The sequence below is a fragment of the Pseudarthrobacter sp. S3 genome (genome assembly GCF_050156905.1).
Classification (GTDB): Bacteria; Actinomycetota; Actinomycetes; order Actinomycetales; family Micrococcaceae; genus Arthrobacter.
In genome coordinates, this window is the sequence record NZ_CP189583.1 from 56,420 (window position 1) to 283,200 (window position 226,781).

Genomic DNA, 226,781 nt, shown 5'->3' on the forward strand with positions numbered 1-226,781 from the left:
CGCCCGGATCCACGCGGTGGCCTGCTGGGACTTTCCGCAGATTTACGCCGGCTACGTTCCGCCGGACTTTGATGCCTTCGAAGCGGCCGCTGCCAAGACCCTGGCCGAGGCGCTTGGCAAAGCATTCGGACCGGACCTTCCTGTGAACGTCAGCCAGGAGCTGATCCGCGGCCCGGCGCCGGCCAAACTGGTCGAAGCAGGAGCCGGCGCCGCGATTCTTGTGGTCGGCCGCCGCGGGCACGGCGGTTTCCGGGGCATGCACCTGGGGTCTGTGAGCTCAGCGTGCGTTTCACATGCTGACTGCCCGGTCCTTGTGGTGCACACGGATGGCAGCCACGGCACTCACCATCTCTGGAAGGGTCTCAAAGCCAAGAGCCAGGACACGGCCAAGCCGTAGCTCCCGAACCTGCAATCGCGTAACGCAACGCACCCGCAACCCCCCGCGGGTGCGCGATCACCTATGCTCAGCAGAGCACCTCACGGCGCGATTCAACTGTGCAGTTCAACGACGAACCACCCGGGAGACATGGCATGACCAATTGGCGCATCAGGGACTTCCATTCAGCAGACCTGGACGGGATCCTTCACCTCTGGGAGTCGCTCAAAGACTCAGATGTGGAACCCGTCTACGCCCTCTCCGAGGTGCTGGCATCCTGCGAGAAGGACCACGCGGTGGTCGCCGTGCAGGGTGAACAGGTGGTGGGCGCCGCTGTCGGACGCGCCGCGCATGACCAGGGCTGGATCGTCTTCCTGGCCACGCTGCCGGAATGCCGCGGGCGCGGGATCGGCACCTCGCTGCTCGCCGCCGTCGAAAACCGGATGGCCCCGCACGGCCTCAACAAGCTCTCCGCGCTGATGCCGGAAGCGGAAACCCGTGTGGAGGCCTTCCTCAGCCGCGGCTTCGCGCTCAAGAAGAACCTGCGCTATTTCGAGCGGACCATCCCCGTCCAGCGGCAGGAGCTGGGGGCGCTGGGCCAGCTGGGCGGCCGGATCCTGGCCCGGGACCTGTGGGAAAACGTGGCCGGCATGCGGAAGGAAAAGGAGCTCCTGGAGCGCCGGCTCGTCCTGCCCCTCGCGGAGGCCGACCTCGCCGATGAATACGGTGTGGTGCCGCCGCGCGCCGTGGTGCTGTTCGGCCCTCCCGGGACCGGTAAAACCACGTTTGCGAAGGCCATCGCGTCCCGGCTCGAATGGCCGTTCGTGGAGGTTTTCCCGTCCCGGCTGGCCTCCGATCCCAAGGGCCTCGCCGGGGCACTGCGCGAAACGTTCCTCGAGATCGCGGAGCTGGAGCACTGCGTGGTGTTCATCGACGAGGTGGAAGAGATCGCGTCCCAGCGTTCGGGCGAGCCGCCGTCGCCCCTGCAGGGCGTCACGAACGAGCTCCTGAAGATTATCCCGGCGTTCCGCGAACAGCCCGGCCGCCTGCTGGTGTGCGCCACCAATTTCATCCGCGCGCTGGACACCGCCTTCCTGCGCCACGGCCGGTTCGACTACGTCATCCCCATCGGCCTGCCCGACCGCCAGGCCCGCGAAGCCATGTGGCAGCGCTTCATCCCGGCCACCGTTGTGGACGATGTGGACGTGGAGCTGCTGGTGGAACGGACCGAGGGCTTCTCCCCCGCGGATATTGAGTACGCCGCCCGTAGCGCCTCCCAGCGCGCACTGGAAAAGGCAGTGTACGACGACGGCGGCGCGGCCTCCGGGGGCAGTGTTTCAGTCCGCGAGGCGGTCCGGAAGGGGCCCTGCACGGAGGACTACCTCGACGCGATCGGCGATACCCGGACCACCGTGAGCCAGGAAGTCCACGAACTGTTCCTTGAGGACATCGACTCGCTGGGTCGGGTCTAAGCTAGGCAACGCGGGGTCAGGTACGGCCCATGTTGGGCCTTGGCATGGGCGCAAAGTGACCCCGCGTTGCTAGGGAGCGTCGTCGTACGTCAGGTTCTCGTAATCCGTGTCGTCTTCGTCATCGAGCCTGTCGTCCAACTCCTTCAGCAGCCAGGGATTAACCCGGGCAAGGATCTTCCGGACTTCCTCGACGTCGACGGCGGCATACAGCACCGGACGGGCGTCCCGGTACTTAGTGACGGGCGGCTTGTCCGGCCACTTCGCGGCGAGGGCCCTGACGCGTTCGGGCAGGGAATTGTGGGCGTTGTCCGCGATCTTCACCAGGGCCGCGTCGTGGTCCTCGGCAATGAAATGCATCCCGGCCTGATAGTCATCGGGATTATCATGCAGCCGGTTGGTGACCCGCTCGATGATGTCCGCTGCCCGCTCGGAAACGCCCATGTCCAGCAGCGCTTGCCGTGTGATGGGGGTGTCCTCGGCAATGTCATGAAGGTAACCGGCAATCCGGATATCGTCGTCGAAGTCAGCCAGCGCATCACCTACCGCAATCACATGGTCACGGTAAGGGCGCTTGAGCTTGTCCTTCTGCCGGTTGTGGGCCACCTCGGCCAGGACCTTCGCGGTCTCGACAGTGAATCCCGGTTGAGGGAGTTTGGCTTCAGTGAATTCGGGTTCCGACATGGCTTAAGCCTACGCGCCGGGCTGCAGGTGTCTGTTCGCAGGCCTAGAGGGGCCGCTCCACACCCACGGTTCCCGCGGCAGCCCTGACGGCCTGAACGTTGCGAGGGCTTGCTCCAGCGTCCCGGAAGCAAGTCCCAGGGACTGCAGGATGAGGTTCCGCACGTCGGCGGCGGAAACGCCCGCGCGGGAGAGGTCGCCCAGTGTCACGGCGCCATCGCGCTTGGCCAGCCGGGCGCCGTCGGAATTCACCACCATCGGCACGTGCGCATATTCCGGAATAGGAATATTCAGCAGCAGTGCTAGATACGCCTGCCTGGGCGTGGACGGCAGCAGGTCATCGCCCCGCACCACCTGGTCGATACCCTGCGCGGCGTCGTCCACCACGACAGCCAGGTTGTAGGCGGTAACACCGTCGTTGCGGCGGAGGACAAAATCATCCACCACGCCGGTGAACTCCCCATGCAGCAGATCCTGCACGGGGTACTCCGTTGTTCCGGCGCGAAGCCGGATGGCGGCCGGCCGCGTGGAGCGTTTGAACTCCAGCTCAGCAGGATCGAGGTCACGGCAGGTGCCCGGATAGGCGCCCTGCGGCGCGTGCGGCGCTGACGGCGCCTCCTGGATTTCACGGCGCGTGCAGAAGCATTCATAGGTGAGCCCTGCAGCAGTCAGCCGCCCGATCGCCTCGGCGTAGATGGCAGCCCGGTCCGCCTGGCGCACGACGGCGCCGTCCCACGTCACGCCCACGGCCTCCAGGTCGCGGAGCTGCACTGCCTCCGCGCCCGCCCGCGCCCGGTCAAGGTCCTCGACGCGAAGCAGGAAGTCGCGGCCAGTGGACCGGGCAAACAACCAGGCGAGCATCGCGGTGCGGAGGTTCCCTACATGGAGTTCACCGGACGGGCTGGGGGCAAAGCGGCCGGCTGGGGTCATGTGTCAACCCTAGTCCGGACAGCACAAGAGCCCCTCAGCTACCGATGACTTCGCAGGATCCGACGTCGGTGGCTCAGGGGCTCTTGCCGTGTGTGCAGAATGACCGTGGTGTGAACAAGTGTCAATCAGCGGCGTCCTCCTTGCGGGAGGCGGTGTCCAGTTGCCGGGTGGTGTGCCGGTGTTCCTGTAGCCTGCGGGGTTCGGCGGTAGCCTTAGCCCTTGTTGCCACAATTTGAGCAGCCGACATACAGTTGGCGCAAGAGGCATGCATTTTGTTGGTCAGTCTGACTAATAGCAGCCACAAACCCCGACAGGAACTGATCAGTTTGCAGCAATTGGACGCCACGGACAAACGCATCCTCCATGGCCTGGACGAGGACCCCCGCGTCCCCATCATGGCGCTGGCCCAGCGGCTGGGCCTGGCGCGCGGAACCGTCCAGTCGCGCCTGGAGCGGATGACGGCGTCGGGCGCCCTTCGTCCCAACAGCAGCCGCGTGCTCCCCTCCGCCTTGGGCCGGGGTGTGGCGGCGGCCGTCAGCGCCGAACTGGACCAGAGCCACCTCAACGAAGCGATCGCTGCGCTCCGCAAAATCCCCGAAGTCCTGGAATGCCATGCGCCTGCCGGCGATACCGACCTGCTGATCCGCGTAGTGGCCACCAGCCCGGACGACCTCTACCGTGTGTCCGAGGAGATCCGGCTCTGCCCCGGAATCGTCCGCACCTCCACCAGCATGTTCCTGCGCGAAGTCATCCCGTACCGGACCACCGGGCTGCTGCAGGACTGAATTCCGTCATTCCGGGCCCGCACTCAACCCCGCACGGGGAGCTCTCCCCATCGCCCGCGAGGACGCATCGCAGCTAGGCTGGCACGGGAATCCATCCAGGGAGAGACAGGGCGGGGAACTTTTATGGCGGCGGCATAGGCAGGATGGCGTGGGGCGGCAGGCGCGATGAGCGCGAGCTACACCGGCGGCCCTGCATTGGACTTCAGGTTCTTCATCACCAGCGTGGAGGTCAGTCGCTCAACCCCGGGCAGTGACGTGAGCTCGGCGTCGTAGAAGCGCTGGTAGCCGGGCAGGTCCTCGGCGATGACCTTCAGTAGGTAGTCCGGGGAGCCGAAGAGCCGCTGCGCCTCCACGATGTTCGGATTGTCCGCCACTCGGTTCTCAAAGATCTCCATGGTGGAACGGTCCACCTGGCGCAAAGTGACAAACACAATGGCCTCGAAACCCAGCCCGACGGCAGCTGGGTCGATGTCCGCTTTGTAGCCGCGGATCACCCCCGACGTCTCGAGGTCCCGTAGCCTCCGGTGGCACGGCGCCACCGTGAGCCCGACCTTCGCGGCCAGTGCCGTGGCAGTTATCCGGCCATCCTCCTTGAGGTGGCGCAAGATATTTCTATCGATATGGTCAATCACGCAAATATCTTACCAATTCCGGCTCGATTCGGGCGAAAAGGGTAAGCACTTATGGCCGGAAACTTCATAAGGTTTGTCCTGTACCTAATCGGACAGGAGCCCGCCATGAATGCCCAGTTGTTTTTCGCCTTCGTACTGGTGGCGATCGCCCTCGCCTGTACCCCCGGCGTGGACTGGGCGTACTCCATCACGGCCGGTCTGCGGCAGCGCAGCTTTGTCCCTGCCGTGGCCGGACTTTGCGGCGGCTACGTCCTGCATACGCTGCTGATGGTGGCAGGTCTCGCGGCCCTGCTGTCCGGCCTGCCGGGCGTTCTGGGCTGGCTTACGGTGGCCGGCGCGTGCTACCTGCTGTGGCTGGGCATCAGCACCCTTCGCTCCTGGCGAGGCGCCTCCTTCAGTGCAGCAGACGCCGCCGGGAAGCCCGCCAACCAACTGCGCACTTTCCTTCAGGGCATGGGCACCAGCGGCATCAACCCCAAGGGGCTGCTGTTCTATGTGGCGTTGGTGCCGCAGTTCGTCAGCCCGGAGGCCTCTCTCCCGGTCCCTGTCCAGTCCGGCCTGCTGGGCCTGACCTTTGTCCTGCTGGCCGGAACCGTCTACACCTTTGTGGCGCTGTTGGCCCGCAAACTCCTGCAGTCCCGGCCCGGCGCCGCGCGGACAGTCACTCTTGCCAGCGGTATCATCATGGTTGCCCTGGGGGTCGTGCTCCTCTCAGAGCAGCTGGTTCCCCTGGTTGCCGGGCTCACCGCTCAGGCGTAACGCCTATTTCCCGTCCAGGTTGTCCCATTCCTGCTCCCACAACCGGCGCTCGTCAACGTCCTTGCGGATGACTTCGAACGTCTCCAGCGCTGCTGGCCGGCCGCGGAGCCAGTCCCGCGGATTGAGTGACTTGCGGCCGTTGTCCAGCACCAGCAGGGCGCGGTCGGTGAGGGCGTCGTTGCGGAGCACCGCGTCCGTTTTCCGGCGACGAAGGACCTCCTTCAGGGCGTCGTGCGCTTCCGCGTTGGCGCCGAGCCGCCGCAACGCGCGCCCGCGGAGCAACAGGAGGGCCGCCGAAAGGTCGTCGGAGTTCAGCAGGCCCTCGGTCCAGATCACCACTTCCTTGTCGCGTCCCAGCGCGAACGCCAGCGCGCAGCGCGCCAGCGCTGTAGGCAACGACGGCGGTAGCCCGGCCACCGTCTGCAGCGCGGCTTCCAGCTGCCCGGTCTCCCGCAGGGAGTGCGACAGGGCCAGGAAGACCGATTCCTGGCTGAACAGCACGGGGACCTCGATGCGCTCGGCAACCTCCACCCGGGTGACCACCCGCGTGAGGTACGTGGCCGCGTACTGGTTGGCGTCGTCGTCGTTCCTGATCGACAGGCCCCGCTGGAGGAGTTCGGACCCGCGCAGGTAGCCGCCGTGCTGGTACGCCAGGAGGCCAGCCATCACGGAACATAGTCCGGCCCAGCCCGGATACGCACGGCCCACGGCGATGAGCCGCTCTGGTTCCTTACTGCTGAAGATGGCATCGTGCACGGCCTTGGCCGCTTTTCCGGGCATCAGCTTGAGCCTGGGGACCTCGCCGTCCACGGCGATCAGCGCGGCGTCCCGGCCGCCCAGCACACCGTGGATCAGCCCGCCCACGCTGCCGGCGAGCTCCCGGACGGGGGTCTGCATGTGGGCACTCCCGAACGGCGTCAGGTCACGGGCGTCCCGGTAGATCGGTCCTCTGGAATCCCCCGCGGTCATCTCTCCATGCTACGTGGCAGACCTATGTGCACGAGCTATGTGGCAGCGGCGGCCCAGAGCCCGATCACCCAGGTGCTGGCCGCAAGGCACGCCAGCCCGAACTCCACCAGCATGCCCAGCCCGGTCGCTTTGAGGGCGGCCCAGCTGGTGGACGTTGCCGTGCCGAGGTGCCGGGTGCGGAGGAACTCACTGAGCAGCAGGCCGGCGGCGAAGCCCACGAAGAGCCCCACCACCGGGATGATGAACATGCCGGCCACACCCGCGGCCAGGCCGACTACCACGCTGCGGCTTGGGATGCTGTGCTGCCGGAGCTTCCGTCCGGTCAGTACGGTGCCGGCTGCCATGCCGGCCAGCACAAACACCATTCCCACCGCGAAGACCACCCAGCCCGTGGTCCCGGCGCCGCCCCAGATGGCCCACACCAGCAGGCTGACCCCGATCAGGAAGCTGCCGGGCAGGACGGGGATGATGGTGCCCGCCACCCCGACCAGGATCGCCAGGCCGCACAGGATGCTCACCGCGGTTTCGGAGTTCATGAGCCCCAGTTTAGGGCGGCGGGGCGGTCGGCTTCGCCGCTTAACGCCCGACGGCGGCGCGTCCCCTTGCGCGGGGCGGCACCGCCGTCGGGCGTTGCGCAACGTGTGACTGCGGTGGTTACTCGGCTTCCACGGCAGCGGCGACGGCCGCAGTCACTGCCGGGGCAACGCGCGGATCCAGCGGGCTGGGCACGATGTAGTCCACCGAGAGGTCAGCCTCCGCGAGCTCGGCAATGGCGCGGGCCGCGGCAAGCTTCATGGCGGGCGTGATCCGGCGGGCACCGGCGTCCAGCGCACCGCGGAAGATTCCGGGGAAGGCCAGGACGTTGTTGATCTGGTTGGGGAAGTCGCTGCGGCCGGTGGCCACCACTGCAGCGTACTTGACGGCCACCTCGGGCAGGACTTCGGGGTCCGGGTTGGAGAGGGCGAACACGATGGAAGCGGCGTTCATCAGCCTAAGGTGCGCCTCGTCCAGCTTTGAGGAGGAAACCCCGATGAACACGTCAGCACCGAGCAGCGCTTCTCCGGGGCCGCCCGTGACACTGCGGGGGTTGCTGCGCTCTGCCATCTGGGACTTCTTGCTCTGCGGGTCGGCGGCGATGTCGGCCCGCTCCCGGTTGATGACGCCCTTGGAGTCGAGCAGGACAACATCCGTAATGCCGGCGGCGAGCAGGATTTCGGCGACGGCGATGCCGGCGGCTCCGGCGCCGGAAACCACTACGCGGAGGTCTGCGAGTTCGCGGCCTGTGACCTTGGCGGCGTTTGTCAGGGCGGCGAGGGCCACTACGGCGGTGCCGTGCTGGTCATCGTGCATGACCGGGCAGTCCAGGGCTTCGATGAGCTTTTCTTCGAGTTCGAAGCATCGCGGCGCCGAGATATCCTCGAGGTTGACCGCGCCGTAGCTGGGGCGCAGACGGACCAGGGTTTCCACGATCTCGTCAACGTCCGTGGTGTTCAGGACCAGGGGAATGGAGTCGAGCTCACCGAAGGTCTTGAACAAGGCGGACTTGCCTTCCATCACGGGCAGTGAGGCGGCCGCGCCGATGTTGCCCAGGCCCAGCACCGCGGTGCCGTCGCTGACCACAACCACCAGGCGCTGCGCCCAAGTGAGGGTCTTGGCGAGTTCCGGGTTGTTGTGGATGGCTCGGCTGACCTCGGCCACACCGGGGGTGTAGGCGATGGACAGGTCGCGCTTGTTGGACAGCGGGACCGTGCTGGTCACCGAGAGTTTGCCGCCCTGGTGGGCCTCGAAGATCTCGGCCTCAGTCAGGGCAGTTGCAGCTGAATAGTCTGTAGGTGCGATTACGTCAATGGACACGTCGTTGTCTCCTGGTGCTAGCCGTGGGCGCACGGCGCGTAAGGGCTCAAGCGCAGGGAGGCTCAAGGTGGTCATGTTCGGCGCTTCGTGGACCCAATGGTGGCGGGCCCGGTGTGAAGCCCTTGCAGATGCGGGTTGCCAGCCACTCCGGTCCTGCAATACTAAACAGCGCTCATGCCCCGGAAAGCGCATTCGGCGGTCCCAAGGCGTGCCAAATCGTTTAATCAGCCGCTTTTGTGACCCATGTCACCCTATAAAGACGTATTTATTCGCTCTCTGGTCTAGACCAGTTACGCGGAGCGGTGGGCGGCGCGGGCCCCGGCAGCCACCGGAGCAAGCAGCGTGCAGGCCTTTTTGAGGTCCTCTTCGGCCTCAAAAAGCGAAAGCCGGCGGTTGCGGACGGACTGGACCAGACCAGTGACGGTCAGCAGTAGCACCCGGGCCGCTACGGCGTCGTCGGAGGCGATGGCCACCGCCGTTTCGCTCAGCGCATCGATTTCATGCAGGAGTGCCGTGGTGTCCTTGTCCTTGAGGTAGATGCAGCGGCTCAGGCACTGCTCGACTGCCGGCTGCATCACCCGCATATGGAAGATTTCCATGACCACACCGGCGAGGGCCTTGCCACCGAAGCTGGCCGCTGATGTGCGGGCCCGGCCCTGAAGCTCGTCCAGCTGCTGGCGGTAGAGGGACAGCATCAGGTGGTTGGCGGTGGGGAAATACCGGTAGACGGTTCCCAGCGGCACGCCGGACTTTTCCGAAATTTCCGCGAGGTCCACGGACTCCAGCCCCTTGCGGGCACACCCTGCGGCAGATTCCAGGACGCGCGTATAGCGCAGCCGCTGGCGCGGCGTGGAGGGCCGGGCGGCCATGGACGGATGGGCTGAAAGTGTCTCGGGCATCAGGATTCCGGGGTTGTGTTCGTATGGTGCAGCGGCCGGAAGAGTCCTCATCCCCCGGGCATGCAGTCCGCCTCAACTATACGGCACGGGCAATTGCCGAAATCAGTCGACCCCCTTGATTTTGACCACGAATACGGCTCCCAGCAGGCCGATAATGGCCGCCGTGATGAACAGCGTGCGGTACCCGCCGAGGTACGTCACGGCGAGGAATGCGAGGCCGGTCGCGAACACCTGCGGCAGCGAGGCGGCCACGTTAATGACCCCCATATCCTTGCCGCGGTCCGCGGCCTGCGGCAGCACCTGCGTCAGCAGCGCAAAGTCAACGGCTTGGTACGCGCCGAACCCCACGCCCAGGATGGCGGCGCCAACCAGGGCGCCGGTCCACACCGGGAAAAACGCCATAGTGAGGCCAGCCATGGCGATCATGACGGAGGAGGCGATCACGAAGGGCTTGCGCTTCCCCACCCGGTCGCTCCACGGACCCGCGATCACCGCGGTAACCATCACCAACAACGCATAAATGCCGGTCAGGATCAGGACTCCCAGCGCCGGGTTCTCAAGCTTGAGGACGTCCCCGAGGAAAAAGATCAGGTACACGATGGTCAGCTGGTTGCAGACGTTGACCAGGAAGCGGGTGAGCCAGGCCCACGCGAAGTCCGGGTGGCGGGCCGGGCTGATCCAGAAGCCGCGCAGGAAGCTGCCCCACGAGAACGGCGGCCGGAGCTCCTTGGGCAGCGGCGGGTCATTCCGGTGGAACAGGTACGGCACCACGGAGAACAGCAGGGCGGCAGCGCACATGGTGTAGCCCACCATGAAATTTCCCGAAACCACCGCCCCGAAGACCGCGCCGAGGAGGATGCCCGCCGTTTGGCCCAGGGCCGCCAGTCCCCCCACTCCGCCGCGCTGCAGCACCGGCACCCGGTCCGGGATGGCGGCGGTGATGGCCGCATAGGCCGCATTGGCGCCCAGCTGGACCAGGCACCAGAACAGGACCATCAGGGCAACAGCCGAGGCACCGGACATCGCCAGCAAGGCGGCGGTGGCCAGGATGGCACCGGCCAGGACCCAGGGGGAACGACGGCCGAAACCCGAGACTGTCCGGTCGGACAGCGCCCCGAAGAGCGGATTGGCCACCAGGGATACGGCGGCACCGCACCCAAGTACGAGGGAGGCGATGGCTTCCTTGTTGGTTTCGTCGATGCCAATGGCCTGCTGGGCGATAAAGATATTGATCGGCCCGAAGAACGCGGCGTTGATGCCAACATTGACCAGCACCAGCCCTGTCACCCAGCGCGCGGTGACCCTCTGCGTCGGCTCGGCGAGCGCCGCCGTCGAGCTTTCCGGGCCCGCTCCGGGAACCGACGCAGCGCTGGGATCCGGTGCTGCGGGTGTGTCGGACAGGCTCATGCTGGTTCCCCCCTGGAACGGTTGGTGATTCTGAAAATCAGACTATCGTGGGCTGCATCGCCCCGCTTGTCATACGGAGCGCGTCTTTTATCGCGCAGGACAGCGCGGAGCGCACCACAACACCAAACACCTGGAGATCCAATGACCGCATCTGCTGCAGGAAACACCACCAGCCCCGTCAACACCGCCGATATGTACGACGAGCGCGGCGAGGAACTGGCCTCCGTAGCACTCCAGTTCCAGTCCCTCGGCGGCCGTTCACACTTCAGCGGCCTGGTGCGGACCATCCGCTGCTTCCAGGACAACGCACTGGTCAAGTCCACGCTGGCCACCCCCGGCAATGGCGCGGTGCTGGTGGTGGACGGCGGCGGTTCGCTGGGCACGGCCCTGATGGGGGACATGATCGCCGAGAGCGCCGTGGCGAACGGCTGGGCCGGCGTCGTGATCAATGGCGCCATCCGCGACCGCGAGGCGATCGCCCAACTGGATCTTGGCGTCAAGGCGCTGGGCAGCAACCCGCGCAAGAGCGCCAAGACCGGCGCCGGAGAGGTTGACGTGGATGTAGTGCTCGACGGCGTGACCTTCCGTCCCGGCGTCAGCGTCTGGTGCGATCCGGACGGCATCCTCGTGGAGCGCTGATTGGGTCCCCCGGCTGCGGGGGTGGGACGGGCTTGAAAAGAAATATCTGGCAGCGGGAATGAAGCGGGGACTTATATAGTTACTGAAAGCAACTATCAAGCGTGATCCCTTTCTTTCCTGGAGAAGCCATGTCCAAAACAACCGCTGTGCGTGCCGCCGGCGAAACCCTGACACAGCGTCAGATCGTCACCGTGATGGTGGGGCTGATGCTGGGCATGTTCCTGGCATCGCTGGACCAGACCATTGTGTCCACTTCCATCTACACCATCGCCAACGACCTCGACGGGCTGTCCCTGCAGGCGTGGGCCACCACCGCCTACCTCATCACCTCTACCGTCAGCACGCCGCTGTACGGCAAGCTGAGCGATATTTTCGGCCGCCGTCCGCTGTACCTGATCGCCATCGTCATTTTCCTGGCCGGCTCGCTCTATGCCGGTTCAGTGCATTCCATGACGGAACTGGCCATCGCCCGCGGCGTCCAGGGCCTGGGCGCCGGCGGCCTGCTGGCCCTCGCGTTGACCATCATCGGGGACATCGTGTCCCTCAAGGAGCGGGCCAAGTACCAGGGCTACTTTATGTCGGTGTTCGGCATCTCATCCGTGCTCGGCCCGGTGGTGGGCGGCGCGTTCGCAGGGTCCGCCAACATCCTCGGCTTTGACGGCTGGCGCTGGGTGTTCTTCATCAACCTGCCCATCGGCCTGGCAGCTCTGACCGTGGTGTTTATGTTCCTGCACCTGCCGGCCAAGCATGTGAAGCAGAAGATCGACTACTTCGGCGCAGCAGCCATCACGCTCGCCATCGTCCCGCTGCTGCTGGTGGCGGAACAGGGCCGCAGCTGGGGCTTTACGTCGCTGAACTCCTTCCTCTGCTACGGCCTCGGCGCTGTGGGCATCATCTGGTTCCTGCTGGCTGAAAAGCGCGCCGGGGACTACGCCCTGATCCCTCTCCGGCTCTTCAGGAACGCTACCTTCGGCCTGTCCTCGCTGCTGAACTTCATCATCGGCATCGGCATGTTCGGCGCCATCGCCATGCTGCCCATGTACCTGCAGCTGGTCAAGGGCCTCACACCCACCGAAGCCGGCCTGATGATGATCACCTTCACACTGGGCATCCTGACCGGTTCCATCACGGCAGGCCGTACCATTTCGGCGTCGGGCACGTACCGGATCTTCCCGATCGTGGGTACGGGGATCCTCACCGCCGCCGCCCTGACCATGGGCCTGTCCCTGGGCGTGGACACGGGCTTGTGGGTTCCCGGCGTGATCGCCGTGTTCTTCGGCATGGGACTGGGTTTCTGCATGCAGCCGCTCACCCTGGCCATGCAGGTCTCCGTGCCTCCGAAGGACATGGGCGTGGGCACGTCCTCCGCCGCGTTCTTCCGCTCCATGGGCGGTGCTGTGGGAACGGCCGTGTTCATCTCCATGCTGTTCAGCCTGGCCGCAAGCCGGATCGCCGACACCATGAAGTCAGCCGTGTCCAGCTCCGACTACCAGGCCGTGCTGCGCGACCCGGCCGTCGCGGCGGACCCGGCCAACGCCAAGCTCTACGAGTTCTTCCAGAACGGGGCATCGAACGAATCACTCAATGACACCAGTTGGCTGCACTCGGCCAACAGCGTGCTCACGCGGCCCATTACGGAAGGCTTCGCGTACGCGATCGACACCGTGATGATCACCGCGGCCGTCCTCACCGGGATCGCGTTCCTCATCAGCTTCGCGCTGCCGAACAAGAAGCTGACGGACCCGAAGGTGGCCAAGGAGTCCGTCCCGGCGCATTGACTGCCCTGTTCCGGGACTGAAGACGACGACGGCGGGGCGGCCCGCCGCCAAGGAGCAGACAACCGCCAAGATCCCGCAGCAGGTGATCTTGGCTGGCCCTCGCAGGCTCGGTAGGCGGCGTCCTGTTCGGCTTCGCCTTCGGCGTCTGGAACCTGATTTTCTGGCGCCTGGTGGGTGGCCTGGGCATCGCTGCAGCAGCTGGCCATCACCACCGGTATTTTCGCCGCGCTCCTGTCCGACGCACTCTTCGCCACCACCGCCGGCGGCGCTGTCCGGCCAGAAGGGCTCGCTCACCATCTCGGTGGCAACCTCCATCACCAACATCCTGGTCACGCTGGTGGCCATCGCCCTGGTGGAACGGATCGGCCGCCGGCCCATCCTCCTGGCAGGCTCCATCGGCATGGCTGTCTGCCGGCAACAACTCTGCGGACAGGAATCATTGTGGGCGCCGTCGGCGCCGTCTCGATCATCCTTGCACCTCAAATCATGCAAACACTGCTGTTCGGGCCGGCCTACTCACAGGCGCTGGGCATGGTCCTGCAAATAGTCTTCCAGCTGGTCACCCTGTTTTTCCTGCCGTTTTCCGCTGCCTTGATAGCCGCCTCACTGGTCATGCCCCATCTGGACGGTGCGCTTGCCCTGGCGACGAAGGCGGACTCCTGATGCGCGCGGGTCACCAAAACAGGTAATGCACGACGCTGGCACTCAGGTGAGTGCCGGCGTCGTGATTGCGAGAGGGTTTCCGAAAAACCCGCAGGAAGTGAGAGAGGGTTTAGGCGGGTGCCTTGGCCTCTTCCGCCTGGCGTTCTTCCACCAGCGTGGACACGGCTGCGAACAGGGGGTGCTCCGGGGCCAGCCCGGTGATCCTGGCCGTGGCGTCTTGCGCCGATGAGGACCCAAGGATCTGCGCGATCTCGGTAGCCTCGGCGTCAGCGGGGTCGCTGAAGCGCAGTGCCGCGGCGATGGCACCCAGGAGCGCCTCGGGCACGATCCCGCGTTCGGCCAGTTCAGCCGCGGGGCCGATGAACCGTTCGTGCCGGCTGAGCTTGCGCATGGGGGCGCGGCCCACCCGGTTCACGGTGTCGGGCAGGTGCGGGTTGGAGAACCGGGCCAGGATCTTCTGGACATAGGCTTCCTGCTCGTCGTTGTTGAAGCCGTGCTTGGCCACGAGGAGCTGCTTGGTCTCTTCCAGGACCGCGCGGACGTCCTCTGCCACGTCCTGGTCGGCCATGGCGTCGGAGAGTTTCTCGAGGCCTGCTTCGAACCCGAAGTACGCGGCGGAGGCGTGGCCGGTGTTCACGGTGAAGAGCTTCCGCTCGATGTAGGGCGAGAGCTCGTCCACAAACGTTGCGCCCGGAATCACCGGCGCAGCATCGCCGAATGCGGTCCTGTCGATGACCCACTCGTAGAACGTCTCCACGGTGACGTCCAGGCCCTGCCCCGGCTCCTGGTTGGGCACAATCCGGTCCACGGCGGTGTTCGCAAACACCGCAAGGGAATCCAGGGGGCCGGCGGCGTCGTCCCAGAGCGCGCCGACTTCGGCCCGCAGGATGTCCGTGGCGTTGATGGCGTTCTCGCAGGCCATGACCTGCAGCGGCGCCAGCCCGGCAGCCCGCGCCGCGATGCCCTTGGTAATGGCGGGCGCCACGAACTTCAGGATGTGTGGCCCCACGGCGGTGGTGACGATGTCCGCCGTCGCGATTTCCCGTACCAGCTCCGCTTCCTGCGTGCCGGAGTTCAGCGCGCGGAAGTTGTCCACCGTCCGGAGGGTGGGGTTCTCCCCCACCTCGTGGACGTTGTAGCTGTCTGCGGCCGCCAGCTGGTCGATAAGCGCGTCCGCGACATCCGCGAACACCACCTCATAACCGGCTTGGTGCAGCAGCAGCCCCACAAAGCCGCGGCCGATGTTCCCGGCTCCGAAATGTACTGCCTTCACTATGCGTTCACCTTTCCGAACAGCTCCAGGACTTCCTCAGCGGACGTGGCTGCTTCCAGCTGGGCCACCTGGGCATTGTTGGTGAAGACCTTCGCGATGGAGGAAAGGATGTGGAGGTGTTCGTTGTTGATGCCCGCCACGCCAACCACGAACTTGACCTGCTTGCCGTCCCAGTCGATGCCGTCCGGGTAGCGGATGACTGACACCGCGGACTTCAGGATGTGGTCCTTGGCGGCGTTGGTGCCGTGCGGGATGGCCAGGAAGCTGCCCATGTAGGTGGAGACGGATTCCTCGCGTTCGTGCATGGCCGCGAGGTAGCCCTCGTCCACGGCACCTCGGGCCAGGAGGAGCTGCCCGGCTTCGTCGATGGCGGCGTCGCGGGAAGTGGCGGTGCCGTTGAGGATGACGCTGTCGGCCACGAGGATGTCCGACGGCGCCGCAGTCTCCGCAGCCGCGACTGGTGCCGTACCGCTGCCAACGGCCGGTACCGCGTCCACTGGGGCACTGGCGACGTGGGCCCCGTGGCCGGCAGCAGCACCGGCGTCGGGCGTTGCGCCTTCGGTGTTGTGCTCCTTGACCAGCTCCACAATCTCGTCATACCGCGGGCTGTTCATGAAGTTATCCACGGAGAAGTGCGCAGCACTGGAGGTGACGGGCTTCGCGCGCTCGGTCAGGTCCTGGTGGGTGATCACAACGTCGTAGGTGTCGCTGAGGTTGGCGATAGCGGCGTTGGTGACCTTGACGTCCGGGAACCCGGCCGCCTTGATCTTGTTCCGCAGCACGGATGCTCCCATGGCACTGGAGCCCATGCCGGCGTCGCAGGCGAAGACGATGTTCTTGATGGGGCCGGCGAGGACGGCCGTGCCCACCCCTGAACCAGCGCCGCCGCCGCCGGTCAGCATGGATGAGACGGAGCTCTTTTTGCCCTTCATGGCTTCCATCTTGGATGTGGCGTCGCCCAGGTCCACCTCGTCGCTGTGCTTTGTGGTTTTCAGGATCACCGAGGCCACCAGGAAGGAAACCGTGGTGGCGAGCAACACCGCGAGGATCACCCCTACGTAGCTGTCACGGGACGTCTGAGCGAGCACGGCGATGATCGAGCCAGGCGCCGCCGGAGCAACGAGTCCCGAGCCGGTGACGGCCAGGGTGGCGATGCCCGTCATGCCGCCGGCGATCGCGGCCAGGATCAGCAGCGGGCGCATCAGGACGTACGGGAAGTAGATTTCGTGGATACCGCCGAGGAAGTGGATGATCGCTGCGCCGGAGGCCGAACCCTTTGCAAGGCCCTTCCCGAAGAACATGTAGGCCAGCAGGATGCCCATGCCGGGGCCGGGGTTGGCCTCAAGCAGGAACAGGATGGACTTGCCCTGCTCCAGCGACTGCTGGATGCCCAGCGGGGTCAGCACGCCGTGGTTGATGGCGTTGTTCAGGAACAGCACCTTGGCGGGCTCGATGAAAATGCTGGTAAGCGGCAGCAGGCCGTTGTTGACCAGGAACTGGACCACGTTGCCGGCACCGGTGCTGAAGGCCTGAACCAGCGGGGAGATGCCGTAGAAGCCCAGCATCGCCAGCAGTGCGCCCCAGATACCGGCCGAGAAGTTGTTCACCAGCATCTCGAAGCCTGGGCGGATCTTCCCTTCCCAAAGCAAGTCGATCTTCTTCATGGTCCAGCCGCCCAGGGGGCCCATGATCATGGCACCGATGAACATCGGGATGCCGGCGCCGACGATCACGCCCATGGTGCCGATCGCGCCCACCACACCGCCGCGGACGTCGTAGACCATCCGGCCGCCGGTGTAGGCGATCAGGAGCGGCAGCAGGTACTTGATCATGGGACCAACCAGGCCCAGATTCGCCACACCCTCGGCGTTGGTGCCGAAGCCGCCCAAGGCCGGGACCGGGATCCAGCCCTTCTCAATAAAGAGGGCTGTGATGAGCCCCCACGCGATGAACGCGCCAATGTTGGGCATAATCATGCCGGACAGGAACGTCCCGAACTTCTGGACGCCGACCCGCACGCTGGTGCGGGGCTTTACAACTGTCTCTGTGGCCATGTGCTTTCCTAACCGTCATTCCTGCGGCTGTGCAGGCTGGATTCGATACTTACGACGACGTGCTGGTAGAGATCCGGTGGAGCCATTCGAGGAAAAGTTTGAGTTCCGAGCTGGAGAGCTGGTCGGAGTGCGATGCCTGAAGCGCGGCATTCAGGGCAATCGCTGCCACCACCACGGAGGACCTTGCGGAGTCTTCCGTGGCCGCCCCTTCGGCTTGTGCCGGGGACACCGCAAAGATCATGGCGTCCCGGGTCATGGTGGACAGTTCGAGGTTTCGTTCGGCGGCGGGCTCCGCAATCAGCATGAGCGTCACCCCCACGTTGGCGGCCAGAATGGACCTGGCCGCTTCCCGTGGCTGGACATTCAGCTGGCCCGCTGCCGCAGCCTTGTTCAGCAACTCCTCCATCAGCGCCTCGGCATCGGCGACGATGGCGGGGCGGCTTTCGGGGCGGAGATTGCCGAACATCACCAGGTACAGTTCCGGCTGCTTAAGTCCGAACTGGACGTGGTTGTCCCACATCCTCCGGATATCCTCCAATGGATTTCCGGACGGGGCGAAATCTCTTTCGCCCGCGACATACTCCTCAAAGCCTGCGGTGACAACGGCGTCGAAAAGGCCTTCCTTGTCACCGAAGTGGTGGTACAGGGTGGGCGCCGTTACCCCTGCCAGCTGCGTGATCTGGCGGGTGGACACGGATGCTCCGGCGGATTTTGCAAGCAACTCGGCGGCTGCATGCAATAGCCGCATTTTGGGGGGAAGCTGGCCATCCAAACTCATAGCCGCTACCCTATCACCTATAGCATTGCTATATGAACTGAATCACATATAGTTTTTTCAGGCACGTTTCCGCCCTCGCACATAGTGGTCGCGGCGGCCCCGGCATGGCGCCGGGAGAACCTAGGCGGGCCTGGCTACCGGCAGAGAATGAGGACCTTCAGTGCAGAACTTCCCAGGAGTTGGCGTCAGCCCCGGCCGCATCATCGGGACCATCCGGCAGATGCCCAAACCGATCAGCGAACCCCCCGCAGGCGAGCAGCTGGCCGGCGGTACCTCCGCCGAGGAAGCCACGGCCGCGCTCAAGGCAGCCTCGCAGGCCGTCCACGACGAACTGAAGGCCCGGGCCGCCCACGCATCCGGAGACGGCAAAGCAGTCCTGGAAGCCACGGCACTGATGGCCAAGGACACCATGCTGATAAAGGGTGCGGCCAAGCTCGTTGCCCGCGGCCTCTCGAGCGAGCGCGCCATCTGGGAATCCGGTTCCTCCGTTGCTGAAATGCTTCACAACCTGGGCGGTTACATGGCCGAACGCGCCACCGACGTCCTGGATGTCCGCGCCCGGATCGTAGCCGAGCTGCGCGGCGTGCCCGCGCCCGGCATCCCTACCTCCAGCACGCCATTCATCCTCGTCGCCGAAGACCTGGCACCGGCGGACACCGCCACCCTGGACCCGAACAAAGTGCTGGCACTCGTTACAGCGGGCGGCGGCCCCCAGTCCCACACCGCCATCATCGCCCGCTCCCTTGGCCTGCCTGCCGTGGTGGCAGCCGTAGGCGTGGACGAACTCCCGGACGGCACAGACGTCTATGTGGACGGCGCGGCCGGCACCATCACGGCTGAGCCCGACGAATCACTGCGTGCCGCAGCGGAAGCATGGGCGGCCACGGCTTCCCTGCTGGCGGAGTTCAGCGGCACGGGCACGACGGCGGACGGCCACCTGGTGCCGCTGCTCGCCAACGTTGGCGGCGGCAAGGACGCCGAGGCGGCCGCCAAGCTGGGCGCCCAGGGTGTAGGCCTTTTCCGCACCGAATTCTGCTTCCTCGAACGGGACTCCGAGCCCAGCGTTGAGGAACAGGCCGCTGCCTACAAAAGCGTTTTTGATGCGTTCCCAGGAAAGAAAGTGGTTCTGCGAACGCTCGACGCCGGCGCCGACAAGCCGCTTCCATTCCTGACCGACTCCACGGAGCCCAACCCGGCCCTGGGCGTCCGCGGCTACCGCACGGACTTCACCACACCAGGTGTGCTGGACCGCCAGCTGGAAGCGATCGCCTTGGCCGAGAAGCAGTCCGAAGCGGACGTGTGGGTCATGGCCCCAATGATCTCGACGGCGGAAGAGGCAGCCCGCTTCGCCTCAATGTGCGCCGACGCCGGCATCAAGACGCCCGGCGTGATGGTGGAAGTGCCTTCCGCCGCGCTCACCGCCGAGGCCATCCTGCGCGAGGTGGGCTTCGCAAGCCTGGGCACCAACGACCTCACCCAGTACGCCATGGCGGCCGACCGCCAGCTGGGCCCCCTGGCCAACCTCAACACGCCCTGGCAGCCGGCCGTGCTGCGTTTGGTGGGATTGACAGTGGAAGGCTCCCGCGCGGAAGGCCACAACAAGCCCGTGGGCGTATGCGGTGAGGCGGCCGCTGACCCGGCCCTCGCCGTCGTACTTACGGGGCTGGGCGTCAACACGCTGTCCATGACCGCGCGGTCCCTGGCCGCTGTGGCCGCGGTACTGAAGACCGTCACGCTGGCAGAGGCGCAGCAGCTGGCCAAACTGGCCCTCTCCGCGCCCAGCGCCACCGAAGCCAAGGCCTGGGTACGGGAAAAGCTGCCCGTCCTCGAAGAGCTCGGCCTCTAAGCGCCTGCAGCTCCAGACAGCCAGCCCGCCAACCACCAAGAAGCACTCGCCAGGAGGAACAATGCCAGAACGCATCGCCACCATCGCCAGCCGCTCCGGCCTGCACGCGCGCCCCGCTGCGCTGTTTGCGGAAGCCGCCGGAAACGTTGGAGTGGAAGTCACCATCGCCATGCAGGGCGACCCTGAGGACGACGCACTGGACGCTTCGAGCATCCTGTCGCTGATGACTCTGGGCGCCGCCAAGGGCGACGTTGTGGTGCTCCGGGCTGAAGGTGACGGCGCGGACGCGGCACTGGATTCGCTGGTCAAGCTCCTGGAAACGGACCTCGACGCCGAATAGGGGCCCACCCGGTGATCGCGGCGGCGACCGGCCCCGTGGCAGTGTGCTGGAAAACGTGGCCATGGCCGGGGATCTCCGTCGCGCTGCCCTGGTGGGCCTGGGCGGCCAGCCTCTCGCACCAGTCCCGCCCGGCCACCGGGTCTTGGCTGCCGCGAAGCACCAGCAGCGGCTGGCTGACTCCGCGGATCCTGGCCTCAAGGGGGTACCGCATCATTACGGGCAACTCGGTGAAGTACCAGCGCGGGCCGGCCCGGAAGTAGTCCGCCAAAACGATGGCATTCGCGGACGGGCTCTCGCTGAACATGGCGTCGCGGGTCAACGCCAGCGCCTGCCGCGCAACTGACTTTCGGCGGGGGTCCACCACGGGGCCCATCAGAACTACGCCGGCCACGAGTTCCGGCTCTTGGAGTGCGAGTTCGACGGCATGCTGGGTTCCCATGGAATGCCCGATCACGACGCATGACGTCACCCCCGCTTCAGCAAGCGCTGCCCGCACGAAAGCAGCATACTCACCCACCGGCACCTGGCGCCGGGGCTTGGGCGCGTCGCCAAACCCTGGGAGATCGAAGGAGTAGACATCAGCTGCGAGCGCCAGCTCCCGGTGCAGCCGCGCGAAGTAGCGGTGGGAAACGCCGATCCCGTGGAGCAGGACATACGTCGGTCGCGCCACATCGCCTACTGGCGCCACGGAGCGGTACAGCCTGCCCGCCAGTCCGCCGGATTCAATGTCCTTACCATCACTGAGCCTCACCCCGCGAGCTTACAGCCGCCGCCCGGAAGCGCGCGTATTAGGCTTCTGGCATGGCACTGATAGCTCCGAGAATGACTGCTGCGCTTCCACCCGAGGACGCAGGGAAACTTCAACGGGCCCTGACGGGCGGCAATGACATCACGGTCTTTGTGGACGGAACCGTCCACCGGCTGACGCCCCAGGCGAGGGACGCCGTCGTGGACATCCTCAGCCGGTTCAGCCGCGGCGAAGCGGTGACCGTGAGCAGTGTGGAGGAAATGCTCACCACATCCCAAGCCGCCGAACTCGCCGGGATTTCCCACACGTACCTGCGCAACATGACCGATCGCGGCGAGATTCCTGTGGAATACCGCGGCACACACCGCCGGATCAGGCTCGCGGCCATCATGGCCTGGCTGGACCGGCAGAAGAAACTGGATCAGCAGGAGAAGCCAGCGCAGGCCTAGCTCAGGGCTGGATCCGGGGTGGGCTGGATCCGCGCGTTAGATCCGCGGGCGCGACGCCCAGCGCCGCATTTTCAGTGCCGCATGGAGTTCCAGCCGGGACATCCCCCTCAGCGGGTCCACGCCCAGGAGCTGCCGGATACGGCCCAGCCGGTTGTATATGCTGCTGCGGTGCAGGTGGAGTTTGGTGGCCACGTCCTGGACGGAACCGTCGTTGTCATAGATGAGCTCCAGAACGGGGAGCAGCTCATCGTTGCGGTCGTGGTCCTCCAGCATCCGCACATAAACAGACCCGGAGTCAGCCCAGGCGCCGGCTCCCCCACCCGCCGATGCCAGCAGCTGGTACACCCCGGTGGCACGGCAGTCCACCAGTTCGCCGAGCTGGGGGTCCACGGCTGCCGCCTGCGCCGCCAGCCGGGACTGCCCGTACGCCTCGGCAAGCTCCCGCGGCTTGGCAAAACCCTCGCTGATGCCAAGGATGATGCGGTGCACCGGCCGGCCCGAACGCTTGGCCAACTCCAGCTGGTAGTGGACCAGTACCTGGGCATGGTTGGCCCGGCCCACCGACTCACGGAACAACACCACCGAGTGGGTTTCCGTGCCGGCGCTGAACAGCGCCACGTCCACTCCAACCGTCGCCTGCAGCGCCGCCGACCGGTGGATCAGCATGGAGGCGATGGGGTCCGGACCGCCGGCCCAGCCATCGGCGTCGAGCACTGTGACCATCTGCCACGGCCCCTTGCCCTGGACTTCCTTCCACCCCGCCACGGCAGCCACCGCGTTGGCATCGCCTGAACAGGCTGCCAGGAACTCGCGTTCGCGGCCCCTCCTGAACTCGGATTCGGCCGTGTTGGACTCCAGCAGCAGGCCGGAGAGCCGCTCCACCTGCGGTGCCACGTCCGGCAACTGGGTGAGGATCGCCGTCGGATTTTCCTCTGCCGAGTCCTGCTGCACCCACAGGTAGCCGACACGGAATCCGCGCACCATCAAGGGAACACACACCCGGCCCAGCATCCCGAGCTCCTGGTTGGCGGGAATCACCACCGGGCGGACCGCCGTGGCGATGCCGTGGGAAAGCTGCCAGGCGCTGACATCGGCCGGGACGCGCTTGCTCAACAGGAAGTTCACCCGGACCCGGTCCGCATGCGACTGGTTGGAGCTGTAAGCGAGCAGCAGTCCGTCAAGGTCCTCCAGGGACAGTCCCCGCCCTAGCTTCTGCGCCACCTGCTCAACGAGTTGTTCCACGTCCTGCTGCATGGGGTAACACTACTGCTCCAGTCAGCATCCCGGCGAACGAACAGCAGGCGACACCTGACGTTCTCACGCTGTACATATGTCGAGCAGCGAAACTAAAAAAACCCGAACTGACGCGGAGCCTGGACGCCGCCGGCCTTGCTTTCCTGTCAGTTGGGTCACAACCGGATTTATTCTGGAATCACAACTTCCCCCGCAATTTCGGGCCTAACCGGTCTGAGAATATGGAGCCACAAATGATCATCGGTGTCCCCAAAGAGATCAAGAACAACGAATTCCGCGTCGCCATCACCGCTGCCGGCGTTCACGAGTTCCGCACCCACGGCCACACGGTCCTGGTGGAGCGCGGCGCCGGCCTGGGCTCAGGGATCACGGACGAGGAATACGCGATCGCCGGCGCCGAAATCGTGGCCGAGGCAGATGACGTCTGGGGCCGGGCCGACATGGTCATGAAGGTCAAGGAACCCATCAAAGCCGAGTACCACCGCTTCCGTAAGGGCATGATCCTCTTCACGTACCTCCACCTGGCCGCCGAGCCGGAACTCACGCAGGAACTCATTAACTCCGGCGTCACCGCGATCGCCTACGAGACCGTGCAGGAAGGCCGCACGCTGCCGTTGCTGGCCCCCATGTCCGAGGTTGCCGGCCGCCTTTCCGTGCAGGTAGGCGCCACGTCCCTGATGGCACCCGCCGGCGGCAAAGGCGTCCTGCTGGGCGGCGTACCGGGTGTCCGCCCGGCGAAGGTGGTTGTGCTTGGCGCCGGCGTGGCAGGCACCAACGCCGCCGCGATGGCCCTGGGCCTAGGCGCCGACGTCACCATCCTGGACATCAACATCAACCGCCTCCGCGAACTCGATGCCCAGTACCAGGGCCGGCTCAAGACCGTGGCCTCCAACAAGTACGAGATCGAAAAGTCAGTGGTGGACGCGGACCTGGTGATCGGCTCCGTCCTGATCCCCGGCGCCAAGGCCCCCAAGCTCGTCACCAACGAACTCGTGGCCCGCATGAAGCCCGGCTCCGTGCTGGTGGACATCGCCGTGGACCAGGGCGGCTGCTTCGAGGACACCCACCCCACCACGCACCAGGAACCGACGTACAAGGTCCACAACACGATCTTCTACTGCGTCGCCAATATGCCCGGCGCAGTTCCCAACACGTCCACCTACGCGCTGACCAACGTCACCCTGCGCTACGCAGTGGCCCTGGCCAACCTGGGCGTCCGCGCCGCCTTCGACCGCGACCCGGCCCTCGCCGGCGGCCTCAACATCGCCGGCGGCCACGTGGCACACCACTCCGTCTCCGAGGCACACAACCTGCCCCTCGTGGCGGACTGGCACGAACTGGTCTCTGCATAGTCACGAATCAAAATAGGCGAGAACGACGGCGGGTCCCCGGCTTCCGAGCGAAACCGGGGACCCGTCGTCGTACGTTAGTCGTTGCTCAAGGGCTGCGCGTCAGCCGTCGATCGCGCGCAGTGCGTTCACCTGGCCATGACCGTTGAACCCGTTGTAGCCCACACCGCCCTGGCAGGTCTGCGGTGCATCATTATCCGTGGCCGGGAACGGGGCGTACACACTCATGTCCGCCGGGCAGGCCATCTTATCGGCGGTGTTGTTGATCCGCGAAGCCACGGAGCCAGGGTTGCTGACTCCCGTGCTCACCACCAGCGCCGCGACACCGGCAACGTGGGGTCCGGCCATCGAGGTCCCCTGCAGGTAGCAATACTTGGCGCCCGAGTCCACCACCGGACGGGTGCAAGGCGCTGCGGATGGCCAGGCGGACAGCACGCGTCCGTTGGGGGCGGCCGCCGTCTGCTGCAGGATCGAGTCACCACCGGGTGCAATCACACTAACGGCGCCGACACCGTAACTGGAGTAGAACGACTTGATCAGCTTGTTGCCGTTGGCGCTCACGCCGATCACACCGGGAACTTCCACCGGAACCACGGCGCAGGCGTTGGTGATGTCCCGCGTGACCGGCGTGGTGTCATCCGGGCTGGTGACATCCTGGGTGGGATGGGCCAGATCGTCTGACTGGTTGCCGGCCGATGCCACTACTGTGGTGCCGTTTTGCTGGGCGAACTTGATGGCCCGGCGCTCGGCTTCCCAAATAGCCCGCTGCCCCGGGTCATTTTTGCAGTTGAAGAGCCAGGGATCGGCAAAATAACTGTTGTTGGTGACCTGGATACCGTTCGATCCCGCCCACATGAAGGCGCAGACCACTGCCTCGGGGAAGAAGAATCCGTCATCGTTGCCGGCCTTGATTCCAGCGATCTTGACGTTGGGGGCAACGCCCACCATTCCTATGCCGTTTTTAGCTGCCGCGATGGTGCCCGCAGTATGTGTCCCGTGACCGTTATTATCCATCCACGCCGCCGGGTCCTGGTCCGGGACGCCGCCAACGCAGGAAACGCTCCTGGAGAAGTCAACGTTCGGGGCCAGATCCGGGTGCGTGTAGTCCAGGCCGGTATCGATGTCACCCACCACAACGGAGGAACTTCCACCATTGATGGCGCGGGCTTCCGGAGCCTGGATCTGGTCCATGTCCCACTGAAGCGCGGCCAGGTTGTCATTGCCGGGCGCGGGAGTGCCGGGCTCAATGGCCGCCACAGCCGCACCGGAGTTGTCGTCTTCGACAGCCACGGCGAAGCCCGCTGTCGAAGACGCCCCCTGAACAGAAGAGTCTGAGGCTCGCAGGGCCGCATCAAAGCCGCCGCGGCCTGACTCCACGATAGCCACACCGATCTGCGGATACGCCTGAACCACCATGCCCCCGGCGGCCTGCACTGCCTTGAGGGATGCACCGGAAACCCCATTGGACTTGTACAGGACGATGTACGTCTGGGTCCCGGTCTGCGTGGAGGCCTGTGTGCCGGTCTGCGTCGACAGCACGCCCGCCGAAACCGCCGCAGGAGCCGCGGCGGCCGACAGGCCAATGGCAAGCGCTATCGCTCCGATAGGCGCCACAAGCTTGGTGAATCTTTGCATGGTGTTGCTCCATTTCTGCCAGCCTGGGCAAACCCGCGATAGCAAGCGGCCCCTGGCAAGGGTCGGTAGTCACGATCCTGACGGCTGTTTGCCCAGGATCCTTTTGGGCACACCAGCCCAACAATGAGGTGTGGCCCGCAACAACAGACTTTAGTGACTCACTTCACAGCATTTCAATAGCCGCAGGTTTCACGAGCCGGCGCAATCAACTGCCCGGGCCGATTCGATGATCTCCAGCACCTGCACTGCGTCGGCCGGGTCCACGGGGAGGGGCAGGCCTGAGGAGGCGCCGCCGTCGAGGATCTTATCCGCCAGCAGCCGGTAGAACTCCGGGTAGGCGCCACGTTCCGTGGGCAGCGGATCGAGGTGGCCGTCGCGGCCCAGGGATCCTGCCCATTCCGGCGCCTCAACGCCGAATTCCGCGTCCAACGGGCTGCCGCCGGCACCAATGTACGCCTCCTGCGGGTCCAGGCCGTGCTTGGTGAAGCCGCCGGTTGAGCCGAGGACCCGGAACCGCGGGCCTGACTGGGCGCACAGCACGTTCATGGTGAGGTGGCTGAGGACGCCAGACACATGCCGGAGGACCACGAACGCGTCGTCGTCGGCCTTCCCGTCGGGACGCCGGACCCCAAGTTCTGCGTGGATGACGATGGCTGGCCCGAACAGCTGCAGGGCCTGGTCGATGAGATGCGTGCCGAGGTCGAAGAGCACACCGCCGCCATCGGCCGCCGTGGCGCTGGCTTTCCAGGCCTTGGAAATCACCGGCGCCCAGCGCTCGAAGCTGGACTCGAAGCGGGACACGTCGCCCAAGGCGTCGCCGGCGAGAAGGTTCCGGAGGGTCAGGAAATCGCCGTCCCAGCGCCGGTTGTGGAAAACGGTGAGCACGCGGCGCAGCCCTTCCGCCAGTGCCACCAGCTCTCGCCCCTCGTCACTGCCGACAGCGAAAGGCTTATCGACGACGACGTCGAGGCCAGCTTCCAGGGCGGCCTTCGCCAACGGAAAGTGAGTTGCCGGCGGGGTCCCCAGCACCACCAGATCAAGGTCCCCGGCGAGCGCAAGGACAGCATCGCCGTCGGGCACTGTTTTGGTGCCCGGGTACCGACTGGTCGCGGCAGCCTGCCTCGCGGCGTCGGACGTGGCGATTACGTCAAGCGAGTAGCGGGGATCTGCCGCGATGAGCGGCGCGTGGAATACGCTGCCGGACAGGCCATAGCCGACGACGGCGGTGCGGATACGGCGTTCGGGTTCAGTCCAGGTCATAGAGCAAAGTTACCGCCGCAGATATCGCAATACGACGAAGGCCGGCAGTTCCCGCGTGCGGGTTGTGCCGGCCTCCGCCGTATCGCGCGGGTTCAGTCAGGAAATGCTACTTCTTGATCCAGCCCAGGTTGGTCCAGTCCGGAACCTGGGAGAGGCTCTGGAACAGGGACGGGCCGTAGTTGGCCAGGCCGGTGCGGACGAAGGAGATCTGCGGGCCGTTCATCACAACTCCCATGGAGAAGTACTTGGACATGTGCACCTTCTCAACGTCCATGGCTGCCTTGTTCCGCTCGGCGTTGTCCTCGATGGATGCAAGATCGGCAATTTTCTTGTCCAGCTCGGCGTCGCCCAGGCCGTTTTCGTTGGTCTTGGAGTCGTAGTACTGCTTGACGGCGTCCGTGGCATCCGGGCCGACGGTGTAGCCGGAGACGCTCATGTCGAAGTCGCGGCCGCCGATGACCTTACCGAAGTCGGCCGAGGCGCGCTGGTCAATGCCAACATCCATGCCGCCGGCCTGGAGCTGCTTCTGCAGGGTCTGGGTGAAGGCAAGGGTGGTGGGGTCGTCACCGAAGTTGCTGATCTTGAAGGCGGCGGGCTTGCCGTCCTTCTCCATGATTCCGGCGGCGTTGGGCGAGTAGCCGGCGTCAGTCAGGACCTTCTTGGCAACGTCTGCGCCGGTTTCCTTCACCGGGTAGTTGTCCTGGTAGTAGTCCGAGAACGGCAGGACCATCATGGAACCGGAGCTGGGCTCTTCCCAGTTCAGGCCATTGAAGCGGACCTTGCGGAGCGCCTCGCGGTCAACTGCCGCGAAGATGGCTTCACGGACTGCCACATCAGTGACCTTCTGGGCGTTGATGTTCATGCCACCTGCGAAGAGACGCTGGCCGCGGCGGACCTCGGAGTCCTTGGTACCCTCCAGTTGCTTGTAGAGGGAGATGGTGTTGGCTGACATGGCGTCGATCTCGCCGTTCTTGAAAGCGGCGATCTGCGCGCTGGTCTCCAGCTGGCGGAAGACGACGTTTGCCAGGACCGGCTTGGTACCCCACCACTTGTCGTTGGGAACCAGCGTTACCGTCTTGGCTGCGGTGTCGTACTGGTCCAGCTTGAACGGTCCGGCCATCCACTCGGGGTGCATTTCGCCGTTGAAGCCCTCGTTGAAGAGTTCAGGCGTGTTCACAGCAGGGTGGATCAGGCCGAAGAAGAGGGCATCCAGCGGGTAGACCGGTTGGGTGGTCGTGACAATGACTTCCTTGTCGCTGCTGCCGGCCTCAACGGACTCAACGAATTCGTAGGCTCCGGAGCTCACGATGTCGTACCCGGCATCCGGGCTCTTCAGGATGTTCCAGGTGTTCTTGAAGGCCTTGACGTCGATCGGCGTGCCGTCGTTGTAGGTGGCCTTCGGGTTGACCTTGATGGTGACGGTCTGCTTGCCGTCCACCACCTTGCTCTCCACTGACTCGCAGAAGTCCTTGTTCGGTGTGGCCTTGCCGACGAAGTCGACCTTCCAGCAGCCGCCGATGCCGCCGCTGTTCACGGCCACCGGGTTCATGGGGATCTGCAGGGCGGAGTTGTCCGCGCTGTTGCCGTTGTTGGAGAACCCGTTGAAGTCGGGCCCGATGTTGCCGAGCGGCAAGGTGACCTTGCCGCCGGGCTCAAGATCAGCGGCCGGCTTCTCGTTGATGCTGATGAGCCTGGCGAGGTCGCTGCCTATCCCCTGCCCCTGAGCGGTTTCCGGTCCGGTGGGTGTTCCTCCACCGCCGCAGGCCGTCAGCGTCAGGGCTGCGGCAATGGCCGTTGCGCCGCCGATCTTGGTCAGATTCCTCATGGGTTTCCCTTCATAGGTGCGGGTGATGTTTGTGATGGGTCGAAAAAATCTAGGGTGCATGGGGTTCCGCTGTTTCGTGGACCGCCAGCATGTGCTCGTCCAGTTCGCCGTCCGGGAAGAAGCAAGCGAACTGCTGGTCCGGCGCGGGCACCGGACCAGCCTCCACAACCTGCACCGCCCCCGTAGGCTGCACCGGTTCCAGGGGCGGCTCCAGCGTCAGGCACTGCTCCTGCTTCGCAGCGGGAAGCGCCGCGAATACGGGGCAGCGCGTGGCGAAGTTGCAGCCCTTCGGCGCATCCAACGGGGACGGCAGGTCCCCCTGGAGGATGATCCGCTCCCGGGTGCGCTCGAACTGCGGGTCCGGGACAGGGATCGCGGACAGCAGTGCGCGGGTATACGGGTGGCGGGGGTTATCGAAGACCCGGTCAACCTCACCGATTTCCACGATCTTGCCCAGGTACATCACCGCCACCCGGTTGGAGATATGGCGGACCACGGAGAGGTCGTGGGCCACCATCAGGTAGCTGAGTCCCAGCTCGGCGCGGAGCTTATCCAGGAGGTTGATCACGCCGGCCTGGACCGAGACGTCCAGCGCGGACACCGGCTCGTCCAGGACCACCAGTTTGGGGTTCACGGCCAGGGCCCGGGCGATGCCGACGCGCTGCCGCTGGCCGCCGGAGAACTGGTTGGGGAACCGGTTGACGTGATCCGGCTGCAGGCCCACCAGTTTCATGAGTTCCATGATGCGTTTTTTGATGTCCGGCTTGCTGAGTCCGGCGTTCTGCAGCGGCTCGGCCAGGACCTCGTAGACGGTGAAGCGGGGGTCGAGGGCGCCGGTGGGATCCTGGAAAACCATCTGCATTTCCCTCCGCATGGCGCTTTTGGTCCTGGCATCGGCGGCCTGCTTGTTGCTGATGCCGCCGATGATCACCTCGCCGTCCTGGTCCTTGTGGAACTCCATAATTTCCAGCAGGGTGGTGGTTTTGCCGGATCCGGACTCCCCCACGATCGAGAAGCACTCACCTTCGCGGATGTCGAAGCTCAGGCCGTCCACGGCCTTCACCGTACCGATGCGCCGCTTGAGCAGCGCGCCTTTGGTCAGCGGAAAGTGCTTGCGGACATCCTTGAGTTCCAGCACGGTTGAGCGTTCTCCGCGGGGGATGAGGTCAAAGCGGGAGACCGGGACGGGCGGGGCGGAAAAGATCTCATGGACATCCACGTCCGCGCCGAGGGAACCGGATTTGATGCACGCCGCCTGGTGGTAGCCACTTCCCGGAACCGGGTCCAAGGAGGGCTCGCCGTCCAGGCAGGCATCGGTCACCAGCGGGCACCGCGGCGCGAAGGAGCAGCCGGCGGGGGTGTGGAGGAGGTTTGGCGGGATGCCGTCGATGGGGACCAGCGAGGTTTTCTCCGCGACGTCCACTCGGGGCACTGCCCCGAGCAGACCCATCGTGTAGGGCATCCGGGGATCGTAGTAGATGTCATCCACGCTGCCGGTTTCCACCGGCTTACCGGCGTACATCACCATGATGTCGTCGGCGATGCCCGCCACCACGCCCAGATCGTGCGTGATCATCACGACGGCGGCGCCAGTTTCCTCCTGCGCCGTCTGCAGCACCTCAAGCACCTGGGCCTGAATGGTGACGTCCAGGGCCGTCGTCGGCTCATCCGCGATCAGTACGCGCGGGTTGTTGGCGATGGCGATGGCGATCATCACGCGCTGGCGCATGCCGCCGGAGAACTCGTGCGGAAAGGCCCTGAGCCTGTTCCTGGGGCTGGGAATGCCCACCATCGCCAGGAGTTCGACGGCGCGGGTTTCCTTCGCCGCGTTGCTCATGCCCGGGTTGTGGATGGTGAGGGCCTCAGTGATCTGGGTTCCCACCGTGTACACCGGGGTGAGGGAGGACAGCGGGTCCTGGAACACCATGGCGATGTCGTTGCCGCGGTAGGCACACATGGCTTTGTCGCTGAGGCCCAGCAGTTCCTTGCCATTGAGCCTGACCGAGCCGGAGATCTGGGCAGTGGCGGGCAGCAGGCCCATGATGGCCAGCGACGTCACCGACTTGCCGGACCCGGACTCCCCCACGATTCCCAGGGTTTTGCCGGGCATCAGGTCGAAGTTGACGCCCCGAACGGCATGCACAGCCCCGTTTTCGGAGTTGAAGCTGACGTTCAGGTCCCGGACGGACAGGACAGCGTCCGACGGCGAGTGGAGGCCGGCGACGTGGAGCCTCTCGGCGGCGGTGGGGGCCGGGTCAGCCGGCTCAAGGAAGGTGCTCATTTGCTCTTCGTCTCTGCGCTGTTTTTCTTGGCCCGGCCAACCGAGCTGGAGCTCGGATCAAAAGCGTCACGCAGGCCATCGTTCATCATGGCCAGGGACCCCGTGAGCAGGAACATCACGGTGAGCGGGACCCAGAACATCCAGGGGAAGGTCTGGACCTGGGACGTGGCGCCGCCAATCAGCACGCCGAGGCTCACATCCGGCACCTTGATGCCGATGCCAATGAACGAGAAAGCCACTTCGGCCAGGATGGCCCCGGTGACGCCGCGGGTGATGTCCAGGACCAGCAGCGATCCGATGTTGGGGACCAGGTGCCGCCACACGATGCGCCGCGGCGGGACGCCCATGTACTGGGCCGCCTTGACGAAATCCCGCTGCATCAGCGACATGGACATCGAGCGGATAAGCCGCGCGGTCCCCATCCAGCTGAACACCAGGAGCACGATGATCAGCAGGAGCCAGCTGGGGAGGTTCTTCTTCAGGCCGTCCCCTCCGCCGCTGGTGGCCACCGCCACCACCAGCAGGGCTGGCATCATGATGAGCGCTTCCAGGACGAAGAGCATCACCTTGTCCACTTTTCCTCCGAAGTAGGCCATGGTGCAGCCGTAGACCGCGGCGACCAGGACGGATACGAGGCCCACAACCAGGCCGATCAGGATGGAGATCCGGGTGCCTTCGACGGTCATGGCGTAGAGGTCGATGCCGGCCTGCGACGTGCCCAGGAAGTGGTCACCGGACGGCGGCATGCCGATATTGAAGGGGTCGAGAGTTTCCTTGTCCCAAGGCGTAAAGAACCCGCCGACGAAGGAGAAGAGGGTCAGGCCAAGGAAGATCGCCAGCCCTGCGACGGCTGTCTTGTTCCGCATAAATCGCCGGAAAATGATGGTGGACTTGGCAATCACTACATCGGCGCTTTCGAGGTGCGCTTCCTGCGCGACCGCTGCCGGATCAATGGCGTTGAGGTTGGTCATGGCTACTGCACCCTCACTCTCGGGTCCACAAGCGTGGTGGCGAAGTCGGCGAGGATGGCGCCGAGGGCGAAGATGACCGAGCCGTAGGCGAGGGTGGCCGTGGCCGCGTTAACGTCCTGCAGCGAGATGGCGTCAATGCTCCAGGAGCCCACTCCGGGCCAGGCGAAGATCTTCTCCGCGAAGAAGCCGCCGGCGAAGATAGCAGGGATGGTGAACGCGATGCTTTGGGCGACCGGGATGAAGGAAACCCTGAGAGCGTGCCGGGTGATGGCCTGGTTGCGCGTCAGCCCCTTGGCGCGCGCCGTCCGGACGAAGTCCGCATTGACGTTGTCCAGCAGGTATTGGCGCTGCGCGATCTGGTACGAACCCCAGCCGACCAGGGTGATGGCGATCGTTGGAACCGCATAATGACCCACCATGTCCACAAACTGGGCCCACCCGGGCTGCATGCCCGGCGTGGAGATGCCGGTCACGAAGAAGATGCGCTCCCCGACGGTTTCGTTGATGTTGATGGCACCGAGCTGCACCAGGAAGTAGGCAATGGGGGCGGGCACGATGTACGCGAGGTAGCTGTAGGAGGTGATCACCCGGTCCTGGAACTTGTACTGCCGGGCCGCCGAGTACACCCCGAGGGCGACGCCGATGACAAGGGTCAGGACGATGGATGCCAGGAAGAGCCGGGTGGAGATCCAGACGCGGTCCCCGAATTCAGCGTTGATGAATGCGCCGTTGGGGCTGCGTCCCCAGTCCCAGCGGGTCACGATCCCGGTGAGCCACTCCACGTAGCGCTCCCACGGGCTGAGGTCCGGGTCCAGGCCTTTCAGGCGCATGGAATTGGCTACTTGCTCGGGTGTGGGACGGGGAATCCGTTCCTGTTCGAGGAGCGCCGGCTTAAGCGAACTTACCGCCAGGAAATAGCCGGCAGACGTGGTCAGGAAAATCATGAAGACGTAGGTGATGCCGCGCTTGGCGAGGTACCTGATCATTTGGCAGCTACTTCAGGATCTTTGCCACCTGGACTATGGACGAACACTCCAAGGGGTCACCTTGGGCTGGCAACGGAGTTCCTGCCTTCACTGCATCCACGTTCCATATCCTTCCGATTTCCCCGGCCCGCAACGGGTCTCGCCGCCACCGGGTTTCCACCAGCGTGTAGCCGGTCTCCCGCGACCAGCTCAGGTTAAGTCCGGGTGGACTATGTTGCGGGTCACATTCCAGAGGAAACTACCACAGAGTAGCGTCTGGAATGCGGGCACCTGCGCGGAATCCGTGCCCGCCGTATCAGATTGTTATGAATAATTCAGTGGAATTGATGTGACTGGACGATTCGCCAGATTTAGGCGTAACCTACCGCCCGCGGACCACGCGAGTGACAAGGTCCCGCCAGGAATCGGTCAACCGCTCGGGCGCCAGACCTTGGGCGCGGACCGCGTGCAGGAGCCGGTCCGGATCCAGCGTGGCGGCTAGGGACATGGCCATCAGCAACGGGTCCGCATCCATGCCTGATTCCCGCAGGAGGTGCTCGATATGGCGCTGCCACAGTTTGACTGCCGGGACCTCGTAGCGGCCGTGGTGCGAAGACTCAGCAGCCCTCGCCAGGTCCCCGTGCTCCATCACATACGCGATCCGCTCCGCACCGAAGGCGATCAGCCGCTCCAGCCCCGGAGCGCCCGGCCCCAGTGGCGGAGGGCCGAACATAAATCGGGCTTGGAAGGCGGCCTCGGAATCGCTCAGCAACGTCATCATCAGCCCGGCGCGACTGCCGAACCGGCGGAAGACGGTGCCCTTGCCCACGCCGGCCCGCTCGGCCAGCCTGTCCATGGTCAGGGCATCCGGGCCGCACTCGGCAATCAGCTCCCGCGCCGCGCACAAAAGCCGCTCACGGTTCCGCGCAGCGTCACTGCGCTCAGCGGGCGGCCCGGAGAGCGAACCGGGTAGCAGTGGGATAAAGCTCACAGTCCATATCCTAGTCCCGGGAATAATAATCGGACTACGGTCCGTTTAGACAATGAAGGCATCAAGCCTCCACCCTTCCACCGGCCAGCGGTCCCGTCCGCAGCCTGACCCCAGGAGTCCATATGTCGAAGAGCACCGTTCTTACCCTTGTTGGCAGCCTCCGCGCCGAGTCCACCAACCAGAAGCTCGCCGAAGCCATCCAGCTGAACGCCCCCGAGCAGGTTGACGTAGTCATCCACGAAAGCCTGGGCAACATCCCGTTCTACAACGAGGACATCGACGTCGAAGGCCAGGTTCCCGCCGCTGCCGCCGCCCTCCGCGCGGCCGCCAACGAAGCGGACACCCTTCTCCTGGTGACCCCGGAACACAACGGCACGGTGCCCGCATCGCTGAAGAACGCCATCGACTGGCTGTCCCGCCCTTTCGGCGCCGGCGCCCTCTCCGGCAAGCCCACCGCCGTCGTCGGTACCGCATTCGGCCAGTTCGGTGGCGTGTGGGCCCAGGACGAAGCCCGCAAGGCTGTGGGCATTGCCGGCGCCCAGGTGCTTGAGGACGTCAAGCTCGCAGTCCCCGGCTCCATGGTCCGCTTCGCCGAGCTGCACCCGAAGGACGACGCCGAGGTAGTGGAGCAGATCAAGGGCGTCTTTGACGCACTCGCCGCCGCCCAGCCGGCAGCGTAAGGCAGCCGCACGCAGCGGCCATAAACAGCCAAATGCCCTGGCCACCGAAAGGTGTCCGGGGCATTTGTTATCTCGCCGTGAGCAGGAACGGGACCAGCCACCGAGCACGTGACCAAGTCTTGTTCCAACCGGTACCGCGCCGGCATTTCCAGGGCGGAGGGACCGCCGTAACGTTAAATGCACGGAAAGCATTGGGGACGGGAACGCGGTGCAGAGATGGCAGGCAGGCAGAGCGCCGGAAAGCTGATGGCGACGGCGGCAGCACTCACTCTTACGCTGTGGCTGGGAGGCTGCGCCCCCGCTTCGAACCCGCGTACCGGCAGCAGCTTCCCGGCCGGTGCAACTACGCTTGAACGCCCTGACCGCGCCCAGCAGCCCCTGGTTCCAGTTCCGCAGCCGCAGGCGCCCCCGCCAGCCACCGGTGCGCCCGCCGAGGCCACCGGCCCGTCCTCCGGCTCGCCCCCCGGGCCTTCAAGCCAAGCGTCAGACGGGGTTACGGCAACACCGGAGCGGAGCCTGGGCACCGGTCCAGCGTCCGGACCGGCTTCGCCCGGGACTGCCTCGACCGGCGGCGGTGCTGCACCCGGCGCACCTAAGGCGGCAAGCCCATCGCCGGCTCCGGAGCCCTCGGCGCCGCCCCCGGCCGTGCCAGCCCCTGGCCTGTCCGCCGGATTCCAGGCGGTGACCGCCTACTACGTACTGCTGGACGACGGCGGGGCCGGAGGTGTGCGCTTTGGCTGCAACGACAGCCTGGCAGGCGTCCGCCGTACCGTGGCCGGATCCGCGGAACCTTTGGCCAACGCCATGCGCGCCCTGCTGGACGGAGCGGCAGAACCGACGCCAGGGCTGTACAACTCCCTGTCCGGCTCAACCCTGACGTTCCTGTCCGGCACTTTCGACGGTACGTCTGTGACGGTCTACCTGTCCGGCTCGATCCGTCCAGCGGGGGTGTGCGACATCCCGCGCATCGAGGCCCAGCTCACACAGACTGCCGTAGCGTCGGTGGGCGCAATCCGCGCCGACGTTTACGTCAACGGCGTGGGGCTCGCCGAAGCATTGCGCCTCAACTAGGCCAATGGATCAACAGATGTTGCCTGATCAGCAACTTTCGGTTGTATGCTGAGGATGTGAGCCACGAAACACTTGATGCCGGCGCAGTGCAGCTACCGGCCGAAGCCATTGATGCCATCGAGCGCGCGGCCACGTCCGCCCACCGCGCCGCCCATCCCCACGAGGCGCTGTTTTCGGAACGCGCAGCCAACATTAAGCAATCGGCGGTCCGGGACGTTTTTGACATCTCGATGCGCCCCGGGCTGGTGTCCCTTGCCGGGGGCAGCCCCTACCTGCAATCCCTTCCGCTGGAGCGGCTGGCCGCCACGGCTGCAAGCATCATCGCCGACGAGGGGCTCACCGCCCTGCAATACGGCGGCGGGCAGGGTACCGAAGAACTTCGCACCCAGGTCTGCGAGGTGATGGCGGCCGAAGGAATCCTGGATGCGCTCCCGCAGAACGTCGTGATCACCGCAGGCTCCCAGTCGGCCCAGGATGTGGCCGTCAAGGTCTTCTGCAACCCGGGGGACGTGGTGCTGGTGGAGAATCCCACCTATGTGGGCGCCCTCAACACGTTTGAGGCCTACCAGGTGGAGGTGGCCACGGTGGAGATGGACGACGACGGCCTGGTGCCTGAGCTGCTGGAGGCCAGAATCGCCGCGCTCCAGACGGCAGGGAAGAACATCAAGTTCCTCTACACGATCCCCAACTTCAACAATCCCTCGGGGATTACCCTGGCGGAGAAACGCCGTCAGCGGGTTGTTGATATATGCCGGAACGCGAATATTCTGGTGCTGGAAGACAACCCCTATGGGCTCCTCCGGTACGACGGGAAACCACTGGAACCGCTCCGCGCGGCCAACCCCGCCGATGTCATCTACATGGGATCGTTCTCCAAGATCTTTGCCCCCGGCCTGCGCATCGGCTGGGCGTTAGTCCCGGAGCACCTTCAGCGGCGCTACTACCTTGCATCCGAATCCGTGACGCTGTGCCCGCCGACGCTGAACCAGATGCTGGTGTCCGCCTACCTCAGGGACTATGACTGGAAGGGCCAGATCGAGACCTACCGGGAACTGTACGCCGAACGATGCACTGCCATGCTCGCGGCCCTGGACGAACACATGCCCGCTGGCACCAGCTGGACCAGCCCGGAAGGCGGCTTCTTCGTCTGGGTCACACTGCCGGAAGGCGTGGACACCTATCCCCTGCTGCAGAAGGCGATCGACGCCGGTGTCGTCTTTATCCCCGGGGCTGCCTTCACCCCGTCTGATGCGCCGTCCAACAAGCTGCGGCTGGCGTTCAGCGCGGTTCCGCCCGGCGCCATCAAGGAAGGCGTCCGCCGTTTGGCACCGGTACTGCGGGAAGCCCTTGCAGCGCTGTAACGTTGGCCGGACTGAGTGTGGCCAAGAGTGAATCTGAACAAGGAGTACAAAGCATGAGCGGAATTATTGTTGTTGGCGTCGACGGCAGCGGCACCGCCAAGAAGGCCGCCGAATCGGCCCGGGACCTCGCCGCCGCCGTGGGTGCCTCGCTTCACGTCGTCTCAGCCTTCGACAGCGACCGTACCGAGATCTTCGGCTCTGGCAGCGACCAGTGGATCGTTTCCGACGCCGACGGTGCCGAGCATGTTGCCAAGACAGTGGCCGAGGCCCTGGCCGGTTCCATCAAGGTGACCTACTCGGCCGCCCGCGGCAAGCCCGCCGAAGCGCTCATCAAGGAATCCGAGCGCCTGGGCGCCACGATGATCGTTGTGGGCAACCGGCGGATGCGCGGCATCGGCCGGGTCCTGGGAAGCGTGGCCAACAGCGTGGCCCACAATGCCACGTGCGACGTCTACATTGCCAACACCTACGACGCCGACTAACTGACAACGGGACACGATGCACCGGCCGCACCGCGCGACGGTGCATGGTGTCCGTTCTCACCCCTTAAACGCCGGTTTCAGCACCCGGCCGGCGATAAAATGGAAGGGCCCTCAACGGAGCGGACAACCACTCTCCACTCCAGCCAAAGGGGCCCCCTTGCTAACTCTTCAGCGCCGCCAACTTGTAGGCCACGACATCCTCCTGGCCCGCCACGGCAACCACATCTGCTCCATGCGTGTGGACCGCGGCAACGGCCGCGTCATTGCCCTGCTGGATGACGGCTCCCTGGACAGTGCACCCAACCTCATCTCGCCGGGACTGCGCCTGCCGCAGACCCTCGAGAGCGTGCTGCGCAGCGACCGGAAATTCTTCGCGGCCATCGCAGGCGTTGCCCTGGTTCTTGGCGGCCTGATGTTTGCCACATCCGCTGCCTTGGCTGGCGCCATGGCGGGGAATCCCGAGATGGTCGAGATGATGACGGCCTACTCCGCCTACGGTTACTGACACCAGGCTCTGCTAGAGGAGCCAGCCGCGCAAAAGCCACCAAAGGCCCGCCATCACCAAGCCACCAAAAAGCGAACCGGCCACAACCTGCGCCAGGGTATGTGCACGGAGCACCACCCGCGACCAACCGACGGCGGGAACCAGCAGGAGCAACGGCAGCCAGGCCGGACCTAGCATCAGGACACAAATAACTGCCGCTGACGATACCGCCGCAGCATGCCCGCTGATCTTCCAGACGGGGCTCACCGCGGCCAGCACAATGATGCCGGCGATGATGGCCAGCACCATGACCATTACGCTTCGCGGGGCATTGGCGGCCTGCAGCACCACCAGCCCGGCGGCAACAAATCCAAGCGCCATCAGCAGCACGGGCGCGCGCTGTTTGCGGTTGCTGACGTGATGGTCCGTGACCTTGCCCAGCCGCACGAGCCCCAGGAGCACCAGGAGCGGCAGCACACACACAAACAGCGCGGCCAAGGCTCCATAGCCAATGGTGCCAGGGAATCCGGCCTCGACCACGGGGCTGATGAGGAGTTGTAGCGTCACCACCACCGGTGGTTGGAACACCTCAGTCAGCCACCTGGCTGCCCGGTTCCTGGACCGAACGGCAACCTGGTTCACGGTATCGATGCTCGTGGTCCCGGCAGCCCTAGTCCAGCAGGAGCGCCGGCTCCTCAAGGATCGCGGCGACGTCGGCCATAAAGCGGGCGGACAAGTCACCGTCCACTACGCGGTGGTCAAAGGAGCCGCCCAGCGTGGTGATCCAGCGCGGAATGACTTCGCCGTCCAGGACCCAGGGCTTCTGCTTGATGGTTCCGAACGCCACAATTGCCACTTCACCCGGGTTGATGATCGGGGTTCCCGTATCGATCCCCAGCGCACCGATGTTGGTGACAGTAAGCGTTCCGCCCTGCATTTCGGCGGGCTGGGTCTTGCCCGCCCGGGCCGTGGTGGCCAGGTTGTTCAGAGCCAGTGCCAGTTCCTTGAGTGACAGGTCCTGGGCGTCCTTAATGTTGGGAACCATCAGCCCGCGCGGGGTGGCTGCGGCGATGCCAAGGTTCATGTAGTGCTTGACCTGGATCTCGGCGGCGTCGGTCCCGTCCACGTTGTCTACCCAGGTGGCGTTGACGCTGGGGTTCCGCGCGGCAGCCCAGATGACGGCCTTGGCCAGGATCAGCAGCGGGGAAACCTTGATTCCCTCAAAGTCGCGCGAAGCCTTCAGGCGCTTGACGAACTCCATGGTGCGGCTGGCGTCAACATCAACAAAGATGCTCACGTGGGGTGCAGCGAAAGCCGACTCCACCATTGCCTTGGCCGTCGCCTTGCGGACGCCCTTGACCGGAATTCGTTCAATCCGCTGGTCCTGCGGCTTGCCGGCCTTGCCCCAGAAGCCCTCCGCTTGATCCAGCTCTGCATCGCGCTGGGACTGGTAGCTGACCAGGTCCTCGCGCGTGACTTCGCCGCGGGAGCCGGTGGCCACCACATCGGCCAGATCGATCCCCAGATCCCGGGCGATCTTGCGGACGGGAGGCTTGGCCAGGACGCGGTTCACGAGGCCTGTAATGGTTCCACTGAGCGTGGGACGGTTGTCGATCAACCCGGTGTTTGTGCTTGGCGAAATCCGGGCGGGAGGGCCGGTCCGGGTCTCGACAGGCTCGGCCGTCGGGTTTTCGCCGGCACGCTCGCCCACGGGGACCGGGGCTGACCCGGTCTGGGCGGCAGGTGCCGACTTCCGGGGACGGCGCTTGACGGCGTCGGCCTTGGGGCCCGATCCCACCAGCGGACCGCCGGCCAGGGCACTGCCCGCCGTGCCGCCGTCGTCCGTGGAAAGCTTGCCGTACAAGGGCTGGACCGGAGTGGCGGGGGCCGGGACGTCAGCTGGCGTCGGGTCGCCGGAAACGGCGTCCGAGACGCTGATGATGGCGGTTCCGACGTCGATGGTCACTCCCTCGGGGACCAGCAGCTCGGTGACGGTGCCGGCGAAGGGGGATGGCAGCTCAACGAGCGACTTGGCGGTCTCGATCTCGCATAGGACGTCGTTGATGGCGACGGTGTCCCCCGGCTTGACCTTCCAGGAGACGATTTCCGCCTCAGTGAGGCCTTCGCCCACGTCGGGCAGGTTGAACTTGTTCAGAGTCATGGTGTCCTCTTTCGAGCCAAGCGTGAGCGGGAAGCGTGATCGGGGGAAGGTGCCTGCGCCTAGTAGGCCAGGGAGCGGTCCAGCGCCTCGAGGATGCGGTCGATGTCGGGGAGGTAGTCTTCCTCGACCTTCGCCACCGGGTACGGCATATGGAAGCCGCCCACCCGGATCACGGGAGCCTCCAGTGAGAGGAATGCCCGTTCGCTGATCCGGGCTGCGATCTCGCCGCCGATGCCGCCGAACGTGGGCGCCTCATGCGCCACAACAAGCCTCCCGGTCTTCTTCGCGGACGCCGTGACCGTGTCGAAGTCGATCGGCGAAATGGAGCGCAGGTCGATGACCTCGATGCTGTGACCGTCCTCGGCAGCGGCGTCGGCGGCGGCAAGGGCCACCGGCACGAGCGGTCCGTAGGCCACCACTGTGGCGTCCGTGCCCTCGCGGAGCACATGGGCTTTAAACGGATCGGCAGATGCGCCGGGAGAATCAGTGTTGACCTCGCCCTTGAGCCAGTAGCGCCGCTTCGGTTCGAAGACGATCACGGGGTCCTGGCATTCCACTGCCTGCCGGATCATCCAGTAGGCGTCGTGGGCGTTGGACGGTGTGATGATGCGCAGGCCTGCGGTGTGGGCGAACAGCGCCTCCGGTGACTCCGAATGGTGCTCAATGGAGCCGATACCGCCGCCGTATGGGATCCGGACAACGACGGGAACGGTGAGGCTGCCGTTGCTGCGGGCGTGCATCTTGGCCAGCTGGGTGGTGATCTGGTTGAAGCCGGGGAACACAAACCCGTCGAACTGGATCTCGCAGACGGGCAGGTAGCCGCGCAAGGCGAGGCCGATGGCCGTGCCGATGATGCCGGACTCCGCGAGCGGCGTGTCCACCACGCGGTCCGCGCCGAACTCCGCGAGAAGGCCATCGGTGACGCGGTAGACGCCGCCCAGGGCCCCGATGTCCTCGCCCATAAGCAGGGCACGCGGGTTGTTGTCCAGGGTGGCGCGCAGGCCCTCATTAATGGCCTTGGCTATGGTCATGGTGGTCATCAGCGGGCCACTCCTGTCGCTGCGTCATCCGGGTCCGGGCTGCTGGGTTCAGCGCTGGGCTCCGGCGTCTCGGCGAAGCCTGCGCTGTACTCTTCAAACCAGGCCAATTCCTCGGCCACCAGCGGGTGGGCCTCGACATAGGTATTGGCGAAGGCCGTCCGGATGTCCGGGGTCTCGAGGTCGTACGTGGTCTTGCGGACGTAGGCGGCGAGTTCGTCGCCGTCGGCCTTGACCTGCTCAAAGAAGGCGTCATCTGCCAGCCCCTGGGCCCGGAGATACTTTTCCAGGCGGTCCAGCGGATCTTTGGCCCGCCACAGGGTTTCCTCGGCGGATTCCCGGTACTTTGTGGGGTCATCAGCAGTGGTATGCGCACCGACGCGGTAGGTAAAGGCCTCGATCAGCACCGGGCCCTTGCCCTCGCGGGCATGTTCGAGCGCCCACTCGGTCACTGCGTGGACGGCGATCGCATCGTTGCCGTCAACCCGGATGCCCGGGAAACCGTAACCTTTGGCGCGGTTGGACAGCGGTATGCGGGTCTGCACCGAGCTGGGAACGGAGATGGCCCAGTGGTTGTTCTGGCAGAAGAACACCACCGGAGCGTTGTAGGAGGCGGCGAACACCATGGATTCGTGGACGTCGCCCTCGGAACTGGCACCGTCACCGAAGTAGACCATCACCGCTGCCTTGGGCTCGACCGGCCGGTCCGCAGCCGCATCCGCGGCGACTGCAGCTGCCGCGAGCTTCTGGTCCCGCTGGATCCCCATGGCGTAGCCGACGGCGTGCGGCGTCTGCGCGGCCAGGACCAGGGTGTAGAGATGGAAGTTGGTGTCCTTCGGGTTCCAGCCGCCGTTTGAGACGCCGCGGAACTGGCGCAAGAGCTCGGCGAGGTCCACATTGCGGGTCAGTGCCACGCCGTGCTCACGGTAGGTGGGGAAGATGTAGTCCTGCGGCTGGCTGGCCCGGCCGGAGCCGATCTGCGCAGCCTCCTGGCCGGTCAGCGGGACCCACAGGGCCAGCTGGCCTTGGCGCTGGAGCGCGGTTGCCTCCACATCAAAGCGGCGGATCTTGGCCATGTCAGCGTAGAAGCCACGCAGCTTTTCACCGTCCAGCCGATCTGCATAGGCCGAAAAGACCGGGTCTGTCCCCAAGGTCCCGTCAGGCGCCAGCAGCTGCACCATAGGCTCGGCCGGGCTGCCCAGTTGGGCCTCGGCTTCAGCCTCGAGCTGGTCGTCTGCCGCTGTCTGATCGAACTCGGTGGAGGGCAGATGTGTGGCGCCCATACCGTCTCCTTGCTTGCCGCATGCGGATGCATTGCAATGTCGCTGGGATATATGCCGCTGGAGGAACGCATTCCCTTGTCGGCATATATATTGGCTTACTGGTCCTTACTTTATCTTCAGTAGGTGCCGCTCCTGATGCATGTTAAGCGCTAGGAACGTCGCGGCGCATTTGTATAGTGTGCACAGAGCTCAAGGAACCGACTGTTGGCCTCTGCCTCGCCGATGCTGACCCGCACGCCTTCACTGCCGAAGGCTCGCACCGAAAGCGCCTGTGTGCCCGCCAGTTCAGCAAATTCCGAACTGTTCTCGCCCAGGTTCAACCAGATGAAGTTGCCCTCCGCCTCGGGCACAAACCAGCCGAGCTCCCGCAGCCCGCTGGTTACGCGGGTCCGTTCGTCCACGATGCTTTGTACCCTTTCTACAACCAGCGGGTAATTCTGCAACGAGACGATGGCTGCTTTTTCAGCGATCTGTGACACTGAAAAGGGTGTGGCCGCGACGCGCAGGTACTGGGTCAGTCCGGGGTTCGAGATGCTGTACCCCACGCGCAGGCCCGCCAATCCGTGTGCCTTGGAGAACGTCCGGAGCACCACAACATTCGGGTATTTTCGGTACATTGCGATGCCGTCCACGGCATCATTGGCGCGGACGAACTCCTGGTAGGCCTCATCGATAACCACCACAACGTCGGACGGGACCGCCTGGATGAACCGCTCCGTCTCGGCAGTGGTCAGGACAGGCCCCGTAGGGTTGTTTGGGGTGCAAAGCAGGATGACCCTGGTGCGGACGGTCACGGCTGCAGCCATGGCGTCAAGGTTGTGGCGTCCGTCCGCCGTCAGCGGGATGCGGACGCTTTCCGCGCCCACCAGGCCCACGCTGATGGGATACGCCTCGAAGGACCGCCAGGCATAAATCACTTCGTCCGCTTTGCCGTCGTCGTTCTGGCCGGCGAATGTGGACAGCAACTGGTTCAGGGCACCGAGGCTTCCGGCTCCCGTGACAATGTCCTCGGCCGGTACCGCCAGGAACTCGGCGAGCGCAGCACGAAGTTTGCTGCTGAGGGGGTCGGGGTAGCGGTTGAAGTCCGTCTGGTTGGAAATCGCCTCCAGCACCTCCGGAAGAGGGGGCAGGGGGTTTTCGTTGGAGGAGAGCTTGTAGCTGGCCAGCCCGTCCACGGCGATGGGAGGCCTTCCTGCGGCGTAGCGGGGAAGCCGGCCAACCACGGGGCGCGGCCGGATTTCGCCAGGCAACATCTCTGATGAAGTCATGCAAACTAGCCTACTTCGCCTGACCGGCAGGGGTTGGGCGGGCGCACACGTGGGGCTCAGAGGCAGTGTGACAGCATGGGCGTATGCTCTCCTTTATTGTTCGAGTCCTCATCAACGGGCTGGCCCTCTGGATTGCCAGCTGGATACTGCCGGGCCTGGATATCTCTACATCGGCGACCACCGCGGCGGTAGCCAACACGGGCGTAACGCAGGGCACGGAGACCGTCGGCATCATCCTCGCGTACCTGTTCATCGGTTTGATCTTCGGTGTGGTGAACGCGTTTGTCCGCCCCCTGGTCAGCCTCCTGTCCTTGCCCATCACCATCCTCACGCTGGGCCTTTTCACCATCGTCATCAACGCCGCCATGCTGTATCTGACGTCCTGGCTCAGCAGTTACACGCCGGTGCATTTCACCATCGACTCGTTCTTCTGGACGGCAGTCCTCGCAGCCATCATCATCACGCTTATATCGCTGGTCGCGAACCGGGTTCCGGGCGGCCGCCGGCGCTAGCCCGGCGGATCACCGCGCCCGGCCGATCTCAGAGGGCCGTGGTGGGGGGTCGGGCGTGGGCTTCGTTACAGGTTCTTGTGGCTTCGAACGGGTCAGCGCGAAGCGGGTGGCAGTTGCCGTGCCGCCTGCCCCCAGGACGCCGCTCAGGACCGCGGTTGACGCCATAAGTGAAGGATCCTCGCTCACTGCAACCTGACGGGCGCCTGCCTGGTAGTTGCTGAGCCGATGGCCCGGACCGATGCCGAATTCACCACCTTCGGGCGTGGTGACGGGACTGTTGAGGGTCACCGTCACCCGGTTTCTGGCGTCCGGGTTCGGTGTGCCGTCAGCTCCGGGCACCCAATCCTGCCTATGCTCCAGATGGAGTGCAGTGACGCCGGCCTCCGGAACAATGCCCCCTACGGGAGACCCTGCAGTGAGCACATACTCCATGTCGTACTGGTTGAGGAACCCTTCGTCGGCCGCAAGGTTCATGGCATGGATTCCACCTTGGCTGTAGCCCACCGCCACGATAGGCGCCCCTCTTTCCGCGCCTGCATCCTGCAGGGCCCGCAACACCGCTGCGTTGATTTCTGCGGAGCTATGGCCCAGCCCTTCAACGATGCCGGCTTCATCGAACGGATTCACGCCGCCAATTTCACCTCCGGCCTGGGTTCCGGGAATGACCACCACATAGGCCTTTTGTCCCCCTTTATCCACTTCGACGACTTCGATGTAGCCTTCACCGCGTTCATCGATGATCTGCGCCCGTGCCAACAACGCAGCCGGAGAGCCGTCGAATTCAATGGGCAGCGTCTCCTTCTTTTCCAGCGTGACCGATCGCGGCTGAAGGATTCGGTTTGAACGCCCGGACACACCGGCGAGCAAAGGAACGGCGGCCGCAATATGCCTTCCCGCCGCGAGGTCTGCCGCGAGCGCTACCCAAAAGCGCTCCGGGGAGACTGCCAGCAAGGCGGCCATGGCCAAAGGGCCTGCGACGAGCTCCGTGACTTCCCTGTTGGGAACGAAGCCCAACCCGAGATCCCCCGCCTGCCGACCGAGAGTTTCCGTGCTGGTCAGGCCGCCGCCCATGCCGCGCCCGAAACCCGCCCAGGCTTCAGCCGTTTCGTAGTCCCGCTTGCTGGCGCGCACCTGGTTACTGATTCTCTGCAGCTCCGCGCGCACGGCCTGGACGCTCCACTGTGCCTCGCCGACGCCAATCAGGGCCGCCGTCCCGGTGGTTCGCGCTTCATCCTGGTACGGACACAGGTCTTCCCAGATGCGGCGCACCTCCACTTCCACGGCAGCCAGCTCCCCTGCAGCAGCGTCAAGCTTCTCCGCGCCGCCTATGAGCTCCTCCAGCTGAAAACTGATGCCGCCAACGCCGCCCCTGATTTCCATTCCGCCGTCCACGGCAGGTCCTGTCAACTGGATTGGTCCGCCGCTCCCGGACGGGGTTACCTCGGCCATCAGTACCGCCCCGCCGGGTTGCCGGCGGAAGCTCCCACCGCCTGCGCGTGGCGTCGCACCGAAGACAACGCGTCCTCGAGCCGCACGCGTGCCTTTCCGAGCGCCGTCTCCTGTAGGGCTACCGAATTCCGGTATGCCTGCCCCGCAGGCGACTGCCAGTCCAGGAGCTGGATCTCGCGAAAGCCGCCAAGGACCTTTTCCACCCTCCCCAAGCAAAGATCAACCCGGGCCGCCAACTGCTGAACCTCATAACCGCGGGACATGCATGCCGCCATGTCGGCTGCCGTCACGTCACTGCCCATGCCCGATCCCCCCTTCCGGCGACCCGTACGAATATCTGATCCGTCAACGCCAAGTCCCGAACCCCGACGCTACGCAAGGCCGCCCGCACGGCGGAAGCATCGCCGTCGGCTATGTGGACAAGTCGCGCCGTTGTGAACATCAGACGGTCGGCTTAAGCGGCACTGAAGAGTTCATGAAAGAATCAGCACATGCCTGAAACTGCCGCCACAGCTGATACCCGCACGCCCTCTGGACGCCTGGCCCTCGCCGCGTCACCGGACCAGATCGCCCTGGGCCCGCTGGACGGCCGTTACCAGTCCGCCGTCGCGCCCCTCGTTGACTACCTGTCCGAGGCAGCCCTGAACCGTGACCGTGTGGGCGTGGAAGTCGAGTGGCTCATCCACCTGACCAGCAATAACGTCCTTCCCGGCGCAGTCCAGCCCACCGCGGAACAGCAGAATAAGCTCCGCGCGATCGTGACCGAATTCAGCTCCGCCTCGGTGTCCGAACTCGCCGAAATCGAAGCGGTCACGGTCCATGATGTGAAGGCTGTTGAGTACTACATCGCCCGCCGTCTGCCCGCCATCGGCATCGAGAGCCTGACCGCCATGGTCCACTTCGGCTGCACGTCCGAGGACATCAACAACCTTGCTTACGCCCTGGGCGTCAAGGGTGCTGTTGAGGACGTGTGGCTGCCCGCCGCACGCGCCCTCGTGGCCCAGATCAGCAAGATGGCCGAGGACAACCGCGCCGTCCCCATGCTGTCCCGCACGCACGGCCAGCCCGCCACGCCCACCACGCTGGGCAAGGAACTGGCCGTCATCGCGCACCGCCTGAGCCGCCAGCTGGACCGGATCGCCAAGACCGAATACCTGGGCAAGATCAACGGCGCCACCGGAACCTACGCCGCCCACGTCGCGTCCGTTCCGGGCGCCGACTGGCAGCACGTCGCCAAGTCCTTCGTCGAGGGCCTGGGCCTGACCTGGAACCCCCTGACCACCCAGATCGAAAGTCACGACTGGCAGGCCGAGCTTTACGCTGACGTCGCCCGGTTCAACCGGATCCTGCACAACGTCTGCACGGACATGTGGAGCTACATCTCCATCGGCTACTTCGCGCAGATCCCCGTGGCCGGCGCCACCGGCTCCTCCACCATGCCGCACAAGGTCAACCCGATCCGGTTCGAGAACGCCGAGGCCAACCTGGAAATCTCCTCCGGCCTCCTGGACGTGCTGGGCTCCACGCTGGTGACCTCCCGCTGGCAGCGCGACCTCACCGACTCCTCCAGCCAGCGCAACATCGGTGTGGCATTCGGCCACTCCCTCCTGGCGATCTCCAACGTGGCCAAGGGCCTGGACCGCCTCGACGTTGCCGAAGACGTCCTCGCCGGCGACCTGGACACCAACTGGGAAGTCCTGGGCGAGGCCATCCAGATGGTCATGCGCGCCGAGGCGATCGCCGGCGTCGAAGGCATGGAAAACCCCTACGAGCGGCTCAAGGACCTCACGCGCGGCCAGCGTGTGGATGCCGCCCGCATGCAGGAATTCGTGCAGAGCCTGGGACTCTCCCCCGAGGCCGAGGCACGGCTTCTCGCCCTCACACCGGGCAAATACACCGGCATCGCGGACCAGTTGGTGGACCACCTCAAGTAAGCAGCCCGGTGGTCGAGTGTTCAGTAACCACCAGTCATAAACGTACGACGGCGGCGCCGGGTCCTTTGAGGGCCCGGCGCTTTCCTGCCACCCGAGGGCACCAGCAACCGGGCAGGAACGTACGACGTCGGCACGGCAGTCAGACGCCGGATCTCGCCGCCGGATGCGAAACTGGAGTAATGAAGCTGCTCCTCATCCGCCACGGACAGACCCCCGGAAACGTTCTCGGCCAACTGGACACCGCCCACCCCGGGCCGGGGCTAACAGAACTGGGCGAACGCCAGGCAGAGGCCATGGCACGGTCCCTGGCCAACGAGCAGATAGGCGCCCTGTACGCGTCCACGCTCCTGCGCACCCAGATTACGGCCGCCCCGCTGTCACGGCTCCACGGGCTTGAGGTTGAAATCCTGGATGGCCTGCACGAAATCGAGGCAGGGGCACTGGAGAAACTGACCGACCATGAATCGCACATGCGGTACATGGGCACGGTGTTTGCGTGGGCAGCCGGTGACCTGGACCGCAGGATGCCTGCCGGCCCGAACGGCCACGACTTTTTCGAACGGTTCGACGCCGCCATCAACCGGATTTCCGACCGCGCGGCCAGCAACGGGGGCCCCGCCGTCGCGGCCGTAGTGAGCCATGGCGCGGCCATCCGCACGTGGACAGGGCTCCGAGCCGCGGGCGCCGACCATGAGTTCGCCGCCCGGCATGTCCTGTCCAACACCGGCATCGTGGCCCTGGAAGGGGACGCCGGCGCCGGCTGGAAGCTGATCCACTGGGATGGGAGCCCGGTGGGCGGCCTCGCCCTTACAGATCCGACCGCCGAGGACCCCACCGGTACCCAGAGGTAGCGGCCAAGTTCTCCATCCCCTTACGCGCAGGAAACACGGCGTTAATGGTGGGCCCGTAGGCTTGTTCTGCATCACCCTTCGGCGAAACGAGGCAGTCATGCAGACCAATCCGCGGCTCAACATCCGTTCGGTCACCTGGTCCAACCCCGTGGGCGCCGATCTGCGCAGGGCCCAGCAGGCGGAACTGGACGCCCGCTTCGGTACCCCGGACCACGAACCGGGGACCCCGCCGTCGGGCGCCGACTGTGCAGTGTTCCTCGTGGCGTACGACAAAGGCTCGGGACAGCCCGTGGGCTGCGGCGGACTCAGGCTCCTGGACAGCGCCTCGGCCGAAATCAAGCGGCTTTACGTACTCCCGTATACGCGGGGATCAGGCGTGGCCAGCTCCATTCTGGCGGCGCTCGAAGCAGAGGCGCACCAGCAGGGCATCACGCGCATCAAGGCCGAAGCAGGCTCGGCGCAGCCGGACGGCCGGAACTTTTACGAGAACTCCGGCTTCGAATCCGTCCCCAACTTTGGCGCTTACGTGGGCGTGGAGCATTCGTACTGCTACGCCAAGTCGATTGACTCGCACAGCGCCGCCCACACTGCGATGGCCTGAGCCAAATCCGGGCGGCGGCCCGTTACACAACAACCGACACGACGTAACGTGCGCCGCGGCACGCTAACCTCGCCATATGGAATCCACGGACATCACCTTCCGCACGCGCAAATGGATCCGGCCGGAGGACCTGAACGCCAACGGAACCCTTTTTGGCGGAAGCCTGCTGAAATGGATCGATGAGGAAGCCGCGATCTACGCCATCCTCCAGCTTGGCAACGGCCGCGCCGTTACGAAGTACATCTCGGAGATCAACTTCGTGAGCTCCGCCGTGCAGGGCGACCTGGTGGAGATGGGCCTGACGGCAACGCGCTTCGGCCGGACATCCTTGACCATGCGCGCCGAAGTGCGCAACATGATCACGCGCCAGAGCATCCTCACCATCGAAGAGATCGTCTTCGTGAACCTCAGCCCGGCCGGCAAGCCCGAGCCACACGGCTACACCGAAATCACCTATGAGCGGGACCGGATTCCCACTCATCACCTGACCGAAACGCTCATCCAGGACTAACGACGGCGGGACGCGCCTTACGCTGGCCGGCCCCGCGTCACGGCACCACCATGGGCCCCTGGGTCGTACGGCATAGGATCGATAGCCGGACCCTTGAAAGGACTCTCTTGGCCAAGCTCTACTTCCGCTACGGCGCCATGAACTCCGGAAAGTCCACCGGACTCCTGCAGGCCGCCTTCAACTACGAGGAGCGCGGACAGCGCGTCCTGCTGGCCAAGCCCGGCGTGGACACCAAAGGCGATACGGACATTGTGTCCCGGCTGGGCATGACACGGTCCGTGGACTTCCTGTTGGCCGCCACCACCCCCGTGCGCGAACTCTTCGCCGCCCATGCGGCCGGCGATGACCCGGATGCTCTGCTGGAGCACATGGACCAGAAGCCGGTGGCCTGCTTTCTGGTGGACGAGGCACAGTTTCTGACGCCGGACCAGGTGGATGACCTGTTCCGCATCGCCGTCCTGGACAACGTCCCGGTACTGGCCTACGGCATCAGGACCGACTTCCTGACCCATGCCTTCCCGGGATCACGCCGGCTTCTGGAGGTGGCCCACACGCTGGAAGAGCTCAAGACCATTTGCCGGTGCGGGCGCAAGGCCATCTTCAACACCCGGCGGGTTGGCAACAAGGTGGTGTTCGACGGCGATCAGGTGGCCATCGACGGCCAGGACGTCTGGTACGAATCCCTGTGCGGGTCCTGCTACCTCGAGGAATCCAGCGGCCAGCTGGGCTCCTGAGGCCTGGCGCCGCGCCCGGCAACCCTCCCGGCTCCGGATTCCATCCGCCTCAGATCTCACCCGGCGAACCCGGTACCTGCGGCACCCGCGGCACCCGATGCCGGAGGACAGGTGCCAGCACCACGGCGATCCCGACGGCGGCACCGATCACCGTCTCGTCGAGCCCGAAGCCAGGAGATGGCCACTGAACAGCCGCCGGTCACTACCAGGGTGAGAAGCTGAATAAACACTCCCACAGCACAGCGGAGGGCCGGCCGGTGGTCCTTGTTTGCGGGAGCGATGCTGAAAATCTCAGCGAGGATCTTCACGTGCTGATGGCGCCTTCCTGCAGTCCAACCGGTACATCACTGGCGGCCGCGCGGACGTCCACATTGATCCTACGGCAGCCTGTTCCCACGATCGGAACTGCAGGGCAACGCCGCCGAAACACCACCCTGTGATCCTTGAGGCATGAAGCCCACCACAAGGAAGCCTGCCCCTAGGAAGCCTCCCGCGGCTGATTTGAGCTGTGAAGTCTGCGGCCTGATGCCGGAACCGACCAAGACCCGCCTGACCTTGGCCAACGTGGCCGTTATGCTCCCGATCGAACTGCTGGTCCATGCCCTCGTAGTGGAAACTCACCTGCCGTATTTTGCCAAGGTCCTGGTCCTCACGTTCACCGCCACCGTGCTGGTGATCTGGGTGGCGGAGCCCTCAGCCGCCCGGATCCTCCGCGGCTGGCTGCACGCGCCGGCCCTCCGGCACCACAGGAAGCTGGGCAGCGCACCGGCGTTGTGGCGGGCGCGAACGGTGCTCCAGGACCATCCAGGTTCGCTGCAGAAAATCACCCGGGCGCTGGCCCGACTGGACACCAACATCCTCAGCATCCACGTCCACCCGGTTGCCGGCGGCGTGCTGGACGAGTTTGTGCTCTCGGCGCCGGGGAACCTCAGTGAACGGCACCTGCTGGAGGCACTGCACGACGGCGGCGGCTCGCGGTCGCGGGTCTGGCCCACCACCGCATTGGCCATGGCGGACGGCCAGACTAAGGCGCTGAGCCTGGCGGCCCGGATCGCCGATGCCCCTGACGAGCTGCCGCTGGCCGTCGCCGAGCTGCTTCGTGCCCGCATCCTTACGCCTGCGGAGGCGGTCCTGGAAAAGGACGACGCCGGCGCCCGCCTGAAGATCCCCACGGCCTGGCACGGACCCATCACGTTCGCCCGTCCCGGCGAACCGTTCACACCCGCCGAGTCAGCCCGCGCGCACCGGCTCGCCGAGCTCGCCGAAATTTTGGCCCACCGACCTGCCGCCAGCTGCCAGCACTAGCGGGAGTTTCCGGGCTGCGGGTTGTTGAGGGAGTGTTTGTGCTGGTCAGCGGGGATTTCCCGGGTCCCTGAGTGTATGACCTAAGTCCGTGGGGCGTAGGCGTTCAGGCCGAAGAGCGTGCTGAGTTTGGCGGCCGTGGCGTCGTGGTCGGTGAGGATGCGGCGGGCCTTGGGCCGGCCGCCGGTGGAGGGGTAGAGCAGGACTGTTTCCTGGATGGATCCCAGTGATGCCAGCAGTTCCCGGACGCTGAGGTGGATGCCGGCCTGTTCGGCGTCGCGGCGCATCAGGTTGGCTATTGCCAGGGCCAGGACGCAGTAAGAAGGCGTGCACGCGGATCTTTTGCTCGGACCAGTGGAACATGGGCGAGAACGAGACGGTTTTGGTGTCTTTAAGCTAACGGAATCCGGCCTCCACCTCGGATTGGGAGCGGTAGCCGGCAACTACCTCGGCGATGGGCCAGTCGTCGTGGTCGGTGACCAGGATGCGTTTGCCGAAGAATTCTGTCTCCAGCTCCTGCCGCGCTTGTTCGTCGATTTTGAAGCCAGGCGGAACTCGGCGGGAGTCTGCCCGGTCAGGTTGGTGGTGATGACCCGGTCGACCCAGCGGGGCCGGGTGATCTTGGTGATGGCAGACTGAACCTCGTCTTTGCTGCGGCGGGTTTTGCCCCGGGCCAGGGTGGCGGCGAGTTCGCCGAGCTGCCGCGGCACGAAAACTGGAAACAAGCCAGGCTTCAGTGTCCGAGCTCATCGGCCGGCTGGAGCACGAGCTTGAACACAGGCTCTTTACCCGGGGGCGGGCGGCGTCTTTTACCCACCACGGCCGCCGTCGAACTGCAGGTGCATGCGCTGCAGTCCGTCACCTCGTTCGACACCGGCGTGGAGGCGCTGAAATCCATGTCATCACTCGAAGGAGGCGTCTGCACGTTCGGTGTCCTGCGGTACGGCGCCCACTACGACCTGGCCGACCTGGTGCAGCGCTTCCACCGTCGCTACCCCAAGGTAAAGGTGCGCCTCGTCGGGCTGAATTCCTTGGCCGTGGCGGAATCAGTACTGTCGGGAGAAATTGAAGCAGGGCTGATCGTCCTGCCCGTGGCAGAGGCTGGCCTTCAGGTCCGGCCCCTGTTCCGTGACGAAGTTTTTTACGTATCGGCCACCCGGAGTCCAACGCGTGGTCCGGTGACCATCGAGGAACTGACGGAATCAAAGCTGGTCCTGTATGACGCCTTCGCTGGCTGGCAAGACCCGACGAGGCGGCAAGTCCTGGAGCGAGCACGGCTCAAAGGGCTGAAAATCGATCCGGCAATCGAGGTGGAACATGTCGATACCGCCCTGGGCCTCGTCGCCACCGGAGCGGCGGATACCTTTGTCCCGCAGGCAATAGTCAACGGCCCGGGCTTTCCGAAAAACGTCCACGCGGTCCCTTTTGCCGAACCTTTGTATGACACGATCGCCCTGATCCAGCGGGAGGGTGCGTACCTGTCCCCGGCGACACGGAAGATGGCCCAGATGGCCGCGCGGACTCTGCTGGCCAGGGTGACTCCTGGACAAGACGTAAGGGGGGCGTAACCGTCCGCTAGCCCAAGGCTAGCCCCAACCGGCGGGAGCGAAAGGCACGGGTACGGCTGAGAGGCGAGTGTCACCGGCACAACTGCGTTCCGTCGCCTCACATGTCCGACAGAGCCGACCCCGGATTCTCGATCGCGTCGGCCACGTAGCGCAGGAATCCGCCCGCGGTCCCGCCGTCTCAGACGCGGTGGTCGAAGGTGAGCGTCAGTTTAGTTACTTTGCGGACGGCGAGTTCCCCGTGGACCACGCAGGGCTTGTCGATGATCCGCCCTAAGCCTGGGCTAGCGTTCTCGCGGGGGCCTGTACTCCTGGAGGCGTCCTAGCTTGTGAGCCCGGGAGAGGCCCGCGTGATCAGGAACAGATCCACCATAAGGACGGCAACACCACAGACCCTGACCTGCTGCGGTTCCTCTCACCCCTCGGCTGGGAACACACCAACCTCACCGGCGGCTACACCTGGCCGCGCGCCAACCACATCAAACCCGGCAAATACAGGCCACTACGACGATCGGTAAAACCTTAGTCGGATATTTCACTTTTTCACAAGCCACCCCTATATGGGCGGACGATGACGGCCCCCGGGGCCCCGGGTATACGGTGGCCGCACCGGGCCATTCGACCCCGAATTCAGTGAGCAGTCCGGTGCTTCACGGCAGGTAGACATTGTTCATTGAAGCCGTGCTGTCGCCCCAGCTGAAAGTCCCGTGCAGAAAAGTGCCGGCGGTCCAGCACCGGATATTTCCAGCTCTGCCTTGCGCCCGGTGGCGCGGTCGAACTCGTCCCGTGTGTGGGTCAGCTGGTTCAGCGGGAAACGGGCCGCCTCCGGAAAGTGCTGGGTCAGTTCCGAGGCGAGCGTGGACGCAAAGTGCCGTAACTGCGCCAGCCCTGGAGGGTGACGATCAGCAAGGCGTTTCCGGTGCCCCAGCGGGACCAGTCGGCCATCCAGAACGAGGCGAAGCAACTGGCGGGTTCGCCGGGAACCTGCACGCCGTGGCGGTACACCGGACGCAGCGCCAGGCCAGGATTGGCGCCGGCGAACGCCATGCTGCGTCGCCATGTTCCGGCGGGAAGTGAGCAAAAGCGCGGCGACGCCCGGTCCTCTGCCTCAGGCAGGTCCAAGAGTTAGCGGGCAGCCACTTGCGGCAGCCTGGCTGCCCCGGATTACCCCATCTCCGTGGCGGGCTTCCCTGGACGGGGCAGATCCAAGTGCCCGGATCCGTTCACGTTCAAACCAGCCCAGGTGTCCTTACGGCCGATTGCGCCGCCGGAATCTACCCACTTTTGGCTCAGAACGCACCATAAACCCGGGCGGGTTGAGGCGACTCGCCGCACGGACGCCTCAAAGCCGGGGAAATTACGACGCCGGGCCCGCGCCTGCGCCGACCGCTTCGGTTTCCGCCCCAGCTACCTCAGAGGCGTCGGCCGCAGCTGCCGAAACGGCCGCTGTGCCACCCTTCCGGTAGCGCCACACCCCGATGCCCACCACTATGGCAGCCAGTGCAACCGAAAGCAGCAGCGATTCGCGGGTTGCTTCCAGGATCAGCATGCCGATGATCAGGGCAGCGATGCTGGCAATGGCAATCCACGTCAGATAGGGGAAGAGCCACATTTTCAGGGCCAGGTCCTTGGCCGCCGCACCCATCCGGCGGCGCAGGATCAGCTGCGAGGCGGCGATCACCAGCCAGACGAACAACGCGATGGCGCCGGAGGTGTTCACCAGGAAGAGGAAAACAGTGTCCGGTGCCACGTAGTTAAGCCCCACAGTGACAAAGCCGACCACGGTGGAGGCCAGCACGGCAGCAGCCGGAACGCCGCGCTTGGAGATCTTCATCCATGACTTGGGCGCATCGCCTCGCCGGGACAGGGAGAACAGCATACGGCTCGCCGTATACAGGCCTGAGTTGAGGCAGGAAAGCACGGACGTCAGCACCACAATGTCCATGATGGTGCCGGCCCCGGGGATACCGAACAGCTCGATAACGGCAACATACGGGCTCTTGGCCACGTTGGCGGAGTTCCACGGCAGCAGGGTAACCACAATGGCGATGGAACCGATGTAGAAGACCAGAATGCGCCACACAGTGGACTTCACTGCCTTCTTGACGGCGTCCACCGGGTTCTCGGATTCTCCGGCGGCAATGGTGGCGATTTCTGCTCCGAAGAAGGAGAACACCACCACCAGGATGCCCGCCAGCACGGCCCCAGGCCCGTTGGGTAGGAAGCCGCCGTTTCCTGTCAGATTGCTGAGTCCCGGCGCCGGAACACCGGGAACCAGGCCGAGGATGGCGGCGATGCCGAAGAGCAGGAACAGCGCGATGGCGGTCACCTTGATGGAGGCAAACCAGAACTCGAATTCGCCGAACGACTTCACCGAACCCAGGTTGGTGAGTGTCAGCAGCACCATAAGCAACAGGGCCCAGACCCACTGATCAATGCCGGGCACCCAGCGGTGCATGATGGCTGCACCGGCCGTCGCTTCGATTCCCAGCACAATGATCCAGAACCAGGCGTACAGCCAGCCGATGCTGAATCCGGCCCAGCGGCCCAGTGCCTTGTCCGCATAGGTAGAGAACGAGCCGGTTTCCGGGTTGGCAGCGGCCATTTCCCCCAGCATCCGCATCACCAGTATGACCACCAGACCGGCGGCCATGTAGGCGATCAGGATGCCCGGGCCCGCCTGCTGGATGGCCGCGCCGGACCCCACAAACAGCCCCGCCCCGATCACGCCGGCAATGGCGATCATGGACAGGTGCCGTGGTTTCAGTGATTTTGAGAGCTGCTGGTCAGCGTGCATTGATGCGCCGTCCTTTGGTTGGTTTCCGGGTCCGGATCGGTTCAGCAATTCTGTGTCTCGGACCACATTCTTGTTTCACCCTAGACCGCACGCCAGCGCTGACCTCCTATGCAGTTACACAGATTACGTCAGGCGAAACCGGACATCCTCACAGCCGGGAACACCAGAAAGCAAGGAAAGTTTTCCGCCGGGCAATTATGAAACGAGGCGGAAATCTCAGTCCCGGATCGGAGCCTACGCCGCAGTCCGGAAAAACAGCCCGGCCACCTTCGCCAGCCGGTGCGGATCCCCGAGGCCGCAGAGGTCGCAGGCCGAGTGCATGGACAGCAGCGGCGCACCAACATCAACGGTCCTGATCCCCAGACGCGTGGCGGTGATCGGGCCGATGGTGGAGCCGCACGGCATTACATATGGGGCTCGGAATTTCCCGGAGCATCAGGAGCGCGACTCCGTGCCGGGCCAGCCTCTGGAGGACCTGCTCACGGAACGCAGTTGCTGATCGGCCGTCACCGAAGGCCAGCGGCCTGGTGCGTGCCGGCATGCCCGAGGCGCCTTCCATTGCCTCGGCGATGTCTTCGGCCTTGCCCAGATACCGCTGCGAGACGATCTTGGGTTTGCCATCGACCCGGGCGACTTCACGCAGGTAATAGTACGTTTGCCCGTTGATCGTCTTCCCATGCACGCTTGCCATACTTTAGGTCCAACACGGTTCGATCACGCCCGTCCACGACCGACACGCCTAAACGCGCGGGTCAGCGACGGAAATTATGAGTTTGGCCCGATCTTTTCGACTCCGGGAATCCGTTAGCCACGAAACTCCCGCTAGCGCCCAGGCACAAGGGCCCCGGCACTTGGCCGCCGTCGGACCTGACCCGGCATGGGGAAGGTCGAACCACACTTCTCCATGCCGCAGCGCAGCCAGTCACAATCCGTTTTTAAGGCCCACACCGGCGCAATTGAAGAAAAGCCTTGACAGTGGCGCGGGTCACTTCTATCTTTAATTTTGGGATCCCAAAACGGGATCCCAAAAGATTCAAGACATTTTCCGGCGCTTCCCACCGCGCAATCCGGAGCCACATTCTTCTATCACCCGCACACCCGCGGGCCATACTTTCCAAATTCCGGATCTCTCCGTTCCCCATCCGTAACTTCCCCGTGAAGGAGAAGCTGTGTCTATTCCGAACACCGAAACAGTAACCGCTGACGGCACCTTGAACCCCGCGACCAGCGGCGAACAGCAAAAGGACGGGATGCAACGTCGCACCAGCGTCCGCTGGAAAATGTTCCTGCTCCTGCTGGTCCTCGTCTCCGTGAACTACATCGACCGGGGATCCATCTCGGTCGCCCTGCCCATCATCCAGAAGGAATTCAACATGCCCCCGGAGCTCGTGGGCCTCCTGCTCTCGGCCTTCTTCTGGACCTACGCCCTGATGCAGATCCCGGTCGGCTGGCTGATCGACAAGTTCGGCCCCCGCAAAGTGATGACCGCGTCCTGCGTCGGCTGGGGCGCCGCGACGGCTGCCTCCGGCCTGGCCGGCGGGTTCCTCAGCATGTTCATCGCCCGGCTGGGCATCGGGGTCACCGAGGCCGGCGTCATGCCGGCCGGCGGTAAGCTGAACGCCATCTGGATGCACAAATCCGAACGCGGCCGCGGCGCCACCATACTTGACGCCGGAGCTCCCTTGGGCGCGGGGCTGGGCGGCATCCTCATCGCGGGCCTGATCGCATCGACGGGCAGCTGGCGGAGTTCCTTCATCATCGCGGGCGCCGCGACCGTGCTCATGGGCCTCGCCGTCTGGTGGTACGTTCGCGACAACCCGCGCCAGCACCGCGGAGTCAACGCCGCCGAGGCGGAATACCTTGAGGCCTCCCACGCGGCCGAGGACGCCGAAGCCGCACTCGACGGCAGCCAGGGGAAGCGTGCCCTGCTCCCCTACCTGAAGTTCCGTTCCTTTTGGGCCATGTGCTTCGGATGGCTGGGCTTCAACGGCGTGTTCTACGGCCTGCTCACCTGGGGCCCGCTCTACCTCGCCCAGGCCAAGGGCTTTGACCTCAAGACCATCGGCTGGTCCACCTTCGTGATCTTCGGGGCCGGATTCGTCGGGGAAATCCTGGGCGGCACCATCGCCGACAAATGGCGCAACTCCGGAGCTTCGGCCAACCTCGTTATGCGGACCCTTCTCGGTATCTCCAGCATCGTAGTAATCGGCGGCCTCATCGGAGTTACCATCGTTGCCGATTCGACAACCGCTGTAGTCCTCCTGTCCGTGGTCATGTTCTTCCTCCGCTGGGTGGGCCTGTTTTGGAGCATCCCCTCCATCTTGGGCGGCCGGACGAACGCCGGTGTCCTGGGCGGCGCCATGAACTTCAGCGGTAACATCGCCGGTTTCGTCACTCCGATAGCCGTGGGCCTGATCGTCGGGGCGACCGGCTCCTACACGTGGGCTCTGCTGTACTTCGTGGGATCCGCAATCATTATGGGCGCCTCTGTCCTGACGTTGAACTACAACAAGCGGCTTCCCGTCTAGGCCACCTGTATAGGACAACCGTCCAGGCCGGCCCGCCCTAAGCTAGGCCACAGCACCATCTTCCGGCCGCCGGGAGCGTAACGTCACCAAAGAATCCGAATGGAGCACCATGCTTACCGCCGCAGAGACCCAGGACAAGGAACGCCCCCTCCGCGAGACTGTCCGGGACACCCTCCGCACCAGGATCTTTGAAGGGCATTACGCTCCCGGCACACGGCTGGTGGAGCGTGACCTCGCAGCCGAGTTCAATGTCTCCCGGCTGCCGGTCCGCGAGGCGCTCCGGATGCTGCGCCAGGAGGGCCTCCTCAGCGACCGGGGAGCCCGCGGAGCCGAGGTCAGCTCACTCAGCCCCAAGGACGTGGAGGATCTCTTCGACGTCCGGCAGTCACTGGAGGTGCTGGCCTGCCGGCTTGCCGCCGTCCGCGCAACACCGGAGGACCTGGGCTACCTTGACGGCCTGCTGGAGGAGGCCGAACGCTGCCTCGCCAAGGGCGCCGTCATGGAAGCCCACCGGGCCAACAGCGAATTCCACGACGCCATCACCCGGATCGCGGACAACGGCTTCCTCAAATCCGCACTGGAACCGCTGCAGGGCCGCATGCACTGGCTGTTCCGGCACGTCAGCGACCTGCCCGAACTGATCCAGGAACACCGGGAATTGTCCGGCGCCATTGCCAGCGGCGATCCGGACCGTGCCGCGGCCCAGTCTGCGTCGCACATCGGCAAGTACCGCGAGCAGTTCCCCGACGACTTCCAGAAAACAGAACCCGCTCTTCACCGGAAGAAAAAATGAAACTCCTTATCATCAACCCCAATATCAGCCACGACGTTACGGCCCTGATTGAATCCGAAGCCCTCCGCTCGGCCGCACCGGACACCGAACTCGTGGTCCGCACGGCAGGGCACGGCGTCGAATACATCGAAACCCGCTTTGAGTCCCTGATCGCCGCCGGCGCCGTGGCAGAGGTCATCGCCGAATACACCGCAGACGCTGCCAGCAGCACCATCTCTGACGGCGCCTCACGCGGGGACCGCATCGACGGTGTTGTCGTGGCGGCCTTCGGCGATCCGGGCCTGCCTGCCCTGAAGGAGCTCACTGACGTGCCCGTCATCGGCATTACGGAAGCCGCCCTGTGCGCCGCTGCACTGCAGGGCCACCGTTTCTCCATCATCGCCATCTCGGACCGGATCAAACCCTGGTACTTGGACTGCGTGGAACGCTTCGGCCTCGGCGGCCGGTTGGCCTCCATCCGCTCCATCAACGAAAGCCTCAACGGCATCGGGTCCGTGCAGCACGACTTCAAGGAAACGCTGCTGGCACTCAGCCGGCAGGCCGTGACCGAGGACGGCGCCGACGTCGTGATCCTCGCAGGGGCGCCCCTTGCCGGGCTGGCCCGCGAACTTCGGGGCCAGATCCCGGTTCCGGTGGTGGACGGCATCTCAGCCGGCATCCGCATCGCGGAGGCCGTCGTCGGGCTTCAGTCCGGACCGCACCGGGCCGGGGCCTTCGCGCCGCCGCCGGTCAAGGCCCGCAACGGCCTCTCCGAAAACCTCGACGCCGCCATGGCCGCCGCCCAGTCCGCACACGCCGCTTCACAGCTTTAGGAGGACCCCGATGTCCCGCCAGCCCGACCTTGTCATCGCCAACGCCACAGTAGTTAACAGCTTCGGCCGCCAGAACGCCCACGTCGTGATCCAGGACGGCCTGATCACCCAACTCGTGGAAGCCTCGGAAGCCATACCCGCCGCCGAACGCACCATCGACGCCGCCGGCCGGCTGGTGATTCCCGGCGGCGTGGACGGCCACTGCCATGTGGCCCAGGTGACCGGACGCTTCCGCACCCTCGACGACTACCGCACCACTTCGACCGCGGCACTGTGGGGCGGCACCACCACGATCATCGACTTTGGCATCCCCCGGGACGCCCAGGAAACCCCACTGGCCGCCGTCCTGCACAAGAAGGAACTCGCCGTTGAGTCCCGCTGCGACGTTGCCCTACACGGTGCGGTGGTGAGCTGGGACGAAACCGTGCCGTGGCAGCTGGAGCAGCTCGCCGCCGAGGGCGTCCGGTCCGTCAAGATGTACACCACCAACCGCGGCAGCACCATGGCGGACGGGGACACCATCCTGAAGGTCATGCGCGAGATGGTCCGGCTCGACGGCCTCACCTACATCCACGCCGAACACGACCCCATCATCAGCGACTGCACGCAGCAGCACGCCGACGACGGCAGGATCGGTATCGAACACCTGCACCGCACTCGGCCGGAACTCGCCGAGGAAATCTCGGTCAAGGAAACCCTGGCCATGGCCGAGTACACCCAGGCCCCCGTGTACTTCGTACACCAGTCCACGCCGGGCGCCGTGGATCTGGTCACCGAGGCACGTGCCCGCGGACAGGAAGCCTATTCCGAGACGTGCCCGCACTACCTCACCCTCGATGACACGGTGTACGGGTCAGCGTTCCCGGAGTGGTACGCCTGCTGCCCGCCAATGCGCAGCCCCGAAACCGTGGCCGCACTCAAGGAACGGCTGGCCGGCGGCGCCATCCACACCGTCGCCTCGGACCACTCCTGCTACGACCTTTCCCAGAAGCGCGAGCGCACGGACGACGTCCGCGCCATGCCGCACGGTCTGCCCGGTGTGGAAACCCGGATGCCCGTCACCTTCACGGCCATGGCTTCCGCCGGCAGCTCGGTGGAAGAATTCGTAGAAGTCTTCGCCGCGGGTCCGGCCCGCATCAACGCGGTCCCCGGCAAGGGGACCATCGCCGAAGGCTTCGACGCCGACCTGGTGATCTTCGACCCCGCCAAGGAACGGACGGTCGACGGCGGCGCGCTGCACATGGGCACTGATTTCTCGCCGTTCGACGGCCGGACGCTCACCGGCTGGCCCGCCGTCGTGGTGTCCGCCGGGCGGGTGGTGCTCGACGGTGCCGGCTTCCACGATCCCGGCGCCGTGGGGCGTTTCGTGGCCCGCAACGGCTTCCGCGAACATCTCGCGTCCGCCGCGGATTCCGCCCGCGCCACCACCCCCGCAACCCTCTCCGCAGCAAAGTAGGAGCAGCCATGCCTTCCGCAGCACGCAAGACCCGCATCGGCATGATCGTGCCGTCCTCCAACACCTGCCTGGAGCCGCAGAGCTACCGCATCCTGGGCGACCGGGACGACGTCACCATCCATTTCACCCGGATCCCCGTCACCCGGATCGCCCTGGATGACTCCTCGGACAAGCAGTTCGACCCCGCGGTTATGCGCACCGCCGCCGAGCTGCTGGCAACGGCCGATGTGGATGTCATCGCCTGGAACGGCACGGCCGGCTCCTGGCTCGGCGCGGACCACGATCGGGAGCTGGCCGGCGAAATCACGGACGCGACGGGCATCCCGGCCACCACGTCCACGCTGGCCTATCTGGAGGCTTTCGAGTCCTTCGGCACAGAGCGGATAGGGCTTTTCACGCCGTACACGGAGGACGTCAACCGCGCGGTTATGGACTCCTACCAGCGGGACGGGATCAAGACCATCGGCCACCGCGCCCTGGGGCTGAGCGACAACGAGTCGTTCGCCCGGGTCACGGACGACGAGATGCGGCCGGGGTCGCTGGAGCTGGCCGCAGCCCGTCCGGACGCCCTGGTCTACCTCTGCACCAACCTGTACGGCGCCAACATCGCGGCGGAAGTGGAGGCAGAAACCGGAGTTCCGGTGCTGGACTCCGTGGCCGTGACGCTGTGGCACTGCCTCAAACTTGCCGGGTCCCCCTTGCTCGCACCGAGGTGGGGCAGGCTGCTGGCCGGCTAACGGCCAGGCAGCAGGTCAGTGGCTTGCTGTTCCAGCAGCCTGGTTGGGCTACATCCGGATGGTCAGCGCGCCGGGCTCAAGGGTCATCAGGACGTGCTTGCCGTCGCCTTCGTGGTCGCCGTCGAGCTGGTAGTCATCGTTGTGTTCGAGGGTGATCTCCACGGATTTGCCCTGGTAGTACTCCACGGACGTGTCCTTTCCGCGGCCCTTGCCGATCATGCCGGCGATCACGGAGAACCACCCGAGCTTCCCCCTCGGGGCCAGCACCGCGACGTCCAGCAGCCCGTCGTCCATCTTTGCGTCCGGGAAGATCTCGAGTCCGCCCTGGACCTTGCCGCAGTTGCCCACCATTACGCTGCGGACGCCGCGGTGCACCACGTCCTTGCCGTCGATCACGATGGTCGCCTTCACCGGCTTGCCCGGCAGGTTCCGGATGCCGGCGTCAACGTACGCCAGCCAGCCCACCTTGTCCTTGAGGTCCTCGTTGGTATCCGCCATGATGGTCGCGTCGTAGCCCACGCCGGCCATCACCAGGAAGACCTGCTCCTTGTCCGGGTCATTGCGGACGGCCCGGACCACGTCTATCTTCCGTTCGGTGCCCACCAGCGCCCCCGCCATGGCACCGTCAAAGTCCGTGACGTCCATGCCGAGGTTGCGGGCCAGCAGGTTTCCCGTGCCAAACGGAAGCAACCCCATGGGCACGTCGCCGCCGGACAGGACCTCGGCCACACACCGCACGGTACCGTCGCCGCCGGCGGCAATAACGACGTCGGCCCCTTGCGAGAGTGCCTCCTTCGCCTGGCCGACGCCGGGGTCCTCCTTGGTGGTCTCCAGCCAGATGGGCTCACCCCAGCCGTTCTCCGAGCAGTGCTTCGCCGCCAGGGCACGCACGTCGATGTCCACCGGCTTGGCAGGGTTGATGATGATGGCCGGGCGCTTGAGGGAAGTGGAGCTGTTGGCTGTCATGGTGTCCTTCGCTGACATGGGAATGTGGGCCTGGGGACAGCGTACTTCGTTACAGCGCTTTCACCGCGCCCAGCACCTTGGCGAGTGAATCCTTGGCGTCGCCAAAGAGCAGCGAGGTCTGCGGCTCGTACAGGAGCTCGTTCTCGATTCCGGCGAAACCGGGCCGCATGGAGCGTTTCAGGAAGATCACCTGGCGGGCGTCGGCCACTTCCAGGATGGGCATGCCGTAGATCGGCGAGCCGGAGGACGTCTTCGCTGCCGGGTTCACTACGTCATTGGCGCCCACCACCAAAGCGACGTCGGCCATGCGGAATTCGGAGTTGATCTCGCCCATCTCCTTGAGTGATTCGTACGGCACGTTGGCCTCGGCCAGGAGCACGTTCATATGCCCGGGCATGCGGCCGGCCACGGGATGGATGGCGAAGTCCACCTCGATGCCGCGGGCCTCGAGTGCCAGGGCCAGCTCGGCCGCGGTGTGCTGGCCCTGGGCCACGGCCAGGCCGTAGCCGGGGACGATGATCACCCGCTGCGCGTAGCCCAGAAGCACCGCGACGTCCTCCGCGCTGGAGGACCTGACGGGACGTTCGCTCACGGCGGTGGATCCCGCCGTCGAACCTCCCTTGAACGCACCGAACAGGATGCCGGCCACGCTGCGGCCCATCGCGGCCGCCATGGCCCGGGTGAGGATGGTACCGGATGCGCCCACCAGCGTGCCGGCCACCACCAGCAGCACGTTGCCCAACACCACGCCCGACGCCGCCACGGCCAGGCCGGTGAACGCGTTCAGGAGCGAGATGACAATGGGCACGTCCGCACCGCCCACCGGCAGCACCAGCAGCGCGCCGGCAGCCAGGCCCAGCACCATCAGCAGCACCGCAAGCGCCGGGGAACCGGTCAGGACGACGGCGCCGGCGGTGCCCACCGCTGCGAGCAGCACCGCGGCCATCACCACGGGGAGGCCCGGAAAAACGACGGGGCGGGTGGTCATCAGCTCCTGGAGTTTGGCGAAAGTGACCCCGGAGCCTGCAAAGGAAACGGCGCCCACCAGGAGGGTGAACACGATTGCGACGCGGACCCAGGGGTCGGCCGTATGGCTGAGTTCCAGCAGCGCCACCAGGGCTGCGGCGCCGCCGCCCACCCCGTTGAACAGCGCGACGAGCTGGGGCATCTGGGTCATCTGCACGCGCCGGGCCACCGGCGCGGCCACTGCGGTCCCCACCGCGATGGCACCGATGATCCAGGGGATGTTGTCCAGCCGGGCGGAAAGGAAGACCGTAACGACGGCGAGCAACGCACCGAACGCACCGATGAGGTTGCCGCGGCGGGCGGTCCGGGGCGAGCTGAGCCCGCGAAGCGCCAAGATAAAGAACACCGCGGCGGCGAGGTAGAGAAGCGAGGTCCAGACCGGATCGAGGAGAGTCACTTCGGGTCCTCCTTACCGGTGGATTCCTGGAGCGGGGCGCCCTGGACCGGGGCGCCATGGACCGGGGCTCCATGGCTGGCGACGTCCTTCCGGGCACGGAACATATGCAGCATCCGGTCTGTCACCACAAAGCCGCCCACCAGGTTGGCGGTGGCCAGCACCACGGCGAGGAGCGCCACGGCCAGGATCCACGGGTCCGCGGCCTGCCCGGCCACAATGATGGCGCCCACCAGGATGATGCCGTGGATGGCGTTGGCGCCGGACATCAGCGGGGTGTGCAGGGTACTCGACACCTTGGAAACCACCTCGAAGCCCACAAACACCGCCAGCACGGTGACCGTCAGCAGGCTCATGCCGTCCATCAGATTCCCCCCTCTGTCTGGACCCTGTCGTTCTGCACCCGGGGCGCATGGTCGGGCAGGGCAGGCACAAGTGCCGCCAGAGCCTCGGCCGTGGGCAGGTGCCGCACCGCGCCGTCGTGCGTCAGGCACGCTCCGGCTACCACCTCGTCCGCGAAATCGGGGGCAACGGTGCCTTCCCGGATCATCAGTGCGAGCAGGTTGGCCACATTCTTGGCGTACAGCCGCGATGCGTCCTGCGCCATCGCGGACGGCGCATCCTTCAGCCCCACCAGCGTGACGTGGCCCTGACCGTCAGCGGTGGGCACCAGGATGTCCTCGCCGGGAACGGCACCCTCCACGTTGCCGCCGGACTCGGCGGCGAGGTCGACGACGACGGAGCCGGGGCGCATGCCCTGCACCATTTGGTGGCTAACGAGGAGCGGTGCGCGCCTGCCCGGGACGGCCGCCGTCGTAATCAGGACATCCGCCATGGCGACGTGCGGGGCGAGGAGTTCACGCTGCAGGGCGCCGCGGTCGGCGCTGAGTTCGCGGGCGTAGCCGCCCGATGCCTCCGCCGTTTCCAGATCAAGTTTGATGAACGTACCGCCCATCGACGCGACCTCGTCGGCGGAGGCGGGCCGGATGTCGTTGGCAGAGACCCTGGCCCCCAGCCGCTTCGCGGTGCCGATGGCCTGCAGCCCGGCAACCCCGGCGCCGAGCACCAGCACCCGGGCCGGCGGGACGGTGCCGGCAGCGGTCATGTACAGCGGGAAGAAGCGCGGGAGCCGGATGGCGGCTTCCAGCACGCAGCGGTAGCCAGCCACCAGGGCCTGGGAGCTGAGCGCATCCATGGACTGGGCCCTGGAGATGCGCGGGACAAGTTCCAGGGCGAAGGCGGTCACGCCGGCCTCCACGAGCGCCTGCACGGTGGCGAGCTCGGACGACGGCGACGCCAGGCCAACGGTGACAGTGCCCCTTTTCAGGGCTGCCGCCGTCGGGGGTTCCAGCGGGCGGACGTGGACCAGGACATCGAGGTCACCGGGATCCAGGTCCTGGACGATTCGGGCACCGGAATCGGCGTAATCGTGGTCAGAATGGCCGGCGGCGGCCCCGGCTCCTGCTTCGATCAGGACCTCCAGGCCCAGCCCTGCCAGCTGCTTGACCGTTTCCGGCGTGGCGGCCACACGCTGCTCACCCTCATGCCGTTCCCGCGGTATGCCCAGTTTCAAACCGCCAACTCCCTTACGGACGTAGTTGGCTCGAGTCTATGGCGCCTTGCACGAACTGGCAGCTAATTCGCTCAGATTCGCATTTTGGGGGCATTTTGATGCCTGTTCGGGCAGACCCGCAAGAGCTAGCCGGCCGCCGGTTTACCGGAGAGGCAATCGGGTCAGGATCGTACGACGGCGGGCGACGGCTTGGGTGGCCTTCCGGGGACCGTGCGCCTACGGCCGTCCGGTGTCCAGGACCGAGGCAAGGTCGAAGCTGACCGGTTCCTCCAGCTGTCCGTAGGTGCATGATGCGGCGTCCCGGTCCGGCCGCCAGCGGTTGAACTGGGCAGTGTGGCGGAAACGCTCACCTTCCATATGGTCGTACCGGACCTCCACCACCAGTTCGGGCCGGAGCGGCACAAAGGACAGGTCCTTGCCGGCGCTCCACCGGCTGCCCTCGGCGTTCCGCGGTGTCCGATCGCCTTCCTCCTGCTTGGCCCATGCCCACGGGTGCCCGTCAAAGTCGGTGACCAGTTGCTGCAGTTCGGCAAAAAGCTCCTGCCGGCGCTTCATGGGGAAGGCGCCGATCACTCCCACGCTGGCCAGGCCGCCGTCGTCCTTGTACAGGCCCAGCAGCAGCGAGCCGATCACGTCCGGCCCGCTCTTGTGCACGCGGTAGCCGGCCACCACACAATCGGCCGTACGTTCGTGCTTGACCTTGAACATCACGCGTTTGTCCGGCTGATAGATACCGTCCAGCGGCTTGGCCACAATCCCGTCCAGGCCTGCGCCTTCGAACTGCTGGAACCATTGTTCAGCGACCGCTTTGTCCTGGGTTGCCGCCGTGAGGTGGACGGGAGCCTTGCTGCCCGCAAGCGCCTTTTCCAGCGCTGCCCGACGCTCGGCGAAGGGCCGGCCGGTGTAGTCGTCGCCGCCGAGGGCCAGCAGGTCAAAGGCCACGAACTTGGCCGGAGTCCGTTCGGCGAGGAGCTTTACCCGGCTGGCGGCGGGATGGATGCGCTGCTGCAGGGCGTCAAAATCCAGCCGGTCACCGGATGCCCCCACCAGGACAATCTCGCCGTCCAGCACACAACGGGGCGGCAGGTTCTCCTTCAGGGCCTCCACGAGCTCAGGAAAATACCTGGTCATGGGCTTTTCGTTGCGGCTGCCGATCTCCAGCTCATCGCCGTCACGGAAGATGATGGACCGGAACCCGTCCCACTTGGGCTCATAGCTGAGGGCCCCGTCGGGCATCCCGCTGACGGCCTTGGCGAGCATGGGGGGGACGGGAGGCATCACGGGAAGTTGCATAGTGCCCATTCTTGCCCGGGAGGGCCCTCGGCGGTAGGCCTGAACTGGCACGATGCCCAGCTGAAGGCCCCGGCGGGGTTTGACGCGTGGCATTCGCCGAATCCTGTGGTGCCAGCGGAAACGAATCGATCGCGGAGAACTAACCGGCTCCTAACGTTGAGGAAACCAGGGCGCAACATTGCCCAGCCACACTGGAAGTGCCGGCAAGCGCAGGCACCAGCTCCAGCCAGGAGGCACCCATGTTGAAGGAAGCCAGAGCCCATGTAGCAAGAGTCCGCGCCCTGGACCAGCTCCACCGCGGCGATGAAATCGAAGCCCGCCTCTCTGTAGGCCCCAGCTATGACGACGTGGTGGTCCGCCGAGGCAGCGTCCAAGAGACCGCCCCGGGCATCGGCGTTGTCTGGATCATGGACCACCACACCGGCATGCGGAAAGCAATCAATACGGACGAATGCAGCGTCTGGCGCATCGCTTGACCGGGCGCCGCCATTCCACACACCATCAGCACCACGACGCCGGGCCGTAGTCAGTTAGGACTGCCCGCCGTTATGGAGCCGCCTGGCTTAACCTCCGGCCACCGACTGGATGACCAGCACCTCTTGGCCGGGCGACACCTCGGTTTCCAAGCCTTGGAGCCGGCGCACTTCGTCACCGGCAACGTAAATATTCACGTAGCGGCGAAGTGCGCCGGTTTCGTCGCGCAGCCGCCTGGCCAGCACCGGGTAACCCGCGGTCACCGAATCCAGCAGGCTTCGCACCGTCACCGTCCCTTCGGCGGGCGCAGTCAGGATGGACTGCCCGCCAGCCAGCGGGTGGAGGATGCTGGGAAGAACTACGCTGATGTCAGGCACCGCGGGCCGCTGCCGTTTCCGGAACCGCCAGTCCAGCCGCAGAGACTACGGCGGCGCGGACACACAGGACGTCGGGGAGATGGCTGACAACCTCAGCAAACGTCTCCCCTTCATCCGCGCTGGCGTACACCGTGCCGCCGCGCGTTCCGAAGTAGACGCCGGCCGGCTCGGATGAATCCACGCCAGCGGCGTCACGAAGCACACTGTTGTACTCACCCTCGGGCAGGCCCGTGTCCAGGCGCTTCCAGGTGGCCCCGGCATCGTCCGTTCGGTGCACGGCAAGCTTCCCTTCGGGCGGGATCCGCTCGCCGTCGGCCTTGAGCGGCACAACCCAGGCGGTTCCTTCCCGGCGGGGGTGCGTCAGCATCACAAAACCGAAGTCGGCCGGAAGTCCCTCGGCGATGGAGTTCCAGTTTTCGCCGTTGTCATCCGTGCGGTAGACGCCGTGATGATTCTGCGCGTACAGCCGTCCGACCACCGCAGCATCGGCCGCGATCTTGTGGACGCACTGACCGAACTCAGGATTGGGGTCCGGCATGAAGTAGGCCGAAATACCCTTGTTGCGGGGCTCCCAGGACTCACCGCCGTCGAGCGAGCGGTACACACCGCCGGTGCTCATGGCGACGTGGACGTTGTCCCCTGCCGGATTGACCACGATGGAGTGGGCGGCGGCGCCGCCGTAGCCCGCACCCCAGTCGCTGCGATGAGGGTGGTCCCAGAGCCCGCGGTTGAGTTCGAAATGCTCGCCGCCGTCGGTGGATTTCCAGACCGAGATCGGTTCGGCACCTGCCCATACCACCCCTGGCCGCGACTCTGCGTCCGGGTAGATCTGCCAGATGCGCTCCACTGCCGCGCCGGTGTGTTCGGGAAACGTGATGGCGCCCTGTTCAGGTTCGGTCCAGGTGGCGCCCAGGTCATCGGAGTGGGCCACAGTGGGGCCCCAGTGCTCGGACCTGACGCCCACCATGATCCGGGTACGGCCGTCCCGTGTGTCGATCCCGATGCTGGGGATTTCGCTCATCAGAAAATGCGGGCCGGAGAAGGACCAATGTTTCCGGTCCTGGCTGGTGGCCAGCCAGAGGCCTTTTTTGGTCCCGATTGCTAAGACAAAGTTCTCTGCGGTTGCCATGCACCCATGCAACCACCCCGACCGGAGGCCCGCAACGCTTTTCATCGCTATGTCGACTGGTCCGCGGGGACTGCTCCGGGTGTTAGGGCCCGGAGTGGCCGTGCCTGCGCCGGTGCGTCAGTCGACGAATTCGGACTGCGTCTCGATGAAATCCCAGTCGGCTTCGGTGAGCACAGCCACCGGGGTATCCGGGTGCGGGCCGCCGGCTTCGGCGATGCCCTGCAGCACCGGTAACGGCAGTTCCAGCGCACGGAGGTTTTCCCGCAGCCATTCCTTGGTTTGCAGATTCAGATCCAGCCACCACATGTAGATTTCCATGCCGGTCACGCACCTTTCGTATGCTCCAACGTTAGGCGCCGCCCTGTCCACGTTCAAGGGTGGCTGCACCCAGTAGCGGGCTCCCGTTTCCGCGTACCTACAGGTAACGCCGCAGGTCAAAGGAATAAAAAGACGAGTACCCGCTACCCGCGACCACACCCGTTCGCCGCCCTAGCCTGAATTTACAAGCAAGCTGACCGTGCTGCTGGGGCACTCAGAGTCACCGCTACTCCCCCTCATCATGGTCCGTTTCACACAACCTGGGGAGAAAAAAATGAAACGTACCTTAGCAACACTGGGGGTCATGGGGCTGGGGCTGATCAGTCTGACAGCACCAGCCGTGGCTGCTCCTAATATGGTCATCGTCTGCCACGACGGCGCACAAACCGGAACGGGCTGGGGCGCACTTCAATTAAACGTGAACGGCCTGAACGGCCACGACGGGCATCCCACCGACATCATTCCGCCGAACACGTCCGTACCAGGGGGGCTGAACTGGACGAACGCCGGAAAGATAACCTACATCGCCAACTGCGCCCCGCTGCCTCCGGGTGAGGAACCGCCGGTCTATCCGCCCGTGGACCCGCCCGTCGTCGTGGTCGATCCTCCAGTTGTCGTGGTGGACCCGCCCGTCGTCGTGGTCGATCCACCCGTCGTCGTGGTCGATCCACCCGTCGTCGTGGTTGATCCTCCGGTTGTCGTGATGGACCCGCCCGTGTTGGTCCCGCCGGCCGTGGTGGAGACGCCGGTGGTGGAGTCGTCAGCCGTTGTCCAGACGCCGGTCACAACAGCTACCCCCACCGTGCAGACCCCAGCCGCAGCGGCGACCGTACAGACGCCTGCCGGCACCGGGACAGCAGCTGTCAGCCAGGGCACCAACCAGGGCTTCAACGCGCAGACCTCAGTGGGCGGAGCTGAAAGTGCTCCTACCTGGCTGATGGGCCTGGGCGTGATGCTCGGCGCCGGCGCACTGGTGGCCGTACGCCGCAGGTCCCTGGAACCAAAGGCAGACTAGGCCGCAGCTCGGGCTGGGCCGAGCTGACACGCAGGGCGCCCCGCCAACTCAAGGCGGGGCGCCCTTCCTGTAAGCACACTTTCCAACGGCGTGAGGAGCATCGTGGCAAAGCAAACCGGACGGCACGAAGTGCCGAAACGGCCCCGCGGCTTGAACCGTGGAGACATCGCCATCCTGGCCTGCGGTGTCCTGGGCTTCCTGTCCTTCACGTTCGCTGGACCGCTGCTGGACCAGCATGGGGCCGCATCACCGGGAACCGGCACTGCCGGCTACTCTTCCGGAACCTCGTCGATCCAGCTGCCGTTTCCCTTGGCTGTTTCGGGCCCGGCCGCACCGTCCGCATCCGTGCCGGCCGCAGCAGCACCCGTGGCCAGCGGGCCGGTCCTCCCACAGGCGTCGGCCCCGCAGCGGATCGTCTATCCGAAGGCTGCGATGGACACGGCCGTGCATCCGCTGGCTCCGGACAGCACCGCCGTCGAAAGCCAGACGATCGTGCCGCCCACCACCATGGACGGGTATTGGCTGACACCGTTCGGGACTCCCGGCAACGGGTCGGGCAACACCACGTACATCATCGGGCACAGCTGGGAGGGCCGGGACGCCCCTTTCAACCACCTCAGCTCCGCCGCCGCCGTCGGCGACACGTTCGACGTCGTCACCGACACCGGCACCATCCGATACCGCGTGGACAGCGTCACCACTTACGTCAAGGACAGTCTTAAAGACAGCCCCATTTGGGACATGGTGCCCAGCCGCCTGGTCCTGATCAGCTGCTACACGGAAGACCCGTGGGGGAAGAACGTGGTGGTCTCGGCGTCGCCCGCCTGAGGCGTCCGCTTCCGTCGGCCCTGTTCAACCGCTCCGCGCAGGCACAGAATGGTCCTATGAGTCCCGAACGGTTCAGTGGCCCGCCGCCGTTGCTGGTGGGCGTGCTGCCCCAACAGCATCCGGAGGTGCTGAAGGCGGCCGCATCCCTCGCGGCCAAACTGGCAGCGCCGTTGCTGTGTGCTTATGTTGACGAGGCCAGCTACCTGGTGGAATGGGATCCGACAAGATCCGCGCACCGGCTGTCGCTGCACGCGGACAAGGACGACGACGATATCCGCTCTGTTACTACGGAACTCAGGGGGGTGATTGCCAAAGCCGTGGCCGATGCCGCCGCATCGGGCGCCCCCGTGGATTGGACATTGCGGACCCTCGCCGGGGATCCGGGCCGCGCCCTGGCCCGGCTCGCCGCTGAAAGCAACTCCCCTATGATCATCGTTGGAACGTCGGAGCGGGGCCTGACCCACCGCATCTCCGAACTGCTCAACGGATCAGTGGGACTCTGGCTGACGCATCATCAAAGCCGGCCCGTGTTGGTGGTTCCCTATCGGAGGCCGGCGCATCAGGATGATGCCTAAGCCGGCAGCCCGAACAGGCTCCTCAAGCCGTCGCCCCATCCCTCCGGGGAGGATTTCGGGGGACCGAAAAAATAAAGCGAAAGTAGTTATTCGAGGTGGTAGCGGACGGCGGTACTGGCACGTAAGCTAGTTCGAGCAGAGGGGTCCGGCCGCAGCGGCTGGTGCCTCTGCCCAAATGCTGCTCCGGAGTGCGTATCCCCCAATAACGCACTCCGGAGCTTTTTTGTGCCCTTTTACGGCCACGGAGACCCGCACTCGTGTCGCACGCCTCCGACACTGATACCCCCAGGGGGTACTTGCAATATACCCCCGCCGGGTATAAGTTGGCAGTATGGAACCTTCGCAGGAAACCTTGAGCCCACCTTCCGGCACTGACCCGACGCCTCCGCATGGTTACACCGCGAACAAAGACGCCTACCTTCGCCGGCTCAAGCGGATCGAGGGCCAGGTCCGCGGCATCGCCCGGATGGTGGATGAGGACAAGTACTGCATCGACGTCCTGACCCAGGTCGCCGCGGTCACCAAGGCCCTGCACGCCGTGAGCCTTGGACTCGTGGAAGAGCACATCGGCCACTGCGTGGTGGGCGCCGCCGGGGAACCCGATCCTGCCCTTCGCGCTGAAGCCATCGACATCAAAGTCAAGGAGGCTGCAGAGGCTATCGGCCGCCTTCTTCGCTGACCACTGCCACTGACCACCCACTCAGGGCCGGCCACCGCCGGTCCCCTTTCAAGGAGCCAGCCATGAGCACCACCTCCACCACCGTCAACGTGTCCGGAATGACCTGCGGCCACTGCGTTTCGTCCGTCAGCGAGGAGCTTGAATCGCTCGCCGGGGTTGAAACGGTCGACGTCGAACTCAACGCCGGCGGCATTTCCACCGTCACTATCACCTCAAGCCAGCAGCTGTCGCCGTCCGAGATCGGCGAAGCGGTTGCCGAAGCCGGCTACCTGGTTGTAGCCAACAACGCGTAACGCTGACCGATCGGGGGATCCATCATGAGCACAGACCATCTCCATCACCACCCACAAAGCCGGGTGGTTGAACTGGACATTGAGGGCATGACCTGCGCCTCCTGCGTGAACCGCGTGGAAAAGAAACTGGGCAAGCTCGACGGCGTCGAAGCCTCCGTCAACCTCCCGCTGGAATCGGCCCACGTCACCGTCCCGGCCGGCATCACGGACCAGCAAATAGTGGACACCGTCAACGCCACCGGCTACAAAGCAAAGGTACGCCTCCCGCGCTACCCGAGCCAAAGTGCAGGCCACGAGCACCACGATCACGAAACGGAACACGACCACAGCGGCGACACGAGAGACATGCGGCAGCGTGCGTCTAAGCGAGGCACGAGCGAGCACGCCGAGCATGTGTCTCATGGCGTCGCGTCAGGCGACCACACAGACCACATGTCCCACGGCCCGGCCTCCTCGCAGCTACGGCCGCGCCTGATCGTGGCCGCGGTGCTCACCGTCCCCGTTCTCGCGATTTCGATGGTTCCGGCACTGCAGTTTCCCAACTGGGGCTGGGTAGCCGGGGTCCTGGCGCTTCCGGTGGTCAGCTGGGCGGCCTGGCCCTTCCACCGCGCTGCAGCCATCAATGCGCGCCACCTGGCGTCCACCATGGACACGCTTGTCTCGATTGGCATCGCAGCCGCCTACCTGTTCAGCGTGTGGCAACTCGCTGTGGATCCCGCTATGACTGAACATCCGGCCATGGTCGGAATGGAGTCCGCAGGCCTCTACTTCGAAGTGGCCGCCGTGGTCACCACCTTCCTGCTCCTCGGCCGGTTCCTCGAAGCCAACGCCAAGCAGAAGGCCGGCGACGCCCTCAAGGCGTTGCTGAACCTCGGCGCCAAGGACGCCACCATCCTTCACCAGGGCTCCGAGCATAAAGTCCCCGCCGATCAGCTCCGTGTGGGAGACGTGGTGGTAGTGCGCCCCGGCGAAAAGATCGCCACGGACGGAGAGGTGATCGACGGCATTTCAGCTGTTGACGCGTCCCTGCTAACCGGCGAATCCGTCCCGGTGGAGGTGGAGCCAGGCAGCAAAGTCACGGGCGCCACCATCAACACTTCCGGCCGGCTGCTCGTCCGGGCCACCCGTGTGGGCTCCGAAACCACGCTGGCACAGATGGCCCGGTTGGTCTCGCAGGCACAAACCGGCAAGGCTCCCATTGCACGCCTCGCCGACCGGATCAGCGCCGTCTTTGTCCCCATAGTCCTTTCCCTCGCGGTGCTCACCTTTGCGCTGTGGCTCGCGTTCAACGGACCGGTGATTGAACCTGCCGAGCTCAGGGCAGCTTTTACCGCAGCAGTCACCGTCCTGGTCATCGCTTGTCCGTGCGCGCTGGGGCTGGCCACTCCCGTGGGGCTGCTCACCGGAACGGGCCGGGGCGCCCAGCTGGGCATCCTGATCAAGGGCCCGCAGGTCCTGGAAGACACCCGCACGGTGGACACCATCCTGCTCGACAAGACCGGCACCGTCACTACAGGAAAACTCGCCGTGGGCAATACCCTGGCCTTTGACGGCCACCAGGGCAGGGACGTGCTGCGGCTCGCCGGCGCCGTCGAAGCGGCATCCGAGCACCCGATCGCACACGCCATCGCGGCCGCCGCCCTCGAGGCGCAAACCGGGCACGACGACGGCGCGCGACTCCCCGCCGTCGAACACTTCCGTTCTGCACCCGGCGGCGGAGTGGTGGGAACCGTGGAAGGGCGCGTGATCTTGGCGGGCCGCACGGGCTGGCTTACGGAGAACGGCGTCCGCCCTTCCGGCGCGCAGATGGAGGCGCTGGCCACCGCAGAAGCCACCGGCGCCACGGCCATCTGGGTGGCAGTGGACGGCACCCCGGCCGGAATCATCAGCCTCCGGGACACTGTGAAACCGGGATCCGCGGAAGCGGTGGCAAAGCTGAAGGAGTTCGGGTTGCGCCCCATTCTGCTGACCGGGGACAACGCCGCGGCGGCTGCACAAGTCGCTGCCGCCGTCGGGATTTCCCCTGACGATGTCTATGCCGGCGTCCTGCCTGCCGGGAAGGTCGAGGCAGTCCGGCGGCTTCAGGCGGGCGGGGCCATCGTGGCGATGGCCGGCGACGGCGTGAATGACGCCGCCGCGCTGGCGCAGGCGGACCTGGGCATCGCCATGGGATCCGGTACCGATGTGGCCATCGAGGCGGCGGACCTCACCGTCATGGGCAACGACCTGGGACAGGTGGCACAGGCCATCGAATTGTCCCGGCGGACGCTGGCCACCATCAAGACCAACCTGTTCTGGGCGTTCTTCTATAACGCCATCGGCATTCCTGTGGCCGCCCTGGGCCTGTTGAACCCGATGCTCGCCGGTGCAGCGATGGCGGCGAGTTCCGTCTTGGTGGTGGCCAACTCGCTCCGGTTGCGCAGCTTCGGCAGGTAGGTCCTCAGGATGATATGTCCTCAGACGGTGCCGAAACGCACGGCCGCACGGGCCCGCGCTTTGGCGGCCTCCTCGTCCCGGCGCTTGGCAGGCGCGTGGGTGACCAGCGAATCCAGCAGGTGTTGGGTGATGTGGGCGATCTCGTGTACCGCCGCTTCGAAGGCGTCTTCGTTGGCCTTGGATGGCTTGGTGCTGCCACTGACCTTGCGCACATACTGCAGCGCGGCGGCATTCACCTCCTCAGAGGTGGCGTGCGGTTCGTAGTTGTGGAGGGTTCGTATATTCCGGCACATATGCCCATGCTAGGCTCTGGAACGCCTCGGATCGACGCCCCAGCCCTGCATGGGCAAGCGGTGCCCATTGACAGTGTTTTGGGGCCGGGACAGCTCAGGACCCTTGGCAGCAAGCTGCAGGCCGGTGCCGGCGAGATCGAGCGGCAGCGGTCCAACCTCTCCCGCGTGCTGGACAGCATCAACTGGGAAGGCCCGGACGCCACCCACTTCCGTGGCGAATGGTCAGGCACGCACACCGCGGCGCTGAACCAGGTCATCCAGGCGCTGAAGGATGCCGGCCAGAAAGCCACCAAGAACGCCAACGAGCAGGACCAGGCTTCACGCTAACCGCAGAAGCTCTGACGAGGGGCCCGGACACAGCACAGTGTCCGGGCCTCCGCGGCATTTAACAGGTGCATCGGCACTCAGGGCACAGGTTCGACGTCGTTCGCGTGGTCCAGCAGGGCGGGCGTCCCGGTAACAGCTGCGGCCGTTCCGGAGCGCAGCTCGTCCAGCCGGACCAGGACCACGCCGCCCACAATGAGGGCGCCGCCCAGGAGTTGGATGGCGCCGGGAAGCTCACCCAGAAGCAGCCAGGCCCAGATCACGGCGAACAGCACCTCTGTCAGCGAGACGAAGGAGGCCACCTTGGAGCCAAGCGCGCGGGCAGCGACAATGCCGGACACGTACGCCAGGACCGTTGCCATGATGATCAGGCCACCCAGGGAGACCCACCAGGGCGTGATCCAGGGGCCCAGCCTGGTATCCGCGGTGCTGAAGACCATGGGAAGCAGTCCTGTGGCGGCCGCCAGCCACATACCGGCCGCCCCCACCAGCAGCCCTGCGGACGCCAGGACGATGGGCGGCAGGGAATCATTTTCCTTGGCCGTGATGAAGAAGTAGATGGCAAGGCATACGGCAGCGGCCATCCCCCACAGGACTCCGACGATGTCGATCTTGACCGTTCCGGTGAGGTCCAGCACCAGGATCAGGCCGCCGAGCGAGAGCACTGTTCCGCCGAAGGTCAACGCCCGTGGACGCTTCTTGCTCGCTCCCCACAGCCAAAGCACGATGAGGACGGGAGCCAGGTATTCAAGCAACAGCGCTACGCCCACGGAGAGGCGGGCTACGGCATTGAAGTAGAACAGCTGGCACGCGGCCACACCTATCAGGCCGAAAAGACCGATGGTGACCCAGTTGTCACGCAGCTGGTACCACCGGCCACGCAAGGCCAGAATCGCAGGAATTGCGAGAATCAGCGCAGCACCGGTCAGGCGGGCTGCCACGGCAGCGCCCGGGGACCACCCGGTTTCCAGGAGCGCTTTGGCGAAGGAGCCAGAGAGCCCGAAGACGGCAGAAGAGAACAACGCGATTCCAAGACCGGAGCCAAGGAATCCGCCCGCGGGTGCGGGGTTAGGGGCGGCAGTCACCGACGCCTCCTGTCAGGAGTAAAGTGGGGTAATGGTCCTGACATTACGCCCGCTCCCAGTAAGGAGTCAAGATGGTCTTTGCCCCTGACACCGAAATAGCCCTGCGCACCGTGGTCAACCTGATCAACACGGCCGCCAACGGACGCGAATTACTCGCCACGGTCGCGGAGCTGGATGGCTTCCTCCACTCCGAAGGGTTCAGTGGATCCCGCGACGGCGATGCGGCGGAGCTGTCGAGTGTCCACGAACTGCGCGGGCAGCTAGCCGCACTCTGGACTGCAGACGAAGACTCGGCTGTGGCGGGCGTCAACCGCCTTCTGCGCGAGGCCAACGCACTCCCCCAGCTGATGAAGCACGATGAGTGGGACTGGCATCTGCACGCCACCGCCAGGGACGCACCGCTGGCGGAGCGAATGGGCACCGAAGCTGCCATGGCTCTGGCGGACGTCATCCGGAGCAAGGAAATGGACCGCATGCTGGTGTGCGAGGCCGAGGACTGCGATGCCGTGGTCCTGGACCTCAGCCGCAACCGGTCGAAACGGTATTGCGACACCGGGAACTGTGCCAACCGAGCACACGTGGCAGCGTACCGGGCGCGGCAGGCGACGGTCCACTGAGCCAGCGGGGGGACCTGGGGCAGGACCGCGCCGCGAGGAGCCCGTGCGCGGGCAGCCAGCCTATGAGCGGTCGGTGCGCTAGGAGTGGCTGGAGCCGGGGCTCTCGGCGTCCGGAGCCTCAGAGGCGCCGCCGGCCTGGCTTGAGTCGTGTCCCCCGAATCCATGCAACGGCTTCCGCGCTGAACTCAGGTTGATGCCCGATCCCTTGCCCAGGTGCTCGGAGTTCTCTTTGTGGCTCATGGCCAGCATGGCCGCTATCACCAACGTGACGATGAACGCAATGCCGGCGCCCGTGAAGGCGAGGTCGAACCGAGAGGTCTTCGAACTGCCGCCGGAGGCGAAGATCAGCACCGCGACGAAGGCGAGGACGGCCCAGAACGCAGAGAACATCAGCGGCCCCTTCACCGAGGTCCGCAGATTGCGCGGTTTTCCTGGTTTCTGGTCTGCCAAGGTAGTTCCTCTCCTACAGCCACGCCGAAGGGCTTGCTGGTTCGAATGTGTGCGGGGTTGTTCCGGGCGCGTTTTCTACGCCGGGTAGAACCTTTCACTTCTAGTTTACGGCTTCCCGGGGGCGGCCCGGGAATCGTGCCTTAGCGTCAGCCCGGACAGGACCCAGAGCACACCGGAGATGATGGCTCCGCCGCCGGTGACGCCAAGCAGGGCATGGGCTCCGAGACTGATGAAGAAAGGCAGGATCGCCGCGGTACCAAGCCCGACGATGCCCGAGGCCAGCCAGTCACGGGCCAGCACGTGCCGGCCGCGATATCGGAGGCCGCAGTACAGCTCCACCGCTCCGGCCAGGCCAAGTCCCGCCGCGGCGACAACGCCGAAGACGCGGTCCCCGTGCAGCAGCGCCAAGGCAACGCCTGCGCCGGCCAGGGTCGCCCCGGCGGCGGAGAGGATTTTGCCAGGCATGCCGTCACGCGCGTAGCCGGTCTTCGGGATGGCCCAGAGGACCAGCAGTCCCGTGACCAGCAGATAGAGCCCGCCTGACCAGCCCATGACCTGCACCGATGGTCCGGCCCAGAAAATAGTCACGGCCCCGAAGACAAGTGCGGCCAAGGCCCGGAGCAATACCGGCTTCCACAGGTCTGCCTGCTGTGCGGTGCCGGCGGGAGCATCTGTGGGTGTCAGTGGTTGGTTCACCGGTCCAGTTTAGTGGCCGCCGGCCCTATGGCGAACCCAGCACCATCCAGCGGTCCGAGCGGGCACGCAGGCCCAGCGTCAGCGCCCGGGCGGCCATGTAGCCCAGCGCAAAAGAGGCCCAGAGCCAACCCAGGCCTGCAGCGGCGGACATGCCGGAGACAGCAACGGCCACCAGCATAGGCACGTAGACGGCGAGGTTGGCCACGCCTGCCAGTGCCAGATACTTGGCGTCGCCGGCGCCGATTAGCACGCCATCCAGGACAAAGACAAAACCCGCAATCGGCTGGCCGGCGGCAAGGATCCACAGGGCGTACGTCAGGACGGCCTGGACGCCGGCGTCTGATGTGAACAGCGCCCCGGCCCATGGCGCAGCGACCGCCAGCAGGGCACCTGTGACCACGCCGAATCCGGCACCCCAGCGGATCATTGTCTGGGTCAGCTGCCGCACCCTGACGGGATTGGACGCACCCAGTTCCTTGCCGATCAGGGCCTGGGCGGCGATAGCGAGGGCATCCAGGGCAAAAGCGAGGAAGGAGAAAATGGTCATGGCCAGCTGGTGCGCGGCAAGGTTGACGGCACCTTGCCCCGTGACCACAAAAACCGTGGCCAGGATGGCTACGCGCAGGCTCAGTGTGCGGAGCATGAGCCACGAACCGACGCGGGTCATCGCGCGGATACCGCTCCAGTCGGGCCACAGGCTGATGCCATGCCGGGCAGCATTTCGCTGGACCATCAGCAGGTAGACGGCCGCCATGGCCCATTGCGCCACACTGGTGCCTGCCGCCGAGCCCGCAACGGACCAGTCCAGCCCGTAGACCAGCCATAGGTTAAGGACAATATTCAAGGCAAAGCCTGCGGTGGCCACGAGCAGCGGTGTCCTGGTGTCCTGCAATCCGCGGAGGACACCGGTGCCCGCGAAGATGAGCAGCATGGCCACCAGGCCAGGCATCGACCAGCGGACATAGTCAACAGCAAATGAGCGCACATCACCCTCTGCCCCCATCAGGGACACCAGCGGTTCAGCGGCCCAAAAACCGGCCACCGCCAGGACTATGCCCAGCAGAAGAGCCAGCCAGACGCCGTCGCGCCCTGCCGCAAGCGCCTTGCCCAACTGGCCGTGTCCCATCGCGCGGGCCACCGCCGGGGTGGTGGAGTAAGCGAGAAATACCATCAGTCCGACGGCGGTGTGCAACACCGCGGAGGCAAGCCCCACGCCGGCCAGCTGGGCCACGCCGAGATGGCCCACAATGGCCGAATCCGCGAGCAGGAACAGCGGTTCGGCGATCAGTGCGCCGAATGCCGGCACGGCGAGCCGCAGGATTTCCCGGGCATGGCTGGCAGGACGCTGCACGGCGGCGGGGGCGGATTGACTGGGCACAGCTTCAGCCTAACGGCAGGCATCGACCACCTGGCGGCCCTGCTTCCGCGACGCCGGCTGTCATGACAAAGGACACAAGGCGGCGGCGCTTCCGGCCTGGTTGCCCATGCGCCCATAGGGGTCAGGGCTTGCAATCTTGGTGAAGGCCCCGCCGCGGTAGGCCAACATGCCGTCTTCACATCCCACCACCACGGTTTCCTCACCGGCAACCGCCTCGCCATGCACGCCGGGGTACTCCTCGCTGCGGAGCCTGAACACTGCGGCTCAGTATGATCGCAGCATGACTGACACCGCAGCCAACACCGTAACCCTCCGCTTCCTGGCCGCCCCCACGGATGTGGGCCACAGCGGTTCGGTGGATGCGGGGACCGTCCTCGAATGGGTGGACAAGGCCGCGTACGCTGCCGCCGTGGGCTGGGCCAAGTCCTACTGCGTCACCGCTTACGTGGGCAACATCCACTTCGCGGACCCGGTGAACAGCGGCGACATGGTGGAGGTGGAAGCCACCATCGTCTACACCGGACGCTCCTCCATGCACATCCGGACCGTCGTCTCATCAAGCGATCCCAAGGGCGGGCCGGCCACAATGCGCAGCCAGTGCATGGTGATCTTTGTGGCGGTCGGCGACGACGGCAAGCCGGTCCCGGTCAAGCAGTTCGAACCGGCCACGACAGCGGAGATCGAACAGCGGGACCACGCCCTGGCGCGGATCAACGTCCGTGAACGCATCGTCGAAGCCATGAACGCCCAGGAATATACCGCCGCCGGGACCGCCGAAGGCGTGACGCTGCGGTTCATGGCGGCCCCCACGGACGTGAACTGGGGCGGGAAGGTGCACGGCGGAATCGTGATGAAGTGGATCGACGAAGCCGCCTACGTCTGCGCGTCCCGCTACTGCGCCTTGGACACCGTGGCGGTCTTCTCCGGTGGCGTGCGCTTCTACCGGCCCCTGCTGATCGGCCACGTAGTGGAGGTCGAGGCCAGGCTGGTTTACACCGGGACCAAAGGCATGCACATCGCCGTACATGTGCGCTCCGGAGATCCGAAGGGCAAGGAACTGAACCTCACCACATATTGCCTTACGGTGATGGTGGCACGCGACGCGGCCGGCAACTCGGTCCCCGTCCCCAGCTGGGTGCCGGTCTCGGCAGAAGATACACGGCTGCATGCCCACGCCCGCGAACTGCTCGAAATCCGTGGTACCGCACCGGGGAACCGGCTGCCCAACCACCTGCTGGGGCAGGGCTGAGCCAGCCAGCCCTGCCAGAGGGTCCTAGAAGCCGCTGCCGCCGGCGTCGGCCGCCATGTTGGCAAAGCGCGAGTAGTGACCCTGGAATGCCACCACGATGTCCTTGGTGGGGCCGTTACGGTGCTTGGCAATCAGGATGTCCGCCTCGCCCGCACGGGGGGATTCCTTGTCATAGACGTCTTCGCGGTGCAGCAGGATAACCATGTCCGCATCCTGCTCGATGGAGCCGGATTCACGGAGGTCAGAGACCATGGGCCGCTTATCCTGGCGCTGTTCGGAGCCGCGGTTGAGCTGAGATAGGGCGATGACGGGGACCTGGAGTTCCTTGGCCAGGAGCTTGAGAGCACGCGAGAACTCGGAGACTTCCTGCTGGCGTGACTCCACTTTCTTGCCGGAGCTCATGAGCTGCAGGTAGTCCAGGATCACGAGCTTCAGGTCATGCTGCTGCTTGAGGCGGCGGCACTTGGCCCTGATCTCCATCAGCGACATGTTCGGGCTGTCATCGATGAACAGCGGGGCATCATTCATCCGGCCCATGGTGGTGGCGATCTTGGACCACTGTTCGTCCTTGATCGTGCCCTTGCGAAGATCCTGCAGACCGATGGTTGCTTCGGCGGACAACAGGCGCATGGCAATTTCGTTCCGGCCCATTTCGAGCGAAAACATAACCGTGGCCAGGTTGTTCTTGATGGCCGCCGAGCGGGCGAAGTCCAGGGCGAACGTGGACTTACCAACTGCCGGGCGTGCGGCGATGACGATCATCTGTCCGGGGTGCAGCCCGTGGGTGAGTTCGTCGAGTTCGTAGAACCCTGTGGGCACACCGGTCATGCCTTCCCCGCGGTGTCCGGACGCTTCGATCTCGTCCACCGTGGCTTCCATGACGTCCTTGAGGACCACGTAGTCCTCTGCCGTGCGCCGCTCCGCCACAGCGTAAACCTCGGCCTGCGCCTGGTTGACCAGGTCCTCCACCTCGCCGTCGGAGCCGTATCCGAGCTGGACGATCTTGGTGCCCGCGTTGACCAGCCGCCGCAGAATGGCGCGCTCTGCCACGATCTCGGCGTAGTAGCCGGCATTGGCGGCCGTGGGGACGGTCTGGATGAGCTCATGCAGGTAGGCGGGCCCGCCGATCCTGTTGATCTCCGCGCGCTTGGTCAGTTCGTCCGAGACGGTAACGGCATCTGCAGGCTCGCCGCGGCCGTAGAGGTCGATGATCGCCTCGTAGATGGTCTCGTGCGCAGGCCGGTAAAAATCCTGGCCTCGGAGGATTTCCACAACGTCCGCGATGGCATCCTTGGACAACATCATGCCGCCGAGGACGGACTGCTCGGCGGGGATGTCTTGTGGCGGTTTACGGCTGCCTTCTGATCCGCGGGTACCCTCGATCGAGTCCAGGTGCGTTACTGACAAAGCTGCCGTCCTCCATAGTGTGCCGCGTCATAATGCGGCGAGTAAGTCATTTACCTGCCGGGCGCCATCCTGCGGGAGCTCCACGGGACGGCATGCGTTCAGGTCTATCAGCGGCCACCGACAATGAATCCCGACGGCCCCATTGAAATCTGTGCAAAGCGGAGTCTGCGCAGCGCGGGGGAGAGTTATCCCCATGTTCCACAAGTTATCCACAGCATGTGCTGCAGCGGCCGGGCCGACGGCCTCCACTGCGACGGCAGCATAGCTCCGCGACGGCGTCACAGCGCCCCAAAAGCAGGTATCCCGCAACGGTAGCCGCCCCCGCCCCAGCGGCCAAGCCCACAAGCCCGGAGGCCTGTGGATAACCTGTGCACTAACAGGCATAGCTTGTGCACAGCCTGTGGGTGAACCTGTGGAAACAAAAAAATTTTCGCTGGATACAAGCGTCTGAACTGGGAAAACGTCTTTTGAGGATGTGGACGAAATTCTTTTTTCCCCAACCTTCATCCACAGCTTTCAGCGCGGCGCTGTTGAAAGTTCCGCCCTTCCGGGCGCCTCGGCCGCCGGTTCATGCCCTATTGGTGATGCTGCACACGCCTCCCGGCATATTTTGACGCCGTAGCGAATCGGCTGTATGCAACGGCAGGAATGTGCTGTGGATAACGGGCATCTGGCATAAGCTCTGACTATGGGCGACGTACTGATGGTTTTTCTGCCGGCCGGCGTGTTGGCGGCAGTAATCTGGGCATTTACGACAGCCCTCAGACCGCGTGATTCCGGGACCTCCGACGCCGAGAAGTACCAGCAGGACCTGGCGAGGCGCTCTGCGGAGCACTATGCCGAGCAGGTGCGCGTGGCAACAGCCGTGCGTGCCCGCCTCGAGGCCAACACCCGGCCCAGCCAAAACGAACAGCAGCAATCGCAGCAGGAAGACCACGCCCGGGCGGCCCGGAGCGGGCAGTCCGGCGCGGGCGCCGGCCAATATGGCTATGCGGCGCTGCCCGGCGGGATTCTGGACCCTCAGCTGGCAATGCAGTTGCAGACGATGGCGCACGACGGGCACAAGATCCAGGCCATCAAACTCCTCCGCCAGGCAACCCACACCGACCCGGCGACAGCCAAAAAGTATGTAGATCGGCTTTAGAAATGGAATCCCTCGTGATCCCCGTCATCATCCTTGCGGTCGTAGCCGCCGGAGTCGCACTGGCAGCCCGGGCGGTCAGCAGGCGGCAGGCGGCCGTCAGGCAGGCCGGGACCGCCTCCGCGCCGGATCCGGTTGAGGTGGCCCGCCTGGCCGCCGCCAAGCTCTCTGAGGACCAGCACCGCAGGTTGTATGCGCTGATTGCCCAGGGACAGGCTATGGCGGCCATCAAGCTGTACTACGAGGCCACAGGAGAAGGCCTGCGGGCCTCCCGGGACGCGGTGGGGGCGTTGGCCGCGCATCCGCAGGCCTACCGCAGCCCCGCCGCTGAAGCGGCGGAGGCAGAGCCCGACGACGACGACACGCCCCAGCGATTCCCTTACCGCTACCGCGCCATTGCCAGCAAGGGCGACGTGACGCGTGAGGTCAGCAGCAACATGCTCAACGACGAGATCTACGGCCGCATCCGCACGCTGGCGCGCAGTGGAGATACCGAAGGCGCCGCCACCGCCCTGACCAAGCACTCGGACATCACCCTGAAGCAGGCACGCGAGTTCATCGCACTCCTGGACGACTAGGGCTCCTGGGCGGCTGCGCTTCAGGACGCCCGCACTCCCGAACCCCCGGTCGGCGGTAGGGGACGGCTGCGCACTAGCGTCCGCCGGAAATACCCGCCAGGAGCTGCTCGAACGGCAGGGACTCCAGGGCCGCCGACTTGCGGCCGGACTGGTCCCCCGCCAGGAGGGCGGCAAACTCAGCCGCAGCACGGTCAATCCGCGACGATAGGGGCGAGCCGCCGTCGTCCGTGTTTCCCCAGTCCTGGGGGCCTGCGAAAACAGCCGTTGCGGCCATCCGGGTGCGCAGGTAGCTGAACAGCGGGCGCATTGCGTACTCAAGGACCATCTGGTGGCGGTCCGTACCGCCGGTGGCACCCAGCAGGACAGCCTTCCCCTCCAAGGACTTGGGGTCCAGGACGTCGATGAAGGACTTGAACAGGCCGCTGTAGGAGGCACTGAACACCGGACTGACGGCAATGATGCCGTCGGTTGCCTCCACGCCGGCGATGACATCCGCCAGGCGCGGGGCCGCATAGCCGGTAACGAAGTTGTTGGCGATGTCCACCGCGAGGTCGCGGAGCTCAACGATCTCAACCGTCACCTCGAAACCGGCATCGGCGAGGCGATGCTCCGCCACAGCGGCGAGCTGGTCGGCGAGCAGCCTGCTTGAGGACGGCACACCCAGGCCGGCGGATAGTACGGTGATGCGGCGGGTTTCCACTTGGACTCCTGAGGTTCGTACGTCCCATGTTACATGCATTTGCATGTAACTGCATAACCGGCGACTGTCCGGGTTTATTCCACCGGCTCTACGGCTCCACCGTGCCGCGGATGCAAGTGATCGAACTGCCGCCCACCCAGACATCTTCGCCAAGAGCCTCCGGAGCGCGTCAGCGGTGGGGCAGCGAATGCCAGCCGTCCGCCGTCGCGCTTCACGCGGACCAGGCCGGCCGTGCGTTCCTGGACCAGGTAGTCGGCGTCGGAATGCGTCGGCGGAACCAGGAGCGTGTCTCCGAGAGGTTCGTCCGGTTCGCTAAGCACTGCATGTGTTCCGTGCTGAGACCCACGGCGTCAAGAACCACTGCGAGCGGATTGCCCGGTAGGGTTTCGTCCGTGAATACGCCCACCGGGGTGAAGGGACGAGGGCAGTGCGCGGGGGTGAATTCCGACTCACCGCCGCAGGCTATCACCCTGGGCGGCCTGGCTGACAAGTGAGCCGTGCTCTGCGAGGGAAGCCTTCATATGGGCTCTGACGATGGTGGGCTTCTTTCTTATGTGGACACTGCGAGCCTCACCGCAGGTGAAGGCCGGGAACGTTGCACTTGGAAGGTGACGCAGATGCGGGTTGTAACGACCAGGTCCTCCGGGGTGGTTACCTCGGTGGAGCTTCATGACCGCGACGGGGCGGTCATGGCGCCCGTGGGCCGGTTCCTGCAGCACATCTTGGATTCTGGCGGGAGTCCGAACACAGCTTCTGCCTACGGGTTCGATCTGAAGAACTTATTCGAGTTCCTGGAGGAAACGGGAACGTAGTGGCAGGATTTCCGGCCCGCCATTGCGTTGAATTTCCTGGGATGGCTGAGGAAGCGCCCGAGTCGGCGGCCAGCGCAGCGGCTGGGTCTGGCGGTCACCGGATCTGAGGGGCGGCTGCTGGCTGCCGCGACCGCCGCCCGTGTGTTGGCAGCTGTGTCGAGCTTCTATGAGTGGGCAATTGTCGCCGAATTGTTCGATGCAGAGAATCCGATGCGCCGGCAACAGGACGCGGCATTGGCCAGGGTGGCTGAGCGCCACCGCCCGTTCACGGGCGGTGCGAGCAGGCAGCAGCCGGTCCGGAGGCAGATCAGGGTCAAGCTGCCGTTGCGGCTACCGCGTCCGCTGGCCCAGCCCGTTGTCGAGGCGCTATTGGAGAGCATGACCTGCCTGCGGGATCTGGCGATGGTGCTGTTGATGCTCGACGGGGGATTGCGTCCTGGCGAAGTTCTAGGCCTGCACCTTGCAGACATCTCCTATGGCCGCCGGCGAGTGACGGTCCGCAAACGCGACGACCATCCTGGCGGGGCGAGAGGAAAGTCCCGCCAGGAACGCGTGGTCGATGTGTTGGAGCCCCGAACCCTCGATGCTGTCAACAGATATGTCCTGCGGGAACGCCCGTCTGGGTCCGTGAGCCCCTTTGTGTTTCTGGTGGGTGGGCACGGTGTCAGGGCCTGTGAACCGCTGTCCTACGCCGCGTTGGTGCGGATGTTCGCACGCCGCCTGGATGGGCTCGGGGTTCGGACCCCGGACAAAACACCGCATGCGCTGCGTCATACTCACGCGAGCTGGATGTGGGAGGCCGGGATGCGCGAGCTGGCACTTCAACGACGCTTGGGCCACGCATCTCCAGAGTCGACCCGGATCTATACCAGGGTCTCCGACGCCCAGGTCCGGGACGAGTACCGCGCCGCGCTGGGGAGCCTTTAGATGAGTTCTGGGGCCGCCGGGGACTTCGAGCGGTCTGCACGCCCGTCACCCCGCCGGCACGCGTCCGAGGCCGAGTACGGGGCGTGGGTCAATGCCTTCGTTCCCAATCAGGCGGCCCGGTATGAGCGGATGGCCGCTTACCGGAGGTTCCTCCTGGCCTGGCCGGATCTGGAGGCATGGTTCGAGGCGCCCCTCCTTGTCAGAGCCGGCTTCACCGGTGGACCTCTGCGGTGGTCTACCGGACGCACGGGTACGTTCAGTGCCGGCGGCTATCTGGTGTATCTGGCTCTTGTGCACGGCATCGCCTTGGATCATGACTACTTATTTGTCCGCAGTTTGACCGGCTCTTCAGCGTCGAAGGCGGTGGGCGGGGCCTGGGCGTGGATCTGGAGCTGATTGAGGATCACGCAGCCCGATAGTTGGAATTGGGGTACGGCGCCACCTCGTCCCGTTCCAACTTCACGTGGGCCGTCGGACGGTTGCTGCTGTCCCGTGGCGACCCGGACATCACAGCCATTACAGCCGGGGACTTGTTCGATCTGGCTGAGCGGATCCGCGGCTTTGGTGAGCGGGAGGATTTCGAGCAGCTACGCGCCGCGCTTTACCGGAAGTCGCCCTGGCAGATGACCGGAGAGGACGCCGGCGCACGTTTCATCAGAGCGCATCTGGCAAAGGTCTACTCTCTGCACGTCCTGCTGTTCAACATCAATCAGGTCACGGAACCACCCATGACCGGGACGATACGCCGCGTCGGCTGGGAGCAGAACCTGCTGCCCGAACCCTGCCCGCCCCTGATCCGGGCCGTGGTCGAACGCTACCTTACTGTCCGGCTCGAGGCGCAGTTTGACCGGCCGCAAACCGTCCGGATAGCCCGGGAGGGATTGCGCCGGCTCGTGAACTGGCTGGGACGCGAACACCCGCACCTCACCTCCCTTGCACAGCTGGACCGGGCCCTGATCGAAGACTACTTACGATGGCTGCCCTCCTACGTGAGTCAGACCACCGGCCAACCCTTGCAGGCAACGACCCGCAAGCACGAAATCAATACCATTGGCACGTTCTGCCGCGACACCGGAATCTGGGGTTGGGATGACCTTCCCGGCAGGCCGCTGTTAACGGCACGGGACGCGCACTCACGGATCCGCTGCAGCGGACCGCGTTGCTGCTCCTACGCTGGTCCGGCGCCCGAAGGGACGAGATCCGGCGGCTGACCTGTGACTGCCTCGACACCTACGCCAGCGGCCACCCCAGGCTGCGGATCCCCGTCGGCAAAGGCCACACCGAACGCCTGATCCCGTTGCACCCCGACGCCGCCGCACTGCAGGAGGCAATCAACCACGCCAAAACCAGGAAAGCGGCACCCCGGCACGACCCCACTGGCTGCAAACCAACTTCCTCAAAACCGAACTTGAACTCGGCCACTGTCTGCGGTTGCCTGCGGAAGGGCCGTGCGAATGCGAACTGATGCTCTCATGCCCTAAGTTCCTCACTACCAGCGAATATGCCCCGAAACTCCGTGCACGGTTGGCGCGCGAGGAAGAGCTCGTCAACGACGCGGAGATTCGCGGGTGGCAGCGTGAAGTCGAGCGTCACCAGGCAACACAACGCCGCATCAGAGACCTTCTAAGCGACCTTGATGAACAAGGTGATTACATTTGAGACAGTTCCCGTTCAGAGGCTCGCCAGCAGGCCCTTCATCTCTTGGATTTCGGCTGTCTGGGAGGTCACGATTGCCTTGCTCAGCTGGATGGCGTCGGGGTTCTTGCCTTGGCTGATTTCAGTCTGGGCCATCGTCACGGCGCCTTCGTGGTGGGCGATCATCCGGGTCAGGAACAGCTTGGCCGCTTCGGTTCCCTGGGCGGCGTCGAGCTTCTTCAAGTCGCCATCGCCCATCATCCCGTCGCCCATGCCATGGCCGGAGGCCATCTGGGCCGGTTCGTTCCAGGTCTTGAGCCAGCCCATCATCTGCTCGATTTCGGGTGCCTGGGCAGCTTTGATCTTGGTGGCGAGTGCGGTGATCCGGGCATCCATGTCCTGTTTCTTGAGCATCATGTCGCTCATCTCCACGGCCTGGGCGTGGTGCGGGATCATCCCTTGGGTGAACATGGTGTCCGCCGCGTTGTGGTCGGCGGCGGCCGGGGCTGAGCTGGAGGACATCCCCATCCCGTTTTGGCCCATGCCCGGCGTGGTGCTGGCAGGTGCACTTCCGGAGGTCCCCGTGCAGCCCGCAAGGGCTATGACGGCGGCAATTCCAAGGGCAGAAATGGTCACGGTTTTCTTCATGGAGTTCAAGTCCTTTAAATCATCAAATCGGCGTTGTTGCACGCGACTCCGGATCACACGCCCATAACCGGCCTGAACAGCCGGCAGGTGTGTATCGGGTAAGCGGGGCGCGCCGGGCAGGAGACGGCGCGGCTTGGGCCGTTTACGTCCGGCTGATGGAGAGTTGGCCCGGAGAAGGACTTCGCGGAATGAACTCGTACCCGCTGGTGGGAACGCCGGTGATGGGCATGCCCAAAATGCCGGCGACGAATCGTCAGTAATCCCGCGAGAAGGGCTGCCCGGCGGAGAAACGCCGTGGCGCGCCTGGCTGAGATGGCGGTCATGGCGTTCCTCCTTCGCTGCGGTCTGGATGGTTTCAAGATTACTGGCCCGGGACGGTCCCGGGCGGCTGCAGGGTTCAGCGGACCTGGGCGGGGTTGAGTTTCAGCCGGCGCAGCAGCTGGGCGTTCAGGGCGACGACGATAGTGGAGATGGACATGAGTACGGCACCCGCGGCGGGGGATAGGAGGATGCCGGCGAAGGCGAGTACGCCGGCGGCCAGCGGGACGGAGATGATGTTATAGCCGGTGGCCCAGATGAGGTTTTGCCACATTTTCCGGTAGCTGGCCCGGGAGAGGTCCAGCATGGACAGGACGGCCCGGGGGTCGTTGCCGGCCAGGACGACGCCGGCGGATTCCATTGCGACGTCGGTGCCGGCGCCGATCGCGATGCCGACTTCGGCCCGGGCCAGGGCGGGGGAGTCGTTGACGCCGTCGCCGACCATGGCGACCTTGAGTCCGCGGGTCTGGAGTTCGGCGACCTTCTTGTCCTTGTCGGCCGGGAGGACTTCGGCGAAGACTTCATCGATGTTAAGTTCTTCGGCAACGGCGCGGGCGACCTGTTGGGCGTCGCCGGTGATCATCGCGACCTTGATGCCGCGGTCCTGCAGGGCTTTGACGGCCTGCCGTGATTCGGTGCGGACGGCGTCCTCGAGGCTCACAGCGCCGAGGACACGGTGCCCGTCAATGATGTGCAGGACGGCGGCGCCGCGGTCGATCCAGGCCTGGGTGGCGGCGGCCAGTGCTTGCGGTTCTTCCGCTTCGAGGTCGCGGAGCAGGGCCGGGCCGCCGACCTGGATGGTTTTGCCGTCGACCGTGGCGCGGACACCGCGGCCGGTCATGGACGAGAATCCGGTAGCCGTCGGAATCGCCAGACCCTGTTCCTGCGCGGCCCGGACGATGGCCCGTGCCACCGGGTGCTCGCTGTCCGCTTCAACGGCTGCGGCCAGTGCCAGGAGCTCGTCCCGGTCCACGCCCTCGGCGGCCGCGATGTCCTTGAGTGCGGGTTCGCCCCTGGTGAGGGTCCCGGTCTTGTCGAAGAGCACCACGTCGACGGTCCGCATGCGCTCCAGGGCCATCCGGTTCTTGATCAGGACACCGGCCCGGGCGGCCTGTTCAGTGGAGATGGCGATGACCAGGGGGATGGCCAGGCCCAGGGCATGGGGGCAGGCGATCACGAGCACGGTGACGGTACGGGTAACGGCGTCGGGAATGCTGCCCAGCAGCGACCAGACAATGAACGTGACGACCCCGGCGCCGGCGGCGAAGTAGAACAGGAACGCGGCGGCCCGGTCGGCCAGGGCTTGTGCCTTGGAGGAGGAGGCCTGCGCCTCGGCGACCAGGCGTTGAATCCCGGCCAGGGCGGTGTCATCCCCGACGGCGGTGACCTGCACGCGGACGGTATTGTCTGTGGCCACGGTCCCGGCGACGACCTTATCGCCGGGTGAGCGGAGGACGGTCCTGGATTCTCCGGTGATCATCGATTCATCGAACTCGGCCTGGCCGTCAACGATGGTGCCGTCGGCCGGCATCCGGGCTCCGGAGCGGACCAGAACGGTGTCCCCTGCCACGAGCTCGCTGACCTTGACGGTCTCCGTGCCCTCCGCGGTGATCCGGTCCGCTTCGTCCGGCAACAGAGCGGCAAGAGCGTCGAGCGCACCCCGTGCGGAGCCGAGGGCGCGCATCTCCATCCAGTGCCCCAGCAGCATGATCGCCACCAGCAGGGCCAGCTCCCACCAGAAGTCCAGGTCAAAACCGCCGATCCCCAGGCTGGTCACCCATGAGGCGACGAAAGCGACACTGATGGCCATGGCGATCAGCAGCATCATGGCCGGTTTCCGGCTCTTCAACTCCTCCAGGCCACCTTTGAGGAAGGGCTGCCCGCCGTAGAAGAAAATTACGGTGCCCAGCACCGGCGGGATCCAGACCGAACCGGGAAAGGCCGGGGGTGCATAGCCCAGCAGACCTCCGAACATGGGGCTGAAAAACACCACCGGCACCGAGAGTGCCAGGGTCACCCAGAACCTCTTCTTGAACATCGCCACGCTGTGGCCGGCGTGCTGGCCCTGTGTGTGCACCATGTGCTCGTCGTCCATGCCGCCGGCATGGCCGGTGTGGGCATCCGGTGCATGCGCGACGGCGGGCCCGCTGCGCGGAGCCCTTGGCGCGTCCTGCCGGCCGGAAGGTCCGTTGTGGTGGTCGTGGTCCATTGATGTGCTCCTTGGGAATTTCCTCCGGCACCGGGCGGCCCGCCCGGTGCCGCTGGACTACTCGCTGGTCGTTAAGCTGTATCCGGCGCAGGTCACGGCGTCCCGGACCGCGTCGCCGCTGGCTGTCCCGGCTACCGTCAGGCAGGACGTTCCCCCGGCGAGGAGCTCGACGGTCGCGGACTCCACCCCGTCCACGGAGGCGACGGCTTTTTCAACGGTCTGGACGCAGTGCCCGCAGGTGAGTCCCTCAAGCCAGTACACGGACCCGTCGGCCGTGGCCGGCGTCTGTGTTCGGGCCCCGGTCGAGCAGCAGCCGCGGCCGGACTGCTCCAGGGCGGCGAGGGGAAGGTCGGTCCGGGTGTCTGTTCCGCACATGTCAGCTCGGTCCTTTACGAGAAGGAGTGATGGGGTGCTGGGGTTGAACGGCTGTGACGGCCCGGGAAATTCCGTAGAGCCTGGACAAACCACTTCACTGACAACTCCCCAAATATACCCCTAGGGGGTATATCTTGGCAAGGGGGTCCCGGCGTGATGTCCCCCTCAGACAATGCGTCGACACGGGTGCCGGGTGAAACCCCGTCTACGGTGAATCCTGCGATCCCAGTCGACCGCGCGATCCATACGCCGCGAAAGGAATTAAGGGCTTGGCCGCTGCGGTCGCATGATCCCCGGCAGCGACTGTATTTGCTACATCCTGAACTCCCCGGGCGGGGCTAGGTGACCGTGAGCTGGGTGTACATGCCGGCGGCATAGTGGCCGGGGAGGTTGCAGACCAGTTCATATCGTCCTGGCGGCAGCGTGATGGTGACCCAGCCCGACGCGCCGGGAAGGATTCCTTGCCCCGTGCCTTCGGCGCAGGTGCTCGACGCTTCTCCGAGACTGCCGGCCTCATCGATTTTGGCGTCGCCGCCGATCGGACGGGTTCCGGGGACCTGGTCGGCAGGAAGGGGAAGAATGGCCAGTTCATGGCTGATGGTGCCCGCATTGGTGACCAGGAAGGACACCGTGCCGTGTGCCACCGTACTTCGGTCTGCCGTCATTCGCATGGCGCCGCCCATCATGCCGTTGCGCCGGCCCATCATGGGGCCGCCCATGTTGGTCAGTGAAACGCTGACGACCGGCCCGGGAAGATTCGGAGCCGCACACCGGGCGCGGGACAGAAAACCACTGCCCCCGGGATTCACAAGATTGCCCACGACGCCCACCGCTACGAGCGAGAGCGCGGTCAGAAGGATCACGGCTGCGATCCCGAGGATGACCTGCCCGCGGCGGGAAAGGGTCTTCATTCCTGCCGCCTGAGTGCCGTGCGCCGTGCAGTGAACTCCTGCTCGTCGATTTCCCCGCGGGCGAAGCGCTCGTTGAGAATACGCTCGGCGTCGAGGTGCGGCGGCCGCGGAGCGGCCGCCGCACCCGGATGGGTACGCCGGACCAGGAGCACAACGACAGTGACCACCCCGCCCCAGAAAATCAGCATCAGCACGGCCATGGCCACCCACGCGCCGACACCCCAGCCGTTCCCGTACCAGCCATCCATCATGATCAGACCTCCTCCGACGACCCTAGCGCCGGGCAGGCTCTCGGAACAGAGGCCTAATAATTTAGGCTGAAGTTACGTTGGTCCTTTCCTCGTTTTCCTTCTGGATTCCGGGGGAAGGACCATTTTTGTACCGACATTTGTAGCCACTAAATTATTTTGAAAATCTCTTCACTTCGACCGCGGTGAAGCGTATTGTCGGGGTATGACCAAGGCAGCGCCTGCCATGCATGTAGCCGTGAATACTTCCCGCCGGACGAACAAGTCCGGGGTGGAGGTCGAGTACCGCTCAGTGCTGCTGCGCCGCTCCTTCCGGGAGGACGGGAAGGTCAAACACGAAACCCTCGCCAACCTCTCGGCGCTGCCGGCTCCAGCCATTGACACGCTGAAGGCGTCGTTGGCGGGCAAGACGATGGTGGAGGCCGGAGTGGCGTTGCAGATCACCCGCTCCCTGCCCCACGGCCATATCGAAGCCGTGTACGCCATGGCCCGAGGACTCGGGTTCGAGGCGATGGTGGGGCCAGCGTGCCGGGAACGGGATCTGGTCATGGCGTTGCTGGCCGCACGGATCTGCGCGCCGTCCTCGAAGCTGGCGACCCTGTCCTGGTTCGCCGACTCTACCCTCGGGGCTGACCTGGGGCCGGTGAGCACCGATGACCTGTACCGGGCCATGGACTGGCTCGGCACCCGCCAAGCACAGATTGAAAAAGCCTTGGTCCTCACCTATCTGCGCCCGGAGGCGAACCCGGAGAAACTGGCCCTGTTTGATCTTTCCTCCTCGTGGGTGACCGGCACCCACAACCCCCTGGCCGCGCATGGCTATTCCCGGGACAAAAAGCGCGGGGTGGAGCAGATTGAGTACGGGATGCTGGCCACCCGTGCCGGGATCCCCGTCACGGTCCGCGTGTTACCGGGGAACACGGCGGATCCGACCGCTTTCATTGCCATCGCTAAGGAAATCCAGGCCCTCGCCGGGGTGGAAGACATGGTCATGGTCGGGGACCGGGGCATGATCACCTCCGCCCGCATCCAGGACCTGAAAAACACCGCCCTGGGCTGGGTCAGCGCCCTGCGCAACACCGCCATCCAGGCCCTCGCCGAGGACCAGGGCCCCTTGCAAATGAGCCTGTTCGATCAGCAGAACCTCGCCGAAATCAGCCACCCGGACTACCCGGGGGAACGGCTGATCGCCTGCTACAACCCCGCCCTGGCTTCCCTGCGCAAACACAAGCGCGAAGAGCTCCTTGACGTGACCGAAGAACGGTTGAAAACCATCCAGAAAGCCGTGACCGCGGGCCGGCTCAAGGACGCCGGGAAGACCGGGCTCAGAGTCGGGAAAACCCTGGGGAAGAACAATATGGCCAAGCACTTCACCCTCACCATCACCGACACCACCTGGCCTGGGAACGGAACCCGGAAACCATCGCCAGGGAAGCCGATCTGGATGGGATCTATGTCATCCGCACCAGCGTCAACGAGGACACCATGGGCGCCGCCGAGACGGTCCGGGTTTACAAGTCCCTGGCGAACGTGGAAAAGATTTTCAAAACCCTCAAATCCCGGGACCTGCACATCCGCCCGATCTACCACCACACCGAGGAACGCACCCGCGCCCACGTGTTCCTCTGCATGCTCGCCGGGCACCTGACCTGGCACCTGCGTCAGGCCCTCACACCCCTGACCTTCACCGACGAAGACCGGCCCGTCCCCGAGGAGCCCGTCGCCTCCGTGCACCGCTCCACCGCCGCCGCACGGAAGGCCAGCACCCGCACCCTGGACGACGGCACCCCGGCGCGCTCCTACCAAGCCCTTCTCCGCCACCTCGGCACCAGGACCAGAAACACCATGAAAATGACCGGCACCACCGGCACCTTCGAGCTACTCGCCGCGCCCACCGAAACCCAGCACCAAGCCCTAAACCTCATCCACGACCACGCCACCAACCACAGAAAGTAGCCAGACACCCCAAACCAAAAGACAGGAAGATCCCCGGCAACCCGGGGATCTTCCTGTCTTAACTCACGTAACTTCAGTTTAGGCGGACGAGGAAGCCACCGCGGAGTTGGAATCGGTCATCATGGACGAACCCGACCAGCTCCTGCACTTCGCCCAGCCGCTGCGCGACCGGCTCCAAGTTCCGCGCTCCACGATCTACGGCCACCTCACCAAATCAAGCATCGGACGTCGGCCCACCGCCGGGGCCCTGGCCCGGCGTAACAGCAGTTCCGGCCAGAACCCCTGCTATCCGGCCCTCACCCCGCTTAGCGTGACTTTCCCGAGCATTGGTCAAGCCCCATACCCGTAGCCGGCCTCTGCGTACGGCAGGGGCCGCAGCTCGAACACCCCGTTTAAGTAGGAGCCAGGCAAGCCGTGCGGCTCACCCTCGTCCAGGTTGGCCCGCTAGCCAATATGCCCGTTGGAGAGCGCGAACACTGATTCGGTCTGGGCCAACAGCCCGAGATCCAGACCTGTTTCCCGAAGACACCACGGTTCGGTCACAAAGTCCGGATGTCCGATCATGACCGGGCCGGAACGTCCATCATGTCGGACACGACGATGTCGGCGCCGTGGTCCAGAAAGGCCTGAGCCTGCCCAACCCGGTCCACCCCGATGACCTGACCGAAGCCACCGGCCCGGCCGGCCTCCACCGGCCAGCGAATCCCCAAAGACGGCACATTCGCCCGGTTTCATCCCCAGCGCGCGGGCCGCTGCCAAATATATGTCCGGTGCAGGCTTGCCCAACAGATTTTCGCGCCGGGCTGTGAGGCCGTCGATGAGCCGGCCAAAGAGGTCCTCAATGTTGGCGGCGGCAAGCACCGCCTGGCAGTTGGCGCTGGATGACACGACGGCGCAGCGCAGACCGCCTCGGCGAACCGCATGCACGAACCGCGCGGAGCCTTCAAACACCTCGACGCCGTCCTCGCGAATGCGGCGTTGCACAATCTCGTTCTTGGCGTTGCCGAGCCCGAACACAGTCCCGGTGCCGGCTGCATCATCCGGCTGACCCTCCGGCAGGGCGAGGTCCCGCGAGGCGAGCAACGACCGAGTACCGTGGGCACGGGATTTACCATCAACGTAGCGGTCGTAGTCGGCACCAGCTTCGAAGTGCACGAAGGGTGTCCGGCCGTCCTCGTTAGCACACCGTCCAAATCAAAGAGGCATGCCCGCAGACCCTTGTCCAAACCGCCGTCGTGGCGTCGGCCCGGACCGGAGGCCTTCACGTCCGGGATCGGGGACGATGACGACCGGGCAGCGGGCGTGGGCCACCACATGCTGACTCACCGAACCAAGCAGAACCCCGGCGAAACCGCCATGGCCCCGGGAACCTACCACCAGCATGGCCGCGTCCTGGCCTGTACGAATGAGCGCTTCTGCGGGGTGTCCCTCGACGGCCTCTCACCTGATCTTCACCCCATGTCGTCCCGCGGCCTCTTGCCCGATCCTGGTTATCTCGGCGGTCGTTTCATCAGCCAATTGTTTCGCCGTTTCGCCGGAGGGACCGATCCGCGGGGTCCATGCGTTCGGGGCCGGGTAAGTTTCGGGAGGTTGCCAGGCAAAGACCGCAAGGGTTGTGACGCCGCGTAGCTTCGCCTCCGCGAGTGCCCACTCCAAGGCCGCCACGCTGGCCCCGTGCAGCGCGAACCACCGCAGCCGACGGACCGCTTGATCCCCGGTCATGGAAGAAGGTCTGAAGGCGTGTTGCCCAGCAATCGGAGGTATACGCTTAGCGCAACTCGTGTAGAACAGCGATACCGCCGAACGCAGCTCTCGAGTGAGAGCCCTTGGCCGAACCAAGGAATGACGATGAAAGCACTTGTTTATCACGGTCCCGGCCAGAAGGCATGGGAAGACGTACCCGAACCCAGGATTCACAAACCGACCGACATCATCGTGAAGATCGAAACCACGACCATTTGCGGGACGGACCTCCACATCCTCAAAGGCGACGTTCCAGCAGTCGAGGACGGTCGCATCCTCGGGCACGAGGGCGTCGGCACGATCACTGAAATCGGATCGGCGGTGACAAGCCTCACGATCGGCGACCGCGTAATCATTTCTTGCATCTCCGCGTGCGGACATTGCGACTACTGCAAGCAGGGAGTACTCTCCCACTGCCTGGGCGAAGAGGGGGCTTCGGGCATCGGCTGGATTCTCGGGCACCTCATCGACGGGACACAGGCCGAATTCGTGCGCGTCCCGTACGCAGAGACTTCCGTTTACAAAATCCCGGACGGAGTCAGCCCGCAAGCGGGGACATTGTTGTCCGACATCCTGCCCACGGGCCACGAAATCGGCGTGCGGTATGGTGCTGTCAAGCCCGGTGACGTCATTGCCGTCATCGGTGCCGGACCCGTCGGACTCGCCGCTATCACCACCGCGCAGCTTTATGGTCCGGCCCGGATCATTGCGATCGACGTCGACCGGAACCGCGTGGAGCAGGCGAAACGGTTCGGAGCCACAGACAGCGTCGTGTCGACCGATGCCGACTGGAAAGATCAGGTGATGGCCCTTACCGACGGTCTCGGAGTCGACGTCGCCATCGAAGCGGTGGGAATACCGGAGACGTTCACCATGGTCCTGGACATCGTCAGACCCGCCGGTCACGTCGCCAACGCCGGGGTACACGGCAAGAGTGTGGACCTGCCGCTGGACAAACTCTGGATCTCGAACATCACCATCACCACGGGCCTGGTGAACACCAACACGACCGGCACCCTGCTCAAGCTCGTCGCGCAAAGGAAGTTGCCCGTGGACCAATTCGTCAGCCACGCGTTCGATCTCCATGACATCGAAAAGGCATACGACACCTTTTCGCGGGCCGCCGAAACAAAGGCGCTTAAGGTGATGCTCAACGCGTAAGCATCTCCCAAGCACAGACGCCAAGCCTCTCGCACCCAATCTGCATGGGAACTGATGCTGAAATCACAGGACGGAGCTACCGCGAGTGCGCAGATGCTCCAGGGATGCCGCCCGAGCCTGGCGGCCCGGGCGGGGACGGCCGGTGGTTCCCCGGCCCGATGAGTTGCGTTACGGCCTTCTTCGGCCCCGGCAGGCACGATGACCTGTTCGTTGGTTTGTGCCGTTTATGTCTGCACCGCGCTGGCACAGCCAGATCTCCCGGACCCAGGAAGGCCAAGATGATTTTCCAACGACCCACGACCGTGGGGAGTGACCTGACGGGGCCGGAGCATGCAGCTGTCCGCTCTGCGGACACCTCCGAGAGAGCCGGGCTTTCTGCGCAGGAAGTTGCCGTGCGGGTTCAGGTCGGTTCGACCAACGTTATGCCCGACCGTTCCAGCCGGAGCCTGTGGGACATTTTCAGGGCCAACGTCCTGACCCTTTTCAACGCCATCGTCGCCGGCAGCTTCGTACTGCTCGTGCTGCTCGGTCAGTGGCGGAACGCGTTGTTCGGATTCGCGGCCGTAACGAAGCTGTCGGGTCAGTACATCTAGTCGCCGCCCCGGCGCCCCGTCCCCGTTCCTTCATCGACAGCTAGGACCACCTTTGACAGACCATCAGCTTCCGCAAACCGTGGAACCCGTGCTCAGCCCCGATCAGCTGGAGCGCATTCACGCTTGGTGGCGGTCCGCGAACTACCTCGCGGTCGGCCAGATCTACCTCATGGATAACCCGCTGCTGCGCGAGCCGCTGCGCCCGGAGCACATCAAGCCGCGGCTCCTGGGGCATTGGGGGACCACCCCGGGCCTGAATTTCATTTACGCACATCTGAACCGGGCCATCATGGACCGGGACCTGGACATGATCTACGTCATGGGGCCGGGGCACGGTGGCCCGGGGCCGGTGGCGTCGGCCTGGCTGGAAGGTACCTACAGCGAAACGTACCCGGATATTTCCCAGGATCTTGCCGGGATGAAGCGGCTGTTCCGACAGTTCTCCTTCCCTGGCGGCATTCCCAGCCATGTGGCTCCGGAGACACCGGGGTCCATCCACGAGGGCGGGGAGCTCGGCTACGCACTCTCGCACGCCTACGGGGCGGCATTCGATAACCCGGACCTCGTTGTGGCGGCCGTGATCGGTGACGGGGAAGCAGAAACTGGCCCGCTGGCCGCGAGTTGGCACTCCAACAAGTTCGTGGATCCCGGCCGGGACGGGACCGTCCTGCCGATCCTGCACCTGAACGGGTACAAGATCGCCAACCCCGCCGTCCTGGACCGGATCAGCCATGAGGAACTGGACTCGCTGTTGCGCGGGTACGGCCACACACCGTATTACGTGGAAGGTTCCGACCCGGAACAGATGCATCACGACTTCGCCCGGACCCTGGATACCTGCCTGGACCAGATTCTTGAGATCAAGCGCGCCGCCCGTGAGGAGGACCGCACCGAACGGCCCCGCTGGCCCATGATCGTCCTGCGCTCTCCCAAAGGCTGGACCGGACCGGCTGAAGTCGACGGACTGAAGGTCGAAGGGAGCTGGCGTTCGCACCAGGTGCCCTTCACCCAGGCCCGCGAAAACGACAGCCACCGCGCCGTGCTCGAACAGTGGCTGCGCAGCTATCGCCCCGAGGAACTCTTCGACTCTGCCGGGGCACCCGTGGAGGCGGTCCGCGGGCTACACCCGGTCGGGGAGCGACGCATGAGCGCCAACCCCCACGCAAACGGAGGACTGTTGCTGCGCGACCTGCGCATGCCAGAGTTTGCCGATTATGCCGTACCCGTGACCGATCCCGGCACCGGGGCCGTGGAATCGACCCGGGTCCTGGGCACGTTCCTGCGGGACATCATGGCCGCAAACATGGACAATTTCCGGGTCTTCGCCCCGGACGAAAACAACTCCAACCGGCTGGGGGCAATATTCGAGACCACCGACCGGGCCTGGAACGCCCGGACCGTTCCAGGGGATGACCATCTCGCCCGCGACGGGCGGGTCATGGAAATCCTCTCCGAACACACCTGCCAGGGCTGGCTGGAAGGGTATCTGCTCTCCGGCCGGCACGGATTCTTTTCCTGCTACGAGGCGTTTATCCACATCGTCGACTCGATGTTCAACCAGCACGCCAAGTGGCTGACCACAACGAACGGCATCCCGTGGCGCCGGCCGGTCGCCTCCCTGAACTACCTCCTGACCTCCCACGTGTGGCGGCAGGACAACAACGGGTTCTCACACCAGGACCCCGGATTCATCGACCACGTGATCAACAAGAAGACCGACGTCATCCGCGTCTACCTGCCCCCGGATGCCAATACCCTCCTGTCCGTTGCCGACCACTGCCTGCGCAGCCGCCAATACGTCAACGTCATCGTCGCCGGCAAGCAGCCGGAGCTGCAGTACCTGGACATGCAGCAGGCCATCGTGCACTGCACCAAAGGCATCGGCATCTGGGACTGGGCCAGCTCGGATGCGGATGGGGACCCTGACGTCGTCATGGGCTGCGCCGGTGATGTGCCAACAATGGAGACCCTCGCCGCCGCTGACATCCTCCGCGGGCGGTTCCCGGATCTGAAGATCCGGGTGGTCAACGTTGTTGACCTCATGCGCCTGCAGGACGACAAGGAAAACCCCCATGGCCTGCCCGGGCGGGACTTCGACGCCCTGTTCACTACCGACAAACCGGTCATTTTCGCCTACCACGGCTACCCGTGGCTGATCCACCGCCTCACATACCGCCGGACCAACCACGGCAACATCCATGTCCGCGGCTACAAGGAGGAAGGCACCACCACAACCCCGTTCGACATGTGTGTTCTCAACCAGCTCGACCGGTTTAACCTGGCCATCGACGTCATCGACCGCGTACCCGGGCTGAAGGATGTCTCGGCACATGTCCGCGAGGAGCTCAAGAACAAGCTCATCGAGCACCGCCAGTACGTCCGCACCCATGGCGAAGACATGCCAGAGATCAGAAACTGGCAGTGGCCGGGGGCACCCGCAGCCACCAACCAGCCGCCCAACGAGCCAGTCGTGGAGCCTGTCTAGGATGACCCGGGCCAGTCGCGGCGGCCCCGGGGCGCCCAACCTTTCCCGGCATGGCGCTGCGCTGCCGTTTGACGCGGTCCTTTTCGACATGGACGGAGTCGTCACGGACACCGCTGCCGTGCACGCGGCAGCTTGGAAGAAGCTCTTCGACGCTGTCTTTGCCGATCCGAGGCTGAATTCCGGCGGCAGGGTTGAGCCTTTCGACGAGGACGCAGACTACCGCAAATACGTCGACGGCCGGCAGCGTGAGGACGGAGTGGCTGCGTTCCTGGAATCACGAGGTATCAGGATTCCTGCCGGCTCCCCGGCAGACGGGGCGGACGTCTGGTCCGTCCACGGGCTCGGCGCCCGGAAGAACGACCTTTTCCTCGACTCCGTCTCCCGCGACGGCGTCCGCGCCTACCCGGGGTCCGCTGCGCTGCTGAACCGTCTGCGGGCCGGAGGTGTCCGGGTCGGTCTGGTGACGGCCAGCCGCAACTCCCGTGCCCTGCTGGCGGCGGTGAAACTGGAGGCGGAGTTCAACGTGGTCGTCGACGGTCAGACAGCCGCCGAGAAGAACCTGCCGGGCAAACCGGATCCGGCCATGTTCCTCGAGGCGGCTCGCGAGCTCGGTGCGTCCCCGGAACGTACCGCGGTCATCGAGGACTCCGACGCCGGCATCCGGGCCGGACGCCGCGGCGGCTTCGGACTGGTCGTGGGCATCGACCGCAGCGGGCGCCAGGACAGGCTGGAAGCGGCGGGCGCCGACGTGGTCCTCGGAGATGTCGCGGAACTGGATCTGGGAGCCTCCAGCACCGACCCGTGGACGCTGGTCTACGAAGGGTTCGACCCGGCGCACGAGGGTCACCGCGAGGCGCTGACGGCTCTGGGTAACGGCTACATGGCAACCCGTGGGGCACATCCGGAGCACCGGGACGACGGGATCCACTACCCCGGTACGTACCTGGCCGGGGTCTATAACCGGATTTTGAGCAGCGTCCACGGCCAGAAGCTGGAAGAGGAGCATCTGGTCAACGTCCCGAACTGGTTGCCGGTGGACGTCAGCATCGGCGGCGGACCCTGGTGGTCCGCCAATGACATCCAAGCCTCCCATGAGCGCCGCGAACTGGATCTGCGGCGCGGCGTGCTGACACGTCGTGCCCTGCTGACCGGGCCGCAGGGACAGCGGCTCATCGTGGTGCAGCGGCGGCTGGTATCCATGCACAACCCGCATCTGGCGGCGCTTGAGATGACCCTGACGGCCGATGGCTGGAGCGGCACCGTGCGTGTCCGCGCGGGCATCGACGCAAGTGTGGCGAACACCAACGTCCGTGACTATGCAGGTATCGGCCAGCGGCACCTGACCGATCCTGAGTTTACGGAGATGGACAGCGGCACTGTCCTGTGCGAAGTCCAGACGAGCCAGAGCCGGATACGCATCGCCCTCGCCGTCCGGACCATGTTCCTGGGCGCCCTGGGGACAGAGCCCCGCGCTGCGGACACCGTCCGCCGAGGATATCGGCGGCAGTTTGACCTGCGGCTGGCCGACGACCAGCCGGTCACCATGACCCGGACTGCCGCGGTGGCTACGTCCCGGGACGGTGCCATCTCATCGCCCTCGACCGGGGTTCTGGCGGAACTCTCCCGCAGCCGGGACGACGGCGGCTTCGCCGCGCTCCTGGAGGATCACGAAGCAGCATGGCGGCGCCTGTGGGAGCGGTTCGCGATCACCCTTGACGCCGACCGGCAGTCCCAACTGGTGCTCAACCTGCACGTGTTCCACCTGCTGCAGACGGTCTCCGTCCACGCCGCCGCCCTGGACGCAGGCGTGCCGGCGCGCGGCCTCCACGGGGAAGGGTACCGGGGGCATGTTTTCTGGGACGAACTGTTCGTGTTTCCGGTGATCGGGCTGCGGCTTCCCGCCATCAGCCGGGCGCTCCTGGACTACCGTTGGAGGCGGCTCGGTGCGGCACGGGAGGCCGCCCGCGCGGCCGGCCTCCGGGGTGCCATGTTCCCCTGGCAAAGCGGCAGCGACGGACGGGAAGAGACGCCCCGGCAGCTCTACAATGCCAGGTCCGCCCGCTGGATGCCGGACAACTCCAGCCGCCAGCGGCACGTCGGCTTGGCGGTTGCGTTTAATGCGTGGCAGCACTTCCAGGTCACGGGAGACCTGGGCTGGTTGACGGCGCGCGGCGGGGAACTGATTATCGAAGTGGCCCGGATGTTCGCCTCCCTGGCCACCTATGATCCGGTGGAGGACAGATTCCACATTTCTGGGGTGATGGGACCGGACGAATACCACGACGGGTATCCGGATGCACCCGGAGGGGGCCTTCGTGACAACGCCTACACCAATGTGCTGGCTTCCTGGGTCTGCGAACGCGCCGCAGAGGTGCTGCACGTGCTCGCCGGTCATCCAGGCCGGGATCTGACCGACCGCCTGCACATCACCCCCGAGGAGACCGGTCTCTGGTCCCGTCTGGCCCGCCGGCTCGCCGTGCCCTTCCAACGGGACAATGTGATCAGCCAGTTCCACGGCTACGACGACCTGTCCGAACTGGACTGGCCGCGCTACCGTGCGAAGTATGGCAACGTCGGCCGGCTGGACCTGATCCTCGAAGCCGAAAACGACGAAACGAACCGGTACAAATTGGCCAAACAGGCAGACGTACTGATGCTGATTTATCTGCTGGGCCCCGCAGGGGTGATCGACCAGCTTCACCTTCTCGGCTATTCACTCACAGGTTCCGATCTTGAACGCACGGTGGAGTACTACCTCGCCCGCACCTCCGACGGCTCGACACTCAGCCGCGTGGTGCACGCATCGGTCCTCGCCCGGATCGACGGATCCCGTGCCTGGGAGGTCTTCCGTGAGGCCCTGGTCGCGGACCTGGACGACACCCAGGGAGGCACCACCCGGGAAGGAATCCATCTGGGCGCCATGTCCGGGACCGTGGACCTTGTTGTCAGGGCTTTCGCGGGCCTGCAGACGGAAGCGGATGCACTGACCTTTGATCCGAGGCTGCCCGGCCAGCTGGGCGACCTCGGATTCCAGGTGCAGTACCGGGGCCACCGGATTGAAGTGTCCCTGAACGCGGACACTCTTCAGATCCGGCTGCAGCCCGGCACGGCACCGCCCATCCGCGTCGGTGTCAAAAAAAGCTACGCGGTCCTCGCCGGCGGGGAAGGAAAGGAGTTCCCACTAGTGCCGCCGGGACGACAGGACCGTCCGGGCTGAAGGGCCACCATCGAAGATGCCGTCGCCAGCACAAGCGGCCAGGTACGCCAATGAATAAGACCAGAGTGGCAATCAACGGATACGGAGTCATCGGCAGGCCGGTAGCCGGCGCGGACCTGCTGCAGCCGGACACGGGACTGATCGGCGTCGCCGATATCATCACCGACTGGCGGATCCGCGGTCGCGGCTTGGACCTTCCCGGTGCCGGTGTTCGGCACCCTGTTGTCCATCGTTGTCCTTGGGGGAACGCCAGAGCAGTTGGAGCCTGGCCGGGACGGCCCCGGTTCTGGTCCTGGTTCTGATTCTGGTGTCCATGGTTGCCCTTGTGCTGCCGCGAAGAAAGCCCGCCCTGCAAAGGCCTGACAGCTTCCCCGGCCTCCGGGCCCGGCATCAGCGCTGAACCAGCGGATGCCTTATCCGCGCACCCTGATCGTCCACGAGCGCTTCCTTACAGGACCGGTACGAAAGATGCTCTTCAAGAACTTCATGCCGGTTCTATGCTCGATGCTTCTGACTTGTGAGCCTGGCAGGGGCCCTGGCCTGGCCTAGAGCGGGACCACCATTACGGGCACGCCGGAGAACTCTAGGACCTGCAGGGTGTGGCTGCCGATGTAGGGTGTTGCGCTGCCGGGCCGGTCCACCAGCGCCAGGACGATCAGGGCGGCGTGGACCTCGCGGGCGTCGGCCAGTATCTCGGCGGCCACCCGTCCGGTCCGCCGGCTGACAGACACGTCAAGGCTGGCCGCTGCCCCCAGCGCGGCCACATGGCGCAGGGCAGCCTCGGCTGCAGGATCCTCCTGCTTGGCCGGCGCGTCAAGGTCGAAGCTGCCCAGATGCCCCGACAGCGCCCCGGGGTTCTTGACCGTCACCACCCGCAGCTGCGCGCCGAGCCTTTTCGCGTAGCCCACGGCCACCTCGGCTGCCCGGAACGCCGCATGGGAGTCGTTCACCGCCACCAGGATCACATCGTTCACGGCGCAGCCTTCCTGTCCGCGGCCCACCGCAGCCGCAGGCTCTCTTCGAGTTCCTGCGCGTCCAACTGCCGCCGGATCTCCAGCAGCTCGTTTTCCAGCCGGGGGATCCACCGGTTCTCCACCGCCCGCTGCCGGGTGCGGGCTGCGGCGAGTTCCGCCGTCACCAGCATTTCGGCCCGCTGGACCGCCGCATACCGGACCCCGGCCTCCAGCGCCCTGCGGTGGACCGACGCCGCGTAGGACAACGCCGAGCTTCCGCCCGCCAGGGGAACTGCGGGGAAACTGCACTCCGGATCGTCCGGATACACCACGCCCATGGTGCTGATCCAGCGCAGCTGCACGGCGGCGGGGACCGGCGGCGCGGCGGCCGCGAGCTGCCCGCTTCCGTCCAGGGCGGCAGCGCGGCGCAGCCAGAGCGCGGCTTCGCCGGCCAGCTCCTCCCACTCCGCGCGGGCCCGTTCCGCCCGGAGCTGGAGCCGTTCCAGCTCGTCCGCCAGGATGTGCTGCTTGCGGTCCAACAGGCGTGCGCCGTGCCGGGCGGTAGTCAGCCGCCGCTCCACCCGGACCTTACCCGCACGCCCCGTGCTGCTCATGGCCGGTCACCGCCTTCGGATCCGTCCCCGCCGGTAACGTCCCCGCCGGTTACGCCCTCGCCGGTCACGCCCTCGCCAGTATCGCCGGTATCACCGTGGGAGCCATCCGGGTGCGGGAGGTACCGTTCCAGGAAAGCGGTGGACACCATGGTCAGCTCCTGTTCCGGCAGCGCCGCCAGCGCCGCCCAGGCCCGGCCCAGGGTGTCGTCCAGGGTCCGGGGCTCGTCCCGCCCCTGGTTGAAAAGCCCGGTCTCCACCAGCGTCCGGTACCGGATATAGCTGCGGTCCGTTTCGCTCAGCGCCGCCGCACCCACCAGCTCCGCCAGTTCGGTGGCCTGCCGGGCACGGGCCATGGCGGCAAGCACCTGTGCCGCCACATCCAGATGGTCCTCGCGCGTCCGGTCCTTCCCGGCCCCGCTGCGCATCAGCCGCGACAGCGAGGACAGCACGTCCACCGGCGGGTAGATGCCCCGCGCCGCGATCTCCGGCGACAGGACAATCTGCCCCTCCGTGATGTAGCCCGTCAGGTCAGGGACCGGGTGCGTGATGTCCCCCGCCGGCATGGTCAACACCGGAACGATCGTCACCGAGCCCTCGTGGCCCTTGACCCGGCCACAGCGCTCGTACAGGGTGGCCAGGTCGCTGTACAGGTATCCGGGATAGCCGCGCCGGGCTGGGATTTCACGCCGCGCCGCGGACACCTCACGCACCGCCTCGGCGTAACTGGTCATGTCCGACATGATCACCAGGACGTCGTGGCCTTCGGTGTACGCCAGGTGTTCGGCGATGGTCAGCGCGATCCGCGGGGTGAGGATCCGTTCAATGACCGGATCGTCGGCGGCGTTCAGGAGGAGCACCAGTTCCTCGCCGGCGGAGCGTTCCTCCAGCCGGTCCCGCACGTAGGCGATGTCCGCGTGGGTCAGGCCCATGGCCGCGAACACCACCCGGAAGGACTGGCCGCCCGAGGTGGCCTGAGCCGCGATCTGGGTGGCCAGCGTCAGGTGCGGAAGGCCCGGCACCGAGAAGATGGGAAGCTTCTGCCCCCGGACCAGGGTGGTCAGCCCGTCGATGACGGAAATGCCGGTGAGGACAGGGTCCTGCGGCGGTTCTCGGAACACCGGGTTCAGCGGCCAGCCACTCACCGGAAGGGAGGCGGTGCCCATGACGGGAGGGCCGCCATCGAGCGCTTCCCCGCGGCCGTTGCAGACCCTGCCCAGCCAGTCGGTCCCCACCTGGATGTGCAGGGGCTGGCCCTCGAACCGGATCCGGATGCCGCCCAGGGACATGCCGTCGGTGCTTTCGAGCACCTGCAAGGTGGCCAGGTCCTGGTCCACTTCCAGCACCAGGCCGTGGCGGCGCCCGCCGCCGTCCATGTCGATGGTGGCGAACTCGTCCCAGCCCACGCCGTCGATCCCGCCGGCCACCAGCAGCGGCCCGCGGAGCTCCCGGATGTCCCCGTATGCAATCTGCCCGGCCAAGCCTTCGATGTTGCTCACTGCAGGGCCTCCAATGCCTTGAGTATCTCGGCGCTGCGGGCCGTCACCGCTGCCGCGTCCGCCGGCCCGGTTTCTTCGCGGGCCCGGAGGACCGGGCCCAGGTCAGCCTGCTCCACGGTGGTGGCCGCCACGCCGCGTTCCACAAGTTTCTGGCATGCATCGACGACGTCGAGCACCAGGTTCAAAAGGGCGGCGCCTTTTTCCGCGGAACAGAAGGCGTCGTTGGGACTCAGCGCGTTCTGCATTAGCACGCCGTCCCGCAGCAGCCGGCCGCCCAGCAGCACCATCCGTTCGTGGCCCGGCAGGGACGAGGTCCCGATGATTTCCGCCAGCTCGGCCAGGCGGTCCGCCTCGGCCAGCAGCGCGGCGGCGCGGGCCCGGCGCTCGGCCCAGCCCGGCTGCCCGTTGCCCGCATGCCAGCTGCCGATGGCTTCGGCGTCGCGGGCGAACGAGCCGGTCCAGCTCACAGCCGGGTAGTGCCGGGAGTAGGCCAGGTCCCGGTCCAGCATCCACAGGGACCGGACAAACCGCTGGGTATCCGTGGTCACCGGCTCGGTCATGTCGCCGCCGGCAGGGGAAACAGCACCGATCACCGTCACCGAGGCCGTCTTGCCGCCGAGCGTGGTCACCCGGCCGGCCCGTTCGTAGAAGGAGGCCAGCTCGGAGGCGAGGTTGGCCGGGTAGCCCTCCTCGGCCGGAAGGTCACCGTTGCGGTTGGCGAACTCGCGCAGTGCCTCCGCCCAGCGGGACGTTGAGTCCGCGATCACCACCACGTCGTAGCCCATGTCGCGGTAATACTCCGCCACGGTGATCCCGGTGAAGATGCTGGCCTCGCGCGCCATCATGGGCATGTTCGAAGTGTTGGCGATGATCACGGTCCGGTCGATCAGCTTTCCGCCGGTGCGCCCGTCCTCCAGCTGGGAGAGCCCGTCCAGGACATCGGCCATTTCGTTGCCGCGTTCCCCGCAGCCCACATAGACAATGACGTCGGCATCGCTCCACTTGGCGATCTGCTGCAGCATCATGGTCTTGCCGGTGCCGAAACCGCCCGGGACCGCGGCGGCAGCGCCCCGCGCCACCGGAAACAGCAGGTCCAGGACCCGCTGGCCGGTGTGCAGCGGCACGGTGCCGGTGTGCCGGGACCGGAAGGGCCGTGGCCGGCGCACGGGGCTTTGTTCGGATACGGCCACTTTGTGCCCGTCCACCACCGCGACCGTATCCAGGACGTGGACCGTGCTTTCCAGTGCGATCCAGCTGAGTTCACCGGACACACCGGCCGGCACCATGACGTGGTGCTCCACGGACCCGGACTCCGGCACGGTGCCCAGGACGTCCCCTGCGGAAACCCGGGTGCCCGCCGCCGCCGCCGGCTTGAACTTCCATTCGCGGGCCAGGACCGTGGGGTCCTCCGCGGAGCCGGACCGCTCGGGGGTCAGCCACATCGACGCCGATGACAGCGGGCGCAGGAGGCCATCGAACACCTGGCCCAGCAGGCCCGGGCCCATCATCCCGGACAGCTCCCCGCCGGTGGGGGCAGCGATGTCGCCGGCCTTCAGTCCGCCCGTGTACTCATAGGCCTGCAGTGTTGCCCGGCTTCCGGCGATGGCCACGGTTTCGGCACTGATGCGGCTGGGCCCCACGGCGATCAGCTCCAGCATGGACAGCGCTTCCACGCCCTCGATTTCCACCAGGGGGCCGCTGACCCGAACCACTGTGCCCTCCCGGCTGCCCATCAGCGGCTCCACAGTTGGCTCGCGGCGGGCAGGGATTCCAGGGTCATCCCGGCAAGCACGGGAAGGGAGAGGTCCAGGCGGCGCGACCCGGCCTCGGCGACCACGCCGCCGTCGGGGCTCTCGGTCACGCTGGCGTCCGGGCCGAGCAGCTCCCGGCACTGTTCTTTCAGCCGGGCCATCAGCTCCGGGTAGCGGGGGTCCCCGGTGAGCCCGACGGCGGCCTGCCGAACCTGGCGGTGGAGTTCCGTCCGGAGGGCATTGCCCTGGGCCAGGACGAGCTCGTGTGCCTGGCGGCGCGCCCGGGCCGAGCGCAGCGCGGTCTCGGAGCGGGCGGCGGCCTCGCCCTCGGTTGCCGCGGCGGCGAGGATGGCTGCGGCCTCGGCCTTAGCGGCCTCCAATAAGGCGGTGGCTTCTCTGGCGGAGTTGTCCCGGAATCCGGTGGCCTGCTTTTCCGCGGCCGCCCGGAGTGCGTTCCGGACCGGTTCCAGGGCGGCGTCCGACCCGGCGGGGAGGCCCGGTGTGGCCACGGCTGATTTTGCGCCGCTTGCCGTTCCCAACGTCGCGGGGCCGATGATGGGTGTTCCGGTCATGGGCACGGCCCTCCTTGGTGCGTCGGTCACCGCGGGAGCACCACGGTCAGGGGCGCGTGGGGAGCGGCCAGGACGGACTCCAGCGCCTGCGCGGAACGGGGCGTGAGGATAACCATGGCCGTGTCCCGGGGCAGGGTGCTCCAGGCGGCGAGGATCTCCTCAGGGGTGGAGCCCGCGAAGACGCTGACGCCTGCCAGCCGGAACCCGTCCAGCAGAGCCTGTTCACCGATCGCGGCGATGGTCTGGGGCATGGTCCCGGTTCCCTCAGGCCTTGCCGATAAGGATGATGGCAATGATCAGCCCGTAGATGGCGATGCCTTCCGCCAGGCCCACCACCACCATGGCCCGGCCGAAGATTTCGGGCCGCTCACTCATCGCTGCCAGCGCCGCGGAGCCGGTGTACGCCACGGCGAAGGCTGCACCGATTGAGGACCCTGCCACGGCGATGGCTGCGGCGATCAGGGCTGAGCCGCCGGCACCTGCGGGCGTGTCCGCGGCCGCCGCGGCGACGGCAGGGGCGGCCGCCGCCGCCGGACCTGCGCCCAACGCGCCGGCCAGCACGGTCAGAGCCCCGGCCATCACGGCGATATTCAGGGCCGCCAGGATCTTGAACGCGGACTTCCGCCAGCGCCGGACCGCCAGGATGGCGCCTGTTGCTGCGATGAGGAAAACGGGGATGGCGCCGAACCAAAGGTTCACGGGAGCTGCCTTTCAGCGGGGATGGAATGGAGGGCCGGTTCTGCGGTGGGCTGGCCCGCAGTGATGGAGGACGCGGTGGGCGAGAGGTCCGGAGACCAGGGCCGGAACGGCCGGCCCTCGGACTGGAAGATCCGGGAAAACAGTTCGTAGTACTCCAGGCGCAGGGCCTGAATGCCGGCCACCAGGGCTTCCAGCCCGAAGGTGACGATATTTCCCACGAGGAACAGCAGGATGGCCGCGGCTGCGCGCCAGTCGGGAGCCCACAGCGCCGTAGTGCCGTTCCAGACCACCATCAGCAGGGCCGCGTGGGTCAGTCCGAAGGCGGCCAGACGGGCAAAGGAGACCAGGTTAGAGCCCAGCCGGATCACGGTGTCCACGAGTTCGATCACCGCCTGGAAGATGGCCGTGGCGCCGCCGCCGGCCTCGATGAAGAGGCCGATAAAGATGAAGACCAGCGCGCCGAGGGCTATCACGGCTGCCGCCAGGATCAGCACCCCGGTCCCGGTGCCCAGGCCCCAGACCAGAAGGCCCACGGCCAGGAACAGCAGGGAACCGGCGACGCCGGAACGGGCATAGAGCGCATACCCCCAGCCGCCCTCCCGGACACGGTTGATGGTGCCCATGGCGTAGGCGCCAGCCAGCAGGAACGCCCCCACGCCCAGCCCGGCCACCAGGAGCGGGACCGGATTCGCCAGCGGGTCGAGCCACAGCACCGGCACCAGGCCGGTGGGCCCGAAGGCCTCCCCGTACAGCGCGCCGAACACCATGGCGGCGAGCCCGGCCGCCCACACGAAAAGCCAGCTCCGCTGCAGTTTGGCGAGCACCTTGATCCGGCCGCTGCGCAGCAGGAGCCCGGCCACCAGCAAGATGGCGCCGTGCCCCACATCGCCGAACATCATGCCGAACATCAGCACATAGGCGAACCCGGCCAGGCGGGAGGGATCAAGGTCCGCATAGGGAACCGTCCCGTAGGTATCCACCAGCGTCCGGGAAACCCGGGCGCCGCCGTCGAGCATGGTGGGTGGCTGGATCCACCGCGGACGGGAGAGCGGGACCACTGCCCCTCCCAGCGGGGCGATGGCTGCCGCAAGGGCGGAGATGGCGTGCCGGGGCATCCATCCGGCCAGGGCCGCCGACGGTCCCGAGACGATGGCCGCGGCCGCCGCCTTCTCCAGTTCCTCGGCGCCGCTGCCCGGTGCGTAGGGGAGGTCCAGTTCGACGGCGCCGCTGCGGGCCACTTCCACGAGCATGCGCTGCCGGTCCTGCTCGGGCACCACCAGGGCCACCCGCTCCATGCGGACGGGGCCCTGGGATTCACGCCGCGGCATCGAGCACCTCGCTGGATCCGGAGCCGGCGGCAGCGGAAGTGAGCGCCGCCCGGACACGCCAGGCATCGGTGGACAGCACGGCGATGGCGCCGAGCACGACGTCCGGGCCGGGCATGGATCCGCGGAGCAGTTGGAAACCGTCCTTTTCCACCGCTGCGTGGAGCCGGGCTTCCGCGCGCCACAGCTCCTTGGGGGACGCGACACCCTGGAGTGCCGGCCGCAGCGACGGGGGCAGCGCGGCCGTGAACTCGGCGAGGCTGCGGGCAGTCTCCCAGGACCTGCCCAGGACGGGGCGCAGAAGGTGGACGGCGGGCGCCGGGGGTGTTCCGCCGTCGACCGTCAGAATTCGGGCTGCGGTGAGGGCGCACCGCGCACCGCACCACGGCCGAGCCGGAGCCGCGACGCCGGCCAGCCGCCGGGCCCACGCCACGGTGAGCGCGTCGCGCAGCGCGCCTGTGCCGGCAGTCGTTTGGGTGGCAGCGCCGACGTCGGCTCCCCACGCCGTGGCGGAAAGGACGCCGGCGAGCTCCTCACGAGATCCGGCAGCGGCCAGCCGGGGCCAGGCAGTGGCGAGGGCGCCCAGGTGATAGGGCTCGGGGGCCGCCGCACCGCCGGTGAGCCGGTGGGCCTGTGCCACGATGTTCTCGATTTCAAAAGTGCCTGCAGCGGCCCGGGCGATTGCGGTGCCGGAGGCCGGAAGCCAGCCGGCCAGCACGCGCAGCTGCCACAGGACTGTCTCCTGGACAGCGCGTTCGGCGGCTGCAAGCCCGGAGGCGCCGCGGAGCCGTTCCGCGTAGCCCGACTCCTGAAGGGAGGACAACGCGGACTCCACGGTGGGTTGGGCGGCCAGGGCGCGGCTGGCCCCGGCGCCCACACGGCGGTGCGCCATGGAACGCGCCCGCACGGTGGCAGCCACCCAGTCGGATTTCACTGGGGCCCGGCGTTGGTGGGTGCGGTGCTGCCCTGTGCGGTTTTGCCCGGGGCTGCGTTGGGCGGGGCCAGCAGGGTGTCCAGAACCTCGGTGACGACGGCGGGGATGCGCGCCCTGCCTGCCTCTTCCAGTGCCGTTGCTTCCTGGCGTGCCTGTTCCAGCACCTGCGCGTCGCTGTGGGAAGCGGCCTGTTCCACGCGGGCGGCGGCCTTTGCCCGCGCGGCACCGGCGTCGAGCCTGGCCTGGGACAGGATGGCGGCCGCCTGCGCGCGGGCGCGGACCACTTCCTCTTCCGCGCTGCGGCGTGATTCCTCCGCCAGCGCCGCATTTGCTGCGACGCCGTCCGCCAACGCGGCAAACACCGGCGCCAGTTCGGCCGCCGGACCCTGATCATCAGCAGCCGGCACACCCACCGGACCTGCAGCACCGGGAGCGCCCACGGGCCGAAACCGGTCCAGGATACTCAGTCGCGCCATGGCACCCCCTCGGAAATGTCCCTATAGCCACAGTCTAGGCACGGATCGGCTGCGCGACTGCACTGGGGAACATTACGAAGCCGGCCATAGTCCGCTGACCGGTTGATCCGCCACAGCTTGGCGTCGGGCAGGTCCGCGAGCACCGGGCGGTAGTCGTACCCCAGCAAGGTGACCAGTCCGAACACGATGTCGGAGTAGGAACCCTGGTCGGTGATCAGCACCTCGGGCCGGTGGCTGCCGCCTGGGTTGTGGAGCAGGTCCACGAAGTGAAGGGGGTCCTTCGGGGTACCCGACACCACCTTGGCTGCTAGCCCGAGGGACTGATCGGAGATCATGTTCAGCCAGGTCACGCCCTTCTTCCGGTGGAAGTACTCCGGGTTTGGGCGGCCATCGACGGAGCAGACCGGCACGATGAACCGCTCCCGTCGGCGGCGGCCACCAGCCCACCGCCCCACGCCTGTGCCAGGTCGCTGTACGGGGTCGAGATAACTACGGGCGATATTAGCCGTCAGCCGTAGAGCCACCAGCAATGAAGGACCTTCAGACCTCCCGCGCCTGATTATCTTAGGACTCACCTCTATGTTTTCTCAGCGGGCAGGCACGCCTTTGGCCCTCTCCGCGCCCACTGTTGCCCCCGCGCGGCTCTTCCGGGCCTTGGTTGCACCCTCCCCTTGCCCATGGTTACCGTTGCGCTGGGGTGTGTGCCTTCGCTGCGTGCTGCGGCGAGGCGGCCGCGAATCTGGGTTTCATTCGCACCGGTGTTTGCCAGGGATTCCGAAAACTTCTCGTGGTGTTCGGCCGAGCCATATCCGGCGGCCGACGTGCTCTCCGCTTTCAGGCCCTGGTCTTTGAGCCGGTTGCTGTCGTTGCCGGTGACGCGGTTTTCGATCTCGTGGCCGACGCTTTCCACGCGGGCAAAGAGTTCCTTTTCGGCTCGTTCGTACCGGAAGGACACCGTGCCGTGTGCCACCGTACTTCGGTCTGCCGTCATTCGCATGGCGCCGCCCATCATGCCGTTGCGCCGGCCCATCATGGGGCCGCCCATGTTGGTCAGTGAAACGCTGACGACCGGCCCGGGAAGATTCGGAGCCGCACACCGGGCGCGGGACAGAAAACCACTGCCCCCGGGATTCACAAGATTGCCCACGACGCCCACCGCTACGAGCGAGAGCGCGGTCAGAAGGATCACGGCTGCGATCCCGAGGATGACCTGCCCGCGGCGGGAAAGGGTCTTCATTCCTGCCGCCTGAGTGCCGTGCGCCGTGCAGTGAACTCCTGCTCGTCGATTTCCCCGCGGGCGAAGCGCTCGTTGAGAATACGCTCGGCGTCGAGGTGCGGCGGCCGCGGAGCGGCCGGTCCCTCACCCGGATGGGTACGCCGGACCAGGAGCACAACGACAGTGACCACCCCGCCCCAGAAAATCAGCATCAGCACGGCCATGGCCACCCACGCGCCGACACCCCAGCCGTTCCCGTACCAGCCATCCATCATGATCAGACCTCCTCCGACGACCCTAGCGCCGGGCAGGCTCTCGGAACAGAGACCTACGCCCCCGGCCAGCTGACACAAGGACCGCATGGTCCAAGTACCGTGGAAAAGCCTTCCAGAGAATGTCGTCCCAGTCTTGACGGAAGGACTTTGTCCACATAATCAGCGGCTACGGCAGAATTATGGCAGAGCTGCCCAATCCCTGACCTCGGTGTGAGGCACAGAAAAACCCCGTTGCCGGTGACGGCAACGGGGTTTTTCATGCAGTTTCAGGCTGCCTAGCCGGAAAGGCTACTTGCCTGCGACTACGTTGAGCTCGATCACAGCGGCAACGTCAGCGTGAAGGCGGACGTTGGCCTGGTAGGAACCAACCGACTTGATGTGAGTCGGCAGTTCAACCTTGCGCTTGTCGATTTTGCCAAGGCCAGCGGCCTCAACAGCGTCGGCGACGTCGGCCTGCTTGACGGTGCCGAACAGGCGTCCGGTCTCGCCAGCCTTGACGACGAGCTTGACCGGCTTGGCGGAGAGTGCAGCGGCCTGCTTCTGAGCGTCTTCCAGGGAAGCGTGCTCGCGGGCGGCGCGGGCAGTCTTGATGGACTCAACCTGCTTCTCGCCACCCTTGGACCAGGTCAGGGCGAAGTTGCGGGGCAGCAGGTAGTTACGTGCGTAACCGTCCTTGACCTCGACAACGTCGCCAGCGGCACCAAGACCGGTTACTTCGTGGGTCAGAATGAGCTTTGCCATGTTACTTAATCCCTTCCCTAACCGCGGCCAGCGCCGGAGTAAGGCAGCAGTGCAACTTCGCGGGCGTTCTTGATTGCCTGGGCGATTTTGCGCTGTTCCTGCACCGTGACGCCAGTGACGCGACGGGCGCGGATCTTTCCGCGGTCGGAGATGAACTTGCGCAGCAATGCTACGTCCTTGTAGTCGATGACAGTGATGTCAGCGGCCTTCAAGGGGTTGGACTTTGGTTTGGGCTTACGGAGTTCAGCCTTAGCCATCGTGGAGCTCCTATTCTATGGAGCCCGTGGATATTGATCCACGGGATGGTGGTGGTCCGACGGCGGCAGTCACGTCCGGTGCCTTGCGGCACTTTCGGTGGTCCCGGCGTCGGGCCTAAATGATTGGTTTAGAAGGGAGGTTCGGAATCGGGGCCGTTGCCCCAGCCGCCGCCTGCGTTGGAGACACCGGGCGTTGCCCAGGGATCCTCCTGTGCAGCGGGCTGGTTGCCGCCACCGAAGCTTCCACCGGAGTTGCCGCCCTGGTTTCCACCAGAGTTGCCGCCTCCGAAGCCACCGCCGCTGTTGCCGCCGAAGCCACCCTGCGCGCCGTTTCCGGCACCCCCACCGCCGGAGCGCTGGGTGCGGTTGACCTTGGCATTGGCGTAACGCAGGCTCGGGCCGATTTCATCGACTTCGAGCTCCATAACGGTGCGCTTTTCGCCTTCTTTTGTTTCGTAGGAACGGCTCTTCAAACGGCCGGAAACAATCACGCGCATGCCCTTGGTGAGGGACTCGGCAACGTTCTCGGCTGCTTCACGCCATACCGCCGCGCGGAGGAACAGGGTTTCCCCGTCCTTCCACTCATTGGACTGGCGGTCAAAGGTGCGCGGGGTGGAAGCGATGGTGAAGTTCGCTACTGCCGAACCTGACGGTGTGAACCGCAATTCCGGGTCATTGGTGAGATTACCGATGACCGTAATAGTGGTTTCGCCTGCCATCTACTGCCTCCTTGTTCGATCCTGGGTGAAGAATTCGATCCTGCGGGGTAAAGAATGAAAATTGGAGCTGAAGTTACTCAGCAACAACCTTCTGCTCTTCGGGGCGGGTGATCTTGGTGCGCATGATGGTCTCGTTAAGAGACAACTGGCGGTCAAGTTCCTTGGCGGTGTCCGGCTTGGCGGTGAAGTTCACCACGGCGTAGATACCTTCGGACTTCTTCTTGATCTCGTAAGCCAGCCGACGACGGCCCCAGATGTCAACCTTTTCGATGGTTCCACCATCGTTGGTGATGACGTTCAGGAACTTCTGAAGCGACGGCTCAACGGTACGCTCTTCGACCTCGGGGTCGATGATTACCATCAATTCGTAAGGACGCATATGTGAACCCACCTCCTTTGGGCTAAGCGGTTACGGCATTTCCGTAACAGGAGGTTCATTTGCGATGCCGTGCGATGCCCGGCCAACAAAACGGAGGCAGGGCGCAGCACAGACTTCAATATCTTAGTGCATTTGAACCGGATAGGCGATTCGCGCTTGACACAAGGCTAAGCGTTCCTGGGACGGGCGCGGAAGCCGGGGGCGCCGCTATGTGGAAAACCCACCAACGGTCTAACCCGGGCATCGCGTCCCGTCACGCCAGGCATACTTTTGGACCGCCCGACGTCGTGCTTCCGTGCCATTGCGCGGAACCGCGGCGGCAGGAGCGCCAAAAGGGGTGCTCCGCGTGACGCGCATGGTGGCAAGTAGGAAACGACACCAGCTAGGTATTGTACTTAGGGCGTTGCGGCCGTAATTACTGTGGTGCAGCGAACCCGGCGCGGCTATATTGGCATCCAACGGCTGGGTACCGTGCTGGACGCAACGCCGCGGCCAGGAAACCGGCCCGAACGATCAGGAAAATGACCGGACGGGCCTCGTCAACTTGAAGCTCAAGCGGTATTGGTCTCCTTCTTCGATGGATGGGGACCACATGTCTTTAATAGGCCGAAGCGAGGAGTTGGACCGAATCCTTTCTGTGATCCGAGGGCCCCAGGAATCCGCCCTGACGGTTGTGGGCCGGCGCGGCGCGGGAAAATCCGCGCTGCTGTCCGAAATCCCTCGGCTCTCGGATTACCGGACAATTTTTCTGCGGGCCAGCGCGTCGGAATCCGATTGGCGGCTTTCGGGCCTCACTGCCCTCCTGACAGGAATCGATGACCCCGCCCTCAACCGGTTCACCGACGAACTGCTCCGCGATTCCACCGGGGCAATGGACGTTCCCACCGTATCCACGATGCTGCTTGACGGGTTGCACCAGCGCGCGTCCTCCCGGACAGTGATCGTCATCGACGACGCAGACCAGCTGGACCCCAGTAGCCAGGCTGTGATCGGATACCTGGCCCGGCGCCTGTCAGGAACGGACATGACACTGTTCATCAGCGTCCGGGAGGAGGCGGGGGACAGCCCGTTCACAAGCCTGCCTTCACTGACGCTGAGGGCCATGAGCTACAACCACACTGTCCGGATGCTGGAGTCGATTCCGGCGCGGCAGACCGCCGCGGCGGCGGTCCACGCGGTTGCCGCGGCAACTCAGGGCAACCCTCTCGCCGCCGTCGAACTTTACACCTGCCTGCTTGAACGCCAGGCCGAGGGGAAGTACGCCCTCCCGGTTCCCTTTCCCTGCAAGGGAAGCTTTGAATCGGAGTTCGCCGCCACAGTCGGAGGGCTGACGCCTTTTGCACGGCACGTCCTGGACCTGCTTTCACTGTCCTGCCGGAGCGACATCGCAACGCTGGAAAAGGTTTACAGCGATTTGTGGCCCGGAATCGATGAGCTGCTGGCCTGCGGCATGGCCAGCAGGACCGGGCCGTATCTCCTGATCCAGGACCAGTTGCTCCGTGGATACGTCTTTGCAGCCATGACACCGACGGTGCGGACAGCCAATCACCGCGCCATGGCTGAAGCAGCAGCCGAAACGGACCCTTATGCCCGCAGGTGGCACCTGAGCTTTACTTCGCTGGAGCGCCAGACGCCGTTTGGCCTCCTCCGGTTTGCCGTGGACCTCGTCCGCAGCGGGGAAGTTGCCTTTGCCGTGGAATACATTGAACGTGCCCTTACTATCAACCCCTGGGAAGCGGAAACTGCCGCCCGCCTCGCCAATGTGGCCGAGCTGCTGTTCAACAGGGGCGAATTTGTCTACGCCAAGCGCTATCTTGAATGGGCGCAGCGGGTAACGCGAAACCCCGCGCTGATCCTTCGCCTGACCGGCCTTGCCTTCGAAATCCAGTTCATCCAAGGTACCGCCGTGCGCCCCAGCATGGTGCTCCGCCTGGTCAAGGACTTCGGGCAGCACGATCCTGCGTTCGCCGCTAACCTGCTGGCCGTCGGCTCGCTCTACTATGCGGAACGCTGGGAGCTGGAGGATGCCGTCGGCCTCCTGCGGTACGCCGACCGGTTCCAGGACTCCGCTTCCGCGGACTGCCTGATGGTTGCGGGCCGCGCCAAGCTGCTAATCGAGGCAATCGGCGGAAACACGGAGCACGTCCACCACAAGTGCGACGCCGTTGGCGGCGCGAGAGTGGCAACCCTCCTGGTGCAGGGCCGCGCCCTGAGCTACGCCGAACACTACGGGCTCGCCAAGGAGGCCTTCGCCGTGGTCCGGCATTCTGTTGAGGCGAGCAACATCAACTGGCGTGAAACCGCAGACTTCCTTGCCGTTGACAACGAGATCCGCGCTGGCAACGTCCGGACAGCGGTCAAACTGATCGAAGACCTCGAACTCTCTGAACCCGAGACCAAATATCACCGCGGAATGCGCCATATCTTCCGGGTTTGGCGGGCCCACGCGCTCGGCGACGAAGCGCTGGCGCGCGTTTACGTGGCGCAGGCGCAGTATTTTTCCAGTGCGGAGAGCCACCTGGCCACCACTGCCCAGCTGGCCGCCTGCCAGGGACATTTTGCCCTCATGCGGGGCAACCTTGCGGAATCATTCGCGCAATTGTCCCGGGCTGTGGAGATCGGCATGTCCTTCGGCAACCCCACGCTCCTGCGCTGCGAGGCAGACTTAGTGGAGGTCCTGGTCCGGCTGGGGCGGCACAGGGAAGCAACCCAGACGCTTTTCCGCCTGGAGAGCCGCGCGGTAGGACTGAGGTCCCCGTGGCTCATGACAGCCGTCGCCCGGAGCCGCGCTATGCTGGCCGACGGCGAACAGTCCCTCCAGCTGTTCAGCCATGCGCTGGAGAGCAGGAACGCCCACGAATCCGTCCTCGAACGGGCCAGGACGCTGCTCTGCTATGCGGAGCGGCTGAAAGCCTTTGGCCGCCTGCGTGATGCCCGGGACGGCCTGCTGCGTGCGAAAGTGATGTTTGATGAGGCCGGCGCAGATGCCTGGACCCAGCACGTCGATTCCTTGTTACTGGACGAGCGGGTGGAGCCAGCCCGCACGGGCGGCAACCCCGCCATGCTGATACTCGCCGACCACGAAAAGGCGTTGGCACAGATGGTGGCCCGGGGCCTCCGCAACAAGGAAATCGCGGCCACTCTGTACGTCTCAGTCCGCACGGTGGAAGTGCGTCTTACCGCGATCTACCGGAAGCTCGGAGTGGAATCACGTGCCCAACTCACGGCCCTCGCAGCAGGCAAGGAAGCCGCGGCACGGGAGCCGTACGTCCTGCCTGTCCTCTAGGACGAAACCCGCCGGACAGTTTCCACAGCGTTCCCGTCCCGCACCCACAGAGCACGCTCGTTTCCCTGCCAAAGCCGCGGGCGCCGGACTAATGTGGCAGCACGGGCAACACTCGGGGAAAGAAAGTGACATGAGGATCTTCGCCAATCCGTTCCAAGTCCCCACCCCCCGGCAACCGATCCGGAAACTCAGAATCGCCGTCGTCGGGACTGGACACTGGGGGACCAACCTGGCCCGCAACCTGCATGCGAGCCCGGACTGGCAAGTCGCAGCCATATGAACCGCGCCAGCAAACTAGCTGCCACGCTGGGGGGACATTCCCGCGATGGACGTGCGTCACGCCGTCGCGGGCTTAGCGATAGGACCCCGATACTCCCCGTCTTCCACGAACTGGATATCGACGAAATGAACCGCATCATCGCCAGCATCCGGGCCGCCACCGGTGAGGTTGGCGCGTGAGCGAACTCATCCTGCTCCCCGCCAGCGGACTGGCCCGGGAAGTGTTGACCATGGTGCGCAGCAGCGGCCAGTACGACGCACTCGGGTTGCTGGATGACGACGAGGAATTATCCGGCACATCGGTGGACGGCGCCCCGGTGCTCGGCACCATTTAAGATGCAGGGAAATTCACCCATGCCCTGCTGTTTGTGTGCCTCGATTCCGGCAGCGCCCGTGAGTCCGTGGTGGAACGGCTGACTGAACTGGGCCACACAGAGAGCCGCTACGCCACTGCCATCGACCCCATCGTCCGGCCCCCGGAGGGCTGCCGGATAGGCAGGGGCAGCATCCTGCTGCCGAACGTCACCCTGACGGCGTCTGTCACCCTCGGGGAGCATGTTGTTGTCATGCCGGGGGTCACGTTCACGCACGACGACGACGTGGCGGACTTCTCTACCTTCACAGCTGGAGTTTCCCTGGGCGGGGGCGTGCGGATAGGGCGGGCAGCGTACCTGGGCATGAACTCAAGCGCGCGGGAACGGACGTCGGTGGGAACCTACGCCACGATCGGAATGGGGGCTGCCATATTGAGCAACGTCCCGGACGGTGGCGCTGCCGGCCCTCTCATGAGATTCTGACGTATGCATAGACACTTGGTCGCCCTTGGGGTGGCGGCAATCTTCCTGGCCGGCTGCTCGGCCCCTTCACCTCAACCGGAAGTAACGACGGCGGCGCCGACCGCCACTTCAGCATCAGCCACGCCGACCCCTACTACGCCAACGACGGGATCTGCCGCGACAGATCTGAACTGGGGCACGCCGACCGCTGGCGATGAGTTCGACTACACCGGCGCACCGGACGCCTCGAAATGGTCCGTCTACAACAGTGTGGGGCACGCGGGGAAAGGCATCCGGAGTCCCCAGCAGGCCACGGTAGACGGTTCCAAAATGGTCATTACCGGGACACCGGACGGCACGACCGCTGGAATGAGCGCGAAGTTTGCGCGCCAGAAGTACGGCCGGTGGGAGGTCCGCGCGGCCGGGTCCGGTGACAATGAGTACCATATGGTGTCGATCCTGTGGCCGGATAGCGGGAATTGGCCGTGTGATGGAGAAGTTAACTACGCTGAGACTTTGGGTGACTGGAACGTCATCAAGTTCTTCCACCACCATGGATGTGGGAACAAGTTGACGTCGGCGGCCAAGGCTCTGGACGTTAGCCAGTTCCACAACTACGCGGTTGACTGGTCCCCGAATGGGATGGTCGGCTACGTCGATGGGGTGAAGTGGTTTGAGGACAACGACCCCGCGCACCAGCCTCCCGGTCCGATGCACCAGACGCTACAACTGGACTGGTTCCCAGACGACACTGCTAACGGCGCTGGCGAGATGCGAGTGGATTGGGTTCGCGTCTATGCGGCTGCCAGTGATACTCCCCCGCCGGCGTCATCAGGTGAGTCGTTTGATTTCGCCGCCACCGGGGATATAAACCCTGCTGGTAACACGTCGGCCACGTCGCACAGTGGTAAGAACGCGGCTAGCATCATCGCCGGTCTCAACGACGGTTCGCTGGACAACTTCCTAGCGCTCGGGGATTTCCAGTACGACGAGGGCACCTGTTCCGCGCTCGGGTCATACAACCGGTTGTGGGGTCCGGCGAAGGCCAAGACGTACTGGACCACTGGACCGAATCATGATGTTGAACCCGGCAAGAATGACGACGTTGACCGGTACATGGATGGGCAGTGCGTGTCCACGGAGAAGAGCGCGACGAACTCCGATCTTGGACGGTTCCAAGACGCTCTCGACTGGTATTCGTTCGACAAAGGCAACTGGCACATTCTTGTAGCGCCTACGGCCACATGGCGTTATGACGCTACGCGGGCGCAGGCGATGACCTCGGAGATGGATGCCAACCTGAAAGCGGCGAAGACCGCTGGAAAGCATCTGGCGGTTATCTACCATGATCCGTATTTCACCAGCAACACGTCGAGCCACACGCGCTTCTCTCAGGCGAAGCCGTGGATTGACGTGTTCTGGGAGAACCGCGTTCGTGTGCTGCTGTCCGGCTCTCAGCACAATTACGAGCGGACCTGCCCGATTAACAACGCGGACCAGTGCGTTGCGGACGGGATGCAACAATTTCAGGTGTCCACTGGTGGAATCGGCCTCCGGGAGTTCACCAGTAACCCCTCTTATGTGCAGCGGAAATTTAGCGACACATGGGGTCACCTACGGATGAGCCTCAAGGCTGACGGCTCTTACACCTGGGAATTCCGTCCCGTTTCCGGCGGAATGCAGACTGACAGCGGGGCTCGAAGCCCTGGCTAATTCATCGGTTCCGATCACCGCCGGTTAGCGCGTTGACACGCGCACGGCTCAGCCACCGTCCGGACGCCAGTACCGCAGCCCGCCGCTGGTGGTGCCGTCGCGGGCGACGTCGACCACGGCGTACGGGAACGCCCGAGGGTCCGACTGGTCAGGTCCGCGGCCGCGGACTTCCGAAGACCACGTGCCGGTGTTGACGTACCTGGTGGGGCACGCCTCGAGCGCCGACTCTAGGGCCCGGTGGGTGTGGCCCGAGACGTACCAAGCCACCCCGGAACCGTGCGCCTCCAGGGTACGTGCGAACCGGCCCGCTGCAGCAGGTGCCTCCTCGCCGGTGACTCTGCGCCCGGCGGCCGCGAGCACCATACGGGTCGCTGCGACCGGGAGCGCCGATACCGTCCGGAACCGGGACAGGCGCGCCAGGTCCCGAACGGCCACCCCGTCGAGCGCGAGCCGCAGTGACTCGGTCTGCAACAGCTCGTCGTACGCGGGCTCCCGGACGCGGCGTTCCGCCCGCTCGGACGCCAGGCAGGCCCGGGCAACGGCCCCGGCACGGCTCAGGCGCGACTTCGACGGATGGGCGTTCCAGGCGGCGAGCGGTGGCAGGTTCAGCTCGTCGGTGCCGTTGACCGCCGCGCGGAGCACCTCTGGCATCCGGTGCAGCGCGTGGTGCTGGTGCCCGTGCTCAGCCACGAGCACGTCGGGCACGTGCAGGAACCACGGGTGTATCCGGACGCGCGAGGGCTCGATGGGTGACAGCAGCGCTGACAGTCGGGCGGCAACCGCGGGCCTGGCCAGCTCCACGTCGTGGTTGCCGCAGACGAAGTGCAGCTCCACGCCGCGCGCCGCACACGCCTTCAGCGCCGAGAACGTGTCGGGGTGGCGGGCAAGAATGGACTCGAGCCGGGCCAGGCTCTCGTCCTGGGCGAACCCAACCAGCTCGAACGTGTCACCGACGAAGGCGACGTGCTGCTGCGGACCGGGTGCTGGGAGCACCTCGCGGCGCAGGAACTCGGGCAGCACTGTGCCAGGGCGCCGGGGGTCGTCGTCCGACGCGCCCAGGTGGAGGTCGCTGAGGAGCCACCACCGCGCCGCGCTGCTCACGTGAGCATTCCCAGCACGCGTGGAAGGAAGAGGAGCAAGTACACCGTCCACATGACTGCGACGACCCTGGGGCTCACTGTTCGGCCGAGGAGCCTCGGGCGTGCGGGCTGTCCGGTTTCCGGTCCGGCGCGTCGGACCTCGAGCGCGATGAGGGTGATGAGCAGGGCGGCAGTCGCCAGCAGTCCCGCCAGGTTGATCATGACGTCGATCATGACGCGGCCTCCTGTCGTGCGCGTGCCAGGCACGCGAGGATGGTGATGACGCCCATCGTGACGACGCACGCCTGCCACGACCACACAGCGAGGTAGAACATTGTCGTGGACACCGCCGTGAGCGTGGCGAGGCCGAGCGCCAGGACAAGCAGCGTGCCGAGCGCGAGGTCGGTCACCGGCGTGAGCCGGGCGAGTGCCTGCCCCGGGAGCAGGACGAGGACGGCTATCGCGGCGACCGCCTGCAGCGGTGTCGGCAGCCCGACGAGCGTCACCAGCGACAGCGCGACAGCCGCGAGACCGAGCGCCACCGTGGGCCGGCGGACGCCGCCGCCGCTCATGGCGCCACCACCCGGTACACGCGTGCGTCGGCGTTGCTGAACGCGAGCTCCACGCCGCTCTGCCTGCTCAGCCACTCCTCCAGTTCGGCGAAGCCGCCCGGGCTGCTCTGGCCAGTGAGTACGAGACTCGCCTCCGACGAGCGCGTAAGCAGCAGGAAGGCGCCTGCGGAATTGCGCCGGGCGTAGTCGTAAACGAGTGGGCCGCACATCGCCGTCGACAAGTCGGACGGGCACAGCTCCTCGATCGTCCGGTACCGGTGTTCGAGGTAGGCCTCGCTGCGCCACGGCGTGGGGTGGGCAGCCGAGATGACCGCCGAGCCCGGGGGCGCTAGACGCTGCGCGGTGGCGACGGCGGCCATCTCGCCGTCGGTGAAGACGTCATACTCGGCGTTGCCGAATCGGCCTGTTATGGTCAGCACGGCCAGCAGGAAGCAGGTGAGCGCAAGGCCGCCCGCCGCGCGGGAGGAGGGGCGTGTGCTCCCGTCCGTGGGAAGCAGGACCGAGCACGCCTGCATGGCGATGAAGGGCAGCGCGAACAGCGAGACGCGGATGAGCATCTCCCCGCCGTACGACTGCACAGGGAAGAGCAGCAGTGGGGTGACGGCGAGGAGGACCACCCGGATGTCGATACGCCCTCTGCGCCAGTCGCGCAACGCCCCCGCCGCGGCGAGCGCCCACAGTATGAGGGTGAGAACGATCCGGAGCTGCACCACAAGCACGTGCCCGGCGCTCCCGCTCACGCGGTCGACGACGTTCGCCGCGATCGCGGTCTGCAGTCCTGCGCCCGCCAGGGGCGGGTGCCCGATGAGGTATGCGCTCGCGGGATAGGCGAGCCAGAGCGCCAGCAGGACTGCAGTGATCAGGGGCAGCCGGCTCGGCCAGACACGACCGCTCAGGGTAAGAGCGGCGATGGCGATGAGCACCAGGAACGGCGTCAGCTGATGGCTTGCGCAGATGACCACGACGAGCAAGAGGGTCCCCGCGAGCGCGCTCACCCGGTGCCCCGGCCGGGGCTCGGCGGGCGAACGGCCTTGCCACCACGCCGCCAGGTCGGCGCGGCGGAAGCCTCGGAACTCGGGGGGCCGCGCGGCCAACGGGCCGATGACCAGCGCGATCACGACGAGGTACAGGAAGAAGCCGAAGGCCTGGGGAGACAGGTAGTCCTGGTCCTGCCAGTTGCCGAGGCAGAAGACCCAGAGCACGAGCCAGCGCCGTCGCGGATCGCTCGTCAGATAGCGCGTCAGCACGCCCAGGGCAGCGAGCCACAGACCCATGTTCAGCACCGGTGCCCACAGGGCAACGGTCACCGGGTCGAGACCGGTCGCCCGGAGCACCGTCGCCAGGAGGGCGAAGAAACCGGGCCAGTTGAAGTACGCGTCGATCTCCGGGTCGATCCCCTCGTTTTGGGAGAGGGCGTCGGCGATGCCAAGATGACGGAACGCGACCTCACCGCGCGGTACGTCTGTAACGAAGGCTGCGGTCCCGAAGAGCACGAGCACGAGCACCACGACGAGCCACAGCATGACCGGGCGGCGCGCCGGGCCCGCGGCATCGCCCCGCAGCGCTACGACGAAGGCGACGTTCAGAAGCAGGACCCCGATCCAGAACGGGTAGGGCAGTACACCGACGAGCCCCACGTCGCTGTTCACTGGCAAGGCCACCGTGGAGGCGGCCCACACGACAAGAGCCAGCGACACGGCTCCCGCCAATGCGCACCACACGTCACGGGACTTCCAGCGTCCTTGGGTGCGTATGGTGCGTATGGTTCGGATGGTCACGTCAAGCCCCCTGGTCATTATGCGTCCTTAGTGATGCGCCGCAGGACGGCGAGCAGCCGGAGGCCGACTGCCCCGGCGCCGATGGAGAGCACCACCAGCCACGCAAGGGCCATGGCGCTGGGGCCGCTGTCTGCGGCCCACAGCGCTGACGCGCAGAGGGCGACTCCGAGCGTCACGCCGACCACGATCGCCTCAGTGTAGCGACCGCGGGCCCGGCACACGGCGTTGTAGGCCTGCAGCACCGCGTACGGCACCAGTCCGGCAGCCAACCAACGCAGGGCGCCAGCGGACGAGTCAGCGTACCGCTCCCCCAGCAGACTGAGCAGCGGGTGGGCGAGGACGACGAGGACGGCGGCACCCAGACCTCCTACGGCGAGCGACCAACGCAGACTCGCCCAGGTGGTCGAGACCAGGCGGTCCGGGTCACGGACGCCCTCGGAGAACTGGACGATGCCCATCAGCATCGGAGCGGAGTAAGCGGCCCAGGCCATCATCCATGCGGGATACCAGTAGGCAGCTGCCTCCGGCGCCACCATGTGCGCGAGCAGGAGCGGCAGCACCAGCCCGGGCGCGCGCTCGGTAAGGGTGAGGAGTTGGTACGGAAGGCCCACCGCCAGCAATGGACGGCCGCGCGCCGAGCGCAAGGACGGTCGTGGCCGGTAGCCGACCAATCTTCGCAGCTGGACCGCACCGACGACGCATGCCACGGCCGTCCCGAGGGTCCAGCAGGCCATCAGCACGTCGGCGGAGGCGCCATGCGCCCCCCAGGCCACGAGCGCCGCAGCCCCGAGTGAGACCCCGCCGCCCAACACGTACCTCAAGGTCGCGCTGGCACCGCGTCCCAACGCGACGAGCGCCTGGTCCAGCACGATGACCAGGGTGCCGGTGACGGCAGCCACGAGGAACGTGAGCCAGAACAGAACCGATACCACGGCCGTGTCCGGCGTTAGGGCCGACTGCAGCACGAGGTAGCCCAGGGCCAGCACGGTGCCGGCGACCCCCACGATGGCGAACGCCGCGTCCAGCACCCGCGCGGGCGGCTCCCCCCGCCCCACCGCGACGATCACGGCCGAGCCCGCACCCAGCACCGCGAGCTGCGTGCAGATCATCACCGCCGCGACAGCGGCCATGGTGAGCCCGACCTCACGGTCGGACGTCGCGCGAGCGGCCACGACCCAGAAGGCGAAACCCGCGCCCGTCTGGGCGGCCTTGCCCACGATGAGGCCAAGCGAGCTGCGCAGGGCGGAGTGCCGGACCGTCGGGGCGTCCGTGACAGCGGTCCCCCGCTCAGCGCTCACGACGCAACCCCTTAGCCAGGCCGGCGTAGTTATACCAGCAGAAAGCGACGTAGTAGCGCAGCCACCGAGGCTGGCCCGCGGCCAGGCTCAAGGCGCTGCCCCGCACTGCCGCGGCGGCGGGCAGCAGCGCCAACCTCGCACCACGCCAGCCGTGCTTGCGGACCATCCGTCCCAGTCCCGTTCCGTCCATAAGGAACTGGTCAAGCGCGAAGTCGAAGTCGTCAGCGGCGAAACGATGCTCAACGAAGACCCGGCTTGACACCGCCGTTTGCAGCCCTGACTCCCGCATCCGCCAACGCAGCTCGATATCCTCCCCCGACTTGAATGAGTCATCGAAACCCACGCCCAGCATCAGGTCACGGTCAACGACCGTCGCCACGAGCCCGAACCAGTTGCGGCTGCGGCCGGTGCGATGATGATGCGCCAGCGCCTGCCCCCAATAGCCCGGTCCAGCGACACTCTCCAGACCGGCCTGGAGGGCGTCGTAGCCGCCCTCCACCAGCTCCGTGAGCAGGTCCGCGACCCCCGTGGGCCCGAACACGACGTCGGAGTCGACAAGCAGGACCCAACGGGTGCTGCTGCTCCGTACACCGAGCGTTCGTGCCCATGGCAGGCCGCGGCCCTCATCACTCAGGACCCGGGCACCGGCCGCGAGGGCGAGGTTGACGGTGTGGTCGGTGGAGCATCCGTCCACCACGATGATTTCGGCGACACCGGACTGACGCAGGGCCTCCAGACAGCGCGGGAGCATGTGCTCCGCGTTGCGGGCCGGAACGACCGCGGTGATCTCGGCAGGGCTGTGACCCTCTGTGTCCCGCATTTCAGACCTCCTCGTCGAGGACCGAGGGCAGCAGCTCCTCAAGATGCCGGACGATGTCATCCGACGCCTCATCCGCCGAGTACACGGAGGGCACCTGCAGCAGGTGGCACGGACGTCCGTCGAGCGCCTTGCTCAACACGAGCCCCTTCGCAGCGAAGTGCTCGCGCCACGGGACGACGGACGTGGCCGCCAGGCCGGTCACGACCCGCTGCGAGAAGCCCGCCATCTCGATGTGGAAGTTGCCGATCATACGGTCAACCATCCAATCGGTCGTCCGCTCGACGATCCGAGACCGGGTGCCCTCGAAGCGCTCGATGTAGACGGCGGCCGCGAGCGGGGCCGAGGTCGTCACTTCCCGCCCCGGGAACGCGGTCCCCGCCTCGACCATGCGGTGCTCCGGCGACCATCGCCGGGAGAAGTCCGCGAGGCGCGGATAACGGATGACGTACGGATGCACCACCGTTGTGAGACGGCCGACGCTCCCCGAGAGCCGTGACGGGACGAGGGGCTTCCGGACACCTTCGAACAGGTGCGGGTAGATGTCCCGGTGGTGCGGCTTGATGAACATCGGCTTCGCGTAGCCGAGCAGCGTGGCGTCTTCGGCGAGGAAGGCCCAGTCATCACCCATGAACGACCACCCCTCACGCCGCATCAGCTTGGCGGCGGTGCTGGTCTTGCCGGTTCCCCCGGCCGCGGGAAGCGCGACCGCGTGACCCCGGTAGGCCATCGTTGCCGCATGGAACATGGCAGCTCCTCGAGCGACCATGGCGGCATCGAGGACAGGGACCACAGAGGTCAACAGTTCACCCGATCCGTGAATGCGCCATTGCTCTGCGTCCCTCACAACCTGGACCCGATCGGCGTTAAAACGCACACTGTTGTCCGTGTACGCCAGCTCGTGCTCGAGCAGACCCGCATCCGGCATCGGCTCCGGCTGGTCATCGACGACGATGTCCGCCGGCCGTTCGATGTCGGTGGCGAAACACGCCAGCATGGTCCGGAGCTGGTGTGCTGCCGGCGCCGTTGCGTCGACGCGGATCGTGACGCGGCCGTGGATGTCGAAGTGCAGTGCCTTCGTCTGGGTCTTGCTCTTCATGATCGTCCCCTGTCTGGGTTGTCGGTGGGATGGGGTTTTTGGGTGGCGGACTGCGGCCCTGGGGTTATTGAGCGCGGAGAGCGACGAGCCAACCGGCCCATTCGCGCAGCGAACCGCTGCTCCACACCCAGGACTTGCTGCCCGAGGAACCGGCGGTTGCCTGAAGGCCATCGTCAAGCTCAGTGCGCTTACCACCAAGGTCATACACTTCCGCCATGTCTGACGGGCCAGCGATCGCGATGGTGGTATTGCTTGAGTTGATGGCGACTGCGCCAACGAGCATAGCTCCGGCGGTCGTTGTGGTGACCCCAGGAACCGAGCCCGTGGATGCAGCGGTGGCAGACGCGGCTACCGAGGCTGTTGTGTCCAACGGAGTTGTGGTGTTCACTCCGGAGTAGCAGCTGATGCCGCCACCGCTAGCGACCGACCCTGCAGTGGTCCACGTGTAGCTGGCAGGTTCGGACGAACCCATGACGTGGTAGTAGCCATACAGATGTGGGTTGGCGATCGACGTAATTGCGGCAAACTGCGTCCAGCCGGTCGGGGCCGCTGAAACGGTCGAGCCGTTGAGCGCCAATGAGGCGACACAGACCTGGCCTGCCGCGGCCGAAGCGGGTTTGGTAATTGTGTGGCTCGTGGTACTCGTGGTGTTAACCAATGTGCTCATGCCTCGGCGCTGAATCCCTGTCTGACCACCCGCGGGAGCCGTGGTGAAGGTCCACGTCTTGTCCGACGCCAGCGCGTTACCGGCAACATCCTTCACCCCACCGGAGCCACCCTTGATCGTCGCCGTGTACGTCGTACCCGGCGCCAGATCCGCACCCGGATTCAACGTCGCAACCTTGCTTGTGCTGTCGTACGACACAACGGCCGGCACCGTCGTCGTCCCCGCCGTCAACGTGAACGTGCTCGACGTGACCGTCGCCGCATCCATCGCCTCCGAGAACGTCCCCGTCACATCCGCCGTCACCGCCACACCCGTCGCACCAGCAGCCGGAGACGTACCCGCCACCGTCGGAGCCGTCGTATCACCACCGATGGGGGGGTCGTAATAGTGCCAGTACCTGCTTGTGGCGTTCACATCGGCGAGCACCAGCAGACCACTGTTGGCCGTGCCCCGCGCCGCACTGTTGAGGTTCTGCTTCGTGGACGTCACGTTGTGGACATACTGGTCGGCGTGCACAATACGAGCCGTCTTCGCGGTGGTGAAGCTGATGTTATTCAGCGGCGAGGACTTCTCGTAGATCGCACCCCCCGAGGTGGTGCAGACACCAGCGTTCGTCGTGCCACTCGGCTTCGGATAGCTAGCGAAGGTACGCAGCATCTGCGTGCTCTCATCAATCAGGACGATCACCCGGTTCGGGCACTCCGACACAGTCGCGATCGGGTAGGCCGACCAGGTCGTACCACTCAGTGCCAACAGCTGGATCAGCGGCTGCGGCGCCGAGGTGAATGAGGTCTTGACGGCGGCGAAAACCCGGCCACCCGAGGAGTCCAGCCACTTCAGGTTCATATGGTCATCACTGCTGCGCTGCCCCGACACCGCCGCCACAGGAGTGGACCAGGCGGTGTTCGACGCTCCATCGACGTGGTAGCTCCAGTACATGCCGTCGGTGGCATCACCGACCTGCCGGCTCCACATCACACCCATCTTGTTCCCGTCGAACGCGATCACAGCCGACGTGTCGTCCACAGACACGTTGCTCAACGCCGCCGGATGCGCGAACGGCGTCCCCCACGTCTTGCCATCCGTGGCAGTGACGTTCAGATAGATCCGGTTCGCCTGCTGCCACGTGGCCCACACCCGACCAGTCGAGTCCTTATCGATGGACAGGGTCTCAACGCGGTAGTTATTGATTTTTGTAGTACTCAGCAGCGAGTACTTCTTTGTACTTGAGTCGTAGCTGTAACGCCGCATCGTCGACGGGAAGTTCGGCTGAGCCGGCAGACCGTCGTTGACGAACTTATAGCTCGCCACAAACAACGTCGTCCCGTCCCACAGCACGTCATGATGGGTGTTCGCCCGCGTCTCCGTCGCCACACCGGTATTGACCCACGAACTCGTCACGGCATTGAACCGGAAGATATGAAAATCCGAGCTGGCGGTGTCCCACAGATTCCCCCACCAGAGCCCGTCATTGAACCATAAGGAATTCGTCTGCCGCTTCGTACCCGTCGGCGTCCCCGTCCCCGAATGCGACGGACCCTCGACCCCAACATCACCCGGAGCGGCCGAAGCCGCCACCGGCACCATCAGAACACCCAGCGCAAGCAGCAGCGCTGTCAGCAGTGCATGGAACCGCAGATTCCGTTCCTGCCTCACTGGACTTCCCTCCACGGTGCGCCCACCAGGGCAGTCCCGGACAGCGGGCGGCCTTTGATGTGGGCGGTCTGCCGGCCGCGCACGTACCCGGCGGCCGTGCACGCGAGGACGGCAATGACAGCTCCCGCACGTCCCAGGCCCTGGGGGTTGTCGCCCCGGCCCCAATCGCGCACTCCCGCAAAAACGGCCCGTGGCAGGACGCTGCGGACGTACCGCCGTTCCGGGCCCAGGGCCCGCTTCCGGCCCACGATCTTGCTGACCTCCGCTTTGGAGATCCCCTCGGACCAGGACCTCGAAAGCATGTATCGCAAGGTGCACCTCTCCGCCGGGACGTGGTGACGCACCAAAGCTGCCGGTTCATAGACGATCCGTGATCCGGGTGAACCCATCCTTGAGCGGATGCAGATCTCTGTCTCCTCGCAACCAAGGGGCAAGATGCCTTGGCGTCCCAGCGAAAGGTTGAAGCCGCCAACCTGGCGCAGGACCTCCAGGCGGAAGGACATGTTTGCGCCGATAACATTCCGGACCTCGGAGGCCACCTTGGGCATTCCACGGTGGCTGCATCCAACGATCCAGTCGAGCTCTTCACCGAAGTAGCCCGGCCGGCCCTTTTCCCACACCGGTTCGACACGCCCGCCGACGGCCAGCACGTCGGGGTCGTCGTACATGGCGAGCAACCGTTCAAGCCAGTCCGCAGCTGCCTCGGCGTCGTCGTCGAGGAAGGCCACAATGTCAGCGTCGGCCAGGCCGACACCGGTATTGCGTGCTCCGGACAGCCCGCGTGGACCGGTGCTCTCAACCACGGTCACGTCATCAACAATTTCCGTTAGCCTCTCGTAGAGGTCCTCGTTGTGGTCAATCACCACCAGGACTTCCTGGGGTGCAACTGATTGGGCCCGGACGGACTCTATGACGTCCAGCAACCAGTCCCAACGCCTTTCGGTGTAGGCACAGATGACAACTGACACGCTCGGTCGTCCAAAACGATCCAGCATGCTAGCCTCCCCGAATAACGGAGAGAACTGTCTGGGGATCAGTAGGCGTCCGCGGAACGCTGACATTTGCGTACGCGTACTTCACCCGCCGGAGGGACTCAGGCCTGGCGCCGGCGGTGGGGGACTCCCACATGGTGCATTCGCGTGCCAGCGTGCCCAGTACGCGCCACCCGTCGCGGAACGTCTGCAGATTCGACGCGCCGGAGATGCGATCCAGCTCCAGGCTGGGAACTTCGGCAATCCGCAGACCGGCCTTAGCCGCACGGACAATCAGCTCGGTCTCAATTTCAAAGCCGTCCGATTCCAACTGCAGGATCTCAAGGCATTCCCGTCGAAACGCTATGTATCCATAGCAGAGGTCGGAGTAATTGCTGTGTAAGACAGCATTGGCTAACCCGGTCAGCGCGCGGTTACCGGCCTTCCTCAGGCGGGTGAGGTCTTCGGACCCTCCCCCGGTGACATGGCGTGAGCCCTTTACGAAGTCGTAATCGTGTTGAAGCGGGGAAACGAACCAGCCAATCTCCTGGGGATCCATGCTGCCATCCGCGTCCAGCATGACGATGATGTCTCCAGAGGCTGCAGCAAACCCGGAGCGAAGGGCCACGCCTTTTCCCTTCCGCTGCTCATTGACGATGACAAGGTTGTCGCGGATGGCTTGGGCTACGCCCACTGTGTTGTCGGTGGAACGGCCATCGACGATCACAACCTCGTCCACATACGAGGGCATACGGCGAAGAACCCACGGAATATTTTTCGCTTCGTTCAAGGTTGGAATGACCACGCTGACTGAAGCCTTGGTGGCCTCGACAGCCGGCATCGCGAATGTAATTGGGAGCTGGGTGGAAATGGACAAATACCTCACCACTTCATGACGTTTGCGGATTAGTCAACGCTCTGCTCGGCTGGGAAGTCGAGCGCGGCTTTGGCGCTTTATCCGGTCATGGTCTGGTCTCTGGCCCCAGCTCTCATTAGCCTTCGACTCTGGCCGTGATGAGAGCCTACGGCCTGCCTGACGCAGAGTCACCAGTAGCAGGTACTCACTTTTGCGCGGTGGGTCAACGCGTTCCTTCACCGAGTACGGGGATTTATCCGCGGGTCAAAATATTAGGTATAGGGGTTATCTTTCAGCCCACATTTTAGGTATAGGGGATTTCAAGCAATCATCACGCCCTGAGTCAAACGCTCGTCACGGCCATGATCGTGGCAGGATCCCTCTTGGCTACTTCCCCGGTGGCGCAGGGGCTGAGCCCGACTACGGGACCCCCAGCCTGAGTTATTTCGGTGTGGCTAACCCGCTTGCCTCGGATAAACCGCAAAGCAAACTGTGGTGGAACAACCGCATGGGACAACGGGTCCAACAAAGATTATTATTCTTTTGATAATGGGGCGGGCTGATGTTCTGGCGTAAACGCGTAGCGGTTGCATCATCCATTCTGGTTGCGTTCGCATCATTACTCCGACAACGGCAAGCGCCGCAACGACGATCTCGCCGACCATGGACACCTACGTACAGGCGGACTGAAGCGACCACCAACTTTGGGGCTAGCGTCCGTTTGTCTACAGAGGGCCGTGCGAACCACTGGCGGAACACCCTCCTACGGTTCATTGTTCAAGTTCCCGCTAGCGAACATGTTGTTTCGGCTAAATTGCGGGCATATCGGAGACATCCACAACTTCCACTGAGTTCGCGGATGTTTACACTACGTCTGGCGGCTGGACCGAGACGGGAGCTACCTGTAATAACGCACCAGCACGCGGGACGTGGCGGAGGAAGGCTGGCGGGTTCGCTGCCGGCTCTTGGGTTGAATGGGATGTTACCAAAGGGCGTTAGCGCAATGGGTGGCGAGCAGAACTTCATGCTGGAAAGCAACGCGCGGAAGTGGATCGGGTTCAAGTCGAAGGAATCTTCGAATTCCGCCCTGCGTCCAAGGCTGGCCGTGACGACCGCGCCTGACACGGTAACACCTACCGAGGCGGCGGTAGTCCATGGTTGGGGCACGCGTGGAACTGGAGACGAGTTCAATTAAGTGGTGCGTTCACAACAGCGCCGGGCATGCTGGTAACGGAACTCGGAGCCCACAGCAGGTCACGGTGGACGGTTCCAAAATGGACATGACTGGAACTCCGGATAGCACGACCGCTGGAATGGGCGCGAAGTTTGCAAACCAGAAGTACGGGCAATCGGAAGTCCGTGCGGCCGGGTCCGGCGATAACGAATACCATATGGTGTCCATCCTGTGGCCGGCTAGTGAGAATTGGCCGGGTGACGGCGAAGTTGACTACGCGGAGACGACTGGCGCCTGGAACGTCATCAAGTACTTCCACCACTACAGTTGCTCAAACTCGCAGACGTCGGCGTCCAAGGCTCTGGACGTTAGTCATTTCCACAACTACGCGGTTGACTGGTCTCCGAATGGGATCGTCGGCTAAGTCGATGGGGTGAAGTGGTTTGAGGACAGCAACTCCGCGCACCAGCCTCTCGGTTCGATGCACCAGACGCTACAACTGGACCGGTTCCGAGACAGCACTGCTAACGGCGCTGGCGAGATGCGAGTGGATTGGGTTCGCGTGTCTGCGGCGGCTGGAACGCCTACAGCTACACCCTGGCCCGACTGCCAGGCGAGAGCCGGCTACGCAGACCCCTTGGCTGCGGTTCGGAAAAACAGTTCCGTGACGGCGGCCAGCCGGTGCGGGTCCTCCACGCCGCAGAGTTCGCGTGCGGAGTGCATCGAGAGCAGGGGAACGCCGACGTCGACAGTCCGGATCCCAAGTCGGGTGGCGGTCAGGGGGCCAATGGTGGAGCCGCAGGGCATCACGTTGTTGGACACAAATTCCTGGTACGGCACCTTCGCTTCGCCGCACAGCCTGGCCCAGAACGCCGCGCCAGCGGCGTCCGTTGCGTACCGCTGGTTGGCGTTGATCTTCAGCAGCAGGCCGCCGTTCAGGACCGGATGGTTGGCCGGATCGTGCCGCTCCGGGTAGTTGGGGTGGACGGCGTGGCCCGCGTCCGCGGAAACGCAGAACGACGCCGCCAGTGCTTGCCGCCGCTGGCTCACCGACGCACCCAGGCCGTCGGAGACCCGCACCAGCACGTCCTCAAGAATGGGTCCGCATGCTCCCGAACGTGAATTCGAGCCGATTTCCTCGTGGTCGAACGCCGCGAGGACGGCGATCGGCGCACCCTTACCCGGGGCACCGGCGGCGGAAGAAGCCGCATGCGCGATAAGCGCCGCGAGCCCGGCGTGCGTCGCGGACAGGTTATCAAGGCGCCCGGAGGCGAAGAACTCCCCGTTGGCCCCGAAAACCGCAGGTGCCTGCGTGTCTGCAATAACGACGTCGTACCCTCCTATCCTGGCAGGATCAACGGAAGCGCCGCCAGGGACTTGCGACGCCAAAACCGCCAGGAGGTCGACGTCGGCGGGATTCCCCAGGCCCCACACAGGGTTCATGTGCCGCTGCTTGTCCAGGGTCAGGCCGTCGTTCACCGCACGGTCAAGGTGGATGGCCAGCTGCGGGAAGCGGAGCATCGGGCCGGTGGCGGTGAGATGTTCGGTGCCGTCCAGCATGACCAGCCGGCCCGCCAGCTGAAGTTCGCGGTCCAGCCAGGAGTTCAGCAGCGGCCCGCCGTAGACCTCCACCCCGGCCTGCAGCCAGCCAAACGCTCCGGTGGTGGGCTTGGGCTTGAGCTTGAACGACGGGGAGTCAGTGTGGGCACCGAGGATATTGAACCCGGTGGTGGGTCCGGCGTCTTCCGGGACCACCCAGGCGATCAGCGCGCCGTCGCGGACCAGGTAGAACGATCCGGCCCCGCCGGCCCAGGGCTCTCGCTCGCCCAGGCCCGTGAACCCGGCCTCATCCAGCCGCCGGGCGGCCTCGTGGACGGCGTGGAAACTCGACGGCGATGCGCTGACGTACGCGCCAAGGTCCTGGATGTGTTCAACGGCACTGGAAGCGGCGGCGGAAGGTGAAGGCATGCTTCCGAGTCTAAATGGTCACATTGAGCCCGGCGGTGTAGCCGGCGCCGGCGGATCCGGTCATGGTGGCCAGCTGGTAAATGCCGCCGTCGTCCCCGAAGACGTTGTCCGACTGCAGCGTGGTGCGGGCCATGTTGCTGACACTGGCCTCGTAGCCGGGAGTGGCATAGACGTCCTCGCAGGCGGCCTTGGTCAGGACGATCTGCGATGCAGCCAGCACCTGACCGGCGGCCGTGGCGTTGCTCATGGACTCGAAGACTTCGAAGTGGATATGCGGCCAGCACCCGGAATAGGCACCGGGAAAGGGACCCTCTGTTTCCTGCGGGATCTCCACGCCGCACTCCGCGATCGCATGTCCGCCAGCGCGGTGCGGCCGGTCCGAGACAGTTCGCCAAGCACCTCGCCGGCGCGGTCGGGACTTTTCCGGACCACGACGGCGGCGCCATCGGAGAGGCTGACCATCACCGTCAGCGAGTGCGCCACGACGTCGTGCATTTCGCGGGCGATCCTGTTGCGTTCGTTGACGGACGCCAGGCTTGCCGTCCGCGCCACCCAGGCGGCGATTTCCTGCTCGTGCTCCCGCCGCTGCCGCACCGAGATGCCGATCCCGGTGGCGATGACGTTGGACAGGGCGATGGTGGCGATGCTGGTCAGGAGGTGGAAATCGCCGGGATTGCCGCCGGCGTCGTGGATGAAGGAACTCTCCATGGGGCCGACGGCGGCCAGCAGGTATAGCAGGGCCAGCGGCGCCGTGGCGGCGGCCATCGCCACCAGCGCGAACCAGCGCGTCGGCCTGACTGGCTTGCGCGTCCCCCACGGTGCCGCTTCGTTCATTCTCTGAGCCGGGTGTCCGCCTAGACGTCGCGTTTCTTGAGCACAATCATGGCCGGAACCAGGAACAGCAGTACGTAGCCCAGGAAAATCAGGCCGCCCTGCCAGGGATCGATGACGCCGTCGGTGTGGCCAATGGACAGGAACCGTCCGCCGGCTTCGCTGGGGAGGTACTGGGGCACGTACTTCCAGAAGTCACCCGGGATGAAGGTCATAAAGCTTGCCGCGATGGACACCACGAAGAACAGGCCTACCAGCACGGTGATGCCGCCGGCGGAGTTGCGGAGCAGCGCGCCGAGTGAGAGGCCGATCAAGGCCACGCCGGCAACGTAGAGTCCGCCCGTGAAGATGCTGTACAGCACGCCGTCCGTGGACCAGTCCAGGTCCAGGCCGAGGCCCTGGAACACCGGCATGGCAATCAGGAACGTGGCCACTGCGGCGATGGTGGTGATGACGTAGGAGATCACGGCGAGCAGGATTGCCTTGGCCACAAAGGCCGGCGTGCGGCGCGGGACGGCGTTCATCGTGGAACGGATCATGCCCGTGGCGTATTCGGACGAGATGAACAGGACGGCCAGCGAGCCCAGGACCAGGATGCCGATCTGCAGGCCGGCATTGGGCAGGTTGTACAGGTCAAAACCAGATCCCGGCGGGAAGGACTGCGCCATCATTTCGGGCGTCAGGGCCTGGCCCTGGTCCCGCGCCCGCCGGGCCATTTCGTCCAGGAAGGAGAACCGGATCAGTACGGCAAGGGCTCCGACGCCGACAATCGCCACCAGGGTCAGGAACAGCAGGATGCGGGTGGACATCAGGGAGAACAGCTTGATCCATTCGGACCGCAGCACACCGCCGAACGTCACTCCCTTGGTGCCAGCGGTGGTGCGGACACGGGAAGTTTGGGTATCAGTCATGGTGGTCATCGTCCTTACTTTCCTGCCGTTGCCGGGGCGGTTTCCGGAGCGAACTCGCCGCCGGGTCCACCGGTCAGGTGTGAGTGGTATTCCACTTCGTCCTTGGTGAGATCGAAGTAGGCGTCTTCCAGAGACGACTGCTGCGGGGTGAGTTCGTAGACGAGGACCCGGTTGTCCAGTGCCACCTGGGCGATCTGGCGCGCGTCCAGGCCCGTCACTTCCAGGGTTTCGGGCTGGTCCTGGTCCACCGTCACGCCATCGCCGGACAGCAGGGCTAAGAGCTGGGTGGCTGCGGACGTGCGGACCAGAGTCTTGACCTGACGGGAGCCCGCAATGATGTCCTGCACGGGGGCGTCCGCAATGATCTTGCCGCGGCCGATCACGATCAGGTGGTCTGCCGTCTGGGCCATTTCGCTCATGAGGTGTGAGGACAGGAAGACGGTCTTGCCCTGCCCGGCGAGGTAGCGGACCAGGTTGCGGACCCACAACACACCTTCCGGATCGAGGCCGTTGACCGGCTCATCCAGGATCAGGGTCTGAGGATCGCCCAGGAGCGCGTTGGCAATGCCCAGGCGCTGGCCCATGCCCAGCGAGAAGCCGCCTGCCTTCTTTCGGGCCACGGCCTCCAAACCGGTCATCTCGATGACTTCATTCACCCGGGATGGGGGGATGTTGTGCGTCGCCGCCATCGCCCGCAGGTGGTTGTAGGCGCTGCGGCTGGTGTGGACCGCTTTGGCGTCCAGCAGCGCTCCGACCTCGTGCAGGGGGGCCTTGTGGTCGGCGTAGTGCAGGCCGTTGACTGTCACCGTGCCCGACGTCGGGCGGTCCAGTCCCATGATCATGCGCATGGTGGTGGATTTGCCGGCACCGTTCGGGCCAAGGAAGCCCGTTACTTGCCCTGCCTTGACGGTGAAGCTGACGCCGTCAACCGCCGTCTTGCTGCCGTAGACCTTGGACAGGCCGGTTGCCTCAATCATGGAAATGTTCCTTAGAACAGCAGCCGCGTGGCTGCGGGATGCGTGGAAGTTTCGTTTGTACGCTCCACGCTACCGACGGCACGGCCGGATTTCGCCTGCCTCAGGGATGATTCAGGGTCGAATCAGGGTAGTCCGCACGGATGATTAGGGGTCCCCTCCGGGTCTCAGCCGCCTTAGGTGCGGGGCGAGTAGTACGTCAGGGCGCGCGGTTCCACCCGGATCCGGACGCTGCGCACGCCGGCCAACGCTTCGCCGTCAACCGCCAGCGCCATGGGGGAGCCCTCCGACTCAATCTGGACCGCGCTGGCTTCCCGCAGGTGGGTGATCCGGGACGTCGCTACCGTGCCCGTCAGCACCGACCACAGGAGCCGGAGCCGGGCAAAGGATTCGTCGGCAGTGATCATCCGGACATCCAGGACGCCATCGTCCAGCACCGGCCGCGACAAGGGCGCGTGGTCCCGGGGGTAATAGCGGCCGCGGCCGATGTACGCGATCCAGAGTTTATGCCGGACACCGTCCACGATCAGGGTGGTGGGTGTTCCTGCGGCGAACGTCCGGAACATTGCCACCACGCCGGCCAGCGGTTTGCCGAGGGCTGGCTGCAGCTGTTCCCTGCGCCGGACGAGATTGGGGTACAGGCCGACGCTGGCCGTGTTCAGCATGACCAGGTCAGCCGTTTCCGGATTGCCCGCTAGCCCGCGCTCCACGGTCACAATGCCGACGTCGGCGCGTGCGGCGTCACCCGCTGCCGCGGCCGCTACAGCGTCCTTAAGGTTGGCGGTCCCGGTGTCCCGAGCGAAGTGGTTGAGGGTCCCGCCCGGGAGCACCAGCAAGGGAAGGGAATGTTCGACGGCGGCCGCGGCCGCCGTGCCTACGGTTCCGTCCCCGCCCCAGACACCAAGGGCCTGGGTGTCCGGGTGGGAAGCGGTGGCCTGGATAGCCTCGTCCAGACTCTTACCCCGCTCAATCGTTTTTATATACGCGTTGGGGAATACTTCTTGGAGGGCGTCCGCTGTCTGTTCCGTGAACGAGCCGCCCAGGGTATTCACCACGATGCTGAGGCCTTCACCGCCTGGCAGCGAGGGGGCTTCGGTTACGGTGCGGGACACACCGGGAAACGGTGGCCGGACTGGCCACCACTTGCGCGTCACCAATGCTGCCCCTGCGCCGATCGCCGAACCGAAGACCACATCCGATGGCCAATGGGCGCCGGTATGGACACGCGAGTAGGCCACCCCCAATGCCACCGGCGCAAGTGCCGCACCGACAACCGGCTTGATCATCCCGGCGCCGAGCGCGAAGGCGATGGCCGAGGCCGAATGCCCCGATGGCATGGATGAACTGGTGGGCTGCGGTTGGACGAACCGGAAAACCGGCAGATGCTCCGGGAGCGGCCGTGCCCGCGGAAGCAGCGTCTTGAACACCACATTGGTCACAGCTGATGCCACCGCTTGGGCGATAAGCCCGTGCATCGCGGCCCGGCGGGGCTTGCCGGGAAACGCGGCCATGACCGCCGCTGCCGCCACCCACAGTTTGCCGTGCGTGGCGGACGCCGAGAGGCGGCGGAAAAACGTATCGTGGTTTCCACCCGGGAATGACGACACACCGCGGACCAGATACCGGTCAACTCGGCTGATCAACCCGGGTCCTTTGCGCAGCACTCTGTACATCACCCCACCTTATTACCGGTGGTCCCATCCTCCTTGGAGGTCCCTACTTGGAGGCCAGGGGTTTCGCGGCTCCGGCGAGGAGGAATGCCACCACGATCGGGGCGAGAATCGCCAGGAGTGCCAGATGGATTCCCGTGAGGTCACCCAGGTAGCCCAGCAACGGCGGGCCGGCGAGGAAGGAAACATACCCCAGGGTGGATACAACCGAGACCCTCGCCGCAGCGTGCTTCGGATCATCGGCAGCAGCGGACATCCCCATGGGGAACGCCATCGCGGCGCCCACACCCCACAGGGCAGCACCAACGCCGGCCAGCCAGAAGTTCCCCGCGAGCACAAACAGACACAGGCCTCCAGCCGCGGCTGCCATGCTCGCCCGGAGCACCACAACACGTCCGTGGATGTCGATCGCACGGCCGCCGAAAAGCCGCATGGCTGTCATCGCCAGCACAAACAAGGCGAACATCAGAGCGCCGGTCGATTCCGAGGCACCCAGTCCGTCTACGGTGGCCTTGGCGATCCAGTCGTTTCCGGCCCCTTCAGTAAGTGTTGCACCCAGGACCACAACACCTATCAGCAGGGTGCGGCTGTCGCGCCAGGCAGAAGGCCCTTTCACGGTCTTCGGCTCACCTTCCACCGGAAGGGCGTGAGCTATGTGCGGGAGGAAGTAGCGGGGCGCCACGAGGGCCACTACCACCACCACGCCGGCGATGGCCAGCAGGTGCAACGGCAGGCCAACACCGATCGTTGACAGGCCCGCCCCGATCAGCGCCCCCAGAAAGGCCCCGCCGCTGAAGGCCGCATGGAACTGCGGCATGATGGTGCGCCGAAGCTTGTGCTCGACGTCTGCCCCTTCAATATTCTGGGAAACGTCCCACAGCCCGACGCCGATGCCGAAGAAGAACAGCGCAACGGCAGTGCCCTGCACCGATTCCGCAGCCAAGGACAGTGCAATGCCCACCCCGGCCAGGGCTGACAGCAAACCGCCTGCTCGCACCGCATTGGCGGTGCCGATCTTCCCCACCACAAGTCCCGCCGTCGGAAGGGCCAGTAATGAGCCGACGGCAATACACAGTAGAAGCGTGCCCATCTGGCCGGAGGTCAGATGCAGCGTCTCGGTGACGGCGGGGATCCTGGCGGCCCAGCTGGCAAAAACAAAGCCGTTGATACCGAAGACCACAAAAGTGGCGGCTGCGGCTGCCTTAAGGGACGGCCCGGCAGTCGTGCTGGTGTTGATGCTCATGCTTTGACTACTTCCACCGAGAGCTTGTTGAGGTGTGCGAGTTCGTCCGCACTCAGGTCTTTGTCTGTGACGATCACGTGTACTGCGTCCAAGGGGGCAACCAAGGCCATCGCGGTGGCATTCCACTTGGCACCGGCGCAGGCAACAATCACCCGCGCCGCCGATTCGAGGCCGGCCCGTTTCACTGCGGCGTCCTCCAGATCATGGGCCAGGAGGCCGTCCTTGAGGTTCAAGGCGCAGGGCGTGACCACTGCCGTGTCGAAGCGCAGGGACCGGATGTTGGCTTCCGCGAGCGGTCCGCGGAACGACAACTCGCCGGGTACCAGGCTTCCGCCGGGGAGCAGCAGGGCAGGACGCTGGCCCGCATGCGGGTCGCCGTCTGTGACCGTTGCCAGGGAGCGCATGGACATGGGCATTAGCGTGAGTTCGCGCCCGCGGAGGACGCGGGCAATTTCCGTGGCTGTGGTGCCGCTGTCCAGCCACACATGTTCGCGCTCCCCCAGCAGTCCGGCCACAGCGACGGCGATCCTGACCTTCACAGCCTGATCTTCGAGTTCGCGCTGGCCGTAGCCGGGGTTTTCGCCGCGGGCAATAAGGCTCCTGGCTCCGCCGTGGACCCGGCGAAGCACGCCATGCGATGCGAGCAGCTCAAGGTCCCGCCGGATGGTGGCGCCCGATGCGTCGCACGCCAGGGTCAGCTCCTCCACCGAGACCTCGGTTTTGCGGCGCAGCAACTCCCCGATCAGGCGGTGCCGCTCTTCTGTCTTCATGCTCATATGATAGCAATTCTTGATCATATGAACATTACCTGACGCTTAGCGGGCGCGCTCGACCCGCTTTTCGTCCCACACGGGCTCGGGGGACTCGTAGACGCGGCCGTCGGAACCAAACACCAGGAACCGGTCGAAGGTGCGGGCGAACCAGCGGTCGTGGGTGACAGCCAGGACGGTTCCCTCGAAGTGGTCGATGGCCCTTTCCAGTGCCTCGGCCGAATGGAGGTCCAGGTTGTCCGTGGGCTCATCCAACAGCAGGAGCGTGGCGCCGGACAGCTGCAGCAGCAGGATCTGGAACCGCGCCTGCTGGCCGCCGGAGAGGGACTCGTACTTCTGCTCCGACTGCGATGCCAGTCCGTAGCCGTCCAGCGCGCCGGCGGCGGCCTCACGTCCCAGACCGGACCGGTGCTCGTCGCCGCGGTGCAGGATCTCCAGCAGGGTCTTGCCCAGGAGGTCGGGCCGGACGTGGGTCTGGGCGAAGAAGCCAGGCCGGATGCGGGCGCCAAGTTTCACGGTGCCTTCGTGCGGCACTTCGGCAATATCGACTTCGGACACGGGGAGGTGCTCGCGTTCGGGGTCCGTCCCGCCCGTGGCCAGCAGCCGCAGGAAATGGCTCTTGCCGGAGCCGTTGGAGCCGAGCACACCAACGCGGTCCCCAAACCACACCTCGGTGGAGAACGGTTTCATCAGCCCGGACAGTTCCAGTTTCTCAGCCACGACAGCTCGCTTGGCGGTCCGGCCGCCCTTCAGTCGCATGCGCACGTTCTGTTCGATCGGCAGTGCCTCGGGCGGCCCGGCCTCGAGGAACTTGGCCAGGCGCGTCTGGGCGGCCTGGTAACGGTTGGCCATGTCGGAACGGAAGGCCGCCTTGTTCTTGTACATGTTGACGAGTTCCTTGAGCTTCACGTGCTCCTCGTCCCAACGCTTGCGGAGCTCCTCGAAGCGGGCGTTCCGGTCGGCGCGGGCGTCAACGTAGGAGCCAAAGCCGCCGCCGTGCACCCAGGCACCTGCGCCATTGATACCCGGTTCGAGGGTCACGATGCGCCCGGCCGCATTGTTCAGCAGCTCGCGGTCGTGGCTGATGAAGAAGACAGTTTTTTTGGACTCATTGAGCTTGTCCTCAAGCCAGCGCTTGCCCGGCACGTCCAGGTAGTTGTCCGGCTCATCGAGAAGGAGCAGCTGGTCGGGGCCGGCAAACAGGGCCTCCAGTACCAGGCGCTTTTGCTCGCCGCCGGAAAGGCTCGACGCCGGGCGGTGCTGCGCACGGTCGAAGGGCAGTCCGAGGGCGGCCATGCAGACCTCGTCCCAGACGGTTTCGACGTCGTAGCCTCCTGCGTCTCCCCAGTCCGCGATCGCCTGGGCGTACCGCATCTGGGAGGGCTCGTCGTCGTGCTCCACCATCGCGAGCTCAGCTGCGTCCACTTCCTTGGCAGCGGCAGCCAAGGCCGGCGGGGCGGCGGAAACAAGGAGATCGCGGACCGTGGATTCGTCCCTGACCTGACCGACGAACTGGCGCATGATGCCCATGTTTCCGGAGCGCCCGATCACACCTTCATCCGGAACAAGGTCGCCGGAAATGATCCGGAAGAGGGTGGTCTTGCCGGTGCCGTTGGGGCCGATCAGGGCTGTTTTGGTGCCGTCCGGGACTTTGAAGGTCACGCCGTTGAGCAGTTGGGTGCCATCGGAAAGGAAGTAGTCAATACCGGAAATGTCTATGTGTGCCACGCCAACAATCTTCCCACGCCCGCCCCACACGAGTTTTTGTCCAGATAATGTGCCGTTGCCGCCACTTTGCGCCGATTATCTGGACAAAAACCCGAGGGTTAACCGGCGGCGGTAAGGAACTGCTTGAGCAGAGGCCCGGACGTGGTGGCTCCAAGGCCGCCGTCCTCAACAAAGACGGCCACGGCCAGGTCACCGTGGACAGCCACGATCCAGGCGTGCGTCTTGGGCGGGTTCTCGTTGCCGAACTCCGCCGTGCCGGTTTTAGCGCCCACCGGCGCGCCCGGAACGGTCGACAGGAAGCCGGCATGGCCGGACGTCACCACTGCCCGCATCATGTCGGACAGCGCCGCCGCCTCGGCGGCAGTGATCGGCTGACCGGACGCCTTGGACGGCGCCTCGGGTGTAACGGTCGACGACGGCGCACCCGCGTCCGCCGTCGCCGCGCCGGAGGTGTCTGCCGCGGCTGCGCCGGCGTCAGGGTTCAGGACCAGCTGCGGGGAAACGGGGGATCCCTTGCCCACGGAGCCGGCCATGATGGCCGCCGCCAACGGGGACAGGAGCACCTTGCCCTGGCCGATCATCGAGGCGGCGTGTTCGGTGCCGGCAGCCTCGCCCGGAACGGACCCGAGGAACGCCGCGGCGCCCAGCGAGGGGGCCTCCACGGCCACGCCCATAGCCACGGCGGCAGCCTCAAGCTGGGCCTGCGTGACTGTGTCACGCGCGGCGATGAACGCCGTGTTGCACGAGTGGGCAAAGGCATCGCGGAGTGCCACCGACCCCAGGGAGGTTTCCGGGTAGCCTTCCGCGTTCTTGAACGTGCGGCCGTCCACGCTCAGGGTGGGGGTACATTCCACCTTCGAATCGGGCGTCAGTCCGTTGCGGAGCATGGCGAGGGAGTCGATGATCTTGAACGTTGACCCGGGCGCGTACTGGCCCAGCATTGCGGTGTTGTAGCCGTTGCTTCCCGGGCCGGAGGCCGCAACGAGCACCGCACCGGTTGAAGGACGGAGCGCCACTATGGCCGACGCCGGTCCCACTCCGGCAAGGGTGCTCTCTGCGAGTGACTGGAGGTTTGGATCCAGCGTGGTTTTCAAAGGCGTGCCCGGGGTCGGGGCCATCTCGAACACCACCCTGCGGGGATCTGTTCCCGCGGCCTGGATCTGTTCGCGGGTGAGGTCGGCCCGCTGCGCACGGATCACCACGGCGTCGGTGCCGCGGAGTTGTGCGTCGTACTGCTGCTGGAGCCCGCCGATGCCGGTCACGTCTCCGGCGGTCAGACCGCCGCCAGAGGCCTCGATCTGTTCCGCCGTGGCCTCTCCCACGGTGCCGAGGACTGCTCTCGCGAACGTGCGGCTGGGCGCCAGCGGCTGGACTCCGGGGACGGCGCGGGCACCAGGAATGGCCGTGATCTGCGCGTCCGTGACGGTGCGGCCCTCGTCACGGAGGGTGATGGCCCGGACGAACGCCTCCGGACCGGAGGCCGCAACCTGTTGGGCATAGGTGGCGGGATCCACGCCCACCAGTTCGGCCAGTTTGGTGGCTGACGCGGCGGCGTCCCCGGACCCCAGCAGCAGCCTGTCAATCCCCACGTTCACCACGGGCCGGTATGTGACAAGCTTCGCGTCGCTGGCGCCCAGGATGTCGGCGCGCTGCGGCGACTGCGTGCCCTTGCTCAGGATTTCGCTGTCGCCGAGCCCCGGGACCAATGTGGCCGGGTTCCAAACGGCAAGCCATTGGTCCCCGGACTTCGTGAACTTTGCTGAGACCGTGTATTTCCACTCGCCGGTGCCGATTTTCCAGGTGTAGTTCAGCGGAACGGCCGCAGTGTCACCGTCCAGCGTGAGTTCACCGGCCGCCACAGTGGGCTTGTCCGGATCCAGCGCCTTGAAGATGTCCTGGACCTGGTGTTTGGCCACCCCGGAATCCTTGCCGTCAAAGGCGACCGAGCCGACGTCGAGCGTGGAAAGCGCGGACGCAAACTCCTTGGCGACGCTTTCAGCACCTCCTCTGCCGTCGTCGCAGGCAACCAGCGAGGCGCCGAGAATGAGTCCAGCTATGGCAAGTGACAGTTTTTTTGAGTTCCCCACCGCGCTATTATGCCCCGATTTCTGCCATACCTGCTGTCACCGTTCCGGCCTCGGCTCAGAGGCTGAGCGAGGGAACCTCAAGACCAAACCGGTCCTTCAAAGCATGTTTCGCCGCAAAGTACCCTGGCATCCCCGTCACTCCGGGGCCAGGCGGCGTGGAGGACGAACACAGGTACACGCCGGGCACGGGCGTCCGCCACGGAACGCGGGAGACCACCGGGCGCTGGACAAGTCCGCGCACGTCCATGATACCGGCACTGAAGTCCCCACCCACGTAATTCCGGTTGTAACTGGCCAGCTCCGCCGCCGTTGTCACGTGTCGCTGCACCACCACGTCCCGGAACCCGGGCGCAAAGCGCTCCAGCTGTGCGGTCACGGCCTCACCCATGTCGCGGGTTGATCCGGCGGGTACATGGCAATACGTCCAGAGGATCTGCCGCCCGGCCGGCGCCCGGCCGGTGTCGAACCGCGATGGCTGGGCCACCAGAACGTACGGGCGTTCCGGGTGCCTCCCAGCGGACACGTCATTCTCCGCACCCGCAAGCTCCGCGCGCGTCCCGCCCACGTGCACCGTGCCGGCGTCGCCCAGCTCCTCAGCCGCCCACGGAACGGGACCGGACAGGATGAAGTCCACCTTGCAGGAACCGTTCCCATAGCGGAACGTCTCCAGGGACTGGCGGTACTTGGCCGGGAGACTATCGCCGGCAATGGCCAGAAGCCCCTTGGGGGCCACATCCAGCAGAGTGGCCCGCGCACCGCGGAGTTGTTGGAGGCCCTCAATCGGCGCCCCCGTATAAATTACCCCGCCGTGGGCACGGATGTCGGCTTCCAGCGCGGCCGCAATGGAGGCCGATCCGCCCAGCGGAACCGGCCATCCCTGAGCGTGGGCCAGGGCGGTGAGCATAAGCCCGGCACCGGCAGAGGCCAGGGAGGGCAGCTGCGAGACCGCATGGGCAGCCACGCCACTGAGCAGTGCAGGCGCAAGCTCCTCCTTAAACCGGGTGTTCCACAGCCGCGATCCCTGCTCCAGCGTCCGCAGCCCGAAGAGCACCGCCGCCAGGGGATCCCGGGGGATTCTGAGCAGCTGGTGCTGCGTCAGATCCATCACGCCGCCAATGCGGTCAACGAGCGGGCCAAGAAGCCGGCGGTAGGCGGCGCCGTCCCTGCCCAGGCCTTGGACCGTCCGTTCGATGCTGTGGTAGCCGAGGGCCGCCCGTCCGCCGTCGAGCGGTGATCCGAACGAAAGCTCCGGCACCACCAGGTCTATCCGGCGTGCCAGCTCGAAGTCACGGAAGAAGGGGGACGCCAGTGCCATGGGGTGCACGGCCGAGCAGATGTCATGGAAGTGCCCCGGCTGCATCATTTCGGCGGTGCGGGTGCCGCCGCCGATGGTGGCCGCCGCCTCGTGGACTTCAACGGAGAGGCCAGCGCGCGCCATCACGACAGCTGCGGCCAGTCCGTTGGGTCCGGCCCCAACGACGGCGACGTCAGGCATGGTGCTTCGCTCGCCAAGGGAGTACCGCATGTGAGCTATGGAGGAGGCTGAACCGTAACCAGTCCGGCAGTCCGTCGAACGGCCCTCCCTGCGGATCATCAAGGTGGTGCCGGCGGACGGGATCGTACTCCGGGTCATGGATGTCCCACACAACCCGGAACATCAAATATGCCGTCACAAGCATATGAAGGGCTACGGCCATGACGTAGTAAGGCATGTCAATATTGTGCTGCGTCGGGCCCTGGCTGGTCACCTGCCCCAGGTACATCCAGACGGCTGCCCAATGCAGGCCTTCAACGCCCTGCCAAATGAGAAAATCCCGCCACCGCGGCCGGGCCAGCGCCACCAGCGGGATGAGCCACAGGACATGCTGTGGCGAATAGACCTTGCTGGTCAGGATAAAAGCTCCCACCATGAGGAACGCCAACTGGGCCAGCCGCGGCCGGCGTGCTGCTGTCAGCGCCACCACGGCGATCACGGCGCAGGCCAGCAGGAATACGGCCAGGGCCAGCCAGTTGATGGTTGCAGGATCCAGCACCGGCCAGCGCAGGCGCCGGGCCACCAGGTTGTACGCGAACCATAATGACCCGTAGCCGGATTCCCTCGTTTCGGTAAACGTGAAGAAGTACCCCCAGCCGGAGGGGTTGGAGACGGCCACAGGCACGTTAATGGCCAGGCATGCCGCTGCGCCGGCCCCGGCCGTGACCAGGAACCCGCGGATCCGCCCTGTCCGCAGGGCCAGGAGGAGGATGGCTCCGAGAACCAAGGCGGCATAGGGCTTGGTCGCTGCGGCCAGGCCAATCAGGATGCCTGCCAGGACCAGCTTTTCACGCGAAAAGCACAGCATTCCGAGCGCCAACAAGGCGACAGCCCACATGTCCCAGTTGATGGTTCCGGCCAGCACAATGCCGGGAGCCAACGCCACCATGGCCGCATCCCAGGGGCGCCGCTGCGCCATTCTGGCCGTAGCGAGCACCGTGACAATCCAGACGGCTGCAACCAGCGTGGCATTGACGTCGAAGTAACCGAGGATCCGCGCGTCACTGACGCCCTCGCCCGGGACCAGCCAGGCAGTCACGCCGGCAATGAGTCCCACCAGGACGGGATCTTCAAAAAGAGATCCCGGGCTCAGGATCGGGAACGTGCCGTCTCCGAGGCCGCGGTTGCGGAAGAATTCGGGGTAGTCGGAGTAACACGTGGAATAGAACTGGCCGGGGCTCGCCCAGCCGTTGGCCCGGCAGTAGCCCTTGATTGCAATGCCGGCCAACGCCGCCAGTACCGTCAGGATGATCAGGACACGTTCCACGGTAAATACGCCGGGGGAGATGAGGCCGGGCGCCGACCGGGCGCCCATCGGCCCGCCGATCAGTTCCGTGAAGTTCTTCAGCAGCAGGTCACTGCGGCTGGGAACTACCAGGCGGGTGCGCTGTACGTGCCCCGGCGGCTTCGTCTCCTGCATGCCTTTGAGCTTACCGGGACGCTGCCCTGACAGCCCGTGGGTTCAGCCCGTAGGTATAGGGTCGAATTCGCATGCTGGGCCGATTTGGTCCGGCCACGCGCGATATTCTCGCAGAGGAGCACGTCTCGGATCAGGCTGCTTCCGAGAGACCTGGACCTCAAGGGGATTGTTGTGCTGAATCAACTGCCGGACGTTCCGGGGCGGCTCCAAGGGCAGAAGACTGTCCGGAGGGGTAAGCGGCCGCTGCCCGCGCGCGCCAACCCTTGGACGGTTCCAGCCGGCATCGGGCTGTTGGCGTTCTGCGTCGCTTTTGTCGGGTCCTGGATTCCCTCCTTCTGGGATGACGAGATCGCGACCATCTCCGCCGCCGGACGCAACCCAGCGGAACTCGTAGCGCTCCTGCAGTCTGTCGATGCGGTCCACGGGCTCTACTACTTCCTGATGCACGCGTGGACTTCGGTCTTCGGATTTTCCGAAGTGGCTATGCGGGCGCCGTCAGCGCTGGCCGTCGGTCTGGCATGCGCCGGAACGGTCGTTTTGGGGCGGAGGTTGGGGTCGGATGCCCTCGGCGTCGCTTCCGGCCTGGTGTTGGCGGTGCTTCCCAGGATGGTGTGGGCCGGCACCGAAGCACGGCAATCCGCATTCACAGCACTGTTGGCCGTCGCCCTGACCTACCTGCTGGTCAGAGCATGGAAGTCCAACCGCGTCATTGACTGGGTACTGTACGGCCTCTGTGCGGTGCTGGGGGTCTGGATGTTCATGTTCTTCGTCCTGGCCGTGGTGTCGCACGCTGTGGCCGCGATACTTCTCCGCCGGCGACAGCTCGCTACGATGGCGGCCTGCGCTGCCGCCGGTGCCGCTGCCCTGCCATTCCTCCTCCTTACGATGGAACAGAAGGCCCAGGTTGACTGGATCGAGAACCGTTCCCTGGCACAGACCATCAGCACCGCGGCCGTCAAGCAATACTTCTATGGAGAAGACCGCCCCACTGGGAATCTTCCGCCGAGCTGGATCCTGGCCTTCGTGGCACTTCTCGGAGTCGTTGAGACCGCCCTGATCGTCTGGGGTCTGTGGGCATCTCGCCGGACGCCAGCGCGGAGCCCGCTGTTAGTCCTTTGCCTGGCAGGCGTAGCCGTACCGATAGCCGGGCTCATGCTGGTGAGTATCGTCGCCCAGCCTGTATACGTGGCCCGCTACCTCACGTTCACAGCGCCCGCATTCGCACTCCTGGTGGGTTTGGGCATTGTCAGTATTCCGGCTCGACTCCCGTGGCTCCGCTATATTGCCATGATCGCCGTCGTCGCTGTGAGCCTGGTTCCCCAACTGACCATCAAGAGCTTGGTCAACGAACCGCCAGACACGGAGCGGAAGATCAGCGACTTCGTTGCGTCCGAATCCCCAGCACCGGCAGCCATGGTCTTTGAGTACCCGTATCTCCGTGACATGACCCTTGCCTATCCTGACGATTTCTCAGGAGTGCAGGATCTTTCCCTTGCCGACAGCCCCGCAGCGTCAGGAACCCTCTGGGGGGAGAACGCCGCGGTTGGACCGGACCGGCTGTCGGGCAAGGGAAACGTGTGGTTCGTCGGAGACGGCAGCGCCGAACCCGATGATCTGTCTGCGTTCGCATCGGCAGGGTGCACGGACACAGGAACGATGCCGTACGAGCGGCTGAAGCTGGTGACCTTCAACTGCCCCTAAGGGCCCCTCAAACTGTCCCCAAGAGGCCCCGCGCCTCAGTTCATTCCGCCCATACGCTAGTGCAACAGGACGAAAACGTCTCCGCGCCGCCGGTCCAGGAGTTGCCCGTTGAATTCCCGGCGGTCATTCCGGACAGGACGCCCCAGGGAGAACAATGCTTTCTTGATTCTCTTGATCATGGTGGTCACCTCCTTTCGGCGTAAAATTTGGCATGACAAATATGGCCATTTAATGCCAAAGCAATAACGGCGTAATTAGGCAGGGAAATGCCCTGTGGTTATGAATAGATCGCAAATGCGAAGACGGAAGCGGCAGTGCAGACCCCAACAAAGAAGCTGAGTTCCGAACTATGGGGATGCTGCGTCGCCGCGCGGTCCATCCTGGAAGGGACGCCGCCAGGAGACGTCCAGCAGGCGTCGCCTAAGGCGAGCCGTCCAACGAGGATGGGCCTGGATATACCTCCTTGCAACGGAGGCCGCCGCATGGGCGGGATCAGTTGCGCAAAGGCTAGGAGGCAGGCACTCCGTTATCACGGCGCGCAAAAGCATCAGAGGCCGGGTTTGCGGTGACGGTCATCTTCCATCCGCTAGTCAAAGTAATCATTTTCCCAACCTCCTCTTCTGTTATGCCGCTGCCTCGGCCGACTGGCCTGGCACCGTGCGCCGTGACCCGGCAAAGACGCTCTGGGGTCAGGAATAAAATTACCCTACAAATGCGGCAATGCGCCACTTAATTCGCACAGCATTTCTATAAAGTTTATGAATGCTCTTTTAGAGTCCCCAGCGGACAATGGCCGGGGTCCGCTTATCCCAGCCGAGCGTGCAGACCTTCGCGGTTCCCAGAATGAAATGACGGCCCTCGGCAGGCGCTAGTTCCAGCCAGCGCGCGGTGAGGATCCGGGAGAAGTGCCCGTGCGCCACGATCAGCACGTTGTCCAGACCGGATTCCAGCACACTGGCCACAATCTTGTCGGCGCGGGCTGCCACTTCGTCCAGGGTCTCGCCATTGGGCACACCATGGGTCCAGATCAGGTAATCCGGATTGTCCTTGCGGATCAGGTCCGAACTGATGCCCTCATAGTCGCCGTAGTTCCATTCCACCGCCAGCGGCTCGTGCTGGGCGTCAGGGTAACCTGCCAGCTCCGCGGTACGCCTGGCGCGGCGCAGTGGGGACGTCAGGACCAAATCGAAGTCCACCTGGTCCAGCACCTTACGGGCCTCCACGGCCTGTTGCTCGCCTTCCACGGTCAGGGGCAGGTCGGTGAGCCCGGTGTATTGCCCGCTCTTGGACCACTCGGTCTCGCCGTGGCGCAGGATCCAGAGCTGGGGGCGGGGCGCGGTCATCGGGTTAATCATTTGGACTCCTCGTTCGGGGAAAGTTCGACGGCGGCGGGAGGCTCTGCTGCTTCCGGAACCGCGGGTGCTGCCTCGGGCTGCTCCGCCCACCAGGCGCGCAGCCGCGCTTCGGCGTCGTCCGGTTGCAGGGGTCCGTTTTCCATCCGTTCCTCCAACAGGAACTTGTAGGCCCGGCCCACCACGGGACCAGGCTTGAGGTTCAGGATGGCCATGATTTTAGCGCCGTCCAGATCGGGCCGGACCGCGTCCAGCGACTCCTGCGCGCGCAAAACAGCGATCCTGTCTTCCAGGTCGTCGTAGGCAAAGGCGAGGCGCTCAGCCTTCCGCTGGTTGCGGGTGGTGACGTCCGAGCGGGTCAGCCGGTGCAGCCGGTCCAACAGCGGGCCGGCGTCCGTGACGTAGCGGCGCACGGCCGAGTCACTCCACCCGGCGTCACCGTAGCCGTAGAAACGCATGTGCAGCTCTACAAGCCGGGCCACGGCCTTGATGGTGTCGTTGTCGAAGCGGAGAGTCTTCATCCGCTTCGCAGTGAGCTTGGAGCCCACCATGTCGTGGTGGCGGAAACTGACCGCGCCGCCCGGTTCGAAACGCCGCGTAGCCGGCTTCCCGACGTCGTGCATCAACGCTGCGAACCGCAGCACAAAGTCGGGGGCCGGCACGGCGCCGTCCGCACCCGTTTCCAGGGCAGCGGCCTGTTCCAGGACCTGAAGGGAGTGCTGGTAGACGTCCTTGTGGCGGTGGTGCTCGTCAGATTCCAGCCTCAGGGCGGACACCTCAGGCAACACGAACTCGGCGAGGCCGGTTTCCACGAGGAGGTCCACGCCGACCCGGGGGTGGGCACCGCAAATGAGTTTGACCAACTCATCACGGACCCGTTCGGCCGAGATGATTTTGATCCGCTCGGCCATCTGGGTCATGGCCAGCCGCACGTCGTCGTGCACGGAAATGCCCAGCTGCGAGGCGAACCGGGCGGCGCGCATCATACGGAGCGGATCATCTGAGAAGGAGGCCTCGGGTGAAGCGGGTGTCGCCAGGACGGCCGCGTTGAGATCCCGGACGCCGCCGAACGGATCAATGAGTTCAAGCGACGGGAGCCGCAGGGCCATGGCGTTGATGGTGAAATCGCGGCGCAGGAGATCGTCGGTCAGGGAGGTGCCGAAGGCCACCACGGGCTTGCGCGACTCCGGATCGTAAGCCTCGGCCCGGTACGTGGTGATCTCGATCTGGAAGCCGGCTTTCCGCATTCCGATTGTCCCGAAGGCCCGGCCGATTTCCCAGAAGTTGTCCGCCCACTTCTTGATCAGGGCAACTGTCTGGCCCGGCGTGGCGTCCGTGGTGAAGTCCAGGTCCGGTGAGGTGCGTCCCAGGAAGAGATCCCGTACCGGTCCGCCCACCAGGGACAGCTCGTGGCCGGCGTCGACAAAGCGCTGCCCGAGCTCCAGGACAACCGGGTCAACCTGGAAATCGACGGTGTTGGAATCAATCTTGTGATGTGCGTGCGCCATAGTTACTTAAGCTTGTCAGAAACCAGCGGCTTGGCAGGCCAAAATCTCCTCAAGATCGCTCCTATTCGCCTGCAGCCCTTCAAAGTGCGTCATACGCAGTCCACTTTGATGTCATGTTCCGGTCATCATGATCGGACAAGAGTCGTTAGAGTGGACTCCATGGCCCATCCCGTACCGAGCGCTCCCGGCAGGAGGACAAACGCACCTTTGCCGTCGGCAATTGGTGCCCACGTCGCGCCTGCCCTGCACCCGGCCCCGGCCTCGCTCCCCACGGTGGAGGAAATTTCCGCCGGCGGCGTTGTGGTGGACACATCCGACGGCGAACTAAGGGTTGCGATCATTGCCCGCCTTAATAGGGGCGGACGGCTGGAGTGGTGCCTTCCGAAGGGCCATCCGGAAGGCAAGGAAGACAACGAGCAGGCAGCAGTGCGTGAGATTGCCGAGGAAACCGGCATCGAGGGCGACATCCTGGCCCCGCTCGGCAGCATTGACTACTGGTTCACTGTCAGCGGGCACCGTGTCCATAAAACCGTCCACCACTACCTGCTGCGCGCCAGCGGCGGCGAACTCACCATCGAAAACGATCCGGACCACGAAGCCGTGGACGTCGCATGGGTCCCCATCAAAGAACTGGCACGGAAGCTCTCGTTCCCCAACGAGCGGCGCATCGCGGACTTGGCCAGGGAAGTCCTGCCAGAACACCTCTAAGGCCGTCTCCGCCGGAAATGCGTGTATGCATACTCGGGCATATAGACTGCCCGTTGCGGCGCAAACGCCGTCCGGGTGAGACGATGAAGGCGATGTCAGCTACGAATCCCCCCTCCGATAAAGCAGGCTCTGCCGCCCCGAGCGGAACCGCGAGTGAAACGCGGTCCAGCGCCATCATGGCTGCCGGCACCTTGGTGTCCCGGTTCCTGGGCTTCGGCAAGACCTGGATGCTGGGTGCCGCGCTGGGCCTCGGCTCCACGGTTAACGACACGTTCATCAACGCCAACAACCTGCCCAACCTGATCTTCCTGCTGGTGGCCGGTGGTGTGTTCAACGCCGTCCTGGTACCTCAGATCATCAAGGCGAGCAAAGCCCCTGACAGGGGAGCGGACTACATCAGCCGGCTGCTGACGCTGGCCGTGCTCCTGCTGCTGGGCCTCACCGCGCTGGTCACTCTCGCTGCTCCGGGGGTAATTGAGCTGACCACACAGGGCTATTCGCCGCAGCAGAAGGCCCTGGCAGTTGCGTTCGCCTTCTGGTGCCTGCCCCAGATCTTCTTCTACGGCCTCTACGCCCTGCTGACACAGGTCCTCAACGCCAACGGCGCGTTCGGGCCGGCCATGTGGGCCCCCATCATGAATAACCTGGTGGCCATTGGCGGACTGGGCATGTTCATCTGGATCTTCGGCGAGAACGCCATGAATCCGCACACGCTGGACAACTGGGGCCCTTCCCAGACCCTGCTTGTGGCCGGCTTCTCAACCATAGGCGTGGTGGCCCAGACAGCGATCCTGCTGATCCCGGTGATCCGCCTGAGGCTGGGTCTCCGGCCCCGGTTTGGCTGGCGGGGAGTGGGTCTGGGCCAGGCTGCGAAGCTGAGCGTATGGACGCTCCTGACCGCCGCCGTCGGGCAGTTCGCGTTCCTGTACGTCATGCGCATCGCCACTATTCCCGGTGCCGAGCGGCTCCGGCTGACGGAAGCGGGGGATCCGGCGGCAGAGATGCTGCCCGGCAATGCCGTCCTGGAAGTCGCCAGCCAGCTGTACCTGCTGCCGCACTCGATCATTGCGCTCTCCCTCGCCACAGTCCTCTTTAACCGCATGACCCGTGCATCGCAGGACGGCAACCGTGCAGAACTACGCGACGCCCTCTCGCACGGTCTCCGCACCATGGCGGTGGCCACGGTCTTTGGAGCGCTGGCCCTCTTTGCGCTGGCCGGGCCGCTGGGCATGTTCTTCTCCGGTGGCCCGCGTCAGGACGGCGTGATGCTGGCCCAGACGCTCACCATCCTCGCGCTGAGTACCCCGTTTATGAGCGCTAACTTCATGATGTCGCGGGTTTTCTACGCCAACGAAGACGCCCGCACACCCTTTAATATTCAACTGCTTCTTGCCGTGGTTTACGTCGCCGGTGCGTTTGGGATCCAGTTCCTGCCGGTGGGCCAGATCATTTACGCCATCGCCCTGTTGTACATGGTGGGCAACATCCTCTCGGTGATCATCAGCGCCTTCTTCCTGCGCCGGCTGCTGGGCCACCTCGACGGGCCGCGGATCGCCAACTCGTACATCCGAATGGGCTATGCGGCGCTCGGTTCCGCGATCGCGGGCGCCGGGGCTTTGTGGCTGATGGGCAGCTACAGCGCGGACGGGTTCGCCTGGAGCGGCCGGCCCGCTGCGCTGGTGACCGTCATCGTGGTGGGTCCGATCATGTTGGTTGTCTATCTCTTCCTCCTCAAGATTTTCCACGTCGCAGAACTCGGCGATCTCATACGCCCTCTGCTGGGACGCCTGGGGCGCGATACCGGACCTTCGGGCGGCACCGGGGGAACGCCTGCGTCGGCTGCCGACGTTGCTTCAACGGAACATCCGACGCCGGAACGCGCCACGGTCTCAGTGGACACCGGCCTGATTCCCCGGATCTCCGGCGAATTCGACGCCGTGTCGTTCCGCGCAGGTCCCGTACCGGAACGCCAGGCGGCGCTTTTGGTGCCGGAAACTCTTCGGGGGGAACCCGGAATGCGTCCCGCCTCGGGTCCAGGAGAGGGTGTCCACGGGGAAACTACCTGGGGCACTGAACCCGCTGCGGAATACCTTCCCGTCGAAGACGTTCCCGGCACGGCACGGGGCGGGCTGCTGCACGACGAGATTCCCCTTCCCGGCCGGCGAACGTTCCAGGGCCAGGCCGGACAGAACCCCCATTTCAAGCCACGAGTGCCTCGAAAAAACTGATCTTCCCGCGGTTTTTGGTTGCCTGTCGACCACGTCGGCCATGCCCGATCGGCTAGGATCGACAGTGAACAGGGGTAGTTGCAGGCAAGCGCAGACCGGCTCGCCGGCTAGCTTTTGACCGGTTTCTGACCGGCGGCGTCATCATCTACGCCGGCATACCCGGACAGTCTAGGAGGAACACGTGTCCCACCCGATCGACGTTGGATCAGTACTTGGCGGCCGCTACAAGGTCACTGCCACGGTATTGACCTCACACGACCAGGATCTGGTGCTGGACGGGGTGGACCAGGTTCTCAACCGACCGGTCAGCATTCTGGTCGCCGGCCCGGATAACACCGAACAGGTGGCCCAGAGCGCCCGCGAGGTGGCTACCGGTGAGCGCCCGGGCAATGTCCAGGTCTTGGACCTCGGCGTCACCGAAGCCGCCACGTACCTCATCACCAACCACACGTCCGCGGCAGATCTGCTGGACCTCGTGGTTGCCTCCGACGCCCCTTACGTCGAGCCGTTCTTCACGGATACGCTGGGCAGCGAAATTTTCGGCCAAGCGCGTTCCCACGAGCCGGAACCGTATGACGACGAAGAGAACATCGACGCCGGTTACATCAGCTACGCGGACAATCACCCCAGCCAGGTTGACGCCTACCGCTCTGCGGCGCCGGTGGTTCCGCCGCGTATACCTCCGGTTGTTCCTGCGCGGCCGCCGCTCCGCCCGGCAGTCCGTCCGGCGTCGGGGTCTGCCAAGACCGGGGCCACAGCAGCAGTATCCTCAATGGGCACCGCTGCTGGCGCCACCGGCGCGCATCAGCACGTCACTGCGCCGCAACCAGTGCAGTCTGCAGAAAACCAGCCAGTTTCCGGATCCGCTGAGTCCAGCACCGGTGCGGGCTCCGATACGCCCAAGGTTTCCTTGTGGTCTGAGGACGACTATTCCACCGGCTCTCAGGACTCAGACTACGAGGAACCCGTGGACTCCCGAGCGCCCCAGCGCTCCGATCGTGCAGCGGGGTCCTTTCCGTCCCTTGCTCAAAACATATCTCCTGGGGCGGCAGTACCACCTTCCGGCGGGACGGATGACTATTACGACGACGACGAGCCCGAGCGTGAGCCCCGCTCCATGCGCTGGCTGGTGGGCGGCCTGCTTGCCGTGGTTCTGATTGCAGGGCTCGTCTTCGCGGTCACCAACTTGGGCAGTCTCTTTAAAGCGGGTTCTCAAGCCGCCCCATCCTCCAACTCTACGGGCGCCACACAGCCAACCACCGGGTCGGCCTCCGCCAACCCGAGCTCTGCACCAACGGCAGTACCGCCGGCAGTACCGCCCGTCATTGACAGCATCACCCGCCAGGGGGATTTTGACTTCGCAGCCACCTACGATGTCGATCTGGTGAAGGCGTTTGATGGCAATGTGGCCAGCTACTGGTCGGACATGGAATTTGCCACCGAAGGCTGGGGTGGTCTCGCAAGCGATGGCGTCCCATTGTTCATCAAGCTGAAGAGTCCGGCGAAGGTTTCCTCCATCACCCTGACTCAGCTCGGAGCCTCGGGTGGCAACCTCAGTGTCTTCACCAATGACCGTCCGTCACTGGACGGCGCCAAGATGGTAGGTACCAACAGCTTCACTTCATCTGATCTGACCATGCCGCTGGCCGAACCGGTGGAGGCACAGTACGTAATCGTGTCCATCAAGACACTTCCCAAGCTGGCCGCCCCGAAGACCCGCTACGGCTTTGGCATACGCCTTGCGGAGATCAAGATCCAATAAGGACACATGCGTCGTTCCTGTTGAGCCGCGGCTGTTCTGTCCGGAGCATTGCTCCGCGGTAACAGACGCGGCTTAGCTGTCTTCAGACGGTAATCTGATAGGGCATCCCGTCCAGTGGACGGTGTCATGACCGCTGATGGTTCCTCCGTTGGCGCGGCGCCCGGAATATTCACCACCAAGATTCAGTTGTGCCATGTGGCCGGCCGCAAAAGCCGGCGCATCGACTAAGGAAGAGGTTCACCGTTCAGTGAGCAACGCAGAAAACACCGCGTCCGAAGTACGTGATGTCATCATCGTCGGCTCGGGCCCGGCCGGGTACACGGCCGCTGTCTATACGGCGCGTGCCAATCTGAAGCCCTTGCTTCTGGCTGGATCAGTCACCGCAGGCGGCGAACTGATGAACACTACCGACGTCGAGAATTACCCGGGCTTCCCCGAGGGCATCATGGGGCCGGACCTGATGGAGAACTTCGAGAAGCAGGCAGCCCGGTTCGGAACGGAAATCCAGTTCGAGGACGTCACAGCCCTGGACCTCGATGGTGACATCAAAACTGTCACCATCGGCACCGGCGAGACCTTCCAAGCGCGGGCGATCATCCTCTCCACCGGATCCGCTTATCGTGAGATCGGCCTCCCGAACGAAAAGCGCCTTTCCGGACACGGTGTCAGCTGGTGTGCAACCTGCGACGGGTTCTTTTTTAAGGACCAGGACATTGCAGTTATCGGCGGGGGCGACTCTGCAATGGAAGAAGCCCTCTTCCTGACCAAGTTCGCCAAGTCCGTCACCGTTGTGCACCGACGCGACACACTCAAAGCTTCCAAGATCATGGCAGACCGCGCCATGGCCCATGACAAGATCTCGTTCATCTGGAACAGTTCCGTGGACGACGTCGTCGGAGGGGACAAAGTCACCGGGCTCAAGATCAGGAACCTGCAGGACGGCACCGTGTCCGACCTCGCCGTCACCGGCGTCTTCGTCGCCATCGGTAACGACCCCCGCACCGACCTGGTTAAGGACGCCCTGGAGATCACGGCGGCCGGCACCATCGCCGTCGAGGGCCGGAGTTCCAGGACCAGCATCGCGGGCGTCTTCGCCGCCGGCGATGTTGTTGACCCCACGTACCGTCAGGCCATCACAGCCTCCGGTTCCGGATGCGTTGCCGCGATCGATGTGGAACACTTCCTCGCAGACCTCCACGCGTAATTCGCGTAACCGCCATTCGAAGAGAGAGACAAGGGTTATGAGCAACGCTAAAGACGTAACAGACGCAAGTTTCCATGCGGACGTACTGTCCGCCGAGAAGCCAGTGATTGTGGATTTCTGGGCTGAATGGTGCGGACCATGCCGCAAGCTGGGACCCATTCTCGACGAGATCTCGGTCGAGTACAGCGAGAAGGTTAACGTCGTCAAGGTCAATGTAGATGACAACCCGGCGATAGCCGCCGAGTACGGCATTACATCCATCCCCGCCGTCTACCTTTTCCAGGACGGCCAGGTGAAGAGCACCGTTATCGGTGCGAGGCCGAAGCAGTTCTTCGAAAAGGAATTTGCGGACGTCCTGTCCTAGTCTGCTCTGGTGTCCCGGTCCTTCGTGGCCGGCAGCACCAGTGTGTGGCCACTGCTTCATCGAAGCAGTGGCCACAGTCGTTTGGGGCGTGCATACATTCGAGACTCAATAAGGTTGTATTCGCGACCTATTTGCTCCCAGACTTCACCGACTGATCCGGGTGCTCCTATATCCCAGCTCAGAGCCTTGGCGAATCAGTACGGGGACCGGGCGGCTGATATTAACCAGTCGGCTGAACTTAGGATGACCCCGGTAGGGTCCGACGCACCTGACTGTCTCGTTTCACGTGAAACATTGCAGCTCGGGATCCAACCAGTCCCACTGTTTTTGCTTTTCGGAGCAAAGCGCGAAAGCGGTGGTATGGAGTCCTGCTACCCGTCAATTCGGAACATCGTCTCGATTGCAGGGGCAAGAGGAGACGCCTCACCATCAAGCCGGGATGTTTCACGTGAAACATCCGTGAACGCTGCAGGAGAGCAGCGCATGCGTTTCTGTTTTTCCCGGAAAAAACACAATTCATATAAGACACCAAAAACCACAAATAGTTCGTAGTCCTGGGTCCCAAACACACCTGACCCACATGAAGCGTTTCACGTGAAACATCGTCCGATTCCGCAACAGCCGGCGTCCATTCCCTGATAGAAACCAGACTGCGCGCGGCTCCCACAACCATTGATCACATGGATCAGGGTTCGTGGAGAAGCGAACACCTTGCCCCTTAACTCAAAAACTGAATCTGCGGCCTCCAAATCAATGACCAGGGATCGTTTGGCAAATTAATTCAGATGAATATCAAGCAAAAGGACTGGAAGGGTCGATCCTCCATTGCCCGGGCAGCGATAGCGACGTGGAATATCGAGTCAATCGACTGCACCCTGGCCACATTCTGAACCCTCCATCAGTGTTGGTTCCCGCTTTGATTGAATCAAACGCCAATTCTCCCAACCGCCCCGTCGGGAAGCGTCGGTACATAACGATGGTCCACCTGGCCTATCTGGTTAGAGATTCGGCCTATGGCTGCTGGTAGGCAACACTGACGGATTGGAAGAAGCCGACAAATTGGAAAAGACCATGGATACGAGTAGCAGTGATGCCTACAAGGGCGTGTTCTATGCCCAATCTCGCCAGATCTTCAGCGCGGGCACGAGCATGGTGGCTGTTGCTATCTGGCTTGACCGTAGACAACTCATACACGGTCGAAACCGCTCCAACCAGAGGTGTCCGTCTCCGTCGAGCCCAGCCTGCCACATGCAACCAACAGTTCAGCAAAACAGGCCTGACCAACGGGGGGAGGGCCTGCCACGCTATACGGAAACAGACGGAATGGATGCGGCACCCTAGACCTGGGAATTCGCGCTGCCTCTCCTAAGATGCCTCCAGCCAAGAATCAGAATCCGCACGGGGGTGAACGCCGCCTCCTGGCCTGCCTATCGACTGAACCGACACGGCCGCAGGCCTATCCCATACCTAACGCAGTGATCGCATCAATGACCCCCTTACCCCGACATCTTTTACGCGCCCTAGGCTAAAGGTCAGCGCAGCAGGCATCGAAACCGATGCCTCTCTGTTTCACGTGAAACACATTCAACGCTGGTCATATCTTCACAATTGCCCGGGTCACCACAAGATGTTTCACGTGAAACGAATTCAGCGGAGTGATGCCGTGGCTCACTGGATGGGACACCCCATCTCAGGCATCACGTAGGCTACCAGGCGGCCACACCAATGAATTGCCGAGTTGCCCATATCCATGTCAAAACCCGTGCGACCGATGAGAAGTCAACACATGCAAAACCACGAAGAACCCAAGTAAATCCGTGCAGCCGGCTGGGAGAGAACCATAGCCGCCACCCACGCGAGCGCTCTGCAGCCCACCGAACTACACAGTCTTGGTGGCCATTTGTATGCCCACCAACGGCTGAGCCTTCGCACATGTGCCGCAATGTGCTGAGAAGTCGGGGAACAACCAGCATAACCCTACCTGCGACACAGTCCGCTCAGCAGACGTGGGGACCCTCAGCGTAAACCAACAGAGACACGATCTACGCGGCCGCCCTTAGTCGATCGTTGCCTAGGCTCTCGGCCCTAGGCTCTCGGCAAATCCCTGCTTCCTAAGCGTCAACGCCTATAGTCCGGTGGAAAGATCGACCTGTGGAGGCGACTTACTGCCGGGAGATACAAAGTGTCCTGGCTACAGCTCCCGGTTAGATGGCCGCAATTGATGAATGCCTGGCAGGGTAGGGGACCGAACAGGGAACCAGACGCAGGCCCGGAACACAGGCTGTGTCGCGCATCCGAACCCTACTACTCGGCCGATCCTCTCGGGTGCATGTCGGTTTCAGTACTTGCCACTCGCCGTCCGCGCGCGGGCACCTGCGCAAGCTGCCACTGAAGCCAGTACAAGGCCCCATCGGCTTCATCCGAAGTATGGCTAACAGGTCTGCCACACGGCTATCCGTCGCGTGCGTATTCCACTGATACCGAAGTTATCCCCAAGCGTTATCCACATCGATATCCACAGACGGACCCACCGGTCCGCAAATTTGGACGATGCGTAGCTCAGTCAGCATTTCAGTTCATTGGCCACGCTCAAATCGGAATCTTGGCAGTGAACAACAACACGGAAGCGGAGCTCACTCATACGCGTATAGACATAAAGGACCAAAATCCAACAATTTGCGACTCTTTCCGAGAAAAAAGGACACTTGAGCGCGGGCTTGGTAATGTTTCACGTGAAACGGAACCGCAGTCGGTGTACGACACCTCGGCTGTCCGGTCGTTCCTTGAAGCGCTAATGTACGGTGAATCTCCCAGTGATCCTGGCCACTGAACAATCTTTCCACAAAGTTATCCACAGCGATATCCACGGTGCAATGCACGCCGTGCCGCCCTCGAGATGGTACGGCGTTTCCTCTTGTTGCGATGAAACTTTCTCACCCGACGATACACGGCGTGCTCACAACGCACATTCCTTCTGTGCGACTTCTTGGCCCATGGCCAGAGTGGCTCCAGTTTGGGGGGCCATGCCCATGCAGGTTCAGACCGTCAATCGCCTGAATTGGTGGCATTGGTGAATGGGTGCCGCTAAAGTCACGATCCGTTGAGTCCCCGCGAACGGACCGTCCAACCAACCACAAGCTTGCATCAGGCCGGACCACTCAGCCTAACCTCAGGTTCATTCCTCTGCCGTCCAATCCCAAAGCGGGCGGTTGCCGTCCACCTCGGGGTTGCGTCGTGTGGGGGAGAGACAGTCAAGCAACAGATTCCGGGACCCCGCTGTGCCGAGATGCCCCGACGAAGCCCAGACCGCTAAGAATTTTGCAGCGATATTCCTCGGTATACCCGTCGGATGCGGAAGCCGGTGACCCCCTTGGTAGCGCAAAGAACTGACATACATTCCTGAAGTTGATGTGTACTGTGCAGCACCGCAGATTCGATTCTGCGCCGTAAGTCATCTGCACCGCGAATCATTCAACGCCAGGCCGCATGGGGAATTCCTCGGGCATGTCTGTCTGTGCAGATGCACCTAATCCGATCACGCGGACCTCACCACCACTCAGCCGGTTCTTTAGGAGCTGCCCCACGAGCAGGGCATGTCACTGGCCGCTCTTCCATCAGCGACCTGGCAGCGATGGGATTCATTCTGTTCAGTATCTCCACCGAGGATGGAACACAGACATCGGACAAGGGTTCCGGGCTACGTGACCATGCTGGCCTTCTGGAGCGCCATGCCGCGCGCCAACAGGGCCCCAGACTGTGTCGAGCCGGTCCCCAGCGCATGTACTCCTCCGTGGGCACACGTCACCGCCAAGACCGCTGCTGGATGGGCTTCTGGAGACGGAGTCTACGATCTTCGTCGGCTAAGCACCATGAACCCCAGTTAGTCCGACGCGCTGGTAGCCCATTGAAGTGCTATGGCATCACAACGTATGGAAAGGAGTGGACAGAATGCGACAGTCTCGGTCGCTAACGCCCTCGTGATAGTCGGGCATCAGGATGGGGGATGGGCAGAGTCAGTCACGGCATATGTGCGTGGTCTGGCGTTTCACGTGAAACCACGTGGACCACTATCGTCGCAGGCCAGGTCCGTCCAGCAATCATTGTGGGGGTATCTCTTCTCGGCTCTCCGGAGAAACAAAGACGAGGCGTGTCGGGGTCGGCGCAGACTGACGATTCGGCTTTGTCCGACGCAAACATGCTGACAAGAGAGAGGCCATCCCGATACACAGATGTGGATCAGGTGACACTTCGGCAAGATCAGGAGTCGAGATCCTGGGCGGCGCCTCCAGGATTACCGTAGCCAGAGTCACTGACGCGATCTCGCACCACTACGGCTGGTGTTTCACGTGAAACAATGGGAAATCCATCCTCTACAGCCACACCTGCGCCGCCGGGTACCCTTTAAGGAAGGACCATCGAATCAAATAGCAGGTCCGAGGAACCCCGTTTTGGCACACCAGTCATACAGGATCAGCGAGCCAAGCAACCTACCGAGCAGGCAACGGCGTCTCAGACCACCAAACGCGTGGATAACCGGGGAGCCCTCCTGCCTCGCGGAAACGGACTGGCAATAGCGATAGGGATGAAGCCTCATCGCCGATGAGCCGGTTGGGAACCTAGTCGCACCGGAACAGAAACCAACAGCATCGACGCATCCTTCAACTATTACACGCCGCAAGACGTCTGCGGAGGAATACTGGGTCCTGTTTTCGGTTGGCGTTAACACCGCCCGGCGCTGCTATTATGCGAGCCGCCGGCCCAGACCTGCTGCATTTCGGCCAGCGCACACTCCTAGTGGGCCAGCAATCCTCACGCCGCCGGACTCCGGCACTGCCGGTGCGGCGGAAACACAACGCGTGACACCAGCCGGGTTAGTCCATGGCCACTGACGGTGCCGAACCCAAGTCGCACCACCAGCAGCATTCCAGCGATCTCTGGCGATACTCCATGTGACCGTGTGGCTCAGGAAGAACAGCCCTGCATTTTCCCCCGATATGGTCGGAACCAGAATCTACTCAGAGAACGTAGGAAGGGAATCGTTCCAGACGCGAAGAAGGGGCCTGTTTCACGTGAAACAGGCCCCTTCTTTTAGAGGTGAATACTAGTTTTCGGATCCTGGAGCAAGGACGTCCATGATGCGGTTCAGGTCTTCAACACTGGCGAATTCAATACTGACGCGCCCCTTGCGGACACCCAGAGAAATCTTGACGTTGGTGTCCAAGCGGTCCGACAGCGAGGATGCCAGGTAGTCCAGGCGCTCATGGCGGGCTCCCGGACGGGGGATGTTGTTCTTCGCGGGCTTCGCAGGATCCTGGTAAAGAGTGACGGCTTCTTCGGTTGCCCGAACAGACATACCTTCAGCCACAATCCTCTGGGCGAGGCGTTCCATGGCTGCCGCATCCGGGAGGGCCAGCAATGCACGGGCGTGGCCGGCAGAGAGAACGCTCGCCGCCACACGACGCTGAACCAGAGGTGGAAGCTTCAGCAGGCGCAGCGTGTTCGTAACCTGGGGACGTGAACGGCCAATGCGATCCGCAAGCTGCTCGTGAGTGGTCCCGAAGTCTTCAAGCAACTGCTGGTACGCAGCCGCCTCTTCGAGCGGGTTCAGCTGGCTGCGGTGCAAGTTCTCCAGTAGTGCGTCCCTGAGGAGGTCATCATCGGTGGTGTCCCGGACGATGGCGGGGATGGTTTCCATCCCGGCCGCCTGTACTGCCCTCCAGCGACGCTCACCCATCACCAGCTCGTACGGTTCTCCACCTTCCTCGGTTGAGGTACGAACCACAATTGGCTGGAGAACGCCAATTTCGCGCACAGAGTGGATAAGCTCCGCCATGTCATCTTCATCGAAGACTGAGCGGGGCTGTTTCCGGTTCGGATGGATGTCGGTGACCAAAATTTCGGCAAAACGCACGCCGGGGACTTCCACAAGATCTACACCGTTATCCGCCTTGCTCTCTGTTTCAGTAGCTTCAGGAACGGGCACAGCAGACACAGGGACCTCGGATAATGACACATCAGTCACGTCTTCAACCGGCGCGGTCCCAGCTTCCACCGCCGAGACAGCGACAGGGCTCGTGGCCGGAACTTTCGCAGGAGCCTTGGCCGCAACTCTCGCGGCCGGCGGTTTGTCGGCTGACTTGACGGACGGTTTAGCGGGGGAGGCCGTTTTTGGCGCAGCTGCCTTTTTCACTACCGCTACGTCGTTGGCCCCAACCGGCGCATTCGACGCGGAAGCATCCGAACCTGCTCCGCCATTCCCGGAGGTGTCGTCTGAGGAAACGACTTTCTTACGGCCTTCCGGAAAGAAGAGATCCACGGGCCGCGACACAGCGCTGCCATTGCCCGACGCACTACCGGCGGAACTTGGAATGAGTGCGCCAAGACCGCGGCCCAGGCCACGTCGCTTTTCGCTCATGGATAAATCCCTCCGATGGAAGAGTCAGAACTTGCCGGACTCCGGTTGTTGCACTTTTGAAGATTCTAACGTTCAGCGATTTCGGCTGCGGCTTCCAGGTAAGACAGGGCTCCACTGGAGGAAGGATCGTAGGTCATGACTGTTTGCTGGTAGCTCGGGGCTTCCGAAATCCGCACCGAGCGGGGGACTACAGCACCCAGGACCTGTTCCGGGAAGTGCAGGCGAACCTCCGCTGCCACCTGGGCGGCAAGGTTGGTTCGGCCGTCATACATTGTAAGGAGAATTGTGGAGACCACCAGATCCGCATTCAGGTGTTTCTGGATCATTTCGATGTTCTTAAGGAGCTGGCTCAGTCCTTCCAGGGCATAGTACTCGCACTGAATGGGGATAAGGACCTCACCAGCAGCGCAGAAGGCATTAACCGTGAGCAACCCAAGGCTCGGCGGGCAGTCAATGAAAATGTAGTCGAGGCGTTCTTCGCCATTCTTCGCCCGGGTCTTGGCATATACATCGATCGCCCTGCGAAGACGCTGTTCACGTGCCACCAGCGAGACAAGCTCAATCTCCGCACCGGCCAGATGAATGGTGGCAGGAGCACAGATCAGGTTACTAATGTCCGGGCAGGGGGCCACCACGTCGGCAAGAGCGAAATCGTTGATCAGGACATCGTAGATGCTGTCCACGTCGGCATGGTGCTCGACTCCTAGGGCGGTGGACGCGTTGCCCTGGGGATCGATATCAATGACCAGGACGTTCAGGCCAGCTGCGGCCAAGGCAGCGGCAATGTTCACCGTGGTGGTGGTTTTGCCGACCCCACCCTTTTGGTTGGACACCGTGAAGATGCGTGTTTTCTCCGGTTTGGGAAGGTTACGGCCAACCAGCCGTTCGCGGCGCCTGGTCTCGTGCGCGAGCTCCCTGGCGATAGGACTGGAATCATCCATGGTGTCCATGACGTTGGTCCTACCACCCGTTGTTGTTTCACGTGAAACAGAGGCAAGAGTTGCAATTTCTGCACCCGGATTAGGGTGGCTTTGCCCTCGTCCCGGCGCGGAACCCATGCCAGCAACTGATCGTGCTGACCCCAAAGACACAAACGGGGGTATCCGCTGTGTGGAGGCTTCGCTACTGGTCACTGGGACACACTCTCTCTCATTCGGCTTTTACTGCCGTTGTCTAGCCTAACCGCTTCGCCCCGCAGACCAAGGCTACTGGGCCCGGACTAGGAGTTCTTTCGGGACTTGTTGACGACGATCCGTACCACCGTGGTGGGTTCCTCCAAGAGGCTTTCACCGACAGTCACTACAGAGGTCTTGACGCCACCGAGCTTCCGGATAACCTTTGCTGCTTTTTCAATTTCCTCGGCTGCGCTGCGTCCCTTAATGGCCACAACCTCACCCTTACCGGCGAGAAGGGGGATGGTCAGGCCGGCCAGGTTGCTCAGCGCAGAAACAGCCCGGGCAGTCACAACGTCAGCGTTAACCATGCCGACCGCCAGTTCAGCGCGGGTCCGCATCACCGTGACGTTCGTCAAGCCCAGATCGTCCACCACTTCCTGGAGCCAGATCACCCGGCGTTCCAGCGGCTCGATCAGTGTCAGTTCGAGGTCCGGCCGCGCGATGGCGAGGCAGAGTCCGGGAAGTCCGGCTCCGCTTCCGACGTCGGCAACATGGCTACCGTGCGCGATTTCGGTTTCGATGACGGCACAGTTGAGGACGTGCCGGCTCCACAACCGTGGTATCTCGCGCGGCCCGATCAGCCCGCGTTCCGTTCCGGACGTGGCCAGGTGCTCTACATAGCGTTTGGCCAGGTCCAGGCGGTCACCGAAAATTTTCTCGGCCGCCAGCAATTCTGCTGCCGTGATGTCAACCATGATTAGCGGTTCAGCATTCTCTAGTCTGCGGATACAACGATGTGACGCCCGGCGCCTTCGCCCTCGGACTCGCTGACGAGTCCCAGGTCAGCGACGGCGTCGTGAACAATTTTGCGTTCGTAGGCACTCATCGGCTCCAGTGCCACGGCTTTGCCGGACTCCTTGACCAACGCTGCCGCGTCCTCGGCGATCTTCTGAAGGTGGCCGGCGCGCTGCTGGCGGTAGCCGTTGATGTCCAGCACCAGGCGTGAGCGGTTCTCCGTTGCGGAGAGGACGGCAAGCCTGGTCAGTTCCTGAAGAGCTTCCAGGACTTCGCCGTCTTCGCCTACGAGGCTGTCGAGACTGTCGGTTTCTTCTTCAGCAACGATGGAAATGTAGGTGCGGCCGTTCCGGACTTCGATGTCGATGTCGCCGTCGATGTCCGCGATATCCAGCAGCTCCTCCAGGTAATCGGCAGCAACGTCGCCTTCCTCTTCGAGTCGGCTGGCAGCGGATCCCTTGAGGGAAGCATCGGCGTCGGTCGCTGATTCGTCCTGATCGTCAATGATCTCGTCGGAAAGGGCGTGTTCGGTGCTCTCGGCTGACATTACTTCTTCTTCCTGTTCTTGCGCTGTGGCTGGACGCGCTGTCCCTTTAGCTCGATGGCCGCGGCTGCGGCTGCTGCCTCCGCTTCGGCGTCGGCCTTCTTCCCGCCCAGAATAGGCAGGGCCGGCAGGCCCTTGGCAGCCCGGCGTTCGGCAAGTGCCTTGGCGGCAGGGGATCCCGGCGTCGGCATGCGGCGGATGACAAAGAACTGCTGCCCCATGGTCCAGAGGTTGGTGGTGGTCCAGTAGATGAGCACGCCGATGGGGAAGTTAATGCCACCCACACCGAACACCAGTGGCAGGATGTAGAGCATCATTTTCTGCTGGCGCATGAACGGGCTGGCCATGGCCTCTTCGGACATGTTCTTGGCCATGATCTGCTTCTGGGTGATGAACTGCGAGGCCGTCATGGCCAGGATCATCACGATAGACAGGACCCAAACAACCACTTGGTCGCCGCCTCCGCCATGCAACAGGGATGCTGACAGTGGGGCGCCGAAAATGCTGGATTCGTCGAACTGCACCACTTGTTCGTGGCTCATCGCCCCTATCCCGATGCCCGTCTGGCGTGCAGCCGTAATGCCGGAGAGCACCTGGAACAGCGCAAAGAAGAACGGCATCTGGATCAGCATGGGCAGGCAAGCCGAGAAGGGGTTGGTGCCGTGCTTCTTGTACATGGCCATCTGCTCCTGCGCCATGGCCTGGCGGGAGAGCTGGTCGGTCTTGCCCTTGTACTTGTCCTGAAGTTTCTTCAGGTCCGGCTGCAGCAGCTGCATACCGCGCTGGGCCTTGATCTGCTTGACGAAGACCGGGATCAGGGCGGCGCGGATCACCAGCACCAGCCCGATGATGGACAGCGTCCAGGTCCAGCCATTGGCGGCAGGCAGGCCAATGGTGCTCAGGCCATCGTGGAATCCGATCATGATGATGGAAACCAGCCACTTGAACGGGGCCATTATTGTTCCAAAGAAGTCCATACGATATCCCTATTCGTCAGGCCGCAAGGCGGCCTTCTCCATCAGTCTGAGCAGCCAGGTACTTGTCCGGGTTGTTCAGCACAACAATTGTGGGGGTCCGGTGTTCGGGCCAGTGGCGGTGGCCGGCGGGGACATGGTCCACACCACCGGCATTCCACGGATGGCAGCGCACAAGGCGGCGGGCCGCAAGCCAGCTGCCCTTCACTGCCCCATGGACAGTGATCGCCTCGAGGGCGTACGCCGAGCAGGAAGGAAAGAAGCGGCAAACCTGGCCATACAAGGGGGAAATCACCTTGCGGTAGGCCATGAGCAGCAGAATAAGAATGTTTCTGGGCAGGTTCCAGAGGAAGGTGCCCACAGCGGCAGCAACCGGCTGGAGGTAGTGGACGACGGCGGCAGTTACCTTACGCACGCGGTGTCCCCTCCTGTGTTGTACCGGTTGAACCGTTTACAGCAGCCCTCGGAAGGCGGCTGTCCAACCGGCTCATGGTTGATTCCAGTGCGGCGTTGTAGTCCGCCAGCAGTTGATCCCAGCTGGCGACAGCGGACGCAGGCAGGGCCCGGACCACTATGGCGAACCCGGTACCGTACTCGCGCAGCGAGGCAGCACCGGCTTCTCTCAGTCTTCTCTTAACGAGATTCCTGACCACAGCGTTCCCGACACCTTTGGAAACGATGAACCCGATCCGGCTGGGTTCGTCGGCAGCAATAGCTGCCGCATATAACACTACGTTCCGGCGTCCATTGCGGACACCGGAACGTACGGTTGTTGAAAAATCGGTTGCAGTCCTCAAACGGTTACGGGTGGCCAGCACCTTAAACTCGCAAAGAAAAGTTTACCGACGAGTCAGTATCTAGGCCGACAGTTCGGTGCGGCCCTTGCCACGACGGGCTGCCAGGATGGCACGGCCGGCACGGGTACGCATACGAAGGCGGAAGCCGTGCTTCTTGGCTCGACGGCGGTTATTCGGCTGAAAAGTCCGCTTGCTCACGTTAGTTACTCCAGTGGATCAAAGGTGCGCCCACCCGATCAGTAAAAGGGGAAGAACTGGCCGACGCTAAGTTTTGTATGTGCATGCTTCCCCCGGCTGCTCAAACGCGGTGCGTCAGAGAGATTCAGAAGAGGTCAAAAAGCGTACACAAAGGACTTCACAACGTTAGGGCAAAATGCCTGCCAGAGTCAAACCGGGGTACCCCTGGGTCCCTGGTCCAGGCTGTGGTTAACCTGACCCCACAGCCTGTGGATGAAGTGGCTCACAGGCCCTGTTTTCGAACCACAACGGTGTAATTATCCACAAGCTACTTCCCAGCTATCTTCTGGCCTTTTGATCCCCTAGAGTGACTCAGTGGCCGATTATCCACGGACTGTGCATAAACCTGTGGATGAAGCTGAACCAGCATCCTGGTTCGGGACTTGGGGCTGCACGTAATGCAGGCACGCAAGTTTGAGGAACTGATTGATGACAGTAGACGAAGCCAACCACGCCAATACTGTCGGAAGTTCCTGGCGTCGGGTTGTGAGCCTGCTTGAGCAGGACGACCGCGTATCGCCACGGCAGCGGGGCTTTGTCATCCTGGCGCAGGCGCAGGGCCTGATCGGATCCACACTCCTGGTGGCAGTGCCCAACGAACTGACCCGCGAAGTCCTCCAGACACAGGTCAAGGACGCCCTGGACGATGCCCTCCACAACGTCTTTTCCGAGGACATCCGCTGCGCAATCGACGTGGACACCGACCTGGTGCCGATCCACAAAGAGCCGGAACCCGTCGTCGAACCTTCCTACTCACCAGACCAGCTGATCGAACAGAAGCCGCAGCCGATGCTGCCGAGTACTTCGCACGAATTCGGCCGGCTGAACCCCAAGTACGTCTTCGATACCTTCGTGATCGGCTCGTCCAACCGCTTTGCCCATGCAGCCGCCGTGGCGGTGGCCGAAGCGCCCGCCAAGGCCTACAACCCGCTGTTCATCTACGGTGATTCCGGACTGGGCAAGACCCACCTCTTACATGCGATCGGCCACTACGCCCGCCGCCTGTACAGCGGAATCCGGGTCCGGTACGTGAACTCCGAAGAGTTCACCAACGACTTTATTAACTCCATCCGCGACGACGAAGGTGCCAGCTTCAAGACCACGTACCGCAACGTGGACGTGCTGCTGATCGACGACATCCAGTTCCTGGCCGGCAAGGACCGGACGCTGGAGGAGTTCTTCCACACGTTCAACTCACTGCACAACAACAACAAACAGGTGGTCATCACCTCGGACCTGCCCCCCAAACAGCTGGCAGGGTTCGAGGACCGGATGAAGTCCCGCTTTGAGTGGGGCCTGCTCACCGACATCCAGCCGCCCGAACTCGAGACCCGGATCGCCATCCTGCGGAAGAAGGCCCTCAGTGAAGGCCTTTCCGCCCCGGACGATGCCCTGGAATACATCGCCTCCAAGATCTCCAGCAATATCCGCGAACTCGAAGGCGCACTGATCCGGGTCACGGCATTCGCCAGCCTGAACCGCCAGCCGGTCGATGTGGCATTGGCCGAAATGGTCTTGAAGGATCTCATCACCGACGACGGTGCCCAGGAAATCACATCGAGCCAGATCCTGATCCAGACAGCCGAGTACTTCAAGCTCAGCATGGAAGAACTCTGCAGCAAGTCACGGACGCGCACGCTGGTGACCGCCCGGCAGATCGCCATGTACCTGTGCCGCGAACTCACGGACATGTCCCTGCCGAAGATCGGCCAGGAGCTCGGCGGCCGCGACCACACCACAGTGATCCACGCCGACCGCAAGATCCGTGAGCTGATGGCGGAGCGTCGTGTGATCTACAACCAGGTCACCGAACTCACCAACAGGATCAAGCAACAGCAGCGCAACTCCTGAGCCGTCGCCTCTATACCTTATTAACAGGTGCATGTGGATAACCCTGTGGATAGTTAAGGGGACAACCACGCTTAATGGGCTTAAAACCCTTAAGGCGCCTGTGGATCAGCCAAAACCCAAAAATTGTTATCCCCATCCACAGCCTGTTTAAAACCCGCTTCGCCCACAATCCATGAACAGGCATTGACCGCTGGATCCTGCGGCCGGATCGAGTTATCCACAGTATCCACAGCAGTTATTAACACTACTAATCCCAAGAAATTGATTTCCCTCAAATAACAACCTCGATGCGCACTCCGAACCGTCCCAGGCCCGAGGGCCTTAGGACCCCAGTCGTCCAGTCCGGGGATGGGTTAATCAGCGCTCTTCCAGCTAAGCTGTCAGCAGCGCTCCCATCCTCGGGTTTCTTAGTGGTTCAGCAATCGAAGAACCATGCAGGTTCCGTGTGTTGGGGCGCCCCCATTTTTGGGCTCCCTATGGAGTTTCCGGTTCAAACAAGGCAGCAGCAATGAAAGGCGGCACCCTTCCGTGAAGTTCAGAGTCGAACGGGACGTCCTGGCAGAAGCCGTCACCTGGACAGCCCGGTCGTTGTCTCCGCGGCCGCCGGTTCCAGTGCTGTCGGGCCTGCTCCTGAAGGCTGAAGCCGGCACGGTCAGCCTCTCGAGCTTTGACTACGAAACCTCCGCACGGTTGGAAATTCCGGCGGACATCACCGCCGAGGGAACCATCCTCGTTTCCGGACGCCTCCTGGCGGACATTTGCCGAAGCCTTCCATCCGCTCCTGTCGTTGTGGAAACCGATGGCAGCAAAGTCACACTGACCTGCCGCCGAAGCAGCTTCCACCTGGCCACCATGCCCGAGGCTGAATACCCGCCCCTGCCTGCCTTGCCCGCCATCAGCGGTACCGTCCCGGGTGACGCTTTTGCCCAGGCCGTGTCCCAGGTCATCATTGCGGCCAGTAAGGACGACACCCTCCCCATCCTCACCGGCGTCCGCATGGAGATCGAGGATGACCTCATCACGCTCCTGGCCACTGACCGCTACCGTCTGGCCATGCGCGAAGTGCCGTGGAAGCCCACCACACCGGGAATTTCCACCAGTGCCCTGGTCAAGGCAAAAACCCTGAACGAAGTGGCCAAGACCCTTGGCGGCAGCGGCGACATCAACCTTGCCCTTGCTGACGATGACAGCCGCCTGATCGGCTTCGAAAGCGGCGGCCGCACCACTACGTCTCTGCTCGTCGACGGCGATTACCCCAAGATCCGTTCGCTTTTCCCGGATTCCACGCCGATTCACGCAACCGTCCAGACGCAGGAACTTGTGGAAGCCGTCCGACGTGTGTCGCTCGTGGCCGAACGCAACACACCGGTTCGCCTCGCCTTCACCCAAGGACTGCTGCATCTGGACGCCGGCACCGGCGAAGATGCCCAAGCTTCCGAAGAGCTCGAAGCACAGCTCTCCGGTGATGACATCACGGTCGCATTCAACCCGCACTACCTGGTGGAGGGCCTTGCCGTCATTGAAACGAAGTACGTCAGATTCTCCTTCACCACTGCGCCGAAGCCCGCCATGATCACGGCCCAGGCAGACGCTGACGGTGAGGACCAGGACGACTATCGATACCTGGTCATGCCAGTACGCCTCCCCAACTAGTCCCCACCGCCCCCTCGCCTCGCAAGCTCGGCCAGGGAACCCTGGCGGCGTGGGTCCAGGCAGACGTTGTCGTTCTGGGCCCCAAAACGACAACCGACACCCACTGCAGAAATGAGACTCCCGTGCACATCGGACTGATCGGCCTTGGCAAGATGGGTTTCAACATGCGCGAACGCCTGCGCGCGGGCGGCATCGAGGTCACCGGCTTTGATCGCAACCCGGAGGTTACTGATGCTGCCTCCGTGGATGCACTGATTGCGGCCGTTCCGGCCCCGCGGCTGATCTGGGTCATGGTTCCGTCAGGCGACATCACCGATGCGGTCATCAGCGAGCTCGGGGACAAGCTCGACGCCGGCGACCTGGTTATCGACGGCGGCAACTCCCGCTTCACGGAAGACCAGAAACATGGTGCCGCGCTGGCTGAGAAGGGCATCCGTTTCGCCGACTGCGGTGTTTCCGGTGGAGTGTGGGGTCTCAAAAACGGGTACGGACTAATGGCCGGCGGCGATGCCGCCGATATAGGACGGGCACTGCCGGTTTTTGATGTCCTGCGTCCCGAAGGCGAGCGGGCGGACAGCTTTGTCCATGTCGGCGGAATCGGTGCAGGACACTACGCGAAGATGGTCCATAACGGCATCGAATACGGCCTGATGCAGGCCTACGCCGAAGGCTACGAATTGTTGGCCGCCAAGGACATTATTGACGACTTGCCCGGTACGTTCCGCGCTTGGCAGAAGGGCACCGTGGTCCGGTCCTGGCTGCTGGACCTCATGGTCAAGGCGCTGGACGAGGACCCAGGGCTGGAATCCATCGATGACTACGTCGAGGATTCGGGTGAGGGCCGCTGGACCGTTGAGGAAGCCATCGCCAACGCTGTTCCTGCACCGGCCATCACTGCTGCACTCTTTGCGCGCTTTTCCTCCCGCGAAGAAAACTCGCCGGCAATGAAGATGGTTTCAGCGTTGCGCCACCAGTTCGGCGGGCATCCCGCCCGCCCCGCCAAATAACATCCACCCCGGGACCCGCCGGTTCCGAGAATTGTCGAACACCGCGTGTACCTAGAACACCTTTCGCTCACTGACTTCCGCAGCTACGCCCAGGTTGACCTACCCCTCGAACCGGGTGTCACCGTGCTCGTCGGGGCAAACGGCATCGGCAAAACCAACCTCATGGAAGCCATCGGGTACCTGGCCACGCTCAGCTCGCACCGGGTGAGTTCCGATGCCCCGCTGCTGCGGTTCGGCACGGACCGCGCGCTGGTCCGTGCCCGCCTGGTCCGGGGCGAACAGACCACGGTCCTGGAACTTGAGATCAACGCCAGCCGCGCCAACCGGGGGCGCATCAACCGAAGCAATCCAGTCCGGGCCAGGGACCTCCTCGGAATCTGCCAGACCGTGCTTTTCGCGCCCGAGGACCTGGCATTGATCAAGGGAGATCCGGCCAACCGCCGCCGATTCCTCGACGAGCTGCTGGTCAGCCTAGTGCCCCGCCATTCGGCGACGCGAACGGACTACGACCGTGTCCTGAAGCAGCGCAACGCCCTGCTCAAATCCGCGCGCGCCGGAAAGTTCACTGCCGGACATGAGGCCACCCTCGATGTCTGGGACCAGCACATGGCCCGGGCGGGTGCCGAGCTGCTGCACGCACGGCTGGAACTGGTTGACCTGCTGCGCCCGCACCTAGCCAAGGCGTATGCGCAGCTCACGGACGGCTCCAAGGAAGCCAACGCCATCTACCGTTCCACACTGCAAAACCTGATGGACGACGACGGCGGCGCGGCACCGGGTGCCGGCGGCAGTCTGATGGTGGAAGGGTGCGTAGCTGCCGAAGATCTGCGGGACCTGACCGTTGAGGACCTCACCGGACGCTATATTCAGGCCTTTGCAGCATCCCGCCGCAAGGAACTTGACCGCGGAATCTCCTTGGTGGGGCCGCACCGGGATGAGCTGGAACTGGTCCTGGGCGAAGCGCCTGCCAAGGGATATGCCTCGCATGGCGAGACCTGGTCCATGTGCCTCTCCCTTCGCCTTGCCTCGTACTACGTCATGCTCGATGACGCCAGGACCGGCGGGTCTGCCCCGATCCTCATCCTCGATGACGTTTTCGCCGAGCTGGATGTACAGCGCCGGCGTAAACTGGCCGCAATAGTCTCCGGCGCGGAACAGGTCCTGGTGACCGCCGCCGTCGACGCCGATATCCCGGAGGAGCTCTCCGGCCGGCGGGTGAAGGTCATTCCGGGAGGAATCGTTGAATAAGGATGAAAAGAGCGGGCTGCAGCCCGGCAGGGATCCTGACAACATCGATGCCCCGCAGGCTGCGCTGAACCGCATGCGGGAGGCTGCGGCAGCGCGCGGTGAAATCCGTCGCAAGGCACCCCCGAGGGCCGGCGCCGCTAAAACAAAGGGTGGGATCCGGGATACGCGAGGTTTCCGCCAGTTCCACTCCACCGGCCGGGATCCGTTGGGGCTCGGCAAAGTGGTGGGACGCTTAGTGGCCGAACGAGGCTGGAGCTCGCCGGTAGCGGTGGGGTCGGTCATGGCGGAGTGGGCCACGCTGGTTGGCCCGGAGATTTCAGCTCACTGCACCCCGGAGAGTTTCACCGATACCACCCTTCACGTGCGCTGCGACTCGACGGCCTGGTCCACGCAGCTGCGGCTGTTGAGTAACAGCCTGCTGGAGAAATTCCGCACGGAACTGGGCGATGGCGTGGTCACCAGCATCCAGGTGCTGGGACCGGCGGCACCCACCTGGCGCAAGGGTGGACGTACCGTCAACGGCCGCGGGCCGCGGGATACTTACGGCTAGCAGCCGCCGTCGGCTCTTGAATATTCGTCCGGCGGCGTGTAGGGCGGTCTAACGACCACGGAGCGTATAGGCACCCGGAGGCGGGACCTCGAGGGCGCCCAGGGCTGGATCAATGGCCTCGCACAGGCATATCCGGGTCCCGCGACGCCTGCTGGAATGCGGGTTTGCGGCTCATTTCACGATAGAATCACAGCAGATAACTGGGCGCCGGTGAAACGTTGACTGAGTCCGTTTTCCGCACGCTCCCCGCAGGCGGACTTCGGTCCCGCACGTCGATGTATCCGTCAGTGCCATCAGCTTGTGCCTGTTGGCGGATGCTTTCCCAAGGAAGGCCGCCGCCGGCCATCATCGAAAAAGAGGAGTCGACAGCACCTGTGGCTAACGACAATACAGATACCCAGGCAGTGGAACGCGCAGCGGAGGACGTACCTACCCCCGACACGCCGGCGGAGACCGTGACACCCCGGGAATACGGTGCAAGTGACATCACCGTACTTGAGGGCCTCGAAGCCGTCCGGAAGCGCCCGGGCATGTACATCGGTTCCACCGGGCCGCGTGGCCTGCACCACCTGGTCTATGAAGTGGTGGACAACTCTGTTGATGAGGCGCTGGCCGGGTATTGTACGCACATCGAAATAGTCCTGCAGGCCGACGGCGGCGTCAAAGTTGTTGATGATGGCCGCGGAATCCCCGTGGACATGCACCCCACCGAGCACAAGCCCACTGTTGAAGTTGTTATGACCATCCTGCACGCCGGCGGCAAATTCGGTGGCGGCGGTTACGCAGTCTCGGGCGGACTCCATGGCGTGGGTATTTCCGTGGTGAACGCGCTCTCCAGCAGGGTGGACACCGAAGTCCGGCGGCAGGGCAATGTCTGGCGGATGTCGTTCGCCGACGGCGGCAAGCCCCAGGGAGGTCTGGTCCGGGGCGAAGAGTCCGCGACGACCGGCACCACCCAGACTTTTTACCCAGACGCTGGCATCTTCGAATCCACGGAATTTGATTTCGAGACGCTCCGCGCCCGCTTCCAGCAGATGGCCTTCCTGAACAAGGGCCTGCGGATCACCCTTACGGACGAGCGCACCGCAGCGGCGCACGGGGACGCCGATGAGGACCTTGACCTTGATGCTGTGGTCACCGAAGGTGAAGTCACCGCCGAACACCGCACCGTTGTGTACCAGTACGACGACGGCCTGCTGGACTATGTGAAGCACCTGAACTCGGGCAAAAAGGTTGATGTTGTCCACGAGGACGTCATTTCCTTCGAAACCGAGGACACGGAACGGCACATCGCACTGGAAATGGCGATGCAGTGGACCAACGCGTATTCCGAGAGCGTCCACACCTATGCCAACACCATCAACACCCACGAAGGCGGCACGCACGAAGAAGGATTCCGCGCCGCGATGACCTCCCTCATCAACCGCTACGCGCGGGAGAAGAGCATCATCAAGGAAAAGGATGACAACCTCACCGGTGACGATATCCGTGAAGGACTTACAGCGGTCATCTCCGTGAAGCTGGCCGAGCCGCAGTTCGAGGGCCAGACCAAGACCAAGCTCGGCAACTCCGAGGTCAAGGGTTTCGTCCAGCGAGTTGTCACCGACGGCCTGGGCGACTGGCTGGAACGCAACCCCGGCCCCGCCCGCGACGTCATCCGCAAGGCCATTTCCGCGGCTCAGGCGCGGATGGCTGCCCGGAAGGCCCGGGACAATGCGCGCCGCAAAAGCCCGCTGGAGTCTTTCGGGATGCCCGGAAAGCTGTCCGACTGTTCCTCTAAGGATCCCGCCCGCTGCGAGGTATACATCGTGGAGGGCGACTCCGCCGGTGGTTCCGCCAAGCGCGGACGCAATCCTGAAACCCAGGCCATCCTGCCACTGCGCGGCAAGATCCTGAATGTGGAGCGGGCCCGGCTCGACAAGGCCCTGGGCAACACCGAGGTCCAGTCCATGATCACTGCCTTCGGCACCGGCATCGGCGAGGACTTCGACCTCAGCAAGCTCCGGTACCACAAGATTGTGCTGATGGCCGATGCTGACGTTGACGGCCAGCACATCACCACGCTGCTCATGACGCTGCTGTTCCGCTACATGCGTCCGCTGATCGAAAACGGCTACGTTTACCTGGCGCAGCCCCCGCTGTACCGGATCAAGTGGTCCAACGCGCCGCACGACTACGTCTTCAGCGACAAGCAGCGCGATGCCAAGCTCCTGTCCGGGCAGGCCGCCGGCCGCCGTATTCCGAAGGACAACGGCATCCAGCGCTACAAGGGCCTGGGCGAGATGGACTACACCGAGCTGTGGGACACCACCATGGACCCGGACCACCGAACCCTCCTGCAAGTCACCATGGACGATGCCCTTGCAGCGGACCAGACCTTCTCCACACTGATGGGCGAAGACGTGGAGTCCCGCCGAAACTTCATCCAGCAGAACGCCAAGGACGTCAGGTTCCTGGATATCTGACCGGTTCACCGAGTAGATATTCCAAGTCCGACATATACCTGAAACGGAAAATATAAACGATGAGTGACGAGACACCCGAGAACCCGGCGGAATCCGCCGATCTTCCGGAAACCGTTCTAGAAGGCGATGTGCTGGTTGACCGTGTGGAGCAGGTGGACCTGCAGACGGAAATGCAGCGATCGTACCTGGACTACGCCATGGCCGTTATTGTGGGCCGCGCCCTTCCCGACGTGCGAGATGGCCTCAAACCCGTTCACCGCCGCGTGCTGTACGCGATGTTCGATGGTGGCTACCGGCCGGAACGGTCATTCAACAAATGCGCCCGTGTGGTGGGCGAGGTCATGGGCCAGTACCATCCCCACGGCGACACCGCGATCTACGATGCGCTGGTCCGCCTGATCCAGGACTGGACCATGCGGTACCCGCTGGCCCTGGGCCAAGGCAACTTCGGTTCGCCCGGCAATGACGGTGCCGCTGCCCCGCGATACACCGAAACCAAAATGTCCCAGCTGGCCATGGAGATGGTCCGGGACATCGATGAGGAAACCGTCGACTTCCAGGACAACTACGACGGCAAAAACCAGGAACCCACCATCCTGCCGGCGCGTTTCCCCAACCTGCTGGTCAACGGTTCCTCCGGCATTGCCGTGGGCATGGCCACTAACATTCCGCCGCACAACCTCCGCGAGGTGGCTGACGGCGTCCAGTGGTACCTGGCCCACCCGACGGCCAGCCGCGAAGAACTACTCGAAGAGCTGCTGCTCCGTATTAAGGGACCCGATTTCCCGACCGGCGCCACCATTCTCGGCCACAGGGGCATTGAGGACGCGTACCGGACAGGCCGCGGATCTGTCACCATGCGCGCCGTGGTCAACGTTGAGGAACTCCAGGGCAGGACGTGCCTGGTTGTCACCGAACTGCCGTACCAGGCCAACCCGGACAACCTGGCCATCAAGATCGCCGAACTGGTCAAGGATGGGAAGATCTCCGGCATCGCGGACCTCCGCGACGAGACCTCAGGCCGCACCGGCCAACGGCTGGTCATTGTGCTCAAGCGCGACGCCGTGGCCAAGGTGGTGCTGAACAACCTCTACAAGCACACAGAGCTGCAGAGCAACTTCTCCGCCAACATGCTGGCCATCGTGGACGGGGTTCCGCGCACGCTGAGCCTGGACGCCTTCATCCGCCACTGGGTAACGCACCAGCTGGACGTTATTGCGCGCCGCACCCGCTACCGCCTGCGCAAGGCCGAAGAAGAGGCGCACATCCTGCGTGCCCTCCTGAAGGCCCTGGACGCCCTTGACGAAGTCATTGCACTCATCCGTGCGTCCAACACCACCGAAGCCGCGCGCGACGGACTGATGCAGCTGCTGGACATCGACGAACTTCAGGCCCGGGCCATCCTGGACATGCAGTTGCGCCGCCTTGCAGCCCTGGAACGCCAGAAAATCCAGGACCGCCATTCCGAACTCGAGGCCCTGATCGCCGAGTACAACTCGATCCTTGCCTCCGAGGAACGCCAACGCGACATCATCAGCAGCGAGTTGGGCGAGATCGTGGCCAAGCACGGCGATGACCGCCGGACCAAGATCCTGATGGGCTTCGACGGGGATATGTCCATGGAGGACCTGATCCCCGAAGAGGAAATGGTTGTCACCATCACCCGCGGCGGTTACGTCAAGCGCACACGCAGCGACAACTACCGGTCGCAGCAGCGCGGCGGCAAGGGCATCAAGGGCGCCCAGCTCCGAGGTGACGACGTAGTGGAGCACTTCTTCGTGACCACCACGCACCACTGGCTCCTGTTCTTCACCAATCTTGGCCGGGTATACCGGGCGAAGGCCTATGAACTGGTGGAGGCCGGCCGTGATGCCAAGGGCCAGCACGTAGCCAACCTGATGGCTTTCCAGCCGGACGAACACATCGCCCAGGTCCTGGACATCAGGGACTACCAGCAGGCTCCTTACCTGGTGCTGGCCACCAAACGCGGACTGGTCAAGAAGACCCGCTTGGAGGACTACGACACCAACCGTTCCGCCGGTGTCATCGCGATTAACCTGCGCGACGAGGACGAACTGGTATCCGCCCAACTGGTCTCCGAAACGGATGACCTCATGCTGGTGTCCCGCATGGGACAGTCCATCCGCTTCACCGCCACCGACGATGCCCTGCGTCCCATGGGCCGGGCCACGTCCGGTGTCACCGGGATGAAGTTCCGCGAGGACGATGAACTGCTGGCGGCCGACGTCGTCACGGACGGATCCTTTGTCTTTGTCGTCACTGAGGGCGGGTACGCCAAACGCACCGCGGTGGAAGAATACCGCTTGCAAGGCCGCGGCGGCCTCGGCATCAAGGTGGGCAAGTACCAGGAGGAGCGGGGCCACCTCGTGGGTGCCCTGATTGTCCAGGAAGAGGACGAAGTCCTGGTGGTCATGGAAGGCGGCAAGGTTGTCCGTTCATCGGTGGCCGGCGTACCTGCCAAGGGCCGCGACACCATGGGCGTTATCTTCGCCAAGCCGGATAAGAATGACCGCATCATTGAGGTGGCCAGGAACAGCGAACGCGGCCTCGAGGGCGAAGAATCCGCGGACGATGACGTAACGTTGGCTGATGAGGCCGGGTCCGCCGAAGGATCCGGAGGGTCAGCATCAACAGCAGAAACATCACCGGATGTTGAGTCAGAGCACGCCTCCGGCGACGCTGAGCCGAACGAAGACTACACCGGAGGTAACGAGTGAGTAATCCCGACTCATATCCCAAACCGAGCAGCAATGTCCCCGGCGGCACGCCGCCGCCCGCGGCCGCCCCACGGGTGAACAACCCCGTCCGTCCGCAGCAGCGCCCAGCGGCTCCTACCGGTGCGCCGGGCCAGCGTCCCGCCGTTCCCGGCCAGCGCCCTGCGCAGGATCGGGTTCCGGCAGGCCAGAACGGCCAGCGTGCCGGGCAGGGCAGGCCTCCGGGAGCACAGACCAGCCATCGCCCAGTGGCGGGCCGGTCTCCGCAGGGCCAGCCCGGCCTGGTCAAACCTGCACCCAAGGCCAAGGTCAGGCGTGCACGGCTGCTGGTGAGCAAGGTGGATCCCTGGTCGGTCCTGAAGATGGCATTCCTCCTGTCGGTGGCGCTGGGAATCGTCACTGTCGTGGCCGCGATCGTCCTCTGGACGGTCCTGGACCTCACCGGAATCTTTGACCAGGTGGACAGCCTCCTGGGCACCCTGGCAGGTTCCGAAGGCGGCGGGTTTGAACTGAAGAAGGTCGCATCTCTGGGCCAGGTGGCCTCTTTTGCTACGATCATCGCCGTGGTGAACGTTGTCCTGCTAACGGCGCTGTCGATGCTCTCAGCGGTGCTTTACAACATCTCCGCAACGCTCGTTGGCGGCATCGGCGTCACCCTTACGGACGACTGAAAACCCATATTTTCACCGGAAATTCTCCGGCGAAATGCCTCGATTTGAGATCGGGCCGGGATGTGCTGTAAAGTCATGTCTCGGCCCGATGAGGCATCGGGGCGTATAGCTCAGGCGGTTAGAGCGCTTCGCTGATAACGAAGAGGTCCCAGGTTCAAGTCCTGGTACGCCCACGGAACCTGTGCAGGTTCGAAGGAAGGTTTGGTTTGCTTGACGGCAAACGGGACCGGAAAGGGGAGCATGTGAAGAAGTTGCTGGTACTTGCAGCTGCAATCGCAGGCGTCCTGCTCTACAGGAAAGCACAAGAATCCGAGGCCCGGAAAACAGTCTGGAGCCAGTCGACCGACAAGGTCGAATAGGCCGGATTCCCGGATCGGGAGCTTGTAAAATGGTCCTCGGTTCTAGGGTATGATTAACGGGTTGCTTCTTATGGGGGCATGGCGCAATTGGTAGCGCACCTGCTTTGCAAGCAGGGGGTTCGGGGTTCGAGTCCCCGTGCCTCCACCATAAGGAAGTCCCGGACAGCTGAAAAGCTGTCCGGGACTTTTTCGTTCACACAGAACAGTAGGGTTGAACGGTGAACCTCCTTCTTGCGGCCCTTGGGGTCCTGGGCGTAGCTTCGTCCGGGCCTTTGATCGCGGCCACCCTCGGCGCCACCACCGTCAGCGCCCTCGCCATCGCCTTCTGGCGCAATGCCATCGGGGCCGCAGTGATGGCCACCCCCACCCTGGTCCGCGAACCCCGGCAGTTCGGCCGGATCACCGGGCCCGAGTTCCGTTGGTCGCTGTTCGCCGCCATCGCCCTGGCCCTGCACTTTGCCTGCTTCATCACGTCCCTCCAGCTCACCTCCGTGGCTGCTGCCACCGCCCTGGTCTGCCTGGAATCGGCCTGGATCGCCGTATTCCAGCTCTTCCGCGGCATCAGGCACCGCTGGCAGGTGCTGGCAGGGCTCGGGACCGCCTTTGCTGGCGTTGTCACCGTTACCGGGTTCGACATGGGGTCCTCACCGGACGCGCTTCTGGGCGATCTGCTGGCCGTTGCTGGCGGGGCTCTGGCCGGTCTCTACACGCTTGCCGGCGGCAGGGCCCGCCAGACCATGACCACGGGAACGTACACCACGCTCTGCTATGGGATGTGCGCGGCCTTCGTGGCGGTACTGGCGCTCCTCAGCGGCCAACCGCTGGTGGGGTTCGACGCCGCTGGCTGGGTAGGGGTCCTGGCCATCACCGTGTGTGCCCAACTAGTGGGCCACACCGCCTTCAATCACCTGCTGGCCACTATGAGCCCGCTGCTGGTGTCGATGATCATCCTGCTGGAAATCCCCGGCGCAGCCGTGCTGGCCGCGGTCTTCCTGCACGAGACCCTGCCGGGCGGCACCTACGGCGGGCTGGGGCTCATCCTGGTGGGGCTCGCCGTCGTGGTTCTGGGACAGATGTCAGGCTTACGGAATCGCAGGGACAGCTCCGGCCCGCATGCGGATGAGCCGCAGTCGGGCCGTCTGGCTGACCTTGGAACGGACTGAGGCCAGGCCCTCGAGGCAGGACGTGGGTTCGAGCTTACTGTCCGCCACGGCGGACAGGCTGGGCGGTGTTGACCGTGTGGATCGCCCGCAGGAGCTTCGCCGGGAAGTAAACCGAGAAGAACACCACCATGGGTGCCTTGAGGGCCATCTTCTTGACGTTGTGCGCCTTGTACGTGCGGTCGAAACGGGTCACGTAATACCGGTAGTCCCGCGGTGAATCCTCGAGCCGGCGGGCGGACATACCGGAGACCATCTGGGGCCAGTACTGGACCTTGAGTTCGTGGTCGGCGAGGTGCAGGGAGAGATCGATGTCCTCGTGCATCTCGTCCTTCGCGTCACGGCAGGTTTCGTCCCGGATGGTTTCCCATGCCGTGGCGCGCAGGGCCATGTTGGAGCCGAACAGGAAGTGGTACTGGTGCTTGGCGAGTTTGAGCATCAGCTGGCGCATCTTGTCGTCTGCCTTGAGCCCGAACCGGCGCATCGGCATGTCGTAGTAGACCACCGGTCCGGTGGCTGCCTGGACTGTCGGGTCAAAAAAGGCCTTCTGGACCTGTTCAACCCAGTCCGGCTCGACAACCGAATCCGCGTCAATGCGTCCCAGGATGTCGCCGGTGGCGTGGTTGAGGCCAAAATTCCGGGTGGGAATCAGGCCCTGGTCCCGGTCCTGGCTGAGCAGGATGATGGGACTTTCCGGATACTCCAGCTGCATCTGCGCCACGATGGCGGCGGTGCGGTCAGTGGAGAGGTTGTCCACCACGATGATTTCGTGGGCCGGCACCGACTGGTAGACGGCAGCGATGAGGCACTGCCTGATGACACTTTCCTCGTTGTACGCCGGGATGACAATGGACACGCGGGGCAGCTCTGCTGCGTCGTTCAAGGCATCCCCAGAGGATTGATCGGCTGACATCAGTCCAAATTTAGCACCGATCGTGATTCGACCTGCCAGCGGCTGGGTCCGGTCCGGACAAACACTGGGAAAACGCTGAAAGGGCCCCGCGCCAGGCGGAGCCCCTTCATATGGATGGCGCTGTGGCGCCGGACGTCCTAGTTGCTGCCCTTGTCCGCGGAACCGTTCATGTTGGCCGCGATGTTCTTGATGGCGGTCTTGGCATCCGTGGATGCCTTGGCTGCCGCGTCTGCCGCGTCTGCCGATTCATCGGCGACGTGCTTGGCCTTCTCGCCAGCGTCGTCCACGGTGTCCTTCGCGTCCGTTGCAGCATCCTGCGCCTGGTCGGCCGCGGCGCTGGCGGCCTTGCTGGCTGCGTCCTCGGCCGTGTCCTTGGCGTCGTTCACCGTGGTGGCAGGAACCGGCGCAGGGGTGACCGGAGAAGGGGTCTTCCACGGGTCTTCCACGGGCTTGGAGGCTTTCCAGGCGGCGACGCCGGCGGCGACGGCTGCGGCGATGATGCCGAATACCAGCCAGCCGCGCTTCCTGGGCTTCTGTGGCTGGGCGATCTGGACGCCGACAGCCTTACCGGCTTCATGCGCGGCGGCCTTCAGCTGGGTGCCGGCCGTCTGCGCCTGTTCCTGGAGGGAATGCACAACGCCGGAATCGGCAAACCGCTGGGCGACGGCATCCACGTGGGACGGCGCGCTTTCCAAGGTGCGGTGCACGGCGTCGGACGCGTGGCCGATCTGGTCCGAAAGGCGCGGCAGGTACTCCACCACCACGCGGTCCCGGGCGTTCTGGATAACGGGAGTGGCCTTGTCCAGTGCCTCATGCAGGCGTGGCGTGGCGACCTCAACGGCGTCGTGAATTTTCGGGGCGAGCTGGGCGAGACCCTCCTGGATGCGCGGTGTCACTGTTGCGACGCCGTCGGCAAGGTTGTGGGCCGCGGTCTTAAGCCCTTCCTGGATCCTGGGAGATGCGGTGTCCAGGCCATGCTGCAGGCGGGGAACTGCCCAATCCACTGCTGCTTCCACGCGGGGGGATGCCCAGTCCTTGGCGTTCTCAACTGCGCTGCTAACTGACTGTTCAAGGTCACGGGCAATACGATCCGATTTCTTCACAACTACCTCCCGATTAATGTGACGGTTCTGTTGTTAGCCTACGTGCCATGACCTGCACGGGCTATTCTTCCAGCGGATTTCCGGCTGATTTCACCCAGCGCGGAACTGCCCGTCCTGCCCCTTCCGCGTTGACCTGCCGTGAAAGAATGGGCGGTATGACTGCAATCGCAACTGCAAAAGCAACCATCCACACCAGCCTCGGCGACATCGTCGTTGATCTCTTCGGCAACCATGCGCCGAAGACGGTCAAGAACTTCGTTGGCTTGGCCACCGGTGAGCAGGCCTGGACCCACCCCGAGACCGGCGAGGACAAGACGGGCACGCCGCTGTACGACGGCACCATCTTCCACCGCATCATCAAGGACTTCATGATCCAGGCCGGCGATCCGCTGGGCCGTGGCGTGGGCGGACCGGGCTACAAGTTCGACGACGAAATCCACCCTGAACTCAGCTTCAACGCCCCGTACAAACTGGCCATGGCCAACGCCGGCATCCAGGCGGGCAAGGGCACCAACGGCTCACAGTTCTTCATCACCACCATCCCCACCGACTGGCTGCAGGGCAAGCACAGCATCTTCGGTGAGGTTGCTGACGAGGACTCCAAGAAGGTCGTCGACGCCATCGAGGGCGTCCGCACCGGTATGGGCGACCGCCCGGTTGAGGACGTCACCATCAACAGCATCGACATCGAGCAGCTCTAACCATCACATGAGCTACGGAATTCCGGCGGCTGAGCCGTCCGCGCAAATTCCGGTGTGCCCCAGGCACCCGGACAGGCCCTCCTATGTGCGCTGCCAGCGCTGCGGGCGCCCAGCATGCCCGGACTGCCAGCGGGCGGCCGCCGTCGGATTCCAGTGTGTTGACTGCGTCAACGAAACCAAGCGGACGACGGCGGCCGTCAAGACTGTCTACGGCGGCGCCGTGGCAACCGGCAAACCGGTGGTGACGTTTGGAATTATCGCCCTGTGTGCGGTGATGTACGTTCTGCAATGGATAGTTCCCGACGAGTGGATCTACCAGAACCTGGCGTTCGCCAATGTGTTCGCCAGCCCCGAATTTGGTGAGTTCGAACCCTGGCGGATGCTGACGGCGGCTTTCCTGCATTCACAGGGATTCATCCTCCACATTGTGCTGAACATGTACATGCTGTGGATTTTCGGCCAGGCACTCGAACCGCTCCTGGGCCGGGTCCCGTTCCTGGCTTTGTATCTCATCTCTGCCATCGGGGGGTCCGTAGGCTACCTTCTTCTGACCCCCGGCTATGTGCCGGGGGTGCCTCTTGCCGGCGTGGTGGGCGCCTCCGGCGCCATCTTTGGCCTGTTCGGCGCGATGCTTCTGGTGCAGCGGCACCGCGGCGGGGATACGCGGCAGTTGTGGATCCTGATCGCCATCAACGGCGTGATCGGATTTGTGGTCCCACAGATCGCCTGGCAGGCCCACCTGGGTGGCCTTGTCACCGGCGCCCTCTGCGCTGCCGTGATTGCTTACATGCCCCGTGGACCTCGGCAACGCCTGCTGCATGCGGCCGGACTGGCCGGAGTGGTTCTACTGCTGGCCCTGGTGAGCTGGCTCCGCGTCACGGCGGGCTGACTGCCCGGGTCCGCCGACCCACTTCTGGATTCCTTCCTAGACCCCGGTGTCCCATTGGACACCGGGGTTTTCGCTGCGCCCAGCAGGCCGTGGCAGTCGCAGGCCACGGCCGGTACTCCCAGTTATCCACAGGGCTTATCCACACTGTTGGTAACTTACACGGGTGTAGTTCAGGATTGCGATGTTTCCCTGGGCCCGGATGTCCGCTCTTTTCCCGGCATTGATCCTCCAGTTATCCACAATTGTGGACAACCCCTGGGGATGTGCCTGTGGTTAAGTGGAAAAACCCGCCTCTTTGACCCGACCTGTGGATAACATGGCCGTTTCCGGCAGTACAGCCCTGCACGAAGGGATTTGCGCGGCCCGTATCAACAGGGTTGTTCACACTTTTCACAACTTACAGACATGTAGTCAAACTTCGGTGTTTACCGGGCTGGGGCATCTGAGGAGGTCGCCCCGACCCGCTCTGTGGATTGTTGTCCACAACTGTGGACAAGTTGTGGGTAGTCCAGTGTTAGTAAGTGGAAAACACCTGCCCGTGCGAGGGCCTTCGTACGCAGCAACCGAACACACAGGCTCCCAGCCAGGAGGACCGCCTTGAGCGCCGGCGCTACAACACAGCACATCTACCTCGACAGGCAGCACCCCGCGGTATGGCGTGCCCTCAACGGTCTTGGGGTGTAAGCGCGCGAAGCCGCCGGGATTGACCCGCGAAGCCGCCGGGAGTGACCGCAGGACCCTCGCCTGATCAATTCGCGGGAGACGGCGGCCCTGTTCACGGACAAGGATTGGGCGGCCCTGGCACTGCAATCACCAGTCACCATCCGGTTCGCCGCTACCGCTGAGCGGGCGATTATCCACAGCTAATCCACACTGTTAATAACTGTTCGTCCGAGCGACTTGGATCCGGGTCCCGTGGACCATGGCCTGCACGGGATGTCATGGCTTTCGGCCCGGGAAAGTTATGCACAGTGTGGATAACTTTCCCAACAGCTGGGGAGAACTTATCCCAGAGGAATGCTAGGTCAGCCGACGGCGGGGCCCCCGCCCACCAGCCCGGCTGTTGCCGGTCAACCCTGCCAGACGCCTGAGGAACCGCGCCGGTGGCTGTGCAGAAGATGGGTGTCCACCATGCCGATGGCTTCCATTAGGGCGAACATGGTGGTGGGGCCAACGAACGAGAACCCTTGCTTCCGCAGCGCCTTGGACAGCGCCACCGATTCCGGTGACTGCGTGGGGATCTCCGCGTGCGTTACCGGCTGGGGAGTGGTTGTGGGCTGGAACTGCCAGACGAAGGCAACCAGGCCTTGCCGCTCGCGCAGCGCGATGGTGGCCTGGGCATTGGCGATAGTGGCCCGGATCTTGAGCCGGTTGCGGACGATGGCGCGATTCTGGAGCAGGCGCTCGACATCCGCTTCCGTAAAGGCGGCAACAGCGTCCGGCTGGAAGTCGAGAAAAGCCTGACGGAAGGCAGGGCGCTTTCGCAGGATCGTGGCCCAGGAGAGGCCTGCCTGGAAACCCTCAAGACAGATGCGCTCGTAGAGGCCCTGTTCATCCCGGACGGGCAGGCCCCATTCGGAGTCATAGTATTCGCGCAACAGCGGATCCACGGCCGCCCAGGGCGGACGGGTGAGGCCGTCGTCGCCCAAAACAGTTCCGTACATACCCTCGTTCCGTGGCTGGGCGGCGGCCGCGGGAGTCATATGGGTCCTGCGGTCAGCGTCAGGAACGCCAGCGCGTGGTCATCAGGAAGCCAATGATGGCAACGCCGAAGCCGGCCACAATGTTCCACGACGCCCAGGCCTGGACAGGGAACCGGCCCTCGCTAATGTAAAACGTGATGATCCAGAAGAGCCCGATGATCATCAGGCCGAACATCACTGGCTTGAACCAGACAGCGTTGGGCTTATATGTCTGCGCCCCGGAAGCGGGCTGCGTGGCGCTGGAAGTCTTCTTGCGAGGCTTTGACTCGGGCACGTGCTCTCCTTGGCGGACTGGAGCAAGCTCGGCGTCGCGGGCTTGATATCCTGCAAGAAGGAAGTTGCCAGCGGTCAGCGCGATCTTGGTCAAATCTGGATTCTTACTAGCAGTCAATTCTAGCCGTAGTCAGGGCACGCAAATGCCCATCGCGGCCACCCCGGAGGAGAACGCGTGGTAGTGCAGGAAAAGGCGAGGCGCGCCGCCAGGAGGCCCGCCCGTGCGGCGTCCGCCCGCGCTTCCATTCTGCGTGGGACCGTGCAGGTGCTCGGCGAGCTGCTCATCACGGCCGGCATTGTTCTCCTGCTCTTTGTGGGCTGGCAGCTGTGGTGGACCAATATCGAATCCGACGCCAAGCAGAGCGCGGTCATCAAGGAATTCGCCCAGGGGCTCCGCGGCACGGTGGCCGCAGCCCCGGAACCGGACCCCACGGCAGCGCCCGTGGATTATGGCACTCCAGCCGTTTCCCCGGCGCCGGGCCATGCCGGCACCATCGGCATCATGTACATCCCGCGGTTTGGCCCGAACTATACCCGGCCCATCGTGCAGGGAACCACTGGGGATGTCCTGGATACGCTGGGGCTCGGCCATTACGCCAACACGGCGATGCCGGGCGCCGTCGGGAACTTCGCCGTCGCCGGTCACCGGCAGACCCATGGGGCCGTCCTGGACAACATCCACACCCTTGTTCCGGGGGACAAAATCTACGTCCAGACCAAGGACGGCTATTACATTTATGTCTTTCGCAACAACCAGATTGTGATGCCGTCCCGGACGGATGTCCTGGAACCGGTCCCCACGCGCCCCGGCGTCACTCCCACCGAAAGCTTTCTCACCATGACCAGTTGCAACCCGCGTTTCGGCGCCGAGGAACGTATCATCGCCTACGCGCGGCTGGACAGCTGGCGGCCTGCTTCGGCGGGGCCGCCGGCCGAGATCGCCGCACAGGTCGCGGCAGCCGTTGGAGGAAACTGAATATGTACGGCTGGATTTTCCGCCACCTTCCGGGCCCCCTCTGGCTGCGGATCATCACGTCGCTGGTGCTCATCTCCGGCGCACTGATCCTGATGGTTCAGTTTCTGTTCCCCTGGATGTCCGGGTTCACCGCATTCACCGACTCAACGATTGGTTCTGCAAGCCAGCCATGACCACAACTAAAATCCTGGTCGTAGACAACTACGACAGCTTTGTTTACACCCTGGTTGGCTACCTCCAGGAACTCGGCGCCGAGACCACAGTTGTCCGCAATGACGATGTGACCCTCGCTGAAGCTATCGAGATGGCCCAAACGCGCGACGGCGTCCTCATCTCACCCGGCCCGGGAAACCCTGCGGAGGCGGGTGTGTGCATTGAGTTGATCAAGTGGTGCGGCGCGAACAGCAAACCGATGTTTGGCGTGTGCCTGGGCCATCAGGCCCTGGCTGAAGCCTACGGCGGCAGGGTGACGCACGCGCCGGAGCTGATGCACGGCAAGACCTCGCTGGTGGAGCACAACGGCACCAGCGTCTTCGCCGGACTCCCCTCCCCCGTGACAGCGACGCGCTACCACTCGCTGGCAGCGGTAAAGGACACCATTCCCGACGTTCTCGAGATCACCGCGGAAACAGCGACCGGCGTCGTGATGGGCCTACAGCACCGCACTGCACCGTTGTGCGGCGTGCAGTTCCACCCTGAGTCGGTCCTGACCGAAGGTGGCTACCAGATGTTGGGCAACTGGCTTGAGTCCCTGGGCATGGCGGGGGCCGCCGCCCGTGCAGCCACGCTGAGCCCGCTCATCCAGCACTGACAGGCACCCACCCTCAAACAACGCGGGGTCACTTCGCGCCCATGTTCCCCTTCGGGATGGGCGCGAAGTGACCCCGCGTTGCTCTTAAGGAGCGGGTGCGGGTCAGCCCTTCTTGGTAGCGGTGGGCGTGGCGGTTGGCGTAGGTGTGGGCGGCGGGGCCGGTTCCTTGGCCACCACAATGTTGATGGTCTTGCCCTGATCGACGACGGCGTTCACGGGGTCGCTTTGATCCGTGACCCGGCCCGCCTCCACCTGTGAGTTCTCCACTTCCTGGACGTTGGGGACCAGGCCAAGTTCCTTCAGCGCCGTTTCCGCCTCGGCACGCGTGCGGCCGCGCAGTTCAGGCATGGACACCTTGCCGGTGGAAATCACGATCTCCACCGTGGTGCCCACGCCCACCATCTGGCCCGGTGCCGGGCTCGTGGTAATCACCCTGCCGGCAGGAACGGTGGCGCTGTTGGCGGTGGTGGTGGACGCGGCGCCCTGCAGGCCGCTTTGGCGCAGGATGTCACGGGCCGCTGCCTCCGTTTGGCCCGGTAAGGTCTCCGGAATCTTGACGGCGCTTGGGCCCTCAGAAATGTTCAGGATCACCTCCGCGTTGGGATCAACCGACGTTCCAGCCACCGGGTCCGTGCCGATGGCCGTACCGCTGGGAATGGTCTCGTGCTTGTTCCGCTTGATCTTTGGGCTGAGTTTGGCAACATAAAGTTCCTGCAGGGCCGCCGATTCCGTCAGCGACGCCACCGCCGGGACCACCACTTGGGGCGGCGGGGGCGCAGGCCGGTTGACGATGCTGTACAGCCAGAAACCGCCGCCGCCAAGGATCAGCAGGGTGAAGATCACCAGGATAGCCATCCACGTACGACGACGTGACTTCTGCCGGGCGGTCCGCTCACGTTCCGGTGCGAAGCCCAGGGGAAGTTCGTCGACATCTGACGGTTCGTGTACGGCGGCCGCCATGACGCCGAATCTCCCGTCAGTGCGGGTGTCGTCCGCGTTACGCTGCCGGCCGGTGGGGACATCGTCGAGGAAACCTGCACCGGTGAGCCCGAACGCCTCTGTCACAGGCGGGCGTTCCGGCGCCGGAACATGATCGTTGGGATCGGTGGGGGCTTCGGTTGCGGCCAGCGCGGGCACGGACACGCCCGCCCGCGCGGCGCGTAGCGCACGCCGGAACGCAGCTGAGTCCTGGAAACGGTCCGTCCGGTTCTTCTGCAACGCCTTGGCCAGAACACTATCCAAGGCGGCCGAAACCTCCGGGTTCACAGTGCTGGCTGGCTCCGGAATTTCCCTGACGTGCTGGTACGCCACGGAGACGGGGCTGTCACCCACGAAAGGCGGCCGGGCGGTGAGCATTTCGTAGAGCAGGCAGGCAGCAGAGTAGAGGTCGCTGCGCGCATCCACTGTTTCGCCCCGGGCCTGCTCGGGCGAGAGGTATTGGGCAGTGCCCACCACGGCCTGGGTCTGCGTCATGGTGGCCGATGAATCGGCGATGGCCCGGGCAATTCCGAAGTCCATGACCTTCACGGAATTGGAGCCTTCGCAGATCATCACATTGGCGGGTTTGATGTCGCGGTGGACGATGCCTGCCTTGTGGCTGTATTCGAGTGCAGAGAGCACACCCAGGCAAAAGTCGATGGCCTGGTCAATGCTGACTTCCTTGGCCCGGATCAGGTCTCGGATGGTCCTGCCCTCGACAAACTCCATCACGATGTAGGGCACCCGGACACTGTCGTCCGAGCCATCCGGAACGGTGTGTTCGCCGGTGTCGTAAATAGCCACGATGGAGGGGTGGTTCAGCGCCGCTACCGACTGCGCTTCGCGTTTGAACCGCGCCTGGAACTGCGGATCCCTGGCCATGTCCGGGCGGAGAAGCTTGACGGCAACTGTCCGGCCCAACCTGGTATCGACTCCGCGGTGGACATCCGCCATCCCCCCGCGGCCGATCATTCCGCCGAGTTCGTAGCGGCCGCTCAGGACGCGCTGATTATCCACCGGGAGGCTGTCCTCCCGGTGCAGCGGAGTGCGGGGTGAGTCATTCACTGTCAGTCAATCCTGACGACTAGGGGCCGCAGGTAGGGGGCAAGCCCTGCACCTGGCCGGGGTTGCAGCTGGGCAGGACGGACGTCGGCCCGGCCGAGGCAGCCGGCGAGGCGGCCGGCGACGACGGCGGAGCGGTCGGCGTAGTGGCGGGGGCAGGAACGGCGTAAGTCACGGTCACTTCAGCCCCCTTGGGCACGGTGCCCGTGGGATTAACCTGCAACACCGTTCCCGCAGCGGAAGTACTCTGCTGCGGGATGACCCGCACGGACAGGCCCATGGTTTCAAGCGTCCCTTGGACCTGACGGTAGTCCTTCCCGAGGTATGCCGCCGAAATGATGTCCACGGTGCTGGGCGTGGGCGTCGGCGTGGGCGCGTCAGTGGTGCGGCTGGGGGTGGGCGTGGCGGACGCCGAGGTCTTTGACGGGCTGGCGCTGGTGGACGGCGGGTTGCTGGATGCCGGGTTAGTGGTGGTGTTGGCCGGGTTAAAAATCCCCTGCTGCGTCAGGAAGAACCCCACCAGCGCGAACAGAACCAGCACGATCAAGGCGACCAGCGGCCACGTCCAGGGGCTCCGGCCGCGACGCTCGGGCTCATCCTCCGGTTCGTCGTCGTACTTTTCTTCCTCCTGCACCCAACTGCGCTCCGCAGCCAGGGCGTCCGCACGCGAAAGCGTGCTGCCGGCTCCGGTGGCTGTGCCCGCGGCCGCGGCGCCGACTGCAGCGCCACCGGCAGCGGCACTAAGCACGGGCAGGGCGGACGTGGACGTCGTGTTGCTGTCCTTGTGGGCGATAACACCCGTGGGCGCTGTGGCAATGTCCACCGGTGCCGTAATGGGGCCGGTTGTCGCTTCGAAGAGCAACATGCCGGGAACCGCGGCATGCGCGGCATCAATGTCGCCGTTGCGGATGGCCTCGGCGGCTTCGGACAGCTTGATGGCGTTGGCCGGACGGTTCTTGGGGTCCTTGGCCAGCATGGACATCAGCAGTGCGCGGACCGGTTTGGGCAGGGTCTCCGGAAGCGGCGGCGGGGCGTCGTTGACCTGCGCCAGGGCAATGGCGATCTGGGATTCGCCGGAGAACGGCCGGTGCCCGGTGAGGCACTCGTAGCCGATCACGCCGAGTGAGTAGATGTCCGAGGCACCGGTAGCGGTCTGGCCGGTGGCCTGCTCGGGGGCGAGGTACTGGGCGGTTCCCATGACCTGGCCTGTCTGCGTTAACGGGACCTGGTCGGCCAGACGGGCGATGCCAAAGTCGGTGACCTTGACCCGGCCGTCGGGGGTGATCAGCAGGTTGCCCGGCTTGATGTCGCGGTGGACCAGCCCCTGGGCGTGGGCGACGGAAAGGGCGCGGGCGGTCTGCGCCATCATGGACAGCGTCCGGTCCGGGGACAGTACCTGCTCGTGCTCGATGATGCTGCTCAGCGGCTGGCCCGGAACGAGCTCCATGACCAGGTAGGCGGAGCCATCCTCCTCGCCGTAGTCAAAGACATTGGCGATGCCCACGTGGTTCAACAGGGCGGTGTGGCGTGCCTCCGCGCGGAACCTCTGGAGGAATCCGGGATCACCGGTGTATTCCTCCTTGAGTACCTTGATGGCGACAATCCGGCCCAGGACCTGGTCCTTGGCCTTCCAGACCTCGCCCATCCCGCCGATCGCAATCCGCGTGGTCAGCTGGAATCTGCCGCCGAGGGTGATTCCCGTTGTAGGCCTCACTTATTCAACACCGCCTCAAAAATCTTCTTCGCGTTCGGACTGGTTAGCTGTGCACCGGTGGTGATGTCTACGCCCTCCATGGCGATGGTGACGCTCACCTCCGGGTTGTTCGCGGGGGCAAACCCGGTGAACCAGGAGTTGTTCAGGCCGTTGCCCAGTTCGGCGGTTCCGGTTTTGCCGGCCACCTGAACACCGGGGACAGCCGCGCCGCGGGCGATGCCCTGGCTCACCGCGCTGGTCATCCATTCGGTGATCTGCCGGGCAATCTCCGGCGTGGTGGAAGTCCGGAGCGCTTCAGGCTTGGGTTCGTCAATGACACGAAGGTCCGGGGACCGCACGGTCTTGACAAGGCTGGGGCTCATCTGGACGCCGTTGTTGGCGATGGCGGCGGTCATCATTGCGATCTGCAGCGGCGTGGCGCGCACGTCCTTCTGGCCAATGGCGGACTGGGCCAGGCCTGGCCCGTCCAGTTCATCGGGGAAGCCGTTGCCCTTGGCGTAGGCGAGCTTGAGCTGATCGCCAAGTACCTCGCCGAAGCCGAACTTTGCCGCCTGCTCGGCGATGGCGTCGCGGCCCAGGTCGAGGGCAATTCTGGCGAACGGCGTATTGCAGGACTGCTGCAGGGCGAAGGCAAAGCTGGCCGTCTCCTGGGTGTAGCAGTTGCCCCCGGCGTAGTTCGGCAGCTTGTACTGGATCCCCGGGAACGGCATCTCGGCTGGGTTGGGGAGCACGCTGTCCTTGTTGTACTTCCCGGAGGCGAGGGCCGCAGCGGTATCCACCAGCTTGAACACTGACCCCGGAGCGAGCAGTTCGCCCGTGGGCCCGCTGACATTCTGGTTCAGGTTGATGCCGGGGACCTTGACCAGCTCATTGATGTTGGTGTTTTCGGCTTTCGAGTCCTGGGTGGCGATCAGGTTGGGGTCATAGGACGGTTTGGACACCATGGCCAGGATGGCGCCGGTCTTGGGGTTGGTGACCACAATGGAACCTCGCTGGCCGTCCGGAATGAGGTCGTAGGCAAGCTTCTGGATAGCGGGATCGATGGTGAGTTCCACCGAAGCCCCCTTCGGCTGGCTGCCCAGGAAGAGCTGGCCGATGCGGTCGAAGAACTGCTGGTCTGAGCTGCCAGCCAACTGGGCGTTCATCGCAACTTCCAGGCCGGTGGCACCATAGTTCTTCGAGAAGTAGCCCGTGATGCCTGCATACAGTGCCGGCTGCGCGTAGGTGCGCTGGAACTTGCAGACCTCGGAGGTGCCTTCCACCGATTGGGCGACCGGGTTTCCGCCCACGATGATGGCGCCGCGGTCGTTGCAGTAATTCTGCAGAATGGCGCGCTGGTTCAGAGGGTGGTCCTTGAGGTCATCGGCACCCACCACCTGGACGAAGCTGATAGCGCCGAAGATCAATGCAAACATGGCGATCGCTGCCACCCAGGAATTCCGGATTGCCTGGTTCACGCTTGTTTCACCGCCTCGGTGGGAGTATCAATTCCTGCAGATTCCGCAGCGCCGCCGGGAGGAAGTGGCGTGGTGTCCACCGGACCCCGCGCAGTATGGGAAATCAGCAGGAGCAGGCCCACGATGATCCAGTTGGCCAGCAGCGACGAACCTCCCGCGGCGAGGAACGGCGTGGTCAGACCGGTCAATGGAATCAGCCGTGTGACTCCGCCGATCACCACGAAGCACTGAAGGGCGATGGCGAAGGAAAGTCCGCAGGCCAGCAGTTTCCCGAAGGCATCCCGGGTGCCCAGCGCCGCCCGAAACCCTCGGGTGAACAGCATGACGTACATCAGCACCACGGCGAACAGTCCGATCAGGCCCAGCTCCTCGCCGATGGACGCGATGATCATATCGCTGTTGGCGAAGGGGACCAGGTCCGGCCGGCCCTGGCCCAGGCCGGTACCCACTAGGCCGCCGTTAGCCATGCCGAAGAGTCCCTCGATGACTTGCCGGCTGCCGGTCTCGTAAACGTCCGGGCTGAAGGCGTTAATCCAGCCGTAGATGCGTACTTCGACATGGGAAAATACCTGAGCTGCCACGAAACCGCCGCCTAAGATGAGGCCCAAGCCGATAACCACCCAGCTGATACGGCTGGTGGCCACGTAGATCAGCACGATGAACAGGCCAAAGAACAGCACGGAGGAGCCGAGGTCCCGCTGGAAGATCAACACGCCGATGCTCACCAGCCAGGCGGTTATCATGGGCCCCATGTCCTTGAACCGGGGGAACTGCAGCGGGCCGATCTTGCGTCCAGCCAACAGTATGAGGTCCCGGTTGGAGGACAGATAACCGGCGAAGAATATAGCGAGGGTGATCTTGGCAATCTCACCCGGCTGGAACGTCAACGGACCCATCCGGATCCAGACCCGGGCGCCCAGGATTTCGCCGGCCGAGATGCCGGGCACCAGCGGAAGAATGAGCAGGAGCGCGCTCACGGCCAGTGAGATGAAGGTGAAGCGGCGGAGCACCCGGTGGTCCTTTAGAAACCAGATCACGCCGACGGCCACTGCCATGGCGATCAGGGTCCAGCGGAGCTGGTTGTTCCCGGTGTCTTCCCCGGGGGCGTCGAGGCGGTGGATCATGGCAAGGCCCAAGCCGTTAAGTGCAACAACCAACGGAAGTATGACCGGATCGGCATATTTAGCCCGGATCCGCAGAACCACGTGGAAGAACAGGGCTGCCACCGCGAGGAGGCTGGACTGGAACCAGAAATCGGAGTCGAACGCCTTCTCCTGGTCAACGCCCACTAACATGTTGGCGCCGATGCCCACAGACAGGGCGAGAATCAGCAGCAACAGTTCCACGTTGCGCCGGGGTTTGGGTACGGTGCTGAGCTGGCTCACTGGCCTCCCTCACAAGCGGTAGTGGGGCTGGGCGAGGCGGACGGGGACGGCGTCGCCGCAGGAGTGGCTGCGTCCGACGATGGGGCAGGCGCCGTGGGTGTTGCAGCCGGCGCAGTAGTTGGGGCCGGAACGGGCGACGGGGTCAGGCACTCATCCGGCGGAGCAATGGTACCGGTGCCTTCGAGGTTCTTCACGATCCGCTGGGCATCGTAGAGATCACGCGCGGGAACTGTCTGGCGGACGCGCTGCTGGGAGAACTGGGGCAAGGAGTCCATCTGGATCTCTGTTACGGCTTCGAGGGTGGAAAGCTGGATGGGGCCAAGCCGCTGCGATACACCGTTATAGATGGCAACGCGGGAATCGTATTCCCCGATGTAATAGCGGGTCTGGGTCCAGGCATAGCCGAGCCAGAGGCCAACGGTCAGCACCACCAGCACGGATGCGGCGATGGACAAGGTGACCCAGCGGCGGGGTTTCGGCCGCCCCAGGGCGGCGTCATCCGCCTCTGCCGCGGGAGCGTCGGCCTTGTGCGTCAGGACGGTGGCGGCCCGCCTGGCCACGGTGCGGCCGGCAATGGTGGGAATGGAGCCGGACTCGGCCGCGGTGGCCGCAGCACCGACAAGTTCGTGCGGGCGCGATGCGAGTTCCTGCCGCAGGACTTCGGCCGAAAGGTGCTCGCCGAGATGGGGGTCGGTGGAGGGCGGGGGTTCCGCGGCCACTGGCTTTTCGGCGGCTTTGTCGGCTGCGGGGCTTTTGACGTCGGACGCCTCTGGGCCCGGTGAAGTGCTGGCCGCTTCGCTGTCAGCGGCAGGGGCTTCGGTGGCCGGCTGCGAGGGGACGATGTCGACGGCGGCGGTACTGACGTCGTCGGGCGTTTCCTCGGTGATTTCCACCATGACGACGGTGACGTTGTCCGGTGAGCCAGCTTCGAGCGTGAGGTTCACCAGGGTTTCGACGCACTCGCGGAGGTCCTTTGTCTCGCGGACCGTCCGCTCCACCACGTGTCCGGCCACGTAGTTGAGCCCGTCGGAGCAGAGCAGCCAGCGCTCACCGGGCTGGACGTCCAGGGTGTCCAGATCCAGCTCGGGGCTGGCGTCGACGTCGCCCAGGACGCGCATAAGGACGTTTTTGTGTGGGTGGGTTTCGGCTTCTTCGGGGCGGAGCCGCCCCTCATCGATCAGCCGCTGGACGAACGTGTGGTCAATGCTGATCTGGGCAAATTCGCCGTCGCGCAGGCGGTAGGCCCGGGAGTCGCCGATATGCGCGAAATGTAGCTTGCCTTCTGCCAGAAGCAGGGATGTAACGGTGGTGCCCATGCCGGCCAGCTTGGGGTTGATGTGGACCAGCTCGGAGAGCAGGGAGTTGGCCGTCTGGATTTCGTCGGCGAGGACCGTGCCAGCATCGCCGTCGTGGTCGTCGTGGTCCAGGTGCAGCATGTCCAGCACGGTGGCGGCAGAGGCGACATCGCCGCCCGCGTGGCCGCCCATTCCGTCCGCGACCACCGCCAAATGGCGTCCGACGTACGCCGAGTCATCATTTTTGGCTCGAATGCGTCCCACATCCGAGCGCGCTGCATAGCGCATGATGAGGGGCCGCTGGACGGGCGTGGCCTCGCCGGCGGGAAGATCAGCGGCCATTGTTATGGCCTCAATTCGATGACCGTCTTGCCGATTCTCACGGGTACGCCAAGTTCAACGGGCAGGGCCCGGGTAAGTTGCTGGTCGGCCAGGTACGTGCCGTTGGTGGAGCCCAGGTCCTCGATAAACCAGCGGCTGCCCTGCGGGAAAAGCCGCGCGTGGCGGCCGGAGGCGTAGTCGTCCTCGAGAATCAGCGTGGCTTCCTGCGCGCGGCCCAACAGGATGGGGCTGGCGGCCAAGGGGATGGTGGTTCCCTTAAGCGGGCCTTCGGTGACCACCAGTTGGTGGGCCTGCTGCTTGAGGGTCTGCGGCGGAGCCTCGGCCAGATCTGGATTCTTGCGGACCTGCCGGGCGGTCGGAGTGCCGGCGGCCGCTTTGCGGCCCACCATCAGGTCCCGGCGCATGGCCGAAACTATGCTGAAGATGAGGACCCAAAGCAGGATCAGGAAGCCAAACCGCAGCGCAGTGATGGTCAGGTCGCTCACGGGCGGCCCCCAGGGTTGGCGGGAAGCAGGCGGAAGATGATCTTAGTCCGTCCCATCGTGATGGTGGAGCCGTCGGTCAGTTCGGTGCTGTCCGCCACCTTGTGGCCATTGACGTAGCTGCCGTTAGTGGAGCCGAGGTCCACGGCGCTGGTGACACCGTTGGTGGTGCGGATCTCGAGGTGGCGGCGAGAGACGCCGGTGTCGTCAACCAGAATGTCAGCCTCGGAAGACCGGCCCAGGACGATGGATGCGGCATTGAGGGAGTAGCGCTGGCCGTCGATATCCAGAACGGGCTGCAGCCGCAGGGGCGGGCGGCCGGGGGCCGCTGGCAGGTTGGGCCTGGCTGGCGCGACGCCGGGGCCGGCTTTGGACTTCTCGGTGGAGGAGATGATCTCGAAGTCGCCGGCGCGCAGCTCCTCGGACCGGCGGAAGGAGATCCGTACCGAGCCCTGCAGGGTGTAGCCCTGGCTGCGGACGTGGTTGATGACGACGTCGCAGAGTTCTTCGGCGAGTGGTGTGCCCCATTCCTGCGCCCTCGTGAAGTCGCCATCACTGAGCTGGACGTCGAAGACGTTCGGAGCCAGGATGCGGCCGGCGGCGATCGTGAGGGCTTTGTTGTCCACCTCGCGGCGGAGGCGGCTGGCGATTTCCACAGGTTCCACCTGGGCGCGCGAACCGGTGGAGAAGACACCGCGGACGGCCTTTTCAATACCGCGCTCGACCTTGTCCAGCAATCCCATGGTCCTTCTCCTTTCCCCCCGGCTGCGGGGCAGTTTTCGTTCCGGAACTCAACCAACAACGCAGTTCAGAACCCAGTGGCCTGCCTGGCAGTGGCAGGCACTACTACATCAGATACTACTGGGCAGGCCTGTAAATGACCTTAATCCGCAACGGCCGGGCCGCTGGAAAAGCCCGTTCCGGGACCCCGGAAGGCGCACTCCCGGCGGGGAATTTGACCGCGTCCGGAGCTCAATTGGTGTTTTGCCGCCGATGTCCGTTATGCTTGATCTCGCTGCTTTTACACGGTTGCGGATCCGGTAAACCGGCCGTTATTCATGGAAAAGAAGTTGCGCGCGAGTGGCGGAACGGCAGACGCGCTGGCTTCAGGTGCCAGTGTCCGAAAGGGCGTGGGGGTTCAAATCCCCCCTCGCGCACGCAAATCCAGAAAAGCCCCGGTCTTAGGATCGGGGCTTTTCTGCGTCTAAGCTCCATCACGGGCGAAGTCCCGGGATTCGTGCCGGGTGGCAGCGGTTCTACTTCCTTAACGCCCCGAAGCCCACGATAAGGGCCTCAAGCCCCAGGCTGAACGCCTCGTCCGCAGGTTTCTCGTGCCCCTGCGCGGCGAGGCTCCGGACTGCTCCCGTGAAGCTCGGCGTCGATTCGGCCATCCGGCCGGATTCGAAAATGTCGGCGGGGGCGGTGACGTCGTAAGCGGATCCGAAGATGAATGATTCCAGGGCCACGATGGCGGACACGATCCGCTCCTCCGGGAATCCGGCTGTCCGGAATCCGGCGCTGACGGTCTCATACATGGCGAGGGTCTGGGGTGCGTCCGTCACGGGAAGTACTGCGATGACGGGAATCAAGGGCGTGTGTTCCGCGAAGACATCCCGGTAACTCCAGGCCCATTTCCGCACTGCCGACTCCCAGGGCTCCGCGGCGAACGCAGTCACGTCCACCAGGGCAGCGAGGTGGTCTTCCACGAGCAGGAGCACGTCCCGCTTGGATTCCACGTGGTTATAGAGGGCCGACGGCGCCACGTGCAGTGAGCGGGCCAGTGCGGCCATGGTGAGGCCGTCGTAGCCGTTCTTGCCGATGAGCCGCAGGGCTGCGGCGGTGATGCCCGCAAGGTCCAGGACGGCGGCGGCCGGCCGCCCCGCGCGACGTCGCGACGCACCGGTTTTCGGCGCGGGGTCGTGCTCCTGGATGCTGGGTGACTTGGCTGGTGACGCCGGCATTGCTGGCCTTTCTGCGGGCAGTATCCCCAGCATTATTCCACCGGTCTCTTCCTCGCGGGCCGCGCAACAGCTATAGTTCTACTAAATGAATGACATTCATTTAGTGGTTCGCATCACTCAAGTGACCACAGAGAGGACATCATGCTGAATCTTGACCGCGACGTTGTAATCGTCGGCGCGGGACCGTCCGGTCTCACCGCTGCCCGCGAGCTGAAGAAGGCCGGCCTCAGCGTGGCAGTGCTGGAAGCACGGGACCGCGTGGGCGGCCGGACCTGGACCGACACCATTGACGGGGCCATGTTGGAAATCGGTGGCCAGTGGGTCTCCCCGGACCAGACTGCACTGCTGGAGCTTCTGGACGAGCTCGGCCTGAAGACATACTCCCGCTACCGTGAGGGCGAATCCGTCTATGTCGGCGCCGACGGCACGAAGACCCGCTACACCGGCGATTCCTTCCCGGTCAGTGGAGCCACCGGGGCGGAAATGGACAAGCTGATCGGCATTCTGGACGTCCTCGCCGCGGAAATCGGCGCCACCGAACCCTGGGCGCACCCCAAGGCCCGTGAACTGGACACCATTTCCTTCCACCACTGGCTGCGCGCCAATTCGTCCGACGAGGAGGCGTGCAACAACATTGGCCTGTTCATTGCGGGCGGCATGCTCACCAAGCCGGCACATGCCTTCTCGGCGCTGCAGGCGGTGCTGATGGCAGCCTCCGCCGGGTCCTTCAGCCACCTCACGGATGAGAGCTTCATCCTGGACAAGCGGGTCATCGGCGGGATGCAGCAGGTGTCCCTGCTGCAGGCAGCGGAACTGGGTGCCGACGTCGTACTTAACAGTCCGGTGCGCACCGTCCACTGGGGGGACGACGGCGAAGACGGGCACCACGTCAGTGTCGTTTCGGAGCGTGCCACCGTGAATGCGCGCTTTGTGATCATGGCCGTGCCGCCGAACCTCTACGCGCGTGTCTCCTTTGACCCGCCGCTTCCGCGGCGCCAGCAGCAGATGCACCAGCACCAGTCACTGGGCCTGGTGATCAAGGTCCACGCCGTCTACAGCACGCCGTTCTGGCGTGAAGACGGACTCTCCGGCACTGGCTTCGGTGCCGGGTCGCTGGTCCAGGAGGTCTACGACAACACGAACCACGCTGATTTGCGCGGAACGCTGGTGGGCTTCATCTCGGACGAAAAGGCCGACGCCGTCTTCGAGTTGAGTGCCGCCGAACGGAAGCGCGTGGTCTTGGAGTCCATTGCCGGCTTCCTGGGGGATAAGGCCCTGGCACCAGAGGTCTACTACGAATCCGACTGGGGCTCCGAAGAATGGACCCGGGGCGCGTACGCAGCCAGCTACGATCTGGGCGGCCTGCACCGTTACGGCAAGGACCAGCACACCCCCGTGGGCCCGATCTACTGGTGCTCCTCAGACCTCGCAGCGGAGGGCTACCAGCATGTTGACGGGGCCGTCCGCATGGGCCGGCGCACGGCGGCGCGCATCGCTGCGGCGGCGGGTGTTGCAGCCAATGCGGGCGCATCCGGTGCAGAACATATGGCCGCTGTCGACTGACAGCAGCACCGGCTCCAATCCATTCAGCGTCGAATGAACTACGAGAGGCAAGGCCATGGTTCCCAAAGAAGTGACAGTACAGACAGTCAGCGGCGTGGACAAATGGCCTGGCTGAAAAGGGCCTGAGCGGGAAGGGCCTGAACGCCGGCGCGGTGGGGCTGGTGGGCGCCGTCGTGATCGGGGTTTCCTGTATCGCGCCTGCATACACGCAGCCCGCGGCGCTGGGGCCAACGGTATCGGAGGTGGGGGTTCAGCTGCCGGCGATCTTCCTGGTGGGCTTTATCCCCATGATTCTGGTGGCGTTCGGCTACCGGGAACTGAACTATGCCATCCCCGACGCCGGCACCTCGTTCACGTGGGCATCGCGCGTCTTTGGTCCGTGGATCGGTTGGATGGAAGGCTGGGGGCTGATTGCGGCCACCATCATTGTGCTGGCCGGTACGCCGATCCCAGCCGGTCCGCGACGTCCGCTACCCCGCCGCGGCCTACCGAGGCTTCCTTTATTCAGGAGCGTGGATGGGGGGAGCAATTAGGCTCTTGAGCATTTGTCGTTCTGCAACGTTCAGTCGGTCATTGAGGTTCTTTTGGGCCTCATCGATCTTTCCGGCCAGAACCAGGTCACAGAATTCCTGATGTTCGTGCAGTTCGTCGCCCATGACGTTCTCGTCAGCTTCCTGGTGTGTCATGGCGAGCCGGAGGCGTCTCATGAGCGAAGCGTGCGTCTCAGAGAGTATGCGGGATTTGAGGAAGCTGACGGTTGTTACATGGCTGAGCTTGTCGGCTTCAACGAACCCGACCACGTCACCGTTGGTCACGGCGTCCTTCATTTGGGCAATGGCGTCTTTGAGTTGAAGGAGTGCTTCCTCTGGAGCGCCGTCGGCAGCCTTCACGCCAGCTAGTTCAAGGACGCGGCGTGCTTGGTAAATCTCCCTAACGTCCTCGGGGTCCAGGGTGAGGACTTCCAGGACCCGGGAGGCAGGATTGCGAACGAGTAGCCCTTCTAGCTCCAGGGAGTTCAAGGCTTGGCGGACAGTGGCACGCGAAACGCCGAGTTCAGTTGCCACGGCATCTTCCGTGACCCGCGTTCCCGGGAGTATTTCGCGGGTCAGGATCTGCTGCCGAAGCGCCGCGGTGCTCAGCTCAGTTGCGGTCATACGTCGGATTTTGTTCACAGGGTGCTCCTACTGTCTTCGGCGGTGGCGGGTCCGTCCAGCCGGGACCCGCCACCACTTATCTAGTCACGATCCTAGGTGTTCCTGGAGCGTGGATTTATCGATTACTGTTGCCCGGGCTGGCGGGGCGCGGCCAGAACCTGCTGGGGGTAGCTGTCCAGGAGCCTGGTGGGCCGGAAACTATCGAACAGCGGCTCGGGCTCGTCAAACACTTCCGCAGCGACTGCCGATCCCAGGAACGGGGCCAGGGTCACGCCACTGTGGGTAGCAACGAGGTAAAGCCAGGGCCTGGAAGGGACGGCGCCGATGACACTTTGCCCATCAGCAGGCATTGCTCGGACTCCGACATGGAGTTCTGTGATTTGGGCGTTTTCGGTGTTTTTCAGGATGTGTTGGAGCCTGTCGATGAATTCCTTTGCCAAGTCCGATTCCAGAGCGGGGACCGAACCAACTGTCGCGGTCACATCGAGATCGAGTGCTTGCAGCAATAAACGACCACCGCCGTCGGGGCGGATGTTCAGCTTTGGGCTGGTGAGCATCCGGTCTATGGCTACGGGCAGGGGGTTTGTGACCGCAAGGTAGCCGACGGTCACATCGCCCGGCTCTTGGTACTCGGCAACAACCGGACCCAATCCCGCGGCTGCTGTGATGTCGTTTGTCCACCGTCCAACAGCGCTGATCACGTGGTCTACAACGATGTTGCTGCCGTCGCTAAGGCTGACGTTCACGCCGTCGGTCATCTCTTCGAAGGATTCCACGTTCGCTCCGATGCGCAGACGGACGCCGAGTTGTTTGGCCCGCTGGAGCTGGTGACGTATGTACAGGGTGGGGTAGCAGTGCGCTTCGTGCGGGAAGTAAACAGCAGCGCTGCAGTCCTCAGGGACGATCAGGTCAGGAACGAGTTCGTTGGCCGTTGAACTGCTGATGCCTGCTGCTTCGTACCCGAGCTGCACAAGCCGTTCCAATCGGTGTTGGAGTTCGTTGGCGTGCTCAGGCGTGGCTGCGAGTTCGATGTGACCGGTGGGCCGGAACCAGTCCGCGCCCGTGCCGGCAAGGCGGTGGTGTGCTTCGAGGCCGGCGCGGTTGAGTTCGTAGTAGCCTACGGGTTCCTTGCCATTCGAGTTTACCCATGCATATGAGGTCGAAGACGTCCCAGAGCCCGGGGCATTCTTGTCGATCAGGGTTACTTCAGCCCCACGGGCAGCTGCCTCGGCGGCGATGGACACGCCAATTATTCCCGCTCCGATTACGGCTATTTTCATTGATGGTTCCTTCTGCGGTGGTAATGCTGTGGTTTAGAGGACTTTGCTGAGGAAGGCTTGGGTGCGTTCCTCCTGGGGGTTGCTTAGAACATCTTTGGGCCGGCCGCTTTCGACAACGACGCCACCGTCCATGAAGACGACGGAGTCCGCGACTTCGCGTGCAAAACCCATCTCGTGCGTCACAACGATCATGGTCATTCCGGTGGAGGCGAGGTCATGCATGACATCCAGTACCTCCCCGACCAGTTCGGGATCCAGCGCCGAGGTGGGTTCGTCGAACAGCATGAGCTTGGGTTCCATTGCCAGCGCACGGGCGATGGCAATGCGCTGTTGTTGCCCGCCGGAGAGTGACCCGGGGTAGGCGTTGCGCTTGTCGGCAAGACCGACCCGCTCGAGCAGACGTTCGGCGCGTTCCCTAACCCTGGCCTTCGATTCCTTTTTCACGCCCACGGGCGCCTCCATGATGTTCTGGAGAACCGACATGTGCGGGAACAAGTTGAACTGTTGGAATACCATTCCCACTTCCGAGCGCATTTTCGCTATGGACTGGGGGCGGAGTTCGTGGAGAGCCCCGTTGTGTTCGCGGTAACCAACCAGGTCGCCGTCGACGGTGATGCGCCCCGCTGAGGCAGTGTCGAGGTGATTGATGAGGCGCAGGAAAGTTGACTTTCCAGATCCTGAAGGGCCGAGAAGGGTGGTTACTTCTCCGGCTTTGACTTCCAGGTTGATGCCTTTGAGTACTTCGTTGTGCCCGAAGGACTTCCATACGTTCGTTGCCTTAACCATCACTTTTGGTGTCTGGGTCATCGAGTTCTCCTAACGGGCCGGGGCATCATTGGTGCCGCGCCTTTTTTGCAGTTCAATAAATCGGCGCATGATGCTCAGACCCTGTGCACGGGTGCTTTTGTTGTAGTGGCGTTCGGTGTAGTACTGGCCGATGGTCATGAGGGTCGTGACGATCAGGTACCAAATGGATGCCGTGATCAGGAGAGGTATGGTCTGGAAGTTTTCGGCGTAGATGAGTTGGGTCGCGTAGAGCAGCTCAGGGAAGGACAGCACGCTGACCAGCGACGTCGTCTTCAGCATGGAAATGACGTTATTGGCCGTCGGCGGGACGATGACGCTCATCGCCTGGGGGAGTATTACTCGACGCAGGGTGCGCATGTTTGACATACCCAGCGCGTGTGCTGCCTCCGTCTGTCCCTTGCCGACCGAGACGATGCCTGCCCGGACGATTTCAGCCATGTAGGCGGCTTCGTTCAGTGCAAGCCCAAGGATCGCGGCTACGACGGGAGTGATCAGTGAGTTGGTGTCCGTCGAGAAGAGGGGTTCTGCTCCGGGGATGCCGAGGGCAAGCGTGGGATACAGGGCTGAGATGAAGCCCCAGAACAGCAACTGAACGAACACCGGAGTTCCGCGGAAGAACCAGATGTAGAGGCCGGCCGCCCCATAGAGCGCCGGGTTGGTGCTCAAGCGCATGACTGCCAGGATCACTCCGAGGACTACGCCCAGAAGCATGGCGATGAAGGTCAGTTGCAGGGTATTCACCAAGCCGTCAAGCACCCGGGGAGAGGCGAAGTATTCACCGACAATGGGCCAGCCGAAGTTGGGGTTCGTCGCGACGGACTGAATGACTAGAACCGCCACCAGACCCATCATTATGTAGGACGCCCAGCGGCCAGGCCGCTTGAGCTTCTTGACTTTCTCCGGGCTTCGCTGTCCGACGGAAACGTCGGGGACAGTGAGTCCGTTCATGCTTGTGTTCACGAAAGAGCTCCGTTGATTTCAGATTTTTCGATCTTGATATCGCCCAGGTTCCACTTGTTCAGGATGGATTCGTAGGTGCCGTTGCTGATCAGTTCATTGATCGCGGCGTTTATCGCTGCAGTCAGTTTGCTGTCCTTGGGAAGCGCCACGCCACCGGGGTTGGGGTTTTTCAAGAGAGGGCCCACGGACTCGAATTTTGCCGGATTCTTCTTCGCGGCATCGGCGATAGGCGGTGCGTCGGTCAGGACTCCATCGATCCTGTTGCTCTGCAGAGCGAGCTGGGCCTGCGGAGCCGTTTGGTAGACGTCGGCAGTGGGCGCGGCCTTGCCGGCGGCCTTGCAGGATTCCTCCTGGGCGGGCAGGAAGGTGGTCTGCTGTAGCGAGCCTCTGATCACGCCGATGCGTCCGCCGCATGTCTGTTCTGCGGTGAGTTCCTTGGGGTTGCCCTTGCTAATCAAGAGAAGTGTGCCGTTCCAGTAATAGGTAGCGAAGTCCACGGTCTCCTCCCGCTTCTTTGTGTCACCGATGGAAGACATGGCCATGTCCACTTTGTTTGCTGCCAGCGACGGGATCAGTGCGTCAAAGGATGTGGGAACGAGTTCAACGTCCAGGTCCAGCAGGCCGCCGATGGCTTTTGCCAGGTCAGGGTCGAGCCCAATGATGGTCTTTCCATCTGCGTCAGTGGATTCGAAGGGAGCGTAGGTCGGATCGGTACCAACGCGAATTTTTCCTGCCTGCCGGATGTTCTCGGGCACCATCGCCGCGAGCTTTGAATTCACCGCAGGGGCTGAGGACGTTGCAGACGATTGAGGAGTCGAGCCGCCGCAGGCAGTGATGGACATGACTCCGGCCGCCACTGCTGCGATGGCGATGTTGCGATATTTGGCTTGCATATTTCAGCCTATCTTCCTAGTATCAGACTGTCTGACAGTTCAAGTGTCAGACGTCACAGCCGATACGTCAAGATGCTCCCGAAAAAACACCACAAAGAGGATTGATTACCCATGCTCAAAGAAGAGATCAGGACGCCCGCAGCGCCCCTTCCGCTAGGAAGCTACTCCCAGGGGGTGCGGGTCGGGGATCACTTGTACCTGACGGGGCAATGCGGGTTCGACCCCGTTTCCCGTGAACTGGTGAGCGAGGATGCCGGCGAGCAGACGCGGCAGGCGCTGACAAACCTGCGGAGTATTATCGAGGCTGCCGGCGGAACGATGTCCAATCTCGTGACGGTCCGTGTGTATATCAGCAGCGATGACGACTGGCCGGAAGTCAACGCCGCGTACGGCGAATTCTTCGAACACCCCTTCCCCGCTCGCACCACGGTCCCTGTCGGTCTTGGCGACGGAATCAGGGTCGAAATCGACGGAATCGCTGTCTTAGCGTAGCCACGCATATCACCGATTAGGGAATTGCGACTCGTTCGTCGGTGTACGCTGGCTGAGGCTCCGTTGAGGGGCAATCTATCGACTTCATGTCAGCGGTTTGCCCGTCATAGCGGTACCTGGCACACGAACCGCCCGTTCGATGCTCCGCCCAAAACCCACCGCTTGTCGTCACATGATCCCGTAAATAGATGTCAGCCGTTGGGTAACCGCCGGTTGCCGGCGTGACCGAATAACACCCGGCATCGCCTTCTCCAATTGTCGAACCAGTTCAGTCGAACCAACTTCTGTGCCGTGAATTATCCGCGCGTATATTGCTTATTTATTTTAAGTCATGCAAAGGGTGGCCGAGCTTCTGTTTGTGACAGGAAGTCGAGGGGGTTTCTAGCCGGGCATGCTCACCGTCACTAGAAAAGAAGCATGCTTACCAATAGGCTGGCGGAGGGGAGTTTCCCCTTCGACCAGAACGAGGTGAGAGCATGACGGATACTGAGAACATCAGCAAAGTTACGGACATCATCAACGATGCGCACATCGGTATGTTGACCACCATCAACGAAGAGGGCGCCCTGGTCAGCAGGCCGCTGGCGGTCCAGGACGTGCAGGAGGACGGAGACCTCTGGTTCTTCACGGGCCGGGGCACCTCGCAGGTCTCACACATTCAGGCCGATCCGCGGGTCAATGTTTCCTTCGGCAGGCGCACCGAGTGGGTGTCGGTGGCCGGTACCGCCGAGGTGGTCACGGACCGGGCCAAGATCCACGAAATGTGGAACCAGGTAGTTGAAGCGTGGTTCCCGGACGGACCGGATACCCCGGAGGTTTGCCTGCTCCGGGTGGACTCGGAATCCGCAGAATACTGGACCAGTCCGGGCGGGACGGCCGCCACCGTCCTCCAGTGGGTTAAGTCCAAAGTGACGCACAGCCGCATGAGCGTCGGCGAAAGCGGCAAGGTGGAGCTTTAGGGACGGCAGGACTCCAGCGACGGCGACACAGTCGTTAACGTCCGACGGCGGGAAGTCCGGCGGGGATCCCGGCAGCCCGTTCCGCCGCAGCGAGGGCAAGGCCAAAGCGGACGACGGCGGGAGCGTAGCCCTGGTGCGGCACGGGCCGCAGCTGTTCCGCCTCCCTCATGGCGCGGATCAGTGCGGACGTCTCGGGCAGCCGGACGTCCGTCATGGCGGGGTAGTCGATGCAGCAGGCGGGGTCCAGCTCGTAGCGGCTCCACCGGGCCAGAAGTGCGTCATGTACAGCCTGCGCCGCGGTGTGCGCGGGCTTGTCCTGCCTTTGCTGGCGGCGGCGTTCCTGCCACGCCAGGATTTGGGGACTGCCCCAGTACGCGGCCACGCCCGCCCCTGTCCCCAGCACAGCCAGGATTGCGCCGGACCAAGGTGACGCAAGTGTGGGAATGAGGATCGCCGGGATTGCCACGGCAGACCCCATAAAAACGTCCCAGAATACGGGGTCAGGGGCGTGGACGGCAGGGTCCGGCGTCGAATGCCGGCGGACAGCCAGGACAGTGGCGGCCACGGCGCACACCAGCACTGCACCCCAGAAGCCCAGCTGCAATGCTCCAAACAGGACGGATTCTGCGAATGCCGGCACTGCGGCACCTCCCCGCGTCAGGCCCGGCCCAGGATTCCGGGTTGCTCCTTCCATTGCAACCCTTCCGGGCGCCGGGGTCAATGGCGGGACCTCCTGCGCCGGCCGTGATTCGTGCCGGAGGTTCCCGCGCCTGCCGCGGGCCGGTAGCTTGAGACCATGAGACTGAAAATGTGCAGCATCCATGTCCAGGATCCGGCCGCAGCCCATACGTTCTACATCGGGACCCTCGGGTTCGAGACGCTGATGGCGATGCCCGAGTACAACCTGTTCATCATCAAGGATCCCGGCGCCGATGCCGGGTCTGTGGGGCTGCTGCTGGAGCCCAGTGACAACCCGATCGGTGCGAACTACATGAACGCCCTCCATGAGGCCGGGATCGCGGCCATCACGTTCGGGGTTCCGGATGTGCAGGCCGAGTACAGCCGGCTGCTGGCCGCAGGCGTGACCTTCCAAGGCGAACCATCAGAGGATCCGTCCGGGATCAGTGCAGTCTTCGACGATGGCTGCGGCAACTTCGTGCAGCTGCACCAGGACTGACGTTCCCCAACGCCTATGAACGGCGCTGGCTACTCGGCCTGGGCGCGGGCCTTCTTGGCGTTCTTCTTGGCTGCCTCGTCCTTGACCCGCTGGGCTTCGGTACGGACGGTGGCGTGGGTGGAGCGCTCAGTGACCAGCCACGCCGGGGGAGCCTGCAGCAGCGCGGTGATTTCCGCCGTCGTGAGCGCTTCCTCAACACCGCCGCGGGCCAGACCGCTGATGGAGACGTTCAGCTTCTGGGCCACAACCGGGCGGGGGTGCGGGCCGTTGCGGCGGAGTTCCGCGAGCCACTCCGGCGGGTTGGTCTGGAGTTCGGCGAAATCGGCGCGGCTGATGGTTGAATCCTGGAACTCCTGCGGTGTTGCCGGTAGGTAGATGCCAAGCTTCTTGGCAACGGTGGCCGGCTTCATGGACTGGGAGTTTGCAGAGGTCATGATTCAAGGGTATCTGGCTGCCCGCCTGAAAGGCACCAATACTGCACCCGTCCCGCACCATCTCAGTACCAGTCCCGCCCCATCTCAACATCAGGTCCGGCATTGCGGGGCCGCGTGGGCGGTACTGTGAAGACGTGCCCGCAGTCAATGAATCCCCGCAGAACGCCACTCCCGACGAATCGCCGGAGCAGGAGGCGCCCCGCGTGCTCCGCTTCGCCTATGTGGCCGGCGTGACCCCGGGCAAGTGGATCCGCCGCTGGGAAGAGCGCGTGCTGGACATCCCGCTGGAGTCGTTTGTGTCCGACGACGGCGCCCAGCTTTCCGTATTGGGTGACGGTTCTGCCGACCTCAGCTTCGTGCGGCTTCCGGTGGAACGCGAGGGCCTCAATGTGATTCCCCTATATGAGGAGCAGCCCGTGGTGGTGGCGCCCAAGGGCCACGAAATTTCAGTGTTTGAGGAAGTGGCCTTGGCCGACCTGTCGGCAGAGACTTTCCTGGATGTCGCCGAAATGGGTGGCCCGGAGGCGGCCCTGCAGGTGGTGGCGTCCGGCGCTGGCCTGGTGATCCTTCCCATGTCCGTGGCCCGGCATTTCAATGTCAAGGACACTGTGGCCCGGCGGCTGACAGGTGCCCCGAGCACGGAGATCGCGCTGGCCTGGCCGAGCGATTCCACGGACGACATCATCGAGGAGTTCATCGGGATTGTCCGCGGCCGCACGGCGGCAAGTTCCCGGCAGCCTTCGGCCCAGCAGGAGAAGCCCAAGAAGGAACCGAAGCCGGACCGGCGCGGCCCCGCGGTTAAGAAACCGAAGGTGGCCCAGCGGTACGCCCCGAATCCGGACAAGGGCCGCGGCAAAGGCTCCCGCAAGAAGGGCAAGCGCTAAAGCGCTGCCCCAGGATCTGGCCTCTACTTGGTGCAGGCGTCCTGGAGGGCCTTGACGGAGTCGGCTGGAACCTGGTCGCCGGAGTCGGCGATCTGGCGCAGCGGGGTGGTGATCGTGGCGACCTGGGAGGCGCCATCGCTGACGGCCTTGTTCGCGGCGTCCTGCACCTGGCCGCAACCGTTCAGGGCAATCATGAGGGTGGCAGCGGACAGGGCGACGAGGTGAAGTTTCATCCACGCAAGACATCCACCGATGGGGTGAACTGGAGGACCTTCGGTGACGGGGTTAGTACCGCACCCAACACCAAGATCACGGGACTCCCTCGGGAAAACCGAATACCTGGTGCGGATCGCCGCGGTCAGCGAGCCCGGCACCGGAGCCTGGTTGACCACCCCGGCTACGACCAAGTAGCCCCACTTGCAGCCAGCCGGCGGCCGCTGCGACTCTGCCATTACGGAGAGGCGCGGCGGCCGTTCGCGTGTGCAGACATAACTCCGTACCCCCTCCGCCTAAGCACCGCTATGCGCCGCCGGCGGTGCAAGCGGCGCGGGGAGTCCCCGCTTCTTCTGTAGATTGGATCCATGCCGATGAATGCCGCGCTCGAAGGGATCTCCGACGAGGTCCAGGCCACCCACGCCCACACCGGATCGTGGGTGGCTGCGGTGCTGCGTTCGCGTATCTCGGCCGGCAAAATCGCCCCTGGAACGAAGCTCTCCGAGCAGAAGCTTTCCGAGGTCCTGGGCGTCTCACGGAATACGCTGCGGGAGGCTTTCACGGTCCTCGCCGGTGAGTCCGTGGTGCAGCGCATTCCCAATCGCGGCGTGTTCGTGTCCGCGCCCCAGGCCGAGGATGTCCGTGAAATCTACCGGGTCCGCCGGCTGATCGAGCCGGCGGCCGTGCTGTGGGGGGAATGCCCCGCACAGACCCTGGATGCCCTCGATGCCATCATCGACCGGGCCCGCGCCGCCCTGAGCGCGGGGGCCGTGACGGAGATGGCCGATGCCAATCAGGACCTGCACAAGGCGCTGGTGGCGCTCTCCGGGAGTGCGTCAGTAGATGAACTTATGGACAAGGTCCTCGCCCAGATGCGGCTGGTTTTCCACGCCATGGCAACCACGTCGGACTTCCACAGCCAGTACGTGGAACGCAACGCCGCCCTCGTAGCGCTGCTGCACGCCGGCCGCCGGGAAGAGGCCGCGGCAGAGTTGCGCCTGTACCTGGATGTTGCCGAGCACGAACTGCTGGCGCAAATCGGAGCCCAGTAGCCTACGGCACCTGATACGAGGTGTCCCGTGCGTCCGTAATCAGCATGTGCCCCGGGGCATGGCCAATGGCCAGTGCCGGCCGGGACTCCATCACGGCGGCCTGCGGTGTCACCCCGCACGCCCAGAAGACCGGGATGTGCCCGTCCGGGATCCGAACCGGGTCGCCGAAGTCCGGGAGGCCCAAATCCGCAATGCCCAGTTCGGCGGGGTTGCCCACATGGACCGGCGCACCGTGCACGGCCGGATAGCGGGAAGTGATGCGGACGGCGTCGGCCACCTGGGAGGCCGGAACGGGCCGCATGGAGACCACCAAAGGGCCGGCCATTTGTCCGGCCGGTTCGCAGCGGACCGACGTGCGGTACATGGGCACGTTCACTCCCTGGTCGATATGGGCCACCCGGATGCCGTTGTCCTGGAGAGCGGATTCGAAGGTGAAGCTGCAGCCCACAATGAATGTCACGAGGTCATCGCGCCAGTGGTCCGTGATGTCGGTTGGCTCGTCGACCTTCCGGCCCTCCCGGTACACCACGTACTTGGGCACATCGGTGCGGATATCCCCTCCGGCCAGCAGCGCACCGGAGGTCGCGCCGGCGTCCAGCACGCCCAGGACGGGGCAGGGCTTGGGGTTGCGCTGCGCGAACAGCAGAACATCGAAAGCCTGCGCCTTGGGCACGATGATCAGGTTGGCCTGCGCGTAACCGCTGCTCCAGCCGGAGGTGGGCGTCACGAGACCGCCGCGGAACAGGGCCCTCGCCTCCGCCGGGAGCAGCCCCGCCGGGTTTGCGGGATGGCCGACGGTGGACGGCACGTTCACCTCACGTAGTTTCATGGGTTCTAGGCCCACAGCTTGGCCAGGCTGGTCAGGGAGCTGTAGCCAAGGAACAAGGTCAGCAGCCAGGCCACGATGCCAATGACAAGCAGGCCCTTGGGGTAGACGTAGCCCTGCATGAGGTCCCGGCGGCGCCAGGCCACCCAGAGCAGCACTCCGAAACCGACGGGGAGGATGAGGCCGTTGAAGGCACCCGCGAAGATGAGGAGCTGCTGCGGGGCCTGGCCGATCAGCAGGTAGGCCACGGTGCAGAAACCGATGAAGCCGACGGTGATCAGGGATCGGGTGCGGGCTTTGGTGCCGGACTTCGTCACGAAGGAGACCGAGGTGTACGCCGCGCCGATCACGGAGGTGATGGAGGCAGCCCACAGGATGACACCGAAGACCCGCATGCCGATATCTCCCGCTGCGGCCTGGAACGCGGAGGCGGCCAGGTTGCTGCCGGTCAGGGCCACACCGCCGGCGACGACGCCGAAGATGGCCAGGAAGAGCAGGATGCGCATGACGCAGGTGACCAGGATCCCCACGATCGAGCTCTGTGTGATTTGTTTGACGTTTTCAACGCCGGTGACGCCGGTGTCCAGCATACGGTGGGCACCCGCATACGTGATGTAGCCGCCGATCGTTCCGCCGATGAGGGTTGTGATGACCAGGAAGTCGACCTTCTCGGGCATCACAGTGTTCTTGAGGGCCTCACCCAGCGGCGGCGCGGAAACCACTGCCACATACAGCGTCATCAGGATCATCAGGGCACCGAGGATCACCACGATCCGGTCGAGGGCCACGCCGGCCCTCTTGCTGAGGAAGATCAGGATCGCCAGGACGGCAGACACGGCCCCGCCGATTTTGGGATCCAGGCCCATCATGGCGTTGGTGCCGAGCCCGGTTCCGGCGATATTGCCGATGTTGAAGACGATCCCACCCGCAAAGACGAGCGCGGCGAGGAACCAGCCGACGCCGGGAAGGACCTTGTTGCCGAGCTCTTGGGCCCGCAGGCCGGAGACGCCGATGATCCGCCAGACGTTCGCCTGTACGGCAATGTCGACCAGGATGGAGACCAGGATCGCGAAGGCGAAGGCGGCGCCGAGCTGGACGGTGAAGGCTGTGGTCTGGGTGATGAACCCCGGGCCGATGGCACTGGTGGCCATGAGGAACATGGCGCCCAGCAGGGCGGAACGCCGGGCGGCCGGTTTGAGGGCGGCCTTGACGGGGGTGGTTTCCATGGGGGTCCCAACAGTTGGGTGACTGGCGTCACAACGATTGTCTCCCGCAACTGTACCGACTGTTGAACAATCTGCGCAAGGAATTGTTCAACAATTTTAAAGACACTGTTCCGGTCCCGGTGAACTGCTCGGCCCTGGGGGTAAGGTCGCTCAGTCGCCGTGGACGGCGCGCTGCTTCTCCTCCGAATTATTCAGGTAGGCCAGCAGCAGGTCCCCGGCGCGGTCCAGTTGGCCGGCCTCCAGGGCGTTGAAGATTTCCTCGTTATCGTCGAGGTAGCTGCGGTAGAAGTGCGCATCCACGGTGGCCTTGTGAAAGAACAGCCGCATCTCGGCCAGCACCTGGGCCATGATCGAATTGAGGCGCCGGCTCTCGGCCAGCGCCACGATGGCCCCGTGGAAATGCTGGTTCGCGCTACCGAGGGCCTCCTCGTCGTCCGCTGCCGCCGCGGCCCTGCCTTCCTCCACAGCCGCGCGGACAGCGGCCACCCGCTCGGGGCTTCCGCCGCCGCGGATCGCGGTCACCTCGATGAACCGGCGCACGGTGTAGACGTCATGGATCTCGCCCGGCCCCAGGGTCGCGACGAACACGCCCCGGTTGGGATGCCGGATCACCAGCCGCTCGGCCGCGAGCTCGGCAAAGGCCTCGCGGATGGTGTTGCGGGAAACGCCCAGCTCCTCGGAGATGGTCGATTCGGTCAGCCGCTCGCCCGGCAGCAGCAGCCCCTCCGCCAGCTGCAGCCGCAGCTCGGCCGCGACCCGGTCCGCCACGGAGGGGGTGGCCACCCGCAGGCGGGCCGCCGGCCCCAGGGTCGCGCTGGCCTTGCCGGAGGCCTTGCTGCTTCCGGCGGGGGCTGAGCCGGGAATGCCAGGGAATCCTGAGTCGGCGATCGTCATAGATGCGAATCTACACGATCGTCACATCGTGGAATTGTTGAACAATTCCAGGATTTGGTGCATCCTAGATAGAGGAACTTCATGAGACGAGGATCACAAATGGCAACCATCGACCTGAACAGCGACGTCGGCGAATCCTACGGACGCTGGAGCCTGGGAGACGACACGGCGATGTTCCGCTCGGTTTCCAGCGCGAACGTGGCCTGCGGATTCCATGCCGGCGACCCCAGCGTGATCCGGAAGACCTGCCGCGAGGCGGTGGCCGCCGGCGTCGTGATCGGCGCCCACGTAGGCTACCGCGACCTCGCAGGTTTCGGCCGCCGCTTCCTGGACATCGACCCGCTCGAACTCGCGGACGACGTCGTCTACCAGATCGGCGCGCTGCAGGCCCTGGCCGCCGCAGAAGGCGGCAAGGTGACCTACGTCAAGCCGCACGGCGGCCTGTACAACGCGATCGTGGCGCACACCGCGCAGGCGAAAGCCGTCGTCGACGCCGTAAAATCCGTCGACCCTAACCTGCCCATCCTGGGCCTGCCAGGCTCGGAAGTGCTCCGCCTGGCCGAGGCGGCCGGGCTCCGCGCCGTAACCGAGGGCTTCGCGGACCGGGCCTATAACCCGGACGGCACCCTCGTGTCCCGCACGCTGCCCGGGGCGGTCCTGCACGACCACGCGGAGGTCACGGAGCATGTCCTCCGGATGGCCTCCGATTCCGCCGTCCGCACCATTGACGGCTCCATCCTGAAGATCCGCGCAGAGAGCATCTGCGTGCACGGCGACTCCCCGGGAGCCGTCACGATGGCCGCCGCAGTCCGCGAGGCCCTGACCGCCGCCGGCATCGGCACGGCCGCATTCGCCCACGCCTAAGCGACGCGGATCCAGACCAAAGCACCGGCAACGATGAAGGTAGCTGATGATTGAGACAGCGGGGGAAACCCTGGCAGTACAAAAAGCGGCAGTACAAAAAGTCCGTTCTGTGCGGGCGGTGGGAACCCGCGCGGTGCTCGCCGAGCTCACCGGAACCCAGGACGTGCTGGCACTGCAGGCGCTGCTTCTGGAGAACCCGCTGCCGGGCCAGCTGGACGTCCTCGCCGCGGCCGAGACGGTGCTGGTCACGGCGGACTCGCCGGTCTCGGCCCGGCGGATCGCCGCGCGGCTTATCCGGTTCGACCTCATCGCGCCTGTGCAGCGGGACGGCGGGCTGGTGGTCATCGACACCGTGTACGACGGCGAGGACCTCGCCGAGGTGGGGGAGCTCACCGGCCTCGGAACCGAGGGCGTTATCGCAGCCCACACCGGGCAGATCTGGACCGTTGCCTTCGCCGGCTTCGCCCCCGGCTTCGGCTACATGGTGGGGGAGAACCAGGCCCTCGAGGTGCCGCGGCGCAGCTCGCCGCGCACCGCCGTCCCCGCCGGATCGGTGGCGCTGGCGGGCAACTACTCCGCCGTGTACCCGCGACGCTCGCCCGGCGGCTGGCAGCTGATCGGCCGCACCGGCGCCGCCATGTGGGACCTGGACCGGGAGCAGCCCGCCCTGGCCGCCCCCGGCCACCGCGTCCAGTTCCGAGAGGTCCGGGACGCCGTGTCGCTGGCCCCGGGACGCCCCGCCGAGGTTGCTGCTTCCGACATGACGTCTGGCCTGCGGGTCGTTTCGCCGGGCCTGCAGAGCCTGATCCAGGATCTCGGCCGGTACGGCCACTCCGGCCTGGGCGTCTCCGCCGCCGGCGCGCTGGACCGGGCGTCGCTGCGCCGGGCCAACCGCCTCGTCGGAAACGCGCCGTCGGCCGCCGCCATCGAAACCGTTGCGGGAGGCCTCGCGGTGCAGGCAGTCGGGGACCAGGTCCTCGCCGTCGCCGGTGCCCCCTCGGACCTGACCATCGCGTCGCCGTCCGGGGATGACCTCGAGCCGGCCTGGCGCACCGTCCCGATCGCCACCCCCTTCGCCCTGCTCGACGGCGAAACGCTGACCATTGGCGCGCCGCAGAGCGGTTTCCGCAGCTACCTCGCCGTCCGCGGCGGCGTGGACACCGCCCCGGTGCTCGGCAGCCGCTCCACCGACACCATGTCCGGGATTGGCCCGGCACCGCTGGCTGCCGGCCAGCTCTTCGCCGCCGGCGGGGAGACCGAATCCGGCGTCGTCGGGCACCCGGAACTGCAGCCCGACTTCCCGGGCGCCGGCGTCACCGTGCTCGACGTCGTTCCCGGCCCGCGCGCCGACTGGTTCGACGCCGCAGCGCTGGCGTCCTGCTGCGGCCAGGACTGGGAAGTGAAACCGCAGTCCAACCGCGTCGGCATGCGCCTGCAGGGAACCCCGCTGCAGCGCACCCGCCAAGGCGAACTTGCCAGCGAGGGCACCGTCGCCGGCGCCCTGCAGGTCCCGCCTGAAGGGCTCCCCGTGCTCTTCCTGGCGGACCACCCGATCACCGGCGGCTATCCGGTGATCGCCGTGGTGGTCGACTCCCAGCTGGACCTCGCAGCCCAGGTCCCGATCGGCGGTACGATCCGCTTCCGCTGGGCGGACGCCAGCACCACCGAACACACCACCCCGAAGAAGAAGTGAGTAACTGATGCGCAAGGTCCTGATCGCCAACCGCGGTGAAATCGCCGTCCGGATCGCCCGGGCCTGCAACGACGCGCAGCTGGCCTCCGTCGCCGTCTACGCGGACATCGACGCCGACGCCCTGCACGTCTCCGACGCGGACGAGGCCTACGCCCTGGGCGGCAACTCGCCCGCGGACACCTACCTGAACATCCCCAAGCTCCTCGCCGCCGCGGCCGAATCCGGCGCCGATGCCCTCCACCCGGGCTACGGCTTCCTGTCCGAGAACGCCGGCTTTGCGCAAGCAGTCCTGGACGCCGGCCTGACCTGGATCGGACCCGCCCCGGCGTCCATCCTCCAGCTGGGCAACAAGATCACGGCGCGCGAGATCGCCGTCCGCGCCGGTGCCCCGTTGGTGGCCGGCAGTGACGGCCCGGTGGATTCGGCCGCGGAGGTCCGCAGGTTCGCCGAGGAGCACGGCCTGCCGATTGCCATCAAGGCGGCCTTCGGCGGCGGCCGACGCGGGCTGAAAGTGGTCCGCGAGATGGACCAGATCGAGGAGTCCTTCGATTCCGCGGTCCGTGAAGCGGTGGTGGCCTTCGGCCGCGGCGAGTGCTTTGTGGAGCGCTACCTGGACCGGCCCCGCCATGTGGAGGCCCAGGTCCTGGCGGACCAGCACGGCAACGTGGTGGTGGTGGGCACCCGCGACTGCTCGCTGCAGCGCCGGCACCAGAAACTCGTGGAGGAGGCCCCCGCACCCTTTCTGACCGAAGAGCAGACCCAACAGATTTACGACGCCGCCAAGGCAGTGTGCCGCGAAGCCTCTTATTCGGGGGCCGGGACGGTGGAGTTCCTGGTGGCCGCCGACGGTACCGTCGCGTTCCTCGAGGTGAACACGCGCCTGCAGGTGGAGCACCCCATCACCGAGGAGACCACCGGCGTGGACCTGGTCCAGGAGCAGTTCCGGATTGCCGCAGGTGAGCGGCTGCGCTTTACCGCCGATCCCACGCCGTCCGGCCACTCGTTTGAATTCCGGCTCAACGCCGAGGACGTGGGCCGGGGCTTCCTTCCGTCGCCCGGCACCATTGCCACCTTCAGCGGCCCGACAGGTCCCGGCATCCGGCTGGACTCCGGGGTCCGCTCCGGCTCCGTCGTGGCGCCGCAGTTCGATTCCCTGCTGGCCAAGCTGATCGTCACCGGAGCCGACCGCCAGCAGGCACTGCGGCGGGCCCGCCGCGCCCTCGCGGAAATGGAGATCACCGGCGTGGCCACCGTCCTGCCGTTCCACCGGGCCGTTGTTCGGGCGCCGGACTTCACGTCCGAAACCGCGCTGGGCATCCACACGCGCTGGATCGAGACTGACTTCGTGGATTCCATCGCGGCGGATCCGGAGTTCGGCACGTCCGTTCCGGACGGTGAGCGACGCACGATTACCGTCGATATCGACGGCCGGCGCCTCGCCGTCGGCCTTCCCGCTGACCTGCTGGATGGCTGGGCGCGCTCCGGTGCGGGCGTCCCGGCCGGGGTCTACCTTGATGGTGCTGGTCTGGATGGTGCTGCCGCCGGAGAGGCGGATTCCGGCGAGCTGCGCGCGGACATGGCCGGGACTGTGGTGAAGTGGCTCGTCGAGCCGGGCGCCGAGGTGTCGGCGGGCGACGCCGTCGTGGTTCTTGAGGCGATGAAGATGGAGACCCAGGTGACCGCGCACCGCGCCGGTACGCTGACCGGGATCCGCGCAGACGCCGGCGCCGTTGTGAGCGCCGGGGCTGTGCTGGCGATGATCGGCTGAGCCGTTCGGGCCTGGCTTCAGCAGGAAGGCCCGGCAGGAGGAATGCGCTGCCCTGGTCACAATGGGTGGCGTCGATTCGACAGCGGTCGCCCGGGGTGTTTCGCTGCGGGACTCTGATAGTCTTCAGTCATCCACGGGCCTCCCGGTCGCCTTTTGACCGGTTGTAGATAACGAGTGGGAGCTCGCGATTTATCGCGAATGATTGGGAGCCTTTAATGCATCTGACGCCACGCGAAAGCGAAAAACTGATGATCGTGGTTGCTGCCGACCTCGCACGACGGCGGCAAAAGCGCGGACTCAAGCTCAACCATCCGGAATCCATCGCGATTCTTACGTATGAGCTGGTCGAGGGCGCCCGTGACGGACGCCGGGTCGCGGACCTCATGAGCTACGGCACCACCATCCTGACCAGGGACGATGTCATGGAAGGTGTCGCCGACATGATCCATGACGTCCAGGTCGAAGCGACGTTCCCGGACGGCACCAAGCTCGTCACCGTCCACAACCCCATCCGCTAGGCGAAGGAGAACCCCCATGAAACCCGGCGAATACATCCTCCGCCCGGAGCCCATCACGTGCAATGCGGGCCTCATTCCCCGCTCCCTCCCCGTGATCAATCGCGGTGACCGCCCCATCCAGGTGGGGTCCCACTATCATTTCTTCGAGGTGAACGACGCCCTCGAGTTCGACCGGGATGCGGCGCACGGTTTCCGGCTGGACATCCCCGCGGGTACGGCGGTGCGGTTCGAACCCGGGGATGAAAAGACTGTCAACCTGCTCGCGTTCTCGGGCGATCGTGCAGTCTACGGATTCCGGAACCGGATCAACGGCCCGCTCGAGCCGAGCCGCGGCCTGATCTCCCTGCAGGATGACACCAAATGAGTTTCGAGCTGAGCCGCAAACAGTACTCGGACCTCTACGGCCCCACCACGGGCGACGCCGTCCGCCTGGCCGACACAGATCTGTTCCTCGAGATTGAACACGACCACACCAACTACGGTGAGGAAGTCGTGTTCGGCGGCGGCAAGGTCATCCGCGACGGCATGGGCCAGAACGGCCAGCTGGTCCGCGACGAAGACATCCCGGACACCGTGATCACCAACGTGATCGTGCTTGATTACACCGGCATCTACAAGGCCGATGTGGCCCTGCGCGACGGGCACATCTTCAGGATCGGCAAGGCCGGCAACCCCCAGATTTCCCAGGGCGTGAGCATCACCATCGGCGTCGCCACGGATATCATCGCGGGCGAAGGCAAGATCCTCACCGCCGGCGGCATTGACACACACGTGCACTTCGTTAGTCCGGATCAGGTCCCGGTGGCCCTGGCGTCGGGGATCACCACGCTGATCGGCGGTGGCACCGGCCCGAGTGAAGGGACCAAGGCCACCACCGTGACGCCGGGCGCCTGGCACATTTCGCGCATGCTTCAGGCCGTGGAGAACCTGCCGATCAATATCGGCCTGCTCGGCAAAGGCCACGCCAGCGCAATCGAGCCGCTCGCGGAGCAGATCCGCGCCGGCGCCATCGGGCTGAAGGTCCATGAAGACTGGGGCTCCACCACGTCCTCGATCGACATGTCGCTGCGTGTTGCCGATGAGTATGACGTGCAGGTGGCCATCCACTCCGACACCCTCAACGAGTGCGGTTTTGTCGAAGACACCATTCGGGCCATCGGCGGCCGCGTCATCCACACGTTCCACACCGAAGGCGCAGGCGGCGGGCATGCCCCGGACATCATCAAGATCGCTGCGCTGCCCAACGTCCTGCCGGCGTCGACCAATCCCACCCTGCCGTACACGGTCAACACCATCGACGAACACCTCGACATGCTGATGGTCTGCCACCACCTGAGCCCGGACATCCCCGAGGATGTGGCCTTCGCCGATTCGCGGATCCGCAAGGAGACCATCGCCGCGGAGGATGTGCTGCACGACATGGGCATCTTCTCCATCACCAGTTCCGATTCCCAGGCCATGGGCCGGGTGGGCGAGGTGGTCCTGCGGACCTGGCAGGTGGCGGACGCCATGAAGCGCCAACGCGGAAAGCTCGACGGCGATCCCGAGGTGGGAGACAACTTCCGGCTCAAGCGCTACGTGGCCAAATACACGATCAACCCAGCGATCGCCCACGGCATCGCGGACTCGGTCGGCAGCATCGAGGAGGGCAAATTCGCCGACCTCGTGCTCTGGGACCCGATGTTCTTCGGCGTCAAGCCCGAGCTCGTGCTCAAAGGCGGGCAAGCGGTCATGAGCGTTATGGGGGATCCCAACGCCTCGATCCCCACCCCGCAGCCACGCACACTGCGCGGCAACTTCGGGGCACTCGGCACCGCGGTACACACCTCGTCGATCACGTTCCTTTCCCAGGCCGCCATTGCTGCCGGAGTCCCTGAACAGCTGGGCCTGCGCCGCGTGATCCGGCCGGTGAGCGGGATCCGAGCCCTCACCAAGGCCGACATGAAACACAACGGCGCCACGCCGGATATTGGGGTCGACCCGGAAACCTACTCGGTGACTGTCGACGGCGAGCCGATCACGGCGGAGCCCTCGACGGTACTGCCCATGGCGCAGCGCTACTTCCTCTTTTAGACACATATCCCTAAGGGGGCATATATGATCATCGACCACATCATCGCCAACCGGCACGATCTCCCCGACGGCGAGCTGGCCGGCCTCCACGAGGAGCAGGTCCTGCTGCCGAGCGCGGAACTCGTCAAAAAAATCCAGCGCGTGACCACGGACCACGGGCGTGAGCTGGGCATCCGGCTCAGCGATGCCGCGGGCCCGGTGCAGGATCTCCGCGACGGCGACATCCTGTTCCGCGACCGCAAAACGGTCATCGTGGTGACTGCCCTGGCAACGGACGTTCTTGCTATTGCCGCACGCAGCATCCGTGAAATGGGGGTCGTGGCGCACAACCTCGGCAACCGGCACATGCAGGCGCAGTTTTTCGACGCCGAAAGTGAATATGCCGCCGAGGTGATGGTGGTGCAGTACGACCACACGATCGAGGACTACCTGATCCACGTTGGCGTGCCGTACTCGCGCCAGGAACGTGTGGTGCCCGTGCCGTTCCGCCATGCCGAACACACCCACTGAGCGCGTGAACGAACCGCCGCCGTACCTGCTGCCGCTGTTGCAGCTCTCTGACTCCGCGCTCCCCACCGGCGGGTTCAGCCATTCCTTCGGGATGGAGACGTTCCTGGAACGCGGGCTCATCGACGGCGAAGCGAGCTTCGCCAGCTGGCTGAGCCAGTTTGTGAGCATCCAACTGACCTACAGTGACGGATTCGCCCTGCGCCTGGCGTTCGAGGCGTCCACCGTGGACGAGATTGCCAGGGTCGACCGGATGATCGCCGCGGCGGCACTGCCCCGGGAGGTCCGCGAAGCAGGGACCAAGATGGGCGCACGGATGCTGGCCATCGCCGGAACCGTGGCGCCGGGTACACAGCTCGCGGACTACGCGGCCGACGTCGGATCGGGGCGTTGTGCCGGGCATCCAGCTGTCGCGTTCGGTGTTGCCGGCCGGCAGCTGGGCGTCCCGCTGGAGGAATTGCTGGCAAGCTACCTCTTCACGGCGGTCACGTCCCTGACCCAAAATGCCATCCGCGCCATCCCCATCGGGCAGGATGCCGGGCAGCGTGTCCTGCTGGGAACGCATCCGAAGATCATGGACGCAGTCCGCCGGATCCAGGCACTCGATGCCGACGACTTCGGAATCACGGCCCCCGGCCTCGAAATCGCCCAGATGCGCCACGAACGCCAGCGCGTCCGCATGTTTATGTCTTAGCAGTCCGCGGTTCGCCGCACCCAATAGGTAGCAAGGA

At 64.7% G+C, this 226,781-nt stretch carries 213 protein-coding genes, 3 tRNA genes and 10 pseudogenes (1 of these 226 cut by a window edge); 97 read left to right on the forward strand and 129 right to left on the reverse strand.

Annotation, left to right across the window (positions count from 1 at the left end):
• Positions 1-397 carry the 3' portion of a universal stress protein gene (locus ACQCSV_RS00290; RefSeq protein ID WP_426938985.1) on the forward strand. Its footprint begins 98 nt before the window's first position, so the window shows 397 of its 495 coding nt (coding positions 99-495); the start codon falls outside the window, past its left edge; the stop codon is at positions 395-397.
• A gap of 134 nt (positions 398-531) precedes the next feature.
• Positions 532-1,848: an ATP-binding protein gene (locus tag ACQCSV_RS00295; protein WP_426938986.1), complete on the forward strand. Its 1,317-nt coding sequence runs from the start codon at positions 532-534 to the stop codon at positions 1,846-1,848.
• Positions 1,849-1,917: 69 nt separating this feature from the next.
• On the opposite strand, the gene ACQCSV_RS00300 is transcribed toward ACQCSV_RS00295, so the two are convergent.
• A complete protein-coding gene (locus ACQCSV_RS00300; RefSeq protein ID WP_185261923.1) occupies positions 1,918-2,529 on the reverse strand; it encodes a bifunctional (p)ppGpp synthetase/guanosine-3',5'-bis(diphosphate) 3'-pyrophosphohydrolase in 612 nt (203 codons plus the stop codon).
• A gap of 9 nt (positions 2,530-2,538) precedes the next feature.
• Positions 2,539-3,456, reverse strand: coding sequence for a tRNA glutamyl-Q(34) synthetase GluQRS (gene gluQRS / locus ACQCSV_RS00305; RefSeq protein ID WP_354155700.1), 918 nt, complete (start codon positions 3,454-3,456; stop codon positions 2,539-2,541).
• 326 nt (positions 3,457-3,782) lie between these two features.
• On the opposite strand from gluQRS, the gene ACQCSV_RS00310 reads away from it, so the two are divergent.
• Complete coding sequence (locus tag ACQCSV_RS00310) at positions 3,783-4,241, forward strand: Lrp/AsnC family transcriptional regulator (RefSeq protein ID WP_354158373.1); 459 nt, start codon at positions 3,783-3,785, stop codon at positions 4,239-4,241.
• Between the two features lie 176 nt (positions 4,242-4,417).
• Here the strand turns inward: ACQCSV_RS00310 and ACQCSV_RS00315 are convergent, their stop codons facing one another.
• Entirely contained in the window at positions 4,418-4,873 is a 456-nt protein-coding gene (locus tag ACQCSV_RS00315; RefSeq protein WP_282330248.1) for an Lrp/AsnC family transcriptional regulator, read from the reverse strand.
• A gap of 105 nt (positions 4,874-4,978) precedes the next feature.
• On the opposite strand from ACQCSV_RS00315, the gene ACQCSV_RS00320 reads away from it, so the two are divergent.
• Positions 4,979-5,632, forward strand: coding sequence for a LysE family translocator (locus ACQCSV_RS00320; RefSeq protein ID WP_354158375.1), 654 nt, complete (start codon positions 4,979-4,981; stop codon positions 5,630-5,632).
• Between the two features lie 3 nt (positions 5,633-5,635).
• On the opposite strand, the gene ACQCSV_RS00325 is transcribed toward ACQCSV_RS00320, so the two are convergent.
• The 5 genes from ACQCSV_RS00325 to ACQCSV_RS00345 form a co-directional block, all read right to left on the reverse strand.
• Positions 5,636-6,601: a hypothetical protein gene (locus ACQCSV_RS00325; RefSeq protein WP_354158376.1), complete on the reverse strand. Its 966-nt coding sequence runs from the start codon at positions 6,599-6,601 to the stop codon at positions 5,636-5,638.
• A 35-nt stretch (positions 6,602-6,636) separates the two neighbouring features.
• Positions 6,637-7,137, reverse strand: coding sequence for a DUF456 domain-containing protein (locus tag ACQCSV_RS00330; RefSeq protein WP_354158378.1), 501 nt, complete (start codon positions 7,135-7,137; stop codon positions 6,637-6,639).
• Between the two features lie 118 nt (positions 7,138-7,255).
• Positions 7,256-8,455, reverse strand: coding sequence for a malic enzyme-like NAD(P)-binding protein (locus tag ACQCSV_RS00335; RefSeq protein ID WP_354158380.1), 1,200 nt, complete (start codon positions 8,453-8,455; stop codon positions 7,256-7,258).
• A 290-nt stretch (positions 8,456-8,745) separates the two neighbouring features.
• Entirely contained in the window at positions 8,746-9,354 is a 609-nt protein-coding gene (locus tag ACQCSV_RS00340) for a TetR/AcrR family transcriptional regulator (protein ID WP_354158382.1), read from the reverse strand.
• Between the two features lie 102 nt (positions 9,355-9,456).
• Positions 9,457-10,761 carry an MFS transporter gene (locus tag ACQCSV_RS00345; RefSeq protein WP_354158384.1) on the reverse strand — a complete coding sequence of 435 codons (1,305 nt, stop codon included), beginning with the start codon at positions 10,759-10,761 and terminating at the stop codon, positions 9,457-9,459.
• A 141-nt stretch (positions 10,762-10,902) separates the two neighbouring features.
• Between ACQCSV_RS00345 and rraA the strand changes: the two genes are divergently transcribed.
• The 4 genes and pseudogenes from rraA (at position 10,903) to ACQCSV_RS00365 (ending at position 13,841) form a co-directional block, all read left to right on the forward strand.
• Entirely contained in the window at positions 10,903-11,400 is a 498-nt protein-coding gene (rraA, locus tag ACQCSV_RS00350; RefSeq protein ID WP_426938987.1) for a ribonuclease E activity regulator RraA, read from the forward strand.
• A gap of 128 nt (positions 11,401-11,528) precedes the next feature.
• Positions 11,529-13,178: an MDR family MFS transporter gene (locus ACQCSV_RS00355; protein ID WP_354155691.1), complete on the forward strand. Its 1,650-nt coding sequence runs from the start codon at positions 11,529-11,531 to the stop codon at positions 13,176-13,178.
• A gap of 95 nt (positions 13,179-13,273) precedes the next feature.
• Positions 13,274-13,587, forward strand: a pseudogene (locus ACQCSV_RS00360) (MFS transporter); the annotation flags it as partial.
• A gap of 32 nt (positions 13,588-13,619) precedes the next feature.
• Positions 13,620-13,841 carry a hypothetical protein gene (locus tag ACQCSV_RS00365; protein ID WP_354155705.1) on the forward strand — a complete coding sequence of 74 codons (222 nt, stop codon included), beginning with the start codon at positions 13,620-13,622 and terminating at the stop codon, positions 13,839-13,841.
• Between the two features lie 109 nt (positions 13,842-13,950).
• On the opposite strand, the gene ACQCSV_RS00370 is transcribed toward ACQCSV_RS00365, so the two are convergent.
• From ACQCSV_RS00370 to ACQCSV_RS00380, 3 genes are read right to left on the reverse strand one after another with little or no spacing between them, the layout of a single operon-like run.
• Positions 13,951-15,114 (reverse strand): mannitol-1-phosphate 5-dehydrogenase, encoded by a 1,164-nt coding sequence (locus tag ACQCSV_RS00370; RefSeq protein ID WP_354155690.1) that lies wholly within the window; start codon positions 15,112-15,114, stop codon positions 13,951-13,953.
• A complete protein-coding gene (locus ACQCSV_RS00375; RefSeq protein WP_426938988.1) occupies positions 15,114-17,168 on the reverse strand; it encodes a PTS mannitol transporter subunit IICBA in 2,055 nt (684 codons plus the stop codon). The genes ACQCSV_RS00370 and ACQCSV_RS00375 overlap by 1 nt, the downstream gene beginning before the upstream one ends.
• Before the next feature lie 49 nt (positions 17,169-17,217).
• Positions 17,218-17,946, reverse strand: a complete 729-nt coding sequence (locus ACQCSV_RS00380; RefSeq protein WP_354158393.1) for a TetR/AcrR family transcriptional regulator — start codon at positions 17,944-17,946, stop codon at positions 17,218-17,220.
• Between the two features lie 160 nt (positions 17,947-18,106).
• Between ACQCSV_RS00380 and ptsP the strand changes: the two genes are divergently transcribed.
• Both ptsP and ACQCSV_RS00390 read left to right on the forward strand, forming a co-directional pair.
• A complete protein-coding gene (ptsP, locus tag ACQCSV_RS00385; RefSeq protein ID WP_282330263.1) occupies positions 18,107-19,792 on the forward strand; it encodes a phosphoenolpyruvate--protein phosphotransferase in 1,686 nt (561 codons plus the stop codon).
• Between the two features lie 61 nt (positions 19,793-19,853).
• Positions 19,854-20,132: an HPr family phosphocarrier protein gene (locus ACQCSV_RS00390; RefSeq protein ID WP_354158396.1), complete on the forward strand. Its 279-nt coding sequence runs from the start codon at positions 19,854-19,856 to the stop codon at positions 20,130-20,132.
• Here ACQCSV_RS00390 and ACQCSV_RS00395 read toward each other — a convergent pair.
• Positions 20,098-20,883 (reverse strand): alpha/beta hydrolase, encoded by a 786-nt coding sequence (locus ACQCSV_RS00395; protein WP_354158397.1) that lies wholly within the window; start codon positions 20,881-20,883, stop codon positions 20,098-20,100. The two genes, ACQCSV_RS00390 and ACQCSV_RS00395, sit on opposite strands and share 35 nt — an antisense overlap.
• Positions 20,884-20,933: 50 nt before the next feature.
• Between ACQCSV_RS00395 and ACQCSV_RS00400 the strand changes: the two genes are divergently transcribed.
• Entirely contained in the window at positions 20,934-21,329 is a 396-nt protein-coding gene (locus ACQCSV_RS00400) for a helix-turn-helix domain-containing protein (protein WP_354165197.1), read from the forward strand.
• A gap of 36 nt (positions 21,330-21,365) precedes the next feature.
• Here the strand turns inward: ACQCSV_RS00400 and ACQCSV_RS00405 are convergent, their stop codons facing one another.
• Entirely contained in the window at positions 21,366-22,583 is a 1,218-nt protein-coding gene (locus ACQCSV_RS00405) for a helix-turn-helix domain-containing protein (protein ID WP_354158398.1), read from the reverse strand.
• A gap of 233 nt (positions 22,584-22,816) precedes the next feature.
• On the opposite strand from ACQCSV_RS00405, the gene ald reads away from it, so the two are divergent.
• Entirely contained in the window at positions 22,817-23,935 is a 1,119-nt protein-coding gene (gene ald, locus ACQCSV_RS00410) for an alanine dehydrogenase (RefSeq protein ID WP_354158400.1), read from the forward strand.
• A 99-nt stretch (positions 23,936-24,034) separates the two neighbouring features.
• On the opposite strand, the gene ACQCSV_RS00415 is transcribed toward ald, so the two are convergent.
• The 7 genes from ACQCSV_RS00415 to ACQCSV_RS00445 all read right to left on the reverse strand — a co-directional run bounded on the left by ACQCSV_RS00415 (position 24,035) and on the right by ACQCSV_RS00445 (position 33,860).
• Entirely contained in the window at positions 24,035-25,567 is a 1,533-nt protein-coding gene (locus ACQCSV_RS00415) for a S8 family serine peptidase (protein WP_354158401.1), read from the reverse strand.
• 189 nt (positions 25,568-25,756) lie between these two features.
• Positions 25,757-26,827, reverse strand: coding sequence for a Gfo/Idh/MocA family protein (locus ACQCSV_RS00420; RefSeq protein ID WP_426938989.1), 1,071 nt, complete (start codon positions 26,825-26,827; stop codon positions 25,757-25,759).
• Between the two features lie 106 nt (positions 26,828-26,933).
• Complete coding sequence (locus ACQCSV_RS00425; protein ID WP_426938990.1) at positions 26,934-28,652, reverse strand: ABC transporter family substrate-binding protein; 1,719 nt, start codon at positions 28,650-28,652, stop codon at positions 26,934-26,936.
• Positions 28,653-28,701: 49 nt separating this feature from the next.
• Entirely contained in the window at positions 28,702-30,933 is a 2,232-nt protein-coding gene (locus ACQCSV_RS00430; RefSeq protein WP_426938991.1) for a dipeptide ABC transporter ATP-binding protein, read from the reverse strand.
• A complete protein-coding gene (locus tag ACQCSV_RS00435; RefSeq protein WP_354158408.1) occupies positions 30,930-31,904 on the reverse strand; it encodes an ABC transporter permease in 975 nt (324 codons plus the stop codon). Before ACQCSV_RS00435 ends, ACQCSV_RS00430 begins: the two co-directional genes overlap by 4 nt.
• A gap of 2 nt (positions 31,905-31,906) precedes the next feature.
• Positions 31,907-32,890: an ABC transporter permease gene (locus ACQCSV_RS00440; protein ID WP_354155677.1), complete on the reverse strand. Its 984-nt coding sequence runs from the start codon at positions 32,888-32,890 to the stop codon at positions 31,907-31,909.
• A gap of 361 nt (positions 32,891-33,251) precedes the next feature.
• Positions 33,252-33,860: a helix-turn-helix domain-containing protein gene (locus ACQCSV_RS00445; protein ID WP_354155676.1), complete on the reverse strand. Its 609-nt coding sequence runs from the start codon at positions 33,858-33,860 to the stop codon at positions 33,252-33,254.
• 122 nt (positions 33,861-33,982) lie between these two features.
• Between ACQCSV_RS00445 and ACQCSV_RS00450 the strand changes: the two genes are divergently transcribed.
• From ACQCSV_RS00450 to ACQCSV_RS00470, 5 genes are all read left to right on the forward strand, one after another.
• Positions 33,983-34,540: an NADPH-dependent FMN reductase gene (locus ACQCSV_RS00450; protein WP_354155675.1), complete on the forward strand. Its 558-nt coding sequence runs from the start codon at positions 33,983-33,985 to the stop codon at positions 34,538-34,540.
• A 216-nt stretch (positions 34,541-34,756) separates the two neighbouring features.
• Entirely contained in the window at positions 34,757-35,611 is an 855-nt protein-coding gene (locus ACQCSV_RS00455) for a hypothetical protein (RefSeq protein WP_354155674.1), read from the forward strand.
• A 56-nt stretch (positions 35,612-35,667) separates the two neighbouring features.
• Positions 35,668-36,972, forward strand: coding sequence for a PLP-dependent aminotransferase family protein (locus ACQCSV_RS00460; protein ID WP_354155673.1), 1,305 nt, complete (start codon positions 35,668-35,670; stop codon positions 36,970-36,972).
• 53 nt (positions 36,973-37,025) lie between these two features.
• A complete protein-coding gene (locus ACQCSV_RS00465; RefSeq protein WP_185261955.1) occupies positions 37,026-37,454 on the forward strand; it encodes a universal stress protein in 429 nt (142 codons plus the stop codon).
• Between the two features lie 157 nt (positions 37,455-37,611).
• A complete protein-coding gene (locus tag ACQCSV_RS00470) occupies positions 37,612-37,959 on the forward strand; it encodes a hypothetical protein (RefSeq protein ID WP_354155672.1) in 348 nt (115 codons plus the stop codon).
• A 12-nt stretch (positions 37,960-37,971) separates the two neighbouring features.
• On the opposite strand, the gene ACQCSV_RS00475 is transcribed toward ACQCSV_RS00470, so the two are convergent.
• From ACQCSV_RS00475 to ACQCSV_RS00495, 5 genes are all read right to left on the reverse strand, one after another.
• A complete protein-coding gene (locus ACQCSV_RS00475; RefSeq protein ID WP_354155671.1) occupies positions 37,972-38,580 on the reverse strand; it encodes a phosphatase PAP2 family protein in 609 nt (202 codons plus the stop codon).
• Between the two features lie 28 nt (positions 38,581-38,608).
• Positions 38,609-40,099 carry a 2-oxo acid dehydrogenase subunit E2 gene (locus ACQCSV_RS00480; protein ID WP_354155670.1) on the reverse strand — a complete coding sequence of 497 codons (1,491 nt, stop codon included), beginning with the start codon at positions 40,097-40,099 and terminating at the stop codon, positions 38,609-38,611.
• Between the two features lie 59 nt (positions 40,100-40,158).
• Entirely contained in the window at positions 40,159-41,139 is a 981-nt protein-coding gene (locus ACQCSV_RS00485; protein ID WP_426938992.1) for an alpha-ketoacid dehydrogenase subunit beta, read from the reverse strand.
• A complete protein-coding gene (locus ACQCSV_RS00490; protein WP_354155668.1) occupies positions 41,139-42,419 on the reverse strand; it encodes a thiamine pyrophosphate-dependent dehydrogenase E1 component subunit alpha in 1,281 nt (426 codons plus the stop codon). Before ACQCSV_RS00490 ends, ACQCSV_RS00485 begins: the two co-directional genes overlap by 1 nt.
• A gap of 149 nt (positions 42,420-42,568) precedes the next feature.
• The gene (locus ACQCSV_RS00495) at positions 42,569-43,687 is read right to left on the reverse strand and encodes a histidinol-phosphate transaminase (protein ID WP_354155667.1); all 1,119 of its coding nucleotides are present in this window, start codon (positions 43,685-43,687) and stop codon (positions 42,569-42,571) included.
• Positions 43,688-43,770: 83 nt separating this feature from the next.
• Between ACQCSV_RS00495 and ACQCSV_RS00500 the strand changes: the two genes are divergently transcribed.
• Positions 43,771-44,199 carry a phage holin family protein gene (locus tag ACQCSV_RS00500; RefSeq protein ID WP_354155666.1) on the forward strand — a complete coding sequence of 143 codons (429 nt, stop codon included), beginning with the start codon at positions 43,771-43,773 and terminating at the stop codon, positions 44,197-44,199.
• Positions 44,200-44,208: 9 nt separating this feature from the next.
• On the opposite strand, the gene ACQCSV_RS00505 is transcribed toward ACQCSV_RS00500, so the two are convergent.
• Positions 44,209-45,648, reverse strand: coding sequence for a hypothetical protein (locus ACQCSV_RS00505; RefSeq protein WP_426938993.1), 1,440 nt, complete (start codon positions 45,646-45,648; stop codon positions 44,209-44,211).
• Complete coding sequence (locus ACQCSV_RS00510) at positions 45,648-45,950, reverse strand: hypothetical protein (protein WP_354155664.1); 303 nt, start codon at positions 45,948-45,950, stop codon at positions 45,648-45,650. The genes ACQCSV_RS00505 and ACQCSV_RS00510 overlap by 1 nt, the downstream gene beginning before the upstream one ends.
• A 189-nt stretch (positions 45,951-46,139) precedes the next feature.
• Here ACQCSV_RS00510 and purB point away from each other — a divergent pair, with 189 nt between their 5' ends.
• The 6 genes from purB (at position 46,140) to ACQCSV_RS00540 (ending at position 51,584) form a co-directional block, all read left to right on the forward strand.
• Complete coding sequence (gene purB, locus ACQCSV_RS00515) at positions 46,140-47,582, forward strand: adenylosuccinate lyase (protein ID WP_354155663.1); 1,443 nt, start codon at positions 46,140-46,142, stop codon at positions 47,580-47,582.
• Positions 47,583-47,761: 179 nt separating this feature from the next.
• The gene (locus ACQCSV_RS00520) at positions 47,762-48,433 is read left to right on the forward strand and encodes a histidine phosphatase family protein (RefSeq protein ID WP_354155662.1); all 672 of its coding nucleotides are present in this window, start codon (positions 47,762-47,764) and stop codon (positions 48,431-48,433) included.
• Positions 48,434-48,530: 97 nt separating this feature from the next.
• Entirely contained in the window at positions 48,531-49,034 is a 504-nt protein-coding gene (locus ACQCSV_RS00525) for a GNAT family N-acetyltransferase (protein WP_354155661.1), read from the forward strand.
• Between the two features lie 76 nt (positions 49,035-49,110).
• A complete protein-coding gene (locus tag ACQCSV_RS00530) occupies positions 49,111-49,545 on the forward strand; it encodes an acyl-CoA thioesterase (protein ID WP_082575848.1) in 435 nt (144 codons plus the stop codon).
• 107 nt (positions 49,546-49,652) lie between these two features.
• Positions 49,653-50,279, forward strand: coding sequence for a thymidine kinase (locus ACQCSV_RS00535; protein WP_354155660.1), 627 nt, complete (start codon positions 49,653-49,655; stop codon positions 50,277-50,279).
• 525 nt (positions 50,280-50,804) lie between these two features.
• A complete protein-coding gene (locus tag ACQCSV_RS00540) occupies positions 50,805-51,584 on the forward strand; it encodes an ACT domain-containing protein (RefSeq protein ID WP_354155659.1) in 780 nt (259 codons plus the stop codon).
• An 80-nt stretch (positions 51,585-51,664) separates the two neighbouring features.
• On the opposite strand, the pseudogene ACQCSV_RS00545 reads toward ACQCSV_RS00540, so the two are convergent.
• Positions 51,665-52,282: pseudogene (locus tag ACQCSV_RS00545) on the reverse strand (IS1634 family transposase); the annotation flags it as partial.
• Positions 52,283-52,351: 69 nt separating this feature from the next.
• Here ACQCSV_RS00545 and ACQCSV_RS00550 point away from each other — a divergent pair.
• A complete protein-coding gene (locus tag ACQCSV_RS00550; protein WP_354155656.1) occupies positions 52,352-53,149 on the forward strand; it encodes a LysR family transcriptional regulator substrate-binding protein in 798 nt (265 codons plus the stop codon).
• A 97-nt stretch (positions 53,150-53,246) separates the two neighbouring features.
• On the opposite strand, the pseudogene ACQCSV_RS00555 reads toward ACQCSV_RS00550, so the two are convergent.
• The 5 genes and pseudogenes from ACQCSV_RS00555 to ACQCSV_RS00575 form a co-directional block, all read right to left on the reverse strand.
• Positions 53,247-53,441, reverse strand: a pseudogene (locus tag ACQCSV_RS00555) (2-oxo acid dehydrogenase subunit E2); the annotation flags it as partial.
• Positions 53,442-53,986: 545 nt separating this feature from the next.
• Positions 53,987-54,193 (reverse strand): hypothetical protein, encoded by a 207-nt coding sequence (locus ACQCSV_RS00560; RefSeq protein ID WP_354155655.1) that lies wholly within the window; start codon positions 54,191-54,193, stop codon positions 53,987-53,989.
• 310 nt (positions 54,194-54,503) lie between these two features.
• A complete protein-coding gene (locus ACQCSV_RS00565) occupies positions 54,504-55,943 on the reverse strand; it encodes an amino acid permease (RefSeq protein ID WP_354155654.1) in 1,440 nt (479 codons plus the stop codon).
• A 234-nt stretch (positions 55,944-56,177) separates the two neighbouring features.
• Positions 56,178-56,351, reverse strand: a pseudogene (locus ACQCSV_RS00570) (M18 family aminopeptidase); the annotation flags it as partial.
• Positions 56,287-56,634, reverse strand: coding sequence for a hypothetical protein (locus ACQCSV_RS00575; protein ID WP_426938994.1), 348 nt, complete (start codon positions 56,632-56,634; stop codon positions 56,287-56,289). The pseudogene ACQCSV_RS00570 and the gene ACQCSV_RS00575, both read right to left, overlap by 65 nt.
• A 478-nt stretch (positions 56,635-57,112) precedes the next feature.
• Here ACQCSV_RS00575 and ACQCSV_RS00580 point away from each other — a divergent pair, with 478 nt between their 5' ends.
• The 5 genes from ACQCSV_RS00580 (at position 57,113) to ACQCSV_RS00600 (ending at position 62,269) form a co-directional block, all read left to right on the forward strand.
• The gene (locus ACQCSV_RS00580) at positions 57,113-58,471 is read left to right on the forward strand and encodes an MFS transporter (protein ID WP_354155652.1); all 1,359 of its coding nucleotides are present in this window, start codon (positions 57,113-57,115) and stop codon (positions 58,469-58,471) included.
• Between the two features lie 109 nt (positions 58,472-58,580).
• On the forward strand, positions 58,581-59,264 hold the full coding sequence (locus ACQCSV_RS00585) for a GntR family transcriptional regulator (protein ID WP_354155651.1): 684 nt from the start codon (positions 58,581-58,583) through the stop codon (positions 59,262-59,264).
• The gene (locus ACQCSV_RS00590; RefSeq protein ID WP_354155650.1) at positions 59,261-60,076 is read left to right on the forward strand and encodes an aspartate/glutamate racemase family protein; all 816 of its coding nucleotides are present in this window, start codon (positions 59,261-59,263) and stop codon (positions 60,074-60,076) included. Before ACQCSV_RS00585 ends, ACQCSV_RS00590 begins: the two co-directional genes overlap by 4 nt.
• A gap of 10 nt (positions 60,077-60,086) precedes the next feature.
• Positions 60,087-61,532 (forward strand): amidohydrolase family protein, encoded by a 1,446-nt coding sequence (locus ACQCSV_RS00595; RefSeq protein ID WP_354155649.1) that lies wholly within the window; start codon positions 60,087-60,089, stop codon positions 61,530-61,532.
• Between the two features lie 8 nt (positions 61,533-61,540).
• Positions 61,541-62,269 (forward strand): aspartate/glutamate racemase family protein, encoded by a 729-nt coding sequence (locus tag ACQCSV_RS00600; RefSeq protein ID WP_354155648.1) that lies wholly within the window; start codon positions 61,541-61,543, stop codon positions 62,267-62,269.
• Positions 62,270-62,317: 48 nt separating this feature from the next.
• Here the strand turns inward: ACQCSV_RS00600 and ACQCSV_RS00605 are convergent, their stop codons facing one another.
• The 5 genes from ACQCSV_RS00605 to ACQCSV_RS00625 form a co-directional block, all read right to left on the reverse strand.
• Positions 62,318-63,235 carry a diacylglycerol kinase family protein gene (locus ACQCSV_RS00605; protein ID WP_354155647.1) on the reverse strand — a complete coding sequence of 306 codons (918 nt, stop codon included), beginning with the start codon at positions 63,233-63,235 and terminating at the stop codon, positions 62,318-62,320.
• Between the two features lie 49 nt (positions 63,236-63,284).
• Positions 63,285-64,658: an NAD(P)(+) transhydrogenase (Re/Si-specific) subunit beta gene (locus tag ACQCSV_RS00610; protein WP_354155646.1), complete on the reverse strand. Its 1,374-nt coding sequence runs from the start codon at positions 64,656-64,658 to the stop codon at positions 63,285-63,287.
• Positions 64,655-65,020, reverse strand: coding sequence for an NAD(P) transhydrogenase subunit alpha (locus tag ACQCSV_RS00615; protein ID WP_426938995.1), 366 nt, complete (start codon positions 65,018-65,020; stop codon positions 64,655-64,657). Before ACQCSV_RS00615 ends, ACQCSV_RS00610 begins: the two co-directional genes overlap by 4 nt.
• A complete protein-coding gene (locus ACQCSV_RS00620; protein ID WP_354155644.1) occupies positions 65,020-66,228 on the reverse strand; it encodes a Re/Si-specific NAD(P)(+) transhydrogenase subunit alpha in 1,209 nt (402 codons plus the stop codon). Before ACQCSV_RS00620 ends, ACQCSV_RS00615 begins: the two co-directional genes overlap by 1 nt.
• A gap of 216 nt (positions 66,229-66,444) precedes the next feature.
• A complete protein-coding gene (locus tag ACQCSV_RS00625; RefSeq protein WP_354223359.1) occupies positions 66,445-67,521 on the reverse strand; it encodes an ATP-dependent DNA ligase in 1,077 nt (358 codons plus the stop codon).
• Between the two features lie 239 nt (positions 67,522-67,760).
• Between ACQCSV_RS00625 and ACQCSV_RS00630 the strand changes: the two genes are divergently transcribed.
• Positions 67,761-67,997, forward strand: coding sequence for a hypothetical protein (locus tag ACQCSV_RS00630; protein WP_354155642.1), 237 nt, complete (start codon positions 67,761-67,763; stop codon positions 67,995-67,997).
• Between the two features lie 87 nt (positions 67,998-68,084).
• Here the strand turns inward: ACQCSV_RS00630 and ACQCSV_RS00635 are convergent, their stop codons facing one another.
• From ACQCSV_RS00635 to ACQCSV_RS00645, 3 genes are all read right to left on the reverse strand, one after another.
• Positions 68,085-68,372, reverse strand: a complete 288-nt coding sequence (locus ACQCSV_RS00635) for a MoaD/ThiS family protein (RefSeq protein WP_354155641.1) — start codon at positions 68,370-68,372, stop codon at positions 68,085-68,087.
• A complete protein-coding gene (locus ACQCSV_RS00640) occupies positions 68,365-69,501 on the reverse strand; it encodes an exo-alpha-sialidase (protein WP_354155640.1) in 1,137 nt (378 codons plus the stop codon). The genes ACQCSV_RS00635 and ACQCSV_RS00640 overlap by 8 nt, the downstream gene beginning before the upstream one ends.
• 117 nt (positions 69,502-69,618) lie before the next feature.
• A complete protein-coding gene (locus ACQCSV_RS00645) occupies positions 69,619-69,819 on the reverse strand; it encodes a hypothetical protein (RefSeq protein ID WP_282330364.1) in 201 nt (66 codons plus the stop codon).
• A gap of 274 nt (positions 69,820-70,093) precedes the next feature.
• On the opposite strand from ACQCSV_RS00645, the gene ACQCSV_RS00650 reads away from it, so the two are divergent.
• From ACQCSV_RS00650 to ACQCSV_RS00675, 6 genes are all read left to right on the forward strand, one after another.
• Positions 70,094-70,834 carry a hypothetical protein gene (locus ACQCSV_RS00650; protein ID WP_426938996.1) on the forward strand — a complete coding sequence of 247 codons (741 nt, stop codon included), beginning with the start codon at positions 70,094-70,096 and terminating at the stop codon, positions 70,832-70,834.
• Positions 70,835-70,936: 102 nt separating this feature from the next.
• Positions 70,937-71,662 carry a class F sortase gene (locus tag ACQCSV_RS00655; RefSeq protein WP_426938997.1) on the forward strand — a complete coding sequence of 242 codons (726 nt, stop codon included), beginning with the start codon at positions 70,937-70,939 and terminating at the stop codon, positions 71,660-71,662.
• 56 nt (positions 71,663-71,718) lie between these two features.
• Positions 71,719-72,237 (forward strand): universal stress protein, encoded by a 519-nt coding sequence (locus ACQCSV_RS00660; protein ID WP_354155637.1) that lies wholly within the window; start codon positions 71,719-71,721, stop codon positions 72,235-72,237.
• Positions 72,238-72,568: 331 nt separating this feature from the next.
• On the forward strand, positions 72,569-72,916 hold the full coding sequence (locus ACQCSV_RS00665) for a metal-sensitive transcriptional regulator (protein WP_426938998.1): 348 nt from the start codon (positions 72,569-72,571) through the stop codon (positions 72,914-72,916).
• Between the two features lie 62 nt (positions 72,917-72,978).
• Entirely contained in the window at positions 72,979-73,209 is a 231-nt protein-coding gene (locus tag ACQCSV_RS00670; protein ID WP_185261998.1) for a heavy-metal-associated domain-containing protein, read from the forward strand.
• 24 nt (positions 73,210-73,233) lie between these two features.
• Positions 73,234-75,645 (forward strand): heavy metal translocating P-type ATPase, encoded by a 2,412-nt coding sequence (locus ACQCSV_RS00675; protein WP_426938999.1) that lies wholly within the window; start codon positions 73,234-73,236, stop codon positions 75,643-75,645.
• Positions 75,646-75,665: 20 nt separating this feature from the next.
• Here the strand turns inward: ACQCSV_RS00675 and ACQCSV_RS00680 are convergent, their stop codons facing one another.
• The gene (locus ACQCSV_RS00680; protein WP_282330314.1) at positions 75,666-75,938 is read right to left on the reverse strand and encodes a DUF2277 domain-containing protein; all 273 of its coding nucleotides are present in this window, start codon (positions 75,936-75,938) and stop codon (positions 75,666-75,668) included.
• Between the two features lie 60 nt (positions 75,939-75,998).
• Between ACQCSV_RS00680 and ACQCSV_RS00685 the strand changes: the two genes are divergently transcribed.
• Complete coding sequence (locus ACQCSV_RS00685; protein WP_354155633.1) at positions 75,999-76,265, forward strand: WXG100 family type VII secretion target; 267 nt, start codon at positions 75,999-76,001, stop codon at positions 76,263-76,265.
• 77 nt (positions 76,266-76,342) lie between these two features.
• Here the strand turns inward: ACQCSV_RS00685 and ACQCSV_RS00690 are convergent, their stop codons facing one another.
• The gene (locus ACQCSV_RS00690) at positions 76,343-77,347 is read right to left on the reverse strand and encodes an EamA family transporter (RefSeq protein ID WP_426939000.1); all 1,005 of its coding nucleotides are present in this window, start codon (positions 77,345-77,347) and stop codon (positions 76,343-76,345) included.
• Positions 77,348-77,418: 71 nt separating this feature from the next.
• Here ACQCSV_RS00690 and ACQCSV_RS00695 point away from each other — a divergent pair, with 71 nt between their 5' ends.
• Positions 77,419-77,964: a CGNR zinc finger domain-containing protein gene (locus ACQCSV_RS00695; protein WP_354155631.1), complete on the forward strand. Its 546-nt coding sequence runs from the start codon at positions 77,419-77,421 to the stop codon at positions 77,962-77,964.
• Between the two features lie 78 nt (positions 77,965-78,042).
• Here the strand turns inward: ACQCSV_RS00695 and ACQCSV_RS00700 are convergent, their stop codons facing one another.
• From ACQCSV_RS00700 to ACQCSV_RS00710, 3 genes are all read right to left on the reverse strand, one after another.
• Positions 78,043-78,414: a hypothetical protein gene (locus ACQCSV_RS00700; RefSeq protein ID WP_426939001.1), complete on the reverse strand. Its 372-nt coding sequence runs from the start codon at positions 78,412-78,414 to the stop codon at positions 78,043-78,045.
• A gap of 105 nt (positions 78,415-78,519) precedes the next feature.
• On the reverse strand, positions 78,520-79,110 hold the full coding sequence (locus tag ACQCSV_RS00705) for a hypothetical protein (protein ID WP_354155629.1): 591 nt from the start codon (positions 79,108-79,110) through the stop codon (positions 78,520-78,522).
• A 25-nt stretch (positions 79,111-79,135) separates the two neighbouring features.
• Positions 79,136-80,488, reverse strand: coding sequence for an MATE family efflux transporter (locus ACQCSV_RS00710; protein ID WP_354155628.1), 1,353 nt, complete (start codon positions 80,486-80,488; stop codon positions 79,136-79,138).
• A 280-nt stretch (positions 80,489-80,768) separates the two neighbouring features.
• On the opposite strand from ACQCSV_RS00710, the gene ACQCSV_RS00715 reads away from it, so the two are divergent.
• Positions 80,769-81,737 (forward strand): acyl-CoA thioesterase, encoded by a 969-nt coding sequence (locus tag ACQCSV_RS00715; RefSeq protein ID WP_426939002.1) that lies wholly within the window; start codon positions 80,769-80,771, stop codon positions 81,735-81,737.
• A gap of 24 nt (positions 81,738-81,761) precedes the next feature.
• On the opposite strand, the gene dnaB is transcribed toward ACQCSV_RS00715, so the two are convergent.
• Positions 81,762-83,144 carry a replicative DNA helicase gene (gene dnaB / locus ACQCSV_RS00720; protein WP_058930676.1) on the reverse strand — a complete coding sequence of 461 codons (1,383 nt, stop codon included), beginning with the start codon at positions 83,142-83,144 and terminating at the stop codon, positions 81,762-81,764.
• Between the two features lie 688 nt (positions 83,145-83,832).
• Here dnaB and ACQCSV_RS00725 point away from each other — a divergent pair.
• Both ACQCSV_RS00725 and ACQCSV_RS00730 read left to right on the forward strand, forming a co-directional pair.
• Positions 83,833-84,288, forward strand: coding sequence for a hypothetical protein (locus ACQCSV_RS00725; protein ID WP_426939003.1), 456 nt, complete (start codon positions 83,833-83,835; stop codon positions 84,286-84,288).
• A gap of 2 nt (positions 84,289-84,290) precedes the next feature.
• Positions 84,291-84,863 carry a hypothetical protein gene (locus tag ACQCSV_RS00730; RefSeq protein WP_185262009.1) on the forward strand — a complete coding sequence of 191 codons (573 nt, stop codon included), beginning with the start codon at positions 84,291-84,293 and terminating at the stop codon, positions 84,861-84,863.
• 73 nt (positions 84,864-84,936) lie between these two features.
• On the opposite strand, the gene ACQCSV_RS00735 is transcribed toward ACQCSV_RS00730, so the two are convergent.
• The gene (locus tag ACQCSV_RS00735) at positions 84,937-85,563 is read right to left on the reverse strand and encodes an FMN reductase (RefSeq protein ID WP_426939004.1); all 627 of its coding nucleotides are present in this window, start codon (positions 85,561-85,563) and stop codon (positions 84,937-84,939) included.
• 211 nt (positions 85,564-85,774) lie between these two features.
• Complete coding sequence (locus ACQCSV_RS00740; protein ID WP_426939501.1) at positions 85,775-86,032, reverse strand: PhzF family phenazine biosynthesis protein; 258 nt, start codon at positions 86,030-86,032, stop codon at positions 85,775-85,777.
• A gap of 148 nt (positions 86,033-86,180) precedes the next feature.
• Between ACQCSV_RS00740 and ACQCSV_RS00745 the strand changes: the two genes are divergently transcribed.
• From ACQCSV_RS00745 to ACQCSV_RS00760, 4 genes are all read left to right on the forward strand, one after another.
• Positions 86,181-86,375: a hypothetical protein gene (locus ACQCSV_RS00745; protein WP_354223333.1), complete on the forward strand. Its 195-nt coding sequence runs from the start codon at positions 86,181-86,183 to the stop codon at positions 86,373-86,375.
• 141 nt (positions 86,376-86,516) lie between these two features.
• Positions 86,517-87,302 (forward strand): tyrosine-type recombinase/integrase, encoded by a 786-nt coding sequence (locus ACQCSV_RS00750; protein WP_426939005.1) that lies wholly within the window; start codon positions 86,517-86,519, stop codon positions 87,300-87,302.
• Positions 87,303-87,698: a hypothetical protein gene (locus ACQCSV_RS00755; RefSeq protein ID WP_354223329.1), complete on the forward strand. Its 396-nt coding sequence runs from the start codon at positions 87,303-87,305 to the stop codon at positions 87,696-87,698.
• A gap of 23 nt (positions 87,699-87,721) precedes the next feature.
• Complete coding sequence (locus ACQCSV_RS00760) at positions 87,722-88,513, forward strand: hypothetical protein (RefSeq protein WP_354223327.1); 792 nt, start codon at positions 87,722-87,724, stop codon at positions 88,511-88,513.
• A gap of 460 nt (positions 88,514-88,973) precedes the next feature.
• Here the strand turns inward: ACQCSV_RS00760 and ACQCSV_RS00765 are convergent, their stop codons facing one another.
• The 5 genes from ACQCSV_RS00765 to ACQCSV_RS00785 form a co-directional block, all read right to left on the reverse strand.
• The gene (locus tag ACQCSV_RS00765) at positions 88,974-89,585 is read right to left on the reverse strand and encodes a DUF305 domain-containing protein (protein ID WP_354223325.1); all 612 of its coding nucleotides are present in this window, start codon (positions 89,583-89,585) and stop codon (positions 88,974-88,976) included.
• Positions 89,586-89,982: 397 nt separating this feature from the next.
• Complete coding sequence (locus ACQCSV_RS00770) at positions 89,983-92,112, reverse strand: heavy metal translocating P-type ATPase (RefSeq protein WP_354223323.1); 2,130 nt, start codon at positions 92,110-92,112, stop codon at positions 89,983-89,985.
• A gap of 57 nt (positions 92,113-92,169) precedes the next feature.
• On the reverse strand, positions 92,170-92,487 hold the full coding sequence (locus ACQCSV_RS00775; RefSeq protein WP_354155620.1) for a heavy-metal-associated domain-containing protein: 318 nt from the start codon (positions 92,485-92,487) through the stop codon (positions 92,170-92,172).
• A gap of 338 nt (positions 92,488-92,825) precedes the next feature.
• A complete protein-coding gene (locus ACQCSV_RS00780) occupies positions 92,826-93,398 on the reverse strand; it encodes a sulfocyanin-like copper-binding protein (RefSeq protein ID WP_354223321.1) in 573 nt (190 codons plus the stop codon).
• Positions 93,395-93,649 carry an SHOCT domain-containing protein gene (locus ACQCSV_RS00785; protein WP_426939006.1) on the reverse strand — a complete coding sequence of 85 codons (255 nt, stop codon included), beginning with the start codon at positions 93,647-93,649 and terminating at the stop codon, positions 93,395-93,397. Before ACQCSV_RS00785 ends, ACQCSV_RS00780 begins: the two co-directional genes overlap by 4 nt.
• A gap of 223 nt (positions 93,650-93,872) precedes the next feature.
• Between ACQCSV_RS00785 and ACQCSV_RS00790 the strand changes: the two are divergent.
• Together ACQCSV_RS00790 and ACQCSV_RS00795 are read left to right on the forward strand one after the other, a co-directional pair.
• A pseudogene (locus ACQCSV_RS00790) lies at positions 93,873-95,602 on the forward strand (IS1634 family transposase).
• Between the two features lie 121 nt (positions 95,603-95,723).
• A complete protein-coding gene (locus ACQCSV_RS00795) occupies positions 95,724-95,951 on the forward strand; it encodes a hypothetical protein (RefSeq protein ID WP_354223319.1) in 228 nt (75 codons plus the stop codon).
• A gap of 95 nt (positions 95,952-96,046) precedes the next feature.
• On the opposite strand, the gene ACQCSV_RS00800 is transcribed toward ACQCSV_RS00795, so the two are convergent.
• Together ACQCSV_RS00800 and ACQCSV_RS00805 are read right to left on the reverse strand one after the other, a co-directional pair.
• Positions 96,047-96,757: an HAD family hydrolase gene (locus ACQCSV_RS00800; protein ID WP_426939007.1), complete on the reverse strand. Its 711-nt coding sequence runs from the start codon at positions 96,755-96,757 to the stop codon at positions 96,047-96,049.
• A gap of 39 nt (positions 96,758-96,796) precedes the next feature.
• Positions 96,797-97,024 (reverse strand): annotated as a pseudogene (locus tag ACQCSV_RS00805) (universal stress protein); the annotation flags it as partial.
• A gap of 426 nt (positions 97,025-97,450) precedes the next feature.
• Here ACQCSV_RS00805 and ACQCSV_RS00810 point away from each other — a divergent pair.
• The 5 genes from ACQCSV_RS00810 (at position 97,451) to ACQCSV_RS00830 (ending at position 105,103) form a co-directional block, all read left to right on the forward strand.
• Positions 97,451-98,506, forward strand: coding sequence for a zinc-dependent alcohol dehydrogenase family protein (locus tag ACQCSV_RS00810; protein WP_354156458.1), 1,056 nt, complete (start codon positions 97,451-97,453; stop codon positions 98,504-98,506).
• Positions 98,507-98,784: 278 nt separating this feature from the next.
• A complete protein-coding gene (locus tag ACQCSV_RS00815) occupies positions 98,785-99,099 on the forward strand; it encodes a cation-transporting P-type ATPase (RefSeq protein ID WP_354156459.1) in 315 nt (104 codons plus the stop codon).
• Between the two features lie 52 nt (positions 99,100-99,151).
• Complete coding sequence (locus ACQCSV_RS00820) at positions 99,152-101,584, forward strand: phosphoketolase family protein (RefSeq protein ID WP_354223315.1); 2,433 nt, start codon at positions 99,152-99,154, stop codon at positions 101,582-101,584.
• Position 101,585: 1 nt separating this feature from the next.
• Positions 101,586-104,801 carry a beta-phosphoglucomutase family hydrolase gene (locus ACQCSV_RS00825; RefSeq protein ID WP_354223313.1) on the forward strand — a complete coding sequence of 1,072 codons (3,216 nt, stop codon included), beginning with the start codon at positions 101,586-101,588 and terminating at the stop codon, positions 104,799-104,801.
• A 50-nt stretch (positions 104,802-104,851) separates the two neighbouring features.
• Positions 104,852-105,103 (forward strand): hypothetical protein, encoded by a 252-nt coding sequence (locus ACQCSV_RS00830; protein WP_354156462.1) that lies wholly within the window; start codon positions 104,852-104,854, stop codon positions 105,101-105,103.
• A gap of 243 nt (positions 105,104-105,346) precedes the next feature.
• On the opposite strand, the gene ACQCSV_RS00835 is transcribed toward ACQCSV_RS00830, so the two are convergent.
• The 17 genes from ACQCSV_RS00835 to rpsF form a co-directional block, all read right to left on the reverse strand.
• On the reverse strand, positions 105,347-105,775 hold the full coding sequence (locus tag ACQCSV_RS00835) for a universal stress protein (protein WP_354156463.1): 429 nt from the start codon (positions 105,773-105,775) through the stop codon (positions 105,347-105,349).
• Positions 105,772-106,368 carry a V-type ATP synthase subunit D gene (locus ACQCSV_RS00840; protein ID WP_354223312.1) on the reverse strand — a complete coding sequence of 199 codons (597 nt, stop codon included), beginning with the start codon at positions 106,366-106,368 and terminating at the stop codon, positions 105,772-105,774. Before ACQCSV_RS00840 ends, ACQCSV_RS00835 begins: the two co-directional genes overlap by 4 nt.
• The gene (locus ACQCSV_RS00845) at positions 106,365-107,864 is read right to left on the reverse strand and encodes a V-type ATP synthase subunit B (RefSeq protein ID WP_354223310.1); all 1,500 of its coding nucleotides are present in this window, start codon (positions 107,862-107,864) and stop codon (positions 106,365-106,367) included. Before ACQCSV_RS00845 ends, ACQCSV_RS00840 begins: the two co-directional genes overlap by 4 nt.
• Positions 107,861-109,597, reverse strand: coding sequence for a V-type ATP synthase subunit A (locus ACQCSV_RS00850; RefSeq protein WP_354223308.1), 1,737 nt, complete (start codon positions 109,595-109,597; stop codon positions 107,861-107,863). The genes ACQCSV_RS00845 and ACQCSV_RS00850 overlap by 4 nt, the downstream gene beginning before the upstream one ends.
• Positions 109,597-110,187 (reverse strand): hypothetical protein, encoded by a 591-nt coding sequence (locus ACQCSV_RS00855; protein ID WP_354223306.1) that lies wholly within the window; start codon positions 110,185-110,187, stop codon positions 109,597-109,599. The genes ACQCSV_RS00850 and ACQCSV_RS00855 overlap by 1 nt, the downstream gene beginning before the upstream one ends.
• 26 nt (positions 110,188-110,213) lie before the next feature.
• The gene (locus ACQCSV_RS00860; RefSeq protein WP_354156468.1) at positions 110,214-110,438 is read right to left on the reverse strand and encodes a V-type ATP synthase subunit F; all 225 of its coding nucleotides are present in this window, start codon (positions 110,436-110,438) and stop codon (positions 110,214-110,216) included.
• A 13-nt stretch (positions 110,439-110,451) separates the two neighbouring features.
• Positions 110,452-110,886, reverse strand: coding sequence for an ATP synthase subunit C (locus ACQCSV_RS00865; protein WP_354156469.1), 435 nt, complete (start codon positions 110,884-110,886; stop codon positions 110,452-110,454).
• Positions 110,883-112,214, reverse strand: coding sequence for a V-type ATPase 116kDa subunit family protein (locus tag ACQCSV_RS00870; RefSeq protein WP_354223304.1), 1,332 nt, complete (start codon positions 112,212-112,214; stop codon positions 110,883-110,885). Before ACQCSV_RS00870 ends, ACQCSV_RS00865 begins: the two co-directional genes overlap by 4 nt.
• Entirely contained in the window at positions 112,201-113,130 is a 930-nt protein-coding gene (locus tag ACQCSV_RS00875) for a hypothetical protein (protein ID WP_354223302.1), read from the reverse strand. Before ACQCSV_RS00875 ends, ACQCSV_RS00870 begins: the two co-directional genes overlap by 14 nt.
• Positions 113,131-113,141: 11 nt before the next feature.
• A complete protein-coding gene (locus ACQCSV_RS00880; protein ID WP_354156472.1) occupies positions 113,142-113,621 on the reverse strand; it encodes a hypothetical protein in 480 nt (159 codons plus the stop codon).
• A complete protein-coding gene (locus ACQCSV_RS00885; protein ID WP_354223300.1) occupies positions 113,609-114,076 on the reverse strand; it encodes a Tn3 family transposase in 468 nt (155 codons plus the stop codon). Before ACQCSV_RS00885 ends, ACQCSV_RS00880 begins: the two co-directional genes overlap by 13 nt.
• 122 nt (positions 114,077-114,198) lie before the next feature.
• The gene (locus ACQCSV_RS00890) at positions 114,199-114,858 is read right to left on the reverse strand and encodes a hypothetical protein (protein ID WP_426939008.1); all 660 of its coding nucleotides are present in this window, start codon (positions 114,856-114,858) and stop codon (positions 114,199-114,201) included.
• Entirely contained in the window at positions 114,855-115,112 is a 258-nt protein-coding gene (locus ACQCSV_RS00895) for an SHOCT domain-containing protein (protein WP_354223296.1), read from the reverse strand. The genes ACQCSV_RS00890 and ACQCSV_RS00895 overlap by 4 nt, the downstream gene beginning before the upstream one ends.
• A gap of 288 nt (positions 115,113-115,400) precedes the next feature.
• Positions 115,401-115,853 (reverse strand): 50S ribosomal protein L9, encoded by a 453-nt coding sequence (gene rplI, locus ACQCSV_RS00900; RefSeq protein WP_282330324.1) that lies wholly within the window; start codon positions 115,851-115,853, stop codon positions 115,401-115,403.
• 17 nt (positions 115,854-115,870) lie between these two features.
• The gene (rpsR, locus tag ACQCSV_RS00905) at positions 115,871-116,110 is read right to left on the reverse strand and encodes a 30S ribosomal protein S18 (RefSeq protein WP_003800144.1); all 240 of its coding nucleotides are present in this window, start codon (positions 116,108-116,110) and stop codon (positions 115,871-115,873) included.
• A gap of 128 nt (positions 116,111-116,238) precedes the next feature.
• Entirely contained in the window at positions 116,239-116,829 is a 591-nt protein-coding gene (locus ACQCSV_RS00910) for a single-stranded DNA-binding protein (RefSeq protein WP_354156521.1), read from the reverse strand.
• 73 nt (positions 116,830-116,902) lie between these two features.
• Positions 116,903-117,208 (reverse strand): 30S ribosomal protein S6, encoded by a 306-nt coding sequence (gene rpsF / locus ACQCSV_RS00915; RefSeq protein WP_011693941.1) that lies wholly within the window; start codon positions 117,206-117,208, stop codon positions 116,903-116,905.
• A gap of 592 nt (positions 117,209-117,800) precedes the next feature.
• Between rpsF and ACQCSV_RS00920 the strand changes: the two genes are divergently transcribed.
• From ACQCSV_RS00920 to ACQCSV_RS00930, 3 genes and pseudogenes are all read left to right on the forward strand, one after another.
• A complete protein-coding gene (locus ACQCSV_RS00920; protein WP_426939009.1) occupies positions 117,801-120,494 on the forward strand; it encodes an AAA family ATPase in 2,694 nt (897 codons plus the stop codon).
• A 455-nt stretch (positions 120,495-120,949) separates the two neighbouring features.
• Positions 120,950-121,570: pseudogene (locus ACQCSV_RS00925) on the forward strand (acetyltransferase).
• Positions 121,571-121,600: 30 nt separating this feature from the next.
• Positions 121,601-123,262 (forward strand): family 16 glycosylhydrolase, encoded by a 1,662-nt coding sequence (locus ACQCSV_RS00930; protein ID WP_354223290.1) that lies wholly within the window; start codon positions 121,601-121,603, stop codon positions 123,260-123,262.
• Positions 123,263-123,310: 48 nt separating this feature from the next.
• Here ACQCSV_RS00930 and ACQCSV_RS00935 read toward each other — a convergent pair whose 3' ends face one another.
• From ACQCSV_RS00935 to ACQCSV_RS00980, 10 genes are all read right to left on the reverse strand, one after another.
• A complete protein-coding gene (locus ACQCSV_RS00935; protein WP_354156289.1) occupies positions 123,311-124,363 on the reverse strand; it encodes a hypothetical protein in 1,053 nt (350 codons plus the stop codon).
• A complete protein-coding gene (locus ACQCSV_RS00940) occupies positions 124,360-124,575 on the reverse strand; it encodes a hypothetical protein (protein ID WP_354156288.1) in 216 nt (71 codons plus the stop codon). Before ACQCSV_RS00940 ends, ACQCSV_RS00935 begins: the two co-directional genes overlap by 4 nt.
• Entirely contained in the window at positions 124,572-124,913 is a 342-nt protein-coding gene (locus tag ACQCSV_RS00945) for a hypothetical protein (RefSeq protein WP_354156287.1), read from the reverse strand. The genes ACQCSV_RS00940 and ACQCSV_RS00945 overlap by 4 nt, the downstream gene beginning before the upstream one ends.
• Complete coding sequence (locus tag ACQCSV_RS00950; RefSeq protein WP_426939010.1) at positions 124,910-126,709, reverse strand: glycosyltransferase; 1,800 nt, start codon at positions 126,707-126,709, stop codon at positions 124,910-124,912. Before ACQCSV_RS00950 ends, ACQCSV_RS00945 begins: the two co-directional genes overlap by 4 nt.
• Positions 126,709-127,989 (reverse strand): polysaccharide biosynthesis protein, encoded by a 1,281-nt coding sequence (locus ACQCSV_RS00955; protein ID WP_354156285.1) that lies wholly within the window; start codon positions 127,987-127,989, stop codon positions 126,709-126,711. Before ACQCSV_RS00955 ends, ACQCSV_RS00950 begins: the two co-directional genes overlap by 1 nt.
• Complete coding sequence (locus ACQCSV_RS00960; protein WP_354156284.1) at positions 127,979-128,809, reverse strand: glycosyltransferase; 831 nt, start codon at positions 128,807-128,809, stop codon at positions 127,979-127,981. The genes ACQCSV_RS00955 and ACQCSV_RS00960 overlap by 11 nt, the downstream gene beginning before the upstream one ends.
• A gap of 1 nt (position 128,810) precedes the next feature.
• A complete protein-coding gene (locus ACQCSV_RS00965) occupies positions 128,811-129,905 on the reverse strand; it encodes a hypothetical protein (protein ID WP_354156283.1) in 1,095 nt (364 codons plus the stop codon).
• 64 nt (positions 129,906-129,969) lie between these two features.
• On the reverse strand, positions 129,970-132,228 hold the full coding sequence (locus ACQCSV_RS00970; RefSeq protein WP_354156282.1) for an Ig-like domain-containing protein: 2,259 nt from the start codon (positions 132,226-132,228) through the stop codon (positions 129,970-129,972).
• Complete coding sequence (locus ACQCSV_RS00975) at positions 132,225-133,196, reverse strand: glycosyltransferase (RefSeq protein WP_354156281.1); 972 nt, start codon at positions 133,194-133,196, stop codon at positions 132,225-132,227. The genes ACQCSV_RS00970 and ACQCSV_RS00975 overlap by 4 nt, the downstream gene beginning before the upstream one ends.
• A 28-nt stretch (positions 133,197-133,224) precedes the next feature.
• Positions 133,225-134,076 carry a glycosyltransferase family 2 protein gene (locus ACQCSV_RS00980; protein WP_354223274.1) on the reverse strand — a complete coding sequence of 284 codons (852 nt, stop codon included), beginning with the start codon at positions 134,074-134,076 and terminating at the stop codon, positions 133,225-133,227.
• Between the two features lie 801 nt (positions 134,077-134,877).
• Here ACQCSV_RS00980 and ACQCSV_RS00985 point away from each other — a divergent pair.
• Both ACQCSV_RS00985 and ACQCSV_RS00990 read left to right on the forward strand, forming a co-directional pair.
• Complete coding sequence (locus ACQCSV_RS00985) at positions 134,878-135,054, forward strand: DUF7594 domain-containing protein (RefSeq protein ID WP_426939502.1); 177 nt, start codon at positions 134,878-134,880, stop codon at positions 135,052-135,054.
• Positions 135,055-135,329: 275 nt separating this feature from the next.
• Positions 135,330-135,653, forward strand: a complete 324-nt coding sequence (locus tag ACQCSV_RS00990) for a family 16 glycosylhydrolase (RefSeq protein ID WP_426939011.1) — start codon at positions 135,330-135,332, stop codon at positions 135,651-135,653.
• Between the two features lie 200 nt (positions 135,654-135,853).
• On the opposite strand, the gene ACQCSV_RS00995 is transcribed toward ACQCSV_RS00990, so the two are convergent.
• From ACQCSV_RS00995 to ACQCSV_RS01050, 12 genes and pseudogenes are all read right to left on the reverse strand, one after another.
• Complete coding sequence (locus ACQCSV_RS00995; RefSeq protein ID WP_354156278.1) at positions 135,854-137,197, reverse strand: M18 family aminopeptidase; 1,344 nt, start codon at positions 137,195-137,197, stop codon at positions 135,854-135,856.
• Between the two features lie 10 nt (positions 137,198-137,207).
• Positions 137,208-137,501, reverse strand: a pseudogene (locus tag ACQCSV_RS01000) (3,4-dioxygenase subunit beta); the annotation flags it as partial.
• A pseudogene (locus ACQCSV_RS01005) lies at positions 137,441-137,986 on the reverse strand (sensor histidine kinase); the annotation flags it as partial. The pseudogenes ACQCSV_RS01000 and ACQCSV_RS01005, both read right to left, overlap by 61 nt.
• Positions 137,987-138,051: 65 nt before the next feature.
• A complete protein-coding gene (locus ACQCSV_RS01010) occupies positions 138,052-138,939 on the reverse strand; it encodes an ABC transporter permease (RefSeq protein WP_354156277.1) in 888 nt (295 codons plus the stop codon).
• Between the two features lie 14 nt (positions 138,940-138,953).
• Positions 138,954-139,916, reverse strand: coding sequence for an ABC transporter ATP-binding protein (locus ACQCSV_RS01015; protein WP_354156276.1), 963 nt, complete (start codon positions 139,914-139,916; stop codon positions 138,954-138,956).
• Between the two features lie 173 nt (positions 139,917-140,089).
• Positions 140,090-141,586 carry a phosphatase PAP2 family protein gene (locus ACQCSV_RS01020; protein ID WP_354156275.1) on the reverse strand — a complete coding sequence of 499 codons (1,497 nt, stop codon included), beginning with the start codon at positions 141,584-141,586 and terminating at the stop codon, positions 140,090-140,092.
• A gap of 43 nt (positions 141,587-141,629) precedes the next feature.
• Positions 141,630-142,826, reverse strand: coding sequence for an MFS transporter (locus ACQCSV_RS01025; RefSeq protein ID WP_354156274.1), 1,197 nt, complete (start codon positions 142,824-142,826; stop codon positions 141,630-141,632).
• Complete coding sequence (locus ACQCSV_RS01030; RefSeq protein ID WP_354223264.1) at positions 142,823-143,596, reverse strand: DeoR/GlpR family DNA-binding transcription regulator; 774 nt, start codon at positions 143,594-143,596, stop codon at positions 142,823-142,825. The genes ACQCSV_RS01025 and ACQCSV_RS01030 overlap by 4 nt, the downstream gene beginning before the upstream one ends.
• A gap of 45 nt (positions 143,597-143,641) precedes the next feature.
• Positions 143,642-145,324 (reverse strand): ATP-binding cassette domain-containing protein, encoded by a 1,683-nt coding sequence (locus ACQCSV_RS01035; RefSeq protein WP_354156273.1) that lies wholly within the window; start codon positions 145,322-145,324, stop codon positions 143,642-143,644.
• 98 nt (positions 145,325-145,422) lie between these two features.
• Entirely contained in the window at positions 145,423-147,411 is a 1,989-nt protein-coding gene (locus ACQCSV_RS01040) for a penicillin-binding transpeptidase domain-containing protein (protein WP_426939012.1), read from the reverse strand.
• Between the two features lie 55 nt (positions 147,412-147,466).
• On the reverse strand, positions 147,467-148,906 hold the full coding sequence (locus ACQCSV_RS01045; protein ID WP_354223420.1) for an NAD(P)/FAD-dependent oxidoreductase: 1,440 nt from the start codon (positions 148,904-148,906) through the stop codon (positions 147,467-147,469).
• A complete protein-coding gene (locus tag ACQCSV_RS01050; RefSeq protein ID WP_354156270.1) occupies positions 148,899-150,365 on the reverse strand; it encodes a glycosyltransferase 87 family protein in 1,467 nt (488 codons plus the stop codon). Before ACQCSV_RS01050 ends, ACQCSV_RS01045 begins: the two co-directional genes overlap by 8 nt.
• Positions 150,366-150,536: 171 nt before the next feature.
• On the opposite strand from ACQCSV_RS01050, the gene ACQCSV_RS01055 reads away from it, so the two are divergent.
• Complete coding sequence (locus tag ACQCSV_RS01055) at positions 150,537-152,066, forward strand: glycosyltransferase family 39 protein (RefSeq protein ID WP_354156269.1); 1,530 nt, start codon at positions 150,537-150,539, stop codon at positions 152,064-152,066.
• 56 nt (positions 152,067-152,122) lie between these two features.
• Here ACQCSV_RS01055 and ACQCSV_RS01060 read toward each other — a convergent pair whose 3' ends face one another.
• The 3 genes from ACQCSV_RS01060 to ACQCSV_RS01070 all read right to left on the reverse strand — a co-directional run bounded on the left by ACQCSV_RS01060 (position 152,123) and on the right by ACQCSV_RS01070 (position 154,926).
• Positions 152,123-152,245 carry a hypothetical protein gene (locus tag ACQCSV_RS01060; protein WP_426939013.1) on the reverse strand — a complete coding sequence of 41 codons (123 nt, stop codon included), beginning with the start codon at positions 152,243-152,245 and terminating at the stop codon, positions 152,123-152,125.
• Between the two features lie 591 nt (positions 152,246-152,836).
• Positions 152,837-153,421, reverse strand: a complete 585-nt coding sequence (locus tag ACQCSV_RS01065) for a histidine phosphatase family protein (RefSeq protein ID WP_185262037.1) — start codon at positions 153,419-153,421, stop codon at positions 152,837-152,839.
• Positions 153,418-154,926, reverse strand: a complete 1,509-nt coding sequence (locus ACQCSV_RS01070; protein WP_354156266.1) for a CCA tRNA nucleotidyltransferase — start codon at positions 154,924-154,926, stop codon at positions 153,418-153,420. The genes ACQCSV_RS01065 and ACQCSV_RS01070 overlap by 4 nt, the downstream gene beginning before the upstream one ends.
• A gap of 207 nt (positions 154,927-155,133) precedes the next feature.
• Here ACQCSV_RS01070 and ACQCSV_RS01075 point away from each other — a divergent pair, with 207 nt between their 5' ends.
• The 5 genes from ACQCSV_RS01075 to trxA all read left to right on the forward strand — a co-directional run bounded on the left by ACQCSV_RS01075 (position 155,134) and on the right by trxA (position 161,192).
• Complete coding sequence (locus ACQCSV_RS01075; RefSeq protein ID WP_282330366.1) at positions 155,134-155,634, forward strand: NUDIX hydrolase; 501 nt, start codon at positions 155,134-155,136, stop codon at positions 155,632-155,634.
• 92 nt (positions 155,635-155,726) lie between these two features.
• Positions 155,727-157,862 (forward strand): murein biosynthesis integral membrane protein MurJ, encoded by a 2,136-nt coding sequence (gene murJ, locus ACQCSV_RS01080; RefSeq protein ID WP_354156265.1) that lies wholly within the window; start codon positions 155,727-155,729, stop codon positions 157,860-157,862.
• 181 nt (positions 157,863-158,043) lie between these two features.
• Positions 158,044-159,624 carry an ABC transporter substrate-binding protein gene (locus tag ACQCSV_RS01085; protein WP_426939014.1) on the forward strand — a complete coding sequence of 527 codons (1,581 nt, stop codon included), beginning with the start codon at positions 158,044-158,046 and terminating at the stop codon, positions 159,622-159,624.
• A 247-nt stretch (positions 159,625-159,871) separates the two neighbouring features.
• Positions 159,872-160,828 carry a thioredoxin-disulfide reductase gene (gene trxB / locus ACQCSV_RS01090; RefSeq protein WP_354156263.1) on the forward strand — a complete coding sequence of 319 codons (957 nt, stop codon included), beginning with the start codon at positions 159,872-159,874 and terminating at the stop codon, positions 160,826-160,828.
• 37 nt (positions 160,829-160,865) lie between these two features.
• Entirely contained in the window at positions 160,866-161,192 is a 327-nt protein-coding gene (gene trxA, locus ACQCSV_RS01095) for a thioredoxin (protein WP_354156262.1), read from the forward strand.
• A gap of 5,101 nt (positions 161,193-166,293) precedes the next feature.
• On the opposite strand, the gene ACQCSV_RS01100 is transcribed toward trxA, so the two are convergent.
• The 8 genes from ACQCSV_RS01100 to rpmH all read right to left on the reverse strand — a co-directional run bounded on the left by ACQCSV_RS01100 (position 166,294) and on the right by rpmH (position 172,030).
• Positions 166,294-167,607: a ParB/RepB/Spo0J family partition protein gene (locus ACQCSV_RS01100; RefSeq protein ID WP_354155903.1), complete on the reverse strand. Its 1,314-nt coding sequence runs from the start codon at positions 167,605-167,607 to the stop codon at positions 166,294-166,296.
• Between the two features lie 65 nt (positions 167,608-167,672).
• The gene (locus ACQCSV_RS01105; protein WP_354223809.1) at positions 167,673-168,740 is read right to left on the reverse strand and encodes a ParA family protein; all 1,068 of its coding nucleotides are present in this window, start codon (positions 168,738-168,740) and stop codon (positions 167,673-167,675) included.
• A gap of 86 nt (positions 168,741-168,826) precedes the next feature.
• Positions 168,827-169,477: a 16S rRNA (guanine(527)-N(7))-methyltransferase RsmG gene (gene rsmG, locus ACQCSV_RS01110; RefSeq protein WP_354155905.1), complete on the reverse strand. Its 651-nt coding sequence runs from the start codon at positions 169,475-169,477 to the stop codon at positions 168,827-168,829.
• Positions 169,478-169,497: 20 nt separating this feature from the next.
• On the reverse strand, positions 169,498-170,064 hold the full coding sequence (locus tag ACQCSV_RS01115) for a R3H domain-containing nucleic acid-binding protein (protein WP_354155906.1): 567 nt from the start codon (positions 170,062-170,064) through the stop codon (positions 169,498-169,500).
• A complete protein-coding gene (gene yidC, locus ACQCSV_RS01120) occupies positions 170,064-171,038 on the reverse strand; it encodes a membrane protein insertase YidC (RefSeq protein WP_354155907.1) in 975 nt (324 codons plus the stop codon). Before yidC ends, ACQCSV_RS01115 begins: the two co-directional genes overlap by 1 nt.
• A 16-nt stretch (positions 171,039-171,054) precedes the next feature.
• Positions 171,055-171,450, reverse strand: a complete 396-nt coding sequence (yidD, locus tag ACQCSV_RS01125) for a membrane protein insertion efficiency factor YidD (protein ID WP_354155908.1) — start codon at positions 171,448-171,450, stop codon at positions 171,055-171,057.
• Complete coding sequence (rnpA, locus tag ACQCSV_RS01130) at positions 171,443-171,853, reverse strand: ribonuclease P protein component (RefSeq protein WP_354155909.1); 411 nt, start codon at positions 171,851-171,853, stop codon at positions 171,443-171,445. The genes yidD and rnpA overlap by 8 nt, the downstream gene beginning before the upstream one ends.
• Before the next feature lie 39 nt (positions 171,854-171,892).
• Positions 171,893-172,030, reverse strand: a complete 138-nt coding sequence (gene rpmH / locus ACQCSV_RS01135; RefSeq protein WP_003800212.1) for a 50S ribosomal protein L34 — start codon at positions 172,028-172,030, stop codon at positions 171,893-171,895.
• Between the two features lie 468 nt (positions 172,031-172,498).
• Here rpmH and dnaA point away from each other — a divergent pair, with 468 nt between their 5' ends.
• The 12 genes from dnaA to ACQCSV_RS01195 all read left to right on the forward strand — a co-directional run bounded on the left by dnaA (position 172,499) and on the right by ACQCSV_RS01195 (position 185,771).
• Entirely contained in the window at positions 172,499-173,920 is a 1,422-nt protein-coding gene (gene dnaA, locus ACQCSV_RS01140; protein ID WP_185262049.1) for a chromosomal replication initiator protein DnaA, read from the forward strand.
• Between the two features lie 528 nt (positions 173,921-174,448).
• On the forward strand, positions 174,449-175,573 hold the full coding sequence (gene dnaN / locus ACQCSV_RS01145) for a DNA polymerase III subunit beta (protein ID WP_354155910.1): 1,125 nt from the start codon (positions 174,449-174,451) through the stop codon (positions 175,571-175,573).
• A 122-nt stretch (positions 175,574-175,695) separates the two neighbouring features.
• Positions 175,696-176,580 (forward strand): phosphogluconate dehydrogenase (NAD(+)-dependent, decarboxylating), encoded by an 885-nt coding sequence (gene gnd / locus ACQCSV_RS01150; protein WP_354223812.1) that lies wholly within the window; start codon positions 175,696-175,698, stop codon positions 176,578-176,580.
• A 45-nt stretch (positions 176,581-176,625) separates the two neighbouring features.
• Positions 176,626-177,828, forward strand: coding sequence for a DNA replication/repair protein RecF (gene recF, locus ACQCSV_RS01155; protein WP_354223814.1), 1,203 nt, complete (start codon positions 176,626-176,628; stop codon positions 177,826-177,828).
• Positions 177,821-178,378, forward strand: coding sequence for a DciA family protein (locus ACQCSV_RS01160; protein WP_354155913.1), 558 nt, complete (start codon positions 177,821-177,823; stop codon positions 178,376-178,378). The genes recF and ACQCSV_RS01160 overlap by 8 nt, the downstream gene beginning before the upstream one ends.
• A 374-nt stretch (positions 178,379-178,752) precedes the next feature.
• Complete coding sequence (gene gyrB / locus ACQCSV_RS01165) at positions 178,753-180,843, forward strand: DNA topoisomerase (ATP-hydrolyzing) subunit B (RefSeq protein WP_354155914.1); 2,091 nt, start codon at positions 178,753-178,755, stop codon at positions 180,841-180,843.
• A gap of 59 nt (positions 180,844-180,902) precedes the next feature.
• On the forward strand, positions 180,903-183,581 hold the full coding sequence (gyrA, locus tag ACQCSV_RS01170) for a DNA gyrase subunit A (RefSeq protein ID WP_426939015.1): 2,679 nt from the start codon (positions 180,903-180,905) through the stop codon (positions 183,579-183,581).
• Positions 183,578-184,249 carry a DUF3566 domain-containing protein gene (locus ACQCSV_RS01175; protein WP_426939016.1) on the forward strand — a complete coding sequence of 224 codons (672 nt, stop codon included), beginning with the start codon at positions 183,578-183,580 and terminating at the stop codon, positions 184,247-184,249. The genes gyrA and ACQCSV_RS01175 overlap by 4 nt, the downstream gene beginning before the upstream one ends.
• A gap of 99 nt (positions 184,250-184,348) precedes the next feature.
• Positions 184,349-184,422, forward strand: a tRNA-Ile gene (locus ACQCSV_RS01180).
• A 69-nt stretch (positions 184,423-184,491) separates the two neighbouring features.
• Positions 184,492-184,608: a DLW-39 family protein gene (locus ACQCSV_RS01185; protein WP_210412373.1), complete on the forward strand. Its 117-nt coding sequence runs from the start codon at positions 184,492-184,494 to the stop codon at positions 184,606-184,608.
• Positions 184,609-184,680: 72 nt separating this feature from the next.
• Positions 184,681-184,756 (forward strand) — tRNA-Ala (locus tag ACQCSV_RS01190).
• Between the two features lie 70 nt (positions 184,757-184,826).
• Entirely contained in the window at positions 184,827-185,771 is a 945-nt protein-coding gene (locus ACQCSV_RS01195) for a DMT family transporter (RefSeq protein WP_426939017.1), read from the forward strand.
• Positions 185,772-185,805: 34 nt separating this feature from the next.
• Here ACQCSV_RS01195 and ACQCSV_RS01200 read toward each other — a convergent pair whose 3' ends face one another.
• Entirely contained in the window at positions 185,806-186,681 is an 876-nt protein-coding gene (locus ACQCSV_RS01200; RefSeq protein WP_354155918.1) for a glycosyltransferase family 2 protein, read from the reverse strand.
• 137 nt (positions 186,682-186,818) lie between these two features.
• Positions 186,819-187,784, reverse strand: a complete 966-nt coding sequence (locus tag ACQCSV_RS01205; protein WP_354223820.1) for a hypothetical protein — start codon at positions 187,782-187,784, stop codon at positions 186,819-186,821.
• A gap of 155 nt (positions 187,785-187,939) precedes the next feature.
• Between ACQCSV_RS01205 and ACQCSV_RS01210 the strand changes: the two genes are divergently transcribed.
• Positions 187,940-188,485, forward strand: coding sequence for a peptidylprolyl isomerase (locus ACQCSV_RS01210; RefSeq protein WP_185262060.1), 546 nt, complete (start codon positions 187,940-187,942; stop codon positions 188,483-188,485).
• 7 nt (positions 188,486-188,492) lie between these two features.
• A complete protein-coding gene (locus tag ACQCSV_RS01215) occupies positions 188,493-189,374 on the forward strand; it encodes a rhomboid family intramembrane serine protease (protein ID WP_354155920.1) in 882 nt (293 codons plus the stop codon).
• A 1,070-nt stretch (positions 189,375-190,444) separates the two neighbouring features.
• Here the strand turns inward: ACQCSV_RS01215 and ACQCSV_RS01220 are convergent.
• Together ACQCSV_RS01220 and ACQCSV_RS01225 are read right to left on the reverse strand one after the other, a co-directional pair.
• Positions 190,445-191,077, reverse strand: coding sequence for a DNA-3-methyladenine glycosylase I (locus tag ACQCSV_RS01220; RefSeq protein ID WP_354155921.1), 633 nt, complete (start codon positions 191,075-191,077; stop codon positions 190,445-190,447).
• Positions 191,078-191,096: 19 nt separating this feature from the next.
• Entirely contained in the window at positions 191,097-191,351 is a 255-nt protein-coding gene (locus tag ACQCSV_RS01225; protein ID WP_426939503.1) for a cell division protein CrgA, read from the reverse strand.
• Positions 191,352-191,525: 174 nt separating this feature from the next.
• Here ACQCSV_RS01225 and ACQCSV_RS01230 point away from each other — a divergent pair, with 174 nt between their 5' ends.
• Genes ACQCSV_RS01230 through ACQCSV_RS01240 form a run of 3 tightly spaced genes read left to right on the forward strand, consistent with a single transcriptional unit; the run spans position 191,526 to position 193,137 of the window.
• Entirely contained in the window at positions 191,526-192,326 is an 801-nt protein-coding gene (locus ACQCSV_RS01230; protein WP_354155922.1) for a class E sortase, read from the forward strand.
• Positions 192,327-192,328: 2 nt separating this feature from the next.
• A complete protein-coding gene (locus ACQCSV_RS01235) occupies positions 192,329-192,499 on the forward strand; it encodes a hypothetical protein (RefSeq protein ID WP_185262063.1) in 171 nt (56 codons plus the stop codon).
• Positions 192,496-193,137, forward strand: a complete 642-nt coding sequence (locus ACQCSV_RS01240) for an aminodeoxychorismate/anthranilate synthase component II (protein WP_354155923.1) — start codon at positions 192,496-192,498, stop codon at positions 193,135-193,137. The genes ACQCSV_RS01235 and ACQCSV_RS01240 overlap by 4 nt, the downstream gene beginning before the upstream one ends.
• 102 nt (positions 193,138-193,239) lie before the next feature.
• Here ACQCSV_RS01240 and pknB read toward each other — a convergent pair whose 3' ends face one another.
• The 7 genes from pknB to ACQCSV_RS01275 are packed head-to-tail and all read right to left on the reverse strand — an operon-like array spanning position 193,240 to position 202,595.
• A complete protein-coding gene (gene pknB / locus ACQCSV_RS01245) occupies positions 193,240-195,180 on the reverse strand; it encodes a Stk1 family PASTA domain-containing Ser/Thr kinase (RefSeq protein ID WP_354155924.1) in 1,941 nt (646 codons plus the stop codon).
• A gap of 19 nt (positions 195,181-195,199) precedes the next feature.
• Entirely contained in the window at positions 195,200-196,891 is a 1,692-nt protein-coding gene (locus ACQCSV_RS01250; protein ID WP_354155925.1) for a protein kinase domain-containing protein, read from the reverse strand.
• A complete protein-coding gene (locus tag ACQCSV_RS01255; RefSeq protein ID WP_354155926.1) occupies positions 196,888-198,348 on the reverse strand; it encodes a penicillin-binding protein 2 in 1,461 nt (486 codons plus the stop codon). The genes ACQCSV_RS01250 and ACQCSV_RS01255 overlap by 4 nt, the downstream gene beginning before the upstream one ends.
• On the reverse strand, positions 198,345-199,733 hold the full coding sequence (locus ACQCSV_RS01260; RefSeq protein ID WP_354223824.1) for an FtsW/RodA/SpoVE family cell cycle protein: 1,389 nt from the start codon (positions 199,731-199,733) through the stop codon (positions 198,345-198,347). The genes ACQCSV_RS01255 and ACQCSV_RS01260 overlap by 4 nt, the downstream gene beginning before the upstream one ends.
• Positions 199,730-201,370, reverse strand: a complete 1,641-nt coding sequence (locus tag ACQCSV_RS01265) for a protein phosphatase 2C domain-containing protein (protein ID WP_354155928.1) — start codon at positions 201,368-201,370, stop codon at positions 199,730-199,732. Before ACQCSV_RS01265 ends, ACQCSV_RS01260 begins: the two co-directional genes overlap by 4 nt.
• 2 nt (positions 201,371-201,372) lie before the next feature.
• Positions 201,373-201,855 (reverse strand): FHA domain-containing protein FhaB/FipA, encoded by a 483-nt coding sequence (locus ACQCSV_RS01270; RefSeq protein ID WP_185262068.1) that lies wholly within the window; start codon positions 201,853-201,855, stop codon positions 201,373-201,375.
• The gene (locus tag ACQCSV_RS01275) at positions 201,852-202,595 is read right to left on the reverse strand and encodes a DUF3662 and FHA domain-containing protein (protein ID WP_354155929.1); all 744 of its coding nucleotides are present in this window, start codon (positions 202,593-202,595) and stop codon (positions 201,852-201,854) included. The genes ACQCSV_RS01270 and ACQCSV_RS01275 overlap by 4 nt, the downstream gene beginning before the upstream one ends.
• A gap of 331 nt (positions 202,596-202,926) precedes the next feature.
• Between ACQCSV_RS01275 and ACQCSV_RS01280 the strand changes: the two genes are divergently transcribed.
• Positions 202,927-203,009, forward strand: a tRNA-Leu gene (locus ACQCSV_RS01280).
• A 99-nt stretch (positions 203,010-203,108) separates the two neighbouring features.
• Here the strand turns inward: ACQCSV_RS01280 and ACQCSV_RS01285 are convergent.
• The gene (locus ACQCSV_RS01285) at positions 203,109-203,846 is read right to left on the reverse strand and encodes a TetR family transcriptional regulator (RefSeq protein WP_354155930.1); all 738 of its coding nucleotides are present in this window, start codon (positions 203,844-203,846) and stop codon (positions 203,109-203,111) included.
• A 108-nt stretch (positions 203,847-203,954) separates the two neighbouring features.
• Here ACQCSV_RS01285 and ACQCSV_RS01290 point away from each other — a divergent pair, with 108 nt between their 5' ends.
• Together ACQCSV_RS01290 and ACQCSV_RS01295 are read left to right on the forward strand one after the other, a co-directional pair.
• Positions 203,955-205,376 carry an NAD(P)/FAD-dependent oxidoreductase gene (locus ACQCSV_RS01290; RefSeq protein ID WP_354155931.1) on the forward strand — a complete coding sequence of 474 codons (1,422 nt, stop codon included), beginning with the start codon at positions 203,955-203,957 and terminating at the stop codon, positions 205,374-205,376.
• Between the two features lie 107 nt (positions 205,377-205,483).
• Positions 205,484-205,813, forward strand: a pseudogene (locus ACQCSV_RS01295) (amino acid transporter); the annotation flags it as partial.
• Between the two features lie 63 nt (positions 205,814-205,876).
• Here the strand turns inward: ACQCSV_RS01295 and ACQCSV_RS01300 are convergent.
• The 5 genes from ACQCSV_RS01300 to ACQCSV_RS01320 form a co-directional block, all read right to left on the reverse strand.
• A complete protein-coding gene (locus ACQCSV_RS01300; protein ID WP_282337323.1) occupies positions 205,877-206,530 on the reverse strand; it encodes a GntR family transcriptional regulator in 654 nt (217 codons plus the stop codon).
• 122 nt (positions 206,531-206,652) lie between these two features.
• On the reverse strand, positions 206,653-207,810 hold the full coding sequence (locus ACQCSV_RS01305; protein WP_426939018.1) for an NAD(P)/FAD-dependent oxidoreductase: 1,158 nt from the start codon (positions 207,808-207,810) through the stop codon (positions 206,653-206,655).
• Positions 207,811-207,843: 33 nt separating this feature from the next.
• Positions 207,844-208,617, reverse strand: coding sequence for an amino acid ABC transporter ATP-binding protein (locus ACQCSV_RS01310; protein WP_282331589.1), 774 nt, complete (start codon positions 208,615-208,617; stop codon positions 207,844-207,846).
• 9 nt (positions 208,618-208,626) lie between these two features.
• Positions 208,627-209,577, reverse strand: a complete 951-nt coding sequence (locus tag ACQCSV_RS01315) for an amino acid ABC transporter permease (protein WP_354223826.1) — start codon at positions 209,575-209,577, stop codon at positions 208,627-208,629.
• Complete coding sequence (locus ACQCSV_RS01320) at positions 209,574-210,470, reverse strand: ABC transporter substrate-binding protein (RefSeq protein ID WP_354155934.1); 897 nt, start codon at positions 210,468-210,470, stop codon at positions 209,574-209,576. The genes ACQCSV_RS01315 and ACQCSV_RS01320 overlap by 4 nt, the downstream gene beginning before the upstream one ends.
• Positions 210,471-210,581: 111 nt before the next feature.
• On the opposite strand from ACQCSV_RS01320, the gene ACQCSV_RS01325 reads away from it, so the two are divergent.
• A complete protein-coding gene (locus tag ACQCSV_RS01325; protein WP_354155935.1) occupies positions 210,582-210,962 on the forward strand; it encodes a RidA family protein in 381 nt (126 codons plus the stop codon).
• Positions 210,963-211,438: 476 nt separating this feature from the next.
• Positions 211,439-211,921: a pyridoxamine 5'-phosphate oxidase family protein gene (locus ACQCSV_RS01330; protein ID WP_354155936.1), complete on the forward strand. Its 483-nt coding sequence runs from the start codon at positions 211,439-211,441 to the stop codon at positions 211,919-211,921.
• A gap of 34 nt (positions 211,922-211,955) precedes the next feature.
• On the opposite strand, the gene ACQCSV_RS01335 is transcribed toward ACQCSV_RS01330, so the two are convergent.
• The gene (locus tag ACQCSV_RS01335) at positions 211,956-212,561 is read right to left on the reverse strand and encodes a hypothetical protein (protein WP_354223829.1); all 606 of its coding nucleotides are present in this window, start codon (positions 212,559-212,561) and stop codon (positions 211,956-211,958) included.
• Positions 212,562-212,717: 156 nt separating this feature from the next.
• Between ACQCSV_RS01335 and ACQCSV_RS01340 the strand changes: the two genes are divergently transcribed.
• A complete protein-coding gene (locus ACQCSV_RS01340) occupies positions 212,718-213,098 on the forward strand; it encodes a VOC family protein (RefSeq protein ID WP_354155938.1) in 381 nt (126 codons plus the stop codon).
• A 29-nt stretch (positions 213,099-213,127) separates the two neighbouring features.
• Here the strand turns inward: ACQCSV_RS01340 and ACQCSV_RS01345 are convergent, their stop codons facing one another.
• Complete coding sequence (locus ACQCSV_RS01345; protein WP_354155939.1) at positions 213,128-213,532, reverse strand: DUF5997 family protein; 405 nt, start codon at positions 213,530-213,532, stop codon at positions 213,128-213,130.
• Positions 213,533-213,666: 134 nt separating this feature from the next.
• Between ACQCSV_RS01345 and ACQCSV_RS01350 the strand changes: the two genes are divergently transcribed.
• Positions 213,667-214,416, forward strand: a complete 750-nt coding sequence (locus ACQCSV_RS01350) for a LysR substrate-binding domain-containing protein (RefSeq protein WP_354155940.1) — start codon at positions 213,667-213,669, stop codon at positions 214,414-214,416.
• 23 nt (positions 214,417-214,439) lie between these two features.
• Here ACQCSV_RS01350 and ACQCSV_RS01355 read toward each other — a convergent pair whose 3' ends face one another.
• Positions 214,440-214,649 carry a hypothetical protein gene (locus tag ACQCSV_RS01355; protein WP_354155941.1) on the reverse strand — a complete coding sequence of 70 codons (210 nt, stop codon included), beginning with the start codon at positions 214,647-214,649 and terminating at the stop codon, positions 214,440-214,442.
• Positions 214,650-214,997: 348 nt separating this feature from the next.
• Between ACQCSV_RS01355 and ACQCSV_RS01360 the strand changes: the two genes are divergently transcribed.
• Positions 214,998-215,681, forward strand: a complete 684-nt coding sequence (locus ACQCSV_RS01360; RefSeq protein WP_185262108.1) for a GntR family transcriptional regulator — start codon at positions 214,998-215,000, stop codon at positions 215,679-215,681.
• A gap of 1 nt (position 215,682) precedes the next feature.
• Here ACQCSV_RS01360 and ACQCSV_RS01365 read toward each other — a convergent pair whose 3' ends face one another.
• The 3 genes from ACQCSV_RS01365 to ACQCSV_RS01375 all read right to left on the reverse strand — a co-directional run bounded on the left by ACQCSV_RS01365 (position 215,683) and on the right by ACQCSV_RS01375 (position 218,627).
• Entirely contained in the window at positions 215,683-216,510 is an 828-nt protein-coding gene (locus ACQCSV_RS01365) for a putative hydro-lyase (protein WP_354155942.1), read from the reverse strand.
• Between the two features lie 5 nt (positions 216,511-216,515).
• Positions 216,516-217,733: an NRAMP family divalent metal transporter gene (locus tag ACQCSV_RS01370; RefSeq protein WP_354155943.1), complete on the reverse strand. Its 1,218-nt coding sequence runs from the start codon at positions 217,731-217,733 to the stop codon at positions 216,516-216,518.
• A 150-nt stretch (positions 217,734-217,883) separates the two neighbouring features.
• The gene (locus ACQCSV_RS01375) at positions 217,884-218,627 is read right to left on the reverse strand and encodes a GntR family transcriptional regulator (protein WP_354155944.1); all 744 of its coding nucleotides are present in this window, start codon (positions 218,625-218,627) and stop codon (positions 217,884-217,886) included.
• 99 nt (positions 218,628-218,726) lie between these two features.
• Here ACQCSV_RS01375 and ACQCSV_RS01380 point away from each other — a divergent pair, with 99 nt between their 5' ends.
• The 8 genes from ACQCSV_RS01380 (at position 218,727) to ACQCSV_RS01415 (ending at position 226,744) form a co-directional block, all read left to right on the forward strand.
• Positions 218,727-219,491, forward strand: coding sequence for a 5-oxoprolinase subunit PxpA (locus ACQCSV_RS01380; RefSeq protein ID WP_354155945.1), 765 nt, complete (start codon positions 218,727-218,729; stop codon positions 219,489-219,491).
• Positions 219,492-219,537: 46 nt separating this feature from the next.
• Positions 219,538-221,184 (forward strand): 5-oxoprolinase/urea amidolyase family protein, encoded by a 1,647-nt coding sequence (locus ACQCSV_RS01385; protein ID WP_354155946.1) that lies wholly within the window; start codon positions 219,538-219,540, stop codon positions 221,182-221,184.
• A 7-nt stretch (positions 221,185-221,191) separates the two neighbouring features.
• On the forward strand, positions 221,192-222,952 hold the full coding sequence (locus ACQCSV_RS01390) for an acetyl/propionyl/methylcrotonyl-CoA carboxylase subunit alpha (protein ID WP_426939019.1): 1,761 nt from the start codon (positions 221,192-221,194) through the stop codon (positions 222,950-222,952).
• A gap of 215 nt (positions 222,953-223,167) precedes the next feature.
• Complete coding sequence (locus ACQCSV_RS01395) at positions 223,168-223,470, forward strand: urease subunit gamma (RefSeq protein WP_104060294.1); 303 nt, start codon at positions 223,168-223,170, stop codon at positions 223,468-223,470.
• A 16-nt stretch (positions 223,471-223,486) separates the two neighbouring features.
• Entirely contained in the window at positions 223,487-223,834 is a 348-nt protein-coding gene (locus ACQCSV_RS01400; protein WP_354155947.1) for an urease subunit beta, read from the forward strand.
• Entirely contained in the window at positions 223,831-225,543 is a 1,713-nt protein-coding gene (gene ureC / locus ACQCSV_RS01405; protein ID WP_354162622.1) for an urease subunit alpha, read from the forward strand. Before ACQCSV_RS01400 ends, ureC begins: the two co-directional genes overlap by 4 nt.
• A 24-nt stretch (positions 225,544-225,567) precedes the next feature.
• Positions 225,568-226,053: an urease accessory protein UreE gene (gene ureE, locus ACQCSV_RS01410; RefSeq protein ID WP_426939020.1), complete on the forward strand. Its 486-nt coding sequence runs from the start codon at positions 225,568-225,570 to the stop codon at positions 226,051-226,053.
• On the forward strand, positions 226,034-226,744 hold the full coding sequence (locus ACQCSV_RS01415; RefSeq protein WP_354155950.1) for an urease accessory protein UreF: 711 nt from the start codon (positions 226,034-226,036) through the stop codon (positions 226,742-226,744). Before ureE ends, ACQCSV_RS01415 begins: the two co-directional genes overlap by 20 nt.
• Positions 226,745-226,781: the final 37 nt, after the last annotated feature.

What these genes read in the sequence shown, in the direction of transcription:
- ACQCSV_RS00785 (WP_426939006.1), bottom strand. Translation starts at nt 93,649, where the DNA reads ATGATGGATGGCTGGTACGGGAACGGCTGGGGTGTCGGCGCGTGGGTG.
- ACQCSV_RS00615 (WP_426938995.1), bottom strand. Translation starts at nt 65,020, where the DNA reads ATGGACGGCATGAGCCTGCTGACGGTCACCGTGCTGGCGGTGTTTGTG.
- ACQCSV_RS00375 (WP_426938988.1), bottom strand. Translation starts at nt 17,168, where the DNA reads ATGGCCACAGAGACAGTTGTAAAGCCCCGCACCAGCGTGCGGGTCGGC.
- ACQCSV_RS00855 (WP_354223306.1), bottom strand. Translation starts at nt 110,187, where the DNA reads ATGACCGGAACACCCATCATCGGCCCCGCGACGTTGGGAACGGCAAGC.
- ACQCSV_RS01235 (WP_185262063.1), top strand. Translation starts at nt 192,329, where the DNA reads ATGTACGGCTGGATTTTCCGCCACCTTCCGGGCCCCCTCTGGCTGCGG.
- ACQCSV_RS00775 (WP_354155620.1), bottom strand. Translation starts at nt 92,487, where the DNA reads ATGTGCGGAACAGACACCCGGACCGACCTTCCCCTCGCCGCCCTGGAG.
- ACQCSV_RS00645 (WP_282330364.1), bottom strand. Translation starts at nt 69,819, where the DNA reads ATGGAAATCTACATGTGGTGGCTGGATCTGAATCTGCAAACCAAGGAA.
- ACQCSV_RS01100 (WP_354155903.1), bottom strand. Translation starts at nt 167,607, where the DNA reads ATGAGCGAAAAGCGACGTGGCCTGGGCCGCGGTCTTGGCGCACTCATT.
- ACQCSV_RS01385 (WP_354155946.1), top strand. Translation starts at nt 219,538, where the DNA reads ATGATTGAGACAGCGGGGGAAACCCTGGCAGTACAAAAAGCGGCAGTA.
- murJ (WP_354156265.1), top strand. Translation starts at nt 155,727, where the DNA reads ATGTCAGCTACGAATCCCCCCTCCGATAAAGCAGGCTCTGCCGCCCCG.
- ACQCSV_RS01380 (WP_354155945.1), top strand. Translation starts at nt 218,727, where the DNA reads ATGGCAACCATCGACCTGAACAGCGACGTCGGCGAATCCTACGGACGC.
- ACQCSV_RS00565 (WP_354155654.1), bottom strand. Translation starts at nt 55,943, where the DNA reads ATGCACGCTGACCAGCAGCTCTCAAAATCACTGAAACCACGGCACCTG.
- ACQCSV_RS01050 (WP_354156270.1), bottom strand. Translation starts at nt 150,365, where the DNA reads ATGCAGGAGACGAAGCCGCCGGGGCACGTACAGCGCACCCGCCTGGTA.
- ACQCSV_RS00345 (WP_354158384.1), bottom strand. Translation starts at nt 10,761, where the DNA reads ATGAGCCTGTCCGACACACCCGCAGCACCGGATCCCAGCGCTGCGTCG.
- ACQCSV_RS01360 (WP_185262108.1), top strand. Translation starts at nt 214,998, where the DNA reads ATGCCGATGAATGCCGCGCTCGAAGGGATCTCCGACGAGGTCCAGGCC.
- ACQCSV_RS01365 (WP_354155942.1), bottom strand. Translation starts at nt 216,510, where the DNA reads ATGAAACTACGTGAGGTGAACGTGCCGTCCACCGTCGGCCATCCCGCA.
- ACQCSV_RS00590 (WP_354155650.1), top strand. Translation starts at nt 59,261, where the DNA reads ATGAAACTCCTTATCATCAACCCCAATATCAGCCACGACGTTACGGCC.
- ACQCSV_RS00890 (WP_426939008.1), bottom strand. Translation starts at nt 114,858, where the DNA reads ATGAAGACCCTTTCCCGCCGCGGGCAGGTCATCCTCGGGATCGCAGCC.
- ACQCSV_RS01330 (WP_354155936.1), top strand. Translation starts at nt 211,439, where the DNA reads ATGACGGATACTGAGAACATCAGCAAAGTTACGGACATCATCAACGAT.
- purB (WP_354155663.1), top strand. Translation starts at nt 46,140, where the DNA reads ATGCCTGAAACTGCCGCCACAGCTGATACCCGCACGCCCTCTGGACGC.
- ACQCSV_RS00695 (WP_354155631.1), top strand. Translation starts at nt 77,419, where the DNA reads ATGGTCTTTGCCCCTGACACCGAAATAGCCCTGCGCACCGTGGTCAAC.
- ACQCSV_RS00300 (WP_185261923.1), bottom strand. Translation starts at nt 2,529, where the DNA reads ATGTCGGAACCCGAATTCACTGAAGCCAAACTCCCTCAACCGGGATTC.
- ACQCSV_RS01065 (WP_185262037.1), bottom strand. Translation starts at nt 153,421, where the DNA reads ATGATTAACCCGATGACCGCGCCCCGCCCCCAGCTCTGGATCCTGCGC.
- ACQCSV_RS00380 (WP_354158393.1), bottom strand. Translation starts at nt 17,946, where the DNA reads ATGAGTTTGGATGGCCAGCTTCCCCCCAAAATGCGGCTATTGCATGCA.
- ACQCSV_RS01325 (WP_354155935.1), top strand. Translation starts at nt 210,582, where the DNA reads ATGCTCAAAGAAGAGATCAGGACGCCCGCAGCGCCCCTTCCGCTAGGA.
- ACQCSV_RS00450 (WP_354155675.1), top strand. Translation starts at nt 33,983, where the DNA reads ATGTCGAAGAGCACCGTTCTTACCCTTGTTGGCAGCCTCCGCGCCGAG.
- ACQCSV_RS01320 (WP_354155934.1), bottom strand. Translation starts at nt 210,470, where the DNA reads ATGCAAGCCAAATATCGCAACATCGCCATCGCAGCAGTGGCGGCCGGA.
- ureC (WP_354162622.1), top strand. Translation starts at nt 223,831, where the DNA reads ATGAGTTTCGAGCTGAGCCGCAAACAGTACTCGGACCTCTACGGCCCC.
- ACQCSV_RS00840 (WP_354223312.1), bottom strand. Translation starts at nt 106,368, where the DNA reads ATGAGCAGCACGGGGCGTGCGGGTAAGGTCCGGGTGGAGCGGCGGCTG.
- ACQCSV_RS00770 (WP_354223323.1), bottom strand. Translation starts at nt 92,112, where the DNA reads ATGGACCACGACCACCACAACGGACCTTCCGGCCGGCAGGACGCGCCA.
- ACQCSV_RS00650 (WP_426938996.1), top strand. Translation starts at nt 70,094, where the DNA reads ATGAAACGTACCTTAGCAACACTGGGGGTCATGGGGCTGGGGCTGATC.
- ACQCSV_RS01370 (WP_354155943.1), bottom strand. Translation starts at nt 217,733, where the DNA reads ATGGAAACCACCCCCGTCAAGGCCGCCCTCAAACCGGCCGCCCGGCGT.
- yidC (WP_354155907.1), bottom strand. Translation starts at nt 171,038, where the DNA reads ATGGACTTCTTTGGAACAATAATGGCCCCGTTCAAGTGGCTGGTTTCC.
- ACQCSV_RS00910 (WP_354156521.1), bottom strand. Translation starts at nt 116,829, where the DNA reads ATGGCAGGCGAAACCACTATTACGGTCATCGGTAATCTCACCAATGAC.
- ACQCSV_RS00730 (WP_185262009.1), top strand. Translation starts at nt 84,291, where the DNA reads ATGGAATCCCTCGTGATCCCCGTCATCATCCTTGCGGTCGTAGCCGCC.
- ACQCSV_RS00330 (WP_354158378.1), bottom strand. Translation starts at nt 7,137, where the DNA reads ATGAACTCCGAAACCGCGGTGAGCATCCTGTGCGGCCTGGCGATCCTG.
- ACQCSV_RS00525 (WP_354155661.1), top strand. Translation starts at nt 48,531, where the DNA reads ATGCAGACCAATCCGCGGCTCAACATCCGTTCGGTCACCTGGTCCAAC.
- ACQCSV_RS00940 (WP_354156288.1), bottom strand. Translation starts at nt 124,575, where the DNA reads ATGATCGACGTCATGATCAACCTGGCGGGACTGCTGGCGACTGCCGCC.
- ACQCSV_RS01215 (WP_354155920.1), top strand. Translation starts at nt 188,493, where the DNA reads ATGAGCTACGGAATTCCGGCGGCTGAGCCGTCCGCGCAAATTCCGGTG.
- ACQCSV_RS00755 (WP_354223329.1), top strand. Translation starts at nt 87,303, where the DNA reads ATGAGTTCTGGGGCCGCCGGGGACTTCGAGCGGTCTGCACGCCCGTCA.
- ACQCSV_RS00415 (WP_354158401.1), bottom strand. Translation starts at nt 25,567, where the DNA reads ATGCAAAGATTCACCAAGCTTGTGGCGCCTATCGGAGCGATAGCGCTT.
- ACQCSV_RS00585 (WP_354155651.1), top strand. Translation starts at nt 58,581, where the DNA reads ATGCTTACCGCCGCAGAGACCCAGGACAAGGAACGCCCCCTCCGCGAG.
- ureE (WP_426939020.1), top strand. Translation starts at nt 225,568, where the DNA reads ATGATCATCGACCACATCATCGCCAACCGGCACGATCTCCCCGACGGC.
- ACQCSV_RS01375 (WP_354155944.1), bottom strand. Translation starts at nt 218,627, where the DNA reads ATGACGATCGCCGACTCAGGATTCCCTGGCATTCCCGGCTCAGCCCCC.
- ACQCSV_RS00965 (WP_354156283.1), bottom strand. Translation starts at nt 129,905, where the DNA reads ATGAAGAGCAAGACCCAGACGAAGGCACTGCACTTCGACATCCACGGC.
- trxA (WP_354156262.1), top strand. Translation starts at nt 160,866, where the DNA reads ATGAGCAACGCTAAAGACGTAACAGACGCAAGTTTCCATGCGGACGTA.
- ACQCSV_RS00830 (WP_354156462.1), top strand. Translation starts at nt 104,852, where the DNA reads ATGAATAAGACCAGAGTGGCAATCAACGGATACGGAGTCATCGGCAGG.
- ACQCSV_RS00560 (WP_354155655.1), bottom strand. Translation starts at nt 54,193, where the DNA reads ATGGCGTTCGCCGGCGCCAATCCTGGCCTGGCGCTGCGTCCGGTGTAC.
- ACQCSV_RS00680 (WP_282330314.1), bottom strand. Translation starts at nt 75,938, where the DNA reads ATGTGCCGGAATATACGAACCCTCCACAACTACGAACCGCACGCCACC.
- ACQCSV_RS00405 (WP_354158398.1), bottom strand. Translation starts at nt 22,583, where the DNA reads ATGCAGCAGGACGTGGAACAACTCGTTGAGCAGGTGGCGCAGAAGCTA.
- ACQCSV_RS00495 (WP_354155667.1), bottom strand. Translation starts at nt 43,687, where the DNA reads ATGACTTCATCAGAGATGTTGCCTGGCGAAATCCGGCCGCGCCCCGTG.
- ACQCSV_RS01415 (WP_354155950.1), top strand. Translation starts at nt 226,034, where the DNA reads ATGCCGAACACACCCACTGAGCGCGTGAACGAACCGCCGCCGTACCTG.
- ACQCSV_RS00850 (WP_354223308.1), bottom strand. Translation starts at nt 109,597, where the DNA reads ATGGGCAGCCGGGAGGGCACAGTGGTTCGGGTCAGCGGCCCCCTGGTG.
- ACQCSV_RS00420 (WP_426938989.1), bottom strand. Translation starts at nt 26,827, where the DNA reads ATGACCTGGACTGAACCCGAACGCCGTATCCGCACCGCCGTCGTCGGC.
- ACQCSV_RS00400 (WP_354165197.1), top strand. Translation starts at nt 20,934, where the DNA reads ATGGCACTGATAGCTCCGAGAATGACTGCTGCGCTTCCACCCGAGGAC.
- ACQCSV_RS00355 (WP_354155691.1), top strand. Translation starts at nt 11,529, where the DNA reads ATGTCCAAAACAACCGCTGTGCGTGCCGCCGGCGAAACCCTGACACAG.
- ACQCSV_RS00815 (WP_354156459.1), top strand. Translation starts at nt 98,785, where the DNA reads ATGATTTTCCAACGACCCACGACCGTGGGGAGTGACCTGACGGGGCCG.
- ACQCSV_RS01070 (WP_354156266.1), bottom strand. Translation starts at nt 154,926, where the DNA reads ATGGCGCACGCACATCACAAGATTGATTCCAACACCGTCGATTTCCAG.
- ACQCSV_RS00575 (WP_426938994.1), bottom strand. Translation starts at nt 56,634, where the DNA reads ATGGCAAGCGTGCATGGGAAGACGATCAACGGGCAAACGTACTATTAC.
- gyrA (WP_426939015.1), top strand. Translation starts at nt 180,903, where the DNA reads ATGAGTGACGAGACACCCGAGAACCCGGCGGAATCCGCCGATCTTCCG.
- ACQCSV_RS00505 (WP_426938993.1), bottom strand. Translation starts at nt 45,648, where the DNA reads ATGGCCGAGGTAACCCCGTCCGGGAGCGGCGGACCAATCCAGTTGACA.
- ACQCSV_RS01285 (WP_354155930.1), bottom strand. Translation starts at nt 203,846, where the DNA reads ATGCTGGGGATACTGCCCGCAGAAAGGCCAGCAATGCCGGCGTCACCA.
- ACQCSV_RS01015 (WP_354156276.1), bottom strand. Translation starts at nt 139,916, where the DNA reads ATGATTGAGGCAACCGGCCTGTCCAAGGTCTACGGCAGCAAGACGGCG.
- ACQCSV_RS00625 (WP_354223359.1), bottom strand. Translation starts at nt 67,521, where the DNA reads ATGCAACTTCCCGTGATGCCTCCCGTCCCCCCCATGCTCGCCAAGGCC.
- ACQCSV_RS01300 (WP_282337323.1), bottom strand. Translation starts at nt 206,530, where the DNA reads ATGACCGCAACTGAGCTGAGCACCGCGGCGCTTCGGCAGCAGATCCTG.
- ACQCSV_RS00630 (WP_354155642.1), top strand. Translation starts at nt 67,761, where the DNA reads ATGTTGAAGGAAGCCAGAGCCCATGTAGCAAGAGTCCGCGCCCTGGAC.
- ACQCSV_RS00455 (WP_354155674.1), top strand. Translation starts at nt 34,757, where the DNA reads ATGGCAGGCAGGCAGAGCGCCGGAAAGCTGATGGCGACGGCGGCAGCA.
- ACQCSV_RS00660 (WP_354155637.1), top strand. Translation starts at nt 71,719, where the DNA reads ATGAGTCCCGAACGGTTCAGTGGCCCGCCGCCGTTGCTGGTGGGCGTG.
- ACQCSV_RS00860 (WP_354156468.1), bottom strand. Translation starts at nt 110,438, where the DNA reads ATGCCCCAGACCATCGCCGCGATCGGTGAACAGGCTCTGCTGGACGGG.
- ACQCSV_RS01390 (WP_426939019.1), top strand. Translation starts at nt 221,192, where the DNA reads ATGCGCAAGGTCCTGATCGCCAACCGCGGTGAAATCGCCGTCCGGATC.
- ACQCSV_RS01265 (WP_354155928.1), bottom strand. Translation starts at nt 201,370, where the DNA reads ATGGCCGCTGATCTTCCCGCCGGCGAGGCCACGCCCGTCCAGCGGCCC.
- ACQCSV_RS01115 (WP_354155906.1), bottom strand. Translation starts at nt 170,064, where the DNA reads ATGTCAGCCGAGAGCACCGAACACGCCCTTTCCGACGAGATCATTGAC.
- ACQCSV_RS01305 (WP_426939018.1), bottom strand. Translation starts at nt 207,810, where the DNA reads ATGAAAATAGCCGTAATCGGAGCGGGAATAATTGGCGTGTCCATCGCC.
- ACQCSV_RS01400 (WP_354155947.1), top strand. Translation starts at nt 223,487, where the DNA reads ATGAAACCCGGCGAATACATCCTCCGCCCGGAGCCCATCACGTGCAAT.
- rpsR (WP_003800144.1), bottom strand. Translation starts at nt 116,110, where the DNA reads ATGGCTAAGGCTGAACTCCGTAAGCCCAAACCAAAGTCCAACCCCTTG.
- ACQCSV_RS01220 (WP_354155921.1), bottom strand. Translation starts at nt 191,077, where the DNA reads ATGACTCCCGCGGCCGCCGCCCAGCCACGGAACGAGGGTATGTACGGA.
- ACQCSV_RS00640 (WP_354155640.1), bottom strand. Translation starts at nt 69,501, where the DNA reads ATGGCAACCGCAGAGAACTTTGTCTTAGCAATCGGGACCAAAAAAGGC.
- ACQCSV_RS00670 (WP_185261998.1), top strand. Translation starts at nt 72,979, where the DNA reads ATGAGCACCACCTCCACCACCGTCAACGTGTCCGGAATGACCTGCGGC.
- ACQCSV_RS01275 (WP_354155929.1), bottom strand. Translation starts at nt 202,595, where the DNA reads ATGGGATTGCTGGACAAGGTCGAGCGCGGTATTGAAAAGGCCGTCCGC.
- ACQCSV_RS00665 (WP_426938998.1), top strand. Translation starts at nt 72,569, where the DNA reads ATGGAACCTTCGCAGGAAACCTTGAGCCCACCTTCCGGCACTGACCCG.
- ACQCSV_RS01060 (WP_426939013.1), bottom strand. Translation starts at nt 152,245, where the DNA reads ATGATCAAGAGAATCAAGAAAGCATTGTTCTCCCTGGGGCGTCCTGTC.
- ACQCSV_RS00810 (WP_354156458.1), top strand. Translation starts at nt 97,451, where the DNA reads ATGAAAGCACTTGTTTATCACGGTCCCGGCCAGAAGGCATGGGAAGAC.
- ACQCSV_RS00480 (WP_354155670.1), bottom strand. Translation starts at nt 40,099, where the DNA reads ATGACTCTGAACAAGTTCAACCTGCCCGACGTGGGCGAAGGCCTCACT.
- rplI (WP_282330324.1), bottom strand. Translation starts at nt 115,853, where the DNA reads ATGGCAAAGCTCATTCTGACCCACGAAGTAACCGGTCTTGGTGCCGCT.
- ACQCSV_RS00530 (WP_082575848.1), top strand. Translation starts at nt 49,111, where the DNA reads ATGGAATCCACGGACATCACCTTCCGCACGCGCAAATGGATCCGGCCG.
- ACQCSV_RS01025 (WP_354156274.1), bottom strand. Translation starts at nt 142,826, where the DNA reads ATGAGCATCAACACCAGCACGACTGCCGGGCCGTCCCTTAAGGCAGCC.
- ACQCSV_RS00430 (WP_426938991.1), bottom strand. Translation starts at nt 30,933, where the DNA reads ATGAGCACCTTCCTTGAGCCGGCTGACCCGGCCCCCACCGCCGCCGAG.
- ACQCSV_RS00725 (WP_426939003.1), top strand. Translation starts at nt 83,833, where the DNA reads ATGGGCGACGTACTGATGGTTTTTCTGCCGGCCGGCGTGTTGGCGGCA.
- ACQCSV_RS00390 (WP_354158396.1), top strand. Translation starts at nt 19,854, where the DNA reads ATGCCAGAACGCATCGCCACCATCGCCAGCCGCTCCGGCCTGCACGCG.
- ACQCSV_RS00500 (WP_354155666.1), top strand. Translation starts at nt 43,771, where the DNA reads ATGCTCTCCTTTATTGTTCGAGTCCTCATCAACGGGCTGGCCCTCTGG.
- ACQCSV_RS00465 (WP_185261955.1), top strand. Translation starts at nt 37,026, where the DNA reads ATGAGCGGAATTATTGTTGTTGGCGTCGACGGCAGCGGCACCGCCAAG.
- ACQCSV_RS01340 (WP_354155938.1), top strand. Translation starts at nt 212,718, where the DNA reads ATGAGACTGAAAATGTGCAGCATCCATGTCCAGGATCCGGCCGCAGCC.
- ACQCSV_RS00715 (WP_426939002.1), top strand. Translation starts at nt 80,769, where the DNA reads ATGACTGACACCGCAGCCAACACCGTAACCCTCCGCTTCCTGGCCGCC.
- ACQCSV_RS00825 (WP_354223313.1), top strand. Translation starts at nt 101,586, where the DNA reads ATGACCCGGGCCAGTCGCGGCGGCCCCGGGGCGCCCAACCTTTCCCGG.
- ACQCSV_RS00745 (WP_354223333.1), top strand. Translation starts at nt 86,181, where the DNA reads ATGCGGGTTGTAACGACCAGGTCCTCCGGGGTGGTTACCTCGGTGGAG.
- ACQCSV_RS01010 (WP_354156277.1), bottom strand. Translation starts at nt 138,939, where the DNA reads ATGACTGATACCCAAACTTCCCGTGTCCGCACCACCGCTGGCACCAAG.
- ACQCSV_RS00425 (WP_426938990.1), bottom strand. Translation starts at nt 28,652, where the DNA reads ATGAGGAATCTGACCAAGATCGGCGGCGCAACGGCCATTGCCGCAGCC.
- ACQCSV_RS00605 (WP_354155647.1), bottom strand. Translation starts at nt 63,235, where the DNA reads ATGACAGCCAACAGCTCCACTTCCCTCAAGCGCCCGGCCATCATCATC.
- ACQCSV_RS00880 (WP_354156472.1), bottom strand. Translation starts at nt 113,621, where the DNA reads ATGGCGCGACTGAGTATCCTGGACCGGTTTCGGCCCGTGGGCGCTCCC.
- ACQCSV_RS00295 (WP_426938986.1), top strand. Translation starts at nt 532, where the DNA reads ATGACCAATTGGCGCATCAGGGACTTCCATTCAGCAGACCTGGACGGG.
- ACQCSV_RS00780 (WP_354223321.1), bottom strand. Translation starts at nt 93,398, where the DNA reads ATGAAGACCCTTTCCCGCCGCGGGCAGGTCATCCTCGGGATCGCAGCC.
- ACQCSV_RS01395 (WP_104060294.1), top strand. Translation starts at nt 223,168, where the DNA reads ATGCATCTGACGCCACGCGAAAGCGAAAAACTGATGATCGTGGTTGCT.
- ACQCSV_RS01345 (WP_354155939.1), bottom strand. Translation starts at nt 213,532, where the DNA reads ATGACCTCTGCAAACTCCCAGTCCATGAAGCCGGCCACCGTTGCCAAG.
- ACQCSV_RS00870 (WP_354223304.1), bottom strand. Translation starts at nt 112,214, where the DNA reads ATGCCGCGGCGTGAATCCCAGGGCCCCGTCCGCATGGAGCGGGTGGCC.
- ACQCSV_RS01355 (WP_354155941.1), bottom strand. Translation starts at nt 214,649, where the DNA reads ATGAAACTTCACCTCGTCGCCCTGTCCGCTGCCACCCTCATGATTGCC.
- ACQCSV_RS00995 (WP_354156278.1), bottom strand. Translation starts at nt 137,197, where the DNA reads ATGCCTTCACCTTCCGCCGCCGCTTCCAGTGCCGTTGAACACATCCAG.
- ACQCSV_RS00540 (WP_354155659.1), top strand. Translation starts at nt 50,805, where the DNA reads ATGCCGGAACCGACCAAGACCCGCCTGACCTTGGCCAACGTGGCCGTT.
- ACQCSV_RS00600 (WP_354155648.1), top strand. Translation starts at nt 61,541, where the DNA reads ATGCCTTCCGCAGCACGCAAGACCCGCATCGGCATGATCGTGCCGTCC.
- ACQCSV_RS00435 (WP_354158408.1), bottom strand. Translation starts at nt 31,904, where the DNA reads ATGACCAACCTCAACGCCATTGATCCGGCAGCGGTCGCGCAGGAAGCG.
- ACQCSV_RS00990 (WP_426939011.1), top strand. Translation starts at nt 135,330, where the DNA reads ATGGACATGACTGGAACTCCGGATAGCACGACCGCTGGAATGGGCGCG.
- ACQCSV_RS00340 (WP_354158382.1), bottom strand. Translation starts at nt 9,354, where the DNA reads ATGCCCGAGACACTTTCAGCCCATCCGTCCATGGCCGCCCGGCCCTCC.
- ACQCSV_RS00960 (WP_354156284.1), bottom strand. Translation starts at nt 128,809, where the DNA reads ATGCGGGACACAGAGGGTCACAGCCCTGCCGAGATCACCGCGGTCGTT.
- ACQCSV_RS00920 (WP_426939009.1), top strand. Translation starts at nt 117,801, where the DNA reads ATGTCTTTAATAGGCCGAAGCGAGGAGTTGGACCGAATCCTTTCTGTG.
- ald (WP_354158400.1), top strand. Translation starts at nt 22,817, where the DNA reads ATGATCATCGGTGTCCCCAAAGAGATCAAGAACAACGAATTCCGCGTC.
- rsmG (WP_354155905.1), bottom strand. Translation starts at nt 169,477, where the DNA reads ATGGTTGACATCACGGCAGCAGAATTGCTGGCGGCCGAGAAAATTTTC.
- ACQCSV_RS00795 (WP_354223319.1), top strand. Translation starts at nt 95,724, where the DNA reads ATGGACGAACCCGACCAGCTCCTGCACTTCGCCCAGCCGCTGCGCGAC.
- ACQCSV_RS00945 (WP_354156287.1), bottom strand. Translation starts at nt 124,913, where the DNA reads ATGAGCGGCGGCGGCGTCCGCCGGCCCACGGTGGCGCTCGGTCTCGCG.
- ACQCSV_RS01045 (WP_354223420.1), bottom strand. Translation starts at nt 148,906, where the DNA reads ATGCCTGACGTCGCCGTCGTTGGGGCCGGACCCAACGGACTGGCCGCA.
- ACQCSV_RS00950 (WP_426939010.1), bottom strand. Translation starts at nt 126,709, where the DNA reads ATGACCAGGGGGCTTGACGTGACCATCCGAACCATACGCACCATACGC.
- ACQCSV_RS00325 (WP_354158376.1), bottom strand. Translation starts at nt 6,601, where the DNA reads ATGACCGCGGGGGATTCCAGAGGACCGATCTACCGGGACGCCCGTGAC.
- ACQCSV_RS00485 (WP_426938992.1), bottom strand. Translation starts at nt 41,139, where the DNA reads ATGACCACCATGACCATAGCCAAGGCCATTAATGAGGGCCTGCGCGCC.
- ACQCSV_RS00320 (WP_354158375.1), top strand. Translation starts at nt 4,979, where the DNA reads ATGAATGCCCAGTTGTTTTTCGCCTTCGTACTGGTGGCGATCGCCCTC.
- dnaA (WP_185262049.1), top strand. Translation starts at nt 172,499, where the DNA reads ATGACAGTAGACGAAGCCAACCACGCCAATACTGTCGGAAGTTCCTGG.
- ACQCSV_RS00440 (WP_354155677.1), bottom strand. Translation starts at nt 32,890, where the DNA reads ATGATCAGGTACCTCGCCAAGCGCGGCATCACCTACGTCTTCATGATT.
- ACQCSV_RS01310 (WP_282331589.1), bottom strand. Translation starts at nt 208,617, where the DNA reads ATGACCCAGACACCAAAAGTGATGGTTAAGGCAACGAACGTATGGAAG.
- ACQCSV_RS01030 (WP_354223264.1), bottom strand. Translation starts at nt 143,596, where the DNA reads ATGAAGACAGAAGAGCGGCACCGCCTGATCGGGGAGTTGCTGCGCCGC.
- ACQCSV_RS01020 (WP_354156275.1), bottom strand. Translation starts at nt 141,586, where the DNA reads ATGTACAGAGTGCTGCGCAAAGGACCCGGGTTGATCAGCCGAGTTGAC.
- ACQCSV_RS01290 (WP_354155931.1), top strand. Translation starts at nt 203,955, where the DNA reads ATGCTGAATCTTGACCGCGACGTTGTAATCGTCGGCGCGGGACCGTCC.
- ACQCSV_RS00895 (WP_354223296.1), bottom strand. Translation starts at nt 115,112, where the DNA reads ATGATGGATGGCTGGTACGGGAACGGCTGGGGTGTCGGCGCGTGGGTG.
- gluQRS (WP_354155700.1), bottom strand. Translation starts at nt 3,456, where the DNA reads ATGACCCCAGCCGGCCGCTTTGCCCCCAGCCCGTCCGGTGAACTCCAT.
- ACQCSV_RS00765 (WP_354223325.1), bottom strand. Translation starts at nt 89,585, where the DNA reads ATGAAGAAAACCGTGACCATTTCTGCCCTTGGAATTGCCGCCGTCATA.
- ACQCSV_RS01200 (WP_354155918.1), bottom strand. Translation starts at nt 186,681, where the DNA reads ATGTCAGCCGATCAATCCTCTGGGGATGCCTTGAACGACGCAGCAGAG.
- ACQCSV_RS01240 (WP_354155923.1), top strand. Translation starts at nt 192,496, where the DNA reads ATGACCACAACTAAAATCCTGGTCGTAGACAACTACGACAGCTTTGTT.
- rpsF (WP_011693941.1), bottom strand. Translation starts at nt 117,208, where the DNA reads ATGCGTCCTTACGAATTGATGGTAATCATCGACCCCGAGGTCGAAGAG.
- ACQCSV_RS00675 (WP_426938999.1), top strand. Translation starts at nt 73,234, where the DNA reads ATGAGCACAGACCATCTCCATCACCACCCACAAAGCCGGGTGGTTGAA.
- ACQCSV_RS00510 (WP_354155664.1), bottom strand. Translation starts at nt 45,950, where the DNA reads ATGGGCAGTGACGTGACGGCAGCCGACATGGCGGCATGCATGTCCCGC.
- ACQCSV_RS00595 (WP_354155649.1), top strand. Translation starts at nt 60,087, where the DNA reads ATGTCCCGCCAGCCCGACCTTGTCATCGCCAACGCCACAGTAGTTAAC.
- ACQCSV_RS00520 (WP_354155662.1), top strand. Translation starts at nt 47,762, where the DNA reads ATGAAGCTGCTCCTCATCCGCCACGGACAGACCCCCGGAAACGTTCTC.
- ACQCSV_RS00490 (WP_354155668.1), bottom strand. Translation starts at nt 42,419, where the DNA reads ATGGGCGCCACACATCTGCCCTCCACCGAGTTCGATCAGACAGCGGCA.
- rraA (WP_426938987.1), top strand. Translation starts at nt 10,903, where the DNA reads ATGACCGCATCTGCTGCAGGAAACACCACCAGCCCCGTCAACACCGCC.
- ACQCSV_RS01210 (WP_185262060.1), top strand. Translation starts at nt 187,940, where the DNA reads ATGACTGCAATCGCAACTGCAAAAGCAACCATCCACACCAGCCTCGGC.